At 67.6% G+C, this 226,489-nt stretch carries 211 protein-coding genes, 2 tRNA genes and 1 riboswitch (2 of these 214 only partly in view); of the genes, 117 read left to right on the top strand and 96 right to left on the bottom strand.

Annotated features, from left to right (window positions below):
• Positions 1-272 carry the 5' end (the start) of a ComF family protein gene (locus tag CFB43_RS15765; RefSeq protein WP_089495685.1) on the bottom strand. 526 nt of this gene lie to the left of the window's left edge, so 272 of the gene's 798 nt are visible here — the first part of the coding sequence; the start codon lies at positions 270-272; its stop codon lies beyond the left edge, outside the window.
• Between the two features lie 81 nt (positions 273-353).
• Between CFB43_RS15765 and CFB43_RS15760 the strand changes: the two genes are divergently transcribed.
• The 8 genes from CFB43_RS15760 to CFB43_RS15725 all read left to right on the top strand — a co-directional run bounded on the left by CFB43_RS15760 (position 354) and on the right by CFB43_RS15725 (position 7,412).
• Positions 354-1,319 (top strand): methyltransferase domain-containing protein, encoded by a 966-nt coding sequence (locus tag CFB43_RS15760; protein WP_089495684.1) that lies wholly within the window; start codon positions 354-356, stop codon positions 1,317-1,319.
• Between the two features lie 195 nt (positions 1,320-1,514).
• The gene (locus tag CFB43_RS15755; protein WP_089441077.1) at positions 1,515-2,039 is read left to right on the top strand and encodes a DUF2244 domain-containing protein; all 525 of its coding nucleotides are present in this window, start codon (positions 1,515-1,517) and stop codon (positions 2,037-2,039) included.
• Between the two features lie 55 nt (positions 2,040-2,094).
• The gene (gene coxB, locus CFB43_RS15750; protein ID WP_089495683.1) at positions 2,095-3,690 is read left to right on the top strand and encodes a cytochrome c oxidase subunit II; all 1,596 of its coding nucleotides are present in this window, start codon (positions 2,095-2,097) and stop codon (positions 3,688-3,690) included.
• 43 nt (positions 3,691-3,733) lie between these two features.
• Complete coding sequence (gene ctaD / locus CFB43_RS15745; RefSeq protein WP_069248929.1) at positions 3,734-5,341, top strand: cytochrome c oxidase subunit I; 1,608 nt, start codon at positions 3,734-3,736, stop codon at positions 5,339-5,341.
• Positions 5,342-5,410: 69 nt separating this feature from the next.
• The gene (locus tag CFB43_RS38410; protein ID WP_006760728.1) at positions 5,411-5,551 is read left to right on the top strand and encodes a cytochrome oxidase small assembly protein; all 141 of its coding nucleotides are present in this window, start codon (positions 5,411-5,413) and stop codon (positions 5,549-5,551) included.
• Positions 5,552-5,586: 35 nt separating this feature from the next.
• Positions 5,587-6,195: a cytochrome c oxidase assembly protein gene (locus CFB43_RS15735; RefSeq protein WP_089426388.1), complete on the top strand. Its 609-nt coding sequence runs from the start codon at positions 5,587-5,589 to the stop codon at positions 6,193-6,195.
• 17 nt (positions 6,196-6,212) lie between these two features.
• Positions 6,213-6,413 (top strand): DUF2970 domain-containing protein, encoded by a 201-nt coding sequence (locus tag CFB43_RS15730; protein ID WP_089426387.1) that lies wholly within the window; start codon positions 6,213-6,215, stop codon positions 6,411-6,413.
• 141 nt (positions 6,414-6,554) lie between these two features.
• Positions 6,555-7,412: a cytochrome c oxidase subunit 3 gene (locus CFB43_RS15725; protein ID WP_059233128.1), complete on the top strand. Its 858-nt coding sequence runs from the start codon at positions 6,555-6,557 to the stop codon at positions 7,410-7,412.
• A gap of 171 nt (positions 7,413-7,583) precedes the next feature.
• Here CFB43_RS15725 and CFB43_RS15720 read toward each other — a convergent pair whose 3' ends face one another.
• Positions 7,584-7,793, bottom strand: a complete 210-nt coding sequence (locus tag CFB43_RS15720) for a twin transmembrane helix small protein (protein ID WP_043187227.1) — start codon at positions 7,791-7,793, stop codon at positions 7,584-7,586.
• An 84-nt stretch (positions 7,794-7,877) separates the two neighbouring features.
• Between CFB43_RS15720 and CFB43_RS15715 the strand changes: the two genes are divergently transcribed.
• The 5 genes from CFB43_RS15715 to CFB43_RS15695 are packed head-to-tail and all read left to right on the top strand — an operon-like array spanning position 7,878 to position 11,959.
• Positions 7,878-8,588: an SURF1 family protein gene (locus CFB43_RS15715; protein WP_256990029.1), complete on the top strand. Its 711-nt coding sequence runs from the start codon at positions 7,878-7,880 to the stop codon at positions 8,586-8,588.
• 60 nt (positions 8,589-8,648) lie between these two features.
• Positions 8,649-9,275 (top strand): SCO family protein, encoded by a 627-nt coding sequence (locus CFB43_RS15710; RefSeq protein WP_089431714.1) that lies wholly within the window; start codon positions 8,649-8,651, stop codon positions 9,273-9,275.
• A gap of 24 nt (positions 9,276-9,299) precedes the next feature.
• Positions 9,300-10,412 carry a COX15/CtaA family protein gene (locus CFB43_RS15705; protein WP_089495681.1) on the top strand — a complete coding sequence of 371 codons (1,113 nt, stop codon included), beginning with the start codon at positions 9,300-9,302 and terminating at the stop codon, positions 10,410-10,412.
• A gap of 8 nt (positions 10,413-10,420) precedes the next feature.
• Entirely contained in the window at positions 10,421-11,323 is a 903-nt protein-coding gene (cyoE, locus tag CFB43_RS15700; protein WP_089441071.1) for a heme o synthase, read from the top strand.
• A gap of 18 nt (positions 11,324-11,341) precedes the next feature.
• Complete coding sequence (locus tag CFB43_RS15695) at positions 11,342-11,959, top strand: SCO family protein (protein WP_043187233.1); 618 nt, start codon at positions 11,342-11,344, stop codon at positions 11,957-11,959.
• Positions 11,960-12,110: 151 nt separating this feature from the next.
• Here CFB43_RS15695 and CFB43_RS15690 read toward each other — a convergent pair whose 3' ends face one another.
• Positions 12,111-12,401: a YciI family protein gene (locus tag CFB43_RS15690; protein WP_089441070.1), complete on the bottom strand. Its 291-nt coding sequence runs from the start codon at positions 12,399-12,401 to the stop codon at positions 12,111-12,113.
• 248 nt (positions 12,402-12,649) lie between these two features.
• On the opposite strand from CFB43_RS15690, the gene CFB43_RS15685 reads away from it, so the two are divergent.
• Together CFB43_RS15685 and CFB43_RS15680 are read left to right on the top strand one after the other, a co-directional pair.
• Positions 12,650-14,254: a methyl-accepting chemotaxis protein gene (locus tag CFB43_RS15685; RefSeq protein WP_089495896.1), complete on the top strand. Its 1,605-nt coding sequence runs from the start codon at positions 12,650-12,652 to the stop codon at positions 14,252-14,254.
• A gap of 212 nt (positions 14,255-14,466) precedes the next feature.
• On the top strand, positions 14,467-15,282 hold the full coding sequence (locus CFB43_RS15680; RefSeq protein WP_089441069.1) for a MetQ/NlpA family ABC transporter substrate-binding protein: 816 nt from the start codon (positions 14,467-14,469) through the stop codon (positions 15,280-15,282).
• Positions 15,283-15,393: 111 nt separating this feature from the next.
• On the opposite strand, the gene CFB43_RS15675 is transcribed toward CFB43_RS15680, so the two are convergent.
• Entirely contained in the window at positions 15,394-15,702 is a 309-nt protein-coding gene (locus tag CFB43_RS15675; protein WP_089441068.1) for a VF_A0006 family four-cysteine protein, read from the bottom strand.
• A 333-nt stretch (positions 15,703-16,035) separates the two neighbouring features.
• Between CFB43_RS15675 and CFB43_RS15670 the strand changes: the two genes are divergently transcribed.
• The 11 genes from CFB43_RS15670 (at position 16,036) to nagE (ending at position 32,215) form a co-directional block, all read left to right on the top strand.
• Positions 16,036-17,001, top strand: coding sequence for an ABC transporter substrate-binding protein (locus tag CFB43_RS15670; protein ID WP_089495680.1), 966 nt, complete (start codon positions 16,036-16,038; stop codon positions 16,999-17,001).
• A 139-nt stretch (positions 17,002-17,140) separates the two neighbouring features.
• Entirely contained in the window at positions 17,141-18,037 is an 897-nt protein-coding gene (locus CFB43_RS15665; RefSeq protein ID WP_039346181.1) for an ABC transporter permease, read from the top strand.
• Position 18,038: 1 nt separating this feature from the next.
• Positions 18,039-18,833, top strand: a complete 795-nt coding sequence (locus CFB43_RS15660) for an ABC transporter ATP-binding protein (protein ID WP_011353261.1) — start codon at positions 18,039-18,041, stop codon at positions 18,831-18,833.
• A gap of 306 nt (positions 18,834-19,139) precedes the next feature.
• On the top strand, positions 19,140-19,847 hold the full coding sequence (imuA, locus tag CFB43_RS15655) for a translesion DNA synthesis-associated protein ImuA (protein ID WP_089461670.1): 708 nt from the start codon (positions 19,140-19,142) through the stop codon (positions 19,845-19,847).
• Complete coding sequence (locus tag CFB43_RS15650; RefSeq protein ID WP_089495679.1) at positions 19,780-21,276, top strand: Y-family DNA polymerase; 1,497 nt, start codon at positions 19,780-19,782, stop codon at positions 21,274-21,276. Before imuA ends, CFB43_RS15650 begins: the two co-directional genes overlap by 68 nt.
• 6 nt (positions 21,277-21,282) lie before the next feature.
• The gene (locus CFB43_RS15645; RefSeq protein ID WP_089495678.1) at positions 21,283-24,489 is read left to right on the top strand and encodes an error-prone DNA polymerase; all 3,207 of its coding nucleotides are present in this window, start codon (positions 21,283-21,285) and stop codon (positions 24,487-24,489) included.
• 334 nt (positions 24,490-24,823) lie between these two features.
• Positions 24,824-25,558, top strand: a complete 735-nt coding sequence (locus CFB43_RS15640; protein ID WP_043187255.1) for a GntR family transcriptional regulator — start codon at positions 24,824-24,826, stop codon at positions 25,556-25,558.
• Positions 25,559-25,656: 98 nt separating this feature from the next.
• Positions 25,657-26,760, top strand: a complete 1,104-nt coding sequence (nagA, locus tag CFB43_RS15635; protein WP_047852242.1) for an N-acetylglucosamine-6-phosphate deacetylase — start codon at positions 25,657-25,659, stop codon at positions 26,758-26,760.
• Complete coding sequence (locus CFB43_RS15630) at positions 26,753-27,760, top strand: SIS domain-containing protein (protein ID WP_179250069.1); 1,008 nt, start codon at positions 26,753-26,755, stop codon at positions 27,758-27,760. Before nagA ends, CFB43_RS15630 begins: the two co-directional genes overlap by 8 nt.
• A 15-nt stretch (positions 27,761-27,775) precedes the next feature.
• Complete coding sequence (gene ptsP, locus CFB43_RS15625) at positions 27,776-30,358, top strand: phosphoenolpyruvate--protein phosphotransferase (protein ID WP_089495677.1); 2,583 nt, start codon at positions 27,776-27,778, stop codon at positions 30,356-30,358.
• A gap of 87 nt (positions 30,359-30,445) precedes the next feature.
• A complete protein-coding gene (gene nagE / locus CFB43_RS15620) occupies positions 30,446-32,215 on the top strand; it encodes an N-acetylglucosamine-specific PTS transporter subunit IIBC (RefSeq protein WP_089495676.1) in 1,770 nt (589 codons plus the stop codon).
• A 165-nt stretch (positions 32,216-32,380) separates the two neighbouring features.
• Here the strand turns inward: nagE and CFB43_RS15615 are convergent, their stop codons facing one another.
• The 6 genes from CFB43_RS15615 to rpoH form a co-directional block, all read right to left on the bottom strand.
• Positions 32,381-34,864 carry a family 20 glycosylhydrolase gene (locus tag CFB43_RS15615; RefSeq protein WP_089495675.1) on the bottom strand — a complete coding sequence of 828 codons (2,484 nt, stop codon included), beginning with the start codon at positions 34,862-34,864 and terminating at the stop codon, positions 32,381-32,383.
• 588 nt (positions 34,865-35,452) lie between these two features.
• Positions 35,453-35,569 (bottom strand): cytochrome bd-I oxidase subunit CydX, encoded by a 117-nt coding sequence (cydX, locus tag CFB43_RS15605; RefSeq protein ID WP_011353251.1) that lies wholly within the window; start codon positions 35,567-35,569, stop codon positions 35,453-35,455.
• Positions 35,570-35,631: 62 nt separating this feature from the next.
• Positions 35,632-36,768: a cytochrome d ubiquinol oxidase subunit II gene (gene cydB / locus CFB43_RS15600; protein ID WP_089426368.1), complete on the bottom strand. Its 1,137-nt coding sequence runs from the start codon at positions 36,766-36,768 to the stop codon at positions 35,632-35,634.
• Between the two features lie 31 nt (positions 36,769-36,799).
• Positions 36,800-38,380 (bottom strand): cytochrome ubiquinol oxidase subunit I, encoded by a 1,581-nt coding sequence (locus CFB43_RS15595; protein ID WP_089431704.1) that lies wholly within the window; start codon positions 38,378-38,380, stop codon positions 36,800-36,802.
• Positions 38,370-38,648: a cytochrome oxidase putative small subunit CydP gene (cydP, locus tag CFB43_RS15590; RefSeq protein ID WP_089426366.1), complete on the bottom strand. Its 279-nt coding sequence runs from the start codon at positions 38,646-38,648 to the stop codon at positions 38,370-38,372. The genes CFB43_RS15595 and cydP overlap by 11 nt, the downstream gene beginning before the upstream one ends.
• Positions 38,649-39,015: 367 nt before the next feature.
• Positions 39,016-39,951, bottom strand: coding sequence for an RNA polymerase sigma factor RpoH (gene rpoH / locus CFB43_RS15585; RefSeq protein WP_089426365.1), 936 nt, complete (start codon positions 39,949-39,951; stop codon positions 39,016-39,018).
• A gap of 360 nt (positions 39,952-40,311) precedes the next feature.
• Here rpoH and pagL point away from each other — a divergent pair, with 360 nt between their 5' ends.
• Together pagL and CFB43_RS15570 are read left to right on the top strand one after the other, a co-directional pair.
• Entirely contained in the window at positions 40,312-40,881 is a 570-nt protein-coding gene (gene pagL, locus CFB43_RS15575; protein ID WP_089456962.1) for a lipid A 3-O-deacylase PagL, read from the top strand.
• Positions 40,882-40,926: 45 nt separating this feature from the next.
• Complete coding sequence (locus CFB43_RS15570; RefSeq protein ID WP_039346091.1) at positions 40,927-41,310, top strand: nuclear transport factor 2 family protein; 384 nt, start codon at positions 40,927-40,929, stop codon at positions 41,308-41,310.
• 143 nt (positions 41,311-41,453) lie between these two features.
• Here the strand turns inward: CFB43_RS15570 and leuA are convergent, their stop codons facing one another.
• Positions 41,454-43,100, bottom strand: a complete 1,647-nt coding sequence (gene leuA, locus CFB43_RS15565; protein ID WP_089495673.1) for a 2-isopropylmalate synthase — start codon at positions 43,098-43,100, stop codon at positions 41,454-41,456.
• A 380-nt stretch (positions 43,101-43,480) separates the two neighbouring features.
• Positions 43,481-44,455, bottom strand: coding sequence for a DNA-binding protein YbiB (gene ybiB / locus CFB43_RS15560; RefSeq protein ID WP_089495672.1), 975 nt, complete (start codon positions 44,453-44,455; stop codon positions 43,481-43,483).
• 193 nt (positions 44,456-44,648) lie between these two features.
• Here ybiB and maiA point away from each other — a divergent pair, with 193 nt between their 5' ends.
• Complete coding sequence (gene maiA, locus CFB43_RS15555; RefSeq protein ID WP_089495895.1) at positions 44,649-45,293, top strand: maleylacetoacetate isomerase; 645 nt, start codon at positions 44,649-44,651, stop codon at positions 45,291-45,293.
• A gap of 83 nt (positions 45,294-45,376) precedes the next feature.
• On the opposite strand, the gene ftsY is transcribed toward maiA, so the two are convergent.
• Entirely contained in the window at positions 45,377-46,531 is a 1,155-nt protein-coding gene (gene ftsY, locus CFB43_RS15550) for a signal recognition particle-docking protein FtsY (protein ID WP_089495671.1), read from the bottom strand.
• Positions 46,532-46,747: 216 nt separating this feature from the next.
• Between ftsY and rsmD the strand changes: the two genes are divergently transcribed.
• The 3 genes from rsmD to CFB43_RS15535 all read left to right on the top strand — a co-directional run bounded on the left by rsmD (position 46,748) and on the right by CFB43_RS15535 (position 48,297).
• A complete protein-coding gene (gene rsmD, locus CFB43_RS15545; protein WP_089426360.1) occupies positions 46,748-47,362 on the top strand; it encodes a 16S rRNA (guanine(966)-N(2))-methyltransferase RsmD in 615 nt (204 codons plus the stop codon).
• A gap of 111 nt (positions 47,363-47,473) precedes the next feature.
• Positions 47,474-47,971: a pantetheine-phosphate adenylyltransferase gene (coaD, locus tag CFB43_RS15540; RefSeq protein ID WP_039346084.1), complete on the top strand. Its 498-nt coding sequence runs from the start codon at positions 47,474-47,476 to the stop codon at positions 47,969-47,971.
• Positions 47,972-48,030: 59 nt separating this feature from the next.
• The gene (locus CFB43_RS15535) at positions 48,031-48,297 is read left to right on the top strand and encodes a YfhL family 4Fe-4S dicluster ferredoxin (RefSeq protein ID WP_069248899.1); all 267 of its coding nucleotides are present in this window, start codon (positions 48,031-48,033) and stop codon (positions 48,295-48,297) included.
• Positions 48,298-48,381: 84 nt separating this feature from the next.
• On the opposite strand, the gene hisC is transcribed toward CFB43_RS15535, so the two are convergent.
• From hisC to CFB43_RS15495, 8 genes are all read right to left on the bottom strand, one after another.
• Positions 48,382-49,449 carry a histidinol-phosphate transaminase gene (hisC, locus tag CFB43_RS15530; protein WP_089495670.1) on the bottom strand — a complete coding sequence of 356 codons (1,068 nt, stop codon included), beginning with the start codon at positions 49,447-49,449 and terminating at the stop codon, positions 48,382-48,384.
• 114 nt (positions 49,450-49,563) lie between these two features.
• On the bottom strand, positions 49,564-50,163 hold the full coding sequence (pth, locus tag CFB43_RS15525) for an aminoacyl-tRNA hydrolase (protein WP_006477776.1): 600 nt from the start codon (positions 50,161-50,163) through the stop codon (positions 49,564-49,566).
• A gap of 121 nt (positions 50,164-50,284) precedes the next feature.
• Entirely contained in the window at positions 50,285-50,890 is a 606-nt protein-coding gene (locus tag CFB43_RS15520; protein WP_085042200.1) for a 50S ribosomal protein L25/general stress protein Ctc, read from the bottom strand.
• Positions 50,891-51,051: 161 nt separating this feature from the next.
• Positions 51,052-52,008 (bottom strand): ribose-phosphate pyrophosphokinase, encoded by a 957-nt coding sequence (locus CFB43_RS15515; RefSeq protein WP_069248896.1) that lies wholly within the window; start codon positions 52,006-52,008, stop codon positions 51,052-51,054.
• A gap of 44 nt (positions 52,009-52,052) precedes the next feature.
• Positions 52,053-52,129, bottom strand: a tRNA-Gln gene (locus CFB43_RS15510).
• Between the two features lie 55 nt (positions 52,130-52,184).
• A complete protein-coding gene (gene ispE, locus CFB43_RS15505; protein WP_089495669.1) occupies positions 52,185-53,066 on the bottom strand; it encodes a 4-(cytidine 5'-diphospho)-2-C-methyl-D-erythritol kinase in 882 nt (293 codons plus the stop codon).
• Between the two features lie 25 nt (positions 53,067-53,091).
• Entirely contained in the window at positions 53,092-53,712 is a 621-nt protein-coding gene (gene lolB / locus CFB43_RS15500; protein WP_089495668.1) for a lipoprotein insertase outer membrane protein LolB, read from the bottom strand.
• On the bottom strand, positions 53,712-55,535 hold the full coding sequence (locus tag CFB43_RS15495) for a tetratricopeptide repeat protein (RefSeq protein ID WP_089495667.1): 1,824 nt from the start codon (positions 55,533-55,535) through the stop codon (positions 53,712-53,714). The genes lolB and CFB43_RS15495 overlap by 1 nt, the downstream gene beginning before the upstream one ends.
• A gap of 86 nt (positions 55,536-55,621) precedes the next feature.
• Between CFB43_RS15495 and mutM the strand changes: the two genes are divergently transcribed.
• Together mutM and mutY are read left to right on the top strand one after the other, a co-directional pair.
• Positions 55,622-56,449, top strand: a complete 828-nt coding sequence (gene mutM / locus CFB43_RS15490) for a bifunctional DNA-formamidopyrimidine glycosylase/DNA-(apurinic or apyrimidinic site) lyase (RefSeq protein ID WP_089495666.1) — start codon at positions 55,622-55,624, stop codon at positions 56,447-56,449.
• Between the two features lie 24 nt (positions 56,450-56,473).
• Positions 56,474-57,577, top strand: coding sequence for an A/G-specific adenine glycosylase (gene mutY / locus CFB43_RS15485; protein ID WP_089495665.1), 1,104 nt, complete (start codon positions 56,474-56,476; stop codon positions 57,575-57,577).
• A gap of 215 nt (positions 57,578-57,792) precedes the next feature.
• Here the strand turns inward: mutY and CFB43_RS15480 are convergent, their stop codons facing one another.
• The 11 genes from CFB43_RS15480 to kdsD form a co-directional block, all read right to left on the bottom strand.
• A complete protein-coding gene (locus CFB43_RS15480) occupies positions 57,793-58,428 on the bottom strand; it encodes an LON peptidase substrate-binding domain-containing protein (RefSeq protein WP_089441042.1) in 636 nt (211 codons plus the stop codon).
• A 27-nt stretch (positions 58,429-58,455) separates the two neighbouring features.
• The gene (rapZ, locus tag CFB43_RS15475; RefSeq protein ID WP_089495664.1) at positions 58,456-59,364 is read right to left on the bottom strand and encodes an RNase adapter RapZ; all 909 of its coding nucleotides are present in this window, start codon (positions 59,362-59,364) and stop codon (positions 58,456-58,458) included.
• A gap of 75 nt (positions 59,365-59,439) precedes the next feature.
• The gene (hprK, locus tag CFB43_RS15470) at positions 59,440-60,408 is read right to left on the bottom strand and encodes an HPr(Ser) kinase/phosphatase (protein WP_011353227.1); all 969 of its coding nucleotides are present in this window, start codon (positions 60,406-60,408) and stop codon (positions 59,440-59,442) included.
• Positions 60,409-60,537: 129 nt separating this feature from the next.
• Complete coding sequence (locus tag CFB43_RS15465; RefSeq protein ID WP_011353226.1) at positions 60,538-61,077, bottom strand: PTS sugar transporter subunit IIA; 540 nt, start codon at positions 61,075-61,077, stop codon at positions 60,538-60,540.
• A 168-nt stretch (positions 61,078-61,245) separates the two neighbouring features.
• Positions 61,246-61,605 carry a ribosome hibernation-promoting factor, HPF/YfiA family gene (hpf, locus tag CFB43_RS15460; RefSeq protein ID WP_006477786.1) on the bottom strand — a complete coding sequence of 120 codons (360 nt, stop codon included), beginning with the start codon at positions 61,603-61,605 and terminating at the stop codon, positions 61,246-61,248.
• Positions 61,606-61,764: 159 nt separating this feature from the next.
• Positions 61,765-63,270, bottom strand: coding sequence for an RNA polymerase factor sigma-54 (locus tag CFB43_RS15455; protein WP_089495663.1), 1,506 nt, complete (start codon positions 63,268-63,270; stop codon positions 61,765-61,767).
• 159 nt (positions 63,271-63,429) lie between these two features.
• A complete protein-coding gene (gene lptB / locus CFB43_RS15450) occupies positions 63,430-64,206 on the bottom strand; it encodes an LPS export ABC transporter ATP-binding protein (RefSeq protein WP_039346017.1) in 777 nt (258 codons plus the stop codon).
• The gene (gene lptA, locus CFB43_RS15445) at positions 64,203-64,868 is read right to left on the bottom strand and encodes a lipopolysaccharide transport periplasmic protein LptA (protein ID WP_089426349.1); all 666 of its coding nucleotides are present in this window, start codon (positions 64,866-64,868) and stop codon (positions 64,203-64,205) included. Before lptA ends, lptB begins: the two co-directional genes overlap by 4 nt.
• A gap of 20 nt (positions 64,869-64,888) precedes the next feature.
• Positions 64,889-65,503 carry an LPS export ABC transporter periplasmic protein LptC gene (lptC, locus tag CFB43_RS15440; protein ID WP_089441038.1) on the bottom strand — a complete coding sequence of 205 codons (615 nt, stop codon included), beginning with the start codon at positions 65,501-65,503 and terminating at the stop codon, positions 64,889-64,891.
• 3 nt (positions 65,504-65,506) lie between these two features.
• The gene (locus CFB43_RS15435) at positions 65,507-66,043 is read right to left on the bottom strand and encodes a KdsC family phosphatase (protein WP_089495662.1); all 537 of its coding nucleotides are present in this window, start codon (positions 66,041-66,043) and stop codon (positions 65,507-65,509) included.
• Complete coding sequence (gene kdsD / locus CFB43_RS15430) at positions 66,043-67,026, bottom strand: arabinose 5-phosphate isomerase KdsD (protein WP_039345999.1); 984 nt, start codon at positions 67,024-67,026, stop codon at positions 66,043-66,045. Before kdsD ends, CFB43_RS15435 begins: the two co-directional genes overlap by 1 nt.
• Before the next feature lie 125 nt (positions 67,027-67,151).
• On the opposite strand from kdsD, the gene CFB43_RS15425 reads away from it, so the two are divergent.
• From CFB43_RS15425 to purU, 5 genes are all read left to right on the top strand, one after another.
• Complete coding sequence (locus CFB43_RS15425; RefSeq protein WP_089495661.1) at positions 67,152-69,158, top strand: monovalent cation:proton antiporter family protein; 2,007 nt, start codon at positions 67,152-67,154, stop codon at positions 69,156-69,158.
• Between the two features lie 81 nt (positions 69,159-69,239).
• The gene (locus CFB43_RS15420; protein WP_089495660.1) at positions 69,240-69,806 is read left to right on the top strand and encodes an adenine phosphoribosyltransferase; all 567 of its coding nucleotides are present in this window, start codon (positions 69,240-69,242) and stop codon (positions 69,804-69,806) included.
• Between the two features lie 43 nt (positions 69,807-69,849).
• Positions 69,850-70,464, top strand: a complete 615-nt coding sequence (locus tag CFB43_RS15415) for a LysE family translocator (protein ID WP_089495659.1) — start codon at positions 69,850-69,852, stop codon at positions 70,462-70,464.
• A 6-nt stretch (positions 70,465-70,470) separates the two neighbouring features.
• A complete protein-coding gene (locus CFB43_RS15410; protein ID WP_089495658.1) occupies positions 70,471-71,337 on the top strand; it encodes an NUDIX hydrolase in 867 nt (288 codons plus the stop codon).
• Between the two features lie 73 nt (positions 71,338-71,410).
• Positions 71,411-72,295 (top strand): formyltetrahydrofolate deformylase, encoded by an 885-nt coding sequence (gene purU, locus CFB43_RS15405; RefSeq protein ID WP_089426344.1) that lies wholly within the window; start codon positions 71,411-71,413, stop codon positions 72,293-72,295.
• A gap of 109 nt (positions 72,296-72,404) precedes the next feature.
• Here purU and CFB43_RS15400 read toward each other — a convergent pair whose 3' ends face one another.
• A complete protein-coding gene (locus tag CFB43_RS15400) occupies positions 72,405-73,490 on the bottom strand; it encodes an AI-2E family transporter (RefSeq protein WP_179243660.1) in 1,086 nt (361 codons plus the stop codon).
• Positions 73,491-73,740: 250 nt separating this feature from the next.
• A complete protein-coding gene (gene uvrA / locus CFB43_RS15395) occupies positions 73,741-76,626 on the bottom strand; it encodes an excinuclease ABC subunit UvrA (protein WP_089473576.1) in 2,886 nt (961 codons plus the stop codon).
• 274 nt (positions 76,627-76,900) lie between these two features.
• Between uvrA and CFB43_RS15385 the strand changes: the two genes are divergently transcribed.
• From CFB43_RS15385 to CFB43_RS15365, 5 genes are all read left to right on the top strand, one after another.
• Positions 76,901-78,088 carry an MFS transporter gene (locus CFB43_RS15385; protein WP_089495657.1) on the top strand — a complete coding sequence of 396 codons (1,188 nt, stop codon included), beginning with the start codon at positions 76,901-76,903 and terminating at the stop codon, positions 78,086-78,088.
• A gap of 101 nt (positions 78,089-78,189) precedes the next feature.
• Positions 78,190-78,753 carry a single-stranded DNA-binding protein gene (locus tag CFB43_RS15380; protein ID WP_089495656.1) on the top strand — a complete coding sequence of 188 codons (564 nt, stop codon included), beginning with the start codon at positions 78,190-78,192 and terminating at the stop codon, positions 78,751-78,753.
• A gap of 120 nt (positions 78,754-78,873) precedes the next feature.
• A complete protein-coding gene (gene mug, locus CFB43_RS15375) occupies positions 78,874-79,422 on the top strand; it encodes a G/U mismatch-specific DNA glycosylase (protein ID WP_089495655.1) in 549 nt (182 codons plus the stop codon).
• Positions 79,409-80,032: a DNA-3-methyladenine glycosylase gene (locus CFB43_RS15370; RefSeq protein ID WP_089495654.1), complete on the top strand. Its 624-nt coding sequence runs from the start codon at positions 79,409-79,411 to the stop codon at positions 80,030-80,032. Before mug ends, CFB43_RS15370 begins: the two co-directional genes overlap by 14 nt.
• Positions 80,033-80,134: 102 nt before the next feature.
• Positions 80,135-80,899 (top strand): ParA family protein, encoded by a 765-nt coding sequence (locus CFB43_RS15365; protein WP_039345972.1) that lies wholly within the window; start codon positions 80,135-80,137, stop codon positions 80,897-80,899.
• A gap of 61 nt (positions 80,900-80,960) precedes the next feature.
• Here the strand turns inward: CFB43_RS15365 and CFB43_RS38405 are convergent, their stop codons facing one another.
• A complete protein-coding gene (locus tag CFB43_RS38405; protein ID WP_179254837.1) occupies positions 80,961-81,113 on the bottom strand; it encodes a hypothetical protein in 153 nt (50 codons plus the stop codon).
• A gap of 284 nt (positions 81,114-81,397) precedes the next feature.
• On the opposite strand from CFB43_RS38405, the gene phaP reads away from it, so the two are divergent.
• The 4 genes from phaP (at position 81,398) to CFB43_RS15345 (ending at position 84,732) form a co-directional block, all read left to right on the top strand.
• A complete protein-coding gene (gene phaP, locus CFB43_RS15360) occupies positions 81,398-81,982 on the top strand; it encodes a TIGR01841 family phasin (RefSeq protein WP_089495653.1) in 585 nt (194 codons plus the stop codon).
• 292 nt (positions 81,983-82,274) lie between these two features.
• Positions 82,275-83,456: an acetyl-CoA C-acetyltransferase gene (locus CFB43_RS15355; RefSeq protein ID WP_089473794.1), complete on the top strand. Its 1,182-nt coding sequence runs from the start codon at positions 82,275-82,277 to the stop codon at positions 83,454-83,456.
• A gap of 217 nt (positions 83,457-83,673) precedes the next feature.
• The gene (gene phbB, locus CFB43_RS15350; protein WP_041492959.1) at positions 83,674-84,417 is read left to right on the top strand and encodes an acetoacetyl-CoA reductase; all 744 of its coding nucleotides are present in this window, start codon (positions 83,674-83,676) and stop codon (positions 84,415-84,417) included.
• Positions 84,418-84,525: 108 nt separating this feature from the next.
• A complete protein-coding gene (locus CFB43_RS15345) occupies positions 84,526-84,732 on the top strand; it encodes a hypothetical protein (RefSeq protein ID WP_089495652.1) in 207 nt (68 codons plus the stop codon).
• Positions 84,733-84,819: 87 nt separating this feature from the next.
• Here the strand turns inward: CFB43_RS15345 and CFB43_RS15340 are convergent, their stop codons facing one another.
• From CFB43_RS15340 to CFB43_RS15295, 10 genes are all read right to left on the bottom strand, one after another.
• Complete coding sequence (locus CFB43_RS15340; protein WP_089495651.1) at positions 84,820-85,167, bottom strand: hypothetical protein; 348 nt, start codon at positions 85,165-85,167, stop codon at positions 84,820-84,822.
• Entirely contained in the window at positions 85,151-85,660 is a 510-nt protein-coding gene (locus CFB43_RS15335) for a hotdog family protein (RefSeq protein WP_089495650.1), read from the bottom strand. The genes CFB43_RS15340 and CFB43_RS15335 overlap by 17 nt, the downstream gene beginning before the upstream one ends.
• Positions 85,660-86,475 carry a beta-ketoacyl synthase chain length factor gene (locus CFB43_RS15330; protein ID WP_089495649.1) on the bottom strand — a complete coding sequence of 272 codons (816 nt, stop codon included), beginning with the start codon at positions 86,473-86,475 and terminating at the stop codon, positions 85,660-85,662. The genes CFB43_RS15335 and CFB43_RS15330 overlap by 1 nt, the downstream gene beginning before the upstream one ends.
• Before the next feature lie 8 nt (positions 86,476-86,483).
• Positions 86,484-87,695: a beta-ketoacyl-[acyl-carrier-protein] synthase family protein gene (locus CFB43_RS15325; RefSeq protein ID WP_089495648.1), complete on the bottom strand. Its 1,212-nt coding sequence runs from the start codon at positions 87,693-87,695 to the stop codon at positions 86,484-86,486.
• A 63-nt stretch (positions 87,696-87,758) separates the two neighbouring features.
• Positions 87,759-88,652, bottom strand: coding sequence for a polysaccharide deacetylase family protein (locus CFB43_RS15320; protein ID WP_089495647.1), 894 nt, complete (start codon positions 88,650-88,652; stop codon positions 87,759-87,761).
• A complete protein-coding gene (locus tag CFB43_RS15315; protein ID WP_089495646.1) occupies positions 88,649-91,126 on the bottom strand; it encodes an MMPL family transporter in 2,478 nt (825 codons plus the stop codon). The genes CFB43_RS15320 and CFB43_RS15315 overlap by 4 nt, the downstream gene beginning before the upstream one ends.
• Entirely contained in the window at positions 91,126-91,782 is a 657-nt protein-coding gene (locus CFB43_RS15310; protein ID WP_089495645.1) for an outer membrane lipoprotein carrier protein LolA, read from the bottom strand. Before CFB43_RS15310 ends, CFB43_RS15315 begins: the two co-directional genes overlap by 1 nt.
• Positions 91,779-92,762 carry an LpxL/LpxP family acyltransferase gene (locus tag CFB43_RS15305; RefSeq protein WP_089495644.1) on the bottom strand — a complete coding sequence of 328 codons (984 nt, stop codon included), beginning with the start codon at positions 92,760-92,762 and terminating at the stop codon, positions 91,779-91,781. Before CFB43_RS15305 ends, CFB43_RS15310 begins: the two co-directional genes overlap by 4 nt.
• On the bottom strand, positions 92,759-94,507 hold the full coding sequence (locus CFB43_RS15300; RefSeq protein ID WP_089495643.1) for an acyl-CoA synthetase family protein: 1,749 nt from the start codon (positions 94,505-94,507) through the stop codon (positions 92,759-92,761). Before CFB43_RS15300 ends, CFB43_RS15305 begins: the two co-directional genes overlap by 4 nt.
• Before the next feature lie 50 nt (positions 94,508-94,557).
• Positions 94,558-95,211 carry a hypothetical protein gene (locus CFB43_RS15295; protein WP_089495642.1) on the bottom strand — a complete coding sequence of 218 codons (654 nt, stop codon included), beginning with the start codon at positions 95,209-95,211 and terminating at the stop codon, positions 94,558-94,560.
• Positions 95,212-95,783: 572 nt separating this feature from the next.
• Between CFB43_RS15295 and CFB43_RS15290 the strand changes: the two genes are divergently transcribed.
• The 5 genes from CFB43_RS15290 to CFB43_RS15270 all read left to right on the top strand — a co-directional run bounded on the left by CFB43_RS15290 (position 95,784) and on the right by CFB43_RS15270 (position 100,124).
• A complete protein-coding gene (locus CFB43_RS15290; protein WP_089495641.1) occupies positions 95,784-96,044 on the top strand; it encodes a phosphopantetheine-binding protein in 261 nt (86 codons plus the stop codon).
• Between the two features lie 111 nt (positions 96,045-96,155).
• Positions 96,156-96,872: a 3-oxoacyl-ACP reductase FabG gene (gene fabG / locus CFB43_RS15285; RefSeq protein ID WP_089495640.1), complete on the top strand. Its 717-nt coding sequence runs from the start codon at positions 96,156-96,158 to the stop codon at positions 96,870-96,872.
• Positions 96,873-96,959: 87 nt separating this feature from the next.
• A complete protein-coding gene (locus tag CFB43_RS15280; RefSeq protein WP_089495639.1) occupies positions 96,960-98,258 on the top strand; it encodes a chorismate transformation enzyme, FkbO/Hyg5 family in 1,299 nt (432 codons plus the stop codon).
• 125 nt (positions 98,259-98,383) lie between these two features.
• Positions 98,384-99,166, top strand: coding sequence for a glycosyltransferase family 2 protein (locus CFB43_RS15275; protein WP_089495638.1), 783 nt, complete (start codon positions 98,384-98,386; stop codon positions 99,164-99,166).
• 196 nt (positions 99,167-99,362) lie between these two features.
• The gene (locus CFB43_RS15270; protein WP_089446404.1) at positions 99,363-100,124 is read left to right on the top strand and encodes a M48 family metallopeptidase; all 762 of its coding nucleotides are present in this window, start codon (positions 99,363-99,365) and stop codon (positions 100,122-100,124) included.
• A gap of 100 nt (positions 100,125-100,224) precedes the next feature.
• On the opposite strand, the gene CFB43_RS15265 is transcribed toward CFB43_RS15270, so the two are convergent.
• The 4 genes from CFB43_RS15265 to CFB43_RS15250 are packed head-to-tail and all read right to left on the bottom strand — an operon-like array spanning position 100,225 to position 104,949.
• Positions 100,225-101,943 carry a lactate permease LctP family transporter gene (locus tag CFB43_RS15265; protein WP_089495637.1) on the bottom strand — a complete coding sequence of 573 codons (1,719 nt, stop codon included), beginning with the start codon at positions 101,941-101,943 and terminating at the stop codon, positions 100,225-100,227.
• 50 nt (positions 101,944-101,993) lie between these two features.
• Positions 101,994-103,439 carry a LutB/LldF family L-lactate oxidation iron-sulfur protein gene (locus CFB43_RS15260; RefSeq protein ID WP_089495636.1) on the bottom strand — a complete coding sequence of 482 codons (1,446 nt, stop codon included), beginning with the start codon at positions 103,437-103,439 and terminating at the stop codon, positions 101,994-101,996.
• The gene (locus CFB43_RS15255) at positions 103,436-104,155 is read right to left on the bottom strand and encodes a LutC/YkgG family protein (RefSeq protein ID WP_089495635.1); all 720 of its coding nucleotides are present in this window, start codon (positions 104,153-104,155) and stop codon (positions 103,436-103,438) included. The genes CFB43_RS15260 and CFB43_RS15255 overlap by 4 nt, the downstream gene beginning before the upstream one ends.
• Positions 104,152-104,949: a (Fe-S)-binding protein gene (locus CFB43_RS15250; protein ID WP_089495634.1), complete on the bottom strand. Its 798-nt coding sequence runs from the start codon at positions 104,947-104,949 to the stop codon at positions 104,152-104,154. The genes CFB43_RS15255 and CFB43_RS15250 overlap by 4 nt, the downstream gene beginning before the upstream one ends.
• Before the next feature lie 134 nt (positions 104,950-105,083).
• On the opposite strand from CFB43_RS15250, the gene CFB43_RS15245 reads away from it, so the two are divergent.
• From CFB43_RS15245 to CFB43_RS15225, 5 genes are all read left to right on the top strand, one after another.
• Complete coding sequence (locus CFB43_RS15245) at positions 105,084-105,800, top strand: FadR/GntR family transcriptional regulator (protein ID WP_069248848.1); 717 nt, start codon at positions 105,084-105,086, stop codon at positions 105,798-105,800.
• A 225-nt stretch (positions 105,801-106,025) separates the two neighbouring features.
• The gene (locus tag CFB43_RS15240) at positions 106,026-107,651 is read left to right on the top strand and encodes a phospholipase D family protein (protein WP_089495633.1); all 1,626 of its coding nucleotides are present in this window, start codon (positions 106,026-106,028) and stop codon (positions 107,649-107,651) included.
• A gap of 148 nt (positions 107,652-107,799) precedes the next feature.
• Positions 107,800-108,573, top strand: a complete 774-nt coding sequence (locus CFB43_RS15235) for a class II aldolase/adducin family protein (protein WP_089495632.1) — start codon at positions 107,800-107,802, stop codon at positions 108,571-108,573.
• Between the two features lie 368 nt (positions 108,574-108,941).
• Complete coding sequence (locus CFB43_RS15230) at positions 108,942-109,376, top strand: CHRD domain-containing protein (RefSeq protein WP_046544429.1); 435 nt, start codon at positions 108,942-108,944, stop codon at positions 109,374-109,376.
• An 89-nt stretch (positions 109,377-109,465) separates the two neighbouring features.
• On the top strand, positions 109,466-110,428 hold the full coding sequence (locus CFB43_RS15225) for an alpha/beta hydrolase (protein ID WP_089495631.1): 963 nt from the start codon (positions 109,466-109,468) through the stop codon (positions 110,426-110,428).
• Here CFB43_RS15225 and CFB43_RS15220 read toward each other — a convergent pair.
• Positions 110,398-111,240 (bottom strand): EcsC family protein, encoded by an 843-nt coding sequence (locus CFB43_RS15220; protein WP_089495630.1) that lies wholly within the window; start codon positions 111,238-111,240, stop codon positions 110,398-110,400. The two genes, CFB43_RS15225 and CFB43_RS15220, sit on opposite strands and share 31 nt — an antisense overlap.
• A 107-nt stretch (positions 111,241-111,347) precedes the next feature.
• On the opposite strand from CFB43_RS15220, the gene CFB43_RS15215 reads away from it, so the two are divergent.
• Positions 111,348-112,943, top strand: coding sequence for an MDR family MFS transporter (locus tag CFB43_RS15215; protein ID WP_089495629.1), 1,596 nt, complete (start codon positions 111,348-111,350; stop codon positions 112,941-112,943).
• A 26-nt stretch (positions 112,944-112,969) separates the two neighbouring features.
• Positions 112,970-113,416: a MarR family winged helix-turn-helix transcriptional regulator gene (locus tag CFB43_RS15210; RefSeq protein WP_089426316.1), complete on the top strand. Its 447-nt coding sequence runs from the start codon at positions 112,970-112,972 to the stop codon at positions 113,414-113,416.
• Between the two features lie 88 nt (positions 113,417-113,504).
• On the opposite strand, the gene CFB43_RS15205 is transcribed toward CFB43_RS15210, so the two are convergent.
• Positions 113,505-114,086, bottom strand: coding sequence for a DJ-1/PfpI family protein (locus tag CFB43_RS15205; protein WP_021161332.1), 582 nt, complete (start codon positions 114,084-114,086; stop codon positions 113,505-113,507).
• A gap of 166 nt (positions 114,087-114,252) precedes the next feature.
• Complete coding sequence (locus CFB43_RS15200) at positions 114,253-115,533, bottom strand: amino acid deaminase (protein ID WP_089495628.1); 1,281 nt, start codon at positions 115,531-115,533, stop codon at positions 114,253-114,255.
• Positions 115,534-115,653: 120 nt separating this feature from the next.
• Between CFB43_RS15200 and CFB43_RS15195 the strand changes: the two genes are divergently transcribed.
• The 4 genes from CFB43_RS15195 (at position 115,654) to CFB43_RS15180 (ending at position 119,181) form a co-directional block, all read left to right on the top strand.
• Complete coding sequence (locus CFB43_RS15195; protein ID WP_089495627.1) at positions 115,654-116,592, top strand: MurR/RpiR family transcriptional regulator; 939 nt, start codon at positions 115,654-115,656, stop codon at positions 116,590-116,592.
• A 2-nt stretch (positions 116,593-116,594) separates the two neighbouring features.
• Positions 116,595-118,076 carry an N-acyl-D-amino-acid deacylase family protein gene (locus CFB43_RS15190; protein ID WP_089495626.1) on the top strand — a complete coding sequence of 494 codons (1,482 nt, stop codon included), beginning with the start codon at positions 116,595-116,597 and terminating at the stop codon, positions 118,074-118,076.
• 124 nt (positions 118,077-118,200) lie between these two features.
• Entirely contained in the window at positions 118,201-118,587 is a 387-nt protein-coding gene (locus CFB43_RS15185; RefSeq protein ID WP_011353171.1) for a RidA family protein, read from the top strand.
• 174 nt (positions 118,588-118,761) lie between these two features.
• A complete protein-coding gene (locus CFB43_RS15180; RefSeq protein WP_089495625.1) occupies positions 118,762-119,181 on the top strand; it encodes a bleomycin resistance protein in 420 nt (139 codons plus the stop codon).
• A 110-nt stretch (positions 119,182-119,291) separates the two neighbouring features.
• Here the strand turns inward: CFB43_RS15180 and queF are convergent, their stop codons facing one another.
• The gene (queF, locus tag CFB43_RS15175; protein WP_089495624.1) at positions 119,292-120,116 is read right to left on the bottom strand and encodes an NADPH-dependent 7-cyano-7-deazaguanine reductase QueF; all 825 of its coding nucleotides are present in this window, start codon (positions 120,114-120,116) and stop codon (positions 119,292-119,294) included.
• A gap of 11 nt (positions 120,117-120,127) precedes the next feature.
• On the bottom strand, positions 120,128-121,651 hold the full coding sequence (gene ilvA, locus CFB43_RS15170) for a threonine ammonia-lyase, biosynthetic (protein WP_089495623.1): 1,524 nt from the start codon (positions 121,649-121,651) through the stop codon (positions 120,128-120,130).
• 573 nt (positions 121,652-122,224) lie between these two features.
• On the opposite strand from ilvA, the gene CFB43_RS15160 reads away from it, so the two are divergent.
• The 18 genes from CFB43_RS15160 (at position 122,225) to CFB43_RS15075 (ending at position 144,305) form a co-directional block, all read left to right on the top strand.
• Entirely contained in the window at positions 122,225-126,250 is a 4,026-nt protein-coding gene (locus CFB43_RS15160) for a DUF3683 domain-containing protein (protein ID WP_089495621.1), read from the top strand.
• 85 nt (positions 126,251-126,335) lie between these two features.
• On the top strand, positions 126,336-126,779 hold the full coding sequence (locus tag CFB43_RS15155) for an HIT family protein (RefSeq protein WP_089426308.1): 444 nt from the start codon (positions 126,336-126,338) through the stop codon (positions 126,777-126,779).
• A complete protein-coding gene (locus CFB43_RS15150) occupies positions 126,776-127,189 on the top strand; it encodes a gamma-butyrobetaine hydroxylase-like domain-containing protein (protein ID WP_089426307.1) in 414 nt (137 codons plus the stop codon). Before CFB43_RS15155 ends, CFB43_RS15150 begins: the two co-directional genes overlap by 4 nt.
• A gap of 53 nt (positions 127,190-127,242) precedes the next feature.
• Positions 127,243-127,974, top strand: a complete 732-nt coding sequence (gene ubiE / locus CFB43_RS15145; protein WP_039360112.1) for a bifunctional demethylmenaquinone methyltransferase/2-methoxy-6-polyprenyl-1,4-benzoquinol methylase UbiE — start codon at positions 127,243-127,245, stop codon at positions 127,972-127,974.
• Between the two features lie 41 nt (positions 127,975-128,015).
• Complete coding sequence (locus CFB43_RS15140) at positions 128,016-129,050, top strand: Tim44 domain-containing protein (RefSeq protein WP_089495620.1); 1,035 nt, start codon at positions 128,016-128,018, stop codon at positions 129,048-129,050.
• Positions 129,051-129,213: 163 nt separating this feature from the next.
• Positions 129,214-129,840, top strand: a complete 627-nt coding sequence (locus CFB43_RS15135; RefSeq protein ID WP_089495619.1) for a ubiquinone biosynthesis accessory factor UbiJ — start codon at positions 129,214-129,216, stop codon at positions 129,838-129,840.
• 13 nt (positions 129,841-129,853) lie between these two features.
• Positions 129,854-131,431: a ubiquinone biosynthesis regulatory protein kinase UbiB gene (ubiB, locus tag CFB43_RS15130; RefSeq protein ID WP_089456904.1), complete on the top strand. Its 1,578-nt coding sequence runs from the start codon at positions 129,854-129,856 to the stop codon at positions 131,429-131,431.
• 17 nt (positions 131,432-131,448) lie between these two features.
• The gene (locus tag CFB43_RS15125; protein ID WP_089495618.1) at positions 131,449-132,075 is read left to right on the top strand and encodes an SAM-dependent methyltransferase; all 627 of its coding nucleotides are present in this window, start codon (positions 131,449-131,451) and stop codon (positions 132,073-132,075) included.
• A gap of 95 nt (positions 132,076-132,170) precedes the next feature.
• Positions 132,171-132,509, top strand: a complete 339-nt coding sequence (locus CFB43_RS15120; RefSeq protein ID WP_089495617.1) for an FmdB family zinc ribbon protein — start codon at positions 132,171-132,173, stop codon at positions 132,507-132,509.
• A 62-nt stretch (positions 132,510-132,571) separates the two neighbouring features.
• Complete coding sequence (locus CFB43_RS15115; protein ID WP_069248829.1) at positions 132,572-133,222, top strand: DUF502 domain-containing protein; 651 nt, start codon at positions 132,572-132,574, stop codon at positions 133,220-133,222.
• A gap of 67 nt (positions 133,223-133,289) precedes the next feature.
• Positions 133,290-135,092 (top strand): aspartate--tRNA ligase, encoded by a 1,803-nt coding sequence (gene aspS, locus CFB43_RS15110; protein WP_089495616.1) that lies wholly within the window; start codon positions 133,290-133,292, stop codon positions 135,090-135,092.
• A gap of 159 nt (positions 135,093-135,251) precedes the next feature.
• Positions 135,252-135,746: a dihydroneopterin triphosphate diphosphatase gene (gene nudB, locus CFB43_RS15105; RefSeq protein WP_071335062.1), complete on the top strand. Its 495-nt coding sequence runs from the start codon at positions 135,252-135,254 to the stop codon at positions 135,744-135,746.
• Complete coding sequence (gene clsB / locus CFB43_RS15100; protein ID WP_089495615.1) at positions 135,743-137,017, top strand: cardiolipin synthase ClsB; 1,275 nt, start codon at positions 135,743-135,745, stop codon at positions 137,015-137,017. The genes nudB and clsB overlap by 4 nt, the downstream gene beginning before the upstream one ends.
• 201 nt (positions 137,018-137,218) lie before the next feature.
• On the top strand, positions 137,219-137,818 hold the full coding sequence (locus tag CFB43_RS15095) for a TetR/AcrR family transcriptional regulator (RefSeq protein ID WP_006751498.1): 600 nt from the start codon (positions 137,219-137,221) through the stop codon (positions 137,816-137,818).
• A 58-nt stretch (positions 137,819-137,876) separates the two neighbouring features.
• Positions 137,877-139,664, top strand: coding sequence for an acyl-CoA dehydrogenase C-terminal domain-containing protein (locus CFB43_RS15090; RefSeq protein ID WP_089495614.1), 1,788 nt, complete (start codon positions 137,877-137,879; stop codon positions 139,662-139,664).
• A gap of 118 nt (positions 139,665-139,782) precedes the next feature.
• Positions 139,783-142,218 (top strand): 3-hydroxyacyl-CoA dehydrogenase/enoyl-CoA hydratase family protein, encoded by a 2,436-nt coding sequence (locus CFB43_RS15085; RefSeq protein WP_089495613.1) that lies wholly within the window; start codon positions 139,783-139,785, stop codon positions 142,216-142,218.
• A gap of 27 nt (positions 142,219-142,245) precedes the next feature.
• Positions 142,246-143,445: an acetyl-CoA C-acyltransferase gene (locus CFB43_RS15080; protein WP_039360089.1), complete on the top strand. Its 1,200-nt coding sequence runs from the start codon at positions 142,246-142,248 to the stop codon at positions 143,443-143,445.
• A 92-nt stretch (positions 143,446-143,537) separates the two neighbouring features.
• On the top strand, positions 143,538-144,305 hold the full coding sequence (locus CFB43_RS15075; RefSeq protein WP_089495612.1) for an enoyl-CoA hydratase: 768 nt from the start codon (positions 143,538-143,540) through the stop codon (positions 144,303-144,305).
• A 59-nt stretch (positions 144,306-144,364) separates the two neighbouring features.
• Here the strand turns inward: CFB43_RS15075 and fdhD are convergent, their stop codons facing one another.
• Positions 144,365-145,207 carry a formate dehydrogenase accessory sulfurtransferase FdhD gene (gene fdhD / locus CFB43_RS15070; RefSeq protein ID WP_373452550.1) on the bottom strand — a complete coding sequence of 281 codons (843 nt, stop codon included), beginning with the start codon at positions 145,205-145,207 and terminating at the stop codon, positions 144,365-144,367.
• 117 nt (positions 145,208-145,324) lie between these two features.
• Here fdhD and CFB43_RS15065 point away from each other — a divergent pair, with 117 nt between their 5' ends.
• Complete coding sequence (locus CFB43_RS15065) at positions 145,325-145,807, top strand: nitrate reductase associated protein (RefSeq protein WP_089495611.1); 483 nt, start codon at positions 145,325-145,327, stop codon at positions 145,805-145,807.
• 45 nt (positions 145,808-145,852) lie between these two features.
• On the opposite strand, the gene CFB43_RS15060 is transcribed toward CFB43_RS15065, so the two are convergent.
• Entirely contained in the window at positions 145,853-146,248 is a 396-nt protein-coding gene (locus CFB43_RS15060) for an acyl-CoA thioesterase (RefSeq protein ID WP_059684352.1), read from the bottom strand.
• A gap of 174 nt (positions 146,249-146,422) precedes the next feature.
• On the opposite strand from CFB43_RS15060, the gene CFB43_RS15050 reads away from it, so the two are divergent.
• Positions 146,423-148,294, top strand: coding sequence for an ABCB family ABC transporter ATP-binding protein/permease (locus CFB43_RS15050; protein WP_089495609.1), 1,872 nt, complete (start codon positions 146,423-146,425; stop codon positions 148,292-148,294).
• Positions 148,295-148,491: 197 nt separating this feature from the next.
• On the opposite strand, the gene murU is transcribed toward CFB43_RS15050, so the two are convergent.
• The gene (murU, locus tag CFB43_RS15045; protein WP_089495608.1) at positions 148,492-149,211 is read right to left on the bottom strand and encodes an N-acetylmuramate alpha-1-phosphate uridylyltransferase MurU; all 720 of its coding nucleotides are present in this window, start codon (positions 149,209-149,211) and stop codon (positions 148,492-148,494) included.
• Positions 149,212-149,249: 38 nt separating this feature from the next.
• Positions 149,250-150,299: an aminoglycoside phosphotransferase family protein gene (locus CFB43_RS15040; protein ID WP_089495607.1), complete on the bottom strand. Its 1,050-nt coding sequence runs from the start codon at positions 150,297-150,299 to the stop codon at positions 149,250-149,252.
• Between the two features lie 223 nt (positions 150,300-150,522).
• Here CFB43_RS15040 and CFB43_RS15035 point away from each other — a divergent pair, with 223 nt between their 5' ends.
• The 4 genes from CFB43_RS15035 to rsmA are packed head-to-tail and all read left to right on the top strand — an operon-like array spanning position 150,523 to position 156,171.
• Entirely contained in the window at positions 150,523-152,883 is a 2,361-nt protein-coding gene (locus CFB43_RS15035; protein WP_089495606.1) for an LPS-assembly protein LptD, read from the top strand.
• A gap of 51 nt (positions 152,884-152,934) precedes the next feature.
• Complete coding sequence (locus CFB43_RS15030) at positions 152,935-154,293, top strand: peptidylprolyl isomerase (protein ID WP_089495605.1); 1,359 nt, start codon at positions 152,935-152,937, stop codon at positions 154,291-154,293.
• Positions 154,294-154,304: 11 nt separating this feature from the next.
• Positions 154,305-155,294, top strand: a complete 990-nt coding sequence (gene pdxA / locus CFB43_RS15025) for a 4-hydroxythreonine-4-phosphate dehydrogenase PdxA (protein WP_089495604.1) — start codon at positions 154,305-154,307, stop codon at positions 155,292-155,294.
• A 49-nt stretch (positions 155,295-155,343) separates the two neighbouring features.
• Positions 155,344-156,171: a 16S rRNA (adenine(1518)-N(6)/adenine(1519)-N(6))-dimethyltransferase RsmA gene (gene rsmA, locus CFB43_RS15020; protein ID WP_089495603.1), complete on the top strand. Its 828-nt coding sequence runs from the start codon at positions 155,344-155,346 to the stop codon at positions 156,169-156,171.
• Positions 156,172-156,266: 95 nt separating this feature from the next.
• Here rsmA and CFB43_RS15015 read toward each other — a convergent pair whose 3' ends face one another.
• Positions 156,267-157,202 carry a DMT family transporter gene (locus CFB43_RS15015; RefSeq protein WP_089495602.1) on the bottom strand — a complete coding sequence of 312 codons (936 nt, stop codon included), beginning with the start codon at positions 157,200-157,202 and terminating at the stop codon, positions 156,267-156,269.
• A gap of 437 nt (positions 157,203-157,639) precedes the next feature.
• Here CFB43_RS15015 and gloA point away from each other — a divergent pair, with 437 nt between their 5' ends.
• Complete coding sequence (gloA, locus tag CFB43_RS15010) at positions 157,640-158,029, top strand: lactoylglutathione lyase (RefSeq protein ID WP_089495601.1); 390 nt, start codon at positions 157,640-157,642, stop codon at positions 158,027-158,029.
• 108 nt (positions 158,030-158,137) lie between these two features.
• On the opposite strand, the gene CFB43_RS15005 is transcribed toward gloA, so the two are convergent.
• From CFB43_RS15005 to glyQ, 5 genes are read right to left on the bottom strand one after another with little or no spacing between them, the layout of a single operon-like run.
• A complete protein-coding gene (locus tag CFB43_RS15005) occupies positions 158,138-159,025 on the bottom strand; it encodes a M48 family metallopeptidase (protein ID WP_089495600.1) in 888 nt (295 codons plus the stop codon).
• 46 nt (positions 159,026-159,071) lie between these two features.
• On the bottom strand, positions 159,072-159,836 hold the full coding sequence (locus CFB43_RS15000; protein WP_089495599.1) for a lysophospholipid acyltransferase family protein: 765 nt from the start codon (positions 159,834-159,836) through the stop codon (positions 159,072-159,074).
• A 43-nt stretch (positions 159,837-159,879) separates the two neighbouring features.
• A complete protein-coding gene (gene gmhB / locus CFB43_RS14995) occupies positions 159,880-160,443 on the bottom strand; it encodes a D-glycero-beta-D-manno-heptose 1,7-bisphosphate 7-phosphatase (protein ID WP_089495598.1) in 564 nt (187 codons plus the stop codon).
• Positions 160,444-160,453: 10 nt separating this feature from the next.
• Entirely contained in the window at positions 160,454-162,553 is a 2,100-nt protein-coding gene (gene glyS, locus CFB43_RS14990; RefSeq protein ID WP_089495597.1) for a glycine--tRNA ligase subunit beta, read from the bottom strand.
• A gap of 22 nt (positions 162,554-162,575) precedes the next feature.
• The gene (gene glyQ / locus CFB43_RS14985) at positions 162,576-163,580 is read right to left on the bottom strand and encodes a glycine--tRNA ligase subunit alpha (protein WP_011885965.1); all 1,005 of its coding nucleotides are present in this window, start codon (positions 163,578-163,580) and stop codon (positions 162,576-162,578) included.
• A gap of 321 nt (positions 163,581-163,901) precedes the next feature.
• Between glyQ and CFB43_RS14980 the strand changes: the two genes are divergently transcribed.
• Entirely contained in the window at positions 163,902-165,557 is a 1,656-nt protein-coding gene (locus CFB43_RS14980) for a hypothetical protein (protein WP_089495596.1), read from the top strand.
• A 98-nt stretch (positions 165,558-165,655) separates the two neighbouring features.
• On the opposite strand, the gene lnt is transcribed toward CFB43_RS14980, so the two are convergent.
• The 8 genes from lnt to CFB43_RS14945 form a co-directional block, all read right to left on the bottom strand.
• The gene (lnt, locus tag CFB43_RS14975) at positions 165,656-167,344 is read right to left on the bottom strand and encodes an apolipoprotein N-acyltransferase (protein WP_089495595.1); all 1,689 of its coding nucleotides are present in this window, start codon (positions 167,342-167,344) and stop codon (positions 165,656-165,658) included.
• 52 nt (positions 167,345-167,396) lie between these two features.
• Positions 167,397-168,284, bottom strand: a complete 888-nt coding sequence (locus CFB43_RS14970; protein WP_039360042.1) for an HlyC/CorC family transporter — start codon at positions 168,282-168,284, stop codon at positions 167,397-167,399.
• A 309-nt stretch (positions 168,285-168,593) separates the two neighbouring features.
• Positions 168,594-168,746, bottom strand: a complete 153-nt coding sequence (locus CFB43_RS38400; RefSeq protein ID WP_174972906.1) for a hypothetical protein — start codon at positions 168,744-168,746, stop codon at positions 168,594-168,596.
• Between the two features lie 70 nt (positions 168,747-168,816).
• Positions 168,817-169,449 carry a gamma-glutamylcyclotransferase gene (locus tag CFB43_RS14965; RefSeq protein ID WP_089426283.1) on the bottom strand — a complete coding sequence of 211 codons (633 nt, stop codon included), beginning with the start codon at positions 169,447-169,449 and terminating at the stop codon, positions 168,817-168,819.
• A gap of 12 nt (positions 169,450-169,461) precedes the next feature.
• Positions 169,462-170,238, bottom strand: a complete 777-nt coding sequence (gene ybeY, locus CFB43_RS14960; protein ID WP_089440969.1) for an rRNA maturation RNase YbeY — start codon at positions 170,236-170,238, stop codon at positions 169,462-169,464.
• A gap of 147 nt (positions 170,239-170,385) precedes the next feature.
• The gene (locus tag CFB43_RS14955) at positions 170,386-171,432 is read right to left on the bottom strand and encodes a PhoH family protein (RefSeq protein ID WP_089426281.1); all 1,047 of its coding nucleotides are present in this window, start codon (positions 171,430-171,432) and stop codon (positions 170,386-170,388) included.
• A gap of 29 nt (positions 171,433-171,461) precedes the next feature.
• Positions 171,462-172,835, bottom strand: coding sequence for a tRNA (N6-isopentenyl adenosine(37)-C2)-methylthiotransferase MiaB (miaB, locus tag CFB43_RS14950; protein WP_089495594.1), 1,374 nt, complete (start codon positions 172,833-172,835; stop codon positions 171,462-171,464).
• 216 nt (positions 172,836-173,051) lie between these two features.
• Positions 173,052-173,984, bottom strand: coding sequence for a LysR family transcriptional regulator (locus CFB43_RS14945; RefSeq protein WP_089495593.1), 933 nt, complete (start codon positions 173,982-173,984; stop codon positions 173,052-173,054).
• A 144-nt stretch (positions 173,985-174,128) separates the two neighbouring features.
• Between CFB43_RS14945 and CFB43_RS14940 the strand changes: the two genes are divergently transcribed.
• The 3 genes from CFB43_RS14940 to ribB all read left to right on the top strand — a co-directional run bounded on the left by CFB43_RS14940 (position 174,129) and on the right by ribB (position 177,397).
• On the top strand, positions 174,129-175,304 hold the full coding sequence (locus CFB43_RS14940; RefSeq protein WP_089495592.1) for an MFS transporter: 1,176 nt from the start codon (positions 174,129-174,131) through the stop codon (positions 175,302-175,304).
• 218 nt (positions 175,305-175,522) lie between these two features.
• Complete coding sequence (locus tag CFB43_RS14935; protein WP_069248802.1) at positions 175,523-176,224, top strand: helix-turn-helix domain-containing protein; 702 nt, start codon at positions 175,523-175,525, stop codon at positions 176,222-176,224.
• A gap of 195 nt (positions 176,225-176,419) precedes the next feature.
• A riboswitch (FMN riboswitch) is annotated at positions 176,420-176,568 on the top strand.
• 118 nt (positions 176,569-176,686) lie between these two features.
• Entirely contained in the window at positions 176,687-177,397 is a 711-nt protein-coding gene (gene ribB / locus CFB43_RS14930; protein ID WP_089495591.1) for a 3,4-dihydroxy-2-butanone-4-phosphate synthase, read from the top strand.
• A 106-nt stretch (positions 177,398-177,503) separates the two neighbouring features.
• Here ribB and CFB43_RS14925 read toward each other — a convergent pair whose 3' ends face one another.
• The 5 genes from CFB43_RS14925 to CFB43_RS14905 form a co-directional block, all read right to left on the bottom strand.
• Positions 177,504-178,190, bottom strand: coding sequence for an HAD family hydrolase (locus CFB43_RS14925; protein WP_089495590.1), 687 nt, complete (start codon positions 178,188-178,190; stop codon positions 177,504-177,506).
• Positions 178,191-178,392: 202 nt separating this feature from the next.
• Positions 178,393-179,379, bottom strand: coding sequence for an inositol 2-dehydrogenase (iolG, locus tag CFB43_RS14920; RefSeq protein ID WP_089495589.1), 987 nt, complete (start codon positions 179,377-179,379; stop codon positions 178,393-178,395).
• A gap of 71 nt (positions 179,380-179,450) precedes the next feature.
• A complete protein-coding gene (locus CFB43_RS14915) occupies positions 179,451-180,278 on the bottom strand; it encodes a TIM barrel protein (RefSeq protein ID WP_089495588.1) in 828 nt (275 codons plus the stop codon).
• Between the two features lie 39 nt (positions 180,279-180,317).
• Entirely contained in the window at positions 180,318-181,340 is a 1,023-nt protein-coding gene (locus tag CFB43_RS14910) for a xylose isomerase (RefSeq protein ID WP_089495587.1), read from the bottom strand.
• Positions 181,341-181,496: 156 nt separating this feature from the next.
• The gene (locus CFB43_RS14905; RefSeq protein ID WP_089473518.1) at positions 181,497-182,561 is read right to left on the bottom strand and encodes a LacI family DNA-binding transcriptional regulator; all 1,065 of its coding nucleotides are present in this window, start codon (positions 182,559-182,561) and stop codon (positions 181,497-181,499) included.
• Between the two features lie 172 nt (positions 182,562-182,733).
• On the opposite strand from CFB43_RS14905, the gene CFB43_RS14900 reads away from it, so the two are divergent.
• The 3 genes from CFB43_RS14900 to CFB43_RS14890 are packed head-to-tail and all read left to right on the top strand — an operon-like array spanning position 182,734 to position 185,407.
• Complete coding sequence (locus CFB43_RS14900; protein WP_089495586.1) at positions 182,734-183,816, top strand: fatty acid desaturase family protein; 1,083 nt, start codon at positions 182,734-182,736, stop codon at positions 183,814-183,816.
• A 36-nt stretch (positions 183,817-183,852) separates the two neighbouring features.
• Complete coding sequence (locus tag CFB43_RS14895) at positions 183,853-184,161, top strand: non-heme iron oxygenase ferredoxin subunit (RefSeq protein ID WP_089495585.1); 309 nt, start codon at positions 183,853-183,855, stop codon at positions 184,159-184,161.
• A 4-nt stretch (positions 184,162-184,165) separates the two neighbouring features.
• Positions 184,166-185,407 carry an NAD(P)/FAD-dependent oxidoreductase gene (locus CFB43_RS14890; protein ID WP_089495584.1) on the top strand — a complete coding sequence of 414 codons (1,242 nt, stop codon included), beginning with the start codon at positions 184,166-184,168 and terminating at the stop codon, positions 185,405-185,407.
• 111 nt (positions 185,408-185,518) lie between these two features.
• On the opposite strand, the gene CFB43_RS14885 is transcribed toward CFB43_RS14890, so the two are convergent.
• The 3 genes from CFB43_RS14885 to glpD form a co-directional block, all read right to left on the bottom strand.
• Complete coding sequence (locus CFB43_RS14885; protein WP_006484467.1) at positions 185,519-186,235, bottom strand: MIP/aquaporin family protein; 717 nt, start codon at positions 186,233-186,235, stop codon at positions 185,519-185,521.
• A gap of 82 nt (positions 186,236-186,317) precedes the next feature.
• On the bottom strand, positions 186,318-187,820 hold the full coding sequence (glpK, locus tag CFB43_RS14880; RefSeq protein WP_089456878.1) for a glycerol kinase GlpK: 1,503 nt from the start codon (positions 187,818-187,820) through the stop codon (positions 186,318-186,320).
• 105 nt (positions 187,821-187,925) lie between these two features.
• On the bottom strand, positions 187,926-189,449 hold the full coding sequence (glpD, locus tag CFB43_RS14875; RefSeq protein ID WP_089495583.1) for a glycerol-3-phosphate dehydrogenase: 1,524 nt from the start codon (positions 189,447-189,449) through the stop codon (positions 187,926-187,928).
• 162 nt (positions 189,450-189,611) lie between these two features.
• On the opposite strand from glpD, the gene CFB43_RS14870 reads away from it, so the two are divergent.
• Positions 189,612-189,980: a hypothetical protein gene (locus CFB43_RS14870; protein WP_089495582.1), complete on the top strand. Its 369-nt coding sequence runs from the start codon at positions 189,612-189,614 to the stop codon at positions 189,978-189,980.
• 90 nt (positions 189,981-190,070) lie between these two features.
• Here CFB43_RS14870 and CFB43_RS14865 read toward each other — a convergent pair whose 3' ends face one another.
• Together CFB43_RS14865 and CFB43_RS14855 are read right to left on the bottom strand one after the other, a co-directional pair.
• On the bottom strand, positions 190,071-190,268 hold the full coding sequence (locus CFB43_RS14865; protein WP_011353109.1) for a hypothetical protein: 198 nt from the start codon (positions 190,266-190,268) through the stop codon (positions 190,071-190,073).
• 303 nt (positions 190,269-190,571) lie between these two features.
• On the bottom strand, positions 190,572-191,351 hold the full coding sequence (locus CFB43_RS14855; RefSeq protein ID WP_006493999.1) for a DeoR/GlpR family DNA-binding transcription regulator: 780 nt from the start codon (positions 191,349-191,351) through the stop codon (positions 190,572-190,574).
• Positions 191,352-191,575: 224 nt separating this feature from the next.
• Between CFB43_RS14855 and CFB43_RS14850 the strand changes: the two genes are divergently transcribed.
• From CFB43_RS14850 to CFB43_RS14840, 3 genes are all read left to right on the top strand, one after another.
• On the top strand, positions 191,576-193,216 hold the full coding sequence (locus tag CFB43_RS14850) for a gamma-glutamyltransferase family protein (RefSeq protein WP_089495581.1): 1,641 nt from the start codon (positions 191,576-191,578) through the stop codon (positions 193,214-193,216).
• A gap of 326 nt (positions 193,217-193,542) precedes the next feature.
• A complete protein-coding gene (locus CFB43_RS14845) occupies positions 193,543-194,370 on the top strand; it encodes a ferritin-like domain-containing protein (protein WP_039360322.1) in 828 nt (275 codons plus the stop codon).
• 70 nt (positions 194,371-194,440) lie between these two features.
• Positions 194,441-194,947: a hypothetical protein gene (locus CFB43_RS14840; RefSeq protein WP_089495580.1), complete on the top strand. Its 507-nt coding sequence runs from the start codon at positions 194,441-194,443 to the stop codon at positions 194,945-194,947.
• On the opposite strand, the gene CFB43_RS14835 is transcribed toward CFB43_RS14840, so the two are convergent.
• The 3 genes from CFB43_RS14835 to CFB43_RS14825 all read right to left on the bottom strand — a co-directional run bounded on the left by CFB43_RS14835 (position 194,941) and on the right by CFB43_RS14825 (position 198,603).
• Entirely contained in the window at positions 194,941-196,386 is a 1,446-nt protein-coding gene (locus CFB43_RS14835) for a DEAD/DEAH box helicase (RefSeq protein WP_089495579.1), read from the bottom strand. The two genes, CFB43_RS14840 and CFB43_RS14835, sit on opposite strands and share 7 nt — an antisense overlap.
• Before the next feature lie 134 nt (positions 196,387-196,520).
• Positions 196,521-197,819 (bottom strand): c-type cytochrome, encoded by a 1,299-nt coding sequence (locus CFB43_RS14830; protein WP_089426268.1) that lies wholly within the window; start codon positions 197,817-197,819, stop codon positions 196,521-196,523.
• Between the two features lie 19 nt (positions 197,820-197,838).
• Entirely contained in the window at positions 197,839-198,603 is a 765-nt protein-coding gene (locus CFB43_RS14825; RefSeq protein ID WP_046544481.1) for a c-type cytochrome, read from the bottom strand.
• Positions 198,604-198,982: 379 nt separating this feature from the next.
• Here CFB43_RS14825 and CFB43_RS14820 point away from each other — a divergent pair, with 379 nt between their 5' ends.
• Positions 198,983-199,915 (top strand): CopD family protein, encoded by a 933-nt coding sequence (locus CFB43_RS14820; RefSeq protein WP_089495578.1) that lies wholly within the window; start codon positions 198,983-198,985, stop codon positions 199,913-199,915.
• A 153-nt stretch (positions 199,916-200,068) separates the two neighbouring features.
• Here CFB43_RS14820 and dgoD read toward each other — a convergent pair whose 3' ends face one another.
• The gene (gene dgoD / locus CFB43_RS14815) at positions 200,069-201,217 is read right to left on the bottom strand and encodes a galactonate dehydratase (RefSeq protein ID WP_089426266.1); all 1,149 of its coding nucleotides are present in this window, start codon (positions 201,215-201,217) and stop codon (positions 200,069-200,071) included.
• A 163-nt stretch (positions 201,218-201,380) separates the two neighbouring features.
• Between dgoD and CFB43_RS14810 the strand changes: the two genes are divergently transcribed.
• Positions 201,381-202,064 carry a FadR/GntR family transcriptional regulator gene (locus CFB43_RS14810; RefSeq protein ID WP_089495577.1) on the top strand — a complete coding sequence of 228 codons (684 nt, stop codon included), beginning with the start codon at positions 201,381-201,383 and terminating at the stop codon, positions 202,062-202,064.
• 27 nt (positions 202,065-202,091) lie between these two features.
• Here the strand turns inward: CFB43_RS14810 and CFB43_RS14805 are convergent, their stop codons facing one another.
• Positions 202,092-202,337, bottom strand: coding sequence for a DUF1272 domain-containing protein (locus tag CFB43_RS14805; protein WP_089495576.1), 246 nt, complete (start codon positions 202,335-202,337; stop codon positions 202,092-202,094).
• Positions 202,338-202,492: 155 nt separating this feature from the next.
• Between CFB43_RS14805 and CFB43_RS14800 the strand changes: the two genes are divergently transcribed.
• The gene (locus tag CFB43_RS14800; protein ID WP_089431884.1) at positions 202,493-202,840 is read left to right on the top strand and encodes a GFA family protein; all 348 of its coding nucleotides are present in this window, start codon (positions 202,493-202,495) and stop codon (positions 202,838-202,840) included.
• Between the two features lie 34 nt (positions 202,841-202,874).
• Here the strand turns inward: CFB43_RS14800 and CFB43_RS14795 are convergent, their stop codons facing one another.
• Entirely contained in the window at positions 202,875-205,976 is a 3,102-nt protein-coding gene (locus tag CFB43_RS14795) for a transglycosylase domain-containing protein (RefSeq protein WP_089495575.1), read from the bottom strand.
• A 423-nt stretch (positions 205,977-206,399) separates the two neighbouring features.
• On the opposite strand from CFB43_RS14795, the gene CFB43_RS14790 reads away from it, so the two are divergent.
• Together CFB43_RS14790 and CFB43_RS14785 are read left to right on the top strand one after the other, a co-directional pair.
• Positions 206,400-206,792, top strand: a complete 393-nt coding sequence (locus CFB43_RS14790; RefSeq protein WP_089495574.1) for an MAPEG family protein — start codon at positions 206,400-206,402, stop codon at positions 206,790-206,792.
• Between the two features lie 155 nt (positions 206,793-206,947).
• A complete protein-coding gene (locus tag CFB43_RS14785; protein ID WP_039359956.1) occupies positions 206,948-207,232 on the top strand; it encodes a PAAR domain-containing protein in 285 nt (94 codons plus the stop codon).
• A gap of 61 nt (positions 207,233-207,293) precedes the next feature.
• Here CFB43_RS14785 and CFB43_RS14780 read toward each other — a convergent pair whose 3' ends face one another.
• Positions 207,294-207,605, bottom strand: a complete 312-nt coding sequence (locus tag CFB43_RS14780; protein WP_089495573.1) for a cupin domain-containing protein — start codon at positions 207,603-207,605, stop codon at positions 207,294-207,296.
• An 81-nt stretch (positions 207,606-207,686) separates the two neighbouring features.
• Positions 207,687-208,370 carry a DJ-1/PfpI family protein gene (locus CFB43_RS14775; RefSeq protein WP_089495572.1) on the bottom strand — a complete coding sequence of 228 codons (684 nt, stop codon included), beginning with the start codon at positions 208,368-208,370 and terminating at the stop codon, positions 207,687-207,689.
• Positions 208,371-208,486: 116 nt separating this feature from the next.
• Between CFB43_RS14775 and CFB43_RS14770 the strand changes: the two genes are divergently transcribed.
• From CFB43_RS14770 to CFB43_RS14760, 3 genes are all read left to right on the top strand, one after another.
• Entirely contained in the window at positions 208,487-209,458 is a 972-nt protein-coding gene (locus tag CFB43_RS14770; RefSeq protein WP_089495571.1) for a GlxA family transcriptional regulator, read from the top strand.
• A 178-nt stretch (positions 209,459-209,636) separates the two neighbouring features.
• A complete protein-coding gene (locus tag CFB43_RS14765) occupies positions 209,637-210,611 on the top strand; it encodes a LysR family transcriptional regulator (protein WP_089495570.1) in 975 nt (324 codons plus the stop codon).
• 352 nt (positions 210,612-210,963) lie between these two features.
• The gene (locus CFB43_RS14760; protein WP_144023063.1) at positions 210,964-211,752 is read left to right on the top strand and encodes a hypothetical protein; all 789 of its coding nucleotides are present in this window, start codon (positions 210,964-210,966) and stop codon (positions 211,750-211,752) included.
• Between the two features lie 65 nt (positions 211,753-211,817).
• Here the strand turns inward: CFB43_RS14760 and CFB43_RS14755 are convergent, their stop codons facing one another.
• The 6 genes from CFB43_RS14755 to CFB43_RS14725 all read right to left on the bottom strand — a co-directional run bounded on the left by CFB43_RS14755 (position 211,818) and on the right by CFB43_RS14725 (position 217,140).
• On the bottom strand, positions 211,818-212,162 hold the full coding sequence (locus tag CFB43_RS14755; RefSeq protein WP_089495568.1) for a hypothetical protein: 345 nt from the start codon (positions 212,160-212,162) through the stop codon (positions 211,818-211,820).
• 3 nt (positions 212,163-212,165) lie between these two features.
• Entirely contained in the window at positions 212,166-212,540 is a 375-nt protein-coding gene (locus CFB43_RS14750) for a hypothetical protein (protein ID WP_089495567.1), read from the bottom strand.
• A gap of 167 nt (positions 212,541-212,707) precedes the next feature.
• A tRNA-Met gene (locus tag CFB43_RS14745) sits at positions 212,708-212,784 on the bottom strand.
• Between the two features lie 158 nt (positions 212,785-212,942).
• Positions 212,943-214,601 (bottom strand): MFS transporter, encoded by a 1,659-nt coding sequence (locus CFB43_RS14735; protein ID WP_089495565.1) that lies wholly within the window; start codon positions 214,599-214,601, stop codon positions 212,943-212,945.
• A gap of 236 nt (positions 214,602-214,837) precedes the next feature.
• On the bottom strand, positions 214,838-216,394 hold the full coding sequence (locus CFB43_RS14730) for a sensor histidine kinase (RefSeq protein WP_089495564.1): 1,557 nt from the start codon (positions 216,392-216,394) through the stop codon (positions 214,838-214,840).
• Between the two features lie 17 nt (positions 216,395-216,411).
• Positions 216,412-217,140, bottom strand: a complete 729-nt coding sequence (locus tag CFB43_RS14725; protein WP_041492943.1) for a response regulator transcription factor — start codon at positions 217,138-217,140, stop codon at positions 216,412-216,414.
• 187 nt (positions 217,141-217,327) lie between these two features.
• Here CFB43_RS14725 and recA point away from each other — a divergent pair, with 187 nt between their 5' ends.
• The 9 genes from recA to CFB43_RS14680 form a co-directional block, all read left to right on the top strand.
• The gene (recA, locus tag CFB43_RS14720) at positions 217,328-218,401 is read left to right on the top strand and encodes a recombinase RecA (RefSeq protein WP_089495563.1); all 1,074 of its coding nucleotides are present in this window, start codon (positions 217,328-217,330) and stop codon (positions 218,399-218,401) included.
• Positions 218,401-219,270 carry a recombination regulator RecX gene (gene recX, locus CFB43_RS14715; RefSeq protein ID WP_089495562.1) on the top strand — a complete coding sequence of 290 codons (870 nt, stop codon included), beginning with the start codon at positions 218,401-218,403 and terminating at the stop codon, positions 219,268-219,270. Before recA ends, recX begins: the two co-directional genes overlap by 1 nt.
• A 146-nt stretch (positions 219,271-219,416) precedes the next feature.
• Positions 219,417-220,025: a DUF2889 domain-containing protein gene (locus CFB43_RS14710; protein ID WP_089473498.1), complete on the top strand. Its 609-nt coding sequence runs from the start codon at positions 219,417-219,419 to the stop codon at positions 220,023-220,025.
• A gap of 68 nt (positions 220,026-220,093) precedes the next feature.
• Entirely contained in the window at positions 220,094-221,260 is a 1,167-nt protein-coding gene (gene sucC, locus CFB43_RS14705; RefSeq protein ID WP_011353083.1) for an ADP-forming succinate--CoA ligase subunit beta, read from the top strand.
• 64 nt (positions 221,261-221,324) lie between these two features.
• Complete coding sequence (gene sucD / locus CFB43_RS14700) at positions 221,325-222,206, top strand: succinate--CoA ligase subunit alpha (protein WP_006477916.1); 882 nt, start codon at positions 221,325-221,327, stop codon at positions 222,204-222,206.
• 155 nt (positions 222,207-222,361) lie between these two features.
• Entirely contained in the window at positions 222,362-223,066 is a 705-nt protein-coding gene (locus CFB43_RS14695; protein ID WP_089473497.1) for a TerC family protein, read from the top strand.
• Positions 223,067-223,163: 97 nt separating this feature from the next.
• Positions 223,164-223,760, top strand: coding sequence for a pilin (locus CFB43_RS14690; RefSeq protein ID WP_089495561.1), 597 nt, complete (start codon positions 223,164-223,166; stop codon positions 223,758-223,760).
• Between the two features lie 154 nt (positions 223,761-223,914).
• On the top strand, positions 223,915-225,693 hold the full coding sequence (locus CFB43_RS14685) for a PglL family O-oligosaccharyltransferase (protein ID WP_089495894.1): 1,779 nt from the start codon (positions 223,915-223,917) through the stop codon (positions 225,691-225,693).
• Between the two features lie 454 nt (positions 225,694-226,147).
• Positions 226,148-226,489, top strand: partial view of a TonB family protein gene (locus tag CFB43_RS14680; RefSeq protein ID WP_089495560.1) — the 5' portion only. The gene runs 9 nt beyond the window's last position; only the first 342 of its 351 coding nucleotides appear in the window; it begins with the start codon at positions 226,148-226,150; its stop codon lies off the right edge, out of view.

Genomic DNA, 226,489 nt, shown 5'->3' with positions numbered 1-226,489 from the left:
TCGCAACGGTATGCGGTAACGCGGCCGGCGCGAGCGCCACGTAGCGGGGGCGAACGCGATGGCCCGATGCCCAGCGGCAGCGCGCAGACGTCGCAGCGCAGCCGCGCTTCATTCCAGTACGCGGCGTCGCAAGCACCGCAAATCACGGCGTGTGACAAATTGCCGCACAGTGCGCAGCGATTCGGCAGCGCGACCGCGATGACGCGCGCTGCCAGCGCGCGAACCTGCGACAAAGCGACGCGCATCGTGCGCGGGGCGGAACGGCGGATCATTGCAACACTCCTGACACCCCGCCTCAATGAAGCCTGCGGGGCGAGCGAGTATACTTCGGGCTCTTCGCCAGTGTGCCCGACATGTCCCCAGCTTCGACTTCAACCGGCCGTCCGGCCAATGACGCAAGGCGCCTGCGGCGGATCTTCGACCGCCGTGCCGCCACGTTCGATGCGGTCGCGTTCCTGCCGCGCGAGATCGCGCAGCGCATGAACGAGCGCCTCGAATACATCAAGGTGAGCCCCACGGCCGTGCTGGACGCGGGCTGCGGCCCGGGCGACGACCTGCCGGCGCTGCGCGCGCGCTTTCCCGAGGCGCCCGTGTTCGGCGTCGACCTGTCCGGCGCGATGCTCGCGCGAGCAGGGCAGCGCGAGGTCGAGCAGACGAGCTGGCGCCGCTGGCTGCCGGCCTCGCTCGGCCGCGCACTGGGCCCGCGCGGCCCGCGCGTCGCGCAGGCCGATTTCGCCGCGCTGCCGTTTCCCGGCGGCGCGTTCGACCTGATCTGGTCGAATCTCGCCCTCCACTGGCATTCGCGCCCGGACGCGGTGCTGCCCGAATGGCAGCGCGTGCTGCGCGTGAACGGGCTGCTGATGTTCAGCACGCTCGGCCCCGATACGCTGCGCGAACTGCGCGCGGCCTGCGCGGACGCCGAAGCGGCGCTGGGCATGGCGCCGCCCGCCGCGCGCGTGATCGATTTCGTCGACATGCACGACCTCGGCGACATGCTCGTCGAGAGCGGCTTCGAGATTCCGGTGATGGATCAGGAAGTGCTGACCGTCACCTACAAATCCCCCGACTCGCTGCTGGCCGACGTGCGCCGCTGGGGCGCCTATCCGTTCGACCGCGAGGCGCCGCAGCGCGCGACGCGGCGCTTTCGCGCGGCGCTCGGCGACGCGCTGGAGGCCCGCCGGCGCGAGGACGGCACGATTCCGCTGACATTCGAAGTGATCTACGGCCACGCGTGGAAGGCCGTGCCCCGCACGACCGCCGAAGGGCACGGGATCGTGCGCATCGAGGACATCGGAAAGGGGCGTCCGAAGAATCGGTAAAGCGGTAAAGAGGGGTTTTGTTATGTCTGAAATTAGCGGCGCAAAGCGGGGTCGAATTGGCGCCTAAAATGGCCGGAAAGCTTGTCGCGCTTGGCTCGCGGGCCGATAGTCGCTTGCTTGTGGATGCCATTGAACCCGCCTATAATGCGTCAGCTTGTCGTCCCGGGGTCCCCGCAATACGGGCCGACGAGTCCGATGCAGGCATGCATCGCATGCCATTCGCGTGAGGCGGCGATGGAAGCAGCGAGGGTGTTGGCGGAGACGACGAACGGCGAGCCGGTCCTCGAAGACTGGCTGATGAAACGCAACTGTTCGGCGTCGCCGCGCCAGTTCGTGCTGTTTTATGCGTCGCTCGCGAGCTTCTCGCTGGTGATCGCGACATTGCTGATGTGGCGGGGGGCTTGGCTCGTCATGCCCTTCACCGGAATCGAGTTGCTGGCTGTGGGTGTCGCATTTGCGATCTATGCTCGCCATGCGGTCGATTACGAACGCATCAGGCTGTATCCGCACCGGCTCGTGATCGAGCGGATGGATGCGGAGCGGCTCACGCAGATCGAATTCAACCCGCGCTGGGTGCGGGTCGAGCCGGGTGCGACGCCACGCGATCCGATTCGGCTGGTATCGCGCGGGCAGACCGTCGTAATCGGTCAGCATCTCGCGCAGTACAAGCGTGCGCAGTTCGCCGACGAACTGCGTATATCGCTCAGGCGCTGCGGCTGACGAGGCGCGGGCACCGGCGGATAGGGCCGGTCGCTTGCGACGGGGGAGGGTTTGAATGGAAATTTTGGGTAAGGATGCTATGAAAACAATCAAGCGAGCCCTCGCGGGCGTGCTGGCATGCAGCGGATTGCTCTTTGCCGGTGCCGCCCTGGCGGTCGGTGATAGCCCGGGCGGCCCCCGTGTCAACGAGATCAACTTTCAGCCGCCTGTCACGAAGATCGCCGAGGAGCTCTACGATCTCCACACGATGATGCTCATCCTCTGTACGGTGATCTTCGTCGGCGTGTTCGGCGTGATGTTCTATTCGATCTTCGCGCACCGCAAATCCAAGGGCCACAAGGCCGCCAATTTCCATGAAAGCACGACCGTCGAGATCATCTGGACGATCGTGCCGTTCGTCATCGTCGTGCTGATGGCGCTGCCGGCGACGAAGGCCGTCGTCGCGATGAAGGACACGACCAACGCCGATCTCACGATCAAGGTCACCGGCTACCAGTGGAAGTGGGGCTACGACTACGTGAAGGGCCCGGGCGAGGGCATCGGCTTCCTGTCGACGCTCAGCACCCCGCGTGACGAAGTGATGGGCAAGAAGCCGATCACCGACACCTATCTGCAGGAAGTCGACAACCCGCTCGTCGTGCCGGTCAACAAGAAGATCCGCATCATCACGACCGCGAACGACGTCGTCCACTCGTGGTACGTGCCCGCGTTCGGCGTGAAGCAGGATGCGATCCCCGGCTTCGTGCGCGACACGTGGTTCAAGGCCGACAAGGTCGGTACGTTCCGCGGTTTCTGTACCGAGCTGTGCGGCAAGGAACACGCGTACATGCCGGTCGTGGTCGAAGTCCTGTCGGATGACGACTACGCGAAGTGGGTCACCGCGCAGAAGGCCAAGCTGGCCAGCGCCGCAGTCGATCCGAACAAGGTCTACACGATGGCTGAGCTCGTCGCGCACGGCGAGGAAGTCTATAAGGCGAACTGCGCGGCCTGCCACCAGGTGAACGGCAAGGGCCTCGGCGCCTTCCCGGCCATGGATGGCAGCCCGATCGTGAACGGCCCGATCGCTGCTCACGTCGAGCGCGTGCTGCACGGCAAGGGCGCGATGCCGTCCTGGGCGTCGCTGTCGGATCTCGACATCGCGTCGGTCGTCACGTACGAACGCAATTCGTGGGGCAACCACAAGAACGACCTGCTGCAGCCGAAGCAAGTGGCCGACGCGCGTAACGGCAAGATGCCGGAAGACGCGGCGGGCGCAGCGGCAGCGGCACCGGCGGAAGCCGCTTCGGCACCGGCGCAGGCTGCGTCGGGCGCGGAGCAGCCGGCGGCAGCGGCCTCGGCCGCACTGTCGACGATCTACTTCGAGACGGGCAAGAGCGTGCTGCCGGCCGACGCGAAGGCGGCGATCGCCGCCGCGGCCGACTATGCGAAGGCACATCCGGACGCGAAGCTCGCGCTGTCGGGTTTTACCGACAAGACGGGCTCGGCCGACGCGAACGCCGAACTGGCGAAGCATCGCGCACAAGCCGTGCGCGACGCGCTGAAGGCAGCAGGCGTGGCGGAAGACCACATTATTCTCAAAAAGCCGGAAACGATCACGGGCGGGGCTGACGCGAAGGAAGCCCGGCGTGTCGAGATCGGCCCGGCGGCTTGACGTGTCGCTGAGTTAGTCGACGTATTCGCATTAGGAGATTCTCATGTCTAGCATCGGGCACGACGTAGCCGCGGACCACGCGCACGACGACCACGCGCACGAAATGCCGCACGGCTGGCGGCGCTGGCTGTTCGCCACCAACCACAAGGACATCGGTACGCTGTACCTGTTGTTCTCGTTCATCATGTTCCTGTCGGGCGGCGTGATGGCGCTCGCCATCCGGGCCGAGCTGTTCGAACCGGGCCTGCAGATCATGCGTCCGGAGTTCTTCAACGAACTCACGACGATGCACGGCCTGATCATGGTGTTCGGCGCGATCATGCCGGCGTTCGTCGGCTTCGCGAACTGGATGATTCCGCTGCAGATCGGCGCGTCCGACATGGCGTTCGCGCGGATGAACAACTTCAGCTTCTGGCTGCTGCCGGTCGCGGCCGTGCTGCTGGTCGGTTCGTTCTTCGCGCCGGGCGGCGCGACGGCCGCCGGCTGGACGCTGTACGCGCCGCTGTCGACGCAGATGGGTCCGGGCATGGACTTCGCGATCTTCGCGGTCCACATCATGGGCGCCTCGTCGATCATGGGCGGGATCAACATCGTCGTGACGATCCTGAACATGCGCGCACCGGGCATGACGCTGATGAAGATGCCGATGTTCGCATGGACGTGGCTGATCACGGCGTACCTGCTGATCGCGGTGATGCCGGTTCTGGCAGGCGCGATCACGATGGTGCTGTTCGACCGCCACTTCGGCACGTCGTTCTTCAACGCGGCAGGCGGCGGCGACCCGGTGATGTACCAGCACATCTTCTGGTTCTTCGGCCATCCCGAGGTGTACATCATGATTCTGCCGGCGTTCGGGATCGTGTCGCAGGTGATCCCGGCGTTCGCACGCAAGACGCTGTTCGGCTATAGCTCGATGGTGTACGCGACGGCTTCGATCGCAATCCTGTCGTTCATGGTCTGGGCGCACCACATGTTCGCAACGGGCATGCCGGTCACCGGCCAGCTGTTCTTCATGTACGCGACGATGCTGATCGCGGTGCCGACGGGCGTGAAGGTGTTCAACTGGCTCGCGACGATGTGGCGCGGCTCGATGACGTTCGAAACCCCGATGCTGTTCGCGATCGGCTTCCTGTTCGTGTTCACGTTCGGCGGTCTCACGGGCCTGATGCTCGCGATGGCGCCGCTCGACATCCAGTATCACGGTACCTACTTCGTGGTGGCGCACTTCCACTACGTGCTGGTGGCCGGCTCATTGTTCGCGCTGTTCTCGGGCTGGTACTACTGGGCGCCGAAGTGGACGGGCTGGATGTACAACGAGACGCGCGGCAAGATCCACTTCTGGGCGTCGATGATCTTCTTCAACCTGACGTTCTTCCCGATGCACTTCGTCGGTCTCGCAGGCATGCCGCGTCGCTACGCGGACTACCCGGCGCAGTTCACGGACTTCAACCAGGTGGCGACGATCGGCGCATTCGGCTTCGGCCTCGCGCAGGTGTACTTCCTGTTCGCCGTCGCGCTGCCGGCCTACCGTGGCGGCGGCGAGCTGGAAAAGGCGTCGGACAAGCCGTGGGATGGCGCGGAAGGCCTCGAGTGGACGGTGCCGAGCCCGGCTCCCTTCCACACGTTCGAGCAACCGCCGCACGTCGAGTAAGTTTCACAGTGCGTTCCGCCGCTGCCTGCCGCGCAGGCAGGCGCGGCGGGCGCCGAACCGAAGTTTCAGATGAACCGGAATCCACAAGAAAGACGAACGCCCGAGCAGATCCGCGCGGGCAACAAGCGGCTCGGCCTCATCCTGCTCGTCATCGCCGCCGTTTTTTTTGTGGGTGTCGTGATCAAGCAGTGGTGGCTGTCCACTCACTGATGCAGCAACAGACGCAGTAGCGAGGAAGTTGTCGTATGTCGAAGCCGGAAGAGGGCGCCGTCGATCGCGCGTTCAATCGTTCGATGCTGGTGAAGCTCTTCGTCGTGGCCGGGCTGATGTTCGGTTTCGGCTTCGCGCTGATCCCGATGTATCGGGCGATCTGCCAGATCACCGGCATCAACAACTTGGTGCAGCGCGATGTCAGCGAGCGCGAGGTGAAGAACTCGCAGGTCGACTATAGCCGCACGGTGTCGGTCGAGTTCGATGCGAACGCGCGCGGCCCGCTCGGTTTCAAGCCGGAGCACAACAGTCTCGACGTGCATCCGGGCGAGCTGATGACGATCGTGTACGACGTGACGAACGGGCAGGGCCGGCCGGTCGTTGCGCAGGCGATTCCGAGCTACGCGCCGAAGCAGGCGACGGAGTTCTTCAAGAAGATCGAGTGCTTTTGCTTTACGCAGCAGACGCTGGCCGCGAACGAGTCGCGCAAGATGCCGGTGGTGTTCGTGATCGATCCGAAACTGCCGAAGGACGTGAAGACGATCACGCTGTCGTACACGTTCTTCGAGCTGAATACGCCGGCCACGCCGGCGCCGGCGCCGGGCAAGACCGCGGCGCAGGGCGCGGCGAAGCCGGACGCATGACGACGGAGGCGGGGGCGATGACGGAGGGCAAGCGGGGCGGATCGTTCGGCCAGGCGCTGAAAGCGGTGTTGTGGTCGTTCTTCGGGGTGCGCAAGCGGCGCGACCTGGAGGCCGACGCGACGCAGCTGAATCCGCTGCACGTGCTGATCGTCGCGTTGTTGGCAGCCGGTTTGTTCATCGGCGTGCTGATCCTGGTCGTGCGTGCCGTCGTGGGCTGAAGCCCGCGGCCACGAAGGAAGAATGCAGTGCGTGGCGCCACGGCGCCGCGTGCAGGAAGGAGCGGTGGTGGTCACGCCGCGCAAGAAATAAAGCCGGAGCGGTTTCCGGTACACAAATTGGACAGAAGTGGAGAATCAAGCATGAGCGGTCAAAACCAGACCCCGTACTATTTCGTGCCGCATCCGTCGCACCATCCGATCAGTGCGGCCATCGGCCTGCTGGTCATGCTCGGATCGGCGGCGCTGTGGATCAACGGTCACGACTGGGCGCCGTTTACGGCGCTGCTCGGCCTGCTGTGGTTGCTCTTCACGCTGTATCACTGGTTCGGCGACGCGATCGCCGAATCGGAAGGCGGTCACTACGGCAAGAACGTCGACAAGTCGTACCGCTGGAGCATGAGCTGGTTCATCTTCTCGGAAGTCATGTTCTTCGGCGCGTTCTTCGGCGCGCTGTTCTATGCACGTGAAATCGCGCTGCACCAGCTCGGCAGCCTCGACTACAAGCTGATCTGGCCGGATTTCTCCGCCGTGTGGCCGAACGAAGGCCCCGCCGCGCTCGCCGGTCACTTCAAGACGATGGGCCCGTGGCCGATCCCGACGCTGAATACCGCATTCCTGCTGTCGTCGGGCGTGACGCTGACGATCTCGCACCACGCACTGCGTGACGATCATCGCAAGAAGGCGATCGCCTGGCTGGCCGCGACGCTCGCGTTCGGTATCTGCTTCCTGTTCCTGCAAGGCTTCGAGTACTACCACGCGTACAACGAACTGAACCTGACGCTGAACTCGGGCGTGTATGGTTCGACGTTCTTCCTGCTGACCGGCTTCCACGGCTTCCACGTGTTCCTCGGCGGCACGATGCTCGCGGTGGTGCTGGTGCGGATGATCCGCGGCCACTTCAAGCCCGATCACCACTTCGCATTCGAAGGCGCCGCGTGGTACTGGCACTTCGTCGACGTCGTCTGGCTCGGCCTGTACGTCGTCGTCTACTGGCTGTAAATGGAACAACGGCCCGCGCAGCAATGCGCGGGCCGTTTTCATTGGGTCGGCCGGGCAGCGTGACTGCCGGCTTTCACCACCCGGGCGCCGCCGCGACTCAGTCAGGCGGCGCTTTTGCTTGGTGCCGTGGCCGTGCGGCGAAATGCCACAGCGGCCGCGGCGGCGAATCGATCAACGCCCGATCGGCAGGCCGGTCGAATGGATCCAGCCCATCCCGTTCGCGATCAGGATGAGCAGGAACAGCGACACCGACAGCCCGACGCGGGTGGCGAGCGACCAGACCATGCGTTTCGTGTGGCCGCGGTCGTGCATCATGAAGTAGAGCGCCGAGCCCATGCTGGCAATGATAAGGACGAAGGCGATGGGAACGAGTATGTGCATGACACGAACCGGACGACGGCAATTCGAAAGGAAGAGGATAATTATCGCACTTCGCCTGTCGGCAGGTGCCGGGCGGGCCGCATGATGAAGATCCGCTGGCTGCCCGCGTTGCTGATCGTCGTCGTCGTCGCGGTCACGATCCGTCTCGGTTTCTGGCAGCGCGACCGCGCGCACCAGAAGGAAGCGCTGCAGGCGAGCATCGCGCGCTACGAGCAGGCGGCGCCCGTCGACATCGGCGCGCAGCCGATGCCGCTCGCGTCGATCGAGTTCCATCGCGTGCGTGCGACGGGCCGCTTCCTGCCCGAGCAGGCCGTGTTCCTCGACAATCGGCCGTATAACGACCAGCCGGGTTTTTACGTCGTGATGCCGTTTAAACTCACGGGCGGCGGCGTCGTGCTCGTGAACCGCGGCTGGCTGCCGCGCAATATTTCCGATCGCACGGCGATCGAGCCGTTCGCGACGCCCGCGGGCGACGTCGAGATCGTGGGCATCGCGCGCGCCGACGCGTCGCGCGCGTTCGAGCTCGGCGAAGGCGGGTCGGCCGCGCACCAGAAGATCCGGCAGAACCTGGACGTCGCCGCGTATGCGAAGGAAACGGGGCTGCCGCTGCAGCCGTTCGTGATCCAGCAGACGAGCGACGACGGCGACAAGCTCGTGCGCGACTGGCCGGCGGCGACGACCGGCGTCGAGCGCAATTACGGTTACATGTTTCAGTGGTGGGCGATGGCGGCGGCCGCGCTCGGCTTCGGCCTGTACGCCGCGCGGCGTGCGGCGAAGAAGTCGGCCGGCGCGTGAGCGCCATGCCAGGACGCGGCGCTCGCGCCGCGGGTTCGTTTCGAGAGGTCTGATTTGTCCATGCAATCTCCCCGTCAAGGTTCGGCCGCTGCGCCGATGTCGCCGGCGGCCCGCAAGCGCGGCCGCTGGATGCTCGTGCTGCTGGGTCTCGTGTGCGCCGCGCCGATGATCGCGTCGTACTTCACCTATTACGTGATCAAGCCGAAGGGCGGCTCGACCAACTACGGCACGCTGATCGAGCCGCAGCGCCCGATCCCCGCGGATCTGCAGGTAACCGACGAAACCGGCAAGACCGTGCCGCTGTCGTCGCTGCGCGGCGTGTGGCTGTTCGTGATGACCGACCGCAGCGCGTGCGACGAGGCCTGCGCGAAGAAGCTCTATTTCATGCGCCAGATCCGCGTCACGCAGGCGGGCGAGCGGCACCGGCTCACGATGGTCTGGCTGCGCAGCGATGCGGGCGCGATGCCGCAGAAGGTGCTGGACGCGTACCCCGACACGCGCCGGCTCGTCGCCGATCCGGCCGCGGTGGCCGCGTGGCTGCCGGCCGACGCCGGCACGAAGGACAGTGACCACCTCTACATGGTCGACCCGAACGGCAACCTGATGATGCGTTTCCCGAAGGATCCGAACCCCGGCAAGATCAAGGCGGACGTGACGAAGCTGCTGAAGTGGTCGAGCATCGGCTAACGCAACACGAGAGGCATTGAACCGATGGCGTATCTACTGCAACTCGGCCTGATCGGCTTCTGCATCGCGCTGCTGCCGCTGTCGTACGTGTGGGTGAAGGCCGACGACAACAAGTTTCGCAAGCTGGTGTGGATCACCACCTTCCTGACGCTCGACCTGGTGATGTTCGGCGGCTTCACGCGGCTGACCGATTCGGGGCTCGGCTGCCCGGACTGGCCCGGCTGCTACGGCACGTCGTCGCCGTTCATCGCGCACGCCGCGATCACGGCCGCGCACCAGGCGATGCCGACGGGCCCCGTCAGCATGTCGAAGGCGTGGATCGAGATGATCCACCGCTATTTCGCGATGGCGATCGGCGTGCTGATCATCGCGCAGGTCGTGATCGCGTGGTCCGCGCGGCTGCGCCGCCGCCCGCTGCACGTGTCGCCGTGGTGGCCGACGAGTCTACTGCTGCTGATCCTCGTGCAGGGCGCGTTTGGCGCGTGGACGGTCACGATGAAGCTGCAGCCGGTGATCGTCACGATCCATCTGCTGCTCGGCCTCGCGCTGCTCGGCACGCTCGGCTGGCTCGCGGCGCGGCAGACGCCGCTGCCGTCGCATGACCCCGAAGCCGGCCGCTATCGCGCGGCCGCGCTCGCGGCGCTCGTGCTGCTGGTCGTGCAGATCGCGCTCGGCGGCTGGGTGAGCACCAACTACGCGGTGCTCGCGTGCACCGACTTCCCGACCTGCAACGGCCAGTGGATCCCGCCGATGGATTTCCAGCACGGCTTCCACCTGTGGCGCGCGCTCGGGATGACGAAGGACGGCGACGCGATCACGCAGGACGCGCTGGTCGCGATCCACTGGACGCACCGCACGTTCGCGTTCGTGGTGGTCGCGTACCTGGTCGCGTTCGCGCTGAAGATGCGCCGCTTCGAATCGCTGCGGCGCCCCGCGAACGGCGTGCTGGTGGTGGTCCTGCTGCAGTTCGTGACGGGCCTGACCAACATCGTGCTGCAGTGGCCGCTGCCGGTCGCCGTCGCGCACAACGGCGGGGCCGCGATCCTGCTGCTGCTCGTCGTCATGTTAAACTTTCGCATCCTTTCAAGCCGCCCCGGCCGTGTCGCGCAGCCTGCGCGCGACGCCGCCCCGGCGTGACCGCCCCCATGCAAAGCACCCTCTCCCAATCGCCCGGTAGCCGGTTTTCGCAGTACATGGCATTGACGAAGCCGCGTGTCACGCAGCTCGCGGTGTTCTGCGCGGTGATCGGCATGTTCCTCGCGACGCCGGGCATGGTGCCGTGGCACGTGCTGATCGGCGGTACGGTCGGCATCTGGCTGCTGGCCGGCGCCGCGTTCGCGATCAACTGCCTCGTCGAACAGAAGATCGACGCGATGATGCGCCGCACCGCGTGGCGCCCGTCCGCGCGCGGCGAGATCACGCCCCCGCAGATCCTGATCTTCTCGGCCGTGCTCGGCAGTGTCGGCGCATGGACGCTCTATACGTTCACGAACCCGCTGACGATGTGGCTGACGATCGCCACCTTCGTCGGCTACGCGGTGATCTACACGCTGCTGCTCAAGCCGATGACGCCGCAGAACATCGTGATCGGCGGCGCATCGGGCGCGATGCCGCCGGCGCTCGGCTGGGCCGCGGTCACCGGCGCGGTGCCGGGCGACGCGTGGATCCTCGTGCTGATCATCTTCGTGTGGACGCCGCCGCATTTCTGGGTGCTCGCGTTGTATCGCCGCAAGGATTACGAGAACGCGGGGCTGCCGATGCTGCCGGTCACGCACGGCGAGAAGTTCACGCGGCTGCACATCCTGCTGTACACGGTGATCCTGTTCGCGGTTACGCTGATGCCGTTCATCTCCGGGATGAGCGGGGCCGTCTACCTGACGAGCGCGGTGCTGCTCGGCGCGGTGTTCCTCGCGTATGCGTGGAAGATCCATCGCGACTACTCGGACGAACTCGCCCGCAAGGCCTTCCGCTACTCGATCGTCTACCTGTCGCTGCTGTTCGCCGCGCTGCTCGTCGATCACTATGCACGCCCGCTGCTCGGCGTGTAACCGCACGGTTTGAACGCAATGCTCCAATCACGGTTCGGGCGCCGCGCGCGCCAAGGCTGGATGCTCGCATGCGCATTCACGGCAGCGCTGCTGCTCGCCGGATGCGACAACGCGCCGAAATTCCAGAATCTCGACATCACCGGCAACACGCAGTTCGGCAGCGATTTCTCGCTGCCCGATACGGCCGGCAAGGTACGCACGCTCGCCGATTTCAAGGGTAAGGCCGTCGTGATGTTCTTCGGCTATACGCACTGCCCGGACGTGTGCCCGACGACGATGGCCGAGCTGTCCGAAGCGCTGAAGCAGCTCGGGCCCGATGCCGCGAAGCGCGTGCAGGTGCTGTTCGTCACCGTCGATCCGGAGCGTGACACGCCGGCGCTGCTCGGTCAGTACGTGCCCGCGTTCGATCCGTCGTTCATCGGCCTGCGGCCGGCCGACGAAGCGGCACTGAAGAAGGTCACGAAGGATTTCCGCGTGTACTACGCGAAGGTGCCCGGCAAGACGCCCGGCAGCTACACGATGGATCACACGGCCGCGAGCTACGTGTTCGACCGCGACGGCAAGCTGCGCCTGTTCGTACGCGACGGCCAGGGCCCCGGCCCGTGGGTCCACGACCTGAAGCTGTTGGTCGACTGACCGGCAGCCGCCGGGCGCCCGGCCCGGCGATCACGTGACGGCCGCCTCGCGCCGTCACGTTTTCCCGCTCTCTTCGTTGTTTGCATACGCCGCCCGGCGGGCGGCGTGTCGGCGTGCGCGCGTATCGTGCAGAGGTCGTGCAGAGGTCGCGTTACGGCAGCGCGGGCACGTTGAAGCCGGTTGCGGCACGCGTGATCCGGAATTCCGTCACGCGATACGTGGCGAGCCCCTCGATGACGAACGGATCGGTATTCAGGATCGCGTCCAGTTCGTCGCGATCGATGCGGGCCGCGAGGATCACGCCGCCTTCGCGCGGCACCTTCGGCCCCGCTGCGATGAAGATGCCCTTGTCGAACTGCGGCTGCAGGAATGCGCGATGGCGTTCGAGCGCGTCGTCGATGCGCTCGAGCGATGCGGTGTAGTGAATGTCGATGACGTACATGGATGGCCCTCGGAATGGCGCCGGCTCTTCGTGTGCCGGCTAGCCGGTCTTTTTAGCACAGCAGATGCGGACTGTCGCGCCGGCGGCCGCGGTGCGGCGCAGGGCGCGGGCGGCCTGTCGATCGCCGGTTCGCGGCGCCGGCCGTATTCAAGTTGTAAGCCTCGGTGCCGTAAATGAATGAGCAAGCGTTTGCGCGCGGCAGGCCGTTCGCGCGCAGCGTGCGCATCGACATCGACAGAGGCACGCAGATGAGCAGAATGAGTTTGAACCGCAAGCTGTGGCTCGCGCTTGCGCTGGTATGGATCGGTCTCCTGGGCGTCGGCGCATGGAGCGCGTACGAGACGCGCGCGACGATGCTCGCCGAACGCAAGGCCGGCATCGCGAATCTCGTCGATTCGGCGGCCGGCATCGTGCAGGCGTATCACGCACTCGCGCAGAGCGGTACGCTGCCGGAGGCCGATGCGAAGCGCGACGCGCTCGCGAGCCTCGCCGCGATGCGCTACGGCGATTCGGGCTACGTGTTCGTGATGGACTCGAAGCCGGTCGTGCTGATGCATCCGACGCTGCCGAAGCTCGTCAACACGCAGGTCGGCGACTATCTCGACCCGGACGGCAAGCCGCTGTTCGTCGCGATCCTGAACGCCGCGAAGGAAACCGGCAGCGGCTTCGCCGAGTATCGCGGGCGCCTGCCGCACAGCGAGACCGCCGTGCCGAAGATCAGCTACGTCACGCGATTTACGCCGTGGGACTGGAACATCTCGAGCGGCGTGTTCCTGAAGGACATCGACACCGTCTATTACCGGACGCTGCTCGGCCACCTCGCGGTCGTGTTCGTGATCGGCTTCGTGATCAGCGCGGCGATGCTGGTGATCATCCGCAACGTGCGCAGCAGCCTCGGCGGCGAACCCGACGAAGCGGCCGCGCTCGCGACGCGCATCGCGCAGGGCGACCTGACGCTGCCGGTGCCGGTTCGCGCGGGCGACCGCACGAGCATGATGGCCGCGATGCACGACATGCAGGCTCGGCTGCAGGCGACGATCGGCGGGATTCGCCAGTCGGCCGGATCGATCGCGTCGGCGAGCCGCCAGATCTCGGCCGGCAACGACGACCTGTCGCAGCGCACCGAGGAGCAGGCCGCGTCGCTGGAAGAAACCGCCGCGAGCATGGAGCAGCTGACCGCGACCGTGAAGCAGAACGCCGACAACGCGCGGCAGGCGAGCGGGCTCGCGAACAGCGCATCGGAGATCGCGCGCATGGGGAGCGACGTCGTGAACCGCGTGATCGGCACGATGGGCCAGATCGACGACAGCTCGCGCAAGATCGCCGACATCATCGGCGTGATCGAAGGCATCGCGTTCCAGACCAACATCCTCGCGCTGAACGCGGCGGTCGAAGCCGCACGCGCCGGCGAGCAGGGCCGCGGCTTCGCGGTGGTCGCGGGCGAGGTGCGCTCGCTCGCGCAGCGCAGCGCGACGGCGTCGAAGGAGATCCGCGAGCTGATCGTCGACTCGGTCGAGCGCGTGCGCAACGGGTCGACGCTGGTCGGCCAGGCCGGCACGACGATGGGCGAGATCCTGCAGGCCGTCGCACGCGTGACCGACATCATGGGCGAGATCGCGGCGGCGTCCGAGGAGCAGGCGAGCGGCATCACGCAGGTCGGGCGCGCGGTCACGCAGATGGACCAGGTGACGCAACAGAACGCGGCGCTCGTCGAGGAGGCCGCCGCGGCCGCCGCGTCGCTGCAGGAACAGGCCGCGCGACTGCGCGATACGGTCGGCGCGTTCCGGGTCGGCGGGCAGATGGGCGAGCCTGCATTCGAGACGAAGGCGGCCGGCCGGGCGGCGGTGGCGTAACGCGCTCGGGCCGATGCGCGACTCGCACAAATGCAACTAACGGCCGAATCGCGACACCCCTGCCAGCACCGCTGCGGTGCATACCCATATGAGCGGGATGTATTTCACTTCCCGCCGATCCTGTGACACCATTTGCCCCTTCCTGCGAGTCGGGGCATACCCGTATCGCGCCCCATTTTCAGTCATCCAGTAAGCAAGAAAGCGAGAAACAGATGAAGCGTCGCAGTCTCCTGAAGGTATTTTCCGTGCTGGCCACCGGTGCGGCACTGACGCTGTCGGCAGGCGCGCACGCCGAAGACAAGGTGATCAAGGTCGGCACGGTCGCCGGCCCGGATTCGGAAGTGTGGCAGCTCGTGCAGAAGGTCGCGAAGGAGAAGGAAGGCCTGAACGTGAAGGTCATCGAGTTCAACGACTACGTGCAGCCGAACGCGGCGCTCGACTCGGGCGACCTCGACGCCAACAGCTTCCAGCACCAGCCCTACCTCGACAGCCAGGTGAAGCAGCGCGGCTACAAGCTGGTCAGCGCGGGCCTGACCTACATCTCGCCGATGGGCGTGTACTCGAAGAAGTTCAAGGCGCTGAAGGACCTGCCGCAAGGCGCGAAGGTCGCGGTGCCGAACGATCCGTCGAACGAGAACCGCGCGCTGCTGCTGCTGCAGACGCAAGGCGTGATCAAGCTGAAGGCGGGCGCCGGCACGGGCGGCAACAACGCGACGGTGCTCGACATCGCCGAGAACCCGAAGAAGCTGAAGATCTCCGAACTCGACGCCGCGCAACTGCCGCGCGTGCTGTCGGACGTCGACGCGGCCGTGATCAACACGAACTACGCGCTCGCCGCGAACCTGCAGCCGACCAAGGACGCGATCGCGCTCGAATCGCTGACGAGCCCGTATGCGAACCTGATCGCCGTGCGCGCGAAGGACAAGGACCAGCCGTGGGTGAAGAAGCTGGTCAAGGCATACCAGTCGCCGGAAGTGCGGGAATTCATCAAGAAGCAGTTCAAGGGCTCGATGGTCGCGTCGTTCTGAACGCCGCACACCCGCCTAACCGCTGAACGAAAAGGCCTGCATCGCGCAGGCCTTTTTCATTGGCGCGGCCGATCGACGACGGCCGCACGGTATGGCGCGTTCAACGCCGGCTCACATCTCGCCGCGCCGCGAGCAGATCGACATGATCTGCTGGATCGCATAGTTGTCGCGCACGCCCGGCAGCGACTGCACGACGCACTCGTGAAAACGCCGCTCGCGCGGCAGCAGCATCGCGTTGTTGCGATACAGCGCGTCGCACGAGCGCTGGATCAGCTGCGCCGCCGCGCCGTTGCGGCTTTCGCGCAGCGCATTGAGCATGCAGTCGTCGTATTGCGCACTGCCGTCGGTCAGTGCGAATGCCGCACCCGGCAGCGCCAGCGCGACGGCCGCGCATGCGATGACTCGGCTCCCCCGTTTCATGTGCCCTCCGATGGCGTGGACTGGGTCGGCCGACAGCATAACGTAAAGCCGCGCACGTGGCTGACGCGTTGTGCCGGGGCCGGCCGGAACCCCTGCCGGACGGGCTTCACGCGCGTTCGCGCACGTCGGCGCGCGCTGCAATCCGGGGCGCGATACGAAAGCGCGGAGTCAGGCGGTGGTCTGCGGAAATGGTATCCTCGTGCGTTCGCCGCTGCACGCTTTCCCGGAGCGTGCGCGGGCCGTTCGCCAGCGCGTCGTACGCATGGCGGCGCCCGCCCGACGGCGGCGGGAATCCATCATCCAGAACCGACACAATACGGGGGAGACACACCTATGAAGCGTTTCAAGACTTTCGCGATCCGTTCGATCACGGCCGGCGTGGCCGCACTCGCGCTGGCCGGTGCCGCGCACGCCCAGACCGTCAAGGTGCTGTCGATCGTCGACCACCCGGCGCTCGACGCGATCCGCGACGGCGTGCGCGCCGAGCTGAAGGCGGAAGGTTACGGCGACGACAAGCTCAAGTGGGAATATCAGAGCGCGCAGGGCAACACGGGCACGGCCGCACAGATCGCGCGCAAGTTCGTCGGCGACCAGCCCGACGTGATCGTCGCGATCGCGACGCCGGCCGCGCAGGCGGTGGTGGCCTCGACGAAGAGCGTGCCGGTCGTCTATTCGGGCGTGACCGATCCGGTCGCCGCGCAGCTCGTGAAGGGCTGGGGCGCGTCGGGCACCAACGTGACGGGCGTATCCGACAAGCTGCCGCTCGATCGCCAGGTCGCGCTGATCAAGCGCGTCGTGCCGAATGCGAAGACGGTCGGCATGGTCTACAACCCGGGCGAGGCGAACTCGGTCGTCGTCGTGAAGGAGCTCAAGGAGATCCTCGCGAAGCAGGGGATGACGCTGAAGGAAGCGGCCGCGCCGCGCACCGTCGACATCGGCTCGGCCGCGAAGAGCCTGATCGGCAAGGTCGACGTGATCTACACGAACACCGACAACAACGTCGTGTCCGCGTACGAAGCGCTCGTGAAGGTCGCAAACGAAGCGAAGATCCCGCTCGTCGCCGGCGACACCGACAGCGTGAAGCGCGGCGGCATCGCGGCGCTCGGCATCAACTACGGCGACCTCGGCCGCCAGACGGGCAAGGTCGTCGCGCGCATCCTGAAGGGCGAGAAGCCGGGCGCGATCGCATCGGAAACGAGCAGCAACCTCGAGTTGTTCGCGAACACGGGCGCGGCCGCGAAGCAGGGCGTGACGCTGTCGCCGGATCTGCTCAAGGACGCGAAGACGGTCATCAAGTAAGCCGCGGCCCGACCGCCGCGCTTGCGGGCCCGATCCGGGCCTGAACGACACCGCCGGACGGGCGGCTCCCACCCGGGGCCGCCCGTTCGCTTCGCCCGGCCGTACACGTCCGGCCGGGAAGCAACAGGATTTCCCCATCATGTCTCTGTTCTCGTTTCTGGGCGCGCTGGAGATCGGCCTGATCTTCAGCCTCGTCGCCCTCGGGGTGCTGATCTCGTTTCGCATCCTCAACTTCCCCGACCTCACCGTCGACGGCAGCTTTCCGCTCGGCGGCGCCGTCGCCGCGACGCTGATCTCGGCCGGCTACGACCCGTTCAGCTCGACCTGCATCGCGATCGTCGCGGGCGCGGTGGCCGGCTTCATCACCGGCTGGCTCAACGTGCGCCTGAAGATCATGGACCTGCTCGCCAGTATCCTGATGATGATCGCGCTCTATTCGGTGAACCTGCGGATCATGGGCCGGCCTAACGTGCCGCTCATTACCGAGCCGACCATTTTCACCGTGCTGCAGCCGGACTGGATGCCCGACTACGTGTTGCGCCCGGCGCTGCTCGCGATCGTCGTCGTGGTCGCGAAGCTTGGCCTCGACTGGTTCTTCTCGTCGCAGCTCGGCCTCGCGATGCGCGCGACCGGCGCGAACCCGCGGATGGCGCGTGCGCAGGGCATCGCGACCGGCCGTGCGACGCTCGCCGGGATGGCGCTGTCGAACGCGCTCGTCGCGCTTGCAGGCGCCCTGTTCGCGCAGACGCAGGGCGGCGCGGATATCTCGATGGGGATCGGCACGATCGTGATCGGGCTGGCCGCGGTGATCATCGGCGAGACGCTGCTGCCGGCGCGCCGGCTCGTGCTGACGACGCTCGCCGTCGTGCTCGGCGCGATCGTCTATCGCTTCTTCATCGCGCTTGCGCTCAACAGCGAATTCATCGGGCTGAAGGCGCAGGATCTGAACCTCGTGACGGCGGCGCTCGTCACGATCGCGCTGGTGCTGCCGGCGACGCGCAAGAAGCTGTTCGCGCGCAAGAACGGAGGCGCCTGACATGCTGTCCGCACAAGACCTGAAACTCACGTTCAATCCCGGCACGCCGATCGAGACGCGCGCGCTGCGCGGGCTGTCGCTCGAGATTCCCGACGGCCAGTTCGTCGCGGTGATCGGCTCGAACGGCGCCGGCAAGTCGACCTTCCTCAATGCGGTCAGCGGCGACCAGGCCGTCGATGCGGGACGCATCTCGATCGACGGCACCGATGTGACGCGCAAGGCCGCGTGGGATCGCGCGCACCTCGTCGCGCGCGTGTTCCAGGATCCGATGGCCGGCACCTGCGAGGCGCTGACGATCGAGGAGAACATGGCGCTCGCGATGGCGCGCGGTGCGCGGCGCGGCTTCCGGGCCGCGCTCGACCGGCCGTCGCGCGAGCTGTTCCGCGACAAGCTGCGGCTGCTGAACCTCGGCCTCGAGAACCGGTTGACCGACCGGATCGGGCTGCTGTCGGGCGGCCAGCGGCAGGCGGTGAGCCTGTTGATGGCGTCGCTGCGGCCGTCGCGGATCCTGCTGCTCGACGAGCACACGGCCGCGCTCGACCCGAAGACGGCCGCGTTCGTGCTGGAGCTGACCGCGCGCATCGTCGCCGAGAGCAAGCTGACGACGATGATGGTCACGCACAGCATGCGGCAGGCGCTCGACTACGGCGACCGCACGGTGATGCTGCACCAGGGGCAGGTCGTGCTCGACGTGTCGGGCGACGCGCGCAAGGGGCTCGACGTGCCGGACCTGCTGCAGATGTTCGAGAAGGTGCGGCACGAGCAGCTCGACGACGACGCATTGCTGCTCGGCTGACGGGCGGCAGGCGGGGCCGGCGCGGTGTGCAGGGTGCGCATCGTGCCGGTTGGCCGGCCGGGCCGGGCTCTGCTCGGTTCGGCCCGGCTGTGCGATTCGGTTCGCATGCGCCGCATCGGCGCCCGAGGGGTGTGGCGTCCGTCCGGGCGGTGCGAGCCGGTGATGCCGGGGCGACCCGCCGTCATAGCGTGGGCCTGCCGGCTTTTCACCCGTCTTTCATCTGACGAAATACCGGTTTCGTACCAGTACTGTGCGGCGTGGACGCATTGCCATATACTGTATATCCATACAGTTGTGGGTGGCATCATGCTCGCATCCTCCATTTCTCCCGAATCCCTTCATCCATCGCTGTGGCGCGGCTCGCAGCTCGCGCGCGGCGGCCCGCGCACGATCGAGACCGGCTTCGCGCCGCTGTCGGCCGAGCTGCCGGGCGGCGGCTGGCCGGTCGGCGGGCTCGTCGAACTGCTGGCCGCGCAGCCGGGCTGCGGCGAGATGCGGCTGCTCGCGCCTGCGCTCGCGCACACCGTCAGCGCCCGGCGCCCGCTCGCGCTCGTCGCGCCGCCGCAGTCGCCGCATGCGACCGCGCTCGCCAGTCTCGGCGTGCCGGCCGACGCGCTGCTGTGGCTGCGCGCCGGCAGCCGCACGGATGCGTTGTGGGCCGCCGAGCAGGCACTCAAGACCGGTTGTTGCGGCGCGCTGCTGCTGTGGCAGGACGCGCGGCCCGATGCGCTGCGGCGCCTGCATCTCGCGGCCGCGCGCACGGGCGACACGCTGTTCGTGATGCTGCGCCCGCTGTCGGCCGAGCGGCAACCGTCGCCGGCCGTGCTGCGCGTCGCGCTGTATCCGGTGCCGGGCGGCGTGTCGCTCGACATCGTCAAGCGGCGCGGCCCCGCCCGCAGCGAGCCGCTCGTGCTCGACCTGCCGTCGCCCATCGTGGAGAGCCGCTATGCGCGTCTTGCTCGGCATCCATCTGCCGCGCCTGCCGCTCGACGTGTGCGTCGCGCTTCCGTCTGACGGCGAGGCGGGCGAGGCCGGCAGCGCAGGCAGTGCGGTATTCGAGCAGGGTGTCGTGCTGATCGCCGACGCGGCCGCGCGCCGGCAGGGCGTGCGCGCGGGCATGAAGCGCGGCGGCGTGCTCACGCTCGCGCCGCATACGCAGCTCGTCGAACGCGATCCCGCGCGCGAGGCCGATGCGCTGCGCGCGGTCGCGCTCGCGTTGCTGCGCTTCTCGCCGTGCGTCGCGCTCGGCGACGAAGCCACGCTGCTCGTCGACGTCGGCCCGAGCCTGCGCTTGTTCGGCGGCTTGCCGTCGCTGTGCCGCCAGGTGCGCGCGACGCTCGCGGCGCTCGGCTATGCGGCACGCCTGTCCGCCGCGCCGACCGGGGGCGGCGCGTGGCTGCTCGCGCGTGTGTCGGCCCGTGCGCGGATCCGGCGCCGCGTCGCGAGCCCGGCCTCGCTTGTCCGCGCGCTTGACCGGCTGCCCTGCGTGCTGCTGCCCGATGCGCGTCCGTATGCGGGCTGGTTCGACGGGCTCGGTTGCCGCACGCTCGCCGATCTGCGCGGCCTGCCGCGCGCGGGGCTGCAGCGCCGTTGCGGTCCCGCGTTGCTGGCTGCGCTCGATCGTGCGTATGGCGACGCGGTCGAGCCGCTTGCGTGGATGGCGGTGCCGCCCGTGTTCGACGTGCGGCTCGAATTGCAGGAGCGCGTCGAATACGCGGAAGCCGTGTTGTTCGTGGCGCGGCGGCTCGTCGTGCAGCTGTGCGGCTGGCTGGCCGCGCGGCACCTGTCGCTGGCCGCGATGACGTTCGATCTCGAACACGAGCGCGGCCGCCAGGCCGTGCCGCCGACGCCGCTCGAGCTCGCGTTCGCGTCGCCCGTGCGTGACGAGGCGCATTTCATGCGGCTGCTCGGCGAGCGGCTCGCGCGCGTCGAGTTGCCGGCCGCGGTGATCGCGGTGCGTCTGAAGGCCACGCGCGTCGAATCGGTCGCGCCGCCGGCCGACGATCTTTTCCCCGAGCCGGGCGGCACGCGCGAGACGCGCGCGCGGCTGTTCGAGCTGCTGGTCGCGCGGCTCGGCGCGGACAACGTGCTGCGCGCGGCGCCCGTCGCCGATCACCGGCCCGAGGCGGCGAACCGCTGGCTGCCGCTCGATGCGCAGGCCGGCAAGCCGGCTCCCGGGCCGCCCGCCGTGCCGCCGAGGCCAGCCTGGTTGCTGGCGGAGCCGCTGCCGCTGTTGATGCGCGGGGAGCGGCCGGTATTTCATACGCCGCTGAGGATGATGTCGTCGGTGGAGCGGATCGAGGCCGGGTGGTTCGACGGTCAGCTCGCTGCGCGCGATTACTGCGTCGCGCAGGACGAGGCCGGCGCGTGCTACTGGGTGTTCAAGGAGCGGGCGGGGAGCGAGGCCGAGCCGCGCTGGTTCCTGCACGGCCTGTTCGGGTGAGCGGTCATGGTTGCGGAATTCAGCTGGCTGCCCGATTACGCGGAGTTGTTCTGCCGTTCGAACTTTTCGTTCCTGCATGGCGCGTCGCATGCGGAGGAACTGGTCGAGCGCGCGGTCGAGCTCGGCTATCGCGGGATTGCGATCACCGACGAATGCTCGCTTGCAGGCGCGCCGCGCATGCACGTCGCGGCGAAGGCGAAAGGGTTGCCGCTCGTCATCGGGTCGTATTTCGACGTCACGCCGGATGAAGTCGCGCCTGGCCACGATCCGGGCCCCGGCGCGTTCGGGCTCGTGTTGCTGGCGCAGAATCGCGAGGGCTACGGCAACCTGTCCGAGCTGATTTCGTGGCGGCGGATGGCATCGCCGAAGGGGACTTACAAGCTGACGTCGCGGATGCTGTCGGCGCCGCCTGCCGAGTTTGCGCATTTGCGCGGGATGCCCGACTGCTTCGCGATCCTCGTGCCGACGTATCCGGTGCGTGCTGATGTACTCGATGCGCAGGTCGCGTGGTTTCGCACGACGTTCGGCGAGCGGGCGCGGCTGGGGCTCGTGCAACTGCAGCGCGCGCTGGACGGTGCGCAGCGCGAGGAGATTCGTGCGGCCGGCGAGCGGCGTGGCGTGCGTGTCGTCGCGCTGGGCGACGTGACGATGCACCGGCGCTCATGCAAGGAGCTGCAGGACGTGATGACGGCGATTCGCGTCGGCATGCCGGTTTCCGAGTGCGGGTATGCGCTTGCGCCGAATGCGGAACCGCATTTGCGTGGGCGGAACCGGATCGGGAATCTGTTCTCGCCGGAGGAGATTGCGCAGACGTGCGCGATTCTCGATGCGTGTCCTTTCGAACTGGATTCGCTGCGCTACGAGTATCCCGACGAGATCGTGCCGAAGGGGCTCACGCCGACGAGCTATCTGGAGCAGGAAACCATGGCCGGGGCGGCCACACGCTATCCGCAAGGTGTGCCGGAGAAGGTGTCGAAGCAGATCCGATATGAACTCGACCTGATCGCGCAATTGAGTTACGAGCCGTTCTTCCTGACCGTCTACGACATCGTCAAATACGCGCGCAGCCAGAACATCCTGTGCCAGGGGCGCGGCTCGGCGGCGAACTCGGTCGTCTGCTTCTGCCTCGGCATCACCGAGGTGAATCCCGAGCAGAGCACGATGCTGTTCGAACGCTTCATCAGCGCGGAGCGCGGCGAGCCGCCCGATATCGACGTCGACTTCGAGCATCAGCGCCGGGAAGAGGTGATCCAGCATATCTACGAGAAGTACGGACACAACCGCGCAGCACTCGCAGCCGCCGTATCGACCTATCGTCCGCGCGGCGTGCTGCGCGAAACCGGCAAGGCGCTCGGCGTCGATCCGATGCTGGTCGATCGCGTCGCGAAAGCGCACCGCTGGTTCGACGGTAGCCGCGACCTGCTGCAGCAATTCTCGACGATCGGGCTCGATCCCGAGACGCCGCTCATCCAGGCATGGGCCCGGCTCGCCGCGCGGCTGCTGAACTTTCCGCGTCACCTGTCGCAGCACTCGGGCGGTTTCGTGATCAGCCGCGGCAAGCTCACGCGGCTCGTGCCGGTCGAGAATGCGGCGATGGACGGGCGGCGCGTGATCCAGTGGGATAAAGACGACCTCGAATCGCTCAAGCTGATGAAGGTCGACGTGCTCGCGCTCGGCATGCTGTCGGCGCTGCATCGCGCATTCGACATGCGTACCGCGTGGCGCGGGCCGCCGGAGCCGGATGGCGAGCCGTTCACGCTGAAGCATATTCCGCAGGATGACAAGGCGACTTACGACATGATCTGTCGTGCCGATACGGTTGGCGTGTTCCAGATCGAATCGCGCGCGCAGATGTCGATGCTGCCGCGCCTGCGCCCGGAGACTTACTACGATCTGGTGATCGAGGTGGCGATCGTGCGGCCGGGGCCGATCCAGGGCGGGGCAGTGCACCCTTATCTGAAACGGCGCCAGGGACTCGAAAAGGTCAGTTATCCAAAGGAGGACCTGAAGCCCGCGCTCGAGCGTACGTACGGCGTGCCGATCTTCCAGGAGCAGGTGATGCAGATCGCGATGATCGCGGCAGGCTTCACGCCCGGCGAGGCGGATGAACTGCGTCGCGCGATGGCCGCATGGAAGCGCAAGGGCAATCTCGAGAAATATCACCGCAAGATCGTCGACGGGATGCGCGAGCGCGACTATCCGCCCGACTTCGCCGAACAGATCTTCGAACAGATCAAGGGCTTCGGCGAATACGGTTTCCCCGAAAGCCACGCAGCCAGCTTCGCGAAACTCGCGTACGCCAGCAGCTGGCTCAAATGCCACGAACCGGCGATCTTCCTCGCTGCGCTGCTGAACAGCCAGCCGATGGGTTTCTACCCGCCGTCGCAGCTCGTGCAGGACGCGAAGCGGCACGGCGTGCAGGTGTTGCCGATCGACGTGACGCAAAGCAACTGGGAAGCATCGCTCGAAGCGCTGCCCGATCAGCCGCCGCCGCACGGCCAGCCGGCCGTGCGGCTCGGCCTGTCGCTCGTGCGGGGGCTCGGCGAAGCCGCCGCACGCCGCATCGAAGCCGCGCGCACGGCGGCCGGCCGGTTCGACAACGTCGACACCCTCGCACGCCGCGCGCAACTCGAACGCCGCGATCTCGAAGCGCTCGCCGCCGCGAACGCGCTTGCGACGCTCGCCGGCCATCGCCGCGATGCGCTATGGCAAGCGGTTGCGGCCGCCCCCGAACGCGACCTGCTCGCGACCGCGCCGATCGACGAAGTGGAGAAGCCCGCGCTCGGCGCGCCGTCGGAAGCCGACGACATCCTCGCCGACTATCACACCACCGGCCTCACGCTGAACCGCCATCCCGTCGCGCTGCTGCGGTCCGAACTGCGCGCGCGGCGGCTGTCGTCCGCGGCCGAATTGCACGACCGCCCCGACGGCCGGCTCGCGCGTGCGTGCGGGCTCGTGACCGCGCGGCAGATGCCGGGCACCGCGAAAGGCGTGATGTTCATGACGCTCGAGGACGAAACGGGCTGCGTGAACCTGATCGTCCGGCCCGAGCTGCTCGCGCGGCAGCGCCGCGAAACCCTCGATTCGCGGCTGCTTGCCGCGTCCGGCGTGTGGCAGGTCGCGAGCGACGTGAGGCACCTCGTCGTGCAGCATTTCGAGGATCTGACGCCGCTGCTCGGCGGCCTGCGCACGTCGAGCCGCGAATTCCACTGATTCCACTGACGCAACCGGCGCGCGCCGCCGAACGCGCGATGCGTCGCCACCCGTGCATACCAATCGGCTCAACTGGTCCTATCCAGGTCTCATATTCGTGCCCAAAACCTGGCCGAACCGCGTACTGGAACTGTCCCCTTGCATACCAATCCGGGTAAATCCCTATCCCGTACTTCATTGTAAACAAAGGGTTTGTGGGAGCTAAAACGCTTGCCGGGCAAGGCTTCCGGCGATTTCGGCACCACTAATACCAGTTCGTTGACTGGTATTATGGTGGTTATATAATGCCCTCACTTTCGACGGCCTGCGGTCGTCGTCCGACACCCGGAGGCACATGGAAACCGGCTGGTCCGAACTGGCGCCCGATCCCCTCAGCGATACGCCGCTCTATCTGCAGCTCGCCCGCAATCTGGCGAGCGCGATCCACGCCGGCGCGTGGCGGGCCGGCGAGGCGCTGCCGTCGGAACGGCTGCTGTCGGTGTCGGTCGGCGTGTCGCGGATCACGGCCCGTCGCGCCCTCGCGCTGCTGGTCGAGCAGGGGCTGATCAAGCGGGCGCGCGGGGCGGGCAGCTTCATCACGCCGCGCGTCGCCGATCCGCTGTCGCGTCTCGTCGGCTTCACCGCGAAGATGCAGCAGCGCGGCTTCGTGCCCGATTCGGTGTGGCTGTCGCGCACGCTGCGCGCCGCAAACCGCGACGAGATCACGCGGCTCGGCCTCGCGCCCGGCGCGACGGTGGCGCGGCTCGAACGGCTGCGCCGCGCGGACGGCATCGTGATGGCCGTCGAGCACTCGACGCTGCCGGCCGCGGTGGTGCCCGATCCGCAGGTGCTCGGCGCGTCGCTGTACGAATACCTCGAAGCGCGCGGCATGACCGTCGTGCGCGCGCTGCAGCACTTTCGCGCGGCGAACGCGACCCACGCGATCGCGAAATGGATGGCGGTGAAGCCGGGATCGGCCCTGCTGGTGATCACGCGGATCGGCTACGGCGCCGACCAGCGCGCGATCGAAGTGAGTGAAACGTATTGCCGCGACGATTACTACGACTTCGTCGCCGAACTGAAACGCTGACGCGCGAGACTGCCCGCGCGCGACACGCGTGAAGCAACGACACGGATTTGCAAATCACGACGCGGATGCCCGCGTCACCAGATCATCAAGAGAACGTCATGCTGACTGGAAACATCCTTACCCCCGACGGCTGGATTCACGGTTCGCTCGATAGCGAGAACGGCCGCATCACGACCCTCGACGGCAAGCCCGTCGATCCCGCGAAGAACGACGCGCCTTACATCCTGCCCGGCTTCATCGACCTGCACGTGCACGGCGGTGGCGGTGCCGACGTGATGGAAGGCGGCGACGCGATCGAGACGATCGCCCGCACGCACGCGCAATTCGGCACGACGAGCCTGCTCGCGACGACGATGACCGCGCCGCGCGACGAACTGATGCAGGTCGTCGCGAACCTCGGCACCGTCGCGCGCACCCGCACGCCGGGCGGCGCGCGTGTGCTCGGCGTGCACCTCGAAGGCCCGTACATCAACCCCGGCAAACTCGGCGCGCAGCCCGACGCGGCCGTGTCGGCCGTGCTCGACGAAGTGCTGAAGTACCTGTCGATCGCGCCGATCCGCGTCGTCACGCTCGCGCCGGAAATCGCCGGCCACATCGAGATCATCGGCGAGATGGCCGCGCGCGGCGTGCGCGTCCAGCTCGGCCATTCGCTCGCAACCTACGACGACGCGGTGGCCGCGCTCAAGCACGGCGCGTGCGGTTTCACGCACCTGTTCAACGCGATGTCGCCGCTGCATCACCGCAACCCGGGCCTGGTGGGTGCGGCGCTTGCCCACGCCGAATACGCGGAAATCATCCCCGACCTGCTGCACGTCCACCCGGGCGCGATTCGTGCTGCGCTGCGCGCGATCCCGCGCCTGTACGTCGTGACCGACAGCACGTCCGCAACGGGCATGCCCGACGGCGAATACCGGCTCGGCAGCCAGCACGTGACGAAGTGCCTCGGCGGCGTGCGCCTCGCCGACGGCACGCTCGCCGGCAGCACGCTGACGATGGACCAGGCGCTGCGCAACCTCGTGTCGCTCGGCCTGCCGATCGCCGACGTGTCGAACCGGATGTCGCGCTACGCGGCCGACTACCTTGGCGTCGCCGATCGCGGCCGCCTCGAGCGCGGCGCATGGGCCGACCTCGCGGTGTTCGACCGCGACCTGAACCTCACCGCGACCTACGTCGAAGGAGAATCGATTGTCGAATATGCTTAAGGAAGCGCGCGAGTCCGCCCAGGTCGTCGCCGCGCAGATCGCCGACACGACGCGCGTCGAAGCGCTCGCCGGCCAATTGCTCGATCACCCGCCGGCCGTCGCGCTGACGGTCGCGCGCGGCAGCTCGGATCACGCCGCGAGCTATTTCGCGAGCCTGACGATGAGCCGCCTCGGCGTGCCGGTCGCGTCGCTGCCGATGTCGGTCGCGACGCTGCAGCAGGCGCCGCTGAAGGTGCAGGACCAGCTCGCGATCGCCTTCTCCCAGTCGGGCAAGAGCCCCGATCTCGTCAATACGATGGCCGCGCTGCGCGAAGCCGGCGCGCGCACCGTCGCCGCCGTGAACGTGCTGCCGTCGCCGCTCGCCGACGCGTGCGAGCACCAGTTGCCGCTGCTCGCCGGCCCCGAACTGTCGGTGGCCGCGACGAAGAGCTATATCGCGATGCTGTCGTTGTCCGCGCAGATCGTCGCGTACTGGCAGCGCGACGCCGCGCTGATGACCGCACTGCGCGGCCTGCCCGACGTGCTCGCACAGGCCGGCCAGCTCGACTGGTCGCAGGCGGTGGCCGCGCTGGCGGGTGTCGAGCGGATGATCGTGATCGGCCGCGGCCTGGGCCTCGCGATCGCGCAGGAAGCCGCGCTGAAGCTGAAGGAGACGTCCGGCATCCAGGCCGAGGCGTTCTCGAGTGCCGAAGTCCGTCACGGCCCGATGGAGCTGATCGACCGCGACTATCCGCTGCTCGTGTTCGCCCCGCCGGGGCCCGAGCAGGCCGGCCTGCTGCAGCTTGCCGCGGACATGCGCGCCCGCGGCGCCGCCGTGCTGCTCGCGGCGCCCGCCGGCATACCCGGCGCGACGCTGCCGCTCGCGCAGTCCGCCCATTCGGCGCTCGACCCGATCGCCGCCATTCTTTCGTTCTACGTGATGGCGGCGGATCTCGCCGTTGCGCGCGGCCGCAATCCGGACACGCCGCGCCACCTGAACAAAGTCACCGAAACGCACTGATAGCCGAGACCGCCGATGAGACGCGCCGAGGAGTCCCAGTTGAAGAGCCCCACCCACGATCAGATCGTCCTGCTTAGCCCCATGACGGGGCCGATCGTCGCACTGGCCGACGTGCCCGATCCGGTGTTCTCCGGCGGGATGTTCGGCGACGGCATCGGCATCGACCCGCTCGCGGGCCAGCTCGTCGCGCCGTGCGCGGGCGTCGTGTCGCATCTCGCGCGCACGGGCCACGCGGTGACGATCACGACGCCGCAAGGCGCGGAAGTGCTGCTGCACATCGGCATCGACACGGTCGAGCTGAACGGGCAGGGTTTCATCGCGCACGTCGAGGCCGGCGCGCGTGTCGAGGCCGGCACGCTGCTGATCGAGTTCGACCAGGATGCGGTGGCGCGCAGCGCGCATTCGCTCGTGTCGGTGATCGCGATCGCCAACTCGGATGCGTTCGAGGTGGTCGACCGCGCGAGCGGTTTCGCGACGGCCGGCGAGACCCCGCTGCTCGCGCTGCGCGGCAAGGGCGAAGCGGCCGCGCAGGCGGCACAAACCGGCGCCGCGGCGCAGAACGAAGTACGCCGTGAAATCGTGCTGGCGCAGCCGGGCGGCCTGCATGCGCGGCCGGCCGCGCGGGCGCGTGAAGCCGTGCGCGGGTTCGACGCGACCGTCGACGTGCTGTTCGACGGCCGCAAGGCGTCGATCGCGAGCGTCGTCGGCCTGCTCGGCCTCGGCGCCGGCGAAGGCGCGACGGTCGAACTGGTCGGCCGTGGCGCGCATGCGCAGCAGGCCGTCGATGCGGTCGAGCACGAGCTGCTGCGCGAAGCGCACGGCGAAGTCGAGGAGAAACCGGCGCGGCTGAGGTCGCCCGCGCCGCAGACGGTCGCACGCAACGTCGGTGCGCCCATCGACCCGAACACGCTGGCAGGCGTGTGCGCGGCACCCGGCATCGCGGTCGGCACGCTGGTGCGTCTCGATGATGCGGAAATCATGCCGCCCGAACAGGCCGCCGGCACGCCGGCCACGGAAAGCCGCCAGCTCGACCAGGCGCTGAAGGCCGTCGACGCCGAACTCGACGAAACGGTGCGCAATGCATCGGCGCGCGGCGCGGTCGGCGAAGCGGGCATCTTCGCGGTGCACCGCGTGCTGCTGGAAGACCCGACGCTGATCGACGCGGCGCGCGACCTGATCAGCCTCGGCAAGAGCGCGGGCTTCGCGTGGCGCGCGACGATCCGCACGCAGATCGACACGCTGTCGAAACTCGACGATGCGCTGCTCGCCGAACGCGCGGCCGACCTGCGCGACATCGAGAAGCGCGTGCTGCGCGCGCTCGGCCATACGAACGGTGCGGCACGTGCGCTGCCCGACGAAGCGGTGCTCGCGGCCGAGGAATTCACGCCGTCCGACCTGTCGTCGCTCGATCGCCAGCGCGTGACCGCGCTCGTGATGGCGCGCGGCGGCGCGACGTCGCACGCGGCGATCATCGCGCGGCAGCTCGGCATTCCGGCGCTGGTGGCGGTCGGCGATGCGCTGTACGCGATTCCGGACGGCACGCAGGTCGTCGTCGATGCGAGCGCGGGCCGGCTCGAACACGCGCCGACCGCGCTCGACGTCGAACGTGCGCGGCACGAGCGCCAGCGCCTGGACGGCGTGCGCGAGGCGAATCGGCAATTGGCGGGTGAAGCCGCCTCGACCGTCGATGGCCGTGCGATCGAGGTCGCCGCGAACATCGCGACGCTCGACGACGCGAACACCGCGGTCGACAACGGCGCCGATGCAGTCGGCCTGCTGCGTACCGAACTGATGTTCATCCATCGCCAGGCCGCGCCGACGGTCGTCGAGCACCAGCAGAGCTACCAGTCGATCGTCGACGCGCTGCAGGGCCGCACGGCGATCATCCGCACGCTCGACGTCGGCGCCGACAAGGAAGTCGACTACCTGACGCTGCCGCCTGAACCGAACCCGGCGCTCGGCCTGCGCGGCATCCGTCTCGCGCAGGTGCGCCCCGATCTGCTCGACGATCAGCTGCAGGGCCTGCTCGCGGTGAAGCCGTTCGGCGCGGTGCGCATCCTGCTGCCGATGGTGACCGACGCGGGCGAGCTCGTGCGCCTGAAAAAGAGCATCGACGAATTCGCGCGCGTACTGGGCCGCACCGAGCCGATCGAGGTCGGCGTGATGATCGAGGTGCCGTCGGCCGCGCTGCTGGCCGATCAGCTCGCGCAGCACGCGGACTTCCTGTCGATCGGCACCAACGACCTGACGCAGTACACGCTCGCGATGGACCGCTGCCAGGCCGACCTGGCCGCGCAATCCGACGGCCTGCATCCGGCCGTGCTGCGCCTGATCGACATCGCGGTGCGCGGCGCCGCGAAGCACGGCAAGTGGGTGGGCGTGTGCGGCGCGCTCGGCGGCGATCCGCTGGCGGTGCCGATCCTGGTGGGCCTCGGCGTGACCGAACTGTCGGTCGACCCCGTATCGGTGCCGGGCATCAAGGCGCGTGTGCGCCGTCTCGATTACCAGTTGTGCCGTCAGCGCGCGCAGGATCTGCTCGCGCTCGATTCGGCACAGGCGGTAAGGGCAGCAAGCCGCGAGGTCTGGCCGCTCGACTGAGCGTCGACGGCAGGTTCGCGACCGGTTTCAAGACGAAAGCAATTAGGTCAACGACGATTAATGACGAGACAAGGATTGGAGGACTGAATGAACGGGAATCCGTTTCTGAAAATACAGGGCCTGGGCCGGGCGCTGATGCTGCCGATCGCGGTATTGCCGGTCGCCGGCATCCTGCTGCGACTCGGCCAGCCGGACGTGTTCAACATCAAGATGATCGCCGACGCCGGCGGCGCGATCTTCGACAACCTGCCGCTGCTGTTCGCGATCGGCGTGGCGGTCGGCTTCGCGAAGGACAACAACGGCGTGGCGGCGCTCGCGGGCGCGATCGGCTACCTGATCGAAACCGCGATCATGAAGGACATCGATCCCAAGCTGAACATGGGCGTGCTGTCCGGGATCATCGCCGGTGTGGTCGCAGGGCTGCTGTACAACCGCTATAAGGACATCAAGCTGCCCGACTACCTCGCGTTCTTCGGCGGCAAACGGTTCGTGCCGATCATCACGGGGCTGGTCTGCGTGGTACTCGGCATCGCGTTCGGGTACGTGTGGCAGCCGGTCCAGCATCTGATCGACGCGGCCGGCCAGTGGCTGACGACGGCGGGCGCGATCGGTGCGTTCGTGTTCGGCTTTTTGAACCGACTGCTGCTCGTCACGGGCCTGCATCACATCATCAACTCGCTCGCATGGTTCGTGTTCGGCAACTTCACGCCGCCCGCCGGCGGCGAGATCGTGCACGGCGACCTGCACCGCTTCTTCGCGGGCGACCCGACCGCGGGCACCTTCATGGCCGGCTTCTTCCCGATCATGATGTTCGGCCTGCCGGCCGCGTGTCTCGCGATGCTGCACGAAGCGCCGAAGGAACGCCGTGCGATGGTCGGCGGCCTGCTGTTCTCGATGGCGCTCACGTCGTTCCTGACCGGCGTGACCGAGCCGATCGAATTCAGCTTCATGTTCCTCGCGCCGGTGCTGTACGTGATCCACGCGGTGCTGACGGGGCTGTCGCTCGCGATCTGCCAGATCCTCGGCGTGAAGCTCGGCTTCACGTTCTCGGCCGGCGCGATCGACTATGTGCTGAACTACGGGCTGTCGACGAAGGGCTGGATCGCGATCCCGCTCGGCATCGCGTACGGCGCCGCGTACTACGGGCTGTTCCGCTTCTTCATCCGCAAGTTCAACATGGCCACGCCGGGCCGTGAGCCGGCTTCGGCCGACGCGGCCGCGGAATCGTACGCATCGGGCGGCTTCGTCGCGCCGGCTGCAGGTGCCGCTGCGGTTGCCGCTGCACCGCGTGCGCAACGCTACATCGCCGCGCTCGGCGGGGCAGGCAACCTGTCGGTCGTCGACGCGTGCACGACGCGCCTGCGCCTGACCGTCGTCGACCCGGAGAAGGTCTCGGAGCCGGAACTGAAGTCGATCGGCGCGCGCGGCGTGCTCAAGCGCGGCGGCAACAGCGTGCAGGTGATCATCGGGCCGGAGGCCGACATCATTGCCGACGAGATGCGTGCGGCCATCGGCAGCGGCGCGGCAGGCGCGGCATCGACGGCGACGGCCGCCGCGGCACAGCCCGTCACGGGCGCGGCCGCCGGCCCGCTCGATCCGGAGCCGACGCGCTGGCTCGCGGTGTTCGGCGGCGCGACCAACGTCGTGTCGCTCGACGCGGTCGCGACCACGCGCCTGCGGGTGGTCGTACGCGATCCGTCGGCGGTCGATCGCGATCGTCTCGGTGCGCTCGACGTCGCATGGGTGTCGCTCGACACGTTCCACATCGTCTGCGGCAACGCGGCGGCGCGCTATGCCGAACAGCTCGGCGCGCGCCTGCCGCCGTCGGGCAGCGGGGCGGCCGCACAACCGGCCTGATGCTGATGCGATGAAGCCGATCCGATCCGCGCTGCGGGTTCGGGCCGGCTGGTAAAACGAAAACGGCTTGCGATGCGTCGCAAGCCGTTTTTCTTTGGTGCGGGTGATGGCGCGATGCGTTCGCCTGCGTCGCGCCGTCGCTCAGCCCTGCAACCGCTCAGCCGTTCACGGATTCGTCAGCGTGAAGGTCGGTTTCCGGTAGCCGACGCCCGCCCGGTCGAGCTTCGGCAGTTCGCGTTGCGTGAGCAGCGTCGCGAAGCCGGCCCAGTCGCGCTGCAGCGCGGCCGTGTCGACGTGATGCGTGTCGCCGCGCCTGAAGCGCACGCCGGCCGCATACGGCAGCTCCCAGTCGGCCCGGTGCCATGCGCGCTCGGCCAGCGCGAGCAGCCGCGGATAGGCCATGTATTCGAGGAAGGTGTCGTTGCGCATCACCTCGCCCCACGCCTGCCCCTGCATGCCTTCGATGCGCGGCGCGGCGCCCGTGCCCGTCACCTCGAACGTGTTGCCGTCACGGTCGCCCATCACTTCGGCGTTCTGCGGCAGGTTCTCCGGCGCGAGCGAGAACACCTTGTACTCGTCCGTCGCATGCGAGCCCCAGTAGTAGCCGCGCTCGCGCGGGTTCAGCGTGTACGGGAAGTCGAAGTACAGGTAGTCGGGCAGAGCGAGCACCGTCAGGTAGCCCTTGCCGCTCAGGTCGCGTGCGCTGTCCGATGCGCCCCAGAAGATCGTGTCCCACAGCGACACCATCACGTGGCGCGTGCTGAAGTCCTGCGGCCCGTTCGCATGCTTGATGCCGTCCTGCCACGCGGCCATCGTGTCGATCCCGTTCGCGCTGACCGCCGCGCTCACCTGTTGCGCGAAACGTGTCGGCAACTCGTCGATCGACTTGATCTCGCCGCGCTGGAGCAGTGCCGTGCATGCGGGCGAACGTGCCCACGGCTTGTCCTGCGCGGCGAGGTCGATGCGCCCCTTGTTCGGATCGGTGCCGCTCAGCGGCTGGAAGCCCCCGCCGAGGAAGATGTTCTTCGCCTCGTCGCCGCCGTAGTGCCAGGTGTGCAGCGGCGCCTGCGCGTCCGCATGCATCGCCGCGATCTCGCGGATCACCTTCGACGCGAAATTGAGCGCGCCCGGCACGCACGGGTTCAGGTCGCTGCGCCGGTCGTAGAACTGCACCGTCGTCAGGTTCGACGTGTCCTGCGGATCGAGCAGCCGGTATGCGTTCGCTTCCTGCTCGCGGCCGGCCGCATGCAGCCGCTTGTAGCGTGCCTCCATCGTCACGACGGCCGCCCGCGCATGCGCGGGCATGTCGATCTCGGGGATGATCTCGACGAAATGCGCGGCCGCGTAGCGCACCAGCGACACATAGTCGTCGCGCGTCAGGTAGCCCCCGCCGGAGCGGTTGTCCGGGCCGGAGCCGAGCTGCGGCAGCAGGCAGCGTGTCTCGCTCGGGTCATGGCAGCGGCGCCCCCCGATCTCGGTGAGTTCGGGCAGGCCGGGAATCTCGATGCGCCAGCCCTCGTCGTCGGACAGATGCAGGTGCAGGCGGTTGAGCTTGTACGCGCTCATCTGGTCGATCAGCCGGCGCAGCGTCGCCGGGTGCTTGAAGTTGCGTGCGAGATCGACGTGCATTCCGCGATGCGCGAAGCGCGGCGCATCCTCGACGAGCATCGCCGGGATCGGGCCGCCGCCGGCGGGCGCGAGCGAGTAGAGCGTCTGCACGCCGTAGTAGAGGCCGGCACGATCGTAGCCTTCGATCAGCACGCCGCGCGGCCCGATCGCGAGCCGGTAGCCGCCCGGCGTCGCGATGTCGGCCGGCAGCCGGCGCGGCGCGACGGCGCCGCGCACCGGCACGCGTGCGCCGTCGAGCCCGAGTGTCGTTGCGCGCTCGCGCAGTGCCGCGACCTGCGCGTCCGGCAAATCGGGCAGCGCGAGCTCGACGCCGCGCAGGTCGAGCGTGCCGGGCAGCGGCTGCTCGCGCTTCACGCTCGGCAGCGCGCGGCTCGCGTCGGGCCGCGCGGCGACGGGCGGCGCATTGCCGGTCGAGTTGTTCTGCGCGTCGGCCGGCAGCGATTCGACGTAGCGCAGCTCGTCGTCGGTGTCGTTGTAGCGGAGCACGGCGGGCGGCGCGCCGTCGACGACCACGTACGGGCGCGGGATCACGTCGCTGTAGCGCAGCAGCCAGTATTCGGCGACGAACGGCAGCTCGATGCGCTCGCCCGGTGCAAGCCGCACCGAGCCCGGTTGCGGCGTCAGTTCGTACAGGTCGCCGGTGAGCCGCCGCAGCGCGAAGCCGGGGCGGTCGATCCGCAGCAGGCGGCGGATGCTGTGCAGGTAGAGCTTCCAGCCGCCATCGGCGATCGCCTGGTGGCCGCGGTTCTGCAGGATCAGGCGGCCGGTCGCGCAGGCCGCGCCGTCGGCGCCGAGATCGGCGCACGGCACGCCGGCCGCGGCCGCGTGATTGTTGTCGACGGCGACGCGCAACGCGAGGCCGTTCGACAGCCGAGCCGCGAGCTCGGCCGGCGGCACGGGGGGACGGACGGCGCCGGCCGTCGCGACCGCCGCGCTCGACGCCGGCGGCGCGCCGAGCGCGACCGGCGACAGCGCCACGATCAGCAGGCCGGCAAACAGGGTGGACAAGGTTCGGTTCATGCGGACTCCTGAGACAAAAGGGGGCGTAGCGGCGTCACGGGATGACGTCGCTGCGAACGGGTCTTTCAACGGAGCTGCGGGGACAACAGGGTGCGCGGGCGATGCGGCTGCTCCGCGCGAAGTCGGCACGCGGGCGCGTGCGTTACGGAACGGGGGGCGGGCAGGCGTGCCGGTCGGATCGGCGCGGGCGGGTGCGCGTCTTCATCGGCGGCGCACGGCAGCGGCTGCTGCTGATGTGGATGCCGTGACGACGTGCCCATGGGCAAAGGCGCGCGCGCGACCTGCGCGGTCGATGACGGCGACACTCGCCGACGACGCACAACCGGCCGCCGCGCGCCGACGACGAGACGGCGCGCCAGCGCGCGCCACATACGGGATTCGCATGTCTCCCCCACCCGGAAGGATTCGGCCTGTCAGCGGCCGTGTCCAAAGATCTTATGAAACCTTTTATTGGTATTCAAGTGGTATCAATCTGGCGCTAAATTGGCATCGCGTCGATGGGCCTGTTCAGCCGGCCGGGGCGAAAAAAAACCTCGCGCGAGGCGAGGTTCCTTCTGGACGGCGGCGGCACGATCGGCCGCGCGCGTATCAGTCGTGGCGAACGCGTGCTTCCTGCGTCTTCTGCCGCGCTTCGAGCCACATCGCATTGACGATGCCGAACGACAGCGCGACGCCGATACCGAGAATCCAGCTGAAATACCACATGATCCGACTCCTTGCGAAACGGTGGGCGAGGGCGCGTGCGCGCCCCGGCCCGGTTCAAAGCATCAATACATCGAATGCTTGTTCTCTTCGAGCACCTCGCGCGTGACCTTGCCGCGCATCACGCGATACACCCAGCTCGTGTAGAGCAGGACGATCGGCAGGAACACGATCACCGCGAACAGCATCACCTGCAGCGTCATGTGGCTCGACGTGGAATCCCACACGGTCAGGCTGCTGCGCGGGTCGAGCGACGACGGCATGATGAACGGGAACATCGAGAACCCGGCGGTCAGGATCACGCCGGTGATCATCAGGCCCGTGCAGAAGAACGCCGTCTTCTCCTGCTTCGAACCGGCGAGCAGCAGCGCGATCAGGCCACCCGCGATCGCGACGACGGGCGCTGCGATCATCCACGGGAATTCGCCGTAGTTCGCGAGCCACAGGCCCGAGCCGGCGGCGACGTCCTTGAGCAGCGGGTTCGCGACGGTGTCGGTCGGTGCGGCGTGCGTGATGTGGAAGCCACCGATGGTCGACGCGACCAGCACGCCGGCCAGCACGAACAGCACGACCGCGAGGAACGATGCCACGCGCAGCGCGACCGACGCACGGCGCGCGATCACGCCGTCCGTCTTCATCTTGATGAAGGCTGCGCCGTGCGCGACGAGCATCGTGAGGCTGACGAGCCCGCACAGCAGCGCGAACGGGTTCAGCAGCGCCCAGAAGCCGCCGTAGTAGGTCACGCGCAGGTCGCTGTCGAACTTGAACGGCACGCCTTGCAGCAGGTTGCCGAACGCGACGCCGAACACGAGCGCCGGCACGAAGCCGCCGACGAACAGGCCCCAGTCCCAGCCCGCGCGCCAGCGCGGGTCAGGGCGCTTGCTGCGGTAGTCGAAGCCCACCGGCCGGAAGAACAACGCGAACAGCACGAGCAGCATCGCGAAGTAGAAGCCGGAGAACGACGCCGCGTAGACGAGCGGCCAGGCCGCGAACATCGCGCCGCCGGCCGTGATCAGCCACACCTGGTTGCCTTCCCACGTCGCGCCGACGGTGTTGACGATGATGCGGCGCTCCTCGTCGGTCTTGCCGAGGAACGGCAGCAGCGCGGTCGCGCCCATGTCGAAGCCGTCGGTGACGGCGAAGCCGATCAGCAGCACGCCGACGAGCAGCCACCAGATCAGCTTGAGAGTTGCGTAGTCCATAGCGATTCCTTGTTCCGTTTCAGGTGCGTGCTCACGCCGTGGCGCGCTCGCTGGCGGCCGCGATTTCGTGGTGATAGCGGCCGGTATGCAGCGACGACGGGCCGAGGCGCGCGTACTTGAACATCAGCTTGATCTCGATGACGAACAGCGCGGTATAGAACAGGATGAAGCCCGCGAGACTCAGGTACAGGTCGCTCGGCTGCAGGCTCGACGCGGACAGGTGCGTCGGCAGCACGCCGGCGATCGTCCACGGCTGGCGGCCGAGCTCGGCGACGATCCAGCCGAATTCGATCGCGATCCACGGCAGCGGGATCGCCCACACCGCATAGCGGAGGAACCAGCGGCGGTTGTCCTGCAGCAGTTCGCGGCGCGCGCAGAACCAGAACGCGGCGATGAACGTCGCGACGAACAGGAAGCCGAGGGCCACCATGATCCGGAACGAGAAGAACACGGGCGCGACCGGCGGGATCGTCTTCTTCGCGGCGGCCTTGATCTGCTCGGGCGTCGCGTCGACCACGTTCGGCGTGAACTGCTTGAGCATCAGCCCGTAGCCGAGATACTGCTTGTGCTGGTCGAACAGGGCGCGGGTCGCGTCGCTCGTGTCGCCCTGCTTGATCTTCTGCAGCGCGCCGTACGCGACCATGCCGCTCTGGATGTGCTCCTCGCTGTGCTTCGCGAGCTCGCGCAGGCCGATCACCGGTTCGTCGATCGAGCGCGTCGCGATCAAGCCGAGCGCGTACGGGATCTTGATCGCATAGTCGGTGCGCTGTTCTTCCTGGTTCGGGATGCCGATCAGCGTGAACGATGCGGGTGCCGGCTGCGTTTCCCATTCGGATTCGATCGCGGCGAGCTTCATCTTCTGCACTTCGCCGGTCGTATAGCCCGATTCGTCGCCGAGCACGATCACGCAGAGCGTCGCCGCGAGGCCGAAGCCGGCCGCGACCGCGAACGAGCGCAGCGCGAAGTCGACGTCGCGCTTCTTCAGCAGGTACCACGACGACACGCCGAGCACGAACATCGCCGCCGACACATAGCCGGCCGACACCGTGTGCACGAACTTCACCTGCGCGACCGGGTTGAACAGCACGTCGAACAGGCTCGTCATCTCCATGCGCATCGTCTGGTAGTTGAACTCGGCGCCGACCGGGTTGTTCATCCAGCCGTTCGCGACCAGGATCCACAGCGCGGACAGGTTCGAGCCGAGCGCGACGAGGAACGTGACCATCAGGTGCTTGACCTTCGACAGGCGGTTCCAGCCGAAGAAGAACAGGCCGACGAACGTCGATTCGAGGAAGAACGCCATCAGGCCTTCTACCGCGAGCGGTACGCCGAAGATGTCGCCGACATAGTGCGAGTAGTACGACCAGTTCGTGCCGAACTGGAATTCGAGCGTGATGCCGGTCGTCACGCCCATCGCGAAGTTGATCCCGAACAACTTGCCCCAGAACTGGGTCATGTCCTTGTAGACCTGTTTGCCGGTCATCACGTAAACCGCTTCCATGATGACGAGCAGCCAGGACAGGCCGAGCGTCAGCGGCACGAACAGGAAGTGGTAGAGCGCCGTGATGCCGAACTGCAGACGTGACAGATCGACGACTTCACTACTTATCATGGTGGTCTCCCTCGGTAGATGCAGGCGCCGGTACCGAGAGCAGCTTCTCGGCGACGGCGGCAGGCGGCAACGACATGTGCTCGGCCTGCGGATGATTGAAGAATGCGTATTTGAGCGACATCAGGAGGATCAGCTTGACGATCAGCACCAGGGTGATGTCGCGGGCGAGGGTTGGGCCGCGTGCCCACGCGGCGATGCGCGCGCGCCAGCCGATCGTACCGGCCGGCCGCGCGGGAGGCGGCGCAGGCTCTTTATTGATCGAGATCAAGGCGAATATCCTGAATCGATTTAAGTCTGATTTGGGGCGACTTTACGTCGGATTTATGACGGCCGTGAAGCTGTTTTAATCCTTTTGCGCCTGACATGCCAATTTTAAAAGGACGGCTTTCCGATGCCGAGTGCTGCGCTGCGGCAGACCGTCGCGAAACCCGGGCCGAAACTTGAGGCAGATCAAGGTTATGCGGAAGGGGCCCCCAAACGGCCTATTACCTGACGAATCAGGTCAATTAATCCGCACTGAAACGCGCCGAAAAACGAACGAAGCAGCGAATGAAAAGCAGTGGAAAAGACGGGCGAAAAAAAACCGCTGCCGGTCGGGCAGCGGTTTTTGATGAGGCGCTCTAAATCGCAGCGATTTACGCGTATTCGGCGAGGGCGGTGCGCATCTTTTTCATCGCGCTCGCCTCGATCTGGCGGATGCGCTCTGCCGACACACCGAACTCGGCGGCGAGATCGTGCAGCGTCGAGCCGCCCGAGCCGTCGTCGTCGACGTGCAGCCAGCGCGCCTCGATGATGCGGCGGCTGCGTGCGTCGAGTGCGCCGAGTGCCTGCGCGATGCCGTCCGTCTGCAGCGTGTCGCGCTGACGCGCGGCCAGCACGGCGGTCGGTTCGTTGTGCGAGTCGGCCAGATAGGCGATCGGCGCGTACGACTCCTCGCCGTCCTCGACCTGCCCTTCGAGCGCGATGTCGCCACCCGACAGGCGCGTTTCCATTTCGGTCACGTCTTCGCGCTTGACGTTGAGTTCCTTCGCGAGGCCGTCGATTTCCTCGGGCGTCATTGCCTGCAGGCCTTTCTTGTGGCTGCGCAGGTTGAAGAACAGCTTGCGCTGCGCCTTCGTCGTCGCGACCTTCACCGTGCGCCAGTTGCGCAGGATGTACTCGTGAATCTCGGCCTTGATCCAGTGGATCGCGTACGACACCAGGCGCACGTTTTGCGCCGGGTCGAAGCGCTTCACCGCCTTCATCAGGCCGATGTTGCCTTCCTGGATCAGGTCGCCGTGCGGGAGGCCGTAGCCGAGATAGTTGCGCGAGATCGACACGACGAGCCGCAGGTGCGACAGCACGAGGCGGCGTGCCGAGTCGAGGTTGTTGCCTTCGCGGAATTCGGTCGCGTACTGGCGTTCCTCTTCCGGCGTCAGCAGCGGAATGCGATTGACGGCCTGGATATACGCGTCGATGTTGCCAAGCTGGCCCGGCAACATCGATTGGGCTGCGAGCGCCAGCGAGCCTGCCGATGCGGCCTTGGCCGGCGTGGGGCTCAGGGTGTTCGGGAGGGTCAGGGCGTTGCTCACTAAAAAACTCCTTTGGAATCAGGGACAAACCCCCGGTCTCGGATGAGATTCCGGGAGCCATCTTAGCACTCCCGGAAACCGAGTGCTAATTCCTTAGAGCAAGCGTGGGCATCGGAGTTCCCGCTTTTTCTATCGAGCAAGTCGAGTCGATAGTCTATTCTGCGACAGAGGGGGCGAAGCGAAGTTCCGTAAGCCGTTGTTTCTGATGGTAATCGGTAGACGATTTCAATTTTTGTCGTTTTGGAAGCAAGCCATTTCGCTTTGTGATGCCGATCCGAAAAGTCCTTTACCATACCATTCAGTTCGCTTGAGCCGGCCGAAGCGGCTGGCTCCATTCAACCCACAAAGTTGGAGTGACAGATGAACAATAAGAAGAATCGCCGGCCCCGCAGCCGGCTGGCGCTGCATGCGATGCTGGCGGCGTCCCTTCTGGGCGGATCGGGTGCGGCATGCGCGGATCGATGGGGGATTCAGGCGGGCGGCGGTTTTTCGGATCGCCGTGGGGTCGACAAGGCCGATCTCGGCGTGGTGTGGGATCCGGGCTGGAACTGGTGGGAAATCGGCGGCTGGCACTTCGCGTTCGTCGTCGAAGGGCATGCCGGCTACTGGCACACGGGCGGCAACGTCCACAGCAGCATCGGCGAATTCGGCGTGACGCCGATGTTCCGTTTCATCAAGAGCGCCGGGGAGATCCGCCCGTTCATCGAGGCCGGCGGCGGCGTGAGGCTGCTGACGCACCCGACGATCTCGGATCACTTCTCGTTGGGGACCGCGTTCCAGTTCGCGCCGACGGCGGGGGTGGGCGTGCAGTTCGGCCAACGGCAACAGTATCAGGTCGGCTACCGTTTTGAACATGTGTCTAACGCGGGTATCAAAGAGCCGAATCCTGGTATAAATTTCCACCAGTTCTACTTGCAGTACAACTTCTGATCCGCACGCCCGCGCACGGCGTGCGCGTTGCCGAGGAGTCAGGCGATGGCGAAGGTGGTCGATGCGATCCGCGCGCTCGAGCGCGATCGGTTCCGGGCGATGGTGGACGGGGACGGCGAGGCGCTCGACACGCTTTTGTCGGACAAGGTGTTCTTCGTCCATACCAACGGCAAACGCGAAACCAAGCAGCAGTTCATCGACGCCATCGTCGCCGGCCGCCGCCGCTATCGCCAGATCGAAATCCAGTCGCAGGACGTGCTGCCCGTCGGCGATGAAACCTGCGTCGTCACCGGGCGCGCGTTGATCGAGATGGAAACGAACAACGGCGGCCTGGTCTTCCCGATCGCCTATACCTCCGTCCATACCCACGAACAGGGCCGCTGGAGCCTGTTCGCGTGGCAGGCGACGCGGTGCGCGACCGAGACGTGAGCGCGTGTGGCGCTCCTTTTCATGTCCCGACCGAAGCGGCCTTCTGGGCCGCTTTTTGCTGCCTCGTGCGGCGCGGATCGCGCGGCGCACGGGCAGTCACGCCCCGCTCGCTGACGTTTGAACCCTGAAACGGAACCTGCCGCTCAGGCCGCCGCGCGGCGATCCGCGCAGTGCCAGGCCGAGCGGTTGATCGCGCTGACGACCGCGTCGAGCGCGGCGCTCGCCGCATCGGCGTGCAGGCCGACGCCGTGCCGCAGCGGCGCATCGCCGACCCGGCAGCCGACCGATACCGCGATTCGTCCGTCCGTCGTGCGGGCGTGTTCGCACGACGCGACGTCGATCGCCGCGCCGGCAGCCGCCGCGAATGCCGCGGCCAAACGTCGCACGGTCTCGTCGGGCGTCGTATCCGCCGCGGGCGCTGCCGCGATCTCGCGGTTCTGCCAGCGTGCGCCGTTGCCGTGTCGCGCGGCCGGCCCGTCGGTGTCGAAGAATTCGCGCGCGAACAACGCGCAGATCGCGTCGCCCGTCACTTCCTCGCCGGACGCGTCGGCGAGCGTCTGCACCGCATGGCTGAATTCGATCTGTACGCGGCGCGTCGGCGTGAAGCCCATCCCGCGTTCGAGCAGGAACGTCGCGCCGCCCTTGCCGGACTGGCTGTTCACGCGGATCACCGCGTCATAGCTGCGGCCGAGGTCGGCCGGGTCGATCGGCAGGTACGGCACTTCCCAGGCCGCGTCGGGGCGCTGCTGCGCGAAGCCCTTGCGGATCGCGTCCTGGTGCGAGCCCGAGAACGCGGTGAACACGAGGTCGCCCGCGTACGGATGGCGCGGATGCACGGGAATCTGGTTGCAGCGTTCGACGACGCGGCGCACCGCGTCGATGTCGGAGAAATCGAGGCCCGGATCGATGCCCTGCGTGTAGAGATTCAGCGCGAGCGTGACGAGATCGACGTTGCCGGTGCGCTCGCCATTGCCGAACAGGCAGCCCTCGATGCGGTCGGCGCCCGCGAGCAGCGCGAGTTCGGCCGCCGCGACCGCGGTGCCGCGATCGTTGTGCGGATGCACGGACAACACGATGCTGTCGCGGTACGCGAGGTTGCGGTCCATCCACTCGATCTGGTCGGCGAACACGTTCGGGCTCGCTGCTTCGACGGTGGCCGGCAGGTTGACGATCATCTTGTGATCGCGGGTCGGTCGCCAAGTCTGCGCGACTGCGTCGCAGATCTCGCGCGCGAACGTCAGCTCGGTCATGCTGAAGGTTTCCGGCGAGTACTGGAAGGTCCACTGCGTGTCGGGGCGCGCGGCGGCGTGCTCCTTGATGATGCGCGTGCCGTCGATCGCGAGCGCCTTCACGTCGGCCTTCGACATCCCGAACACGATACGGCGGAACGACGGGCACACCGCGTTGTACAGGTGCACGATCGCGCGCGGCACGCCTTCGAGCGAGTCGAACGTGCGGGCGATCAGGTCCTCGCGCGCCTGCACGAGCACTTCGATCGTCACGTCATAGGGAATCCGCTTGTCGTCGATCAGCTTGCGGACGAAATCGAAGTCGGTTTGCGACGCCGACGGAAAACCGACTTCGATCTCCTTGAACCCGATCGCGACCAGCATCTCGAAGAACTCGAGCTTCTGCTCGATGCTCATCGGCTCGATCAGCGACTGGTTGCCGTCGCGCAGGTCGGTGCTCATCCAGACGGGCGCGCGCTCGATGGTGCGCGACGGCCATTTGCGGCCATTGAGGCGGACGGGCTCGAACGGACGGTACTTGTCTTGCGGATTGCGCTGCATCTTCTGGACCTCGGGTCTCAAGTCGCGAGCGAAGACGGGCGGCATGGGCGACGGTTGGCGCTGCCTCGCTCCGCGGCACGTGAACGCGCTGCGGATGCGGATGATCTTCGCGAGTCGGCCGACGGATAGACGGACGAATGCTGACGACTTCGGGTTGTAAAAACTACGAGAGGGGTACGGCGAGGAACTGCTGGGAGGGACCGTGCGGACAGCACACGGCGCTACGAAAGCCTTAGGCTAGTCGTAGCGATAGCGGCCGCGCTAGGCGGCCGGAGGTAATTCGGAGGGTGTTCGGAAAGGAACGCATGACGGCAACTCTATGCCAGGATGCGCTCGCGTGTCAAATGCCCCGCAAGCGGGGCCGGTTCGCGAGCGTGCCGTCAGCGTGCGATGCGGGCGATCTGCACGATCGTCGCGACCTGCCGGGCGACCGTGTCGGGCACCGGCACTTCGCCGCGCAATACGGCGTCGGTCCATGCGGCCGTCGTGGCCGCGTCGCGCGATTCGGGCAGGGGAACCGGGGGCGCATCGGTCGACGAGCGTTCGGCCTCGATCAGCGTGTCGCACACGCCGTCGTGCAGCCAGTCGACCTGCACCTGGCGCCGCGTGTCGGCAACGGCTTCGCCCTCGGTGCCGCGTGCCAGCAGCGCGCCGCCGAGCGCGGCATCCGGATGGTCGCGGAACAATTGCGCCAGGCTGTCGCGGTACGGCGGGTGCGTGTAGTTGACGAGCCGCAGGCCGGCCGGCGCGAACGGCTGCAGGATCTTCACGAGCGTGTGCGTCGAGTTGCGCACGCCGAGCACGCTGCGCATCGACAGCAGGCGTGCGATGCGCGGCGCCAGCACCTCGATCGACGCGAACGCGACGCGGCGCTCGGCGAGCATGTCCTCGATCGCATCGTGCGAAGCCGACGGTGCGAGCGATAACGCCGAGAAAATCTCGGCGCTCGTCACGCGGCCCGGATCCTGCTCGACGCCATGCACGAGCACCGGCACGCCTTCGCGCGCGAGCAGCAGCGCGAGCAGCGGCACGAGGTTCGGCTGCTTGCGCGCGCCGTTGTAGCTCGGGATCGACACGGGGCGGAACGCGGCATCCTGCACGTGCACCGGCTCGAACGACGCCTGCGCGGCGGCGAGCATCGCGGCCAGCTCGTCGGCGGATTCGCCTTTCAGCCGATAGGCGATCAGGATCGCGCCGAGTTCGATGTCCGACACGCGCGCGTCGAGCATCGCGCGGTAGAGCTCGAACGTGTCCTCGGCGGACAGCGCGCGTGCGCCGTGCGGGCCGCGGCCGATTTCCTTGATGAAGCGGGCGCACGGGAACGGAACGGCGGCGGGATCGTGGGAAGCGGTCATCGGGGCGTGGGGCGGGCGGCCGGCATCGGGCCGCGCTGTGAGCGGTGAGGAATGCCCCGAGTATCGCACGGGTGCGGCTGCCGCCAGGCGGGGCCGCGCGGCGCGGCGCGCTACACTCTGATTCCCGGCGGTGCGCGCCGGCTGCGCCGCGCCCGTGCCGTCGCCGGCCGAATACGACTACGAGAGACATCCCATGAAGCTTTACAGCTATTTCCGCAGTTCCGCGTCGTACCGCGTGCGGATCGCCCTGAACCTGAAGCAGCTGCCGTTCGACTATGTCCCCGTGCACATGCTGCGCGACGGCGGTGAGCAACTGAAGGACGCGTACCGCGCGCTGAATCCGGATGCGGTCGTGCCGACGCTGATCGACGGCGACGCGACGCTGCAGCAGTCGCTCGCGATCATCGAATATCTCGAGGAAACTCATCCGGAACCGGCGCTGCTGCCGAAGCAGCCGGTCGATCGCGCGTATGTACGCGCGGTCGCGCTGCAGATCGCGTGCGAAATCCATCCGCTCAACAACCTGCGCGTGCTGAAGTACCTGAAGCACACGCTGAAGGTGCCCGAGGACGCGAAGAACGCGTGGTACCGGCACTGGATCGAGGCCGGCTTCGAGACGCTCGAGACACGTCTCGCGAGCGATCCGCGCACCGGCAAGCTGTGCTTCGGCGATACGCCGACGCTTGCCGACGTGTGCCTCGTGCCGCAGGTGTTCAACGCGAACCGCTTCTCGATCGACACGACGCGCTATCCGACGATCCAGCGGATCGTCGACCATGCGTCGACGCTCGATGCGTTCAAGGCCGCCGAGCCCGGCGCGCAGCCCGACGCCGAATGAGCGTGGTGCGCCCGGCATGCATGACCGGGCGCGCATGAAAAAGGGCGCCCGAAGGCGCCCTGTGCGATGCGTGCCCGCGGTGTTCAGCCGAGCAGCGCGTCCGCGAATTCGACCGCGCTGAACGGCTGCAGATCCTCGACCTTCTCGCCGACGCCGATGAAGTAGACCGGCACCGGGCGCTGCCGCGCGATCGCGGCGAGAATCCCGCCCTTCGCGGTGCCGTCGAGCTTCGTGACGATGAGGCCGGTGAGGCCGAGCGCGTCGTCGAATGCCTTCACCTGCGTGAGCGCGTTCTGGCCGGTGTTCGCGTCGATCACCAGCAGCACTTCATGCGGCGCGCCGTCGTGCGCCTTCGAGATCACGCGCTTCACCTTCTTCAGCTCTTCCATCAGGTGGAGCTGCGTCGGCAGGCGGCCGGCCGTGTCGGCCATCATCACGTCGATCTTGCGCGCGCGTGCGGCGCTGACCGCGTCGAAGATCACCGCGGCCGGATCGCCGCTTTCCTGCTGCACGACCGTCACGTTGTTGCGCTCGCCCCAGACCGCCAGTTGTTCGCGCGCGGCCGCGCGGAACGTGTCGCCCGCGGCCAGCAGCACCGACTGGTCGAAGCTCTGCAGATGCTTCGCGAGCTTGCCGATGCTGGTCGTCTTGCCGGCGCCGTTCACGCCGGTGATCATCATCACGAGCGGCTGCGCGCGGCCGAGCATCAGCGATTTCTCGAGCGGCGTCAGCAACTCGACGAGCAGGTCGTGCAGCGCGGATTTCACCTCCTGCGGGTCGGTCAGGCGGCCCGTGCGCACCTTTTCGCGCAGCGCGCCGAGCAGGTACTCGGTCGCGTCGACGCCCGCGTCGGACATCAGCAGCGCGGTCTCGAGCTCCTCGTACAGATCCTCGTCGATCTTCGTATTGACGAACACGCCGGTGATGCTCGAGCCCGTCTTGGCGAGCCCCGTTTTCAGGCGCGCGAGCCACGATTTCTTCGCGGTGGCGTCCTGCAGCGGCGGCGGGACGATTTCGACCGTCTCGACGACTTCGTCGCGGCCGTCGTTGGTCGGCGTGACCGTCATCACGACGGCCGGCGCGGCCGGTTGCGCGGGCGCTTGCGGCACGTCGGCCGCGGGCGGGGCCTCGACCGCGGACGCATCGGACGGCTCGTCCGTTTGCTGCGCGTCGGCCGATTGCGATTCCGCCGGATCGGGCTCCTGCGTTTTCTTGAATCGTTTGAAGAAGCTGAACATGGTCTGACGTCGGGAAGAGGGCGGGCCGCCGCCAGGGACGGGCACCAGACGGGCCGCTCTGCGTTCGCGCGGGCGCGGCGCACGGCGGCCGAAACCGTGCATTTTATCAGTGCGGCGTGGCGCTCGCGCCAGTGTGCATCGCCGCTGTGGTAACGTGCGCCTGTTTAGCGGCGCGCCCCCGCGCGCGCCCGGTCCCTCCGTCGTCGATATTTCCGTATGTCCCGTTCCTCTCCCGGCCGCCCGGCGGCCCCTTCTGGCCGCGGCAAGCCGCACACGATCCGCATCATCGGCGGTGACTGGAAACGCACGCCGCTCGCGGTGCTCGATCTGGACGGCCTGCGGCCGACCCCCGATCGCGTGCGCGAGACGCTGTTCAACTGGCTTGGCCAGGATCTCGAAGGCCGGCGTTGCCTCGACCTGTTCGCAGGCACCGGTGCGCTCGGTTTCGAGGCGGCGTCGCGCGGCGCGGCGAGCGTCGTGATGGTCGAGCGCCACCCGCGCGCGGCGCAGCAACTGCGTGCGATCAAGGACAAGCTCGGTGCACGTGCGGTCGAGGTCGCGGAGGCGGACGCGCTGCGGCTCGCGGCCGGGCTCACGCCGGGCGCGTTCGACGTCGTGTTTCTCGATCCGCCGTTCGACGATCTGGCCGCGCTCGAGCGCGCGATTGCGCTGGCGGCGCCGCTCGTCGCGGCGGGCGGCGCGCTGTACGTCGAGACGGGGGCGGAGCTCGATCCGGCCGCGCACGACGCGCTCGCCGGTTGGGAGGTCGTGAAGCACGGCAAGGCCGGTGCGGTTCACTATCATTTGCTGCGGCGCGAAAATGATGAATAATGCGCGTTCCATACGAGGCGGCGCGCCGCAAAGGCGACGCATGCCCATCTCGGCAGCGGCGTGCGCATCGCACCGCTGCCATCCCGTTTGCGTGATGACAGGAGGAGCGACATGGTAGTCGCCGTGTATCCCGGTACGTTCGATCCGCTGACGCGCGGGCACGAAGACCTCGTGCGGCGTGCGTCGAGCATTTTTGATACGCTGGTGGTCGGTGTGGCCGACAGCCGCGCGAAAAAGCCGTTCTTCTCGCTCGAAGAACGTCTGACGATTGCGAACGAGGTGCTCGGCCATTATCCGAACGTGAAGGTGATGAGTTTCACCGGCCTCCTGAAGGATTTCGTCCGCACCAACAATGCGCGCGTGATCGTGCGCGGCCTGCGCGCCGTGTCCGATTTCGAGTATGAGTTCCAGATGGCGGGGATGAACCGCTACCTGCTGCCCGACGTCGAGACGATGTTCATGACGCCGTCCGATCAGTACCAGTTCATCTCGGGGACGATCGTGCGCGAAATCGCGCAGTTGGGCGGCGATGTCAGCAAGTTCGTGTTCCCGTCCGTCGAGAAGTGGCTGACCGAGAAAGTCGCCGCGATCGGAGGCCCTGCCGCGTGATGCGGCGCCGGCCGGTTTCGTTGCGAAGCCGGCCGCCGGCCTGAAGAAGTGAGATCAGTATGGCTTTGATGATTACCGACGAGTGCATCAATTGCGACGTGTGCGAGCCCGAGTGCCCGAACGGCGCGATTTCGATGGGCCCGGACATCTACGTGATCGACCCGAACAAGTGCACCGAGTGCGTCGGCCATTTCGACGAACCGCAGTGCCAGCAGGTGTGTCCGGTCGAATGCATTCCGCGCGATCCGCAGCATGACGAATCGCACGCGCAATTGATGGAGAAGTATCACGCGTTGACCGCCGAAAAGGGCGACGACGCGTCGTGACCCTGCGGTGACGCGCGCGCTCGAGTCCTTCGGCACGACCGTCACGCATCCGGATCGGCGCCGCCCGGCGCCGGTTCTTCCGTTTCAGGCCAGCAGCTCGCGCAACGCCGCGACGAGCGCATCGCATTCGGCGTCGGTGCCGACGGTGATGCGCAGGTGCTGGTCGATCCGCGGCAGCCGGAAGTGCCGCACGAAAATCTCCCGTTCCTTCAGTTTCGCTGCGATCGCGCCCGCGTCGTGCGCAGGATGGCGCGCGAACACGAAATTCGCGGCCGACGGCACGATGTCGAAGCCGAGCGCGTCCAGCGCATGCGTCAGACGCGTCCGGCTGTCGATCACGCGCCGGCAGGTTGCGTTGAAATAGTCGGTGTCTTCATAGGCGGCCTGCGCGGCCACTTGCGCGAGCCGGTCGAGCGGGTACGAGTTGAAGCTGTCCTTCACGCGGTTCAGCGCGTCGATCAGCGCGGCATCGCCGAACGCGAAGCCGACGCGCATGCCCGCAAGCGAACGCGCCTTCGACGTCGTGTGGACGACGAGCAGGTTCGGGTAGCGGTCGGTCAGCGTGATCGCGGACTGCGCGCCGAAGTCGACATACGCTTCGTCGATCACGACGACCGACGACGGATTCGCCGCTGCGATCCGCTCGACGTCAGCGAGCGGCAGCGCGCGCCCGGTCGGTGCGTTCGGGTTCGGAAACAGCACGCCGCCGGCGTCGTCGAGATAGTCGTCGACTCGGATCGAGAAGTCGTCCGCGAGCGGCACGATCGACGTCTGGACGCCGTACAGGCGCGCATAGGTCGGATAGAAGCTGTACGTGATGTCGGGAAAGCGCAGCGGCCGGTCGTGCTTGAGCAGCGCCTGGAACGTGTGCGCGAGCACCTCGTCGGAGCCGTTGCCGACGAACACCTGCTCGGGCTTGATCCGGTGATGGGCCGCGACCGTTTCGCGCAGCGCGCGCGCAACCGGGTCGGGATAGCGGCGCAGCGTGTCGCCGGTCTCGCCGAGTTCGCGCGCGATCGCCGCGACGACGCGCGGCGACGGCGGATAGGGATTCTCGTTGGTGTTCAGCTTGACGGGGTGTGCGAGCGCGGGCTGCTCGCCCGGCACGTAAGGCACGAGTTGCTGAACGATGTCGCTCCAGTAACGGCTCACCGCTTGGCTCCTGTCGGGCAAAGCGACCAGATTACCGCATGTGCGCCGGGGCGGGGCGGGAGGGGCCGGCCGGCGGCGCCGGACGGCTCGATGCACAGGAGCGGTGCGATGCGGTCAGTTGCGATGCAGCTGCATCGTCGCGCGGTCGAGTTCGCCCTTGACGACCATCGGCATCACGGCGAGCGCGCGTTCGATCGACGCGTCGATCACGTCCTGTTCCTCGCGGCGCGGCGGCTTCAGCACGAAGTTCGCGACGTCGGGCTTCGCGCCGGCGCGCGCGCTTTCCGGAATCAGGTCGCGCGGATGGCCGATGCCGATCCGCAGCCGCCAGTACTGCTGCGACGACAGGTGGGCGGTGATGTCCTTCAGGCCGTTGTGGCCGCCGCTGCCGCCGCCGAGCTTAAGCTTCACGGTGCCGGGCGGCAGGTCGAGCTCGTCGTGCGCGACGAGGATCTGGTCGGGCAGGATCTTGAAGAACTGCGCGAGCGCGACGACCGACTGGCCGGAGCGGTTCATGTAGGTTTGCGGCTCGAGCAGGTGGACTTCTTCGCCGTGCAGGCGCGCTTTCGCGTAGAAGCCATGGAAGCGGCGCTCGTCGCGCAGCGTCGTGCCGGCTTCGCGGGCGAGCTGGTCGATCAGCCAGAAGCCGGCGTTGTGGCGCGTCGCGGTGTATTCCGCCCCGGGATTGCCGAGGCCGACTATCAGTTTGATCATGACGTTTCGAAGGCGGCAACGGCCGCCTGGGCGCAGAAAAAGAAAAACCCGCCGGGCAAGCCGCGGCGGGTTGCGTCGACCGTTTCGAGAAACGGATCGATGGGGCGCGTGGGCAGCCCGCTTAGGCAGCCGGCGTTTCGCCTTCTGCTGCGTCCGACACGGCACCCGCCGGGACCGTCGCCGATGCGACAACCGGGTTTTCCGCGTCGATGTGCGCGACCAGCGCGACGCCCTTCGGCAGCGTGATGTCCTTCGCGTGCAGCGATTGACCGGCTTCGATCTTCGACAGGTCGACTTCGAGGAACTCCGGCAGGTCAGCCGGCAGGCACTCGATTTCGATTTCCGTCGCGACGTGCGAAACGATCGCGCTCGACAGCTTCACGGCCGGGCTGATTTCAGCGTTCAGGAAGTGCAGCGGAGCCTTCGTGTGCAGCTTCTTCTTCGCGTCAACGCGTTGGAAGTCCACGTGCAGCACCAGTTGCTTGAACGGGTGGTATTGCACGTCGCGCAGCAGAACCTGTTGCGACTGGCCAGCCACTTCGAGGTCGAGGATCGACGAGTGGAAAGCTTCCTTCTTCAGGGCGTGCCACAGGGCGTTGTGATCGAGTTCGATCTTTTGCGGGGCTGCTTCGCCACCGTAAACGATACCCGTGGTCTTACCAGCGTTGCGCAGGCGGCGGCTCGCACCCGTACCTTGCTCTTGGCGCTCGAAAGCGACGACTTTCATGTGATTCTCCAATAGCTGCCCGCGACCAGGCAGTAAAACGGGGCCGTCAAACTGCGGCCCCCGATGAAACGGACGGGGTTTCGTCTATCCCGTCCGATTGTGCAAAAAGCGAAGCGTTGCCGCTTCGCTTTCTGCGCATGCTTTGTTCAGTCGATTCGCGATCAGGATTCCGCGAACAGCGACATCACCGAGTCGCCGCGGCGGATCCGCGAGAACGTTTCGGCCAGCAAGCTCGCGCTCGTCAGCGAACGGATCTTCGAGCAGCCGAGCGATTCGGCGGACAGCGGGATCGTGTCGGTGACGACCAGCTCGTCGAGCGCCGATGCGGCGATACGATCGGCTGCGCCACCCGACAGCACCGGGTGCGTCGCGTAGGCGAAGACCTGCTTCGCGCCGCGCTCTTTCAGCACTTGCGCGGCCTTGCAGAGCGTGCCTGCCGTATCGACCATGTCGTCCATGATCACGCAGGTGCGGCCTTCGACTTCACCGATGATGTTCATCACTTCGGAGACGTTCGCCTTCGGGCGACGCTTGTCGATGATCGCGAGATCGCAGTTGAGCTGCTTCGCGAGTGCCCGGGCACGCACCACGCCGCCGACGTCCGGCGACACGACGAGCAGATCCGGGTAGTTCTGCTTGCGCAGGTCACCCAGCAGGATCGGCGTTGCGTAGATGTTGTCGACCGGGATGTCGAAGAAGCCTTGAATCTGGTCGGCGTGCAGATCCATCGTGATGATCCGCTCGACGCCGGCGATTTCCAGCATGTTCGCGACGACCTTCGCCGAGATCGCGACGCGCGCCGAACGCGGGCGGCGATCCTGACGGGCGTAACCGAAGTAGGGGATGGCTGCGGTGATCCGGCCGGCGGATGCGCGCTTGAGCGCATCGACCATGATCATCAGCTCCATCAGGTTGTCGTTCGCCGGTGCGCACGTGGATTGCAGGACGAAGACGTCCTTGCCACGCACGTTTTCCTGGATCTCGACCTGGATCTCGCCGTCGGAGAAACGGCTGACCATTGCTTTGCCGAGGGGAATTCCAAGGATATTGACGACTTCCTGGGCGAGCGCGGGATTCGCGTTGCCAGTAAAAACCATCAGGCCGTCATGGCTGCTCATCGTGCACCTGCTTCGGGCTTAGGCGGGAAATGCGGGAAAATTTTTGGCAGGGGAGGAAGGACTCGAACCCTCGCATGCCGGAATCAAAATCCGGTGCCTTGACCAACTTGGCGACTCCCCTACACTTAACTGATAACTTCACCGAACTTGTGTAGGCCGTTCGGCAAAGTAAAACTTCATGACGCGAAAGCGAAGAGCGGATGCTCGTTCAGGCTCTCGGCAACTGCACCGTTCCAGCCGGTGGGCAGCTTGGCTTGCGCCGCTTCTGCCTCATGCTTGCTGCGAAACGCTGCAAACACGCTTGCTCCGGAGCCGGTCATCCTCGCGGGGGTCACATCATACAACCATTTGACCACCTGCGCAACTTCCGCGTACTTACTTGTCACAACTCGCTGCATATCGTTCCGACCGAAACTATCTGGCCATCCCGCGTCGCTGCTTTGCTGTGCAAGAAAGTCCGTAATTGTGACGCGCTTCGAATCTCTTGTCAACAACTCATCTGAAAATATTTCAGCGGTTGGGACGTGAACGCGGGGCGTTACAACCAAGAACCAGCGAGTCGGCAATTGTACCTCAGCTAATTCTTCTCCGATACCCTCTGCGAACGCATTTTTTCCAAAAATAAAAAACGGGACATCTGCGCCGAGTTTTACCGCGAGCGACTGGAGTTCGGCGCGCGGCAGGTCGAGTTGCCACAGGCGGTTCAGCGCGAGCAGCGTCGTCGCCGCGTCGGAGCTGCCGCCGCCGAGGCCGGCCCCCATCGGCAGGCACTTGTCGATCTCGATGTCGACACCGTGCGCGGTGCCCGTATGCGCTTTCAGCAGGTTGGCCGCGCGCACGACGAGATCGCTTTCCTCGGGCACGCCGGGCACGTCGGTGACGCGTGCGACGCGGCCGTCGTCGCGGAGCGTGAAGTGCAGCGTGTCGCCCCAGTTCAGCAACTGGAACACGCTCTGCAGATCGTGATAGCCGTTCGGACGGCGGCCGGTGATGTGCAGGAACAGGTTGAGTTTCGCGGGCGCAAGGCAGTTGCGCAGCGAGCGGGTCGAATCGGTCATGCGTATGTCTGGGCTGGGCCAGTGCTCACTGATCGAGCACGAGCTTGATGTCGAGCGGCGGTGTCGCGCGCACGAGGTTGACGCGTTTGACGCCCGTGGCCGGGGCGTCCGCGTAGGCAAGGTAGTCGATCGTCCAGCCGTCCTGGCGGATCTGCTTGACGCGCGTACCGTCGGCCGGATCGCGCACCGTCTGCGCGGGCGTGGCGGGCGCGGCGGTCGGCAGCAGCCAGTAGCGCAGGCCCGCGAGCGGCAGTTCGAAGCCGAGCGTTTTCTGCATCAGGTCGCCGACGTCCGGCGCATATTGCGTCGGACGGTTCGGCAATTCGAGCGATGCCGCCTGCGGCGTCGACTTCACGACCGCGAGCGTCTGGCCGAGCGGGCTGCGCAGCTCGAGCGACACGTCGTCGCCGTGCTCCTGCCAGTCGAAGTTGCCGTACACGTTCTGCGGATTGCCGAGACGGTCGTCGTACCGCACCGCGAAGCGGCCATGGTAAGCGTGCGTTGCGGCGGTCTGCAGCGCCGCGCCGGTCGGCGCGCTGGCCGACGGCGGCGTGCTCGCGCAGCCGGCGAGCACGAGCGCCGTGCCGGCTGCGGCCAGCGTGCGCTGCGCGCGGAAGGACAGGGAAAACGTCGGGAACATCTGCATCAGAGACCGTTGATCTGGAGGCGTTTCAGCGTCTGCACGAGCGTGTCGTTGTCCGGCTCGAGCTTCAGTGCGTCACGCCATGCGGAACGCGCATCGTCCTGCGCGCCGCTCTTCCACAGCACTTCGCCGAGATGCGCGCCGATCTCGGCGTTCGGCTGCAGTTCGTACGCGCGCCGCAGCACCTTCGTCGCGCCGGCCGTATCGCCCATCCGGTACTTCACCCAGCCGAGGCTGTCCATGATGTACGCGTCGTTCGGCGCGAGCGTCATCGCCTTGTCGATCAGCTTGCTGGCTTCGGGGAGCCGCTGGTTGCGGTCGGCGAGCGAATAGCCGAGCGCGTTGTACGCCTGCGGATTGTCGGGCTGCGTGCGGATCAGCTCGCGCAGCTGCTTTTCCATCGTCGTGTAGTGGCCGGTCTTTTCGGCCGCCATCGCGTAGTCGTAGCGCAGGTCGGGATCGTCGGGGAAGTCCTGAACCGCCTGCCCGAGCCGTGCCTCGGCTTCCGGGTAGCGCTTCGCGGTGAACAGGATCGACGCGTCGGTGCGTGCGACCACGGCCGCATCGCGCGGATCCGTGATCGGCAGGTCGTCGAGCACCTTGCGCGCCTCGTCGGTCTTGCCCTGTTTCTGCAGCAGCTGCGCGCGCGTGATCTGCGCGGGCAGGTAGTGCTGGCTCGTCTGGTCGACCTTGTCGAGCCACTGCGACGCCTGCGCGTCGTTGTTCTGGTCGATCGCGATCTGCGCGAGGTAGATGTAGCCCTGGCCGACGTCGAGGTTCGGCTGCTTGTCGCCGAGCTGGACGTACTGCTTCAGGTAGCCGGTCGCTTCGTCGAGCTTCTTCTGCTGGATCTTGATCAGCGCGAGCGCCATCAGCGGCGTCGGATCCTTCGAGTCGAGCTTGCGCATCGTCTCGAACTGCTTCTGCGCGTCGTCGAGGCGATCGTCGGCGAGATAGAGCTGCGACAGCGCGAGCCGCGCATCGCGCGACTTCGGATTCTGCTGAACATACTTCTCGAACGACGCGATGCCCGCCGCGCGTTCCGCCGGCCCCATCTGCGACAGCATCAAAGCCGCCGGCAGGTAGTCGGGGCGGAGCTGCAGCGCCTGCTTCAGCGACTGCGCGGCGCCGTCCTTGTCGTCGACCGCGAGCTGCTGGCGCGCGATCGCGAGCTGCGCTTCGGGCCGGTTCAGGTCGTTCTTCAGCATGTCCTTCAGCACCGCGAGGCCGCCGACGCGGTCGGAGCCGCGCACGAGCAGCGCCTGCAGCGCGAGGATCGCCGGGCCGCGCGTCTCGCCGGTCGCCCGGGCCAGCTCGCGCGCGAGCATCGGCTGTGCGTCGGCCGGCTTGCCGGCGAGCACCAGCAGCGCGGCGTCGACCTGCGATGCGCGATTCGAATCGGGTGCGTACTGGCGCCACAGGTTCGCGGCGGACAGTGCGTCGGCCGGGCTCTGCGCGCCGAGCGCGATCTCGGTCGCACGCTGCGCCATGCGCGGATCGCGCGTGTCGCGGGCGAGCGCGAGGTAGGTCTGGTAGGCCGGTGCGGGCTGGTTACGCTGCAGCGCGACCTCGGCGGCGAGCACCTGGTAGACGATCTGGCTCGTCAGCGGAACGCCGGGGAGATCTTTTTTCTCGTCCGGCATCACATGCTCGAACGCGCCCTGCGACTCCGCGTCGTCCGATGCCGGATCCTGCGCGTGGGCCGGGAAGGCGGTGAGGGTCCAGGCGGCAAACAGCGCGGCGCCGAGTGCACGGCGGACCGGGAAGGCGCGCGCGCCGCGCACGGCGGCGGGACGCTTCTGAAGCAGCTTCGAGGGCAGGGTCATGGAAATCCGTTCGATGTTTCAACCGATTGTAACGCGCTCGCTACAATACACGCACGATCGTGAATCCAGTCTCAGACCCGCAAAACATGCCAGAGTTGCCAGAAGTCGAAGTCACGCGCCGGGGCATCGCGCCCTTTGTCGCGGGCCGCCGCGTCGAGCGTGTCGACGTCCGTACCGAGATGCTGCGCTGGCCCGTGCCGGCCGGGCTCGCCGAGCAGTTGCGCGCGCGCGAGGTGCTCGCCGTCGAGCGTCGCGGCAAGTATCTGCTGTTCGAGGTCGACGCGGGCTGGTTCATCGTCCACCTCGGCATGACGGGCACGCTGCGCGTGCTGCCCGCGGCTGGCGTGCCGGTCGCCGCGAAGCACGACCACATCGACTGGATCTTCGACGAATTCGTGTTGCGGTTCCGCGATCCGCGCCGCTTCGGCGCGGTGCTGTGGCACCCGCGCGAAGCGGGCGACGTGCATGCGCATCCGCTTCTCGCTAGCCTCGGCGTCGAGCCGTTCTCGCCGGCGTTCACCGGCGCGCTGCTGCACGCGCGCACGCGCGGGCGCACCGTGTCGGTCAAGCAGGCGCTGCTCGCGGGCGACATGGTCGTCGGCGTCGGCAACATCTATGCGTCGGAGAGCCTGTTTCGCGCCGGCATCCGGCCGACGACGGCCGCCGGCAAGGTGTCGCTGCCGCGCTACGAGCGGCTGGCCGACGCAGTGCGCGCGACGCTTGCCGACGCGATCGAGCGCGGCGGCAGCACCTTGCGCGATTTCGTCGGCAGCAACGGCGAAAGCGGCTATTTCCAGCTCGACTGCTTCGTCTACGATCGTGCGGGCCAGCCGTGCCGCGTATGCAACACGCCGATCCGCCATATCGTGCAGGGCCAGCGGTCGACCTATTTCTGCCCGACCTGCCAGCGTTGAAACCTTTTTCCACAATTAGATCACTTGAAGCCGCCCCGCATCGCCCCCGCTCCGTTCCCCGTCACGCCGCTGCATCGCACGTTCGCCACGCGCCTGGTCGCGTGGCAGCGCGAGCATGGCCGCCACGACCTGCCGTGGCAGAACACCCGTGATCCGTACCGGATCTGGCTGTCGGAAATCATGCTGCAGCAGACGCAGGTATCGACCGTCATCCCGTATTACACGCGCTTTCTCGAACGCTACCCCGACGTGGCCGCGCTCGCGGCCGCGCCGACCGACGACGTGATGGCGCTCTGGGCGGGGCTCGGCTACTACTCGCGCGCGCGCAACCTGCATCGCTGCGCGCAGGTCGTCGTCGCCGAGCACGGCGGTGCGTTTCCGGCGACGCCTGACGCGCTGGCCGAATTGCCGGGCATCGGCCGTTCGACGGCCGCGGCGATCGCGTCGTTTGCGTACGGCGCGCGCGCGACGATTCTCGACGGCAACGTGAAGCGCGTGCTGGCGCGGGTGTTCGGCGTCGAAGGCTTCCCGGGTGAGAAGCGTGTCGAGAACGACATGTGGGCGCTCGCCGAATCGCTGTTGCCCGACGCCGCGAACGCGGCCGACGTGAGCGCGTATACGCAGGGGCTGATGGATCTCGGCGCGACGCTGTGCGTGCGCGGCAAGCCCGATTGCGCGCGCTGCCCGTTCGCGGGCGACTGCGTCGCGCAATCGACGGGCCGCCAGCGCGAACTGCCGGCCGCGCGGCCGAAGAAGGCCGTGCCGACCCGCAAGACCTGGATGCTCGTGCTGCGCGACGGTGACGCCGTGCTGCTCGAGCGGCGGCCGCCGACCGGCATCTGGGGCGGGCTGTGGAGCCTGCCGCAAGCGGACGGCGACGCCGCGCTCGCGGAACTCGCACGTGGCTTCGGCGGCGGCGGCACGGTGCCGCTCGCGCCGCTTACGCACACGTTCACGCATTTCCGGCTCGAGATCGAGCCGCGGCTGAGCGACATGGCCGCCGGCGGCCTGCCCGCCGGCGCGCGGGACGCGGACACCGCGTGGGTGCCGCTGAGCCGGCTCGACGCGTATGGCGTACCAGCGCCCGTGCGCAAGCTGCTCGATGCGCTGAGCGGGCCGCTGCTGTAACGAAGGGGAAGGGGCGCGGCGCATGCCGCGCTTTCAGGGAAACGTCGGACGCTCGTGGTTTTTCGTGCCGACGGAAGTCGCCTTGGGTTGGCTGGCGGGAAGTGGCTGTCTGGGGCGATTCGGAACACGCCGGCCCGGCTTTTCGCCCGGAAGGAAGCCCCTCGTTGGACGCCCTCTCCCGGATAACTCAGGCAAAGCGACAGGTCCCGCGCTCGCTATAACCAGCCGTGCCGGTCGAGCACGTGGTGCACGGCATCGATGCGCGCGCCGACGTCCGGAAACTCCATCAGCTTCTGCCGCGCGCGCAGGTCGAGCGGCAGCAGTTCCGCGAGACGGTTCGATACCCAGCTCGGATCGTCGAGGCGGAACGGTTCGCCGAACGGCATCTTCTGCGGATCGGATTTCTTCAGCGCGTCGATGATGCGCTCGAGCACCTCGGCGCACGAGCCGAACTGCGCGAGCGCCTGCTCGCCTTCGAGCGGGATGTCGTCCGGCAGCGGCTCCGCGATACCGACCAGCAGCCCGTTGCCTTCGACGCGATACGACAGCAACTCGAAACGCTGGGTGCCGACCGCCTGCAGGTACAGCATGCCGAATTCACCGGTATCGCATTCGGTGATGCGCGCCATGCAGCCGATGGTCTCGGGCACCGAGACGGCGCCGTCCTGCGCGACTTCCGGCCCGCTCTTCAGCAGGCACACGCCGAACGGTGCATCGTCGCGCAGGCACGCGCGGGCCATGTCGAGATAGCGCGCCTCGAACACCTTGAGCGGGAGCAGGCCCCCCGGGAAGAGCACCGTGTGCAGCGGAAACAGCGGCAGGTCGATCAGGGTGGTCGATAGGGAGGACATGGCGCGCGGGCGTTGGGGCGGGCGTCGCTAGGGTCGGTCGACCTCGGAGACGAGCCGCGACGACGCGTCGACATCCACTGGCGCGTCACGATGCCGCACGATCACGTTCGCGTCGTGCGCAAGGCGCGCGGCGAGCGTTTCCGCGATGAACACCGACCGATGCTGCCCGCCCGTGCAGCCGATGGCGACGGTCAGGTAGCTGCGGTTGTCATCGCGGAAGTGCGGCAGCCATTTCATCAGGAACGCATGGATGTCGTCGATCATCTGGTGGACGATCGGCAGTGCGTCGAGAAAGGCGATGACCGGCTGGTCGAGCCCGGTGAGCGGGCGCAACTCGTGGTCGTAGTACGGATTCGGCAGCGCGCGCACGTCGAACATCAGATCGGCGTCGAGCGGCACGCCGCGCTTGAAGCCGAACGATTCGAACATCACCATCAGGTCGTTGTTCTTCTGCTCGATGAAGCGCTTGACCCAAGTACGCAGCGCGTTCGCGCGCAGCGTGCTGGTGTCGATCTGGTGGCCGAATTCGGCGAGCGGCGCGACGAGGTGGCGTTCGCGCTCGATCGCTTCCTCGAGCGACGACAGCAGGCCGACGTCCGCATCGTGCGACAGCGAGCCGGACAGCGGATGGCGGCGGCGCGTTTCGGAGAAGCGCTGGATCAGCGCCTGGGTGCTCGCGTTGAGGAACAGCACGCGCACGTCGTGCTCGCGCGACAGGTCGCGGATCAGGCCAGGCATTTCGTCGAGCGACGCGCTCGAGCGCGCGTCGATCGCGACCGCGAGCCGGTGCTGGCCATCCTCGGCGAGGTAGCGGGTGAGTTCGGGGAGCACGTGCGGCGGCAGGTTGTCGACGCAGTAATAGCCTGCGTCTTCGAGCGCGTTCAGCGCGACGGACTTGCCTGAGCCGGAGATGCCGGTGATGAGGACGATGCGCATGGGAAGCAGAGAATCCTGACGTTTCATCATAGCACCGGCTCGACGCGTCGGCGTTGCGCGGCCGGCGCGTGCGGGTTACACCAGTTTGCCGGGGAACTGACTGTCGGGATCTTGCATCGCCAGTCGTTGCCGATCCATGAAATCGCGCAATGTGTCGATTCCGCGCAACTGCAGGATCGTGTTCCGGACGGCCGCCTCGACGAGCACCGCGAGGTTGCGGCCGGCCGCCACCTGGATCGTGACCTTGCTGATCGGCAGGCCGAGCACGTCGACCGTCTGGCTTTCGAGCGGCAGGCGCTGGAATTCGCCGTCGGGGCGCCGCACGAGCTGGACGATCAGCTTCAGCTTCATTTTCCGCCGCACGGCGGTTTCGCCGAAGATCGTCTTGATGTCGAGCAGGCCGAGACCGCGCACTTCGAGCAGGTTCTGCAGCAGCGGCGGGCAGCGCCCTTCGACGAAATCGGGGCCAAGTCGGACGAAATCGACCGCGTCGTCGGCGACGAGGCCGTGGCCGCGGCTGATCAGCTCGAGGCCGAGTTCGCTCTTGCCGAGGCCCGAATCGCCGGTCAGCAGCACGCCCATCCCGAGGATGTCGATGAACACGCCGTGCAGCGTCGCGCGCGGTGCGAGGATGCGCGACATGTAGAGCCGCAGGCTGTCGATCACCGCGGCGGCCGACATGGGCGTGGTGAACAACGGGGTCGACGAGCGCGTGCAGCGCAGCACGAGTTCGGGCGGGGCCGCGGCCCCGCCGGCGACGACGAGGAACGGCGGTTCGAGCGCGATCAGCTCGGCCATGTGGCGCGAGCGGTCTTCGTCGGTTTGCCGCTGGTAGTAGTCGATTTCGGCTTCGCCGAGCACCTGGATCCGGTTCGGGTGGATCAGGTTCAGGTGGCCGACGAGGTCGGCGCTCGAGGTTGCATTGCCGACGGTGTCGGCCGAAAAACCGCGCTCCCAGCCTTCATGCCCCGTCAGCCAGCTCAGTTTCAGCGTGGCCGCGTTGTCGTCGAAGATGCTCTGGGCGTTGATGCTGGACGTATCCATGACTCTCGTCACTCCAATGGGCCGGTGCGTGCGCGCGGCGACGGACGTCGCCATGCCGGGCCGGCGCCGGGCGGCCCTGAACGGCGGCGTGTGCCGCCGCGTACGGGAAAATATTCCGCCCGGATCAACTCAAGGTTGCCACTGAGTGAGCAGGCGATGCAACTCGGCGATATCCGTTTCGTTGTGCAGACGCTCGCGTGCGTCGCGATCGGACAGCAGTTGCGCGATTTCCGACAGGATCTCGAGGTGCTGCTGGGTGGCTTGCTCGGGCACGAGGAGGAAGATCAGGAGGCCGACCGGCTGGCCGTCGGGGGCTTCGAACGGGATCGCATCGGCGAGCCGGACGAACGCGGCGAGCGGGTGCTTGAGACCCTTGATGCGCCCGTGCGGAATCGCGACACCTTCGCCGAGCCCGGTCGAGCCGAGGCGCTCGCGCGCGAACAGGTTGTCCGTGACGGTGCTGCGGGCGATGCCGTTCTGATTCTCGAACATCAGCCCGGCTTGTTCGAACACGCGTTTCTTGCTGGTGACTGAGAGGTCGATGACGACGTTCTCTATGGGCAGGATTTTGGCTAGGCGATTCATGTTGGCAGGCGATTGGGCGGCCTGGGGTCTCCTTGCGGCGGCAGACTGATTATCCATGTTCGGCGATATCAAGGCGTTCGGCATCGGCAACCTGCAAGGCAGCTACCGCATCCAGCGCCCCCCGGCGATAACCGGAACATTATAGAGCACAGCCGCGTGCGTGGCGCAGCGCGGAAGGACCGGTTGCACCCCTGCGCGGAGTCGCAAAAAAAACGCCCGGCGAACCGGGCGACGTATGTGTTGCGGTGAAGGTTACTGCGGCGGCAGTTCGATCTGGTCGATCGACGGTTGAAGCTTGATCGGGTCGTGCGCGTGCGTTTGCAGGCGCTCCATGTGCTTGACGACCTGGCGATCCAGCTTGTCGATCAGCAGGTCGATCGCTGCATACAGGTTACCGTTCGCGCTTTCGACGAAGATGTCCTTGCCCTTCAGGTGCAGGTTGATTTCCGCGCGCTGCTGCTTGTCCTTTTCCTTGTGGTTGTCGACCGAGAGGATCACAGTGCCATCGATCACCTGATCGCTATGCCGTAGCACCCGGTCCAGCTTGGTGATCACGTATTCGCGAATTGCAGGCGTGACTTCGAGATGATGTCCACTGATCTTCAGGTTCATAGTGCTTCTCCAAGCGAGTGACCACCCGGCCGCATCGAGGCGGCGCTCCGGTCGACTTGCCCGTGCCGCACGAAGGCGGCGTATCGCGGACAGGTCGCCCGGCCTGTTCCCCGTGTGCGCGGTGGTCGGGACACGCCTGCCGCCGGGCAGGCAGCAGGCTTAAAGAGACTTGCGCAGATTCACTGCCGGGATCTTGAGGGCTTCGCGATACTTCGCGACCGTGCGGCGCGCGACCACGAATCCCTGTTCTGCCAGCAGCTCGGCAATGCGGCTGTCCGAAAGTGGCGATTTAGGGTCTTCAGCTCCTATCAGTTGCTTGATGAGGGCTCGGATGGCTGTCGACGAAGCGGCGCCACCGGTGTCGGTCGAGACGTGAGATCCGAAGAAGTACTTAAATTCAAGCGTCCCGAACGGGGTCAGCATGTACTTCCCGGTTGTCACACGGCTGACAGTCGACTCGTGTAGGCCCAGCGTATCAGCTATTTCCCGCAAAACCAAGGGGCGCATGGCAATTTCACCGTGCGCAAAGAAGTTCTTTTGACGCTCGACAATGGCCTGCGCGACACGCAGGATCGTGTCGAAACGCTGCTGGATATTCTTGATCAGCCAGCGTGCTTCCTGGAGCTGCTGCTTGAGCGAACCGGCCGACGGATCGCCGCGGCTGTTGCGCAGGATGTTCGCGTAAAGGTTGTTGATCCGCAGGCGCGGCACGACCTCCGGATTGAGCTCCGCGAGCCATCCTTGGCCGGCTTTCTTCACGATGATGTCGGGCACGACGTAGTCGGCCTCGGCCTTGCCGTACGCGGCGCCGGGGAACGGCTCCAGCGAGCGGATCAGCGTGTGCGCGTCACGCAGCGCGTCGTCGCTCGCCTTCAGGTGCTTGCGCAGCCGCGTGAAGTCGCGGGCGGCGAGCAGCTCGAGATGCTGCGACACGATCTCGAGCGCGAGCGTGCGTGTCGGGGACGGATCGAGGCGCAGCAACTGGAGCTTCAGGCATTCGGATGCCGAGCGGGCACCGACCCCGGCCGGATCGAAGCTGTGCAGCAGCGCGAGCGCCGCGTTCAGTTCGTCGCAGTCGATTTCCAGCTCGGGCGGCAGGTCGGCGAGCACTTCATCGAGCGTGGCGGTCAGGTAACCGTCGTCGTCGAGCGTTTCGATCAGGAACATCACGAGCGCGCGGTCGCGCGGGCCGGCCTGCGTGACGCGCAATTGCGCGGACAGGTGGTCGCGCAGCGACGTCGCCGCTTCCTGGACCTGCAGCGGCGGGAGGTCGTCGTCGTCGGATGCGCCGCTCGAGCGGCCGTATTCGTCGAGGTTCCACTGCGGGCCGTCGTTGCCGTCGCCGGATGCATAACCGTCGTATTCGTCCGCGCCGGCCGGCTCGTCGCGTTCGGCACGATCGCTCGACGAACTGCTGCCGTTGGTCGCAGCGGGCTCGGTGTTCTGCGCGGGAGGCGTCTGCGCGATCAGCGATCCGTCCGCAGCGACACGCAGCGGGCTCGCGATCCATTCATCCTCGTTCTCGAGCAGCGGGTTCTGCGCGACGGCCATCGCGACTTCCTGCTGCAATTCGAGCGTCGACAACTGCAGGAGCCGGATCGACTGCTGTAGCTGGGGCGTCAGCGCCAGATGTTGCGACAGGCGGAGTTGAAGGCTGGCTTTCATGGCAAGGAGGGAGTCATACCGGCAGTTTGCCACGACCCAGGCGCGTTGAGCCATCCGCGATTACGCGCGGCGCGCCGCCCGGCCGCAGGCATGGCCGCGAAGCGGGGCGCGGCCCCGCGCGGCGACGCCGGGCGGGGTGCAGCCAGCCACGAGGAGGAGTTACATCCGGAAGTGTTCGCCGAGGTACACGCGGCGTACGCTTTCGTTTTCGATGATTTCGCTCGGCGCACCGGCGGCGAGCACCGAGCCGTCGCTGATGATGTAGGCGTGGTCGCAGATGCCGAGCGTTTCGCGGACGTTGTGATCGGTAATCAGCACGCCGATGTTGCGCTGCTTCAGGAACTTGACGATCTTCTGGATCTCGAGCACCGCGATCGGGTCGACGCCGGCGAACGGTTCGTCGAGCAGGATGAAGTTCGGGTTGGTGGCGAGCGCGCGCGCGATTTCGACCCGGCGCCGTTCGCCGCCCGACAGCGACAGCGCGGGATTCTCGCGCAGGTGGGCGATCTGCAGCTCGTCGAGCAGCGCTTCGGCGCGCGACGAGATCGCGTCCTTCGACAGCCGCTTGCCGTCTTCGCCGTGCTGCAGCTCGAGTACCGCGCGGATGTTCTCCTCGACGGTCAGCTTGCGGAACACGGACGCTTCCTGCGGCAGGTACGACAGGCCGAGCGACGCGCGCTTGTGGATCGGCAGCAGGCTGATCGAGCTGCCGTTCAGCGAGATCTCGCCCGCGTCGAGCGGCACCAGGCCGACGATCATGTAGAACGACGTGGTCTTGCCGGCGCCGTTCGGGCCGAGCAGGCCGACGACTTCGCCGCTCTTCACGTCGAGCGACACGTCCTTGACGACCGTGCGCGAGCCGTAGCGCTTCTTCAGGTTGCGGACGACGAGCGAGCTCGTCGTGCCGGCCGGCTGGCGGTTCGGTAGCGCGTTCATTGGCCCGGCGCCCCCTGGATCGTGGTCGACGGCGACAGCTTTGCCGGCGCGCCGTTCAGCGGCGCGGGGCCGCCGTTCTTCGGCGACAGCATCGCGCGCACGCGGCCGTTCGGGTTGCCCGGCGCGGCGACGTCCTTGCCGCCCTTCGCGGTGTAGAAGTCGCGCTGGCCGTCGTACGTGATCACGCTGCCGTGCACGGTATCGGCGACGGTCGACGTACCCTGCAGGCGGCGCACGGTCGCGGCGGTGGTCAGCGTGGTCAGGTCCTGCTTGCCGTCGTAGTCGATGCGCTCGGCGTCGCCGTCGATGTACTCGTCGAGGCCTTCGCGCTTCTGGCGGAACGTCGCGTGCTTCTTGCCGCTGCCGAACGAAGTGGCGTACTGATAGCCTTCCGGGTCCTGGCGCACTTCGACGCGATCGCCCTTGATGATGATCGTGCCCTTCGTGATCACGACGTTGCCGGTCGCGACCGTGACCTGCTTCAGGTCGTCATAGGTCAGGTTGTCGGCCTCGACGTTGATCGGCTTGCCTTGGTCGGCCTTCTCGGCATGGGCGAGCGGCGCCAGCCCGACCAGCGGGAGCGCCACGAGCGTCGCGGCAAGCGCGGCGCGGACGGCGCGCGCAGCGCCGCCGGAAATCTGTCGAGGGAACGATTCGTTCATGCAGTCACGTGAGGGATGCGTCACTTGGGTTGACCTTTCGAGCCGCCGGACGTGTCCTGCGCGGCGATCGTGCCGCGCACGTTGCCGTAGAGCTCGATGACCCGGGTGACGTTGTTGTACTTCATGCCGTCGGTCGCGTTGACGAGCGACAGGCCGCGCTGAAGTTTAACCGGCTTTTCGGTCTGGATCACATCGTCATTGACGAAGATCCGGAAATGCTGGGAATCAGCCTGCATCTGCGGATCGCCGCCGCCGGCCGCACGCAGGATGCGCGCGTCGTCGTACAGGTCGACGATCGACACGTCGCCGTTGACGGTGCCGCGCTTCGAGGTGGTCGTCACGACCGGCTTGCCGGGCTGGAACGCGCGCATGGCCGGATCGGTCAGGTCGCTGTCTTCGGTGTCTTCGTAATGGATCAGCTTCGCGGCCGTCAGCCGGTACTGGGTCGCGCCCGACTGGTCGAGCTCGGTGACCGAGAAGTTGTCGGCGAAATAGTCGGGCGTGTGGCGCTTCGGCTGCACGGTGCCCTCGCCGGGCGGCGGCAGCGTGGCCTGCAGCAGCCACCAGGTGATGCCCGCGAGCGCGGCGACCGCGACGAGCGGCAGCAACTGGGTCCAGCGGAAATGCGTGTTCATCCGTCAGGCTCCGCAGGCGGCCGCGAGCAGCGCGTCGTAGCGGCGCTGCGCGCGCAGGATCGCGTCGCAGACTTCGCGGACGGCGCCGTGGCCGCCGCGGGCCTCGGCCACCCAGTGCGCGCGGGCGATCACCTCGGGGTGCGCGTTCGCGGGGGCCGTCGCGAAGCCGCAGCGCAGCATCACGGGCAGGTCGGGCCAGTCGTCGCCCATGTAGCCGCACTGGTCGGCGGTGAGGCCGAGCGACGCGATCAGGTCGGTGAACACGGCGAGCTTGTTCTCGACGCCCTGGAACAGGTGCGCGATCTTCATTTCCTTCGCACGTGCCGCGACGATCTCCGAGCGACGGCCCGTGATGATCGCGGTCGCGATGCCGGCTTCGCCGAGCAGCTTCACGCCGTGGCCGTCGAGCGAATTGAACGACTTCATCGCGTCGCCGGCCGCGGTAAACAGCAGGCCGCCGTCGGTCAGCACACCGTCGACGTCGAAAATCATCAGCTTCACGCGGCTCGCGCGTTCGACCGCAGTCAGCGCTGCGCTCATCAGATCACCTTCTTCGAAAACAGGTCGTGCATGTTCAGCGCGCCGATCAGCACGCCGTCGGCATCGACCACCAGCATCTGGTTGATCCGGTGGCGCTCCATCAGTTCCACGGCCTCGACCGCCAGGTGATCCGGTGCAACCGTGCGCGGGTCGCGCGTCATCACGTCGGTGATCGGCAGCGTGCGGAAGTCGCCGTCGCGCGCGAGCACGCGGCGCAGGTCGCCATCGGTGAAGATGCCCGCGACCTTGCCGCCGGCGTCGACCACGGCGGTCATGCCGAGGCGCTTCGCGGTGATCTGGAACAGGGCGTCCGACAGCGTCGCGTCGAGCCCGACGGACGGGACGTCGTCGCCCGAGCGCATCACGTCGCGCACGTAGGTGAGCAGGCGCCGGCCGAGTGCGCCGCCCGGGTGCGAGCGCGCGAAATCTTCCGAGCCGAAGCCGCGCGCGTCGAGCACCGCCACGGCGAGCGCGTCGCCGAGCGCGAGCGCGGCGGTCGTGCTCGCCGTGGGCGCGAGGTTCATCGGACAGGCCTCTTTCGAGACCGCGGCGTTCAGGTTCACGTCGGCGAGCGTGCCGAGGCTCGATTCCGCGCGGCCCGTGATCGCGATCAGCTTCGCGCCGATCCGCTTCACGAGCGGCAGGATCGCCACGAGTTCTTCCGATTCGCCGGAATAGGAGATGCCGATGAAGACGTCGTCGGAGGTGACCATCCCGAGGTCGCCGTGGCTGGCCTCGGCCGGGTGGACGAAGAAGGCCGGCGTGCCGGTGCTGGCCAGCGTGGCCGCGATCTTGCGGGCGATATGCCCCGATTTGCCGATACCGGACACCACCACGCGGCCGCGGCAGCCGAGCAGCAGCGCGACGGCCTGGACGAAGCCGCCGTCGAGCTGGTCGCGCAGCGCGCGCACGGCGTCCGCCTCGATGTCGAGCACGTCGCGGGCGAGCGCGAGCGCCCGGTCATCATTGATTTTCGCTATCATGCGCGGAGTATAGCAAAGGCGTTTGTTCGCCGCGCCGGGCCTTCGGACTCGTCCGAGGTCGCCTGACCACCGCCACCACCCGCGCCCGCATTGCCGTGGCCCCGACGAACGAGGACGCTTCGCCCGTGATTTCCCCGCTCGAAATGACCCTGCTGCTGCTGCTGGCCTCAGTGGTGGGCGTCGTCGTATTCCGCTCGTTGAACCTGCCGCCGATGCTCGGCTACCTGACCGTCGGCATCCTGGTCGGCCCGCATGCGTTCGGCATCGCGGCGGATCTGGAGCGGGCCGAGCATCTCGCGGAATTCGGCGTGGTGTTCCTGATGTTTTCGATCGGCCTCGAGTTCTCGCTGGCGAAGCTGAGGGCGATGCAGCGGCTCGTGTTCGGGCTCGGGCTGCTGCAGGTCGTCGCGACCCTCGTGCTCGCGCTCGTGCTGGGCATGCTGTTCGAGCACTGGGTGCACATCACGTGGCAGGGCAGCATCGCGCTCGGCGGCGCGCTCGCGATGTCGTCGACGGCGATCGTGTCGAAGATGCTCGCCGAGCGGCTCGAGATCGAGACCGAGCACGGCCGCAACATCTTCGGCGTGCTGCTGTTCCAGGATCTCGCGGTGGTGCCGCTGCTGATCGTGATCGCCGCGTTCGGCGCCGAATCGTCGAAGGACCTCGCGATCACGCTCGGCTTCGCGGCCGTCAAGATCGTGATCGCGCTCACGCTGCTGCTGGTCATCGGCCAGCGTTTCATGACGCGCTGGCTCAACGTCGTCGCACGGCGCCGCTCGCAGGAGCTGTTCGTGCTGAACCTGCTGCTCGTCACGCTCGGCGCCGCATTCATCACCGACCGCTTCGGCCTGTCGCTCGCGCTCGGCGCGTTCATCGCGGGGATGCTGATCTCCGAGACGCCGTTCCGCCATCAGGTGGAGGAGGACATCAAGCCGTTCCGCGACGTGCTGCTCGGCCTGTTCTTCGTGACGACCGGGATGCTGCTCGACCCGCGCGTGATCTGGGAGCACCCGTTGCTCGTGCTCGGTTTCTTCGTCGGGCAGATCCTGTTCAAGGGGACGATGATCGCCGGGCTCGCGCGGCTGTTCGGCGCGACGCCGGGCGTGGCGATGCGCACCGGCATCGGGCTCGCGCAGGCCGGCGAATTCGGCTTCGTGCTGCTGAACCTGATCCTCGACCGGCATCTCGTCGATTCGACGCTGCTGCAGGCGATCCTCGCGTCGATGCTGCTGTCGATGCTCGCGGCGCCGTTCCTGATCCAGAACGCCGACCGGATCGTGATGCGGCTGTCGTCGACCGAATGGATGCAGCAGTCGCTGCAGATGACGCGGATCGCGACGCAAAGCCTCAAGCAGCGCGGCCACGTGATCATCTGCGGCTACGGCCGTGCAGGGCAGAACCTGGCGCGGATGCTCGAACAGGAAGGCATTTCGTACGTCGCGCTCGACCTCGACCCCGATCGCGTGAGCGCGGCCGCGGCGGCCGGCGAATCGGTCGTGTTCGGCGACGCGGCGCGCCGCGAGTCGCTGCTCGCGGCCGGTATCCACCGCGCGGCGGCGGTGGCGATCACCTATGCGAACACGCCGTCCGCGTTGCGCGTGCTGCATCACGTGCACGAACTCGAGCCGACGCTGCCCGCGATCGTGCGCACCGTCGACGATGCCGATCTCGAGAAGCTGCTCGCAGCCGGCGCGACCGAGGTGATTCCGGAGATCGTCGAGGGCAGCCTGATGCTCGCGTCGCACACGCTGGTGCTGGTCGGCGTGCCGATGCGCAAGGTCGTGCGGCGCGTCGAGGAGATGCGCGACGAGCGCTACAGCCTGCTGCGCGGCTATTTCCGCGGCGCGGACGACGCGGACGACGACGACCACGAGCAGGTGCGGCTACAATCGGTGCCGGTCGATGCGCGCGCGGACGCGGTCGGGCGTTCGCTGGAAGAACTGGGGCTGTATGCACTCGGGCTCGAAGTCACGGCGATTCGCCGGCATGGTATCCGCGGCGTCGAACCCGATCCGCAAACCAAGCTGCGCGCGAGCGACATCGTCGTGCTGCGCGGGCTGCCCGAGGCGCTCGCGCTCGCGGAGGAGCGGCTGTCGCGCCATCGGCGCGAACCGCCAGCCGCGGCCGCCTGAGCCGCGCTGGTTTGATAACCTGACCCGTATTTATTCGGAACGGTGCCCGATCTTCGCGCACCGTTTTTTTCGGAGAGTTTCATGCCGCATTCGTCGTCGGGCGCACCGCTCGATCCGGTCGCCTTCATCCACAGCCAGATCCGCACGGTGCCCGACTGGCCGCAGCCGGGCGTGATGTTCCGCGACATCACGACGCTGCTGCAGAGCCCGAAGGCGCTGCGCATCCTCGTCGACCTGTTCGTCGAGCGCTATGTCGATGCGAAGCTCGACTATGTCGCGGGCCTCGATGCACGCGGCTTCATCATCGCGCCGATCGTCGCGTACGAACTGAGCGTCGGCTTCGTGCCGATCCGCAAGGTCGGCAAGCTGCCGTACAAGACGCGCTCGGAATCGTACGACCTCGAATACGGCAGCGCGACCGTCGAGATTCATGAAGATGCGTGCCGCCCCGGCGACCGCGTGATCATCATGGACGACCTGATCGCGACCGGCGGCACGATGATGGCGGGGCGCAACCTGCTGCAGCGGCTCGGCGCGGAGGTCGTCGAAGGCACGGCGATCATCGACCTGCCCGATCTCGGCGGCTCGGCGCTGCTGCGCAACGCGGGACTGCCGGTTTATACCGTCACCGAATTCGCCGGCCACTGAACGCCGGCCAGCCTGAGCTTCCACGTTACGCAGCGAGGTCACGATGCCCAACTTCATGCTGTTTCTCGCCACGTCGATCGCGATCACGTTCGCGCCGGGGCCCGACAACCTGCAGGTGCTCGCACGCGGCATCTCGCAAGGCCGCGCGGCCGGCTTCGTCGCCGCGCTCGGCTTCACGGCGGGGATCCTGTTCCACACGACGCTCGCGGCGCTCGGCGTCGCGGCCGTGCTGCGTTCGTCGCCGGTCGCGTTCCAGATCCTGAAGCTCGCGGGCGCCGCATACCTCGTGTGGATCGGCATCAAGGCGCTGCGCAGCCAGGGGCTCTCGAATGCGCACGCGCGCCCGCCGCAGCCGCTCGGCACGATCTTCCGGCAAAGCGTGATCGGCAACCTGATGAACCCGAAGGTCACGCTGTTCTTCGTCGTGTTCCTGCCGCAGTTCGTCGATCCGCACGGCGCGCAGGGCGTCACGCTGCAGATGTTCGAACTCGGCGCGCTGTTCATGCTGCAGACGGCCGCGGTCTTCTCGCTGTTCGGCGTCGGCGCGGGCATGATCGGCGCATGGCTGAAGCGCCGTCCGAAGGCCGGCGTGTGGCTCGACCGGATCGCCGGCGCGACGTTCATCGCGATCGGCATCCGCGTGGCGCTGAAGGACTGACACACGATGACGTTTCCGTGCATTGCGGCTGCGCGCCGCTTCGATCCCGCTGCGCACCTGCGTTTCGAGATTGCCGGCCAGGCTGTCGGCTGGGTGCGCCGTGAGGACGTCGCGATGCTGGCGCGGTGGCCCGACGTGTTCGAGCTGGCCGATGAGCGCGTCGTGCTGTCGGCGCGCTACGATTCGGTCGACGCACGCAGCATGGCGCTGGCGAGCGCGATCGGGGCGCTCGCGGCCGAAGGCGCGATTCCCGGCTGGCGCGACGAGATCTACGCGATCCGCAACCGCTTCGACGATCCGCCGCTCGCGTACATCGAGCGCGCCGCATCGCGCTTCTTCGGCACGCAGACTTACGCGGTGCATCTGAACGGCATCGTAGAATATGCGGTTGCACCGGGCGAGCCGTCCGCCGCGGCCGTCCCGCAGATGTGGCTCGGCCGCCGCAGCGAGACCAAGGCAACCGACCCCGGCATGCTCGACAACGTCGTCGCCGGCGGAATTGGCTGGGGCCTGGGCGTTCACGAGACGCTCGCGAAGGAATGCTGGGAAGAAGCCGGCATTCCGGCCGAACTGGCCGCGCGCGCGATCGCGGGCCGCGCGGTGCAGGTGCTGTGCTCGCTGCCGGAAGGCACGCAGTCCGAACTGATCTTCGTGTACGACCTGCCGCTGCCGCGCGACTTCGCGCCGCGCAACCAGGACGGCGAAGTGGCCGAGCACCTGCTGGCCGGCGTGCCCGAGGTGATCGGCTGGCTGCGCGCCGGCCGCGCGACCATGGATGCGAGCCTCGCGACGCTCGACACGCTGCTGCGTCACCGCTGGATCCCGGCGGCCGACGCGGCGGGCATCGACGCCCTGTTCGCACCGGCCGCGTGACGCGTGCCGCGCACGCAGCCTGGCGGCGCGAACGGGCAATTTGACGAATACGGAAACGAAGGGAGTAGCGGTCATGCCGACCGATCACAGCTTTATCTTGAAACTGTCGTGCCCCGACCGGCACGGCATCGTCCATGCGGTCTCGGGCTTCCTGTTCGAGCGCAGCAACAACATCCTCGATTCGGCGCAGTTCGGCGACAGCCGCACCAGCGAGTTCTTCATGCGCGTGCACTTCGAGCAGGACGGCGGCGGCGCGGATGCCGCGACGGCGCTCGACACGCTTCGCAAGGAATTCGCGCCGCTCGCCGAACAGTTCTCGATGCGCTGGGAAATGCATGACGCGGCCGTGAAGCCGCGCGTCGTGATCATGGTGTCGAAGATCGGCCACTGCCTGAACGACCTGCTGTTCCGCTATCGCACCGGCCAGCTGCCGATCGAGATCCCGGCGATCGTGTCGAACCACAAGGAGTTCTACCAGCTCGCCGCGAGCTACAACATCCCGTTCCATCACTTTCCGCTGATCGGCGGCTCGTCGGATGCCGCGAAGGCCGCACAGGAAGCGCGCGTGCTGGAAGTGATCGACGAGCACCAGGCCGATCTCGTCGTGCTCGCGCGCTACATGCAGATCCTGTCGCCGAACCTGTGCAAGCAGCTCGCCGGCCGCGCGATCAACATCCATCATTCGTTCCTGCCGAGCTTCAAGGGGGCGAAGCCGTACTACCAGGCGTTCGATCGCGGCGTGAAGCTGATCGGTGCGACCGCGCACTACGTGACGACCGATCTCGACGAAGGCCCGATCATCGAGCAGGAAGTCGAGCGCGTCGACCACAGCATGACGCCCGACCAGTTGACCGCGATCGGCCGCGACGTCGAATGCGTGACGCTGGCGCGCGCGGTGAAGTGGCACGTCGAGCACCGGATCGTGCTGAACGGGACGAAGACGGTCGTGTTCCGCTGATGTGTTGAATGCCGATTGCCGGCCGTCGGCTGGCGGGCAATCACAAACAAAAACGCCGCGCCCTTTACGGGGCGCGGCGTTTTTTTTCGCTGTTGGCGGGTGGGCTGCTTCAGATCAGCCGCAGCAGGTACAGCTCGCGCTTCAGGTACGCGTAGAAGATCGGCGCGGCGATCACGCCCGGCAGCCCGAACGCGGCCTCCATGATCAGCATCGCGAGCAGCAGCTCCCACGCGCGCGACTCGATCTGGCCGCCGATGATCTTCGCGTTCAGGAAGTATTCGAGCTTGTGGATGATCACGAGGAACGCCAGCGACGCGATCGCGGTGCCCATGCTGACCGATAGCGACACGGCGACGATCAGCGTGTTCGAGATCAGGTTGCCGATCACGGGCAGCAGGCCGACGATGAACGTGACGAGCACGAGCGTTTTCGACAGCGGCAGCCGCTGATGGAAGATCGGCAGCGCGACGAGCAGGTAGATGCCCGTGAACACCGCGTTGATCGCCGAGATCTTGATCTGCGCGAACACGATCCGGCGGAATGCGTCGGCGAAGCGCGACACGCGCGTGACGAGCGCCGTGGACAGCGGCCGGCGCACCTTGCCGTGCTCGACGCCGATCGCGATCATCGCGCCGATGATCATCCCGAACAGCACATGGCCGAAGCCGCGCGCGACGCTCTTGCCGCTTTGCTGGAGCTGGTCCATGTGCGAGTGCATCAGCACGGCGGCCTTCGTCTTCATCTGCTCGACGTCGACGGGCAGCAGGTTCGCGATCCAGGCCGGCGTGCGGGCGCGGGTCTGCTCGACGATCTGCATCAGCTGGTCGAGCAGGCTTTGCAGGTTCGGCACCGTGCGCTCGAAGTGTTCGATGATGCCGATCGTCAGGCCCGTCAACGCGCCGACGATCGCGATCGACAGCAGCACGACGGCGACCCAGCGCGCGCGCATGCTCGTGGTGTGGCGTTCGATCACGGGGGCGATCGTGTGGATCAGCTGGTAGACCAGCAGGCCGGCCAGCAGCCCGCCGAGCAGCTTGAGTTCGATCACGAGCCACATCGCGAGGATCGCGAACGCATAGCTGCCGATCTCGAGCGCCGACAGCTTCGGCAGGCTGAAGTCGCTCGTCAGCCGCACGCTGCGCAGGTGCGGTTCGCGATTCTGCGCATCGCGCGACGAGTCTGGTTGCTTCTCCATCGTGGATTCCTGTCGTTCGTGTGTCATGCCGCGGAATGCGCGGCAGAGCCGTGTTCGCCCGGCGCCGCACTGGATTGGTGCGTACGGCGAACCTTACGACCGTAAAGTATAGCTGCCATTATGGTCCGCAACCGGGCCGTTTGGCGCATGGTGTAAACGCAGGAGGGAAAACGAGAAGGGGCCGGTTCGGCGGTGCGCAAGGGCGCGCGGCCGGGCGGCCGCGCGCGGGAAGGGAGGCAGGCGGGACGCGTCAGCCGGCCGCGACCTTGCGGGCCGTGCGCTTGAGCAGCGGCGCGAGGTATTTGCCGGTAAAGCTCGCCTTTGTCTTCGCGACCTGCTCGGGCGTGCCCTGCGCGATGATCTGGCCGCCGCCGGCACCGCCTTCGGGGCCGAGGTCGATCACCCAGTCGGCCGTCTTGATCACGTCGAGGTTGTGCTCGATGATCACGACCGTGTTGCCCTGGTCGCGCAGCCGGTGGATCACTTCCAGCAGCAGGGCGATGTCGTGGAAGTGCAGGCCGGTGGTCGGCTCGTCGAGGATGTACAGCGTGCGGCCGGTGTCGCGCTTGGAGAGCTCGAGCGACAGCTTCACGCGCTGCGCCTCGCCGCCCGACAGCGTCGTGGCCGACTGGCCGAGGCGGATGTAGCCGAGGCCGACGTCGAGCAGCGTCTTCAGCTTGCGCGCGATGACCGGCACCGCGCTGAAGAATTCGTACGCGTGCTCGACCGTCATGTCGAGCACTTCGCTGATGTTCTTGCCCTTGTACTGCACTTCGAGCGTTTCGCGGTTGTAGCGCTTGCCGTGGCACACGTCGCACGGCACGTAGACGTCCGGCAGGAAGTGCATTTCCACCTTCAGCACGCCGTCGCCCTGGCACGATTCACAGCGGCCGCCCTTCACGTTGAACGAGAAACGGCCCGGATCGTAGCCGCGCTCCTTCGAGGTCGGCACGCCCGAGAACAGCTCGCGGATCGGCGTGAACAGGCCCGTATACGTGGCCGGGTTCGAGCGCGGCGTGCGGCCGATCGGCGACTGGTCGACGTTGATCACCTTGTCGAAGTGCTCGAGGCCCTCGATCGCCTCGTGCGGCGCCGGCTCGGCCGACGAGCCGTACAGGTGGCGCGCGACCGCGTGATACAGCGTGTCGTTGATCAGCGTCGACTTGCCGGAGCCCGACACGCCGGTGATGCAGGTCAGCAGACCGACCGGCAGCTCCAGATCGACGTGCTTCAGGTTGTTGCCGTGCGCGTCGACGATGCGCAGCATCCGCTCGGGATCGGGGGCCAGCCGCTCGTCCGGGTACTCGATCGTGCGCTTGCCGACCAGGTACTGGCCGGTGAGCGACTGCGGGTTCGACTGCACCTGCTTCGGCGTGCCCTCGGCCACGATCACGCCGCCGTGCTCGCCGGCGCCCGGACCCATGTCGACGACGTAGTCGGCCGTGCGGATCATGTCCTCGTCGTGCTCGACGACGATCACCGAGTTGCCGAGGTCGCGCAGGTGCTTGAGGGTCGCGATCAGGCGGTCGTTGTCGCGCTGGTGCAGGCCGATCGACGGCTCGTCGAGCACGTACATCACGCCCGTGAGGCCCGAGCCGATCTGCGACGCGAGCCGGATGCGCTGCGCCTCGCCGCCCGACAGGGTTTCCGCGCTGCGCTCGAGCGACAGGTAGTCGAGGCCGACGTTGTTCAGGAAGGTGAGGCGCGCGACGATTTCCTTGATGACCTTGTCGGCGATCTCGCGCTTCGCGCCGTCGAGCGACAGGCCGTCGAAATAGCCGAGCGCGTCGCGCAGCGGCCAGCCGCTGATTTCGAAGATGCCGCGCGCGTAGTCGCCCGTGCCGATCCGCACGTGGCGCGCTTCGCGGCGCAGGCGCGTGCCGTCGCACGACGGGCACGGCTGGTTGTTCTGGTACTTCGACAGCTCTTCGCGCACCGCGACCGAATCGGTCTCGCGGTAGCGGCGCTCGAGGTTCGGGATGATCCCTTCGAACACGTGCTCGCGGATCGTCGTGCGGCCGCGCTCGTTGATGTACGAGAACGGGATCGTCTGCTTGCCCGAGCCGAACAGCAGCACCTTCCGGATCTTTTCCGGCAGATCCTCGAATGCGGCGTCGATGTCGAATTCGTAGAACGCCGCGAGACTCTGCAGCATCTGGAAGTAGAACTGGTTGCGGCGGTCCCAGCCTTTCACGGCGCCGGCGGCGAGCGACAGCGACGGGTGCGCGACGACCCGCTTCGGGTCGAAGAACGTGATCTGGCCGAGGCCGTCGCATTCCGGGCACGCGCCCATCGGGTTGTTGAACGAGAACAGGCGCGGCTCGAGCTCCTGCAGCGAGTACGAGCAGATCGGGCACGCGAACTTCGAGCTGAACAGGTACTCGCGGTCGGTATCCATCTCGAGCGCGATCGCGCGGCCGTCGGCGAGGCGCAGCGCCGTCTCGAACGATTCGGCGAGGCGCTGCTTCATGTCCGGGCGCACCTTGAGACGATCGACGACGACGTCGATCGTGTGCTTGTCGTTCTTCTTCAGCTTCGGCAGCGACTCGACCTCGTAGATCTTCGCGACGCCTTCGTTCGCGGCGCCGCCGCCCGAGCGCACGCGAAAGCGCACGAAACCCTGCGCCTGCATGTCCTCGAACAGCTCGGCATGCTCGCCCTTGCGGTCCGCGACGACGGGCGCGAGGATCATCAGCTTGGTTTCCTCGGGCAGCGCGAGCGCCGCGTCGACCATCTGCGACACGCTTTGCGCTTCAAGCGGGATGTCGTGGTCGGGGCAGTACGGCGTGCCGACACGTGCGAACAAAAGTCGCAGGTAGTCGTGGATTTCCGTGACCGTGCCGACGGTCGAACGCGGGTTGTGGGACGTCGCCTTCTGCTCGATCGAGATCGCCGGCGACAGGCCTTCGATCAGGTCGACGTCGGGTTTCTCCATCAGCTGCAGGAACTGGCGGGCATACGCGGACAGGCTTTCGACGTAGCGGCGCTGACCCTCGGCATAAAGGGTATCGAACGCGAGCGACGACTTGCCCGATCCGGACAACCCGGTAATCACGACCAGCTTGTGGCGCGGCAGGTCGAGATTGACGTTTTTCAGGTTGTGGGTACGCGCCCCACGGATGCGGATCTGTTCCATGAACCTGGCGAAAATGGAGGGAACCAAACCTGCTACTATAACGGCTTTTCGAGGCCGTCGTTTGGGGTCCCCAGCCTTAGCAGCAGGTGGCAGCAAGATGGCGCCTGCGCCGGGAAAAGTGGCCGCAGCGGCCGCGCCGCGCGGTTCCGGGCGGCCTGCGGGCTGCCTGAATCCTGCCCCGACGTGTTGCCGGCCAAGCCTCCCGGGCCACTGGTCCTGATCTTCCGCCGCCCGGTGTCGGGCGGGCATTCCGATCATTCGAAATTCATTCCCGATGTCCAATCCGTCTGCCACGTCTTCCCGCATGACCGCGCCCGAATTGCGCGCGACCACGTCGCTCGCGGCGATCTTCGCGCTGCGCATGCTCGGCCTGTTCATGATCATGCCGGTGTTCTCGGTCTACGCGAAAACCATCCCGGGCGGCGACAACGTGCTGCTCGTCGGCATCGCGCTCGGGGCCTACGGCGTCACGCAGTCGCTGTTCTACATCTTCTACGGCTGGGCGTCCGACAAGTTCGGCCGCAAGCCGGTGATCGCGACCGGCCTCGTGATCTTCGCGATCGGCAGCTTCGTCGCCGCGTCCGCGCACGACATCACGTGGATCATCGTCGGCCGCGTGATCCAGGGGATGGGCGCGGTGTCGTCCGCGGTGCTCGCGTTCATCGCCGACCTGACCTCCGAGCAGAACCGCACGAAGGCGATGGCGATGGTCGGCGGCTCGATCGGCGTGTCGTTCGCGGTCGCGATCGTCGGTGCGCCGATCGTGTTCCACTGGGTCGGGATGAGCGGGCTGTTCGCGATCGTCGGCGTGCTGTCGATCCTCGCGATCGGCGTCGTGCTGTGGATCGTGCCCGATGCGGCCAAGCCCGTGCACGTGCCCGCGCCGTTCGGCGAAGTGCTGCACAACGTCGAGCTGCTGCGCCTGAACTTCGGCGTGCTGGTGCTGCACGCGACGCAGACGGCGCTGTTCCTCGTCGTGCCGCGCCTGCTCGTCGACGGCGGCCTGCCGGTCGCCTCGCACTGGAAGGTCTACCTGCCGGTGATGGGGCTCGCGTTCGTGATGATGGTCCCGGCGATCATCGTCGCGGAAAAACGGGGCAAGATGAAGCCGGTGCTGCTCGGCGGCATCCTGGCTATCCTGATCGGCCAATTGCTGCTGGGTAGCGCGCCGCATACCATCCTGATTGTGGCGGCGGTACTTTTCGTCTACTTCCTCGGCTTCAACATCCTGGAAGCGTCGCAGCCGTCGCTCGTGTCGAAGCTCGCGCCCGGTTCGCGCAAGGGTGCGGCCACGGGTGTTTACAACACCACGCAGTCGATCGGGCTCGCGCTCGGCGGCATCGTGGGCGGCTGGCTGCTGAAGCACGGTGGGGCCAATACGGTCTTCTACACGTGTTCAGGGCTCGTTGCCGCGTGGCTTATAATCGCGGCCAGCATGAAAGCGCCGCCGCGCAAGGCCTGAACTCATTTCGGGCAGGCACCGGCGACTTTCGCCGGCTTGCCCGGCGGGCCGCACCGACAGCATGAGCGGGCGGCCCGGCATCGAATTTACTGGAGAAACACATGGCATCCGTCAACAAGGTCATCCTCGTCGGCAATCTCGGCGCCGATCCTGAAGTCCGTTACCTGCCGAGCGGCGACGCGGTTGCGAACATCCGTCTCGCGACGACCGACCGTTACAAGGACAAGGCTAGCGGCGATTTCAAGGAAATGACCGAGTGGCATCGCGTCGCGTTCTTCGGCCGCCTGGCGGAAATCGTCAGCGAGTACCTGAAGAAGGGTTCGTCGGTCTATATCGAAGGCCGCATCCGCACGCGCAAGTGGCAGGGTCAGGACGGCCAGGATCGTTACTCGACCGAAATCGTCGCTGACCAGATGCAAATGCTCGGCGGCCGCGGTGCGGGTGGCGGCGGCGGTGGTGGCGGTGACGAAGGCGGTTACGGCGGCGGCTACGGTGGCGGCGGCGGCGGTGGCCGTGGCGAGCAGATGGAACGCGGCGGTGGCGGTGGCGGCGGCGGTCGTGCCGGCGGCGCAGCGCGTGGCGGTGCAGGCGGCGGCGCGCAAAGCCGTCCGAGCGCGCCGGCAGGCGGCGGCTTCGACGAGATGGACGACGATATTCCGTTCTGATCGGCAAGTCGGCATCCCGCATCACGATGGGCCCGAACGTCCGAGTCAAGCCAGCTGCTTGGCCCGGGCCTTCGGGCCTTGTTTCGTTTACGTCGATGTTCCTTGCGCGCCAGGCAAACCGTGGCTGACGAACTTCCCGACCTCATCGCTCCGCATCTCGACGTGCTGTTTTGCGGGATCAACCCGGGTCTGACCGCGGCCGCGACCGGGCATCACTTCGCGGGGAGAAGCAACCGCTTCTGGCGCGTGATCCATCTCGCGGGCTTCACGCCGGCGGAAATCTCGCCGCAGGACGATCGCGCGATTCTTCAATATGGCTGCGGCCTGACCGCGGTGGTGAAGCGGCCGACCGCGAGCGCCGATCAGCTTTCGCGCGCGGAATTCATCGCCGCGGCTGCCGAGTTCGACCAGAAGCTGGCACGTTACAGGCCGCGCTTCGTCGCCTTTCTCGGCAAGGCGGCGTACTCGGCGCTTTCCGGGCAGCGAGCAATCGACTGGGGGCTGCAACCGGCCCGCATGCAGGGGGCGAGTGTCTGGGTGCTGCCCAATCCGAGCGGGAGAAACCTCGCGTTCGGCCTCGACGATCTGGTCGACGCATACCGTCAGCTTCGTCTGCAGGCGAAGGCCGCTTCCGGTCTTCAACTGGAGGGGCAGGATGCGGCGCGGTGAACCCGCGCCCCGGTGGCCGGGCACCGGGCTGCCCCGCGCATTCTTCGACCGGGTCGCCACCGACGTCGCGCCACAACTGCTGAACAAGATCCTCGCGGCCGCGGACGGCCGTGCCGGACGGATCGTCGAAGTGGAAGCCTATGCCGGCGCGATCGACCCGGCTGCGCATACCTACCGCGGCAAGACGCCGCGCAATGCGACGATGTTCGGGCCGCCGGGGCACCTGTACGTCTATTTCACCTATGGCATGCACTGGTGCTGCAACTGCGTGTGCGGCCTGGATGGCACGGGAACGGGCGTGCTGATCCGTGCGCTCGAGCCGCTGCGCGGGCTCGAGCAAATGCGTGCGGCACGGCCGCCGCGGACGCGCGATCGCGACCTGTGCCGGGGGCCGGCGCGGCTGACCCAGGCGATGGGGATCACCGGCGCGCAGGACGGTATCGACCTGATCGGCGCGCACGAAGGGTTCGCAATCGTCGACGATGGCATCGCGCCGCCCGCTGATCTGGCGGGCGGGCCGCGCATCGGCATTCGTGTCGGCACGGATCGGCCGTGGCGCTGGAGCGTGCCGGGCAACCTTTACGTCTCGGGGCCAGTGACGCGCCGCTGATACACCCCGTGCCAGAATGCGCACAATTCGACCTGCGTCACGCGACCGCCATTATTGACCGGCTAAGCTTGCCTTTTCGACGTATTCGATCGAGGAGACACAATGCGGCGGGTCGTATTCAACCAGAAGGGCGGCGTGGGCAAATCGACGATCGTCTGCAACCTGGCGGCGATCAGCGCGAGCGAAGGGCTGCGCACGCTCGTCATCGACCTCGATGCGCAGGCGAACTCCACGCGCTACCTGCTCGGCGACGCCGCAGCCGACGCGCAGCCGGGTGTCGCCGATTTCTTCGAAACCGCGCTGACCTTCAACTTCCGTCCGGTCGACGTCGCGTCGTTCATTCATCCGACCCCGTTCGAAGGGCTCGACGTGATGCCCGCGCATCCGGAGCTCGACACGCTGCACGGCAAGCTCGAGTCGCGCTACAAGATCTACAAGCTGCGCGACGCGCTGAACGAGCTCGACACCTACGACGCGGTGTACATCGACACGCCGCCCGCGCTGAATTTCTATACGCGCTCGGCGCTGATCGCGGTCGAGCGCTGCCTGATCCCGTTCGACTGCGACGACTTCTCGCGCCGAGCGTTGTACACGCTGCTCGAGAACGTGAAGGAAATCCAGCAGGACCACAACGCGGCGCTCGAGGTGGAAGGGATCGTGATCAACCAGTTCCAGCCGCGGGCGAGCCTGCCGCAGCGGCTGGTCGACGAACTCGTCGAAGAAGGGCTGCCGGTGCTCGCGTCGAGGTTGTCGGCGTCGGTGAAGATCCGCGAGTCGCATCAGCAGTCCAAGCCGGTGATCCATCTGGAACCCGGGCACAAGCTCGCGCAGGAGTTCCTCGCGCTGCATCGCGAACTGGCCGGCTGATTCCGCCCCTGCCTGACGAATCCGCGGCCGCATCATGCGGCCGTTTTTTTGCGACCGTAATTCATCCGATCATTGATTCCGTCATTAATAATCCCGAAAACGATTTCATAATAAATCCAGAAAAAACGATTACATAAGTGGTTGCTCCATTTTCAATGCGCCCCGGTTTTCTAATAAACGGAATAATGGATTGGTAAATGTTGCGCGACGTCATGATCCGCTATCCTGTAAAAAGGTAAAAATACATTGCGGGACAGAGTGATGCGCGGCCTCGTCTGCGATGTCGGCGCATCACGGGTTCCAGCGGTCGCCTGGATGGAAATAAGGGTTTACACCTAGCATTAATGCCATTTAATTGACAATTAATCGATCTAGAATGGGCTCCTTCAACTTCCCGCACTCAAATAAGTGGTGGGTTGTCAATAAGGAAGCCTGCTGTCGATCCGGCTTCCAATTTTCTTTACGTCGTCTCTCGCATTGCTAACAGGAGCGTGCCCGATGTCCGTATTTGCCCCCGAAAAAATCAACGCCGAATATCAATCCGGTATTGCAGCGTGGTTCGCGATTGCCCGTCCGGCGATCCAAGGTTTCGAGGCTGTCGTCGAACTCAACCTGCAAGCGGCCCGGACGGCGCTCGAGGAGTACGAGGACAAGCTGAAGAACGCATTCAACAGCAGCAACCCGGCCGCGGGTTTCGCGCAGCAGGTCGCCGCCCCGCAGGAAGCGGCCGGCAAGGCCGTGTCGTACGGCCGCCATCTGTTCGACATCGCCGTGTCGACGCAGTCCGAATGGGCGAAGGTCGCACAAGCGCAATACGAACAGAACGACAAGCGCCTGAAGGACGTGCTCGGCGAACTGTCGAAGCATGCGCCGGCCGGCTCGGCACCGGTGGTGGCCGCGCTGAACTCGGCGCTGTCGGCGGCGACCGCCGCAGCCGATTCGGTTCGCGCCGCGACCGGCCAGGCGATCGAAGCCGCGCAGAGCGGCTTCGATGCGGTCAGCGAAACGGCCGCGCGTGGCGCGAAGCAAACGGCCGCCGCCGCACGCAAGGACGCCGCGGCCGCACGCGAATCGGCTGCGTAATCGCGTAGCCACGCAAGCACGTGTCGCGCACGGGTGCGACACGATTGATCGGCGCCGGATGGCGCCGGACGCCGCGTGTGCCGCGGGGCGTCCGGCGAATGTCCGGTATGCCGCAAGACGCCGGTGAACCGGCGAGCCGTACCGGTGTGCCGCCCGTTCGAACGGGTGCCGCGCGCCGTATGGCGGCGTGCGATCGCCATCGAGCCGAATGGCCCGGGATGCGCGATCGCCAGCCGAGGCCGGCACGCGCCGGCGTCAGAACGACGAACTGATTTCGATGCAGGAACTGGACATGACGGATGTAGTGATCGTATCGGCCGCGCGGACCGCGGTCGGCAAATTCGGCGGTTCGCTTGCGAAGATCGCAGCGCCCGAGCTGGGCGCGACGGTGATCCGCGCGGTGCTGGAGCGTGCGGGCGTGAAGCCCGAGCAGGTCAGCGAAGTGATCATGGGCCAGGTGCTGACGGCCGGTTCCGGGCAGAACCCGGCGCGGCAGTCGCTGATCAAGGCCGGGCTGCCGACGGCAGTGCCGGGGATGACGATCAACAAGGTGTGCGGCTCGGGCCTGAAGGCCGTGATGCTGGCGGCGAACGCGATCGTCGCGGGCGACGCGGACATCGTGATCGCAGGCGGCCAGGAGAACATGAGCGCGTCGCCGCACGTGCTGCCGGGCTCGCGCGACGGGTTCCGGATGGGGGATGCGAAGCTGGTCGACACGATGATCGTCGACGGCCTGTGGGACGTGTACAACCAGTACCACATGGGCATCACGGCGGAGAACGTCGCGAAGGAATACGGGATCACGCGCGAAGAGCAGGACGCGTTCGCGGCGCTGTCGCAGAACAAGGCGGAAGCCGCGCAGAAGGCCGGCCGCTTCGACGACGAGATCGTGCCGGTGGCGATTCCGCAACGCAAGGGCGAGCCGCTGCAGTTCGCCACCGATGAATTCGTGCGTCACGGCGTGACGGCGGAATCGCTGGCCGGGCTGAAGCCGGCGTTCTCGAAGGACGGCTCGGTGACGGCGGCGAACGCGTCGGGGCTGAACGACGGTGCGGCGGCGGTGCTGGTGATGTCGGCGCAGAAGGCGGCGGCACTCGGCCTGACGCCGCTGGCGCGGATCAAGGCGTATGCGAACGCGGGCGTGGATCCGAGCGTGATGGGGATGGGCCCGGTGCCGGCATCGCGCCGGTGCCTGGAGCGCGCGGGCTGGACGCCGGGCGACCTGGACCTGATGGAGATCAACGAGGCGTTCGCGGCGCAGGCGCTGGCGGTGCACAAGCAGATGGGCTGGGACACGTCGAAGGTGAACGTGAACGGTGGTGCGATCGCGATCGGCCACCCGATCGGCGCGTCGGGCTGCCGGATCCTGGTGACGCTGCTGCACGAGATGGCCAAGCGCGATGCGAAGCGCGGGCTGGCGTCGCTGTGCATCGGCGGCGGGATGGGCGTCGCGCTCGCGGTCGAGCGCGCCTGAGCAGGGTCTGACGACTCGTCCCGCGTGCGGCAGCGGCCAGCACCGCACGCGGACGAAGCGGTTTTCGCGCACGACAAGCAGTGAACAACACGCGCGAGGTGCCGGTGCGTGCCGCGCCCGCGACGCGGGCGGCTGCGCATCGAAGCGGTGGGGCGGCAGCGTGAGCGACGCCGCCGCTCCGCCTTGATCGATTACTTTTTTGTCGGTAATTAATAGGATGACTAAGCGAATTGCAGTAGTGACTGGTGGAATGGGCGGCCTCGGCGAAGCGGTCAGCATCAGGTTGAACGACGCGGGCCACCGGGTAGTCGTCACGTATTCGCCGAACAACACCGGCGCGGACCGCTGGCTGACCGAGATGCACGCGGCCGGCCGCGAGTTCCACGCGTATCCAGTGGACGTGGCCGACCACGATTCATGCCAGCAATGCATCGAGAAGATCGCGCGGGACGTCGGCCCGGTCGACATTCTCGTGAACAACGCGGGCATCACGCGCGACATGACGCTGCGCAAGCTCGACAAGGTCAACTGGGACGCGGTGATCCGCACCAACCTCGATTCCGTGTTCAACATGACGAAGCCGGTCTGCGAAAGCATGGTCGAGCGCGGCTGGGGCCGCATCGTCAACATCTCGTCGGTGAACGGCTCGAAAGGGTCGGTCGGCCAGACCAACTATGCGGCCGCGAAGGCCGGCATGCACGGCTTCACGAAGTCGCTCGCGCTCGAGATCGCGCGCAAGGGCGTGACGGTGAACACGGTGTCGCCGGGCTACCTCGCGACGAAGATGGTCACGGCGATTCCGCAGGACATCCTCGACTCGAAGATCCTCCCGCAGATTCCGGCGGGCCGGCTCGGCAAGCCCGAGGAAGTCGCGGCGCTGGTGGCTTACCTGTGCTCGGAAGAGGCCGGCTTCGTGACGGGCTCCAACATCGCGATCAACGGCGGCCAGCACATGCATTGACGCGGGGCGGCCCGGCGGTGTGCGCGCACCTGCCGGGCCGCGTTCCGCACGATCCAGTGCCGGGGCGGCGGCAGGCGCGCCGCTTCGGCTTCGCATTCCGGAGAAGGCATGGGCGATACCTGGATGGGATTCGTAATCGGCGGCACGGCACTGGCCGTCGCGCTGACGATGGCAGTCTCGCTCTACTGGCTCGAGCGGCGCCGTGCACGGCTGCTGCGCAACTTCGATCATCGCGATTGCTCGCTCGTCGCGTACGGCAGGTGCTTCGCACGCGTGCGGGCCCGGCCGGCACGCCGCCTGCGCGGCGCGCGTTGACGGCGGCATCGCGGCAGTGACGCGTCACGCTTGACGAGCGGTCGTGCATCGCGCGCATGCCTGCGGGGATGCGCGCGATGCCCTTGATCAATCGTTCTTTTCGGTCTTCCCGCCCGACTCGCCCGAGTCGTTCTTGTGAAAGATCCGCTTCGTCGTGCGCTTGGTGGCATCCCAGCCCTCGCGCGACGCGTGTGCGACCCCGTGGCCGACCGCCTTCGCGGCGCTCGCGGTCGCGTGGCCGAAGCTGCGGGCCGCCTCGCCGGTCTTGTGCGCGGCTTCCTTCGAATCGCGCTTGATGTCCTGCTTCACTTCCGACATGTCCGCGTGCGCGATCGGGCTGATCAGCGCCAGAACGAGCGCGGTGCCAATGAACTGACGAACTTTCACGACCTGGTTTCCTTCTCTTGGGTAAGCGGCTTCATCGAGGATTCGCATCGCCGGCTGGCGCCGCGCCCGGGCGTAACGCGCCGGCCGCCGACGCGTCGAGCATCACCGCGGCGCGGCCGGACAGCAGCACGCGATCGCCGCAGCGCAGCGCGAAGCCGTACAGGACCGAGCGGGCGTCGCCGCTCACGCGTTCCGCTTCGACGACGAGCGGCTGCGCGAACGTGTCGAGCCGGTCGACGAACGCGTCGACGTTGCGCACGCTCGCCAGGTAGCCGACGCGCGGGCGCGTTTCGTGCGCATCGAGCAGCGCGCCGTGCACGGCCATCGCCTGCGCCGCGTATTCGATCCCGCAGACGGCGGCAAGCCGGCCGTGCGCGCGCAGCGGGTTGTGCGGATCGCGGTGGCTCGTCGCAGTGCAGCGGATGCGAGCGGCATCCCACGCATCGACCGTATCGAGCACGCACATCGTGCCGCCGTGCGGAATGTGCGCGGCGATCCACGCGTGGTCGAGCGGCGGTGCGAGCGGGATCGTCGCGGTCATCACGCGCGCTCCGCGAACGTATCCGGCATCGCGACGTCGACCTGCACGCGCGTATCGGCCAGGTAGTCGAGCACGACGCGTGTCGAACGCCGCGCGGCGATGGCGTCGAGCAGCGGCAGCACGCGCGCGGCCGGATTGCCGGCGCGTAGTGCGTCGAGCTCGGCATGCGCGAGCGGCGTGGCGGGTGCGTCGGCGAGCTGCACGTCGATGCGGGCGAGCGCGCGTTCGCTTGCTTCCGGCGCGAGCACGAGTGCCACGCCGAATGCGTCGCCGATCGGGCGCACCGCACGCAGCGGTTCCGGATAGTCGGTGTCGTACGCGATCAGCAGCGTCGGCACGCGATCGACCACGACCTGGCACAGGCTTTCCAGCAAGCCCGCGGCAAAGCTGCCGTCGTGCGCGCACAGCACGTTCGACGTCGCCATCGCGCGGGTCGCGATGCTCCAGTAGCCGGCCGGCGCGTTGTGCACGGAGTTGTGGAAGCGCGTCGGCGACAGCTGGCGGTCGTCGCCCGCCAGCGTCTCGCAGATCGCGTGGCAATTCTGGCCGTCGCCGCCCGACGCGCTGAACACGGTCGCGATCGTCGCGGCATCGCGTCCGCTCGCGACCACCGCTTCGTGGCCGGCCGCGAGCGCCACGCGCACGACGGGGCCGGTGCGGCGCCGCTCGGCCGACGGCAGGCCGGCCGGTGGAGGCAGCTCGGTGCGGGCGGGCGCATACGGTACGCGGCCCGCGAGCACGTCGGCCGCGTGCGGCCAGTCGTTCAATCCGGGCCCGATGAGGCCGATGCTTTCGATGAAGGCGGTGAGTGTCATGGCGGGCCTCAACGGCGGGCGTGGTCGGCGCGGCCGAGGATCAGGCTGCAATTCGTGCCGCCGAAGCCGAACGAATTGGACAGGACGGCGCGCACGCGGGTAGCGCGGCTCGCGAGCACGTAGTCGGCGGCGAGTGCCGGGTCGGGCTGCGTCGTGTTGACGCCGGCCGGCACGAACTGCTCGCGCAGCGCGAGCGCGGCGACGACGGCCTCGAGCGCCCCCGCCGCGCCGAGCGTGTGGCCGGTCGCGCCCTTCGTCGAGCTGCACGGCGTGCTGGCGAACAGCGCGCCGATCGCACGGCTTTCGGCGGCGTCGTTGCTCGGCGTCGCGGTGCCGTGCAGGTTCACGTAGTCGATGTCGGTTGCGCCCAGGCCGGCGGATGCAAGCGCCTGCTCGATCGCGACGCGCGCGCCGAGCCCGTCCGGATGCGGCGACGACATGTGATGTGCGTCGCTCGATTCGCCGATGCCGAGCAGCAGGATCGCATCGGCGTCGAGTGCGGCGGGCGGGTCGGGCACGCGTTCGACGAGCGCGAACGCGGCGGCCTCGCCGATCGAGATGCCGTCGCGTGCGACGTCGAACGGCCGGCACGGCTGGCGCGACAGCAGCTCGAGCGAATTGAAGCCGTACAGCGTCGTCAGGCACAGCGAATCGACGCCGCCGACGACGGCCGCGTCGATCAAGCCCGCTTCGATCATGCGGCGCGCGGAGCCGAACACTTTCGCGCCGGACGAGCACGCGGACGAGATCGCCATCGCCGGCCCGCGCAGCGCGAAAAACGCGCGCACGAACGCGGCCGGCGAATACGGGTTGTGCGTCTGCGCGTAGCGGAAGTCGGCGGGCAGCGCGCCGCTCGCCGGATCGCGGCGCTGGTATGCGTGCTCGGTCTCGAGGATGCCGGCCGTGCTCGTGCCGATGAATACGCCGACGCGCGCCGCACCGTAGCGCGCGACGGCCGCCGCGACGCGTGCGTCGAAGCCGTCCTGCGTGAGGCCGAGTTGCGCGAGGCGGTTGTTGCGGCACGCGAAGTCGGCGAGATCGGCCCGCACGGGCTGCGCATCGACGTCATCCACCGCGCCGATCCACGTGTCGAGATCCGCACGTTCGAAGTCGCAGGGCTGGAGCCCGCCGCGCGCGTTGCGCAGCGCATCGAGGGTCGCATCGAGGCCGCGGCCGATGCAGCTGGTGGCGGTGAAGTGCGAGAGCAGGAGAGGTTTCACGAGGGTCGCATCCGGTGGCCGGAACGGGCGCCGCAGCAGGGCTGGCAGGCGCGCCGTTCGAGGTCAGATTTTATCAAACGGGGGGAGCGAACCGGCCGGCTCGCCCGGCCCGCCGGGCGGCTCCGGCGCGAGCGCCGCGCGCAGCGTGGTCCAGTGCAATTGCGCGTCAGCGGCGGCGTGCAGTACCGCTTGCAGCACGTCGAGCACGACGGGTGCGCCGCGCGCATCGCGCGCCGCGTGACCGTCGTGCACGAGCAGGATGTCGCGTGCCGCGAGGCCGTGCAGCAGGCGGTGCGTGACGGTCGCGGCATCGCGCGCGCGCGTATCGAAGCCGCGCCGCGTCCAGCTCGCCAGCTGCAGGCCGAGTTCGCACAGCACCGGCTCGAGAAACGGGTTGCGCAGGCCGGCCGGCGCACGGAAGAACAGCGGGCGCGTGCCGGTGAGCTCGGTCAGCGTCTGCTGCGCGGCCGCGATCTCGCGCCGCAGCGCGGCGGGCCCCGACAGCGAGAACGTGTGCCGGTGCCGCTGGCTGTGGTTCTCGATCGCGTGACCGCGCGCGACGATCGCCTCGATCCAGCGCGGATGACGGCGCGCGAGATCGCCGATGCAGAAGAACGTCGCGCGCGCGTCGTAACGGTCGAGCAGGTCGAGCACGCGCGGGGTGACGTCCGGGTCCGGGCCGTCGTCGATCGTCAGCGCGATGCGGCGGCCAGCGTTGGCCGGCAGGCGCGTCCAGTTCGGGCCGAGCAGCGTGCTGCGCGGCCACAGGCCGGCGGCGGTCAGCGCGAGATGCGACGCGACCACGCCCCCGAGCGCCCACGGCCACGCGGCCGGCTGCGCGACGACGGCCGCCGCCGCGCCCGCATGCAGCGCGGCCGTGCCCGCGATCAGCGGCGTCGGCTTCCAGCGGCGCGTGTCGCCGGGCTGTCGCGACGGAACGGACGACGGCGCGTTCATGCGCGGTTTCCTCGATGACGGTTGATGGCCGCAACCTCGGCCGGGCGCGGCGCGAGAATCGCCGCGAACGCGAGCGCGAGCATCGCACCCGGGCCGACGGTCAGCCCGAAGGTTTCGAGCAACGGCACGCGCGACAGCGCCAGCAGCCCGAAGCCGGCAACCGTTGCGAGATTCGCGATCAGCAGCGATACGAGCGTGTACGGCGTGACGGGCTGCGCGTCGTCGCGCTTGCAGAAGAACAGCGCGTAGTTCGAGCCGACCGCGACGATCAGCAGCATCCCGACAAGATGCAGGATCGTCAGCTGCACGCCGGCGAGCGCGAAGCCGGCCGTCACGACCAGCACGGCCGCGACGAGCGGCGCGAGCGCGTGCACGGCGCGGCGCGGCGAGCGCAGCGCGATCAGCAGCAGCACGGCGATCGCGGCGAAGCCTGCGAGCGACAGCCGGATGTCCTCGTGCACGTAGCTCACGTACAGGCGATCGGCTTCGGCCTTCATGTCGACGAACAGCGCATCGGGCACGCCCGCGCGGGCGACGGCTTCGCGAATCGGCGTGGCATCGAGACTCGATGCCGGTTGCGCGGCGCGGGCGGCATCCGGCGCACGCAGCGACAGCATCGCGCGCCAGCGGCCGTCGCGTTCGGTCAGCAGCGCATCGACGGCGAGCGCCATCGACGTGCCGCGCAAGTCCGCGCGTGTCAGCAGCGGTGCGTGGCGCGCGGCCCCGACGTCGGTGATGAACGGTGCGAACAGGTCGGGCTTGACCGCGATCGGCTGGTTCGCGACGGCGTCGCGCATCCGCGCGGCGAGCACGTCGGCATCCGGCAGGCTCGCCTGGCGTGCGCGCTGCGCGGCGTCGCTCGGCAGGTAGCGCGCGGGGCTTTCGAAGCCGGCGAGTGCGCCCCGGTCGACGAGCGGCTGCAATTGCGCGGCGACCTTTTCGGCGCCTTCGAGCGCGGTTTGTTCGGTCGAGGCGGAAATCACGACGAGATAGCGCACATCGGGCGCGCCGACATCGGCGCGCAGCCGCGCGTCGAGCGCCTGCGCTTGTGCCGGCACGGGGCTGAGCGCGGCGAGCTCGCGGCTCCACAGCCCGTCGCGATGCAGCACGAGCGTCGCGGCCGCGGCGATCACCAGCACGGCGAGCGGCCAGCGCAATCGCGGCGCGGCGTCGGCCGCACGCGCGAGCACGGCGCCGACGCGCGACACGTCGCGGATCGCGACATGCTCGCCGCGCAGGTGCGGCAGCACGAAGCGCGTGACGAGCGCGGCGGCCGTCAGCCCGACGATCGAATACAGCCCGAGTTGCACGAGGCCCGGGAATCCGGAGAACAGCATCGACGCGAACCCGCACACGGACGTCAGCACGCCGAGCCGGATCGTCGGCCAGTACGCGGTGACCCATGCGCGCGTCGCGTCGGCCGGGCGCGCCGCGCCACGCGTGCCGGCCTGCGCCGATTGCACGAACAGGTAGATCGAATAGTCGACGGCTTCGCCGATCAGCGTCGTGCCGAAGCCGAGCGTCAGCCCGTGGACCGTGCCGAACGCGATGCTGACCGCCGCGATGCCCGCCGCGACACCCGTCAGCACCGGCAGTAAGCCGAGCGCGAGCGTGCGCGGCGAACGGTACAGCGTCAGCAGCAGCGCGACGATCAGCACGACGCTCGCCATCGACAGCCGCTCGACGTCATGCCGGATCGTGTCGCGCGTGTCGACCGAGAACACGCCGGGGCCCGTCATCGCGAGCGTGGTCGCGGCGGTGTTCGGCACGGCCTGCTTGGCGGCGGCGAATGCATCGCGCACGGTGTGGATCGCGCGGGCCTGCGCGTCGGTATCGGAACCGGCGGCGGCCGTCTGCACGACGAGCACCGCGCGCGTGCCGTCGCGCGATGCCCACACGCCATCGCGGCTCGCCGGTTCCGCCGCGCTGTCGAACTGATCGACGAGCGTGGCGACTTCGCCGGTCGGGTCGCGCGGCAGCATCGCCTTGGCCACGAGGCCGGCCGACGAACTCAGCAGGTCGAGGCTGTCGCCGAGCGCCTGATGCAGGCCGGCGGCGCTGAAGCGCTGCGGCGTGACGGCCGGGCTCAGCAGGTAGCGGTGATCGAAGATGAACTGGCGATCGCGCGCGTCGTTCGCGGCTTCGCCGTTGTGAACGGCCGCGAATTGCGGATCGGTGCGCAGCGCGCCGGCGACGCGTCGCGACAGCGCGGCGCGCGTCGTGGCATCGCCGCCGTCGATCGCGACGAGGATCAGCCGCGACACGACGCCGTCGCGCAACTGGTCGACGAGCACGCGCTGCCCGGCGCTCGGCGCGCTCGGCAGGAACGCGGACAGGTCGGCCGTGAAGTGCGCGCGCCCGATCGCGACGCCGCATGCGACGAGCGCGAGCAGCCACGCGAGCACGGCACGCTGCCGCAGCGCGTGCAGGCGGCGCGCGACCGGTGACGCGGGGGGCCGGGTGCGTTCGTCCATCAGTTCGGGTTCGCCGGAACGGGCTGCAGCCGCATCACCGAGCGGTCGCCGTCGGCCTGCCGGATCGCGACGCTGCGCAACACGTCGCGCGTGCCGTCGAGCGTGATCGTGCTGACGACCTTCAGCATCCGCGAGTCGAGCGGCGTGAGCGTCAGCGTCCAGTCGTCGCCGCGCCCGGCGAGCGCGACCTTGTACACCTGTTCGAGCGCGAAGCGGTTGCCGGCGAGCGTCGCGCGGATGCTGTCGATGAACGCGCCGAGTTCCGGATAGCGTGCGAGCGCGAGCGTGAACTTGCGGTTGTTGCGCTCGACGGTGAGCATGTCGCCATCGACGACGAGGTGTTCGGGCTTCGGGCTCAGCGTGTGCTTCTCGAGATGGTCGGGCGCGACGAACACGAGTTCGCCGGACGATTCGACCGGCTGCGTCGCGATCGACAGGGTCTTTGTCTCGGTGAACGTCGCGCGCCCCGACTTGTGTTGCGCAAGCGTCGACATCAACCGGTCGAGGTTCCACGCCGGCGCCGTGTCGACCGCCTGCGCGGGCGCGGCAGCCAGCGCGATTGCGGCGGTGGTCGCAGCGACGGCGACGGCCAGCGTGCGGACGGCGCGACGCAGCGTGGACGGGAGCGTGGGCAGGCAGCGGCGAACGGCGGTCATGCGTCGGAATCCCTCGTGGCGGCCAGGCCGGCACCGGCGCATGCAGCGTCGCTGCGTGCGGTCGCGGTTGCGGCATCGCCGCCTTGCCAGAAGTCGAAATAGTTGAACCAGTTGTACGGCGCCGCGCGGCAGTATTTGTCGAGCAGCGCGACGTAGCGCGCGAGTGCCGCGTCGACGGCCGCCGCGCGCGCGTCGCGCCGCACGTCGGAGAAATCGGCGAGCGTCTCGAAGTGCACATCGTAGCGGTTGCCGTCGCGATAGAGGCCCGTCATGAAGATCACCGGGCGCTTCAGCATCGCGGCCATGTAGAGCGGCCCGAGCGGGAACGCGGCGGGCGCGCCGAGCAGCGGCAGCCGGCGCAGCGACGCGGCCGCGTCGTCGAGCAGCGTGCGGTCGGCGAGCATGCCGACCATGCAGTTCGCATCGAGGCGCTCGCGCACCTTTAGCATTGAGTCGACCTGACCGAGCGGAATCACTTCCGGCTGCGCGGCGGGATTCACCGCGGCGAGCGTCGCGTTGATCTTGCGCGCGTTCTTCTCGTACATCGTCACGACCACGCGCAGGGCCGGGTGCGTGCGGCCGATCGCGCGCACGACCTCGAAGCTGCCGAGATGCGCGCCCATCAGGAACGCGCCGCGTCCGCCCGCGAGCGCGTCGTCGACGAGCGTTTCACCGTGCAGCCGGATGTCGAACAGGTCGAAGCGTCCGTTCATCAGGTAGATGCGGTCGTGGATCGTCGCCGCGAACGTGAACACGTGCCGGTACACGTCACGCCAGCGCACGGGGCGTCCGAGCACGCGGCGCAGGTAGTCGCGCGACGCCGCGCACGCAACCGGCGAGAACAGCACGAAATACGTCGCGATCAGGTGCAGCACGACGCGTGCGCGCTGCCGGCCGAAGCGCAGCGAGATCCACGTCATCGCGCGCAGCAAGCCCGCATTGCTGCGTTCCTGGCGTTCGGCCCACGCGGTGCGCTTCATGGCTGCGCGCCATCCTGCGCGGCCGGCGGCGCGGACAGCACGCCGCTCGCGACTTCGCGCGCCCCGGCGCGCAGCGTGAAGCGGATCGCACCGCTCGCCGCGGCGTCGTACGCGAGATCGAGCGGTTCACCGGGTGCGACCGGGCTCAGGAATTTCGCGGACCCGAGCCGCCACGTGTGCAGCGGACGGTCGAGCGCCGCACCGATCGCATGGATTGCGTGATCGAGCAGCACGACGCCCGGCACGACCGGATGGCCGGGGAAGTGGCCGGGCAGTGCCGGGTGATCGGCGGGGATCGTGAACCCGAGCGCCGGCGCGGGCGCGCCGGCCGGGTCGCGGATGGGCGTCGGCGCGGCTGCGGTGCGCGCATGTTGCGCCACGAGCGCGGCGAGCACGTCGCGCGGCAGCTTGCCGGTTTCGTTGCGCGGCAGCGCGTCGACGAACACGAGCGGGCGCGGCATGAACGCGGGATCGATCCGCTCGCGCAGCGCGCGCTGCAGATCGGCGGCCGCGAGCGTGGGTGCGACGACCAGCGCGACGAGGCGCGTGACCGGTTCGAGGCCCGCGCCGGCCTGGGCGGGCGCGGCTTCGTCGGGCATGAAGAACACGCCGTCGATCACCTGCGCAATCGCATTGAGCTGATGGTTCAGGTACGCGAGCGACGTGCGCTTGCCGGCGATGTTGACGAGGTCGGCCTTGCGGCCGTGCAGCAGGAACCGGCCGTCGCCGAGCAGTTCGAGCGCATCGCCCATCGGCACGGGCGCCTCGACGTGCCCGCCCGACACCCAGATCGTCGGCTCGCCGTCGTCGCTCTCCGGTTCGTCGCGCGCATCGAGCCGGATGCCCGGGAACAACGCCCAGGTCGCGCCTTGCGACGTGCGACGGGTCGCGATCTGGCCGGTTTCGGTGCTGCCGTAGATCTCGACGAGCGGCGCGTCGAGCGCGGCTTCGGCTTCGCACGCGAGCTTTTCCGACAGCGGTGCGGTGGCCGACAGCACGAGCGCCGCGGGCGGCAGCGCCTGGCCGGCCGCCAGCAGCGCGCGCAGGTGGATCGGCGACGTGACGAGCACGCGCGGCTGCGGGATCGTGTCGAGTTCGTCGCGAATGTCGACCGGGTAGAACGGCTGGCGGTTGCTGAACGCGAGGCCGCCGATCAGCGCGAGCAGCACCGTCGACTCGAAGCCGTACATGTGCTGCGCGGGCACCGTGCCGATCAGCGTGGCCGCGCGGCCGTCGAGCAGCCCGAGGCGGTCGGCCGCCGCGCGCACGCAGCCGACCAGGAAGCCCCAGGTCTTGCGGTGCGGCACCGGTGCGCCGGTCGAGCCGGACGTGAACACGTAGGCCATGATCCGCGCCGCGTCGATCTGCGGCACGACGAACGGCGCATCGCTCGCGCGCTCGCCGGGGGCGGCATCGGGGTACGCGAAGCGCGGCAGGTCGATCGCGCAGTCGGGCGCGTCGTGCAGGCAGAACGCGTCGGGCGCGAACGATGCGAGCTGGCGAACCATTTCCGGCGTGTGCGTCGACGGCAGCAGGCTGATCTTGCCGGCAACGAGCGCGGCGCACAGGCTGACAGCGAAGCGGTAACGGTCGCGGCACACGTTGAACACGTGGCCGCCGGCGGGCAGCGCGGCGGCCACGCGCGCGACGTCGGCGACGAATGCGTGCACGGTGACGGGCGCGCCGTCGCGCCAGGCGATCGTCTGGTCCGGCGACGAATGGAAAACCAGCGGGTGAGTCGGCATAAATCGGTCGAAACGGGAGCGAAGGCCGGCGCGCCGCGCCGGCCGGGAATTCATCGTGACGGCTGCGATGCGTGCGTCGTCGCGCGATACGCGCGCACCGCATCGACCATGCGCGGCCGCGGTTCGTGCGGCAGTGCGAACCGCCGGCACGCATGCTCGGCGGCGAACATCACGGCGACGAGCGGCAGCGACAGGTAGTTCGCGAACGTCGACCACGTGACGATCGGCGCGGTCGCGAACAGCAGCGTCGACACGGCGGCGATCGCGACGAAGAACAGCGTCCATGCGAGCGTGATCTGCCGGGTGTAGCGCGCGACGGCCGGCGTGATCGCGCCGTGGATCATCGTCGCGAAGCGCGTGCACAGCGGCACCTGGCCGGCGGCGAGCGTGCGGCCGAACACTAGCGCCATCGCGAGGTTGAAACTCGCGTGTTCCAGATACAGGCCCCATTCGAAATGCCGGGCGAGCGGCACGCGCGCGGCCCACAGCACGGTGGCGGCAAGCAGCCACGCCGGCACGAGCCATGCGCGATGCGGCGAGCGCAGCGCCGCACCGAGCGCGAGCAGCAGCGGCGGCACCAGCGCCATCGCGAGGCCGAAGCCGTGCGCGCCGGGTGTCGCGGCCGCGTAGTGCGCGCCGGCCTGGTACGCCGCGACGGCGCCGACCGCGGCGAGGCCGCGCGCGGCGGGCAGCAGCCGGCTCATCGGCGGCCTCCGCGCACACGGCGCGCGAACGCATGCCCGGCGGCCGGGCGGCAGCGGGCGGACGGGCGAACCGGAACGGAGCGGAAGGTCGGGCGCGGCATGACTGGCGACATCGGGCGGATCGTGGCCGGACGTGGTGGTCGGGCCGTCAAACATCATATGAATGGCGGCCGGGACGCGGGTCCGGGCCGGTGGTCGGGCACGCTCATTTTAGGGCCGCGGCACCGCGTGTTCGGGGCGGGCGCGAACGGGTTTTGTAACCGATTGTATGGCGCGGGATGAACGGTTTGGCGGGGTCGGTCCATTTCCATCCAAAGCGGCTCAAGCGTCTCGTGCATTCGGGCTCCGAAACGGGCTGCGGTGCCGGCTCGCCAGTCTGTAACCATTGGCCGTATACGGCCCGATACCCGTTCGTCTAGAATCCGCGTAACTTTTACAAACGATCCCCCAATAAAGCAGGCGGGGAAGCCGGCAGACGCCGGAGGGACGGAGATTCGCACGCGCCGGGCGTGCATGGCGACAGCCGTTTCCGGGCACCTTCCGCTGCCACGGGCCGCCTGCCCGCACGCATGATGAACGCACTGGAACAAGAGCTCGCCACGCTGATCATCGGCGAACTGAATCTCGAAGACGTCACGCTCGAAACAGTGACGGCCGAGACCCCGCTGTATGGCGAGGGTTTCGGGCTCGACTCCATCGACATCCTGGAAATCGCCCTGCTGATCTCGAAGAAATACGGCTTCGAGCTGCGTTCGGACAATCCGGACAACCAGACGATCTTTGCGACGCTCGGTGCACTGGCGGCGTACGTCGCCGCGCACCGCACGAAGTGACGGGGTCGCGCCACGGGCGCGACGTGCAGATGATGACGGCAGGCGGCCGCGATCGGCAGACGATACGCGGCCGCGTCGGTCGAGGTGGAACGCGATGAACGGAGCAATTCGATGCGGGCTCTCGTGACGGGCGGCAGCGGCGCACTCGGGCAGGCGATCTGCGCGGCGCTCGCGCAGGCCGGCCATGAAGTGTGGGTGCATGCGAACCGTCATCTCGCGCAGGCGGAGGCCGTCGCGCAGCAGATCGTCGCGGCCGGCGGCACCGCGCACGCGATCGCGTTTGACGTGACCGACGCCGATGCGACGCTCGCCGCGCTGAAGCCGTTCATCGACGATGCGCCGGTGCAGATCCTCGTCAACAACGCGGGCATTCACGACGATGCGCCGATGGCCGGCATGTCGCGCCGGCAGTGGCACAGCGTGCTCGACGTGACGCTCAACGGCTTCTTCAACGTCACGCAGCCGCTGCTGTTGCCGATGATCCGCACGCGGCGCGGCCGGATCGTCAACATCGCGTCCGTGGCCGGCGTGACCGGCAATCGCGGCCAGGTCAACTACGCGGCCGCGAAGGCGGGGCTGATCGGCGCGACGAAGTCGCTGTCGCTGGAGCTCGCGTCGCGCGGCATCACCGTGAACGCGGTCGCGCCCGGCATCATCGAATCGCCGATGGCCGGGCACGCGTTTCCCGCGGAACGCATCAAGCAGCTCGTGCCCGCGCAGCGCGCGGGCCGGCCCGACGAAGTCGCGGCGATGGTCGCGTATCTGGTGTCCGACGCCGCGGCCTATGTGACGGGGCAGGTGCTGTCCGTCAACGGCGGGCTCGCCTGACGAAGCGCGCAGCGTCGGCGTGACGTAACGCAACGCGGCGCAGGCCGCGAGGTTGCGCGGCCTGCGCCGCATAGTGAGGAAATCGAAGTGTCCGTGCATCCAGTCGACGCCGAACGGCGCCCGTGTTCCTTGTCGTCCTCCACCGCGCCCGTCGTGCGCGGGCAGACGGCGGCCGGGCCGGCCGCATCGCGATCGGGCGAAGCGCTCGCGCACGGCGGCGGCCGAGCACTGCGGCTCGTCCGGACGAGCCATGCGCGGCTCGCAGCATTGCTGCACGATGCGCGTGGCAGTGGCGATGGATTCGAGCGCGCGTTTCCCGGCGCATTGGGTGCGGTATGCATCGGCGCGGACACGGCTTCGCATGCCGAATCACGAGCGGACGCGGCAGCACGGATGCTGGCCGAAGTCGTGCCCGACCTGCCGGTCGCCCCGGTGCCGATGACGCTGCTCGGCGCCGGCATCGCGCCGGACGACGCCATCTGCGAAATCTGGCAATGCCGTGCGCGCGACCTGCGCAGCGAACGGCGCGGCGCGCTGCACTATCGCTACAGCGAAACGGCGGGCCTCGTGTTCGGCAGCATCGTCGTGCACGAAGCAGCACGTGAGGCGAACGAATCGCACGACAGCGGCACCCCGCTCGAACGCGCGACCCGCGACGCGTACCGCGCACTGTTCGACGTGCTCGATTCGCTCGGCATGCCGCATCCGCTGCGCATCTGGAATACCGTGCCGGCGATCAATGCGATGCAGTTCGGGATCGAGCGCTATCGTCAGTTCAATATCGGCCGCCAGCACGCGTTCGATGCGTGTCGCCGCGCGCTGACGGGCGGCGTGCCGGCCGCATGCGCGCTCGGCTCGGTCGTGCCGGTCGCGGGCGATGCATCGCCGGCCGCGCCGCTCGCGATTCATTTCCTCGCGAGCCGCACGCCGGCCGATCCGGTCGAGAACCCGCGCCAGGTCAGCGCGTATCACTATCCGGCCGAGTACGGCCCGCGTGCGCCGACGTTCACGCGCGCCGCCGCGTGGTCGGACGGCGATGCCGCGCCGGTGCTGTTCGTGTCGGGCACCGCGAGCATCGTCGGGCACCGCACCGTGCATCACGGCGACGTCGTCGCGCAAACGCGCGAGACGGTCGCGAACCTCGCGGCCGTGCTCGAGCAGGCCGCGCGCCAGGGGCACGGCCCGTTCTCGCTCGCCGACCTGAGCTATCGCGTCTACGTGCGCGACGCCGGCGATGCCGCGGCGCTGGCCGCGATCGAGCGCGTGCTGCGCGAGGCGGCCGGCCCCGGCGTGCGGCCGCTCGTCGTCCATGCGGACGTGTGCCGCGACGACCTGCTGGTCGAGATCGAGGCCAGCACGGGTCATCAGGAGGCGTGGCTGTCATGAAGCGAGAAAACCTCACGATCGAGCCGCCGGCCCCGCATGCGGGCGACGTCGACGAAGCCTGCCGACGGTCGCCGGCAAGTCATAAACTTTTGTCAGGATCCCCGTCTTCGCAATCGGCCGTTTCCATGTCCAAGCTGCACGCCTCGTCCACCCATCTCGTCCTGATTCCGAGCTACAACCCGGGTGCCAAGGTCGACACGACCGTGCGCAATGCCCGCGCGCAGTGGAATCCGGTGTGGGTCGTCGTCGACGGCAGCACCGACGGCAGCGCCGAACGGCTGCAGGCGATGGCCGAGCGCGACCCGGGGCTGCGCGTGATCGTGCTGCCGGAGAACCGCGGCAAGGGCGCCGCGGTGCTCGCCGGGCTCGACGCGGCGGCCGCGAGCGGCTTCACGCATGTGTTGACGATGGATTCCGACGGCCAGCATCCGGCCGACCTGATTCCCGCATTCATGGCCGCGTCGCAGGCCGCGCCCGACGCGATGGTGCTGGGCGTGCCGAAGTTCGACGCGAGCGCGCCGCAGTTGCGCGTGCAGGGGCGCCGGCTGTCGAACGCGTGGGCCGACCTCGAGACGCTGTGGGCCGGGATCGGCGATTCGCTGTACGGGTTCCGCGTGTATCCGGTCGCGCCGCTGGCCGCGATCATGCGCCGCCAGCCGTGGATGCGCGGCTTCGACTTCGATCCCGAGGCGGCCGTGCGGCTGTGCTGGGCTGGCGTGCGGCCGATCCGCATCGACGCGCCGGTGCGCTATTTCGGCCGCCACGAGGGCGGCGTCTCGCACTTCCACTACGGCCGCGACAACGCGCTGCTCGCGTGGATGCACCTGCGCCTGTTCACCGGCTTCGCGGTGCGGCTGCCGATGCTGGTCGCGCGGCGGCTGACGCGACGCCACGGCCAGACGGCCTGAGCCCGCCCGTTTCCCGTTCCGGTCGTCGCCCGGCTGCGGCGATTGCTCCGTTTTCCGTCGTCAATCCCGTGTCGACGCGCCGTTTCGTCCCTGTTCGTCGAGTAATCAACGTGTCATCGGATGTAAACATCTGGTAATTTTCTGCCGGATTATGCAAAATCGCCGCTCCCAAATACAACTATCGAGGGATTCCGGGATGCAACTCAAGAAAGCGGTGGCAGCGTGTGGCGTGGCGTTTCTGTTGAGCGCGTGCGGCGGGGTACAGAGCCTTGACGCGAACAGCCTGACGTCGGCGGGGACCAGCCTGTACAAGGCAGCGACGCTGTCGGACAGCGACATCGCCGCACTGTCGAACGACTCGTGCAAGGCGAGCGATGCCGAATCGAAGATCGCGCCGGCGAACAGCGCGTACGCGAAGCGCCTGACGAAGGTGATGAAGGGCTTCGGCGACATGACGCTGAACGGCCAGAAGATCAACTACAAGGTCTACATGACCAAGGACGTCAACGCGTGGGCGATGGGCAACGGCTGCGTGCGCGTGTACAGCGGCCTGATGGACCAGATGAACGACGACGAGCTGCGCGGCGTGATCGGCCATGAAATGGGCCACGTCGCCCTGGGTCACTCGAAGAAGGCGATGCAGACGGCCTACGCGGTCAGCGCGGCGCGCACCGCGGCCGGCGCGGCATCGCCGGGCGTGGCGGCACTGACGAGCTCGCAGCTCGGCGACATCACCGAGAAGTTCATCAACGCGCAATTCTCGCAGACGCAGGAAAGCGCGGCCGACGACTACTCGTTCGACCTGATGAAGCAGAAGGGCATGAACCAGAAGGGTCTCGTCACCGCATTCCAGAAGCTCGCGAAGCTCGACGGCGGCAAGAGCTCGATGATGGATTCGCACCCGTCGTCGGCGAGCCGTGCGCAGCACATCGAGGATCGCATCGCGAAGGGCAGCTGATCGCGCAACCGGTCGCCTGCTGCGGCGGGCGATCCAGCGGCGACATAAAAAAACCCCACGCTCTTCCGGGCGTGGGGTTTTGTTTTCTGGGGCGTGCTGCTTACGGCACCATCCCCGGCAGCACGTACGCCTGCGCGAGCGTGATCAATCCGACGATCACCGCGAACAGCAGGCTGTGCCGCACCGTGAAGCGGAACAGCTCCGACTCCTTGCCGACGAGGCCCGTCGCCGCGCAGGCGACCGCGATCGACTGCGGCGAGATCATCTTCGCGGTCACGCCGCCCGTCGTGTTCGCGGCCACCGCGAGCGTCTCGGGCACGCCGAGCTGATGGGCCGTGGCCTGCTGCAGCGAGCAGAACAGCGCGTTCGACGACGTGTCCGAGCCCGTCAGGAACACGCCGAGCCAGCCGAGGAACGGCGAGAAGAACGGGAACGCGGCGCCGGTCGCGGCCAGCATCAGCGCGAGCGTCGACGACATCCCCGAATAGTTCGCGACGAACGCGAACGCCAGCACGAGGCCGATCGACAGGATCGGGCGCGTCAGTTCCTTCAGCGTCTCGCCGAACGTGACGAGCGCGTCGCGCGGCTTCATCCGCAGCAGCGCCATCGAGATCAGCGCGGTCACGAGGATCGCGCTGCCCACCGCCGACACGAGATCGATCTTCAGCACCGCGTCGAGCGCCTTCGGCGTCGCGGCGATCGGCGCGGTCTTCACGACGAGCTGGTCGAGCCCCGCCACATGGAACTTCAGCACGGTCGACGCGAGTGCGCCGTGGGCGGCGAACAGCGCCTTGAACGGCGCGATGCTCCATACGGTGACGACGGCCGTCAGGATCAGGAACGGCGACCACGCGCGCACGGTTTGCGCGAGCGTGTACGGCGACGCCTGCCGGCTCGTGCCGGTGCCGAAGCCGCTGCGCGAGCCTGCGGCTGCGCCGCCGAAGCCCGCGAGCGCGGCGCCGCCGCCCGACGCGACGAGGCCGCCGGCCGTCTGCTGCGCGGTGCGCGGCTGCCACACCTTCAGGAACGCGGCGAGTGCGACGAGGCTGACGAGCGACGACGTGATGTCCGGCAGCTCGGGCCCGATGTGGTTCGACGTGAAGTACTGCGTCACCGCGAAGCTGCCGCCCGCGACGAGCGCGGCCGGCCAGGTCTGCCGCACGCCGCGCAGCCCGTCCATCATGAACACGAGCCAGAACGGCACCGCGAGCGACAGCAGCGGCAGCTGGCGGCCGGCCATCGCGCCGATATGGAACGGGTCGATGCCCGTCACCTGCCCGGCGACGATGATCGGAATGCCCATCGCGCCGAACGCGACCGGTGCCGTGTTTGCAATCAGGCACAGTCCTGCCGCGTGCAGCGGCTTGAAGCCGAGGCCGACGAGCAGCGCCGCCGTGATCGCGACGGGCGCGCCGAAGCCGGCCGCGCCTTCGAGGAACGCGCCGAACGAGAAGCCGATCAGCAGCATCTGCAGGCGCTGGTCGTCGGTGATCGACAGCACGGACGCGCGAATGATGTCGAACTGGCCGGTCTTCACGACGATCTTGTACAGGAACACGGCCGCGACGATGATCCACGCGATCGGCCAGATGCCGTACGCGAAGCCGAAGCCGGCCGCCGCGAGCGCCTGCGGCACGGGCATCCCGTACGCGAGGATCGCGACGCCGAGCGACAGCAGCAGCGTGATCGCCGCGGCGACGTGGCCCTTGAGCCGCAGCGCGGCCAGCGCGACGAAAAAGAAGATGATCGGGATTGCGGCGACGAACGCCGACAGCCCGAGGCTGCCGAGCGGCGTGTAGATCTGATGCCAGGCCTGCATGGATGTCTCCTCCATAGGTTTTTGTCGATACGGCTTGAGAAACGAAACGGCTATTCGGGTTGGCCGCGGGCGCGCAGCAGGTCGGACAGGCTGCGCGGCGCCGGTTCGAGCGGCGTGCGGTGTTGCGTCCAGCCCATCTGTTTTGCCGGCGTCAGCGCACGCAGCCGCGTCGCGGTCCAGCGGAACGCGCGGTATGCACGCGGATGCGCGAACGCCCCCGACCAGAAGCGCCACACGAGGTCTTCCGCGCGGTTGTAGTTCGCGCCCTGGCCGCGCAGCGGATGCGCGACGGGCTCGTTAGGCTTGCGGTTCGCTTCGGTGCGCAGCCGCACGAGCAGTTGCGGGATCGGGATCCGCACCGGGCACACCTCGCCGCAGGCGCCGCACAGCGTCGATGCGGTCGGCAGGTCGGCCGTCGCGTCGAGGCCGAGCAGGTGCGGCGAGATGATCTTGCCGATCGGGCCCGGGTAGGTCGTGCCGTAGGCGTGGCCGCCGATGCGCGTATAGACGGGGCAGTGGTTCATGCACGCGCCGCAGCGGATGCACTGCAGCGTCGCGCGCAGTTGCTCGTCCGCGTAGGCCTGCGTGCGGCCGTTGTCGAGCAGCACGAGATGCAGCTCGCGCGGGCCGTCGCGTTCGCCGTCGCGGCGCGGGCCCGAGATCAGGTTGAAGTAGGTCGTGATCGCCTGGCCGGTGGCCGAGCGCGTGAGCAGGCTCGACAGCGGCACGATGTGCTCGAGCTTCTCGACGACCTTCTCGATCCCCATGATCGCGACGTGCGTATCGGGCACCGTCGTCGACAGGCGGCCGTTGCCTTCGTTCTCGACGAGCCACAGCGTGCCCGTGTCGGCCGCCGCGAAATTCACGCCGGACAGGCCGATGTCCGCCTCGGCGAACGCGCGGCGCAGCGCGCGCCGGCCGGTCTGGATCAGCTCGTCGACGTCCTCGGTGTAGCGCGTGCCGGGGATGTGCGCCTCGAACAGCTCGGCGATGTCGCCGCGCGTCTTGTGGATCGCCGGCATCACGATATGCGACGGCTTCTCGCCCGCGAGCTGCACGATGAATTCGCCCATGTCGGATTCGATGCAGTCGACGCCGCGCTCCGCGAGGGCGTGGTTCAGCTCGATTTCCTCGCTCGCCATCGACTTGCCCTTGATCACGCGGCGCGCCTTCTTCGCCTGCGCGATGCCGAGCACGATCGCGTTCGCTTCGGCGGCCGTCTCCGCCCAGTGCACGTGCACGCCTGCTTCGGTGAGCTTCGTTTCCAGCCGTTCGAGCAGGGCGGGCAATTGCGCGAGCGCGTGCTGCCGCACGGCTTCGCCTAGGTCGCGCAACTGTTGCAGCTCCGCGTCGTCGGGGAACTGCGTCGCGCGCTTGCCTTGCAGGAAGTCCATCGCACCACGAAAGCTCTTGCGCAGTGCGGGATCGTCGAGCGCGGCGCGCGCGCGGGCCTTGAAGTCGCCGGGGGCGACGAAGTGCAGCGTCTGGTCGTTCATTGCGGGAGAGCCTCGCTGGCGGTGGCGGCCGTATCGGTGACGATCACGACCCACAGGCGGCGCGGGCCGTGTGCGCCATAGGCGAGCGTCTGCTGGATGTCGGAGGTTTTCGACGGGCCCGATACCAGCACGAGGTTGGTCGGCATGCCGGCGTGCCAGCGCTCCGTGTGCACGGCCGCGTGCAGGTCGGGGTGCAGCGTGTTCGCATGGACGAGCGCGACATGCAGCGGCGGCACCAGCGACACCGTGCGCGGCGTGCCGGCATCGGGTGCGAGCACGACGGTGCCGGTGGCGGCGATGCCCGAGCGCGCAACGGTGAAGCCCGCGTCGATCGTGTCGAACAGTTCGGTCTTCCATGCGTCGATCGGCCGGTCGAACGGCACCGGCACGACCGTGTCGGGCAGCGCGCGGGCGAGCGCCGCGGATTCGGCACGGGCCGGGTCGAGCAGCAGGCGGCGCACGCCGGCCTCGGCGAGCCGCGCGGCGAGCTGAGCGGGCCACTCGTCGCCGGTCGCGCACCAGACGTCCGCGTGCGACGCGGCGAGCGCGGCCTGCATCGTGAGGGCAAGTGTGTGCGGTTCGTGTGCCGTCTCGGTTTGCATGCGGCGCATGTCGTAATGCGTGTCGATGCGCGCGTCGAGCGCGGGGGCGGCCTCGGCGGCGACACCCGGGGCGGCGGCGCGCAGCCGCTGGAGGATGGCGTCGCGCGCGCTCATCGCTTGTCTCCGCGCAGCGATGCGGCGCCGGCCGTGCGCCGCCACAGGAAGCTGGCGAGGTGCTCGACCGGCAGCGGCGCGCCGGATTGGTCGGCCGCGTGGCCGATGTTCAGCAGGCAGCCGCAGTCGGCGGACACGAGCCGGTCGCAGCCCGTCGCGCAGGCCGATGCGACCTTGTCGCGCACCATCGCGCCGGAGATGTCGGGATGCTTCAGCGAGAACGTGCCGCCGAAGCCGCAGCACTCGGATTCGCGTTCGTGTTCGATGCGCGTCACGCCCGGCAACGCGTCGACGAGCGCGACGCCGTGCACGCGCGTGCCCATCTCGCGGCGGGCCGCGCACGACGTGTGCAGCACCACGCGCTCGTCGGCGCCGGCCGGCGCGGCGAGCGCATCGAGCCGCACGTCGAGCACGTGTACGAGGAATTCGGTGAGTTCGTAGGTGCGTTCCGCAATCGCACGCGCCTTGGGGCCGTGGACGGGATCGTCGGCGAACAGCGCCGGCCAATGGTGCCGGATCATGCCGCCGCACGAGCCGGACGGGACGATCACGGGCCACGGTTCGGCGAACAGGTCGAGCTGAGCGGCCGCGACGCGGCGTGCCTCGTCGGGATTGCCGCTGCTGTAGGCCGGCTGCCCGCAGCAGCTCTGGCCGCGCGGATAGTGGACGGTCAGGCCTTCGCGTTCCAGCAGGCGGACCGCGTCGAGCCCGGCTTCGGGGACGAACAGGTCGACCAGGCAGGTCGCGAACAGGTAGACGTGCGCGGCGGCGACGGGGTACTGCCTTTCGTTCATGTCTCGCTCCAGAGGCGACGGCCCGGCATGCGGATGCGGGACGACGATTTCGCTGCATAATTCCCGCGACGGCGCCGCAGCTCAAATTGGTTGGGCCAATCGGCGCGGAAGGCATTCCGCGGGGAGACGCGACGATGGCAGCGATGACGGCACGGGGCCGGACCGAAGTGGTGATGCGCAAGATCGAGACGGCGCTGCTCGACGGCACCTGGCCGGCCGGCGCGCGCCTGCCGGCCGAGCGCGTGCTCGCGCAGGAATACGGCGTCGCGCGCAATACGGTGCGCGAGGCGACCCAGCGGCTCGTTGCGCGCGGGCTGCTGCAGAGCCGGCGCGGCGCGGGCGTCTACGTGACGGACCAGTTGCGCGCCGGTATCGCGTCGCCGTGGGGTCAGCTGGTCGCCGATCACCCGGCGCTGCGCGACGACATCCTCGAATTCCGCCGCGTGCTCGAAGGCGCGACCGCCTATTTCGCCGCGCTGCGCGCCGATGCGAACGACCGGCGCCGGATCCGGGCGCTGCTGCGCGAGCTCGAAACCGCGCACGCGAACGGCGCCGCGGCCGTCGAAGCCGCGACCGACGCGAAGCTGCACGAGGCGATCGCGCTCGCGTCGCACAACACGATGTTCCTGCACCTGCATACCAGCGTGATCGGGATGCTGCGCGAGCACATCTCGATCAACGTGGCGGGCATGACGACGCACGACGAGCAGGCGTCCGAGCTGCTGTTGCTGCAGCACCGCGTCGTGTGCGACGCGATCTGCGCGCAACGGCCCGAGGAGGCGCGCACCGCGATGCAGACGCATATCGACTATGTGCGCAGCCATTTCGAGCGCAGCGGCGATGGAGCATGAAATTGGTTGGGCCGCTTTGGTGCGTGACCCGTCCGGCGGGCGACTCCGGAGCGGCGGGGCATCGGTGCCCGGCAGGCGGGCGGCCATCCGTGGGCTGAAGCTGCCGGCGGCGCCCCGCGCGATTGACCGGTTCATCGGGCGCCCACTAGAATCGGCCGGAACCGCGCGCCAGCCGCGCGCCGCGGCGCATGCGGGACTTTGGTTCCGCCAGTCGAGGAAGTTTCCGTGTTTACCTCTTTGATCCGGCGCGCACCGGCCGCGCTGTCGTGGCGCGCCGCCTGCCGCCAGGCCCGCGCGCTGGCCGTCGGTGTGCTGTTGTCGCTCGTCGCCGCCTGCGCGACGCATCCGCCCGCCACCACGCTCGAGCGCCCGGTCTCCCACGCGTTGCCGCCCGATACCGCGACGCCGCTGCGCGACGCGCTGGCCGCGCCCGAGGCCGCGCATCCGGGCCAGTCCGGTTTCCGGCTGCTGCCGGAAGGTGCCGAGGCGCTGCAGATGCGCATCGCGCTCGCGCGCGCCGCGACGAAGACGCTCGACATGCAGTACTACATCGCGACCGAGGACACGACCGGCAAGCTGCTGCTCGCCGCGGCGCTGTACGCGGCCGATCGCGGTGTGCGCGTGCGGATGCTGGTCGACGACCTGAATTTCCGCGACATCGATCGCATCATGGCCGCGCTGAACACGCACCCGAACATCGAGATCCGTGTGTTCAACCCGTTCGGCGCGTCGCAGCAGGGCATGGTCGAGCGCACGGCCAATTTCTTCACGCGCATCGACAGCTTCACGCGCCGGATGCACAACAAGGCGATGATCGCGGACAACCAGATCGCGATCGTCGGCGGCCGCAATCTCGGCGACGAATACTTCAACGCGAGCCCGACGCTGCAGTTCCGCGATCTCGACGTGCTGGCCGCCGGCCCCGTGACGAACGACGTCTCGGCGAGCTTCGACGCGTACTGGTCGAGCGCGAGCAGCTATCCGCTGCGCGTGCTGAATCACCAGTCGTTCGATCCGAAGGACCTCGACGCGACGCGCGACGAGCTGCGCGCCCACTGGCGCACGAACGCCGAGCCGTACAACGCGAAGCCGCTGAACGCGTCGCCGCTCGCGCAGCAGATCGCGCGCGACGAACTCGCGCTTGTCTGGGCACCGGCCGAGTTCAAGGTCGATGCGCCCGACAAGGTCGCGCAGCCGACCGACGCGTACGTGAGCCCGCCGATGCAGCGCCTGGTGGAACTCACGCGCGGCGCGCAGCAGGAATTTCTCGCGTTCTCGCCGTATTTCGTGCCGCACGACGCGGGCGTGAAGATCCTCGGCGACGCGACCGCGCGCGGCGTGCGCGTCGCGATCCTGACGAATTCGCTCGCCGCGACCGACGCGGTCGCCGTGCAAGCCGGCTATGGTCCGTATCGCGTGCCGTTGCTGCGGCACGGCGTCGAGCTGTACGAGTTCAAGGCGCAGCCGGGTCAGCCGCGCGCGCGCCTGTTCGGGTCGCGCTCGCGGGCGAGCCTGCATGCGAAGGCGTACGTGATCGACCGGACGATCCTCGTGATCGGCTCGATGAACCTCGATCCGCGTTCCGCGCACCTGAACACCGAACTGGCGCTCGTGATCCACAGCCCGGCGCTCGCGCAGCAGGTCGCGACGATCTTCGCGCGCGTGACCCGGCCGGATGAAAGCTACCGCGTGAGCCTCGTCACGCCGGCGGGCGGCGGGTCGCCCGAACTCGAATGGACGGGCATCGACAACGGCCAGCCGACCACCTATCACGTCGATCCGCACGCGGGGCTGCTGCGCAACGTGATGACCGGCATGTTCATGCTGCTGCCGGTGGACGACCAGCTTTAAGGGGACGGAAGCGCTCCGGCTAAACCCGCGTTTCCGGTGCTCGGGGAAGCGTGATATGGTTGTGTGCGCAACTAATGTGGCGTGCGCGACAGCGCCGCCGGGCGGCTGCGCCACGCGTGCCGCGCACACCCGCAACCGGAGTTCCCCCATGCAACGTGTCCCGAACCAGCCGTTCACGCGTCCCGCCCGTTTCTCCGAAGCCGAATGGCAGGCGCGCGTGCAGCTCGCGGCGGCTTACCGCATCTTCGACCATCTCGGCTGGACCGAGCTGATCTACAACCATATCTCGCTGCGCGTGCCGGGCGAGGATGGTCATTTCCTGATCAACCCGTTCGGGCTCCATTACCGCGAGGTTTGCGCGTCGAACCTCGTGAAGATCGACATCGACGGCAACGTGATCGGTCATTCCGACTGGCCGATCAACCCGGCCGGCTTCACGTTCCACAGCGCGATCCATGCGGCGCTGCCCGATGCGCACTGCGTGATGCACGTGCACACGACGCCGACGATGGCCGTGTGCTGTTCGCGCGACGGGCTGTCGTTCTCCAATTTCTATTCGGCGCAGCTGTACGGGAAGATCGCGTATCACGACTTCGAGGGCATCACCGTGCATCTCGAAGAGGGGCGGCGCATCGTCGAGAGCGCCGGCTGGCGGCCGGTGCTGCTGTTGCGCAACCATGGGCCCGTGACGATCGGCGCGACGCTCGCGCAGACCTTCTCGCTGATGTGGCTGCTCAATCGTGCATGTGAGGTGCAGGTCGCCACGCATGCGATCGGCGACGCGCTGCCGATCGCGCCGCCGGTGCTCGAAGGGTGTGTGCGCGATTCGCTGAATTTCGATCCGAAGCATGGCGCGGGGCAGGACGCGTTCGACGCGCTGCAGCGGATCGTCGATCGCATCGATCCGGGCTATCGCGCGTGACGTGAAGCGGTGCGCTCGCTTCGTCGTGCCTGATACGGGGTGAACCGGATCCGACGGCGGCGTGCGCAAAAAAAAACGCGGCCGGGCGGCCGCGTGAATACTCGCAGACTCCTTCGGACGAAGGAAACAAGCAACTGTGAGACGAAGTGTAGCGAAAGGCTACGCGCCGATTCAGTCACCTGGCTGCAAAGGTCCATTCCAGGTTGATGCAGACTGATGCGCCGTGCGTCGCGTGAGCGGGTCGGCCGGGCGCGGTGCGGCGATTCGCTGCATGGCCGTTCGGTGGACTCCCGGAGCGGCGGCGATCGACTACCATCCTATCTGGCGCCCCCGCTCGGGCGGCGTACAACGTCGTACAAGGAGAGTCCATGCTCAAGCTGCGTTTGCTCCAGGTCGCGTTACTCGCGGGCGTGCTCGCCGCCGGCAGCGCCGCCGCCGAAACGGTGCGCCTGTCCGCCAATCTCCAGCCGTCGAGTGAGGTGCCGCCCACGGCGACCAAGGGCTCGGGCGACGTCGAAGCCACCTACGACACGGCCACGCACATGCTGCAGTGGAAGGTCACTTACGAACACCTCACGGGGCCGGCCACCGCCGCGCACTTCCACGGGCCGGCGCCGGTCGGCCAGAACGCGGGCGTGCAGGTGCCGATTCCGAAGGAGGAGCTGGCGAGCCCGATCAAGGGCTCGAAGGAACTCACCGACGCGCAAGTCACCGACCTGATGGGCGGCAAATGGTATTTCAACGTCCATACGAAGGAGCACCCGGCCGGCGAGATCCGCGGCCAGGTGATGCCGGCGAACTGAGCGCCGGCGTTTAATGTAGAGGCACCTGTCGAGTGGTGCGGGAGCGATCGCACGTACCATCGTCACACTGTGATTACGGAGTGCGTCCGATGAGTTGGCAAAGCAAGTTCGCCTGCTGGCTGCTGCGCTGGCAGTTCCGTCCCGAGACCACGCGTGAGGTACTCGATCCCGCTCGCGCACGGCGCTTTACCGACTTGAGAATGTATGTGCCGCGCCGTGCGCCGTCGGGCTACCGGCTGCGCCAGTGTTACGGCGTGGCCGATGCGCCGCTGCGCGGCGAATGGCTCGAACGCACCGACTCGGTTGCAGGCCGCGGCCCCGGCCGCACGCTGCTGTACTTCCACGGCGGCGGCTATTACTTCTGTTCGACGAAGACCCACCGTCCGCTCGTGTTCGGCCTGACGAAGCGCGCGGGCGTGCGCTCGTTCTCGCTCGACTACCGGCTGGCGCCCGAGCACCGCTTCCCGGCCGCGCTCGACGATGCGCTGGCCGCGTACCGGCAACTGCTGGCGCTCGGCACGCCGCCCGAGTCGATCGTGCTCGGCGGCGATTCGGCGGGCGGCGGCCTCGCGCTTGCGACGCTCGTCGCGCTGCGCGACCGCGGCGAGCCGCTGCCGGCCGGCGCGATCCTGTTCTCGCCGTGGACCGACCTCGCCGCCACCGGCGCGACGCTGCGCACGAACGACGGCGCCGATCCGATGTTCGCGGGCGCGGCGCTGCCGAAGGCCGCGAAGCTGTACCTGGGCGACGAGCCGGGCACGAATCCGTACGCATCGCCGCTCTATGCGGATTTCGCGGGCCTGCCGCCGCTGTATATCCAGGTCGGCAGCACCGAGGTGCTGCTCGACGATTCACGCCGCGTCGCCGAGAAGGCGAAGGCGGCCGGGGTCGCGGTGGAGATCGAGGTGTGGCCCGACATGCCGCACGTGTGGCAGCTGTACGCGCCGATGGTGCCGGAAGCACGTGACGCGCTCGACCGCGCGGCCGCGTTCCTGCGCCGCGTCGCGGTCGAGCGTGCGGTTCAGCGTGCCGGCGAGGCGTCGATCGCCTGATAGGCGGCCTTGACGGCCACCGAGCCGTACTTGCGCTCGAGCCGGCGCACGGTGAAGTGGCCGTGCGCCATCTGCTGGAAGTGGTCGATGAACAGCGTATTGACGGTCGCGCCGAGCACGGCGCCGATCGCCGGAATCGACTTCGCGGCCATCTGCTCGGTCACCTGCACCGAAAAGCGCGACGCCACCGTCTGCACGAGCTTGAACACGGCCGCCGAGCTGTGCGCGGCGATGCCCTTCGTCGTAATGTCGGACGACGCCTTCGAGATCGCCTGCGCGAGCGCGCCGCGCAGCACGAAATAGCCGAGATCGGCGTCCTCTTCCTGCTTGTCCGGGTTGCCGCCCATGCCGAGCACGGCCAGGCATTGCAACTGCGTATCGACCGAGCTCAGGTCTTCGCCCTCGCTGCGCGCGATGTCGCACACCGAGCGGAAGATCAGCGTCGTCGTCACCGGCAGCTCGACCGGCAGCGCGAGAAAGCCGAACGCGCCGCCCGCCGCGCCGGTCGTCGCCACCGCGAGCTTGTGCAGCAGGTTGCTCGGCTTGTCGGGCTCGGCGTCGGGCCCGGGCGGCTTGCCGAGCGTGCGCAGTGCGATGTTCAGGCACTTGCGCAGCGCGAGCTGCGTCGCGTCGTTGATCTTGCCGGTCGCGAAATCCGGCAGCCGGGCGATCATTTTCTCGACCGGCGCGCCGAGCATGCCCGTCAGCTTCATCGTCAGCGACGGGCTTTCCAGCACCTGCTTCGCGCGCCACAGCGCGTCCCGATCCTCCTGGGACAGCGTGGTCGCGGGGGTGATTGAAATCGGTTCCATCTTTCTCCTTGGCGGTCTGGTTCGGTTTGACCGTCGCCAGCCTAGATTACTCCGGCATGCTAGAATTTTGAGATTGTTTGACTCGTCAAAAGTTGCGCCAACAAAAAATGGCCGTCCATACTGCCGCCCACCATTCGAGCGGGCAAGTCCTGCCGTTCCGTGAATCGCTGCTGGCGATGATCGGGATCTCATTCGTCACCATGCTGGTCGCGCTCGACCAGACCGTCGTCGGCACCGCGCTGCCGACCATCGTCGCCGAGCTTCGCGGTTTCGACCTGTACGCGTGGGTCGCGACCTCGTACCTGCTCAGTTCCGTGATCACGGTGCCGATCTTCGGCCGGCTCGGCGACTACTACGGCCGCAAGCCGTTCGTCATCGCGTCGATCGTCGTGTTCACCGGTGCGTCCGTGCTGTGCGGGATGGCGAACGACATGCTGATGCTCGTGCTCGCGCGCGGGCTGCAGGGGATCGGCGGCGGGATGTTGGTCGGCACCGCGTTCGCGTGCATTCCCGACCTGTTCCCCGATTCCGTCGTGCGGCTGCGCTGGCAGGTGCTGATGAGCTCCGCGTTCGGCATCGCGAACGCGGTCGGCCCGTCGCTCGGCGGCGTGCTGACCCAGTCGTTCGGCTGGCGTTCGGTGTTCTACGTGAACCTGCCGGTCGGCCTGCTGTCGCTGCTGTTCGTGTGGCGCTACCTGCCGCACCTGCGCCACGTCGAGCACGATCGCAAGATGCGGCTCGACTGGCCGGGCGCGCTGCTGATCGCGCTGTCGCTCGGCGCGCTGCAGCTGTTCGTCGAATGGCTGCCGAAGTACGGCGTTGCGAGCTGGGCGTCGCTGCTGCTCGTCGTCGCGGTCGCGGCCGGTTTCGGCCTGTGGCACTGGGAGAAGCGTTGCGCGCAGCCGATCTTGCCGTTCGACATGTTCGGCAACCGCGCGCTGTCGGCACTCTTCGTGCTGGCGATCCTCGCCGGTTTCTCGATGTTCTCGTTGCTGTTCTACGCGCCGCTGCTGTTCCAGGGCGGGTTCGGGATGTCGCCGAAGGAGGCGGGGCTCGTGATCACGCCGCTCGTCGTGTTCATCACGATCGGCAGCATCATGAACGGCCGGGTCGTCACGCGCATCCGCAACCCGAACGCGATGCTGCACGTCGGCTTCGTGCTGTTCGCAATCACCTGCGCGGGCATCGTCGTGTCGACCCACACGACGCCGAAGTGGCTGCTGATGGCGCTGATGGTCGCGGGCGGCATCGGGCTCGGCTTCGTGCTGCCGAACCTCACCGTCTTCGCGCAGCAGACGGCCGGCCGCGAGCATCTCGGTATCGCCACGGCGTTGCTGCAGTCGCTGCGGATGGTTGGCGGGATGGTCGGCACCGCGCTCACCGGCACGCTCGTCAACCAGATGTATTCGAGCGGCGTGCGCAATGCGCTGTCGGCCGACCATGCGATGCAATGGCATGCGCAGCTCGCCGATCCGCAGATCCTGATCGATCGTGCCGCGCAGGGCGGTCTCGTCGCGGAGCTGACGCGCGCCGGGCATAATGGCGCGCTGCTGCTGGAAGCGGCCCGCGAATCGCTCGTCGGCGCGATTCACCTGGGCGTCGCGATGGCGGCGGTCGTCGCCGTGGTGTCGGTGTGGCAGTGCCGCCGCGTGCCGCCGATCGCGCTGCGGCACAAGATCGAACCGCATGTCGCGGCCGACTGAACGATTGAACGAGTAGAACTGAGCGCATGGAAGAACAGGACCGCGTCGCGATCTTGCAGCAATTCGGACGCACGTATCGCGCATTCATGACCGCGTTCGAGGCGCACGTCGGGCAACCGATGCCGCGCTGGCGCATCATGGTCGCGTTGCACACGATGGGCGGGCATTCGTCGCAGAAGAAGCTCGTCGAAGTGCTGCGCGTCGATCCCGGCGCGCTCACGCGCCAGTTGAAGTCGCTCGACGCGCTCGGCTGGATCCAGCGCGAATCCGACGCACGCGACAATCGCGTGACCAACGTGACGCTGACGGACGACGGCCGCGCCGCGTTCGACGCGTGCCTGCCGCGCCGCAAGGCGTTTCTCGAACAGACGATGGCGCAATTGCCGGACGACGTGCTGACTGCGCTGTCGGGCGCGCTGGCGATGCTGGAGTCGCGGATCGCGGACGTCGGCTCGACGCCGGCCGCGCGCTGAAGCGCGGGCAGGGCGGGCAGGGCGGCGCGCATCCGCCGCCGGCCCGGCCCTTCATCTCATCTCAATTCACTTACGCTCAGAAGCGGGTTCAAAGCTCGATGCGCGTGCCCAGCAGCGCGAGGAACTGTGCGAGCCACGCCGGATGCGCGGGCCACGCGGGCGCAGTGACGAACGGCGCGTCGGTCACGGCCGCATCGACCGGGATGTCCGCGTATTCGCCGCCGGCGAGCTTCACCTCGGGCGCGCAGGCCGGGTAGGCCGAGATGCGCTTGCCGCGAATCACGTCGGCGGCCGCGAGCAGTTGCGCCGCGTGGCAGATCGCGGCGATCGGCTTGCCGGCTTCGGCGAACTCGCGCACGAGCGAGATCACCTTCGGATCGAGTCGCAGGTATTCGGGCGCGCGGCCGCCCGCGATCGCGAGCGCGTCGTAGCGCGATGCGTCGACGTCGTCGAACGCCGCGTTCAGCGTGAACTGGTGGCCGGGCTTCTCGGTGTAGGTCTGGTCGCCCTCGAAATCGTGGATCGCGGTCTTGATCTTGTCGCCCGCGCGCTTGCCCGGGCAGACTGCATCGACGTGGTGGCCGACGGCCTGCAGCGCCTGGAACGGCACCATCGTTTCGTAGTCTTCGGCGAAATCGCCGGTCAGGAACAGGATCTTCTTCGCGGCCATGGCTTTCTCCAGTGGAGCTGCGTTGAGGGCCCGCGCGACAGGCAAGTGCCACGCCCGCGTGGGGCCCCGAGGACGAAAGCGCAGTGTACTCCGGCCGCTTGAAGCGCGCGTGACGGCCGCCCCGCGCGAGCGGCGGGGCGGTGGTGCACGTTGTGCGCGACGGGCGTCAGAAGAAGGTTTCGACGACTTCCGTCACGCTGAACTGCGGATCGAGCACGAGCACCTGGCGCCACTTGTCGAACGTCAGGCACGGGTGCGAGATGTCGAACGCGACCATGTCGCCCACTTTCACGTCCGCGCCCGGCGGGATCTGCAGGTACGCGTGCTGGTCCATCATCCCGGTGACGGCCCAGCCTTCGGTGGCGGCGACGTCGCGCGGCGCGGTGTCGCGGCCCGGGCGGAAGTGGCGCGCCGGCTCCGGCAGCCCCGCGTCGAACGCCGCGTCGCGCTTGCCGAGCGCGACGATCGCGCGGTCCGCCTCCGGCACCGACTGCACGTAGGCCCACAGTTGCAGCGCGGGCAGCAGCCCTTCGCCCATCGTGCGTGCGATCGGGTTGCGCGCGAACACGTCGGTCTGCGCCTTCTTGTAGATGCCGACATCGTGCGTCAGGTAGCAGCCTGGACGCAGCACGACTTCCGCGAAGCCAGCGTTCGACGCCTTCGCGAATTCCTCCGCGACCACGTCGTACCACGCCGAACCGGCGCCGGACAGGATCGCCGGCGTACGCGCGAAGCGGCCGGCTTCGGCCAGCTCGCGCGTGAGCGCGACCGCTTCCTGCAGGAACGTGCGGATCTCGCCTTCTTCCTTCAGCACGCCTTCGTAGAGTTCGATACCGACCAGCTTCAGCGTGTCCGGATAGCGCGCGATCGCGGCGAGCACGGCCTCGCGTTGCGCGGCGTCGCGCACGCCCGCGCGGCCGCCCGGCACGCCGAGCTCGAGCAGCACGTTCAGCGGCTTCTTCAGCGCACCGAAGAAGCGGCCGAGCTGGTCGACGCTCTCCGCCGAATCGACGAGGCAGAAGAATTCGAAATCGGGATCGGACAACAGCCCGGCGATGATCGTCATGTTCTGGCGGCCGACGAGCTGGTTCGCGAGCAGCACGCGGCGCACGCCGCCGTGATACGCGGCCTGCGTCTGGTGCGCGGTCGCGAGCGTGATGCCCCACGCGCCGGCGTCGAGCTGGCGGCGGAACAGTTGCGGCGCCATCGTCGTCTTGCCGTGCGGCGCGAACTTGACGCCGTACTTCTGGACGAAGGCCTGCATCCAGTTCAGGTTGTGTTCGATGCGATCCTCGTAAAGCACGGCGGCCGGCAGGCTGACGTCTTCCGCAAGCAAGTTCCACTCGAGACGGCCTGCTTCGCCGAGCGGCACGCTCGCGCTGGGCAGATTGCCGAGGCCCTTGCCGAACGGATCGATCGTCGCTTCCTGATAGTTTGTAACTTTCATGTCATCCCGCTCCATCATCACTATGCATTGCACTGAAGTTGACACGCCGATGGTACAGAAAGTAGCATCGGCGCGGTGATGTTATTTAGTAACATCGAGCCTCGCACCCTTTTTCCGCAGATGAATACGCCCGCCACCCCGTCCGCCCCGCTCGCAGCCGAGCTTCATCCGGCGCCGGCCGCTCCGCCGGTGCTCGACATCGTCGCGCGGATCGCCGAATGTGCGCCCGAGCTGCGCGAAGCCGAGCGCAAGGTCGCCGCGTTCATCCTCGCCGACCTGGCGCGCGCCGCGCATGCCAGCATCGGCGCGCTGGCACGCGACGCGGAGGTCAGCGTCGCGACGGTCACGCGTTTCGCGAAGGCGGTCGGCTGCCGCGACGTGCGCGAACTGAAGGTGCTCGTCGCGCAGGCGGCGGCCGTCGGCCAGCGTTTTCTGGTGCCGTCCGACGACACGCCGGCCGACGATACGAGCCCCGCGTCGATGGTCTACGACGAGATCCGCGTCGCGCTCGCGCACAACCATCAGTTGCTGCGCAATACGTCGTTCGACGCAGCGGCCGACCTGCTCGCCGCCGCGAAGATGACCTACGTGTACGGGCAGGGCGGCGGCTCGACCGCGCTCGCCGACGAGTTGCGCTTCCGGCTCGTGCGCTTCGGCCGGCCGGTCGCGAGCTACCAGGACAGCGTGCTGCAGCGGATGGTGGCCGCGACGCTGTCGCGCGACACCGTCGTCGTCGCGCTGTCGGTGAGCGGCCGCGTGCCCGAACTGCTCGAAAGCTGTCGGCTCGCGAAGCGCTACGGCGCGAAGCTGATCGCGATCACCGCGCCGGCGTCGCCGCTCGCGAAGCTGGCCGACCACCTGATCCCGGTCGTCGCGTTCGAAACCGATTTCATTTACAAGCCGTCGACATCGCGTTACGCGATGATGATGGCGATCGACGTGCTCGTCACCGGAGTCGCATTGCGGCTCGGCGATGCGGGCCGAGAATCGCTGCGTCGCATCAAGCATGCGCTCGATGCGCATCGCGGCGGCGGAGACCGTCAACCGGTAGGAGACTGACCATGCATTCGCATCCCGAAGCCGCCGATACGCTGATCGTCGGCGCGCAGCTTTACGACGGTACCGGCGCGCCGCCCGTCACGCGCGACGTCGCGATCCGCAACGGCATGATCGCGGCGATCGGCAACCTGTCGAACTGGCTTGCTGAAAATGTCGTCGATGCGAACGGCCGCGCGCTCGCGCCGGGCTTCGTCGACGTGCACACGCACGACGACACGCACGTGATCCGCGCACCGGAGATGATCCCGAAGATCTCGCAGGGCGTGACGACCGTGATCGTCGGCAACTGCGGGATCAGCGCGTCGCCGGTGACGCTCGCGGGCGATCCGCCCGATCCGATGAACCTCCTCGGCGAGCGCGGCGCGTTCCAGTACCCGACCTTCGCCGACTACGTCGCGGCCGTGAACGACGCGCGTCCGGCCGTAAACGTCGCGGCGCTCGTCGGCCACACGGCGCTGCGCAACAACCAGATGGACCGCCTCGACCGCGCGGCGACCGACGGCGAGATCGCCGGCATGCGCGCGCAGCTCGAGGAGGCGCTCGCGAACGGTGCGCTCGGCCTGTCGTCGGGCCTCGCGTACGGTTCCGCGTTCGCGGCGCCGGCCGAAGAGGTGATGGCGCTCGCCGAGCCGCTCGCGAATGCGGGCGCGCTGTACACCACGCACATGCGCACCGAGTTCGACGCGATCCTCGATGCGATGGAAGAGGCGTACCAGGTCGGCCGCCATGCGCGCGTGCCGGTCGTGATCTCGCACCTGAAGTGCGCGGGCCCGTCGAACTGGGGCCGCAGCACCGAGGTGCTCGCGTCGCTCGAAGGCGCGCGCCGCTACCAGCCGGTCGGCTGCGACTGCTATCCGTATAGCCGCAGCTCGTCGACGCTCGACCTGAAGCAGGTGACGGGCGACATCGACATCACGATCACGTGGTCGGAGCCGCACCCGGAAGTGGCGGGCAAGCTGCTGAAGGCGATCGCGGCCGAGTGGGGTGTGACCGAGCAGGAGGCCGCGCAGCGCATCCGCCCGGCGGGCGCCGTGTACCACAACATGTCCGAGGACGACGTGCGCCGGATCCTGTCGCATCCCGCGACGATGGTCGGCTCCGACGGCCTGCCGAACGATCCGCTGCCGCATCCGCGGCTGTGGGGCGCGTTCCCGCGCGTGCTCGGCCACTACGTGCGCGACACGAACCTGCTGCCGCTCGAGGAGGCGATCCGCAAGATGACGTCGCTGTCCGCGCGCCGCTACGGGATCGCGCGGCGTGGCGAGGTGCATGTGGGCTACCACGCGGATCTCGTGCTGTTCGACCCGGCGAGCGTGATCGATGCCGCGACGTTCGAGAAGCCGCAGCAGCCCGCGCACGGGATCGACGCCGTGTGGGTGAACGGCGTGCTCACTTATGAAAACGGCCAGCCGACCGGCGAGCGCGCCGGCGGCTTCGTCGCGCGCGGCGAGCGCGTGCCGGCGAGTGCCGACGCCGCGTTCTGAACGCGGTGGTTGTCCGATCTGCCGCGCGCGCCGTCGTCGGTGCGCGCATCCGTAACCGTGCGTTGCATGGGGCCGGAGCAGGCGCTGAAGCGCCGGCTCCGGCCGACAAACAAGGAGAGAAACGATGAAGCGATATGGCGTAGGCGAAGCGAAGGGCACGGGCGGCCAGGTGATGCCGTTCGCACGCGCGGTCGAGGCCGACGGCTGGCTGTACGTGTCGGGCCAGACGCCGATGGTGAACGGCGAGGTTGTCGAAGGCGGCATCGTCACGCAGTCGAAGCAGACGATCGAAAACGTGATCGCGATCCTGAAGGAAGCCGGTTACGGCCTCGAGCACGTCGTGCGCTGCGGCGTGTGGCTCGACGATGCGCGCGATTTCGCGTCGTTCAACAAGGTGTTCATTTCGTACTTCGGCGAGCATCCGCCGGCACGCGCGTGCGTGCAGTCGAGCATGGTCATCGACTGCAAGGTCGAGGTCGACTGCATCGCGTACAAGGCGCCGGCGAAGTAACGCCGCCACGGCGAGCCGCTACGCAACGGGCCCGGCGCATTCACGTGCGCCGGGCCCGTTTTTCATGTGCAGGGCACCGGTCGACTGGCCGATGGCGCCTCCGAGGCCACAACCGCCGCAACGCATCCCGTCCGTTCATGTAATGTGCCGCATGACCTTATGGGGAGGACATGCATGGAATGGGCTGCGCTGGTGCCGGAGCTGATCTGCTCGGACCTTGCCGGAAGCGTTCGCTTCTATCGTGACGTGCTCGGATTCCGGATCCGCTTCGAGCGTCCGGAAGACGGTTTCGCCTATCTCGAGATCGGGGGCGCGCAGTTGATGCTCGAGCAGTACAGCCCGGAGAGCTGGCTGACCGGCCCGCTGGAGCCTCCGCTCGGGCGCGGGATCAACTTTCAGATCGAGGTCGATTCGCTCGATCCCATCCTCGACAGGATTCATGCCGCGGGCGTGACGCTGTTCGTCGAGCCGCGCACGTCCTGGTATCGGGAGGACGAGATCGAGCATGGCCAGATCGAGATGCTTGTGCAGGATCCCGACGGCTACTTGTTGCGCCTGGTGGAGATTCTTCCGGAGCGGCCGGCGAGTGGATGAGGGCTGTCCGCGCGCCTCTACACATTGAAAAACAGCCCGGCCGGGCTGTTTTTGTCTGGGTTGGTCACCGCGCGTCGCCAACTTCGAACCGCGGCGGCCGCCCGCCGCCGTTACTGCCGCGCATTACGCGCGTTATCCGGCATCGGCTGGTTGTAGTTGGTGCGGAACGGATTGATGTCGAGCCCGCCGCGGCGCGTATAGCGCGCATACACCGCGAGCTTCACCGGTTTGCATGCGTGCAGGATGTCGAGGAAGATCCGCTCGACGCACTGCTCGTGAAAGCCCGTGTGGTTGCGGAACGAGATGATGTAGCGCAGCAGGCCCGCGTGGTCGATCTGCGGCCCGACGTAGTGGATCTGCACGCTGCCCCAGTCGGGCTGGCCGGTGACGGGGCAGTTCGAGCGCAGCAGGTCGGACACGAGCGTTTCCTCGACCGGCGCTTCGTCTTCAGCGGCCGACAGCAGCGACGGATCGGGTTCGTACACGTCGGTGTCGAGGTCGAGCCGGTCGAGCGACAGCCCGTCGAGCTCGTCCATCTCGAGCTTGCCGAAATCGTGCGGCGACACGAGCTGCACGGAGACGGTCGCGCCGCACGCGGCCGACACGTCGCGCTTCAGCACGTCGCGCACTGCGTCGATCGAATCGAACTTCGTCTGCGCGAACGAGCCGAGATACAGCTTGAACGACTTCGATTCGACGATGTTAGGCGATTCGGCCGGCACGTAGAACGTCGCCACCGCGATCTGCGGCTTGCCGCGCGCGTTGAGCCACGACAGCTCGTAGGCGTTCCAGATGTCGGTGCCGAAGAACGGCAGCGCCGACTTGATGCCGAGCTGCTCGCGCGCGCCGGCGCGCGGGATTGGGAACAGCAGCGACGCGTCGTACTGGGCGGCGTAGACGGTGGCCTTGCCGAGCGGGGAATGTTCGGGATTCATGCGTGACGCCTTTACGACAGGAAGAGGCGGTAAGCCGGGTTGGCGCTCTCCTCGACATACGGATAGCCGAGTGCCGCGAGGAAGCGTTCGAATTCGGCGCGATCGGCCTGCGGCACCTGCAGCCCCACGAGGATCGAGCTGTAGTCCGCGCCCTGGTTGCGGTAGTGGAACAGGCTGATGTTCCAGTCCGGCGCCATCGACGACAGGAACTTCATCAGCGCGCCCGGGCGCTCCGGGAATTCGAAGCGGAACAGGCGCTCGTCGAGCGCGAGCGGCGAGCGGCCGCCCACCATGTAGCGGATGTGTTCCTTCGACAGCTCGTCGTGCGTCAGGTCGACGCTCTTGAAGCCATGCGATTCGAAGTTCGCGGCGATCTCGGCCGATTCGCCGCGGCGCTTGATCTGCACGCCGACGAAGATGTGCGCGGCCTGCGCATCGGCGATCCGGTAGTTGAACTCGGTGACGTTGCGGTCGCCGACGAGCGAGCAGAAGCGCTTGAAGCTGCCGCGCTCCTCGGGGATCGTGACCGCGAACACGGCTTCGCGCGCTTCACCCACTTCCGCACGCTCGGCGACGAAGCGCATCCGGTCGAAGTTCATGTTCGCGCCGGACGTGACCGCGACGAGCGTCTCGTTCTCGATGCCTTCACGTTCCGCGTAGAGCTTCGCGCCCGCGACCGCGAGCGCGCCGGACGGCTCGAGCACGCTGCGCGTATCTTGGAATACGTCCTTGATCGCCGCGCACAGTGCGTCGGTGTTCACCGTCACGACGCCGTCGAGGTATTCGCTGCAGAGCCGGAAGGTTTCCTCACCGACCAGCTTCACGGCGGTGCCGTCCGCGAACAGGCCGACCTCGCTCAGCTCGACACGCTTGCCGGCTTCCAGCGACTGCGCCATCGCGCACGAATCCTCGGCCTGCACGCCGATCACCTTGATCTCCGGGCGCACCGCCTTCACGTAGGCCGCGACGCCGGACGCGAGCCCGCCGCCGCCGATCGGCACGAAGATCGCGTGGATCGGGCCCTGGTGCTGGCGCAGGATTTCCATCGCGATCGTGCCCTGACCGGCGATCACGTACGGATCGTCGAACGGGTGGACGAACGTGAGGCCGCGCTCTTCCTGCACCTTGACCGCGTGTGCATACGCGTCGCTATAAGACTCACCGGCCTGGATCACCTCGACGCTCGGGCCACCGTGCGCACGCACCGCATCGACCTTCACCTGCGGCGTCGTGACGGGCACGACGATCACGGCCTTGACGCCCATCCGGGCCGCCGAGAACGCGACACCCTGCGCGTGATTGCCGGCCGACGCCGTAATCACGCCGCGCGCGAGTGCTTCCGCCGGAATGTGCGCCATCTTGTTGTACGCGCCGCGCAGCTTGAACGAGAACACCGGCTGGTTGTCCTCGCGCTTCAGGTAGACGGCGTTGCGCAGGCGGGCCGACAGGTTGCGGGCGGATTCGAGTTCCGTCTCGATCGCGACGTCGTAGACGCGCGCGGTGAGGATTTTCTTCAGGTAATCGTGGGATGCCATGGGCGCTCGCGTGCAGTGCGGAAAGCAGACGGTAAAGGATCAATGATAGCGCCAAGGGTCTGCCTGCACGCAAGCGGCATGCCGAGCCGGTGTTCGCGGGGCCGTGCAGGCGGGGCGTCGGCGCGCGCGCGGCCTTTTTTACCGGCTTAACCGCACGGTTACCGACCGGACGGACGGCGAATGATCGCGCGAAATCGCGCCGAGCCAGGCCTGGCGCGGCTTGCGGGGATAGCCCCACGACCTGTCCGACGTGTCACGCGTGGCCCGATCATGGGTTAGAATTCCGTTTTGAATCAAGGATCGGAAGATGCAGAGGCACCCTCGGATCGCACCGTTGAAGCCGACGCCGCGCGCAGCCAGCCCCGCGGCCGAACGGCATGCGCGCCGCGCGCGATCGTGCTGATCGTTCCGAGTGCCGCCAGGCCCTGTCGCCGGCCAGGAGGGGCGAGTCGCCCGCTCCGGCCCCATGAAGGACAGCCGCGCGCCTGGTAACAGAACAGATTTCCCCAAGATTGCGCCTACGCGCTTGCCGACGCCCGTGCACGGTGTATCGGCCCTCCGAGTCGTCCGAACATGAACGCACCACAAGTTTTCGATCCGCATGGCGCGGCCGCCGCCGTCGCCGCCGACCCCGCGCCCCGATTGCGCGAGATTCCCTACAACTACACGTCCTTCTCGGATCGCGAGATCGTGATCCGCCTGCTCGGCGAAGAGGCGTGGTCGGTGCTCGACGAACTGCGCGCCGAGCGCCGTACGGGCCGCTCGGCACGGATGCTGTATGAAGTGCTCGGCGACATCTGGGTCGTGCGCCGCAACCCGTACCTGCAGGACGACCTGCTCGACAACCCGAAGCGCCGCGCGCTGCTGATCGAGGCGCTGAACCACCGCCTCACCGAAATCGGCAAGCGCCGCAGCGCGGACCTCACCGAGCACCGCGACGACGCGGGCCGCGAACGTGCGTCGCGCGTCGAGATGCTCGAAACCGCCGCGCAGCGGGCGGTCAACGAGTTCGCCGACGAATTCGAGAAGATGGCCGACCTGCGCCGCCGCGCAACGAAAGCGCTCGGCCGCTGCACGCAGAAGGACAACATCCGTTTCGACGGGCTGTCGCGCGTGTCGCACGTGACCGACGCGACCGACTGGCGTGTCGAATACCCGTTCGTCGTGCTGACCCCCGATAGCGAAGCCGAGATCGCCGGCCTCATCAAGGCCTGCTTCGAGCTCGGCCTGACCGTGATCCCGCGTGGCGGCGGCACTGGCTACACGGGCGGCGCGGTGCCGCTCACGCCGTTCTCCGCCGTCATCAACACCGAAAAGCTCGAACAACTCGGCGCGGTCGAGCTGACCGAGCTGCCGGGTGTCGCGCACAAGGTGCCGACGATCTTCTCCGGCGCGGGCGTCGTCACGCGCCGCGTGACCGAGGCGGCGGAAGCGGCCGGCTACGTGTTCGCGGTCGATCCGACCTCGCTCGACGCATCGTGCATCGGCGGCAACGTCGCGATGAACGCGGGCGGCAAGAAAGCCGTGCTGTGGGGCACCGCGCTCGACAACCTGGCCTGGTGGCGGATGGTCGATCCGGACGGCAACTGGCTCGAAGTCACGCGCCACGAGCACAACCAGGGCAAGATCCACGACATCGCGGTCGCGCGTTTCGAGCTGAAGTGGTTCGACGGCGCCTACGCGCCGGGCGAGAAGCTGCTGAAGAGCGAGATGCTCGAGATCGAAGGCCGCCGGTTCCGCAAGGAAGGGCTCGGCAAGGACGTGACCGACAAGTTCCTCGCCGGCCTGCCGGGCGTGCAGAAGGAAGGCTGCGACGGGCTCATCACGTCCGCGCGCTGGGTGCTGCACAAGATGCCCGCGCACACGCGCACCGTCTGCCTCGAATTCTTCGGCCAGGCGCGCGAGGCGATCCCGAGCATCGTCGAGATCAAGGATTACCTGTTCGAAACGTCGAAGCAGGGCGGCGCGATCCTCGCGGGCCTCGAGCACCTCGACGAGCGCTACCTGCGCGCGGTCGGCTACGCGACCAAGAGCAAGCGCAATGCGTTCCCCAAGATGGTGCTGATCGGCGACATCGTCGGCGACGATGCCGATGCGGTCGCGCACGCCACGTCCGAGGTGATCCGGATGGCGAACGGCAAGAGCGGCGAAGGCTTCGTCGCGGTCAGCGCGGAGGCGCGCAAGCGCTTCTGGCTCGACCGCAGCCGCACGGCCGCGATCGCGAAGCACACGAACGCGTTCAAGATCAACGAAGACGTCGTGATCCCGCTGAACCGGATGGGCGAGTACACCGACGGCATCGAGCGGATCAACATCGAGCTGTCGCTGAAGAACAAGCTGCAGCTCGTCGACGCGCTGGAAGCGTTTTTCCGTGCCGGCAACCTGCCGCTCGGCAAGACCGACGACGCGAACGAGATCCCGAGCGCCGAACTGCTCGAAGACCGGGTCCAGCAGGCGCTGGAGCTGCTCAAGCGCGTGCGTGCCCGCTGGGAATTCGTGCGCGACCGGCTCGACCAGCCGCTGCGCGAGGCGCAGCACTACCTCGTGCAGCTCGGCTACGAGGCGCTTGCCGAGAAGTTCGCCGATCGCGCGGACGATCAGCCGGGCGCGACCGTGTTCCACATCACGCAGGACCGCACGGTCCGCATCTCGTGGAAGCAGGAGATCCGCGCCGAACTACGCGCGATCTTCAACGGCGGCGCGTTCAAGCAGATCCTCGACGAGGCGCAGGCGATCCACAAGCAGGTGCTGCGCGGCCGCGTGTTCGTCGCGCTGCACATGCACGCGGGCGACGGCAACGTCCACACCAACCTGCCGGTCAACTCCGACAACTACGAGATGCTGCAGGACGCCCACGCGGCGGTCGCACGCATCATGACGCTCGCGCGTTCGCTCGACGGCGTGATTTCCGGCGAGCACGGCATCGGCATCACGAAGCTCGAGTTCCTGACCGACGACGAGATCGCCGAATTCCGCGCGTACAAGCAGCGCGTCGACCCGAACGGCCGCTTCAACAAAGGCAAACTGCTCGAAGGCGCCGATCTGCGCAACGCGTATACGCCGAGCTTCGGGCTGATGGGGTACGAGTCGCTGATCATGAAGCAGTCCGACATCGGCGCGATCGCCGATTCGGTGAAGGACTGCCTGCGCTGCGGCAAATGCAAGCCGGTGTGCGCGACGCACGTGCCGCGCGCGAACCTGCTGTACAGCCCGCGCAACAAGATCCTCGCAACCTCGCTGCTGGTCGAGGCGTTCCTGTACGAGGAGCAGACCCGCCGCGGCGTGTCGATCAAGCACTGGGACGAGTTCAACGACGTGGCCGACCACTGCACGGTGTGCCACAAGTGCGCGACGCCGTGCCCGGTGAAGATCGACTTCGGCGACGTCACGATGAACATGCGCAACCTGTTGCGCAAGATGGGCAAGAAGAAGTTCAACGCCGGCAATGCGGCGGGCATGTTCTTCCTGAACGCGACCAATCCGCAGACGATCAACGTCGCGCGCAGCGTGATGATGGGCGCCGGCTACAAGGTGCAGCGCTTCGCGAACGACATGCTGAAGAAGGTCGTGACGAAGCAGACGCAGCACCCGCCGGCGACGGTCGGCAAGCCGCCCGTGGTCGAGCAGGTGATCCACTTCGTCAACAAGAAGATGCCGGGCAACCTGCCGAAGAAGACGGCGCGCGCGCTGCTCGACATCGAGGACAACAAGATCGTGCCGATCATCCGCAATCCGAAGTCGACCACCGTCGATTCGGAAGCGGTGTTCTACTTCCCGGGCTGCGGCTCCGAGCGCCTGTTCTCGCAGGTCGGGCTGGCCACGCAGGCGATGCTGTGGGAAGCCGGCGTGCAGACGGTGTTGCCGCCGGGCTACCTGTGCTGCGGCTATCCGCAGCGCGGCTCGGGCCAGTACGACAAGGCCGAGAAGATCGTCACCGACAACCGCGTGCTGTTCCACCGGGTCGCGAACACGCTGAACTACCTCGACATCAAGACGGTGGTCGTGTCGTGCGGCACCTGCTATGACCAGCTCGCCGGCTACGAATTCGACAAGATCTTCCCGGGCTGCCGGATCATCGACATCCACGAGTTCCTGCTCGAGAAGGGGATGAAGCTCGATGGCGTGACGGGCACGCGCTACATGTATCACGACCCGTGCCACACGCCGATCAAGACGATGGACCCGGTGAAGCTCGTCAACGAGCTGATGGGCGCCGAGAAGGACGGCTACAAGATCGAGAAGAACGATCGCTGCTGCGGCGAATCGGGCACGCTCGCGGTCACGCGCCCGGACATTTCGACGCAGGTCCGCTTCCGCAAGGAAGAGGAGATCCGCAAGGGGGCCGCGAAGCTGCGCAGCATCCCGGTCGTGGCCGGCAACGCGCCCGGGTCGGCCGCCGCGGCCGCGAACGGCCCGGACGTGAAGATCCTGACGAGCTGCCCGTCGTGCCTGCAGGGCCTGTCGCGCTACAGCGAGGACGCGAACCTCGAAGCCGACTACATCGTGGTCGAAATCGCGCGCCAGGTGCTCGGCGAGAACTGGATGGCCGATTATGTCGCACGTGCGAACAATGGCGGGATCGAGCGCGTGCTGGTCTAATGCGGGCATGACGACCGCCCGACCGGGCCAGGAATGAGCGGGCGCCGGCGCAGCAATGCCGGCGCCCGTCCACATGGGAGCGACGATGGAATGCGTGTTTTGCCGTGAAGACGGCGGCGAAGTGCTCTGGCAGGACGATGCGGTGCGTGTCGTCCTCGCGACGGGCGAGCACGACTACCCGGGCTTCTGCCGGGTAATCTGGGGCGCGCACGTGGCCGAATTCTCCGATCTCGGCGAACCGGAGCGGGCACACCTGATGCGCGTGGTCTACGCGGTCGAGCGGGCCGTGCGCCGCGTGATGCAGCCGAACAAGGTGAATCTCGCGAGCCTCGGCAACATGGTGCCGCACGTGCACTGGCACGTGATCCCGCGCTTTTCCAACGACGCACACTTCCCGCAGCCCGTATGGGCGCCGCGCCAGCGCAGCGTGTCCGAGGCGCTGCTGCGCTCGCGCGCAGCGCAGGCCTCGCTGCTGCACAATGCGGTGCGCGAGGAAATTCAACGCATGACCGATTCGAGGCAGCCATGAGCGGTTTGACTTCCACGACGCCGATTCCGTCCGGCGTCGTCGTGCACGCGGTATCGCGCGTGCTCGAATTGCAGTACCCGAACGGCGACAGTTTCCGGATTCCGTTCGAGCTGATGCGCGTGTATTCGCCGTCGGCCGAGGTGCGCGGCCACGGGCCCGGCCAGGAGACGCTGCAGACGGGCAAGCGCGAAGTGACGATCACCGCGCTCGAGGGCGTCGGCCACTACGCGCTGCAGCCGACGTTCTCCGACGGCCATTCGACCGGTATCTACTCGTGGGACCTGCTGTACGAGCTGGCCACGCAGCAGGACGCGCTGTGGCGCGACTATTTCGACAAACTGAAGGCGGCGGGCGTCGAGCGCGATGCCCCGATGCCGGCGGCGAACGCGTCGCACGGCCACTGCCACTGAAATTCGACGGCGCCCGCTCGGCGCCGTCTTGCCATTTACTGAGGATCAACGCGATGAGCAAAACCCACTTCGGCTTCGAAAGCGTCGAGGAAAACGAAAAGGCGAAGAAAGTGGCGGGTGTGTTCCATTCGGTCGCGAGCAACTACGATCTGATGAACGACCTGATGTCGGCGGGCATGCACCGCGCGTGGAAGGCGTTCACGATCGCGCAGGCGAACGTGCGCCCCGGCTTCAAGGTACTCGACCTTGCGGCCGGCACCGGCGACCTGACCCGGTCGTTCGCGAAGGCGGCCGGGCCGACCGGCGAGGTCTGGCACACGGACATCAACGAATCGATGCTGCGCGTCGGCCGTGACCGGCTGCTCGACAAGGGCATCGTGACGCCGTCGCTGCTGTGCGACGCGGAGAAAATTCCCTTTCCGGACAACTACTTCGATGTGGTCACGGTCGCGTTCGGGCTGCGCAACATGACGCACAAGGATGCCGCGCTGGCCGAGATGCGCCGTGTGACGAAACCCGGCGGCCGCGTGATGGTGCTGGAATTCTCGAAAGTCTGGGATCCGCTGAAAAAAGCGTACGATCTGTATTCTTTCAAAGTATTACCGTGGCTTGGCGACAAGTTCGCGAAAGATGCTGAAAGTTACCGGTATCTTGCCGAATCTATCCGGATGCACCCCGATCAGGACACACTGAAGACGATGATGGAACAAGCGGGCCTCGACGCCGTCAAATATTACAATTTGTCAGGTGGCGTGGTAGCTTTACACATGGGAGCCAAGTATTAAGGGGCTCTTTCCATACATTTGTCTTACATCCGGAGAAACTGATGTTCGAATCGCGTTCGTTGTTCAACCGTAGCAAGCCGTCGAAGCCGTGGGCTCGACGGGTCGGCACGCTGCTGATGGTCGGCCTGCTCACGGCCGGCACGTTCGCATCGCTCGACGCCGAAGCCAAGCGCATGGGCGGCGGGCGCAGCATCGGCCGCCAGAACTCCACCGTTACGCAGCGCCAGGCCACGCCGCCCGCGCAGCAGCCGATGCAGCAGGCCGCGCCGTCGCAGGCGCAGCGTGCGAATCCGGCCGCACCCGCACCGGCTGCGCAGCCTAACCGCTCGCGCTGGCTCGGGCCGATCGCCGGCCTCGCGGCCGGTCTCGGCATCGCGGCGCTGCTGTCGCACTTCGGCCTGGGCGGCGCATTCGCGAGCATGATGGCGAACGTCATCGTGATCGCGCTGCTCGCGGCGGTCGGCATCTGGCTGATCCGCAAGTTCATGAACCGCCGTCGTCCGCAGGAGCCGGCCTACTCGGTCGGCGGCTCGGCGTCGTCGTCGGGCGGCTACTCGCAAAGCCCGTCGTTCCAGCAGGGCGGCACCGGCAGCAACTACTCGGGTAGCGGCAGCAGCTACGCGAACGAAGCGCAAGGCGTGTTCGGCGGCGGTGCCGCGGCCACCGGCGCGGCAGCGGCTGCCGCGGCAGCACCGCTCCAGGTGCCGGCCGGCTTCGACACCGAAGCGTTCCTGCGCAGCTCGAAGGTCTATTTCGTGCGCCTGCAGGCCGCGTGGGACCAGGGCAACCTGGCCGACATCCGCGAGTTCACGACGCCGGAAATGTTCGCCGAGATCAAGATCGACCTCGATTCGCGCGGTAACGAGTCGAACCAGACTGACGTCGTGCAACTCGACGCGGAACTGATCGCGATCGAGGATCGCGGCATCGAGCAGTCGGCGAGCGTGCGCTTCCACGGCCTGATCCGCGAATCGGCGAATGCATCGGCCGCGCCGTTCGACGAGGTGTGGAACCTGTCGAAGTCGGGCAGTCAGGGCTGGCTGCTCGCGGGCATCCAGCAGATCAACACGCACTGAGCGTGACCGGCGGCCCGCGCCGCCGGCACCCGGGCGACGGCCGCCGCACTGCGACCGCTTGCCGCCCGGGTGTGCGGTCAGGCACGGTCTGCCGACGATCCGACGTTACAATAGAAACCCGCGTGGGCGCCCGGCCTGCGCGGGTTTTTTCCTTCCCAGCCCGATGACCTTTGCCGCCAAGCCTTTTGCTGCCGCTGTCAATCACCTGCTCGCCCGCGAATCGTGGGCGCGTGACCGCCTGATTCCCTATTCGGGCAAGACTGCACGGATCGACGTGCCCCCGGTTACGCTGACGCTGCTGGTGCAGCCCGACGGCTATCTGTCGGCCGTCGACGCGCACGATGCGCAACAGGTCGACGTGTCGATCGCGCTTGCTGGCGACACGGTCGCCGCGTTCCTGCAGGGCGGCCAGGCGGCCGTGATGAAGCACGTGAAGATCGAGGGCGACGCGGAGTTCGCCACGCAGATCGCGAAGCTGACCGAGCACCTGCGCTGGGAACCTGAAGAAGATCTCGCGAAGCTGGTCGGCGACGCGGCGGCCTACCGGATCGCGACGGTCGTGCGCGACGCCGGCGCGCGCGCGCGACGCACCGGCCGCAACGTGCTCGATTCCGTCGCCGAATACTGGCTCGACGAGAACCCGCAAGTCGTCCGGCGCGCGTCGCTCGGCGGCTTCGATGCCGAACTGGCGCGCGCACGCGATGCGCTCGCACGGGTCGAAAAGCGGGTCGAGCGACTCGAACAAAAAATCGGCGCGCGCACGGGTTCCGGCCCGCGCGGCGCGCACTGAGGGGCCGCAGGGCATGCGCATTTTCCGTTTCATCAAGATTGTCTACACCGTCATCCGCTTTGGTCTCGACGAAGTGATGCTGTCCCGGATCGACGACCGGCGCGTGAAGCTGCTGTTGCGGATCACGACGATCGGCCGTCGCTATTCCGATCCGCCTGCCGTGCGGCTGCGTCACGCGCTCGAGAGCCTCGGCCCGATCTTCGTGAAGTTCGGCCAGGTGCTGTCGACGCGCCGCGATTTGCTGTCGGTCGATTTCGCGAACGAACTCGCGAAGCTGCAGGACCAGGTGCCGCCGTTCGATTCGGCGGTCGCGATCGGGATCATCGAGAAGTCGCTCGGTGCGCCGGTCGACGAGCTGTTCGACGAATTCGAGCGCGAGCCGGTCGCGAGCGCGTCGATCGCGCAGGTGCATTTCGCGAAGCTCAAGCAGGGCCAGCACGCGGGCAAGGCCGTTGCCGTCAAGGTGCTGCGCCCGAACATGCTGTCCGTGATCGACTCCGACCTCGCGCTGATGCGCGACATCGCGATCTGGACCGAGCGCATGTGGGCCGACGGCCGGCGCCTGAAGCCGCGCGAGGTCGTCGCCGAATTCGACAAGTACCTGCACGACGAGCTCGACCTGATGCGCGAGGCCGCCAACGGCAGCCAGCTGCGCCGCAACTTCGCGGGCCTCGACCTGCTGCTCGTGCCCGAGATGTTCTGGGATTTCTCGACGTCGCAGGTGCTCGTGATGGAGCGCATGACCGGCGTGCCGATCAGCCAGGTCGAGACGCTGCGTTCGGCCGGCGTCGACATCAAGAAGCTCGCGCGCGAAGGCGTCGAGATCTTCTTCACGCAGGTGTTCCGCGACGGCTTCTTCCATGCGGACATGCACCCCGGCAACATCCAGGTGAGCCTCGATCCGAACACGTTCGGTCGCTACGTCGCGCTCGATTTCGGGATCGTCGGCGCGCTGTCCGATTTCGACAAGAACTACCTCGCGCAGAACTTCCTCGCGTTCTTCAAGCGTGACTACCACCGCGTCGCGACGCTTCACCTCGAGTCGGGCTGGGTGCCGCCCGAAACGCGCGTCGAGGAACTCGAAAGCGCGATCCGCGCGGTGTGCGAGCCGTATTTCGACCGCGCGCTGAAGGACATCTCGCTGGGCCAGGTGCTGATGCGGCTGTTCTCGACGTCGCGCCGCTTCAACGTCGAGATTCAGCCGCAGCTCGTACTGCTGCAGAAGACGATGCTGAACGTCGAGGGCCTCGGCCGTTCGCTCGACCCCGAGCTCGACCTGTGGAAGACCGCGAAGCCTTACCTCGAGCGCTGGATGACCGAGCAGATCGGCCTGCGCGGCTGGTACGAGCGCTTCAAGGTCGAGGCGCCGCAGTGGAGCAAGACGCTGCCGCAACTGCCGCGCCTGATCCATCACGCGATGGCCGCGCGCCATGACGCGCCGCGTGCCGCGAGCGAAGACCTGATGCGCCAGATCCTCATCGAGCAGAAGCGGACGAACCGGCTGATGCAGGCGCTGCTGATCTTCGGCCTTGCCGTCGGCGTCGGGGCGCTCGTCGCGCGTGTGCTGCTGGCGCTCACGTACGGCACATGACCGAAAGGAGCAGGGCGATGTCCGATCCGAAGCAACCCGCTACACCGTCAGCCGCCGATTTCGCGACGCGCGATCCCGGCAACGCATCGTTCTGGGACGAACGTTTCGAGCGTGGTGTGACGCCGTGGGAATTCGGCGGCGTGCCCGAGGGTTTCCGCGTGTTCGCGCACCGGCTCGAGCCGTGCACAGTGCTGATTCCCGGCTGCGGCAGTGCGCAGGAAGCCGGGTGGCTGGCCGACGCCGGCTGGCCCGTGCGGGCGATCGATTTCGCCGCGCAGGCGGTGGCGGCCGCGAAGGTGCAGCTCGGCGCGCATGCGGGCGTCGTCGAGCAGGCCGATTTCTTTGCGTACCGGCCGCCGTTCGACGTGCAGTGGGTGTACGAGCGTGCGTTCCTGTGCGCGCTTCCGCCGGCCATGCGTGCCGGCTATGCGGCGCGCATGGCCGAGCTGCTGCCTGCTGACGGATTGCTGGCCGGCTATTTTTTCCTGATGGCGAAACCGAAGGGGCCGCCGTTCGGAATCGAGCGTGCCGAACTCGATGCGCTGCTCACGCCGCACTTCGAGCTGATCGAGGATTTGCCCGTGACCGATTCGCTGCCCGTGTTCGAAGGGAACGAGCGCTGGCTCACGTGGCGCCGCCGCTGATGCGCGGGTATCGCGGCCATTGCCGGAGCGCGGCAGGGTTTCGGCTATAATTCAAGGTTTTGCAAGCCGTTTCCAGTTTCCGCGGGAAAAATATCATGCCGATCTACGCCTATCGATGCGAAGCGTGTGGTTTCGCGAAGGACGTGCTCCAGAAGATGAGCGACGCGCCGCTGTCGCAGTGCCCGGAATGCGGGAAGGATGCATTTCGCAAGCAGGTCACTGCCGCGGGCTTCCAGCTGAAGGGTTCGGGTTGGTATGTCACCGATTTCCGTGGCGGTTCGGGCGGCACCAGCGCACCGGCGACGGCGTCGGGCGACGCAGCCCCGGCTGCGGCAACGGACGCCGCGGCCGCGCCGGCTGCATCGAGCAGTTCCGAAAGCACGACGACGAGCGCCGCGCCCGCCCCGGCTGCAGCGCCCGCCGCCGGCAGTTGACCGTCGCGGCCCGGCCGGGCTGCGACCAACCCGCGCCCGCCGGCGCGGTTCATTGACGGCAGATGATGAAAAAGACGACCCTGAAATCGGTGTTTCTGACCGGCCTGCTGGTTCTCGTCCCGCTCGCGATCACGCTGTGGGTGCTTGGTCTCATCATCGGCACGATGGACCAGACACTGCTCCTGCTGCCCGAATCGTGGCAGCCCGAGCGGATGCTCGGCTTCCATCTGCCGGGGATCGGCGCGGTGCTGACGCTCGCGTTCATCTTCGTCGTCGGGCTGGCCACGCAGAACTTCATCGGCCAGAAGCTCGTCACGTGGTGGAACGCCGTGGTGCGTCACATCCCGGTCGTCGGGCCGATCTACACGAGCGTCAAGCAGGTGTCGGACACGCTGCTGTCGAGCAGCGGCAACGCGTTCCGCAAGGCGCTGCTGATCGAATACCCGCGTCGCGGCTCGTATACGATCGCGTTTCTGACCGGCACGCCGGGCGGCGACGTGCTCAATCATCTGACGGAAGAATACGTGAGCGTCTATATCCCGACGACACCGAACCCGACGTCGGGCTTCTTCCTGATGCTGCCGAAGAGCGAAGTCATCGAACTCGACATGTCGGTCGATGCCGCGCTCAAGTACATCGTCTCGATGGGCGTGGTGGCGCCCCCGGCGCCGGCTCCGGCGCCTGCACGCCGCCCCGTCGAGCCGCCGCTGTAAGTAAAGAATCATCGCCCGGGCCGCGCGTTGCGGCGCCCGTTGATCAAACCGAACGAAAGCAAACATCATGTCGATGCGTACTGAATACTGCGGTCTCGTGACCGAACACCTGCTGGGCCAAACCGTGTCGCTGTGCGGCTGGGTGCAGCGCCGCCGCGATCACGGCGGTGTGATCTTCATCGACCTGCGCGATCGTGAAGGCCTCGTGCAGGTGGTGTGCGACCCGGATCGCGCGGAAATGTTCGCGACCGCCGAAGGCGTGCGCAACGAGTTCTGCGTGCAGATCAAGGGCCTCGTGCGCAACCGTCCGGACGGCACGGTCAACGCCGGCCTGAAGAGCGGCAAGATCGAAGTGCTGTGCCACGAACTGAACGTGCTGAACGCATCGGTCACGCCGCCGTTCCAGCTCGACGACGACAACCTGTCGGAAACGACGCGCCTCACGCACCGCGTGCTCGACCTGCGTCGCCCGCAGATGCAGCACAACCTGCGCCTGCGCTACCGCGTAGCGATCGAAGCGCGCAAGTACCTTGACGAGCAGGGCTTCATCGACATCGAAACGCCGATGCTGACGAAGAGCACGCCGGAAGGCGCGCGCGACTATCTCGTGCCGTCGCGCACGAACGCGGGCCAGTTCTTCGCACTGCCGCAGTCGCCGCAGCTGTTCAAGCAGCTGCTGATGGTCGCGAACTTCGACCGTTACTACCAGATCACCAAGTGCTTCCGCGACGAAGACCTCCGTGCCGACCGTCAGCCGGAATTCACGCAGATCGACTGCGAAACGTCGTTCCTCGGCGAGCAGGAAATCCGTGACCTGTTCGAAGACATGATCCGTCACATCTTCAAGACGACGATCGACGTCGAACTCGACGCGAAATTCCCGGTGATGCCGTACTCGGAAGCGATGGCGCGTTTCGGTTCGGACAAGCCGGACCTGCGCGTGCAGCTCGAATTCACCGAGCTGACCGACGCGATGAAGGACGTCGACTTCAAGGTGTTCAGCACGCCGGCCAACGCGAAGGACGGCCGTGTTGCGGCACTGCGCGTGCCGAAGGGCAGCGAGCTGTCGCGTGGCGACATCGACGGCTACACCGAATTCGTGCGCATCTACGGCGCGAAGGGCCTCGCCTGGATCAAGGTCAACGAGAAGGCGAAGGGCCGTGACGGCCTGCAGAGCCCGATCGTCAAGAACCTGCACGACGCATCGATCGCGGCGATCCTCGAGCGCACCGGCGCGGAAGACGGCGACATCATCTTCTTCGCGGCCGACCGCGCGAAGGTCGTCAACGACAGCCTCGGCGCACTGCGCCTGAAGATCGGCCATTCGGAATTCGGCAAGGCGAACGGCCTCGTCCATGCCGGCTGGAAGCCGCTGTGGGTCGTCGATTTCCCGATGTTCGAATACGACGACGAAGATGCGCGCTACGTCGCCGCTCACCACCCGTTCACGAGCCCGAAGGACGAGCATCTCGAGTACCTCGAGACGGATCCGGGCCGTTGCCTCGCGAAGGCCTACGACATGGTGCTGAACGGCTGGGAAATCGGCGGCGGCTCGGTGCGTATCCACCGCGAGGAAGTGCAGAGCAAGGTGTTCCGCGCGCTGAAGATCGGTGCTGAAGAAGCCCAGCTCAAGTTCGGCTTCCTGCTGGACGCGCTGCAGTACGGCGCGCCGCCGCACGGCGGTATTGCATTCGGTCTCGACCGCATCGTCACGATGATGGCCGGCGCCGATTCGATTCGCGACGTGATCGCGTTCCCGAAGACGCAGCGTGCGCAGGATCTGCTCACGCAAGCGCCGAGCCCGGTCGACGAGCGTCAGCTGCGCGAACTGCACATCCGTCTGCGTCAGCCGGAACAGCCGAAGGCGTAACGCGCTTCGTCCCCGGTCGTGTGAGCGTTCGTGCACACACGACGCACATGAAAAAGGCGCAGCGATGCGCCTTTTTCGTTTTTTGCGGTACAGTCGCAGCACTTGCCGCCCGTTCGGAGCCTTTGCCCGGCGCGCGGCCCTGTGTTGCATGAAACAAAGATGACGAAGCCGCCGAAAATCCCCGAATCCGTTCTTGTCGTGATCTACACGCCCGACCTCGATGTGCTCGTGATCAAGCGTGCCGACCAGCCCGATTTCTGGCAATCGGTGACCGGCTCGAAGGATGCGCTCGACGAGCCGCTCGCGCTCACCGCCGCGCGCGAAGTAGCCGAGGAGACCGGCATCGCGGTCGGCACGCCGGAGGTGCCGGCCAGCGCGCTCGTCGACTGGCGCCACAAGATCGAATACACGATCTATCCGCAATACCTGCACCGCTACGCCCCGGGCGTCACGCGCAACGTCGAGCACTGGTTCGGCCTGTGCGTGCCGCATCGCGTCGACGTGACGCTGTCGCCGCGCGAGCATGTCGACCATGCGTGGCTGCCGTTCCGCGAGGCGGCCGCGCGCTGTTTCTCGCCGTCGAACGCCGAGGCGATCCTGCAACTGCCCGCGCGCGTGGCACTGTCGCGCGCGCCGCACGGCTCGTCCGCATGACGGCGGAAGCCCGCAAGCGCTTCGCGCAATTGCGGCAGATGTTCCTGCAGGAACGCGGTTCCGCGTCGCGACTCGCGTTCACGGCCGGCAACACGGTGCGTCTGTGCGAAACCGGTGGCGAATTCTTCCGGGCGCTGATCGAGCGGATCGATGCCGCCCGCGAGCAGGTGATGCTCGAAACCTACATCTTCTGCGACGACGCGGCCGGCCGGCCGGTGTCGGATGCGCTGATCCGCGCGGCGCAGCGCGGCGTGCGCGTGCGCGTGATCACCGACGGCATCGGCACCGCGCGCCTGCCGTTGTTCGACACGTGGGCCGAAGCCGGCGTCGAGCATTGCATCTACAACCGCTTCCTGTTCGGCCGCTTCGGCTTTTCGCGCACGCATCGCAAGCTCGCGGTGATCGATCACGCGGTCGCGTTCTGCGGCGGCATCAACATCGTCGACGACTACACGCAGGGCAGCGCGACGCTGCCGTTCCCGCGCTGGGATTTCGCGGTCGAGATGGCCGGGCCCGCGGTGTCCGACGTGCGTGCCGCGTTCGAGTTGCAGTGGCATCGGATCCAGTTCGGCCACAAGCCGTACGCGCAGTACGCGGCCGGGCTGCATGGCGGCGAAGCATTTCCCGACATGTTCCGCCGCTGGATGCGCAGCCACCGGTGGATAAAGGCCGGCGCGCTGCGGGTCGTGACGGAGCCGAGCGTCGCGTTCGTCGCGCGCGACAACGTCGTGAACCGCCGCGCGATCGAGAAGGCGTATCTCGCCGCGATCGGCCAGGCCCGCCAGCGGATCCTGCTCGCCAATCCGTACTTCATGCCGGGGCGCAAGCTGCGCCGTGCGCTGACGGGCGCTGCGCGACGCGGCGTCGACGTGCGGATCCTGATCGGCCGCAAGGAATTCGCGGCACTCGATACGGCCGTGCCGTTCCTCTATCACGCACTGCTGCGCGCGGGCGTGCGCGTGGCCGAATACGACAAGACGATGCTGCACGGCAAGGTGGCCGTGATCGACGATAACTGGGCGACGGTCGGCTCGTCGAACCTGGACGCGCTGAGCCTGATGCTGAACAATGAAGCGAACGTCGTGCTGGTGCGCTACGATGCAGTGACGAACCAGTTGCGCGACGCGATCGCGACTGCGTTCGCCGAAGGCTGGGAGATCGATGCCGCGCGCTACGCCGCGCGCCCGCGCATCGAGCGGCTGCTGAACTGGCTTGCGTACAACACGTACCGCCTCGTGATGAAGGCGCTGACGGTCGGCGGTTACGACTGAACGCAGACTAAGTATTCGCTTCAAAAAATCTGTCCGCACGTTCGTGCGGAAAAGCCGCTCCGGTCCCGCCGGAATCGCGCAAAATAGCGGCTCGGTTAGACACCGGTTTCTAATAATTTCCTTGTTTCGCGAGCGGCCGCACTCAATAATAGTACGGCCGTTCGATTTTATTCGAACCCCCGAACGGTTACAGAAATAGCTATGCGAAAAGGCGAACAGACGCGTGCCGCGATACTTGAAGCTGCTTTGGACCTCGCCAGCCGTGACGGGCTGGAGGGGCTGACGATCGGCCTGCTGGCCGAGCGCATGCAGATGAGCAAGAGCGGTGTGTTCGCGCACTTCGGATCGCGTGAGGACCTGCAGGTCGAGGTCGTCCGCGAGTATCACCATCGTTTCGAAAACGAGGTGTTCTTTCCGAGCCTGCGCGAGCCGCGAGGCTTGCCGCGCCTTCGGGCGATGCTGGCCCGCTGGACGGAGAAGCGCATCCAGGAGGTGACGACCGGATGCATCTACATCAGCGGTGCGGTCGAGTACGACGACCGGCCCGACAGCCCCGTGCGCGAGCAGTTGATCGCAAGCGTGACGGCCTGGCGTGCCGCGATGCTGCGTGCCATTTCGCAGGCGAAGGAAGAAGGCCATCTGCGTGCGGATACGGATCCGGACCTGATGCTCTTCGAGTTGTACAGCTTCACGCTCGGCCTGCATCACGACGCACGCTTCCTGCATTCGCCGGACGCCGTGCGCCTCACGTGGGCCGCGCTGGAAAAGACGATTGTTTCGTATCAGAGCGAGAGCCGTTAGCGGCGCGTGATCCGCCCGCCAGGAGCTCGAGCCGTTTTGCCCACCTTTGGAGAGAGTCATGGGACAGTACGCCGCGCCGCTGCGCGACATGCAATTCGTGTTGCACGAGCTTCTGAACGTCGAAGCCGAAGTCAAGCAAATGCCCAAGCATGCGGACCTCGACGCCGACACGATCAACCAGGTCCTCGAGGAAGCGGGCAAGTTCTGCTCCGAGGTACTGTTCCCGCTGAACCAGGTCGGCGATCGCGAAGGCTGCACGTATGAAGGCGACGGCGTCGTGAAGACCCCGACCGGCTTCAAGGAAGCCTACCAGCAGTACGTCGAGGCCGGCTGGCCGGCGCTCGGCTGCGATCCGGACTACGGCGGCCAGGGCCTGCCCGCGTTCGTGAACAACGCGCTCTACGAAATGCTGAACTCGGCGAACCAGGCCTGGACGATGTATCCGGGCCTGTCGCACGGCGCCTACGAGTGCCTGCACGCACACGGCGCGCCGGAACTGCAGCAGCGCTACCTGCCGAAGCTCGTGACGGGCGAATGGACGGGCACGATGTGCCTGACCGAGCCGCACTGCGGCACCGACCTCGGCATCCTGCGCACCAAGGCCGAACCCAACGGCGACGGCTCGTACTCGATCAGCGGCACGAAGATCTTCATCTCGAGCGGCGAGCACGACATGTCGAAGAACATCATCCACCTCGTGCTCGCGCGCCTGCCGGACGCGCCGCAAGGCACCAAGGGGATCTCGTTGTTCATCGTGCCGAAGTTCATCCCCGACGCAGCCGGCGAGCCGGGCGAGCGCAACGGCATCAAGTGCGGCTCGATCGAGCACAAGATGGGCATCCACGGCAACTCGACGTGCGTGATGAACCTCGACGGCGCGAAGGGCTGGATGGTCGGCGAGCCGAACAAGGGCTTGAACGCGATGTTCGTGATGATGAATGCCGCGCGCCTCGGCGTCGGCATGCAGGGCCTCGGCCTCACGGAAGTCGCGTACCAGAACTCGCTCACTTATGCGAAGGAGCGCCTGCAGATGCGCTCGCTGACGGGCCCGAAGGCACCGGACAAGCCGGCCGACCCGATCATCGTGCACCCGGACGTGCGCCGCATGCTGCTCACGCAGAAGGCCTACGCCGAAGGCGCGCGTGCATTCACGTACTGGTCTGCGCTGCAGATCGACAAGGAACTGTCGCACGGTGACGAAGCGGTGCGCAAGGAAGCGGCCGACCTCGTCGCGCTGCTCACGCCGATCATCAAGGCGTTCCTGACCGACAACGCGTTCGAGTCGACCAACCACGCGATGCAGATCTACGGCGGCCACGGCTTCATCTCCGAGTGGGGCATGGAGCAGTACGTGCGCGACGCGCGGATCAACATGATCTACGAAGGCACGAACTCGATCCAGTCGCTCGACCTGCTGGGCCGCAAGGTGCTCGGCGACATGGGTGCGAAGCTGAAGAAGTTCGGCAAGCTCGTCACGGAATTCGCGGAAGCCGAAGGCGTGAAGCCGGAAATGGCCGAGTTCATCAACCCGCTCGCCGACATCGGCGACAAGGTGCAGAAGCTGACGATGGAAATCGGCATGAAGGCGATGCAGAACCCGGACGAAGTCGGCGCTGCCGCCGTGCCGTACCTGCGCACCGTCGGCCACCTGGTGTTCTCGTACTTCTGGGCGCGCATGGCGCGCCTCGCACTCGACAAGGAAGCGTCGGGCGATCTGTTCTACAAGTCGAAGCTCGCCACCGCTCGCTTCTACTTCGCGCGCTTGCTGCCCGAGACGGCGTCGACGATCCGCGCGGCGCGCGCCGGTTCGAAGACGCTGATGGAAGTCGACGAATCGCTGTTCTGACGCGAGTCCGGGCGGGGCGCGCCGCGTGCCGCGCCGCCCGAACGCAACGGTTCCTGGTACTCACTTCGCCGTGCAGCCCCCACCTCCCGCGCTGCACGACACTATCCGGAGACATCCCGTGAGCAATTTCCTGATTCGCAAGGTCGCCGTGCTGGGCGCCGGCGTGATGGGCGCGCAGATCGCCGCGCACCTCATCAACGCGCGCGTGCCGGTGCTGCTGTTCGACCTGCCGGCCAAGGAAGGCCCGAAAAACGCGATCGCGCTGAAGGCGATCGAGAACCTGAAGAAGCTGTCGCCCGCGCCGTTCGGCGTGAAGGACGATGCAAAGTACCTCGAGGCAGCGAACTACGAAGACGACATCGCGAAACTCGCCGAGTGCGACGTCGTGATCGAGGCGATCGCCGAGCGGATGGACTGGAAGCACGACCTGTACAAGAAGGTCGCGCCGCACATCGCGCCGAACGCGATCTTCGCGACCAACACGTCGGGCCTGTCGATCACGAAGCTGTCCGAAGGTTTCTCGGACGAGCTGAAGTCGCGCTTCTGCGGCGTGCACTTCTTCAACCCGCCGCGCTACATGCACCTCGTCGAGCTGATCCCGACCGCGCATACGCGCCCGGAGATCCTCGACCAGCTCGAAACTTTCCTGACGAGCATCGTCGGCAAGGGCGTCGTGCGCGCGAAGGATACGCCGAACTTCATCGCGAACCGCGTCGGCATCTTCTCGATCCTCGCGGTGATCACCGAGGCCGCGAAGTTCGGCCTGCGCTTCGACGAAGTCGACGACCTGACGGGCAGCCGCCTCGGCCGCGCGAAGTCGGCGACGTTCCGCACCGCGGACGTGGTCGGCCTCGACACGATGGCGCACGTGATCAAGACGATGCAGGACAACCTCGCCGACGATCCGTTCTTCCCGGTCTACCAGACGCCCGCCGTGCTCGCCGAACTGGTGAAGCAGGGCGCGCTCGGCCAGAAGACGGGCGGCGGCTTCTACAAGAAGGAAGGCAAGGCGATCAAGGTGCTCGACGCGAAGACGGGCACCTACGTGGATTCGGGCGCGAAGGCGGACGAAACGGTCGGCCGCATCCTGAAGCGCCCGCCGGCGGAACGCCTGAAGCTGCTGCGTGAAACGGACCATCCGCACGCGCAGTTCCTGTGGTCGATCTTCCGCGACGTATTCCACTACATCGGCGTGCATCTCGAATCGATCGCCGACAACGCGCGCGACGTCGACCTCGCGATCCGCTGGGGCTTCGGCTGGAACGAAGGCCCGTTCGAAGGCTGGCAGGCTGCCGGCTGGAAGCAGGTCGCCGAATGGGTGCAGGAAGACATCGCGGCCGGCAAGGCGCTCGCGAACGTGCCGCTGCCGTCGTGGGTGCTCGAAGGCGCGGTGGCGGAGAAGGGTGGCGTGCACACGGCCGAAGGCTCGTGGGCGCCGGCAGCGAAGCGCTTCGTGCCGCGTTCGGACCTCGCGGTCTACGACAAGCAGGTATTCCGCGCGCCGCTGCTCGGCGAAGCCGGTGCCGATCCGAAGACGTACGGCAAGACGCTGTTCGAGACCGATGCCGTGCGTGCCTGGGTCGACGACCGTGCGGGTGAAGACGACGTCGTGATCGTGTCGTTCAAGTCGAAGATGAACACGATCGGACCGAGCGTGATCGACGGCCTCGTGCAGGCGATCGAGCTCGCGGAGAAAGACTACAAGGGCGTGGTGATCTGGCAGCCGACGTCGCTGAAGCTCGGCACGCCGGGCGGCCCGTTCTCGGCCGGCGCGAACCTCGAAGAGGCGATGCCCGCGTTCATGATGGGCGGCGCGAAGGGTATCGAGCCGTTCGTGAAGAAGTTCCAGGAAGGCATGCTGCGCGTGAAGTACGCAAACGTGCCGGTCGTCGCAGCCGTGTCGGGCATCGCGCTCGGCGGCGGGTGCGAGCTGATGCTGCACAGCGCGAAGCGTGTCGTGCACGTCGAGAGCTACGTCGGTCTCGTCGAAGTGGGCGTCGGCCTCGTGCCGGCAGGCGGCGGCCTGAAGGAAGCAGCGCTGCGCGCAGCGGAGGCCGCGACGGCCGCGAACGCGACCACCGACATCCTGAAGTTCGTCACGAAGTCGTTCGAGAACGCGGCGATGGCGAAGGTGTCGGCGTCCGCGCACGATGCCCGTGCGATGGGCTACGTGAAGCCGTCCGACACGATCATCTTCAACGTGTTCGAACTGCTCGACACCGCGAAGAAGGAAGCGCGTGCACTGGCCGCAACCGGCTACCGCGCACCGCTGCGCGCGAAGGACGTGCCGGTCGCCGGCCGTTCGGCGATCGCGACGATCAAGGCATCGCTCGTCAACATGCGTGACGGCCGCTTCATCAGCGACCACGACTACCTGATCGCGAGCCGCATCGCCGAAGCCGTGTGCGGCGGCGACGTCGAAGCCGGCAGCCTGGTCGACGAGCAGTGGCTGCTCGCGCTGGAGCGCCGTGCGTTCGTCGAGCTGCTCGGCACGCAGAAGACGCAGGAACGGATCATGGGCATGTTGCAGACCGGCAAGCCGGTGCGTAACTGAGCGAGCGGATAAGGCAAGGAGTCTCAAATGAGCAAACAATTGCAAGACGCATACATCGTCGCCGCCAGCCGCACGCCGATCGGCAAGGCCCCGCGCGGTGTCTTCAAGAACACGCGCCCGGACGAGCTGCTGGTCCACGCGCTCAAGTCGGCGGTGGCGCAGGTGCCCGGCTTCGACACGAAGCTGATCGAAGACGCGATCATCGGCTGCGCGATTCCGGAAGCCGAGCAGGGCCTGAACGTCGCGCGCATGGGCGCGCTGCTCGCAGGCCTGCCGCAGACGGTCGGCGGCGTGACGGTCAACCGCTTCTGCGCGTCGGGCATCACGGCGCTGGCGATGGCGGCCGACCGCATCCGCGTCGGCGAATCGGACGCGATCTTCGCGGGCGGCTGCGAATCGATGAGCATGGTGCCGATGATGGGCAACAAGCCGTCGATGTCGCCGCACATCTTCGATCGCAACGAAGACTTTGGCATCGCGTACGGGATGGGCCTGACGGCCGAGCGCGTCGCGGAGCAGTGGAAGGTGAGCCGCGAAGACCAGGACGCGTTCTCGGTCGAGTCGCACCGCAAGGCGCTTGCCGCCCAGCAGGCCGGCGAGTTCAACGACGAGATCGCCGCGTACACGATCACCGAGCGTTTCCCGAACCTCGCGACGGGTGAAGTCGACGTGAAGACGCGCGAGATCAAGCTCGACGAAGGTCCGCGTGCGGATACGTCGATCGAAGGCCTCGCGAAGCTGCGCACGGTGTTCGCGAACAAGGGCTCGGTCACGGCCGGCAACAGCTCGCAGACGTCGGACGGCGCGGGCGCGCTGCTCGTGGTGTCGGAGAAGGTGCTCAAGGAATTCAACCTGACGCCGCTCGCGCGCTTCGTGAGCTTCGCGGTGCGTGGCGTGCCGCCGGAAATCATGGGCATCGGCCCGAAGGAAGCGATTCCGGCCGCGCTGAAGGCCGCTGGCCTGAAGCAGGACGATCTCGACTGGATCGAGCTGAACGAAGCGTTCGCCGCGCAATCGCTGGCGGTGATGCGCGATCTCGGCCTCGACCCGTCGAAGGTCAACCCGATGGGCGGCGCGATCGCCCTCGGCCACCCGCTCGGCGCGACCGGCGCGATCCGCGCGGCGACCGTCGTGCACGGCCTGCGCCGCCGCAACCTGAAGTACGGGATGGTCACGATGTGCGTCGGCACCGGCATGGGTGCCGCGGGCATCATCGAACGCCTGTAAGCGGAGCACGACGACAAGCTACGACGGTGCGCGGGCCACGAGCTCGCGCACCGTTTTTTCATTCCGATAGAGGAAAGTCAAAGGAGACGGTTGTGGCCGAAATTCAAGTGGAACGCGCCGATGGCGTGATGACGATCACGATCGCGCGCCCGGCGAAGAAGAACGCGCTGACGGCGGCGATGTACCAGACGATGGCCGACGCACTCGCGGAAGCGCAGGAAGACAAGGCGGTTCGCGTGATCCTGCTGCGCGGTGGCGACGGCAACTTCACCGCGGGGAACGATCTCGAGGATTTCCTGAAGTCGCCGCCGAAGGACGACACCGCGCCGGTGTTCCAGTTTCTCGCGCGGATCAGCAGCGCGAGCAAGCCGATCGTGGCCGCGGTGCCGGGCCTGGCGATCGGCGTCGGCGTGACGATGCTGCTGCACTGCGATCTGGTCTACGCGGCCGACACCGCGACGTTCTCGCTGCCGTTCACGCAGCTCGGGCTGTGCCCGGAAGCCGCGTCGAGCGCGCTGCTGCCGCGTCTGGCCGGCCATCAGGTCGCGGCCGAGAAGCTGCTGCTCGGCGAAGCGTTCGACGCGCTGGAAGCGCACCGGATCGGCATCGTCAACCGCGTGCTGCCGGCGGCCGAGCTCGACGCGTTCGCAGCGAAGCAGGCGGCAAAGCTCGCGGCGCTGCCGGCGGCATCGCTGCGTGTGACGAAGGCGCTGCTGAAGGATACGGGCGGGGTGGCGACGCAGGCGCGGATGGCCGAGGAAGCGGGCCACTTCGCCACGATGCTGCGCGCGCCGGAAGCGCGCGAGGCGATGACGGCGTTCTTCGAGAAGCGCAAGCCGGATTTCCGTCAGTTCGACTGACCGTCTGACGGAGCAGGGCGCGCCGGCAGCGGACTGCCGGCGCGCTCCCGGGATCGCGATCAGGCCGTGCCGTAGTCGACGTGGCCCGTTTCGCGGCAGAAGCTGACGAGCCGCAAGCCGGCTGCCTTCGCGATCTCGATCGCGAGCGACGACGGCGCGGAGATCGTCGCGACCAGCGGGATGCCGACCCGTGCGGCCTTGCGCACGAGCTCGTAGCTCGCGCGGCTCGACAGGAACACGAAGCCGTCGGTCGCGTCGGCGCGCGACAGCACGAGCGAGCCGATCAGCTTGTCGAGTGCGTTGTGGCGGCCGACGTCCTCGAATGCCATCCGGATCGCGCCTGTTGCGTCGCACCACGCGGCCGCATGCAGGCCGCCCGTGAGCCGCGTGAGCGCCTGGTGAACCGGCAGCGCCTGCGCCGCGCGCGTCAGCGCGTCGGGGGCGAGGCGTGCGAGAAAGCCCGTATCGGGCACGCGTTCGGGCGCGAGGTCGAGCAGGTCGATGCTTTCGATCCCGCAGACGCCGCAGCCGGTACGCCCCGCGAGCGCACGGCGCCGGTCCTTCAGCGCGGCGAACGCCTGCTGGACGACCTCCAGGTGGACTTCCGCATGCGGCAGCGGCGCGTCGGCGTGCAGGATCACCTCGATGTCCTTGATGTCGCTGCCGCGCGCGACGATTCCTTCCGAGATCGCGAAACCGACCGCGAACGCTTCGAGATCGCACGGCGTACACATCATCACCGCATGCGAGATACCGTTGAAGACGAGTGCGACGGGCCATTCCTGGCCGACGTAGTCGTGTGCGGTTTCGACGGCGCCGCCGCGCGTGCGGCGCACGGACAGTTCGATCGCGCCGCGCGGTTCGTCGCGCAGGTCGCCGGATTCGGTCGGATTCACGAGCACTCCCGTTGATTCGGCGCGCGGGGCCGGCGGCAATCGTATCCGCCACCCGCGCGCAGAGGTTCTAAAATACCCCAGGCAAGCCGGCCGCGCCGGTATCCGCCACATCAGGTAACGATCATGGGACTCAGCGACGCTCCACTGCTATTCGCCTTCGAACACGCTTCGTCGGAAAACTTCACGTACATCCCGATGATCGTGCGTTTCAATCTCGACCGTTTCGGTCTGCGGATCTCACTGGAGCAGTGGCAGTTGCTGCCGCTCGAGGACCGCAAGCTGCTCGCGCGCTTTCCGGCCGACGACGACACCGCGATCGAGCCCAACTTCGATCACGCGCTGTTCGAAATGCTGCGTACGCACGCGGATCTGGAGCCCTCGTGGTTCCAGCCGGACGAGCAGCCGGCCTGGCGTGCCACCGACAGCGTGCCGGAGTCGCTCGTGCAGCAGAGCGCGCTGGCCGGGCTGATGGCGCCCGAGCTCGCGCAGTGGCAGCGGCTCGCGCCGTTCCAGCGCTACGTGCTGGTGAAGCTGTCGCGCAAGCCGAAGCTGAACCACGATTTCCTGCCCGCGATGCGGGAGTTCGGGCTGACGGCCACGCACTGAGGTGGCCGAAGGCAGGGGGAAGCGCCGCCGCGCGGCGCTCGTCCGTCAGAGCGGCGGCAGTTGCCGCGGCTTGCGGTCGGTGCCGGTCGCGACGTAGGTGAGCGTCGCTTCGGTGACCTTCACGATTTCACCCATCAGGCGCATGCGCTGCGCGTATACCTCGACGTCGACCGTGATCGACGTGTTGCCGGTACGCGTGATGGTCGCGTAGAAGCTCAGCAGATCGCCGACGAACACCGGCTGCTTGAACACGAACGAATTGACCGCGACCGTCGCGACGCGACCGTTCGCGCGCTGGCTCGCGGGGATCGAGCCGGCGATGTCGACCTGCGACATGATCCAGCCGCCGAATACGTCGCCGTGGACGTTCGCGTCGTGCGGTTGCGGGACGACGCGCAGCGCGGGCTGCTTTTGCGGGAGTTCGAGGGTCGAATCGGTCATGGCGGGGGCTTTCATCCTGTAATAAATACGCCGCCGCGCGCAGGCTGGCCGGCGAGGGCGCCGGCAGCGGCGCGAAGCGGCTTCTGCGACAATACAACGTTCGCAAATTGTACGAGAAAGTGAGCGAGCCGGCCGCCGATGCACGCGTCCGGCACCGCCGCCGATCCTTCCCCCATGCGCCGATTTCCTGCTTCCGGCGAGCCCGCGCCGGCTTCGACCGGGCCCCGCAACGACTGGCAAACCATCCGGTCGCTGCTGCCGTACCTGACCACCTACAAATGGCGCGTCGCGCTCGCGCTCGGCTGCCTGATCGGCGCGAAGGTCGCGAACCTCGGCGTGCCGGTCGTGATGAAGCGCATCGTCGACCACCTGTCCTACGTCCAGCAGATCACCGCGATCGGCCGCGCCGAGCAGTCGGCCGGCATCGTGCTCGCGGGCGGCGTGGGGTTGCTGGTCGTCGCGTATGCGCTCGTGCGGCTGTCCACGTCATTGTTTACCGAGCTGCGCGAGATCCTGTTCTCGAAGGTCACCGAGAGCGCGGTGCGCCAGCTCGCGCTGCAGGTGTTCCGGCACCTGCACGGGCTGTCGCTGCGGTTTCACCTGGAGCGTCAGACCGGCGGCATGTCGCGCGACATCGAGCGCGGCACGCGCGGCATCCAGCAGCTGATTTCGTATTCGCTGTACAGCATCCTGCCGACGCTCGTCGAGGTCGGGCTCGTGCTTGGCTTCTTCGTGGTCAAGTACGAGGCCTATTACGCGTACGTGACGTTCGCGGCGCTGGTCACGTACATCGTGTTCACGGTAAAGGTCACCAACTGGCGCACGCATTTCCGCCGCACGATGAACGAACTCGATTCGCGTGCGAACTCGCGGGCGATCGATTCGCTGATCAACTACGAGACGGTCAAGTACTTCGGCAACGAGGAGTGGGAAGCGCAGCGCTACGACGAGAACCTGAAGCGCTACCGGAAGGCCGCGATCCGTTCGCAGAATTCGCTGTCGGTGCTGAACTTCGGCCAGCAGGCGATCATCGGCACGGGGCTTGTGTTCATCCTGTGGCGTGCGACGCAGGGCGTGCTCGCGGGCAAGCTGACGCTCGGCGACCTGGTGCTGATCAACACGTTCATGCTGCAGCTGTACATCCCGCTCAACTTTCTCGGTGTCGTCTATCGCGAGCTGAAGCAGAGCCTGACCGACATGGATCGCATGTTCGGGCTGCTGTCGGCCGCGAAGGAAGTGGCCGACTTGCCCGATGCGCGGCCGCTCGCGGTCGCCGGCGCGCAGGTGCGCTTCGAGCACGTGAATTTCGCGTACGAGCCGGCGCGGCAGATCCTCCACGACGTGTCGTTCACGATCGATGCGGGCACGACGACCGCGGTGGTCGGCCACAGCGGCTCCGGGAAGTCGACACTGTCGCGGCTGCTGTTCCGCTTCTACGATCTCGACCGGCAGGCGGGCGGTGCGATCCGGATCGACGGCCAGGACATCCGCGACGTCACGCAGGACTCGCTGCGCGCGTCGATCGGGATCGTGCCGCAGGATACCGTGCTGTTCAACGACTCGATCTACTACAACATCGCGTACGGCCGGCCGAGCGCGACCCGCGACGAGGTGATCGCGGCCGCGCGTGCCGCGCACATCCACGATTTCATCGAAAGTTTGCCGAAGGGTTATGACACGCCGGTCGGCGAGCGCGGGCTGAAGCTGTCGGGCGGCGAGAAGCAGCGCGTCGCGATCGCGCGCACGCTATTGAAGAACCCGCCGGTGCTGCTGTTCGACGAAGCGACGTCGGCGCTCGATTCGCGCTCGGAGCGCGCGATCCAGCACGAACTCGACCAGATCGCGCGGCATCGCACGACGCTCGTGATCGCGCACCGGCTGTCGACGGTCGTGCACGCGCAGCAGATCCTCGTGATGGACCACGGGCGGATCGTCGAGCGCGGCACGCACGACGAACTCGTGCGCGCCGACGGGTTGTATGCGCAGATGTGGGCGTTGCAGCAGCAGCGTGCGGCGGCAGGCGGGGAAGAAGCGGAAGCCGCGTGAGCGGCGGGGCTGCGCGCGGGGTGGGCGCAGCAGGACGGGGGACGTTTGATGGGCGGGAGTCGGGCCGGCATGGCGGTCGGACATGCGCGGACCCTTTGATCGGCCAGGCCAACGCCGCCAGTTCGCCCGTCAGCCAGCTAGCCAACCAGTCAGTTGACCGGTCTGTTGATCAATCAGCCCGACGACCCGTCAGCCGGTCACTCTGCGGCGCGCAGCCGCGCATCCAGCTCGCCGAGTTGCGCGGGCGTGCCGACGTTCTCCCAGATACCTTCATACAGTTCGCCGCTCGCGCGGCCGGCCTCGATCGCCGCGCGATAGTACGGCGTCAGCGCGCGCCGCGTGCCGGGCGCGAGATCGCGGAACATCCGCGTGTCGTACAGGCCGATGTTGCCGAACGTGAAGCGCGCGGCGCCGTCGAGTGCAAGGCGGCCGTCGTCGCCGAGCGCGAAGTCGCCCGCCGGGTGGAACGGCGGGTTCGGCACCATCACGAGGTGCATCGCCGGCGTGTCGAGCGCGGCCATCCGGGCGGCACGCGGCGCGAGTGACCGATAGTCGAACGCGCAGTAGACATCGCCGCTGACCGCCGCGAACACGGCCGGCTGCCCGTCGCGTTCGAGCAGCGGCAACGCCTGCGCGATGCCGCCCGCGGTTTCCAGCGCTTCGCCTTCGGCCGAATACACGAGCCGTACGCCCCAGCGCGAACCGTCGCCCAGCGCAGCCTCGATCTGCTCGCCGAGCCACGCGTGGTTGATCACGATCGTCTCGATGCCCGCGCGGGCGAGCGCCTCGATCTGCCACACGATCAGCGGCTTGCCGCCCGCTTCGAGCAGCGGCTTCGGGCGGGTGTCGGTGAGCGGGCGCATCCGTTCGCCGCGCCCGGCGGCGAAGATCATCGCCGTGGTCAGGGTGTTGCTCATGTTCGGCCGGGTGTCAGGAGAGTCGGAACGATCAGAAATCAGAACGTATAGCCCACGTCGGCCGGTGCGTTGCCCTCGAGCTCGTCGAGCAACTTCGCGAACGGCACGAGCGGGCGATAGCGCAGCGCGACCTTGCGCGCATACGCGATGAAGCGCGGCAGGTCGTCCAGGTAGTGCGGCTTGCCGTCGCGGTAATTGATCCGCGCGAACAGGCCGAGCACCTTGATGTGGCGCTGTAGCCCCATCCATTCGAGCTGGCGGTAGAACTCGCCGAAATCGGGGTCGACCGGCAGGCCGGCCTTTTTCGCCTTTTCCCAGTAGTACGCGAAGCAGTCGAGCTCGAACTCCTCGTCCCAGCTGATGAACGCATCGCGCAGCAGCGACACGACGTCGTACGTCAGCGGCCCGTGGACGGCATCCTGGAAGTCGAGGATGCCCGGGTTGGGCTCGCACACCATCAGGTTGCGCGGCATGAAATCGCGCAGCATGAAACCCTGCGGCTGCGCGTGCGCGCTGGCGACCAGCAGCGCGAAGGTGCGGTCGAGCGTGCCGCGCATCGCATCGGTGACCGGCTTGCCGAGGTGGCGGCCGACGAACCATTCGGGCATCAGCTCCATCTCGCGGCGCAGGAATGCCTCGTCGAACGGCGGCAGCACGTCGGGCTTCGACGTGAGCTGGAAGCGGATCAGCGCGTCGAGCGCCGCGCGCATCAGCGGTTTCGCGGCGGCGGGGTCGGCCGGATCGAGCACCGCGATGTACGACGTGCGGCCGAGATCGGTCACGAGCATGAAGCCCGAGTCGAAATCGTGGGCCAGCACGTCCGGCACGTGGTCGCCGGCCGCGGCGAGCAGTTGCGCGACCTGGACGAATTCACGGCACTTTTCGGGCGGCGGCGCGTCGACGGCGATCAGCGTGCCGCCGGCGCTCGTGGCCGACGCGACACGGAAATAGCGGCGGAAACTGGCATCCGACGAGGCGGGCGCGAGGGTCGACAGGTCGAGCGCATAGCGTTCGGCGAGCGGGTGCAGCCACGCGGTGAGCGCTTCGAGGCGGGCGTCGGGCTGGGATGCGGCGGATGGGGGCGTCATGAAACTCGGCGGAGGGGGGAACGTCTTGCCATATAATACCCCACGACTTTTTTGACGCGCCCCGCGTCAGCTTTCCGCCGTGCAGGCCCGCCGCCTGTCGCGCGGTCGCCCGAACGCCTCCCCGGTTTGCGCTCAGCCGCAGTCGCGGTGCGACGGTGCGGCCTGCCGCGCGCGCATGTGCCGCGACGGCGCGGTTGACAAGGGGCGATTCGCCAAACGATAGATGCCGCCCAAACCGCTATTCCCGAATGTTTTCCCCGGTGACGGGGCGCCGCGCAAACGGCGGCTCGCGCTCGCACTCCTGGCCGTGCCCGGCCTCGTGCCGGCCGTGTCGTACGCGCAGCTGTCGGGCGCGGCCGCGCAGCCGCAGCCGCTCGACTCGCCGTGGGATCTGCGTCTCGCGCCCCAGCTCGAGGATCATCCGCTGAAGGACGGCGCGAAGCCGGCCGCGTTCGTGATCGCCGACCACACGAGCGGCACGGCCGAGCAGGATCTCGCCGCGAAGGGTTCGGCCGAGCTGCGGCGCGGTGACGCCGTCGTGAAGGCCGACGCGATCCATTACGATCAGGATACCGACATGGCCGATGCGTACGGCCAGGTCAGGATCAACAATGCCGGCACGTCGTTCGCGGGCCCCGAGGCGCACCTGAAGATCGAGGCGAACCAGGGCTTCATGACGGCGCCGAAGTATCACTTCAACGTGACGGGCGGCTCGGGCAGCGCGGAACGCGTCGACATGGTCGACAACGAGCGCTCGGTGTTCGTCAACGGCACCTACACCGCGTGCCAGTGCTCGACGAACCCCGCGTGGTACATCAAGGGCAGCCGCTTCGACTTCGATACGGGTGCCGACGAAGGCACCGCACGCAACGGCGTGCTGTTCTTCCAGGGCGTGCCGATCTTCGCGAGCCCGTGGATGACGTTCCCGCTGTCGGGCGAGCGGCGCAGCGGCCTGCTGCCGCCGACGTTCTCGATGGACTCGAAGAATGGCTTCGAGTTGACGCTGCCGTACTACTTCAACATCGCGCCGAACCGCGACCTGACGCTCACGCCGCGCATCATCTCGCGGCGCGGCGTGATGGCCGAGGCGACGTTCCGCTACCTGTCGCCGTCGTATTCGGGCACGTTTACGGCCAATTACCTGCCGGATGACCGGGTCGCGCACCGCAACCGCTACGCGATCTACTGGCAGCACCAGCAGAATTTCGGCGGCGGCTTCGGCGGTTACGTGTACTACAACAAGGTCTCGGACAATACGTATCCCGAAGACCTCGGGTCGGCGAACCAGTTCATCAACGGGACGCAGACGCTGTACCAGCAGGAAGCCGGTATCACGTACAACAACGGCCCGTGGTCGGTGCTCGCGCGCTACCAGCACTGGCAGACGCTGCCGCCGTCGATCGCGCCGTACAGCCGCGAGCCGCAGTTGAACGTGAAGTACACGAAGTACAACGTCGGCGGCTTCGACTTCGGCGCGGAAGCCGACTATTCGCGGTTCCGCATCACGACGGCCGATGCGACCCAGGGTGACCGGATCGTCTTCAATCCGTACATCTCGTACGGCGTGTACGGCCCCGGCTACTTCGTCGTGCCGAAGGTCCAGTACCACTTCGCGTCGTACGACCTGAACTACCTGTCGTCGACCACGCCGAACAGCCCGAAGCGCTTCACCGAGTCGATCCCGACCGTGAGCTTCGATACGGGGCTGATCTTCGACCGCTCGGTGCGCCTGTTCGGCCAGGACTTCATCCAGACCCTCGAGCCGCGCCTGTACTACGTGTACACGCCGTATCGCGACCAGTCGAACGCACCGTTGTTCGACACCGCGGAGTCGGACTTCGGCCTCGCGGAGATCTACCAGCCGAACACGTTCGTCGGCAACGACCGGATCGCCGATGCGAACCGGATCACGGCGGGCCTCACGTCGCGCTTCATCGATCCGCGCACCGGCGACGAGCGTGCGCGTTTCGTGATTGCGCAGCAGTACTATTTCGCCGATCAGCGCGTCACGCTGAATTCCGGGCAGGCCGCCGCGCAGGCGCGCCACTCGGACCTGATCGTCGGCGCCGCGCTGAAGCTCGGCTCGGGCTTCATGTCGGAGACGGCGTTCCAGTACAACCAGAACAACAATCAGCTCGTGAAGTCGAGCGTCGGTTTCGGCTACAGCCCGGGCGAGCGCCGCGTGATCAACGTCGGCTACCGCTACACGCGTTCGAACACCACGCTCGACAACCAGCCGATCAACCAGTTCCTGGTGTCCGCGCAATGGCCGCTCACGCGCCGCCTGTATGCGATCGGCCGCTTCAACTACGACCTCGCCGGCGATCGCGTGGTCGACGGTCTGGTCGGCTTACAATACGACGCGGACTGCTGGGCGCTCGGGGTCGGGGTGCAACGGGCGGCGAACGGCATCAATTCGTCGGGACAGCAGAGTTCGTCGACGCGAGTCATGATGCAGCTGACGCTCAAGGGCCTGTCGACCGTCGACAACGGCCTCGTGTCGGCGTTCCGCGCCGGGGTGCCGGGCTACACGCCGCTGCCGCCGCCGCCGCCGCCGATGTCCCGCTTCAGCAACTACGAGTAACGCCGGCTTGTCTGCACCGGTCAGCACGATTTCAATGGAGTTCCAGTGGCAATGAAGAAAACCCTTCGTTTCGCGGCAGTCGTGTCCAGCCTCGCTGCGGCCTCCGCGCTGCTCGCCGCCGCGCCGGCCGCGGCGCAGGCGCTCGGTTCGCAAGGTGCGCAGCTCGCCGACGAAGTCGTCGCGGTCGTCAACAACGACGTGATCACGGGCCGCGAACTCGACCAGCGTGCCGGCCTGATCGCGCGCCGGCTGCAGCAGCAGAACGCACCGGTGCCGCCGACCGACCAGTTGCGCGCGCAGGTGCTGAACCAGATGGTGCTCGAGCGTATCCAGGTGCAGAAGGCCAAGGACGACGGGATCCGCATCGACGACGCGACCGTGCAGGCCACGCTGCAGCGTCTCGCGCAGGCGAACGGCATGACGCTCGAGCAGTACCGCGCGCGTCTCGAGGCGCAAGGCGTGCCCTGGAGCATCTTCACGAGCGACGCGCGTACCGAACTGATGCTGTCGAAGCTGCGCGAGCGTGAGGTCGACGGCAAGATCACCGTGTCGGACGCCGAGGTCGCGAACTACATCGCGAGCCAGCGCGGCCCGAGTGCGTCGCAACAGCAGGACCTGCGCTTCCAGCACATCTTCATCAAGGCGCCGACCAACGCGCCGCAGGCCGACATCGAAGTCGCGCAGAAGAAGGCTGACGCGTTGCTGCAGCAGGCGAAGTCGGGCGCCGACTTCGAGAAGCTCGCGAAGAACAATTCGGAAGCGAACGACGCGAAGAAGGGCGGCGACCTCGGCTTCAAGGCGCCGAGCGCGCTGCCGGCCGACGTCGTCGACGCCGCATCGAAGCTGCGCCCGGGCCAGGTCAACCCGACGCTGATCCGCGTGCCGGACGGCTTCGAGATCGTGCGCCTCGTCGATCGTCGCCAGAGCCAGGGCGCGACCGCCGCCGCACCGAAGATCGTGCAGACGCACGTGCGCCACATCCTGTTGCGCGTGGGCGAAGGCAAGTCGGAAGGCCAGGCGCGCCAGCAACTGGCCGACATCCGCAACCAGGTCGAGGCCGGTGGCGATTTCGCGAAGTTCGCGCGCACCTACTCACAGGACGGTTCGGCGTCGCAAGGCGGCGATCTCGGCTGGATCAGCCCGGGCGAGACCGTGCCGGAATTCGAGCGCGCGATGAACAACCTGCAGGACGGCCAGGTCAGCCAGCCGATCCGGACCGAGTACGGCTATCACCTGATCCAGGTGCTGAGCCGCCGCGAAGCGGAAGGCTCGGTGCAGCAGCAGATGGATATCGCGCGTCAGGCGATCGGCCAGCGCAAGGCCGAGCAGGCCTATGCCGACTGGCTGCGCGAGCTGCGCGATTCGTCGTACGTGCAGTACAAGATCGGCGGCGTCGGCCCGGCGAACTGAGCGAGCTTCGGATGACCACACCCGCGCTGCAGATCGCGATCACGACTGGCGAACCCGCGGGGGTCGGCCCGGAGCTGACCGTGCAGGCGCTGCGTGATGCCGCGCAGCGCTGGCCCGACGCACATTTCACCGTGCTCGGCGATGCGACGCTGCTCGACGCGCGTGCGGCGGCCGTCGACGCTGACCGCGCCACGCTGGCCGGCAGCGGGCCGGTGTCGGTCGCGCATCACGCGCTTGCCGTGCCCGTGCAGGCGGGCAAGCTGGACGCCGCGAACGGCCCGTACGTGCTCGGGTTGCTCGACGCGGCGATCGACGGTGCGCTGGCAGGCCGGTACGATGCGATCGTCACCGCGCCGCTGCAGAAGAGCACCATCAACGATGCGGGCGTGCCGTTCACCGGCCATACCGAATACCTGGCGGAGCGCACGCATACGCCGCGGGTCGTGATGATGCTGGCCGGTACCGGCCACCAGCCGCTGCGCGTCGCGCTCGCGACCACGCACCTGCCGCTGAAGGACGTGTCCGCCGCACTCACGGTCGACGGGCTCGTCGAGACACTCGCGATCATCGATCGCGACCTGCGGCGCGACTTCGGTCTCGCCGCACCGCGCATCCTCGTGACGGGCCTGAACCCGCACGCGGGCGAGAACGGTTATCTCGGCCGCGAGGAGATCGACGTGATCTCGCCGGCGCTGGCCCGCGCGAACGCGCAGGGCATCGACGCGCGCGGCCCGTATCCGGCCGACACGCTGTTCCAGCCGCGCCATCTCGCGGACGCCGATTGCGTGCTCGCGATGTTCCATGACCAGGGCCTGCCCGTGCTGAAGTATGCGACGTTCGGCGAGGGCATCAACGTGACGCTCGGGCTGCCGATCATCCGGACGTCGGTCGATCACGGCACGGCACTCGATCTGGCCGGCACCGGCCGCGCGGATCCGGGCAGCATGATCGCCGCGCTCGACACGGCCGTCACGATGGCGCGTCATCGCCGCACGGCCTGACGCGGCCCGGCTTCACCTCTTTCGTCGTATTTTTCGTTTTACTCAGTCGATGTCGAACAGCAGACAGCACCAAGGCCATTTCGCGCGCAAGCGCTTCGGGCAGAACTTCCTCGTCGATCACGGCGTGATCGACTCGATCGTTTCGACGATCGGCCCCGCGCGCGGTCAGCGCATGGTCGAGATCGGCCCCGGGCTCGGTGCACTGACCGAGCCGCTGATCGAGCGCCTCGCGACGCCCGAGTCGCCGCTGCATGCAGTGGAGCTCGACCGCGACCTGATCGGGCGCCTGCAGCAACGTTTCGGCGCGCTGCTCGAACTGCACGCAGGCGACGCGCTCGCGTTCGACTTCCGGTCGCTCGCGGCGCCCGGCGACAAGCCGTCGCTGCGGATCGTCGGCAACCTGCCGTACAACATATCCAGCCCGCTGCTGTTTCACCTGATGACGTTCGCCGATGCGGTCATCGACCAGCATTTCATGCTGCAGAACGAAGTCGTCGAGCGGATGGTCGCGGAGCCGGGCACGAAGGCGTTTTCGCGTCTGTCGGTGATGCTGCAGTACCGCTACGTGATGGAGAAGATGCTCGACGTGCCGCCGGAATCGTTCCAGCCGCCGCCGAAGGTCGATTCCGCGATCGTTCGGATGATTCCGTACGAACCGCACGAACTGCCGGACGTCGATCCCGTGCTGCTCGGCGAAATCGTCACCGCCGCGTTCTCGCAGCGCCGCAAGATGCTGCGCAATACGCTCGGCGACTATCGCGAGTCGATCGATTTCGACGCGCTCGGCTTCGATCTCGCACGCCGTGCGGAGGACGTGAGCGTGGCCGAATACGTCGGCGTCGCGCAGGCGCTCGCGGCGGTGCGCAAGGCCGGTTGAGGCCGGTTACGCGAGCCGTACCGGATGCGAACAAGAGGCTGCCTTGCGAGGCAGCCTTTTTTATTGCGTGGGCGCGCGCGTGCTGCGCCGGGTCGTCATGCCCGCCGGCGCGGCGGCGCGTTGACGAGCGCGATGCCGGTCAGCACGAGCGCGGCCGCGGACATGAAGCGCCAGCCGACCGATTCGCCGAGCAGCAGCACGCCGAACGCGACGCCGAACAGTGGCGACAGGAACGTGAAGACCGACAGGCGCGACGCACTGTAGCGCGTCAGCAGCCAGAACCACGACAGGTAGCTGACGAACGCGACGATCACCGACTGGTACGCGAGGCTTGCCACAGCGACCGGCGTGACGTGCGCGAACGACACCTGGCCGAACAGCGCGGCAAGCGCGACCAGCACGACCGCCGATACCGCGAGCTGGTAGAACAGCGTCTTGCTTGCGCTCGCGCGCGCGAGCGCCGTCGAGCGCACGACGACCGTCGTCGCGGCCCACATCGCGCCGCCGAGAATCCCGAGCGCATCGCCGGCCAGCCCGGCAAGCACCGATGCGCCGGGCGCGCGCGGTTTCAGGAAGCCGTCCGCGAAGGCGAGCGCGATGCCGGCGAATGCCAGGCCGACGCCGGCCCACTGCGTGCGCTGCAGCCGTTCGCCCGGTGCGAACAGGTGCAGGCCAAGCGCGGTAAAGCACGGTGCCGTGTACAGGAAGATCGCCATGTGCGACGCGCTCGTCAGCGTCAGCCCGAAGAACACGCAGATGAATTCGCCGGCGAACAGCGCCCCGGCCGCGAGGCCCGCGGCGAACGTGCCGTCCGCCTGGAACAGCGGCGTACCGCGCGAGCGGGCCCAGCCCCACAGCAGCACCGCCGCGATCACCGAACGCAGCCCGGCCTGGAACATCGGCGCGATCGCGGCGTTCGTGCTCTTGATCGCGACTTGCTGGAAGCCCCAGATCGCGCATAGCAGCAGCATCAGGCCGACGGCGCGCGTGTCGAGCGCGCGGCGCACGGGGGCGGCGGCGAGCGTGGTCATCGGCGAACCTCGCCGGTTCGGCGCGGCAGCTGCATGATCGGGAGGGCGGCGCATCCGGCGCGCTCGAATCGGCGGTTTCGCACGGCAGTGTGGCTGTCTCGGGGGAGGGGTGGTCGCGTTCGGGCACTAGGTCGCATGCCCGTTTTTGGTGCGAGGTGGAAGGATGTTACCCGATCGGCGCAGCCGCCGGGCGCGTCGGATCGTGCCGCTTTCCGCCGTTGTGCTCGCGCCGGTTGATGTCGACGAATCGTATTGGCGCACTCGGGCGAGGCGCCTCCGGCTGGACGCCCGTGGGCAGCCGCGGCCTGGCGCTCCCGGCCAGGCGCCCCCCGGCTAGGCGCCCCCGGCTAGGCGCCCCCGGCTAGGCGCCCCCGGCGAAATTCACCCGACTCCGGTAAAATTCCCGGTTCTGGAAAGTCCCCACAGGAGTACAACACATGCGATTGCTGCATACGATGCTGCGAGTCGGCGATCTCGACCGCTCGATCAAGTTCTACACCGAATTGCTCGGCATGAAGGTGCTGCGCCGCGACGACTATCCGGAAGGCAAGTTCACGCTCGCATTCGTCGGCTACGGCGACGAAAGCGACAACACGGTGATCGAGCTGACCCATAACTGGGATACGCCGGCCTACGATCTCGGCAACGGCTTTGGCCACCTCGCGCTCGAAGTCGACGACGCGTACAAGGCCTGCGAGCAGATCAAGGCGCAAGGCGGCAAGGTCACGCGCGAAGCGGGCCCGATGAAGCACGGCACGACCGTGATCGCGTTCGTCGAGGATCCGGACGGCTACAAGATCGAGTTCATTCAGAAGAAGGCACGCTGAGCGCCGGATGAACCGGGCTGCGGCGTGCGATGGGCGCCGCGGCAGCAAAAGAGGGCGATGCGGGGTGACCCGCATCGCCCTTTTCCGTTGGCGGCGACGCCGTGCGTATCACAGCGACGGCAGCAACTCGGGCGGGTGATGCTTGAGCGTGTGCCGTGCTTCGCGGAACTCGGGGAAGATCGATTCGACGGTCTGCCAGAAGGCCGGGCTGTGGTTCATCTCGCGCAGGTGCGACAGCTCGTGTGCGACGACGTAGTCGATGATCGACATCGGGAAATGGATCAGCCGCCAGTTCAGCCGGATCTTGCCGTCGCTCGAGCAGCTGCCCCAGCGCGTCGCGGCCGACGACAGCGCGTACATCGAATACGTGACGCCGAGTTTCTCCGCATAGACGGCGAGGCGTTCGCCGAAGATCCGTTTGGCTTCGCCCTGCAGCCAGCCCTGCACGCGATCCTTGATCTGCTGCATGTCGGCCTGCACGGGCAGCGGCAGCGAGAGCCGCAGCGCATCGGTATCGAACGCGACGGCGCCCGCGCCGAGTGCGATCGTCACCGTCTTGCCGAGATAGGGAAGCGCTGCGCCGTCGCGCCAGTCGATCTGCGGCAGCGCGCGCTGTTCGGTGCGCGTCTTCCACTCCGCGAGCTTCGCGAAGATCCAGCGCTGTTTCTCGGCGATCGCGGCTTCGATGTCGGCGAGCGTGACCCAGCGCGGCGCGGTGATCGACAGCCCGCTGCCGTCGATCGTGAAGCCGATCGTGCGGCGCGCGGAGCGCTTCAGGCGGTATTCGAGCACGCGGCTGTCGAGTGCGAACGTGCGCACGCGCGAGCGGTCGGGCGCCAGGCCCGGATCGAGGGGCGCCGCGGGCGCCGCTTCGGGCGGCGCCGGCGGCGTGGCGGGCGCCGACGGCGCGGCGGCCGGCCCGTCGAAGAGCGGCAGGTCCATCTGGCGATGATCGAGAGCCACGACGGCAGGCCGTGGCCGCGGACGCTGTTTCATCAGTTCGCTTCTTTTTGTCGTACGCAACGGCTGCAACCTGGGGGCGTCAGACACGCGCGGCATCGCGCGTGCCCGCATTGCCCGACTGGCGATACGAATCGGGATCGATCCGGCGCATTTCCGCTTCGATCCATGCTTCGACCTGCGAGTTCAATGCATCGGGCGTCAGCCCCTCGCTCGCGATCGGCTTGCCGATCGACACGGTGACGACGCCCGGGAATTTCGTGAACGAGTTGCGCGGCCACACCCGACCTGCATTGTGCGCGATCGGCACGACCGGTGCGCCGGTTTCGATCGCGAAGCGCGCGCCGCCCGTCTTGTACTTGCCCTGCTTGCCGACCGGCGTGCGCGTGCCTTCCGGGAACATGATCATCCATGCGCCTTCCGACAGACGCTTCTTGCCCTGGCGGATCACCGACGTGAACGCGTTCTTGCCTTCCTTGCGGTTGATGTTGACCATGTGCAGCATCCCGAGCGCCCAGCCGAAGAACGGCACGTACAGCAGCTCGCGCTTGAACACGTAGCAAAGCGGCCTCGGCATCAGTGCCGGAAACGCGAGCGTCTCCCACGCGGACTGGTGCTTCGACAGCAGCACCGCCGGGCCGTCGGGCAGGTTCTCGTACCCTTCGATCCGGTAGCGGATGCCGTTCAGCCAGCGCACGACCCACAGCGTCGACTTGCACCAGCCGGCGGCCATCCAGTAGCGCGCGTCGGAGCGCATGAACGGAAAGGCGATGAAGCACGCGGTGGCATACGGCACCGTGTACAAGACGAAGTAGATCAGCAGCAGCAGGGAGCGGACGAAGCGCATCGGCGTAAGTCTGGCGTTAGGGAGGATGCGCGCGGCGGCTGCATCACTCGTGTTCGTGTGAAAGGAAATCGAGCGCGAACGCGCGCAGGTCGTCGTGGACCTTCGTGCCGGGCGGCAGGTTGCCGGCGGCGAGCGTTTTCTTGCCCTTGCCGGTGAGCACGAGGTGCGGCTGGAAGCCGACCGCGACACCGGCCTGCAGGTCGCGCAGCGAATCGCCGACGACCGGCGTGTGATCGGGATCGATCTCGAAGCGCTCGGTGATCATCTGCATCATGCCGGGTTTCGGCTTGCGGCAGTCGCAGTGATCCTCGGCCGTGTGCGGGCAGAAGAACACCGCGTCGATACGTGCGCCGACCGCAGCCGCCGCGCGATGCATCTTCAGATGCATCTCGTTGAGGGCGGCCATGTCGAACAGCCCGCGACCGATGCCGGACTGGTTGGTCGCGACGACCACGCGATAACCCGCGTGGTTGAGCCGGGCGATCGCCTCGAGGGCGCCGGGCAGCGCGATCCATTCGTCGGTTGTCTTGATGAACGCATCCGAATCGACGTTGATCACGCCGTCCCGGTCGAGGACGACGAGCTTTCGGTTGGGGCTGGTCGGCATCGTGCGGCCCTTATGCGGCGAGCTTCGAGATGTCGGCGACGCAGTTCATCTGCTGGTGCAGCGCGGACAGCAGCGCGAGACGGTTCGCGCGCAGTGCCGGATCTTCCGCGTTGACCATCACGTCGTTGAAGAACGTGTCGACCGGTGCGCGCAGCGCGGCGAGCGCCGACAGCGCGCCCGTGTACGCACGCGCCTCGAGCTGCGACTGCACGTGCGGCGTCACGGCCGCGAGCTGTTCGTGCAGCGCCTTCTCGGCCGCCTCGACGAGCAGCGTCGGCTGCACCGTGCCGTTCGCGCCGCCTTCCGACTTCTTCAGGATGTTCGAGATCCGCTTGTTCGCGGCCGCGAGCGCTTCGGCTTCCGCGAGGCGCGTGAACTCGCGCACCGCGTCGAGGCGCGCGACGAGATCGTCGACACGCGTCGGGTTCAGGCTCAGCACCGCATCGATTTCCCCGGCCGAATAGCCGCGCTCGCGCAGCAGGCCGCGCAGGCGGTCCATGAAGAACGCGAGGATCGCATCGGTCGATTCGGCCACGCCCGGCACGCCTTCGAAGCGTGCATGGGCCGTGCGCAGCAGCGATACGAGATCGAGCGGCAGCTGCTTCTCGAGCAGCAGGCGCAGCACGCCGAGCGCGTGGCGGCGCAGTGCGAACGGATCCTTCTCGCCGGTCGGCGCGAGGCCGATGCCCCAGATGCCGACGATCGTCTCGAGCTTGTCGGCCAGCGCGACGGCGGTCGACACCGGCGTGGTCGGCAGTGCGTCGCCGGAGAAGCGCGGCTGGTAGTGCTCGGCGCAGGCGAGCGCGACGTCGTCGGCTTCGCCGTCGTGGCGCGCGTAGTACGTGCCCATCGTGCCCTGCAGTTCCGGGAACTCGCCGACCATGTCGGTCAGCAGGTCGGCCTTCGCGAGACGCGCGGCGCGCTTCGCGTGCGTGGCGTCGGCACCGATCGCGGGTGCGATCTCGCCGGCCAGCGCCTCGAGGCGCTCGACGCGTGCGAGCGCCGAACCGAGCTTGTTGTGATACACGACGTTCGCGAGCTGCGGCACGCGGTCGGCGAGCGGCTTCTTCTTGTCCTGCTCGAAGAAGAACTTCGCATCGGCGAGGCGCGGGCGCACGACGCGCTCGTTGCCTTCGATGATCTCGCCCGGCGTCTTCGTCTCGATGTTCGACACGATCAGGAAGCGCGAGCGCAGCTTGCCGGCGACGTCGGTCAGCGCGAAATACTTCTGGTTGGTTTGCATCGTGAGGATCAGGCATTCCTGCGGGACCTGCAGGAATTCGTCCTCGAAGCGGCACGGGTAGACGACCGGCCATTCGACCAGCGACGTCACTTCGTCGAGCAGCGACTCGGGCATCACGACCGTATCGCCGTTCGCGTGCTCGTTCAGCTGCGTGCGGATCGTTTCGCGGCGATCGGCGAAGTGCGCGATCACGCGGCCCTTGTCGCGCAGCGTGTCGGCGTAGCTGCGCGCATGCTGGATCGCGACGAGGCCGTCGGACAGGAAGCGGTGGCCGAGCGTGGTGTCGCCGGCGTCGACGCCGAATGCGGTGACGGGCACGATGCGATCGTCGTGCAGCACCGTCAGGCGATGCACGGGGCGCACGAACTTCACGTCGGAGCCGTCCGGGCGCTGGTAGGTCATCACCTTCGGGATCGGCAGCTTCTCGAGCGTTTCGTCGAGCGCGGCCTGCAGGCCGTCGGCGAGCGTCGCGCCGGCTGCCGAATAGTTGATGAAGAATGCTTCGGCCTTGCCGTCCTGCGCGCGCTCGAGATCGGCGATCGACAGGTTCGGGTGGCCGAGCGCCGCGAGCTTCTTCGCGAGCGGCGCGGTCGGCTTGCCTTCGGCGTCGAGCGCGACCGACACGGGCAGGACCTTTTCGCGAACCTGCTTTTCAGGGGCGACGGCGCGCACGTTCTGCACGACGACGGCGAGGCGGCGCGGCGTGGCGTAGCGTTCGAACACGAGTTCGCCTTCGATGAGGTCGCGCGCCGCGAGGCGTTGCGCGAGACCATCGGCGAATGCGTCGCCGAGGCGCGCGAGGGCCTTCGGCGGCAGCTCTTCGGTCAGCAGTTCGACGAGCAGGGGGGCGGGATGATTGTGCGTCATGATTGGAATGAATCTCGTCTCGTCAGTCCTGATCGATCTTGCGTTCGACCTTGAGCGGCGGCGCCCACGCCGGTTGTGCGGCGTCCTGGGCGTCGGTGGTGAGGCCCGGCACGCCCGGCGGGTTGCCGAGCATCGGGAAGCCGAGCTTCTCGCGCGAGTCGTAGTAAGCCTGCGCGACGAGACGCGACAGTGCGCGGATGCGGCCGATGTACGCCGCGCGCTCGGTGACCGAGATCGCGCCGCGCGCATCGAGCAGGTTGAACGTGTGGCCGGCCTTCAGCACGAGCTCGTACGCGGGCAGCGCGAGCTGCGCGTCGATCATCTTCTTCGCTTCCGCTTCGTAGCTGTTGAAGAACGTGAACAGCAGGTCGACGTTCGCGTGCTCGAAGTTGTAGGTCGATTGCTCGACCTCGTTCTGGTGGTAGACGTCGCCGTACGACAGGCGGCGCAGCTCGGGGCCGTTCGGGCCTTGCTCTTCCCACTCGGTCCACACGAGGTCGTACACGTTCTCGACCTTCTGCAGGTACATCGCGAGGCGCTCGAGGCCGTACGTGATTTCGCCGAGCACCGGCTTGCAGTCGAGGCCGCCGACCTGCTGGAAATACGTGAACTGCGTGACTTCCATCCCGTTCAGCCACACTTCCCAGCCGAGGCCCCACGCGCCGAGCGTCGGGTTTTCCCAGTCGTCCTCGACGAAGCGCACGTCGTTCTGCTGCAGGTCGAAACCGAGCGCCTCGAGCGAGCCGAGGTACAGGTCGAGGATGTTTTCCGGCGCCGGCTTGAGCACGACCTGGTACTGGTAGTAGTGCTGCAGGCGGTTCGGGTTCTCGCCGTAACGGCCGTCCTTCGGGCGGCGCGACGGCTGCACGTACGCGGCGCGCCACGGCTCGGGGCCGACCGCGCGCAGGAACGTGTGGACGTGCGAGGTGCCCGCGCCGACTTCCATGTCGATGGGCTGGAGCAGGGCGCAACCCTGCTTGTCCCAGTAGGACTGCAGCGTCAGGATGATTTGCTGAAACGTAAGCATGAAGAGCCTTCGTGGCGCTGGCGCTCCGTTGCGGGCGGCGCTCCGGGCGGGGCCCGGAGGGTCGGCTCGCGCGGCGGCGCGGCTTGTTAGTGTGCTGAAACGCGTAATTTTACCGGATCGGCGAGCGGATGCGGCCGGAACGCGGGCGGGCGCACCGTCGGCCCCGTCCGGGCGGCCTGCGCGGGCGTGACCGGCGCCCGCCGGGTGGCCGCGCGCGGCCTGTCGTGACGCGCGTGCCGCGCGGCTTCGCGCGGGCGTTAAGATGCGCGTATTGCGGTGCGCGCGACGTGTGCCGCGCCACCGCTAGCCGATTCCGACTGCATGGACGATCCGACCGATATCCTCATTCCGCTGCTTCCGCCTTTCCTCGCGCTGCTCGGGCAGGCCGCCGATGCGCAGGCGCGCGGCGAACATGCCGCGCACGATCTGTGGCTTGCCGCCGCCGCGCAGCTGCATGCGGTCGACGCCGATGCGCTCGCGCAACTCACCGGCACGCTCGTCTCGCGGCAGCGTACGGCCGATGCGCTCGCGCTCGCCGAATGCGCGGCGCGCGTGCAACCGGGCGCGACCGCGTACTTCAATCACGGCTACGCACTGCAGATGGCGGGCCGCCACGCGGACGCCGTGGCGCCGTATCGCGCGGCGCTGGCGCTCGATGCCGACCGGCCATCGCTGCGCAACAACCTCGCGATCGCGCTGCGGCTGTCGGGTAGCGGCCGCGCGGAGGAGATCGCGCTGCTCGAAGCGGCGGTGCGCTTCGACCCGCGCGACGTGCAGGCGTGGATCAATCTCGTCGTCGCGCGGCTTGCAACGCACGACCTGGACGCCGCGCTCGCGTGCGCGGCGCGGCTCGTCGAGCTCGCGCCCGACAACGCGCTCGCGATGAATAACGTCGCGCTGGCGATGAAGGAGGCGCAGCGCTGGGACGACGCCGAGCGCTACGCGGCGCGCGCGTGCGAGCTGGCGCCCGACGACGCGTCGTTCCGCTTCAACCTGGCGATCATCCAGCTCGTGCGCGGCAACGTCGCGGCCGGCTGGCGCGGCCACGAGGCGCGCTGGGACGGCGCGGGCGAATTGCGCGGCCGCCGGCCGGTGCTGCCGGGCCCGCGCTGGCAGGGCGAGCCGCTCGCCGGCAAGACGCTGCTCGTGTGGGGCGAGCAGGGGCTCGGCGACGTGCTGCAGTTCTGCCGCTTCGTCGCGCCGCTCGCCGAGCGCGTGCACCGCGAGGGCGGCCGGCTCGTCTGGAATACGTTCCCGCTGGTGGGCACGCTGATGCAGCGCAGCCTCGGCGCGCATGCGGACGCATTCAGCGCGGGCGGCGGCATCGAATTGCTGCCGGCCTTCGATTACGAAGTGCCGCTGATCGGCCTGCCGCTGATGCTCGGCATGGAAGCGTCGACACTCGCGTCGTCGGTGCCGTATCTGCGGGCCGATCCGCATGCGCGCGATGCGTGGCGCGCGCGGCTCGCGGGCGACCGCCGGCTGAAGGTCGGGCTCGTGTGGACGGGCAGCGCGGGGCACCAGCGCAATCCGTTCCGGCGGGTCGGGCTCGAGCGCTATGCCGACGCGTTCCGCGGGATCGACGGCGTCGCGTTTTATTCGCTGCAGCCGGGCGCGAACGCGGATGTCGAGGCGGCGCGCGCGGCGGGCTTCGCGATCGAGGACGTCACGGCGGAACTGACGAGCTTCGACGATACGGCCGCGTTCATCGGCGCGCTGGATCTGGTGATCACCGTGTGCACGTCGGTCGCGCACCTGGCAGGTGCGCTCGGCGCGCGCACCTGGGTGCTGCTCGACGTGAATCCGCACTGGCCGTGGCTGCTCGAACGCAAGGACAGCCCGTGGTATCCGACCGCGACGTTGTACCGGCAACCGGTGTTCGGCGCGTGGGAACCGGTGATGGAGGAGGTGAGCCGCGACTTGCGGCGCCTGGCCGCGCAGCCGGTTCAACCGGAGGAGCCGACCCGGCAGGCCTGAGCGGCCGGCCGTTTCGCGGCCACGGGCCGCTGCTGCATGTTGCAGCTTGTTGCATTCGGCTGCGGCCGCCACGCGCTGCGCAGCGGCCGCCCGTTGCGTCATTCCGGCTGGTCGTCGCCGTTCTTCTTGCCGTTGCGCCGGCGCAGCCCGGGGCCGAACGTGAAGCCGAACGCGAGCAGCACGAGCGATACCGCGAGCACGATGTTGTTGCCGCTCGTCACGTACGGCGTGAAGCCGCTGGTGCCTTCGATCCGAACGTCGAGCGAGCCGATCGTGAACGGCTTCAGCTGCCCGAGCACGCGGCCGCGCGCATCGATCGCGGCCGTCATCCCCGTGTTGGTCGCGCGCAGCATCGGCCGGCCCGTCTCGAGCGAGCGCATCCGCGCGATCTGCAGGTGCTGGTCGAGCGCGATCGTGTCGCCGAACCACGCGAGGTTCGTCACGTTGACGAGCACGCCGGGCGGCTGCGGGTTGTCGCGGATCGTCGCGGCGATTTCCTCACCGAACAAGTCCTCGTAGCAGATGTCGGCCATCACGGGCTGGTTGTGCACGAGGAACGGCTTCTGCACGGGCGCGCCGCGCGCGAAGTCGCCGAGCGGCATCTTCATCAGGTCGACGAACCACCGGAAGCCCCACGGGATGAATTCGCCGAAGGGCACGAGGTGGTGCTTGTCGTAGTGATAGATGTCGCGCGAATTCGGCGTCACGCCGTACAGGCTGTTCGTGTAGTCGACGTAGTGACCGTCCTCGGTCACCGATGCGCCGACCGCGCCGAACAGCACGGCCGAGCCCGTCGTGTCGCTGAACTTGCGGATCGCGACGGCGAACGGCTCGGGCAGCTCCTGGATCATCACCGCGATCGCGGTTTCCGGCGTGACGATCAGGTCGGCCGGCTTCTCGATGATCATCTGCGTGTACATCTTGATCGCCGCGTCGATGCCCGCTTCCTCGAACTTGATGTCCTGCTTCACGTTGCCCTGCAGCAGCCGCACCGTGAGCGGCTTGTTCGCGGGCACGGTCCACGTGACCTGCGACAGGCCGAGACCGACCGCGATCAGCGCGAGCGCGATGCCGGCCGGCGCGGCGATGCGCACGCGCGCATCGCCGGCGCGGGGCTCGGCAAGCGGCGACGGCCGGGCGGCGGCGAGCGCCTGCACGACGAGCGCGGCGAACAGCGCGAGCACCCACGCGATCCCGTACACGCCGGCGACCGGCGCGAAGCCCGCGAACGGGCCGTCGACCTGCGGATAGCCGCTGGCAAGCCACGGGAAGCCGGTGAGGACGGTGCCGCGCAGCCATTCGCCGAGCGCCCACGCGCTCGCGAACGCGAATGCGCCGTGCCAGGTCGGCGAGAACGGCCGCGGGTCGGGCGCGCGGCGATGCCACGCATGGCCCGCGCAGAACGACCACAGCCCGGCGGAGAACGCCGGGTACAGCGACAGGTACAGCGAGAACAGCACGAGCGCGCCGCCCGCGAGCGGCGCGGCCATCTCGCCGTACACGTGCATGCTGATGTAGAGCCACCAGACGCCGGTGATGAAGTTGCCGAAGCCGAACGCGCCGCCGGTGAGCGCGGCGCTGCGCCAGCTTGCGGTGCGCGTGAGCTGCGCGAAAAACCAGACGAATACGACGAGTTGCAGCCAGCCGCCATGCGGCGTCGGTGCGAAGCTGAGCGTATTGGCTGCGCCGGCGAGCAGCGCGGCCGGGTAGTGCCAGCGCGGGAGCGCGCGGCCGGGTGTCGGCGCGAGCAGGCCGCCAGCCGGGCGGGACAGGATCGGATCGTCCATGTGAAGCGGAAGTGGGCGAGCGGTTGTGGAACGCGCGGCTGGCGCGCGACGGTCAGTCCTCGTGCGAGGCTTCGGCGCGACGGCTGGCGAGCGGATTGCGGCGCACCAGCAGTACGTGGACCTGGCGCGCATCGCCGCGCTGGATCTCGAACACGAGGTTGCCGAGCTGCAGCTTTTCGCCGCGATGCGGGACGCGGCCGAAATGATGCGTGATCAGCCCGCCGATCGTGTCGACTTCGTCGTCGGGGAAATCGGTGCCGAACGTCTCGTTGAACTGCTCGATCTCGGTGAGCGCACGCACGCGGTAGCGGCCGTCGGGCCCCGAGATGATGTTGCCGGCTTCCTCGTCGAAGTCGTATTCGTCCTCGATGTCGCCGACGATCTGCTCGAGCACGTCCTCGATCGTGATCAGGCCCGCGACGCCGCCGTATTCGTCGACGACGATCGCGAGGTGATTGCGGTTCACGCGGAAGTCGTGCAGCAGCACGTTCAGGCGCTTCGATTCGGGAATGAACACGGCCGGGCGCAGCATCCCGCGCACGTCGAATTCCTCTTCGGCATAGAAACGCAGCAGATCCTTCGCGAGCAGCACGCCGATGACGTTGTCGCGGTTCTCCTCGTACACGGGGTAGCGCGAGTGCGCCTTCTCGAGGACGAACGGGATGAAATCTTCGGGCTTGTCGGCGATGTTGATCGCGTCCATCTGGGCGCGCGGCACCATGATGTCGCGTGCGCACAGGTCGGATACCTGGAACACGCCTTCGATCATCGACAGCGAATCGGCGTCGATCAGGTTGCGCTCGTGGGCGTCCTGGAGGATTTCCAGCAGCTCGCCGCGGGATTCGGGCTCGGGCGAGATGAAGTCGGTCAGGCGCTCGAGCAGCGAGCGCTTTTCTTGCGGTTTGTCGGTTAGCTTACGACTGGGATACGAATCGTTCATGGTGGTGCGCCCGGGTCATGCCGGAGCGCGCGGTCACGGAGTAGGCAAGGATACACCAAGGGCACGACGCGACCGTGTCACACCGGCCGCACGGCCAGGGTGGGCGGCTCGCGCGGGCCCCGCTCGCGGACGGCCGCGCCGGGCGCGGCATCGTCCTCGGTTCCATCCTATCTCAGAAAGGCGCGACGGGGCAGCGGCGGCAAAAAACGGGTGCGGAAGGGGTGGGGCGCCGTGACGCGGGAAAACGTCCGGCGGAGGTGGCTGGGGGCGGCATTCTGACGCACGCGGGTTTTGTCGCCGCGCCGCGGTTCAGAACCGCATGCCGGCCGAGCAGCCGCCGGCGGCCGCGCCGTTGGTCGCGGCGCCGCCGCAGCCCAGGATGCCGCAGCCGGACAGCGCGACGCTCGCGGCAACGAGCAGCGCGGCAATCCTGCAACGCGACCAGCGTGACGGTTTCATCATCGGGCGTGCCCTCGTTCGAATGCGCATGCGGCGCGGCAGCGCGTGGCGGCAAGCCGGGCGCCGGGCCGCGTCACCGGCATCGCGCGAGCAGCCCTTCGAGCGCGCGATCGGGGATGCCGCTCGCGCGCAGCGCGTCGACCGTGCGGCTCACGTAGTCGAGCGTCGTGCCGTAGCGGCCGGCCGCGCAGCTGAACACTTCCTTCACGACGGGATCGGTCAGCTTGCCCGTGTAGGTCGGCGCGTCGCGGCGCATCACGAACGCGAGCGCGTTCACGCGTTCGCCGCTTTCCAGCGAGCACGGCAGCCACGCGGGCCGGTACGAGCCCATCGGCATTTCGCGCTTCCACAACGTTTCGAGGTGCGGTTGCGCGGTCGGGCCGGCGAGCCGGAACGCGATGCCCGAGCAGGAGCCGCCGCGATCGAGCGCGAGCACGAGGCCCGGGCGTTCGGGCGTGCCGCGGTTCACGCGCGACCACAGGTAGAGCCCGCGGTGATAGCCATGCACCTTGCCGCGCACCGCGGCGACGGTCGGCAACCCCGGGTTCCAGATCAGCGAGCCATAGCCGAACAGCCAGAGATCCTGCTGGCCATCCCAGTCGCGCATCGTATGCGCGAGCGAGGCCGCAAGCTCGTCTTCCGTCAGCAGGCGCCCGGCGCCGATCGACGGCGGGTAGGCGGGCGGGAGCGTCGCGGCGTTGCGCATCGTGCGGAGGGCTTACTGGTACGGGTTCGGGAAGCCCAGCTTCGCGAGGATGTCGACTTCGAGCGCCTCCATTTCGGCTGCGTCCTCGTCGCTCGTCTCGTGGTCGTAGCCCTGCGCGTGCAGCGCGCCGTGCACCAGCAGGTGCGCGTAATGGGCCGTGAGCGGCTTGCCCTGGTCGTGCGCTTCCTTCTCGACGACCGGGCAGCACAGCACGAGGTCGCCGATCACGGTGCCGTCGGGCGCCGCGTCGTACGCGAAGGTCAGCACGTTGGTCGGGTAGTCCTTGTGGCGGTAGCCGGCGTTCAGCGTGCGGCCTTCTTCTTCGCCGACGAAGCGCACGGTGAGCTGCGCGCTGGCGAACAGCGCGGGCTCGATCCACTCGGCGATCAGCTTGCGCTTGGGTAGCGTCTTGCGCACGTCGCTCGTGATTTCGTCACCGTATTGCACGGACAGGTCGAGCTCCGGCTCGCGCAGCGCGTCCTCGGCGTCGTCTTCGCGCGGCGCGGGCTCGGCGCCCACGTGCAGCGTCACGCTGTCGTAGTGCTCGGGCTGCAGCGCGAGCTTCGCGCGCATGGCCGGATCGTTGTGCTGCGCGACGATCGCGACGGCGGCTTCTCCCGAACTGCCCGACAGGTCGAACATCAGGCTGCGGCCATCCGGGAAGTCGATTCGCAGCCCTTGCGCGTTGACGGTCCGGGCCTTGCCCTTCGCATCGAACAGCGAAAGGCGGGGGGAGGCGGGCGCGGCCGACTGGGCGCGCCCGGACTTGCGGGAACGGGAGGATTTCATGACGCGTACGGCGATTAGGACGCGTTGAGGATACACCAAACGGCCGATCGCACCCGAATTCGCACAGGCGAAAAAAAGCCCGGCGCGCCGTGTGGCGGGCCGGGCCGGGCTGTCGGGCCGGGGCGGCGTACGGGTGCCGCCGGCCGGTCAGCCGTCCTGGTGCTGCGCGTGGAATTCGTCGTACGCCTCGACGATGCGCGCGACGAGCGGATGGCGCACGACGTCCGCGCTCGTGAAGCGCGTGAGCGCGATGCCGCGCACGCCGCCGAGCACCTGCTGCGCCTCGACGAGGCCGCTCTTATGGCCGCGCGGCAGGTCGACCTGGCTCGTATCGCCGGTCACGACCGCCTTCGAGCCGAAGCCGATCCGCGTGAGGAACATCTTCATCTGCTCGGGGGTCGTGTTCTGCGCCTCGTCGAGGATGATGAACGCGTGGTTCAGCGTGCGGCCGCGCATGTACGCGAGCGGCGCGATCTCGATCATCTGGCGCTCGAACATCTTCGCCGTCTTGTCGAAGCCGAGCAGGTCGTACAGCGCGTCGTACAGCGGACGCAGGTACGGGTCGACCTTCTGCGCGAGATCGCCCGGCAGGAAGCCGAGCCGCTCGCCGGCCTCGACGGCCGGGCGCGTCAGCACGATCCGCTTGACCTGGTCGCGCTCGAGCGCGTCGACCGCGCACGCGACCGCGAGGTAGGTCTTGCCGGTGCCGGCCGGCCCGATGCCGAACGTCACGTCGTGCGACAGGATCTGCTTCAGGTACTCGCGCTGCGCCGGCGTGCGGCCGCGCAGGTCGGCGCGCCGCGTGTAGAGCTTCGGCGCGGGCTCCTCGTCCGGCTCGCTGGCGTCGAGCTGTACGACGGGCTCGTCGAACGGATGGTCGGGGTCGCCGCGAAAGCGCACGTCGAGCGTGTCCTGGCGGCCGTTGCCGGACGTGTGGCGCACTTCGACCAGCGCGAGCTGGATGTCGTCGACCGACAGCGCATCGCGCGCGCGGTTGTAGAAGTTCTCGAGCGCGGCGAGCGCGAGCTTGGCGCCGCGCCCGCGGATCGCGATCCGGTGGCCGCGTCGCGACAGCGTGACGTCGAGCGCCTGTTCGATCTGCCGCAGGTTCTCGTCGAGCGGGCCGCAGAGGTTGGCGAGGCGCGCGTTGTCGTCGCGCGGCGCGACGAATTCCAGTGCTTGGGTCGGCTTCAAAGTGGCGTCGGGCTCCTGTTGAGCGTCAGTCAGTGCGTGGCCGCGCTCGCGTCGTCGCTGACGAGCACGAGTTCGCCGCGCAGCGAATGCGGGTAGGCGTGGTTGATCTTCACGTCGATCATCTGGCCGATCAGGCGCGGGTGCGACGCGAGCGGCGCCGGGAAATTCACGACCCGGTTGTTCTCGGTACGGCCCGCGAGTTCGTTCGGGTCCTTGCGCGACGGGCCCTCGACGAGGATCCGCTCGACCTTCCCGACCATCGACGCGCTGATGCGCGCGACGTTTTCCTCGATGGTCGCCTGCAGATGTTGCAGGCGTTTGAGCTTCACGTCGCGCGGCGTGTCGTCATGCAGGTTCGCGGCCGGCGTGCCGGGGCGCGGGCTGTAGATGAACGAGAAGCTGGTGTCGTAGCCCATCTCGTGCACGAGCGCCATCATCTTGTCGAAATCGTCCTCGGTCTCGCCGGGGAAGCCGACGATCATGTCGGTCGACAGCGACAGGTCCGGGCGGATCGCGCGCAGCTTGCGGATCACCGATTTGTATTCGAGCACCGTGTAGCCGCGCTTCATCGCCATCAGGATGCGGTCGGAGCCGTGCTGGACGGGCAGGTGCAGGTGGCTCACGAGCTTCGGTACCTTCGCGTAGGTGTCGATCAGGCGCTGCGTGAATTCCTTCGGGTGCGACGTCGTGTAGCGGATCCGCTCGATGCCGGGGATATCGGCGACGTATTCGATCAGCGTCGCGAAATCGGCGATTTCCGACGAGCCGGCCGCGAGCGCGCCGCGATACGCGTTCACGTTCTGGCCAAGCAGCGTGACTTCGCGCACGCCCTGGTCGGCGAGGCCGGCCACTTCGGTCAGCACGTCGTCGAGCGGGCGCGACACTTCATCGCCGCGCGTGTACGGCACCACGCAGTAGCTGCAGTACTTCGAGCAGCCTTCCATGATCGACACGAACGCGCTCGGCCCCTCGACGCGCGCGGGCGGCAGGTGGTCGAACTTCTCGATTTCGGGGAACGAGATGTCGACCTGCGCACGGCCGCTCTCGCGGCGCGCATCGATCATCTGTGGGAGGCGGTGCAGGGTTTGCGGGCCGAACACGAGGTCGACGTACGGCGCACGCGACACGATCGATGCGCCTTCCTGGCTCGCGACGCAGCCGCCGACGCCGATCAGCAGGCCGGGCTTCGCTTCCTTCAGCTCGCGCACGCGGCCGAGATCGGAGAACACCTTCTCCTGCGCCTTTTCACGCACCGAGCAGGTGTTGAACAGGATGATGTCCGCGTCTTCCGGCGTATCGGTCTTTTCGAGGCCTTCGGCCGCATTCAGCACGTCCACCATCTTGTCCGAGTCGTACTCGTTCATCTGGCAGCCGAAGGTCTTTACGTAAACTTTCTTGGTCATGGGGGTTCGCCGTTCGCAGTGGTTGACCTGGGGGCGTCGTCTATAGGGTGAATCGGGACGGCCGTGCGCTGCACGCGGATGGCGCGCAGCCAGCATGAAAAGCCGTCGGGAAAGCCTTTCATTATAGCTTTTCATGCTGGCCGGGACGGGCGGCGGGTTGCGGCCGCGCGACGCCGCGCTCCAGGTTCCGACCCCTTGGCGTCAGCGTGCCGGCCGTCAGCGGCACGCGTTCAGCAGGTCTTCGTGCACGGCTTCCTCGCGCGCAAAGCGTTCGGCGAGAAAGTCGAGCAGCACACGCACGCGCGGCGCCATGTAGCGCTTGCCCGGATAGATCGCGTGCAGCGGCGCGCTCTGGTGGCGCCAGTCCGGCAGCAGGACCTTGAGCCGCCCGGCGCGGATGTCGTCGGCGACATCCCAGATCGAGTTCAGCACGATGCCGCGGCCGCGCAGCGCCCATTCGCGGGCCAGGCCGCCGTCGTTGGTCTCGAACGCGGTGGCGAGCGGCACCGTGCAGGTTTGTGTGTCGTCGCCGCGCGTGAAGCGCCACGTGTTCATCGGGCCGGACGCCACCGTGATCACGGTGCACGGAAAGCGGGCCAGATCGTGCGGATCACTCGGCACGCCGTGGCGTTCGATGAACGACGGCGCCGCGCATGGCACGCGCCGGTCCGCGGCGAGCCGGCGGGCGATCAGCGCGCCGTCGGGCGGCGCCGCGAAGCGGATCGCGAGGTCGATCTCGTCCTGCCACAGGTTCGCCGTCGAGTCGGACGCCGTCAGCGAGAACGTCACGTCCGGGTAGCGCGCGGTGAATTCGTCGAGCCAGTCGAGCAGCCGGCGGCGGCCGAAATCGGACGTCGCCGACAGCCGCACCCGGCCGCCGACGACGTTGCGGCCGGCCTGCAGCAGCGCGTTCGCGTCGTCGAGCGCCTGCAATGCCTGCCGGCAGCCGGTCAGGTACAGGCGGCCCTCGTCGGTGAGCCGCAACTGCCGGGTCGAACGGTCGAACAGCCGGGTGGCGACCGCCGCCTCGAGCTTCGCCAGGCGCGCGCTCGCGGCGGCCGGCGTGAGGTTCAGCTTGCGCCCGGCGGCGGACAGGCTGCCCAGTTCGGCCGCCTCGACGAACAGCCGGATATCGCCCAGTCGATCCATGCGATTTTCCAGAAATATTTGAAAATGGTTCAAACGCCACGCCAATTATCAAATATCGGCATCTTCGGGACAATGCGCACATCCTGCCTTTTGTGCGGTGCGGCACCGCCCGGGCGCCGCGTCCGCCGCCTTCCGGAGAACCTCATGCCCATTCCGTTACTGGCGCTTGCGATCAGCGCCTTCGCCATCGGTACCACTGAGTTCATCATCATGGGCCTGTTGCCCGAAGTCGCGCGCGACTTGGCCGTGTCGCTGCCGTCGGCCGGCCTGCTGGTCACCGGCTACGCGCTCGGCGTCGCGGCCGGCGCGCCGCTGCTCGCGGTGCTGACGAGCCGCATGGCGCGCAAGGCCGCGCTGCAGTGGCTGATGGCGATCTTCATCGTCGGCAACGTGCTGTGCGCGACCGCGTCCGGCTACGCGATGCTGATGGTCGCGCGGGTCGTCACCTCGTTCGCGCACGGGTCGTTCTTCGGGATCGGCGCGGTGGTCGCCGCGTCGCTCGTGCCCGCCGACAAGCGCGCGAGCGCGATCGCGTTGATGTTCACGGGACTCACGCTGTCGAACGTGCTCGGCGTGCCGTTCGGCACCTTCGTCGGCCAGTTGCTCGGCTGGCGCGCGTCGTTCTGGATCGTCGCCGCGCTCGGCGTGCTGTCGCTCGGCGGCGTCGCCGCGCTGGTGCCGAACCGCCACGACAGCGGGCCGGTCGGCCTCGGCCACGAAGTGCGCGTGCTGAAGGAGCCGCAGGTGTGGCTCGCGCTGCTGATGACCGTGCTCGGCTTCGGCGGCGTGTTCGTCGTGTTCACGTACATCGCGCCGATCCTCCAGTCAGTGTCGGGCTATTCGCCGCGCGCGGTCGCGCTGATCCTCGTGCTGTTCGGCGCGGGGCTGACGATCGGCAACACGCTCGGCGGCAAGCTCGCCGACCGCGCGCTGATGCCGTCGCTGATCGCGATCCTCGTCGCGCTGATGGCCGTGATGGTCGTGTTCGCCAAGACGAGCCACCATCCGGTCGCGGCGGCCGTCACCGTGTTCGTATGGGGGATCGCCGCATTCGCGACGGTGCCGCCGCTTCAGGCGCACGTGGTCGAGAAGGCCGCGAGCGCGCCGCATCTCGCATCGACGCTGAACATCGGCGCGTTCAACGTCGGCAATGCGCTCGGCGCGTGGCTTGGCGGCGTTGCGCTGGAACACGGCCTGGCGCTCGATGCGCTGCCCTGGGTGGCCGTCGCGGTGACGTTCGCGGCGCTCGTCGTCACGTGGTGCGCGATGCGGCTCGACGCGCGCGGGCCGGCGCGCGGCACGGCGCCGGCGGCGCAATGAACGGTGCAACGCGCGGCACCGGCACGACGCGATAGCGGCGGGAAAAGGTTCGCGAGGAACGCATTCCTCCGCGATGCTGATAACGGTGTGAAGATAACTTCGTTTGCCGGTGCAAGACCGGGTGATAGCGTCTCGATACGCGCCGTTGCTGGCGCAACCCGATTCCGATCCCGGCTTACCCCATTCGCAGGGCTGCACCGCGGCCCGGAGGCAATGCTATGTCTTCATCCCTGGCGCTCGTGCGCGACGTGTCTTCCTTCGAATCCGGCAACGCCGCCGATGCGCGGGCGTCCGCGTCGCTCGACGTGCTCGAACAGGTCGTTGGCGTGAACCTCGCGCGGTTGCGTGCCGAGCGGCAATTGTCGCTCGATGCGCTCGCGCGGCTGTCCGGCGTGTCGCGCGCGATGCTCGCGCAGATCGAGTCGGCGCGCAGCGTGCCGTCGATCAAGGTGCTCTGCAAGATCGCCGCGGCGCTGAAGGTATCGGTCGCCGCCTTCCTGCGCCGCCATGCGGTGAACGGCTTCGAGCATCTGGCGGCCGAGCGTGCGTCGCGGGTCGTCAGCTCGAACGGTCGCTTCTCGGCGCGGGCGCTGTACCCGGAGGGCGAGCCGGCCGCGGCCGAGTTCCACGAGCTGCGGATCGCACCGCTGCATACGGAGCCCGGCGCCCGCCGCGCGCCCGGCACGACGGTCAACCTCGTCGTCAGCGAGGGCACGCTCGAAGTCAGCGTGCATGACCGCCGCCAGTTGCTCGCGACCGGCGATGCGATCGTATTCGATGCCGACCAGCCGTACAGCCTGCGCAACCCGGGCGACAGCGAGGCGCGTGCATTCCGCGTGACGGTGAGCCCCGAGGTGCCGCCGCGCTGGCTCGTGCCCGATGCGGCGCACGCGGCACATGCCGCGCACGCGGCCGGCTGACCGCGCAACGCAGGCCGCACAGAAGCGGCTCGCGTGCTCGCCGTTCGGACGAGAACGCGGGTCGTCCGTCGGCCGTTTGGACGATGCCGCTAGACGGAGTCGTCAGTAAGGTTTTAGGCCGTGTCCGCTGCGCCGAGCGCGCAGCTGTTGTATGCTTGGCCCGCCGTCGATGGGGTTGGCCCATCCGGCAAATCAGTGCGTCTTCAGGGCGGGGTGAAATTCCCCACCGGCGGTAGGCTGGCGTAAGCCGGCGAGCCCGCGAGCGCCCGCGCATTCGCGCGGGGTCAGCAGATCTGGTCGAATGCCAGAGCCGACGGTCATAGTCCGGATGAGAGAAGATGTGCAGATAGTCATGTCCGTCAGGGCCGCTTCGCCATGTGTGCGAAGCGGGTTGTCGTTCTGTCTGTTTGCAATGCCCTGAAACGTTTTTCGCCCAAATCGTATTTGCGAGGAGCGTTTCACATGTCCTTGATGTCCGTTTCGTCGGCCCCCGCCGACGCCTTTGCCGATCTCCCGTTGCTGGATTCCGAACCGATGCCGCCGCGCATCGCCGCCGCGCTCGACGCGATGCGCGCAGGCCGTGCCGTGGTGCTGCAGGACGACCACGACCGCGAGAATGAAGCCGACCTGATCGTTGCCGCCGAGCGCATCACGCCCGAGACGATGGCGCTGCTGATCCGCGAATGCAGCGGCATCGTGTGCCTGTGCCTGACCGACGACACCGTGCGTGCGCTCGAGCTGCCGCCGATGGTGCAGACCAACGAGAGCCGCAACGGCACCGCGTTCACCGTGTCGATCGAGGCACGCGAAGGTGTGCATACGGGCGTATCGGCGGCCGATCGCGTGACGACGATCCGCGCGGCGATCGCAGAAGGGGCGAAGCCGCACGACATCGTGCGCCCGGGCCACGTGTTTCCGCTGCGTGCGCAACCGGGCGGCGTCCTGGCGCGCCGCGGTCACACCGAAGGCACGGTCGACCTGTCGATCCTCGCGGGCCTGAAGCCGGCCGGCGTGCTGTGCGAACTGATGAATCCGGATGGCACGATGACGCGCGGCGACGATGTCGAGCGTTTCGCGCAACAGCACGGGCTGCCGATGCTGACGATCGCGGAACTCGTCGAGTTCCGCGAGGCGCTGGCCGCCGCGCGCGAGCGCTGCTGCGAACCGGCCTGAGTACGGGGAAGGGGAAGGCGGGCGCGTTCGCGCGCCCGTTGCACGGCGTGCGTGAACCGGTGCACGCCGGATCGGCCCGATCAGCGTGATCGGGCCGGCACGACCATCAGGACTGTACGTCCCCGAATTCGCCGCGCATGCCGGCTTCGACGAACGCCGGTAGTTCATCCATCTTGCGCATGATCCGCGTGATGCCCATCGCGCGCAGCGCGTCCGCGTAGTTGTCGGGGATGTGGCTCGCGCCGACGAACGCGATCGTCTTCATGCCTGCCGCCCGCGCGGCATTCAACCCCGACACGCTGTCCTCGACGACGATGCAGCGCTCCGGCGCGACGCCGAGCGCGTGCGCCGCATGCAGGTAGACGTCGGGGTAGGGCTTCGGCCGTGCCACCTGTTCGGAGCTGAACACGCGATCGCCGAAGATCTCGGTGAGCGCCGCGCGCTTCAGCGAGCTGCGCACGCGCGCGAGCCGGCTGTTCGACACGACGGCCGCCGGCAGGGTCACCTTCAGTAGTGCGTCGCGCACGCCGGAGATCGGCGCGAGCGATTGCGCCAGCGCGCGCTCGATGTTGTGCTCGATGGTCTCGATGAAGTTGGCCGGCATCTCGATCCCGAAGCGGGATTCGATTCCCGTCAGGAAGCGCGACGTCTGCTGGCCGAACGCCGACTTGGCGGCAGCTTCGAAATCGAGATTCGGAAACGTGGCGGACAGCGTGTCGAGCAGGACGCGGTCGGCAATGATTTCGCTGTCGACGAGCACGCCGTCGCAGTCGCAGATAAGGTGATCGAGCATGGTGGTGAAAAGGCGGGAGGTCGGCGACACGGATCAATTCGCCATCATACGTGCATTCGCGCACACGCCGCGCGACGCTTCGGCAAAATTTCCCGATGCGGCCGCGTGCTGACTGCGTCTCCCCCGGGTGGGTTGCCGATCGTCCGGCGGCGGCCCGCTTGCGCGGTTCGCCGCCGCCTGTCACCGCTTGTCGCCGGTGACGTCACAGCTCGATTACGCGCCCCGTTTTCCACGCAGTCATCGCGGCCTCGGCTAGTTCGAGCGCGGCCAGCCCGTCGTCGATCGTCGTGCGGACCGGCGTGCCGTCGCGCAGCGCATCGACGAAATGCGCGATCTCGGCCGCATACGCGTGCCGGTAGCGTTCGAGGAAGAACGGCTCCGGCACGTCCGTCGCGATGCCGGCCGCGAGCCACGCGCTCACCTCGGTCGGCCGCACGTTGCCGGCCTGCAGCATCCCGTTGCTGCCGAGCAGCTCGAAACGCTGGTCGTAACCGTACGCGGCGCGCCGCGACGTGTTGATCTGGCACAGCAGCCCGCGCCGCGTGCGGATCGTCACGGCCGTCGAATCGATGTCGCCCGCATCCTGCACGGCCGGATCGGTCAGGCAGCTGCCGGTCGCGTGCAGCGTCTGCGCTTCGTCGCCGAGAATCCAGCGGAACACGTCGAAGTCGTGGATCAGCATGTCCTTGAAGATGCCGCCCGAACTGCGGATGTAGTCGACGGGCGGCGCGCCCGGGTCGCGGCTCGTGACGACCAGCATTTCCGGCGCGCCGATGTCGCCGCGCTCGACGCGCGCCTTCAGCGCGGCGAACGTCGGGTCGAAGCGGCGCTGGAAGCCGATCATGCAGGTCACGCCGCTGCGCCGGACGGCGTCCGCGCACGCACGCGAGCGCTCGACGCTCAGGTCGACAGGCTTCTCGCAGAACACGGCCTTGCCCGCATTCGCGGCCGCGACGATCAGGTCCGCATGGGTGTCGGTGCTCGACGCGATCACGACCGCCCGGACGTCCGGATCGCCGAGTGCGCGCTCGACGTCGGCCACCTGCGCGCCGTGCGCGTGAGCCAGCGCTTCGGCCGACGGCGCATGCCGGTCGACGACGTATTTCAGCTTCGCGCCCGGATGGCGCGCGAGATTCGCCGCATGGATCTTGCCGATCCGTCCCGCGCCGAACAACGCGAATTCGATCATTCCGTTCTCCTGTTGATTTCGTGGATATGCGCCGGTGCGCGGCTTCAGTTGGCCGTGCACCGTGGCGGCGCTCATTGATTCGCCAGTTCGCCGCGCACGTAGTCGATGCTCGCGCGCAGTCGGTCCTCGATGTCGTCGGCCTCGGCGATTTCGTGCGCGAACGGCTCGAACGAGAACGCGCCACGGTAGCCGCGCGCGAGCAGTTCGCGCAGTTGCCGGATATTGCCGAGCCGGTCGGCGCCGCCGACCAGCACGCGATGGCCGTCGCGCATCCGGTCGACCGGCAGGTCGTCCTCCTCGACGCCCGAGAGGTGCACGAGGCCCGTCAGGTTCGGGAAGAAGATGTCCTCGCCCGACAGATGATGGTGGAACGTGTCGTGCACGAGCCGGAACACCTGTTCGCCCGCTGCGTCGTAGATGCCTTTCACCGCATCCGACTTGCGGCGTAGCGCGCATTCCTCGAAGCCGAGCGGCTCGATGAAGCCGAGCAGGCCGTGCGCGTCGAGGATCGGTTTGAGTGCCTTCAGCGCCTTCACGAGATCCGCGTGGCGCTCGACCGCGCTGCGCGTGTCGCCGCGGCTGTTGGTCGGGCACAGCACCAGCGCACGCGCGCCGCATTGCGCCGCGTAGTCGGCCAACACGGTCGCCTCGTCCGCGCGCTCGGCGTTCCATTGCTCGAAGCGCTGCAGCGCGTTGATCGTCAGGATCGTCACGCCGCCGGCTTCGGCCGTTGCGCGCACGGTGGCGGCCGGCGTGCCGTCGGCGATCTCGACGCCGTCGAGATCGTTGCGGATCTCGATCGTGTCGACGCCGAGGCGCTGGCACAGCGCGACGTAACGGTCGAACGGCAAGCGCGGGGCGCTCATCCGGTTCAGCGAAAAATGGAAGGCTTGCGTCATCGTTCTGTCCTTGGGTCTCGAGTGGGGGCGGGGATCGAATCAGGTGCCGGTGTGCGCGACGTCGGTTGCCGGCGGCGCGGCGACGGCGTGCCACGTGTCGCGCAGCCAGTGCGCGCACGCGACGTTGTTGTAGAAGATCGAATAGCGCGCGCCGCCGCCGTAGTCGGGAAACGGGATGAATTCGCAACTGATCTGCTCGACGCGCGCCGGCTGTGCGTGGGCCTGCGCGTGCAGCAACTGCCGAAGCGCGGCCTTCCACGTGTCGAGCGCCTCCGCGCGCCATACGTCGTGATAGGTGCCCGGTGCGGGCGCGACGAACGGATACTGGATGCCGCGCCCGGGCCTGCCGTCGGCGCGGCGCATCCACGGGTTGTCCGGATTGTTCGGCATCACGCTGCGGGCATGCGCATGCCGGACCCAGCCGCGCGCGATCCAGTCGGCGTACAGGGCGTCGGGCGATGCAGGGTCGAGCAACCGCCGGCCGCCGTCGGCCGCGTCGCGGATGCCCGACGCATCGAGTTCGATGTGGTTGCCGATCTTGAACAGCAGGTGCGAATGATCGAGCGTGATCCGGAAGGGCACGCCGGCCTGCTCGACAAGCCGTGCAACGCGTGCGACACGCGTGAAATCCTCGCTCCACATGTCGACGTGCACTTCGAGGCTCGGCAGGCAACCGGCCGGCTCGCCGCGCTCGTAGGTCCGCAGGTAGAAATCGGCGACCTCGCGATCGGACAGCGGATGGCCGCTCGCGTGATGCGCATGCAACTGGCAGTTGAGCACCGTGCTGCCGAAGCGCGCGCCCGCGTCGACGATCTCGGCGACGTGCGCTTCGTCACGGCCCGCGCACCAGATGCCGCCGATCACGCGAATCGGCAGCGCATGACGTTCGACCAGCGCGAAATACGGCGACAGGTCCTCGCCGCGCGCCGGGTTCTTTTCGATGTAGTCGAACACACCGGCGCCGGCGACCATCCGGAAGCGTTCGGCGGGCGTGGGCAACGGCAGGCCGTCGTGTTCGAGCACGCCGTCGAGGTTCACGCCGATGAGGATCGGTTCAGCCATCGTCTCCTGTCCGCCGTTGTCATGGGATGGGTTGCCCAATGTACGGAGGCGCGGCGCGGGCTGCATGACAAACGTTGGCGAAAAATCGCCAATGCGGCGGTCGATTTTTTCGCAATGCGCGTGCGGCGCGACAGACGGTGTGCCGGGCGTTCGAATTCAGGCTGGCAGGTACGCGCTCGTCCGCACGTTTGCCGGACAGAACACGCGGAATTCGACCGGATCGGCCGGTGGCGGCTGTTCGACGATCCCGCACGCATGCAGCACGTGCTGCAGTGCGGAAATCACCTGGCCGTCCGGATCCTGGTCGATCGCGAGATCCATCGCGCCGGATTCGATGAAGGTGCGGTGCAGGTCGATCATCTCGTGGCCGATCCACACGACGCGACCGGCCGCGCCGGCCTTGCGCAGCGCCGCCTCGATGCCGGCCGAGCCGGCGCCGCTGTTGTAGATCGCGACTACGTCGTCGTGCGCCTGCAGCGCCTTCGTCACCGCGCGGTAGCAGCGATCGTCCTGGTCGAGCGTCTCGACCGGCTCGTCGTCGCAGCGGACGGCGGCGAACGCTTCGGCAAGCTGGTCGCGGCAGCCGGCCATCCGGTCGGCGTGCGCGCGGTAGCCCATGCGCCCGCCGAGCAGCAGCACGCGGCCGGGGCGTGCCGCCAGGCGGCCGATGTAATAGCCGGCCGTGCGCCCGGCCCGGTAGTTGTCGATACCGGCGAAGTGCGCGCGGTCGATGCCGCCGATGTCGGTGACCATCGTGACGACGGTCTCGCCGCGCGCGATCGCGCCGGCCAGCGCGTCGCGCACGCGGCTCGTGTCGCGTGCCGTGACGATCAGCGCCGCGCGCCGGTAGGCGGGCCGTTCGATCAGCGCGGCGGCCCGCTCGTCGTCGGCGGCGGGCAGGATCGTCCGGTGCACGACCACGCGCCGATCGAGCATCTGCAGCGAGCGCTGCAGCGCCAGCTGCAGCCGCTTGAAGAAAGCCGCGTCGGTATCCGGCAGCAGCACGTCGACGTGGAGCAGCCCGTGCCGCGTGTCGGGCAGCTGGCGCGGCACGCCGAGCTGCCGCGCGGCTGCCACCACGCGTTCGCGGGCCTGCGCCGAGACGCTGCCGCGCTCGTTCAGCACGCGGTCGACGGTGGTCGTGCTGACGCCGGCAAGCGCCGCGATCTCGTCGAAGCGTGCGGTGCGCTTGCGCCAGCGCGGCCCGGATTCGCCTGCCATGGTTGTCTCCATCGTGGTGTCGCCATCGAGACGTGGCGATGCGGGGAACGCTAAAACGATGGCGAAATTTCGTCAACGTTTCGATTGAGCGGGGGAGGCCGCGGGCCTAATTTTGATTCCATGCCGAAGCGCTTGCCGCGCTTCCAACGAACAAGGAATCCAGGAGACGCACGTGGCTCATATCGACGACCAGGCGCACGACCGCACGGTGGCGCGCCGTCAGGCATACCGGATGATCGGCGGCGCCGGCGAGCGCGCGCAGGCGGCCGGGCTCGCCAACGCCGAGTGGTATCGATGCCCGGTGCCGCGGCCGCTGATGAAGCAGCTGATGCAGCGTGGCGACGCGCGCGCGCTCCGCGACACGCTGATCTGGTATGCGGCGATCGCGATCAGCGGGGTGCTCGCATGGCTGGCGTGGCGTGCACATTCGGCGTGGGCGATCCCCGCGTTCTTCGTGTACGGCACGCTCTACTGCAGCCCGGCCGACTCGCGCTGGCACGAATGCGGGCACGGCACCGCGTTCCGCACGCGCTGGATGAACGACGTGCTGTACCAGGTCGCGTCGTTCCAGGTGTTCCGCCGCGCGACGGCGTGGCGGTGGAGCCATGCACGTCATCACACCGATACGCTGGTCGTCGGGCGCGATCCGGAAATCGCCGCGCCGAAGCCGACCGACTGGCGCTCGCTCGCGCTGAACATCGTCGCGCTGAAGCATGTGGCCGGCGAGCTGCGCAAGATGATCGCGACGGCCTTCACCGGCCGGCTCGACGACGAGGAGCGCACCTACGTGCCCGAATCGGAACGGCCGAAGGTGGTGCGCGAGTCTCGCATCCATCTCGCGGTGTACGCACTCGTGACCGGTGCTTCGCTCTACTGGCACACGATTCTGCCGCTCCTCTACATCGGCCTGCCGAGCCTCTACGGTGCGTGGCTGTACCTGTATTTCGGCCTCACGCAGCACGCGGGCATGCCCGAGAACGTGCTCGATCACCGGCGCAACTGCCGGACCGTGATGATGAATCCGGTGTTCCGCTTCCTGTACTGGAACATGAACTATCACGTCGAACACCACATGTTCCCGATGGTGCCGTTCCACGCGCTGCCGAAGCTGCACGAGGCGGTGAAGGCCGACATGCCGCCGCCGTATCGCAGCACGCTGGCCGCATACGCGGAGATCGTGCCGGCGCTGGTCCGGCAGACGCGCGACCCGACCGATTACGTCGTGCGGCCCGTGCCGGATGCCGCGCGCGCCTGACCGATATCGACTCTTCCAACCCAGGAGACACGCAACATGACGCAATGGATCGACACCGGCGCGCTCGACGACATCGACGACGAAGACGTCGCGCGCTTCGACCATGCCGGCCACACGTACGCGATCTACCGCATCGACGGCGAAGTCTATGCAAGCGACGGCCTGTGCACGCACGAGCAAGTACATCTCGCGGACGGGCTTGTGATCGACCACGTGATCGAATGCCCGAAGCACAACGGGCGCTTCGACGTGCGCGACGGCCGGCCGCTGTCCGCGCCCGCCTGCGAGAAGCTGCGCACGTACCGCGCGAAGATCGAAGACGGCCGCATCCTGATCGAGGTGTGACGCGATGACGAACGATCGGGTGATGGCGATCGTCGGCGCGGGCCACGCGGGCGGCCGCGCGGCGCAGGTGCTGCGTGAATCCGGCTGGAGTGGGCGGATCGTGCTGATCGGCGCGGAGGCGCACCTGCCGTACGAGCGGCCGCCGTTGTCGAAGGGCGTGCTGACCGGCGAACGCAGCGCGGCGCAGTGCCGGTTGCGCGATCCGGCGGCGTGGGCGGCCGATCGTATCGAGCCGGTCGTCGCGACGGTCGAGCGCATCGATCCGGGCGCACGCGAAGTGCGCCTGTCGGATGGCAGCGTGGTCGGCTACGACGCGCTGCTGCTCGCGACCGGCGGCCGCGCGCGTCGCCTGACGATTCCGGGTGCGACGCTGGACGGCGTGTTTGCATTGCGCACGCTCGACGATGCGGCGGCGCTCGGCACGCGGCTCGCGCCCGATGCGCGGGTCGTGCTGATCGGCGGCGGCTTCATCGGCCTCGAAGTCGCGGCGTCGGCGCGACTGCGCGGGTGCCGCGTGACGGTGCTCGATGCGGCGTCGCGCCTGCTCGGGCGCGCAGTGCCGGAGGCGATCGCGGCGCGCGTGCACGCGCTTCACGAACGGCAGGGCGTGGCCATTCGCGTGAAGCGGAAGCCGGTTGCGATCGAGCGGACGACGGGCGGCGCGCTGGCCGTCGTACTCGACGACGGCGACACGCTGATCGCCGACACGGTCGTCGCCGGCATCGGCATCGAGCCGGCTGACGAGCTGGCGCGTGAGGCGGGCCTCGCCGTCGAGCGCGGCATCGTCGTGAACGAGCGGCTCGAGACATCGGCGCGCGGCATCTACGCGGCCGGCGACGTCGCGGTGTTCCCGAGTGCGTTGTCGGGGCGGCCCGTCCGGCAGGAGACGTGGCACGGCGCCGAGACCCAGGCGCGCGTCGCCGCGCGCAACATGCTCGGCGCCGACGAGCCGTATCGCGAGACGCCGTGGTTCTGGTCGGATCAATACGACGCGCAGTTGCAGGTGGCCGGTGAGCCGGTACTCGGCGAACTATCGGTCGCGCGCGCGCTCGGCGACGACGCGGAAATCCATTTCCATTTCGACGCCGGTGCGCGGCTCGTCGCCGCAAGCGGTTTCGGCCGCGTGTCCGGGTTCGTCAAGGACATGCGGGTGGCGAGAATGCTGGTCGAGCGCGGGATCGACGTGAGCCCGTCGGCTGTCGCGGATACGGGGGTGAAGCTGAAGTCGCTGGTCTCGGCCGAGTGAGGCCGGTAGCGGAAACGAAGCGGCGAAGCGGCGGAGCGCGAGGGAAGGCGAACGAAGGAAGGAAAGCAAAACGCGCGGCGAGGATCGCCGCGCGTTTCGGTCAAGCGACGATCAGATCGTCGTGTGCAGGTGCAGGTACAGGCCGGCCGCCGCGGCGCCGCCGAGCAGCGGACCGACGACGGGCACCCATGCATAGCGCCAGTCGCTGTCGCGCTTGCCGGGGATCGGCAGCAGCGCGTGCATGATGCGCGGCGACAGGTCGCGCGCGGGGCTCATCGCATAGCCGGTCGGGCCGCCGAGCGAGATGCCGATGCCGAGCACGAGCAGGCCGACGGGCAGTGCGTCGAGCGCGCCGAGGCCGACTTGCGGCGACGCGAGGTACAGCACGCCGAGGATCAGCACGAACGTGCAGATCGCTTCGGTCAGCACGTTGTGCGTGACGCTGCGGATCGCGGGCGCCGTGCAGAACACCGCGAGCTTCAGGTCCGCATCGGCTTCCTTCGCGAAGTGCTGGCGATAGGCGAGCCACACGAGCAGCGCGCCGGCCATCCCGCCGAGCATCTGCGCGAGGACGTAGCCGCCGACTTTCGACCACGCGAACTTGCCCGCGAGCGCGAGACTGATGGTGACGATCGGGTTCAGGTGCGCGCCGCTGAACGATGCGGTCACGTAGACGGCGACGAACACGGCCATCGCCCAGCCCATCACGATCACGATCAGGTCCGCGCCTTTGCCCTTGGTCTTTGCAAGCAGCACGTTTGCGACCGCGCCGTTGCCGAGCAGCACGAGGATCGCTGTGCCGATGAATTCCGCAATATAAGGTGACATGTTTGTCTCTCTTGAATCACGGCGGACTCGCGCAGTGCGCGGTCCGCCGGTGTTGTTGTATTTCGTCTGGATTGCTTGACGGTTACTGCGCGTCGTCGGCCCATGCCTTCGCCGCACGCACCGCACGCTGCCAGCCCGACATGCAGCGTTCGACGTGCTCCTTCGGCATCGACGGCGAGAAGCGGCGATCGAGCTGCCACTGGTCGCGCACTTCGTCGAGGTTCTTCCAGTAGCCGATCGCGAGACCCGCGAGGTAGGCCGCGCCGAGCGCGGTCGTCTCGGTGATCTGCGGACGCACCGCGTCGACGCCGAGCAGGTCCGCCTGGAACTGCATCAGCAGGTCGTTCGCGCTCGCGCCGCCGTCCACGCGCAGCTCGCCGATGCTGATGCCCGAATCGGCTTCCATCGCGGCCAGCACGTCGAGCGACTGGTACGCGATCGAATCGAGCGCCGCGCGTGCGAGGTGCGCGGAGGTCGTGCCGCGCGTGACGCCGAACACCGAACCGCGCGCCCGCGCGTTCCAGTGCGGTGCGCCGAGGCCGGCGAACGCGGGCACCAGGTAGACGCCGTCGGTGTGCGGCACGCTCGCGGCGAGCGCTTCGATTTCAGCGGCCGACTTGATGATGCCGACGCCGTCGCGCAGCCACTGCACCACCGCGCCCGCGATGAAGATGCTGCCTTCCAGCGCGTACTGCACGTTGTCGCCGATCTGCCAGGCGATCGTCGTGACGAGGTTGTTCTTCGATTCGATCGGCTTGTCGCCGGTGTTCATCATCAGGAAGCAGCCGGTGCCGTAGGTGTTCTTCACCATGCCGGACTGCGTGCACATCTGGCCGAACAGCGCCGCCTGCTGGTCGCCCGCGATACCCGCGAGCGGGATCTTCGACGCGAACACGGTGGTCTTCGTGTGGCCGTAGATTTCCGACGATGCCTTCACCTCCGGCAGCATGCTGCGCGGGATGTCGAGCATGTCGAGCAGTTCGTTGTCCCACTCGCGCGTGTGGATGTTGAACAGCATCGTGCGCGACGCGTTCGTCACGTCGGTCACGTGCAGTTCGTGCTTCGTGAAGTTCCACACGAGCCAGCTGTCGACGGTGCCGAACGCGAGCTTGCCCTGCTTCGCCTTCTCGCGTGCGCCCGGCACGTTGTCGAGAATCCAGCGGATCTTGGTTCCCGAGAAGTACGAATCGATCGGCAGGCCGGTCTTCGCGCGCACCTTCGCCTCGAAGCCTTGCGCCTTCAGCGAATCGCAGAAGTCGGCCGTGCGGCGATCCTGCCAGACGATCGCGTTGTAGACGGGCTGGCCCGTCTCGCGATCCCAGACGATCGTGGTTTCACGCTGGTTGGTGATGCCGATCGCGGCGATCGACGTGCCGTTCAGGCCCGTGCGCGTGACGGCTTCGGCGGCGACGCCGGCTTGCGTCGACCAGATTTCCTGCGGGTCGTGCTCGACCCAGCCGGGTTGCGGGTAGATCTGCTCGAATTCCTTCTGGGCGATCGAAACGATATTGCCCTGGCGATCGAACAGCATCGCGCGGGAACTCGTGGTGCCCTGGTCAAGCGCGAGGATGTACTGATCCTGCATGTCTCTCATCTCCATCCGTGGATTTGGCTTAGTTGTGATGCGCGCCGCATGTGGGCGGCGCGTCGGTGAGTCAACGTCGGTCAAGCAACTGCAACTGCATTCCGCTCAGGCATGCGGCGCGTGCGCGGCGGCGAACCACGCGTCGACCGCAGCGGTCACCGCGTCGAGCGTGCCGGGCGCGACGTGCAGGCCGAGCTTCGAGCGGCGCCACAGCACGTCCTGCGCGCAGGTCGCCCATTCGGCGTCGCGCAGGTAGCGCAGTTCGGCGTCGTAGAGGCCCGGTGCGATTTCGGTGCCGAGATCGGCGAGCGACTTCGCGCCGTCGATCACGCGCTCCGCGCGCGTGCCGTAGGCACGCGCATAGCGGCGGGCGAGCGCGGCGGGCAGCCACGCATGGCGTTTGGCGAACGTATCGGCGAATGCGTCGAACTTCGCGTTCGCGATGTCGCCGCCCGGCAGCGCGACGCCGGCCGTCCAGGTCTTCGCGTCGCGGCCGAGTGCGCGGCACAGCATGTCGCCGGCTTCTTCCGCGAGCTTGCGGAACGTCGTGATCTTGCCGCCGAACACCGACAGCAGCGGGGCGCCCGCGCCGTCGTCCAGCTCGAGCCGGTAATCGCGCGTGACGGCCGATGCGTTCGCGGCGTTCTCGTCTTCCAGCAGCGGGCGCACGCCCGAGTAGGTCCAGTGCACGTCGGCCGGCGAGATCTTGCGCTTGAAGTAGCGGTTGATCGAGTCGCACAGGTACTGCGTCTCGTCGCGATCGATCGCGACCTTCGCGGGATCGTTCGTGTATTCGACGTCGGTCGTGCCGATCAGCGTGAAATCGTGTTCGTACGGAATCGCGAAGATGATCCGCTTGTCCGGGTTCTGGAAGATGTACGCGTGGTCGTGATCGAACAGGCGGCGCGTGATGATGTGGCTGCCCTTCACGAGCCGCACGCTGTGGTGCGCGCCGCGGCCGAGCGCGCCTTTCAGCACTTCGCCGACCCACGGGCCGGCCGCGTTCGCGATCGCACGTGCATGCACGACGCGGATCGAGCCGTCGGCGTGCTGCAGTCGCGCTTCCCATTCGTCGCCGCGGCGTTCGGCGGACACCAGCTTCGTGCGCGTCAGGATCTGGGCGCCGCGCTCCTTCGCATCCATCGCGTTCAGCACGACGAGGCGCGCGTCGTCGACCCAGCCGTCCGAATAGACGAAGCCGCGCTTGATCGAGTCGATCAGCGGCGCGCCGGCCGCATGGCGGCGCATGTCGATGCCGCGCGAGCCGGGCAGCAGTTCGCGTTTCGCGAGGTGATCGTAAAGGAACAGGCCGATGCGGATCAGCCAGGCCGGACGCAGGTTCGGCATGTGCGGCATCACGAAGCGCAGCGGCCACATGATGTGCGGCGCCGCGCGCAGCAGCGTCTCGCGCTCCTGCAGCGCCTTGCGCACGAGTCCGAACTCGTTGTACTCGAGGTAGCGCAGGCCGCCGTGAATCAGCTTCGTGCTGGACGACGACGTGTGCGACGCGAGATCGTCCTGCTCGCAGAGCATGACCGACAGGCCGCGGCCGGCCGCATCGCGCGCGATGCCCGCGCCGTTGATGCCGCCGCCGACGACGAGCAGATCGTAGCGATTCGGTTGGGTCACCTGCTGTCCTTATCGTCTGAGGGAAAGGGTTGAACAGAAAATGTTCGAATTCGAAATTTAACGAACGAAATCGAAAAAGTAAAGTTCGATAAAGCGGGGCCAGTAGCGCGCGGCACGATCCCGGACGATACTGGCGAAATCGACCGTTTCGCGAGGTGAATCATGCGTATTGGGATGTGGGCCGGCGCGTGCGCCGTCCTTCTGGCGGGGTGCACTGCCGGGATGCCGCCGCTAGCCGGCAACTGGCGCACGCCGTCGTTCGCCGACCTGCAGACGTCATGCGGCGGCACGGCGCGGGACTGGGGCGCGGACGCGCAGCCGGTCTACTCGACGCTATATGACGCGTACGTGGCGAAACGGTATCGTGGGCTGACCGATGCGAACTATTGTGCGTTCGTAAACGAACTTTCGACGCACTATGCGGCGCCGGACGCGGCGGCGCGTGCCGGCTGGATCGCGTATTTCAACGGTGCGCGGGCGCAGGCCATCAGCTGGCGGGCGGCGGTCGATCCGACGCTGCGCGGCGGTTGAAACAGGCTGGGGCGGGGTGGGGGACGGAAGCGGAAGTGGCCGCGCGGCCCGGCATCCGGGCGGCGCGGTCAGGTCAGGAACGGTGTGGTTTTACGAATAGCGGTACTTGATGGATCGCAGTGCGGCGTCGCCGGTTTCGGTCACGCAGTATTTGCGTCCCGAACCGAGGCCTTCCAGACGGACGAGCTGCTGTTCGAGCAGCGCGTCGATTTCGTCCCGATCCATGTGGGTTTGATCGGGAGCGTCCTTCACAAGCAATAGCGTGGCGAATTCATGCGGACTCAGCATCGTTCTCTCCATGGCGACCAGTCAGCCCGCGCAGCCGGCGCACGGGCCGACGCGCGATACCCAGCGGGGTATGGCTTGGGGGGAAAGCTGTATTCGCCGGCCATGCCATTCGTCCGCGCCCTGGCACAGGCGGAACGGTCGAAATAGGCCGGGGAACTGGAGTCTAGTCGAGCGCGCAGGCAACGACAAATCGGGCCCCGTTAATTTTCCGTTTGACAGCCGGGCTGCGCGCAAGCGGTTTGCTCGCGACGCCAACTTCTTGATTTCACTTGAAGTTTTAGGTGCGGTGCAGCATCGGAACCGTCACTCGGCGACGTACACCTGGGTGCCGGCGGCCGCCACGGTATCGGCCATCTCGGGCGGCAGCGGCTTGTCGGTGAAGAGCGCGTGCACCTGGCTCAGGTGACCCTGGCGCACCAGCGCGGGACGGCCGACCTTCGAATGGTCGGTCACGAGATAGACGGTGCGCGCATGCTGCATGATCGCCTCGGCCACGCGCACCTCGCGTGTGTCGAAGTCGCGCAGCGTGCCGTCGGCCTCGATCGCCGATGTGCCGATGATCGCGTAGTCGACCTTGAACTGGCGGATGAAGTCGATCGCGAGTTCGCCGACGATCCCCTTGTCCCACGGCCGCACGATGCCGCCCGTGATCAGCACCTCGCAGTCGGGGTAGCCGCTCATCATCGACGCGACGTTCAGGTTGTTCGTGATCACGTGCAGCCCGTGGTGGCGGTTCAGCGCGCGTGCGACTTCCTCGGTGGTCGTGCCGAGGTTGATGAACAGCGACGCCTGGTCGGGAATGTGCGACGCCGCGAGTGCTGCGATGCGCCGCTTCTCGTCGTGGAACATCCGCTGGCGCGCGGTGTACGACACGTTCTCCGAGCTGGTCGGCAGGCTCGCGCCGCCGTGGTAGCGGCGCAGCAGGTTCAGGTCGGCCAGCCAGTTCACGTCGCGGCGGATCGTCTGCGGCGTCACCGCGAAATGCGCGGCGAGATCGTCGACGGTCACGAAGCCGTCGCGCTGCACCCATTCGAGCAATTCCTGCTGGCGCGCGTTGAGGGTGAGGCGGGGATCTCGGGTCATGGCTCGATGGTCGTGTCGTGAGACGGAGCGGGTATTGTAAGGGCGGCAACGGCGTTAGGCCGGCCCGGCCCGCAGGCTTGCCCGATATTCATGTGGAAATTGCATGGATTCATTTCACAAATGAATTTGTGCGATTGTGCCGATCGCGCTGCAATGGCGGATTGCCCGCGCACGCGGGGGTGCGCGTCCGGCGCGATCATTCAGCTTTCGACGAGGTGGAACCGATGACTGGCTTCAACTGGCACAACCCGTATCCGACGACCCGCATCCCGGTGTTCGCGCGCAACGTCGTGTCGACGTCGCACCCGCTCGCCGCGCAGGCCGGGCTGCGGATGCTGTGGAAGGGCGGCAACGCGGTCGACGCGGCGCTGGCCGCCGCGGCCGCGATCACGGTCGTCGAGCCCGTGTCGTGCGGGCTCGGCGGCGATGCGTTCGCGCTCGTGTGGGACGGCGAGCGGCTGTCCGGGTTGAACGCGTCGGGCGTCGCGCCGGCCGCATGGAACGTCGACTATTTCCGCAAGCGCCACGGCGACGCGGCCAACGGCATTGCGAACAAGCCGACGCGCGGCTGGGATACCGTCACCGTGCCGGGCGTGATCGCGGGCTGGGAAGCGCTGCATGCGAAGTTCGGTTCGCTGCCGTTCGCGGACCTGCTCGAACCGGCGATCGAGATCGCGGAGCGCGGCTATGCGGTGCCGCCGATCGTCGCGCACAAGTGGGCGGCCGCGGTGCCGGAACTCGAGGGGCTGCCGGGCTTTGCGGACACCTTCATGCCGCACGGCCGCGCACCGCAGGTGGGCGAGCGCGTGTGCCTGCCGGGCCATGCTCAGACGTTGCGCACGCTGCAGAAGGAGGGGGCGCGCGCGTTCTACGAGGGCGCGCTCGCCGATCGCATCGCCGCCTTCTCCCGCGAAGGCGGTGGCGCGCTGACCGCAGCCGACCTGCAGGCGTACCGGCCGGAATGGGTCGAGCCGATCGGCAAGCGCTTCGGCCGTCACACGATCCACGAGATTCCGCCGAACGGGCAGGGCATCGCCGCGCTGATCGCGCTCGGGATCGCCGAGCACGCGGGCGTGACCGAATGGCCAGTCGATTCGGTCGACTCGCAGCATCTGCAGATCGAGGCGATGAAGCTCGCGTTCGCGGACGTCTATCGCTACGTCGCCGATCCGCGCGCGATGGAGCTCACGCCCGAGCAGATGCTCGACGACGCGTATCTCGCCGAGCGCGCGAAACTGATCGATCCCGCGCGCGCGACGCACTTCGCCGCCGGCCGGCCGCATTCGGGCGGCACGATCTACCTGTCGGCGGCCGACGAGCGCGGGATGATGGTGAGCTTCATTCAGTCGAACTACATGGGCTTCGGCTCGGGGCTCGTCGTGCCCGGTACCGGCATCGCGTTGCAGAACCGCGGGCACGGCTTCTCGATGGACCCGGCATCGCCGAACGTCGTCGCGGGCGGCAAGCGGCCGTTCCACACGATCATCCCGGCGTTCGTCACCGAGGAGGTCGACGGCCGGACCGAGGCCGTGATGAGCTTCGGCGTGATGGGCGGCGACATGCAGCCGCAAGGGCACCTGCAGAGCGTCGTGCGGATGCTCGGCTACGGGCAGCAACCGCAGGCGGCCTGTGATGCGCCGCGCTGGAAGGTCAACCGCGACTTCACGCTCGACGTCGAGGCGACGATGAATCGCGCGACCGTCGATGCGCTGGCCGCACGCGGCCATACGATCAAGTCGATCGACGATCCTTACATGGATTTCGGTTCGGGGCAGTTCATCTGGCGTCTCGATCGCGACGATCGCGAGCGCGGCTACGTGGCCGCGAGCGACAGCCGGCGCGACGGTCTGGCGGCCGGTTTCTGACGGATTCCTGGCGGCTTTCGCCGGCATGTCGTGTGCTTCGCGGGCGGCCGAATGGCCGCCCGTTTCGTTTGCGGCAAGCCGTATCACCGCGCGGGCGCAAGCGGTTTGAAGGACTCGTCTAACGAACGGCAACAGACGCCGTGGAACTGCGCTTGTCGGGTATGGTCAGTGCTTTGAAGCATGAACATCAAAGTCCGGCTAAGATGCCAGCATGGTTCGGCCGGACCAATCCACTATAAACGCAAGTAAAACGCCGCCTGCGGGATGGCCGGCGCCTGTGCCGAAGGCATGGGCCGGCCCCGCGCGACGACTGGGAGCGCACTACCATGGACACCAAAACGACGCATGTGATGCCGTGGCGAATCGAGGACATCGACCTGAACCGGATCGATCGTCAACGTGCCGCCGCGAACGAGGATCTGTTGCTGCTGCTGTGCGCGTCGTCGTTCATCGAAAGCGGCTCGGATCTCTACACGAGCAATCTGAGCCAGTTCTTCAACGACGATCCGGAAGTCTCCGCATGGCTCAACAATGCATGGGAGCACGAAGAATTGCAGCACGGGCGCGCGCTGAAGGCGTACATCGCGCACGTGTGGCCGGAGTTCGACTGGGATACCGCGTTCGCGAACTTCTTCGCCGAGTATTCGCAGACCTGCAAGGTCGAGGCGTTCGAGAAGACCCGCGCGCTCGAGATGGTCGCGCGCTGCGTCGTCGAAACGGGCACGGCCACGCTCTATCGCGCGATCAACGAGTGCTCGGACGAGCCCGTGCTGAAGGAAATCACCGACAACATTCGCACCGACGAAGTACGCCACTACAAGCACTTCTTCAAGTTCTTCAAGAAGTACAACCAGGTCGAAGGCAATGGCCGCCTTGCGGTGCTCGGCGCGCTGGCGCGCCGCGTGATGGAAATCAAGAACGAGGATTCGGAGATCGCGCTGCGCCACGTGTTCGCGGTGCGCTATCCGGATCGTGTCGGCGACAGCCAGTACAACCGCGAACGCGCCGCGCGCATCAGCACGCTCGTGCGGCGCAACCTGTCGGCCGACATGTGCGTGAAGATGCTGCTCAAGCCGCTCGACCTGCCCGCGAAGATCCAGCCGGGCGTTCACTATCCGCTCACGAAGATCACGCGGCACGTGTTCCTGCGCTGAGCGCCGCGGCGCGGCCCGACGCGCGTATGCTGCGGCTCTTCATCCGCTTGTCCACCGGGGCCACGCCATCATGACCGATACCCATCGCGACGCGCTCGAACAATGGACGTTCGATGCGTGGCCGCCGGCCGTCGTCTCATTGTTCGACGGTACCGCGCTCGAACGTCATGCCGACCTCGCCGCGTCGCTGATCGTCGCGACCGACGATGGTCAGTTGCGCACGACGCTGCTCGGCGTCGGCGAAATCTATGCACACGATGCGCGCACGCTGCTGCTGGCGCTCTGGCCGCAATCGCGTGCGGCGCGCGCGATCGCGCAACGGCGATCGGCCGCGTTGACGCTGGTCGCGGACGGCGCGTTCTTTCAGGCGCAATTGAGGATGGCGCCGCTCGAAGGAGACTTCGGCGGACTGGCCGGATTCGCTGCGACGATCGCGCACGGCGATGCGCAGCGGGTCGGCTATGCGCGTCTCGCGACAGGTGTCACGTTCACGCTGGAAGGGGCGCGCGCCGAGGTGCTCGCGCGCTGGCAACGCCAGGTCGAGCACCTGCGGCGCGCAGCCGCACGGCTTCAGTGACCGCGCTGGCCGCTGCGCGACGAGCGGTTGCGGTTCGCGTGCGCGGCATTGCCATTCGCCGGGCGCGCGCTGTTGCCGCCACCGGCCGGACGTCCGCCGGTGCCGCCCGCGCCGCCTTGCCCTTGCGTGCGCGGCTTCGCGGCTTTCTGCTGGGTAGCCTTCGGTTGCGCATTGCCGTCGCGTTTCGCGGCCGGCTGGCCTGAGCCGCCTGCGCGCGGCTGGCGATTGCCGCCGCCGCCACCGCCGCGCGGCTGCTGCTGCCCGCGGCGCTGCTGGATCGGCTCCGGCTTCGCGTTCGGATCGGGTTCGAAGCCCGCGATCACTTCCTGCGGAATCTCGCGCTTGATCAGCCGCTCGATGTCGCGCAGCAGCTGCTTCTCGTCGACGCACACGAGCGACACGGCTTCGCCGGTCGCACCCGCGCGGCCCGTGCGGCCGATCCGGTGCACGTAGTCTTCCGGCACGTTCGGCAGGTCGAAGTTGACGACGTGCGGCAGCTGGTCGATGTCGATCCCGCGCGCGGCGATATCGGTCGCGACGAGCACCTGCAGCGTGCTGTTCTTGAACTCCGCGAGCGCGCGCGTGCGGGCCGACTGGCTCTTGTTGCCGTGGATCGCCATCGCGCTGATGCCGTCCTTCGTGAGCTGCTCGGCGAGCCGGTTCGCGCCGTGCTTCGTGCGCGTGAACACGAGCACCTGGAACCAGTTGTGTTCGCGAATCAGGTGCGTGAGCAGTTCGCGCTTGCGATCGCGGTCGACCGGGTGGATCTTCTGCGCGACGCTTTCGGCGGTCGTGTTGCGGCGTGCGACCTCGATCAGCGCGGGCGAGTCGAGCAGGCTGTCGGCGAGCGCCTTGATCTCGTCGGAGAAGGTGGCCGAGAACAGCAGGTTCTGGCGCTGCGGCGGCAGCTTCGCGAGCACGCGCTTGATGTCGTGGATGAAGCCCATGTCGAGCATCCGGTCGGCTTCGTCGAGCACGAGGATGTCGAGGTCCGACAGGTCGATCGTCTTCTGCTGCATGTGATCGAGCAGGCGGCCCGGCGTCGCGACGACGATGTCGACGCCGCGCTTGAGCGCATCGATCTGCGGATTGATGCTGACGCCGCCGAACATCACGGTCGAGCGCAGCTTCAGGTACTTGCTGTACGCACGGACGCTTTCCTCGACCTGGGCGGCGAGTTCGCGCGTCGGCGTGAGAATCAGCGCGCGCACCGCGCGCTTCGCGCCGCGATGTTCCGCGTAGAACGTATGCAGGCGTTGCAGGATCGGCAGCGTGAAGCCGGCGGTCTTGCCGGTGCCCGTCTGTGCGCCGGCGAGCAGGTCGCCGCCGCCGAGGACGGCCGGAATCGCCTGTTGCTGGATCGGAGTCGGCGACGTGTAGCCGAGCTCGTTGACCGCCTTGACCAGCGGTTCGGCCAAGCCGAGAGATTCAAAAGACATAGATACCACTCTTCAGTTTTATGATCGGCGACGTCGCGCGCGGCCCGCGCGGGAGGTGACATCGCAAAATGCAAAATGCAAAAGGGCGCGGCCGCGGTTTCCCGCAGCCGCGCCCCGTTTGTGTCAGCCGCTTCTTAGTCGAGCGGCGCGGAACGCAGGTCGCTCACCTGTTGCGGCGAGATCGGCGTACCGTTGTTGCCCCACGATACCCGGATATACGTGACGACCGCCGCAACTTCCTGGTTCGACAGCGACTGGGCGAACGGCGGCATCCCGTACGGACGCGGATTCTTGAACGTGCTCGGCGGATAGCCACCGTTCAGCACCATGCGGATCGGGTTGACGGCCGATTCCATCATGATCGAGTGGTTGCCCGCGAGCGGCGGATACGCCGGCGGCTTGCCTGCGCCGTTTTCGGCGTGGCAGGTCGCGCAGTTGTCCGCGTAGATCTTCTTGCCCTGGTCGAACAGCGCGTTGCCGAACTGCTTCGACGGCTCGTACTGCATGTTCTTCGGCGCTTCAGCCTTCTGCGGGATCGACTTCAGGTACGTCGACATTGCGCGCGTATCTTCGTCGGTCATGTACTGCAGGCTGTTGTGGACCACGTCCGCCATCGGGCCGAATACCGCGCCCTTCTGCGACACGCCGGCCTGCAGCAGGTCGGACAGCTCCTGCACGTGCCAGTCGCCGAGGCCGAGTTCCTTGTCGTTCGTCAGCGACGGCGCATACCAGTTCTGCAGCGGGATCAGGCCGCCGGCGAATGCCGAGCCCGTTACCGGGCCGCCCATCATGTTGATCGACGTGTGGCACATCGAGCAGTGGCCGAGGCCTTCGACGAGGTACGCGCCGCGGTTCCATTCGACCGACTTGGTCGGATCCGGCTTGTATTCGCCTTCCTTGAAGAACAGCGTGCGCCAGCCGATCAGCAGGTTGCGGTTGTTGAACGGGAACTTCAGTTCATGCGGACGGCTCGGCACCGACACCGGCGCGACCGAGCGCAGGTACGCGTAGATCGCGTCCGAATCCGCACGCGTGACCTTCGTGTAGCTCGCGAACGGGAAACCCGGGTAGAGCAGGCTGCCGTCCTTCGAACGGCCGGTGTGCATCGCGCGGTAGAAGTCGTCCGACGTCCACTTGCCGATGCCGTCCTTGTCGTCCGGCGTGATGTTCGGCGTGTACATCGTGCCGAACGGCGTCGCCATCGGCAGGCCGCCCGCGAACGACTTGCCGCCGCGCACGGTGTGGCACGCGATACAGTCGCCGACGCGCGCGAGGTATTCGCCCTTCTTGATCAGCGCGGCCTGGTCGGCCGGCGTGGCCGCGACGGCGGAAGCGCCGTGCAGCGTGTCGTTGCCCGGCCACAGGACCGGCACGAGGGCAGCAGCCGCGACGATCGCGACGGCCGAGAGTGCAAACAGGGACTTGCGTTTCATTGTGTCTGTCTCCCTTGCCTTATTGCGGTTCGCTGCCGCAGGCGAGCGGAGTCTTCATCGAACGCGCCGGAGCCGGCACGGGGTTGGCGGGCGCCGGTTGCGCGGCAAGCCATGCGGTCACGGCCGTCACGTCTTCGTCGGAAAGCTTCGAAGCGACTTCATGCATGCAGTCAGGCGCCTTCGCGTGACGGTTGCCCGAACGCCATGCACCGATCTGCGCGCTCAGGTAGTCGGCGTGCAGGCCGACCAGGCCCGGGATCGCCGGCTGCATGCCGGTCAGCGTCGCGCCGTGGCAGGCCACGCAGGCCGGCAGCTTGCGGGACGGGTCGCCTTGCGTGACGAGCTGCTTGCCGCGCGCGAGCGTCGCGGCCGGCAGCGTCGGCTTCGCCGGCGCCGGGTACGGCGGGCGTTCGGCCGAGAAGTGCTCGGCCATTTCACGCAGGTAGTCGTCGTTCAGGTACGTCAGCAGGTAGTTCATCGGCGGGTACTTGCGCCGGCCGTCACGGAAGTTGACGAGCTGGTTGTACAGGTACTCGGCCGGCTTGCCGGCAAGCCGCGGGAAGTAGTCGTTGTCCGTGCCCTGGCCATGGACGCCATGGCAGGCCGTACAGCCGCGCACACGCTCGGCCATGGTATCGGGTGCCTTGAGCGGCGCCTGCTGGGCGTGCGCTTGCTCCGTGGGCTTGGTCTGCGCTTGGGCAGCGCTCATAAGGCCCGCGCTGCCGAACATCAGAACGGCGAGCAGCGGACGGAAGAGGCGTCTTGAAGACACACGAGACTCCATGTTTATTCGACGGGGACCTGTTGTCCGGGCTACGATCGGCTCGGCGCATGACGGCAGGGCAGCCGGGCTGCTGCGACGCGGCATTCTATCATCGATGGGTAATGACGGCTATTTGGCAAAAGGACATCGGTTCCTGTCCGTCTGCGACTTGCGACAATTTGACGCGCATTGCGACGTGTCGGTGTGAACCGGCGTGCGTTTTCACCATCGAAGACCGTACACTCGCGGGTCGCGCGGCGCCGCCTCCGCCGCAGGTCCAGTCATTTCTCCCGTTTCCGGATTCATCGATGACGTTTTCTACCGTGCCGTTGCCTTCCTCACGCTGTCCATCCCGTTGCTGCCATCTCGTCGGCCTGCCGCTTTCGGGACGGTGTGCGCGATGAAGTTCGACAGCTTGTGGATCGGTCAGGTCGCGCTCGCGGCGCTGATGGACGCGGCGTTCGCGATGGCGGTCGGCTCGGCGCTGCTCAAGGCATGGCTCGGCAAGGACGGTGCGCGTCCGGTCGTCGCGCCGTCGCATCCCGCGTGGCTGCGCGCGCAACATTCGCTGGTCGCGGCGGCGCTGGCGCTGGTGCTCGCGGATCTCGGCTGGCTCGTCTATGAGGCGGCGACGATGAGCGGGGCGGGGCTCGGCGGCGCGTTCGCCGCGATTCCCGTGATGCTGATGCAGACGCATACGGGCTTCGCGTGGAGCGTTGCATTCGCCGGCGCCGTGGTGCTCGCGATCGTCGCGCTGGGGAAGCCGGAGGGCCCGGTTGCACACGCAGTGCTGTGGCTCGCGGTGATCGTGGTCGCGGCCGGCAAGGCGTCGCTCGGCCATGCGGCCGATACGGGTGCGCTGTCCGCGGCGGTCGGCGTGCAGACGCTGCACCTGCTCGCGACGGCCGTGTGGGGTGGCCTCGTGCTCGCGGGCGGGCTCGCGGTGCTGCCGGCGCTCGGGTCGTCGGTCGCGCGCGGCGCGCTGATCCGCATCGGCCAGCACCTGTCGCGCACGTCGATCATCGCGGTCGTCTTCTTGCTCGGCACCGGCGCGCTCAATGCGCTCCGCGGGCTCGGCGGTTCGCTCGCGCCGCTCGACGGCAGCACGTGGGGGCGCGTGTTGCTGCTGAAGCTGCTGCTCGTCGCGCTCGCGCTCGTGCTCGGCGGCCTGAACCGCTTCGCGGCGCTGCCGCGCCTGCGCCGCACCGCGTCGACCGAGGATGCGCACACGTTCCGCAACATCCTGCATCTCGAGGCGCTGACGATGATCGGCGTGTTCGTCGCGGCCGCCGTGCTGTCGTTCAGCGTGCCGGGGTTCGCGGCGATCGGCTGACGGCAGGGCGCGCGCGGCGCGATACAAGGCCGCCGTCGCGCATCCGGCACGTGCCGGGCGCCGCACCGCGCATGCAAAAACGGCTGCCCGTCGGCAGCCGTTCTCGAATCGATACTGGCCGCGCGCGCCGAAGCCGCGCGCCGCGCATCGCACTCACCACTCGGCGACGCTGCCGTCCTCGTGACGCCACACCGGGTTGCGCCAGCGGTGCCCCGTCTTCGCCATCTCGCGCACCTTCTCCTCGTTCACGTCGATGCCGAGCCCCGGGCCCTGCGGGATCGCGACGAAGCCGTCCTCGTAGCGGAACACCTCGGGGTTGCGCAGGTAGTCGAGCAGGTCGTTGCCCTGGTTGTAGTGGATGCCGAGGCTCTGCTCCTGGATGAACGCGTTGTAGCTGACCGCGTCGAGCTGCAGGCACGCGGCGAGCGCAATGGGCCCAAGCGGGCAGTGCAGCGCGAGCGCGACGTCGTAGCTCTCCGCGAGCGTCGCGATCTTGCGGCACTCGGTGATGCCGCCCGCGTGCGATGCGTCGGGCTGGATGATGTCGACGTAGCCGCCTGCGAGGATGTGCTTGAAATCCCAGCGCGAGTAGAGCCGCTCGCCGAGCGCGATCGGCGTGTTGGTCTGGTTGACGATGTCGCGCAGCGCCTCGGCGTTCTCCGACAGCACCGGCTCCTCGATGAACATCAGCTTGTACGGATCGAGCTCCTTCGCGAGCACCTTCGCCATCGGCTTGTGCACGCGGCCGTGGAAGTCGACGCCGATCCCGACGTGCGGGCCGACCGCGTCGCGCACCGCCGCGACGTTCGCGATCACCTGCTCGACCTTGTCGTAGGTGTCGACGATCTGCAGCTCCTCGGAGCCATTCATCTTCACGGCCTTGAAGCCGCGCTCGACCACCGCGCGCGCATTGTTCGCGACGTCGCTCGGCCGGTCGCCGCCGATCCACGAATACACCTTGATGCGATCGCGCACCTGGCCGCCGAGCAGCGCGTGCACGGGCACGCCGTGATGCTTGCCCTTGATGTCCCACAGCGCCTGGTCGACGCCCGCGATCGCGCTCATCGTGATCGGGCCGCCGCGGTAGAAGCCCGCGCGGTACATCACCTGCCAGTGATCCTCGATCAGCAGCGGGTCGCGGCCGACGAGGTAGTCGGCCAGCTCCTGCACGGCAGCCTCGACCGTGTGTGCGCGGCCTTCGACGATCGGCTCGCCCCAGCCGACGATGCCCTCGTCGGTTTCGATCTTGAGGAACAGCCAGCGCGGCGGGACGACGAAGGTTTCGAGGCGGGTGATTTTCACGGTGCGAGTCTCCAGGGTTGACCGGCGCGGGCAGTCGGGCGCGGCGCACGGTCGCGTGCTTTCGCGGTTATCCTAGCGCAGCCCGATAAAAAATAGTATTAATAGCACTATTGTGCAGATAGTGGGCAGCCGGCACGCCCGGGTACTCGCATAACGGAGAACGATCATTCGACGCGACCTGCATGGACAAACGGCCTTCCGGCTCGCCACGGCGATCCTGCGCGGCGACTACCCGCCCGAGTCGCTGCTGCCGAGGGAACCCGACCTGATGGTGATGTACGGCGTGAGCCGCACGGTGATGCGCGAGGCGCTGCGTACGCTCACGTCGAAGGGGCTCGTCGAGTCGCGGCCGAAGATCGGCACGCGCGTGCGGCCGCGCGGCGTCTGGAACCTGCTCGACGCCGACCTGCTCGACTGGTACGCGCGTGTCGCGCCGCCGATCGCGTTCGCGCTGAAGCTGCAGGAAATGCGCGAGATGGTCGAGCCGTACGCGGCCGCGCTCGCCGCGCGCATGCATACGCCGGAAACGTTCGACGCGATCGACGGCGCGGCGCGCGCGATGGCCGCCGCGCGCAACGTCGACGAATGGGTGCGCGCCGACCTGCGCTTTCACCTGAGCGTGCTCGAGGCCGGCGGCAACGAACTGCTGGTGCCGCTCGGCACGCTGATCGATCGCACGCTCGAGGCGCAACTGCAGCTCAATGCGCGCCGCGCGGACGTATACAACGCGTCGCTCGCCGAGCACATGGCCGTCAACGACGCGATCCGCGTGCGCGACGAGGACGGTGCGCGCCGCGCGATGGCCGCGCTGCTCGCGGTGACGCGCGCACGGATCGAGATGTCGTGACGGGGAGGGGCGGGCCGTGCGGCGCCGTCAGGCGTTCGCGCAGCCGCCCGGCTTGTGGATGCGTTCGGTGGATGCCGGGTACTTCGCGAGCAGGCTCGCCGGCCGCCGCGGGCGCACGACCAGGTCGCCGCCGCAGTTCGGGCAGCGGCCCTTCAGCACGTTGTCGGCGCAGGTCGCGCAAAACGTGCATTCGAACGTACAGATGCGTGCATCGGCCGAATCCGGCGGCAGGTCCTTGTCGCAGCATTCGCAGCCGGGGCGCAGTTCGAGCATGACGGTTTTCCTTGGTTTGGACGGGGTCGGGACGGGCGCCGCACGGACATTGCGTGCGGCGCAGGTGCGCGCTACTGTACCCGCTTGGATCGGCCTGGCCAACGGTGTTCCGCCGGGGCGCCGTCGATGCGCACGGGCCGCACCGGGAGACGACCATGCTTTATCGCGGAAGCTGTCACTGCGGTGACGTGAAGTTCGAGGCGGAAGGCGACCTGCAGGGCGTGATGGCGTGTAACTGCTCGATCTGCCGGCGCAAGGGCGCGCTGATGTGGTTCGTGCCGCGCGACCACATGACGCTCCTCACGCCCGACGACCATCTCGCCACCTACACGTTCAACAAGCACGTGATCCAGCACCGCTTCTGCAAGCGCTGCGGGATTCACACGTTCGGCGAGGGCGTCCACCCGAACGGCACCGCGATGGCCGCGATCAACGTGCGCTGTCTCGAGGATGTCGATATCGACGCGCTGCCGGTCACGCACTACGACGGCCGCTCGCATTGAGCGGCGCGCCGGCGCATGAACGGACGCGTGGCCGTCAGGACGGTTGCGCGGTCGCGGCGCCCGGCGCGGGCGTTTCCGCCTGCGGGGCGGGGCCCGCGGTGCGCGTGCCGGCCGGGCGTTCGATCAGCGGCGCGAGCGCCGGCGCCATCGACTTCAGCAACTGCACGGCCATCGCGCTCGTGAAGTCGTAGCGTGCCGCATACGGCTCGTGCGCCGTGGCGGTCAGGACCCCGAAGAACCGGTCGCCGAGCACGAACACGAAGGTGCCGCTGCGGTTCACCTTGCGCGACTCGATCAGCCGCGCGCCGCGCGCATAGACGTTGAAGCGTTGGTCGCCCGTCCCCGTCTTGCCGTACACGTCGAGCGTCTTGCCGTCGGGCAGCGTGAAGCCGCCCGCGAGGCGGCGCGCGGTGCCGTTGAGCACGACGTCGCGCAGCAGCGTGTGCGCCACGTTGACGATCTCCGGCGACAGCATCGGCTGCGGCCGGGCGACCGCGCGCTCGAAGTGCGTTTCGTACGGCGTGCCCTTCGCGAAGTCGAGCCGCGTGATCGTCTCGGTCGGCGCCTTCTGGCCGCCGTTCGCGATCAGGCCGATCAGTTTCGCGAGTGCGTCGGGCTGGTCGCCCGATGCGCCGATCGCGGCCGCGTACGATGGCGTGACTTCCGCGAACGGGTAGCCGAGCGCGCGCCACGACTTCGTGATTTCCGCGTACGCGCGCAGCTCGACCATGCGACGGATGCGACGGTCCTGGGTCGCGTGGTAGCGCGTCTTGTACAGCCACGAGTACGTGTAGAAACGCGCGTCGCGGCTCTCGCGCTGGACATCTGCGAGCGACGCTGCCGGATGCGCGCGCAGGTAGTTGAGCGTCCAGAGCGCGAGCGGATGCACGCTCGCGATATAGCCGCGATCGTTGAGGTTGAAGCGGTCGATCGCGTACTTCGCGTAGAGCCGGGCGAGATCGTCGTCGGACAGCGTCGCGGCGGGCGTGCCCTTCAGTTGCACGCGCATCTGCGCATCGAACCACGCGAGCGATTCGTTCGGTGCGACGCTGCGCAGCACCGTCGCGATCTTCGGCGGCGATTTGCGCACGTCCTTCAGCATCAGCGCGAGCGCGTCGTCGGGCGCCTTGCCCGCATAGCGCGTGTAGTAGCGCTTCACGTAGACCTGGCTTTCGCCGTCGACGAACTGCTGCAGGTAATGCCGGCGCTGCTCCGGATCGCCGAGCCACGATGACGACGGGCCGGCCGCCTGCAGCGTCTCGTAGTGGACGATGTCGCGCATCAGCCGCACGAACACGAGGTTGACCGAATGCTCGAACGCCGTGTGCAGCGTCAGGATGCGGCCGTTGTCCGACTTCTCGAAGTTCGAGAACACCTGCGCGCCGCCGCCCGTGTAGAACACGTCCGGGCTCGCCGAATACTTGCGTTCGACGGCCGCGTCGAGCATCGCCTGCAGCGAGCGGTCGCGCGTATGCGACAGGTAGTCGAGCGCCCAGTGCGACAGCCCGTCGATCGGGTCGGGCTTCACGCGCGCGAGTTCCGCATTCGACAGGTTCGCGTAGCGCGCATGCAGGTCGGACACGATCTGCAGGTACGTGATCAGCGTGCGCAGCTTCGCGGTCGAGCCGAGGTTGATGCGGCCGCCGCGATTCACGTCGAACGGCTCGTTCACGCTGTCGGTCTGCACGCGCAGCAGGTTCGCGCCGTTGCGGTGTTCGTACAGCGTGAAGCTGTACGTGAGGTGCGACGGGTCGTCCTTCGGCGCGAGCATCTCGAAACCGTACAGGCCGGCCTTCTGCGCCCCGTCGCGCGTCGACGCCTGGGCGAGCCGTTCGGCGACCGCCTGCTGCACGCCGTTGTCGAGCGTGCTGGTCGCCTGCAGGTCGAACTGGTCGAGCTGGTACAGGTCGCTGATGCCGAGCGCCGACAGCAGCGACGCGCGCGCGGACGTCACGGCCTTGCGCGACACGAACGACTGCACGTGCGCGGCGGCCGGCGGCGCGCTGCGTTCGATCTGCGCGGCAAGCGCGGCGTCGCGCAGCGCGGGCGAGATCACGCCGCCGTTCGACAGCAGTCGCAGATAGCTGTCGGTCAGCTTCTGCAGGGCCGGGTAGCCGCGGTTGAGGAAGTACGACGGCGCGCGCTGCGCGATGATCAGCGACAGCACCTCGCGGAACGTCCTGCCTTGCTCGTCGACGTTGTCGCCGGTCGTCGGCGCGGACAGGATCCGGTTCACGTCGTTGAAGTCGCGGCCGTACCACGCGGCGAGACCGTCGCCGATACCGGTGATTTCGCCGATATGCGGCCGCGCGGCGAGCGGCACCGAGTTCAGGTAGCGCACGACGATGGTGCGGCGCGCGAGCATCGTCTGCGGGCCGTTCAGGTATGCGCGCACCGACGCGGACGCGATCTGCCGCAGCTTCTCGGGCGGCGTCGCGGTGCGGCCCTCGGGCGAATGGCGGAACTTCTCGATCTGCGTCGCGAGCGTGCTGCCGCCCGGGCGCGCCTGATGGCGGTTGACCACGTGCAGCGCCTGGTCGGCGACCGCGCGGCCGAAGCGCCCCCAGTCGATCGCCGGGTTGCGGTTCGGTTCGTTCGCATCGAGCAGGTAGCGATCCTCGATGAACAGCAGCGAATCGGCCACCACGCGCGGCACCAGGTCGAAGTCGGCGTAGACGCGCTGCGGGAACACGGTCGCGAACAGCGGCGCGCCGGTCGAATCGAACAGCATCAGGCCCGCCTGGTCCTTTTCTTCAAACGGGAGGAACAATCCGCGCTCGCCGAGCGACAGCATTCGCTGCGAATCGCGCGCCTGCTTGCTGACGACGAAGCCGCGCGCGAGCAGCCGCTCCTGGAACGCCGGAATCATCGCGTAGCCGAGGCGCTGGTCGTAGGGGCCGTTCGCGGGGAAGCGGATGTGATCGCTCGGGCCCGTCTCGACCGTGTAGCCGACATCGCGGGTGAGCTCGGACAGGTAGTGCGCCTGCAGCCGCGACGTTTCGATCTCGCTCTGCACGAGTCGCGCAACGATCGCCACGGCGATCAGCAGCGCGGCCAGCAGAGACCACTTGACCCACGTCCAGACCGATGCGGGACCGGTCACGCGCGGCAGGATACGATTCAGCGGCCGATTCATGGCGGCGTCTCCCTGAAGGCGCGGGCTCCGGCCGCACCCCATTAAGGATTAGTGTAGTCCTCCGCAGCGGGCTGCCAAGGGCGTTCACTACCGAGATGCGTCGGCGCAACGCGCATGCCTGCGACGCGCTGTCACACAAGTTGCGTTGTGCTGGTGCATGCCGTCGACGCGTAACGTTTGCGCGTTTCGTGCCGGGGGCGTCGTATGGCGGGGTGGGTCGGCGGGCAGGCTCGGACACCCTGGCAGGCAGGGGCGATGCACCGGTTTCGTGCGGTGCGGCCGAGCGACAATTGGGATCGGAACCCGACCGAAAAATTGTGTCCGGCGCACGGCGATGCTGAGGGTTTCCGTGATGGTCGCGTGTGTCGGTCACGGGTACGATCATTGGATCTGCGGCGCATTTCCGCGTTTGCCGGGAGTCCCATGGCGATCCACCCCGTCGCGCTCGTTTGCACGGCCATTCTCGGGCTGCTGCTGTTCGGGCTCGGGTTCGTCGTGTCCGTCACGCGCTTCCGGTGCACGACCGGTTCCGGGTGCGCGCCCGATCCCGCGAACGGGTTGCACAAGATCGTGCGCGCGCACGGCAACACGGCCGAATACGCGCCGTTTCTCGCGGTGCTGTTTCTCTATTTCGGTACACACGATCCATCGCGCGCGATCCTGACGCTGATCGTCGCGGCGACCGCGTGCCGCTGCCTGCTCGTGATCGGCCTGCTTGCCTGGCCGACGATGGCCGACCCGAATCCCGCGCGTTTCGTCGGCGCGCTCGGCACGTATCTGTGCGGCGCCGTGCTGTGTCTCGCTCTGTTCGTCTGAATGGCGGCGCCGGCGGCATACGGCACGAACCCTGATCCGGGAGGCGGCTGAGGCGCGCGGTGATATGCTCGCGGGACGCCCGCGATCGACGGGCAGATTCCGACTGCCTGCGCGCTGCCGCGTTGCACGGCATTTCCGAGGGAAGAACCGACAACATGAGCCGCAAATTCATTCTGAAGGGCGACACGACCGACCACGGCGGTGTCGTGCTCGAAGGGATCGCCAATTCGTCGTTCGACGGACGCGAACTCGCCTATCTCGGCGCAGCGGTGTTCTGCGCCGCCTGCAAGTCGCCGGGCGTGATCGTGTCCGACGGCGGCGAGCGGACGATGACCGTGATGGGCAAGGTCGTCGCGCTCGAACACGACCTGTGCCAGTGCCTGTGCACGCCGCAGCCGAAGCTGATCGCGTCGCAGGCCACCGGGACGATCACCGGGTGAAACCGGCCGCGCGGAGGCGGCGGTTGCCATCCGCGCGGCATCGACACCCGGCCGCGGGCCGTCAGACGCTGCCTTCGGTTTCGATCACGAGGATGCGTGCTTCGCCGAGCGGATGCGCGACGTGTTCGGTGCCGGCCGATGCGTGGAACACGTCACCCGTTTCGAGCACCGTCGCGTGCTCGGCGCCTGCTTCTCGGTAGCGCATCTCGACGCGACCGTCGAGCACCGCGAACACTTCCTCGCCGTCGTTGACGTGCCACCGATACGGCTGGTCGGTCCAGTGCAGGCGGACCGTGATGCCGTTCAGGTTCGCGATGTCGAGCGCGCCCCATGCGCGGTCCGCGGTGAACGCGGCGCTGCGGACGATGTTCATCGATGGGTTCTCCGGCGCGAATGCGCGTCGTTCTCGTCTTCCAGTCTTCGAGCTTTCAAGTCGATTTTCCGGCACCGGCGTTCAGCGCGACCTCGCGCGCAGCGCCTGTTCGATCGTCGCCTTGCGCGTCGCGAAACCTGCCGCCGACCGTTCGGTGACGCGCTTCACGACCGCTGCCGGTGCGGTGTCGGGCGAACCGGCGTCGAACGGCGGTGCCGGCGCGTATTCGAGTTGCAGCTGGATCGCCTGCGCTTCTTCCTCGCCGGCCAGCTCCGCGGCGATCGTCAAGGCGAAGTCGATGCCGGCCGTGACGCCGCCGCCCGTGATCAGGTTGCCGTCGCGCACCACGCGCTCGCGCACCGGCACCGCGCCGAGCGGCTCGAGCAGCGAGTGGAACGCCCAGTGCGTCGTCGCGCGCCGCCCGCGCAGCAGGCCGGCCACGCCCAGCAGCAGCGCACCCGTGCATACCGACGTCACGTAGCGCGCGGCGGCCGCGCGCTGCTGCACGAACGCGATCGTTTCGGCATCGAGCAACAGCGCGTTGATCCCGATCCCGCCCGGAATGCAGATCACGTCGAGCGGCGGACAGTCGTCGAACGTGCAGGTCGGCGCGAGCGCGAGTCCGCTGCTCGATGCGACGGAGTCGCGCGACTTCCCGACCAGATGAACGGTGGCGTTGGGCAGCGACGCGAGCACGTCGTGCGGGCCGGTGAGATCGAGTTGCTGGACGCCTGGAAACACGAGAAAGCCGATATGCAGGGTCATGCGAAGACTCCGATTGGATGGGGGCGGGCCGTAGCCGGTACGGGATGGACAGGTCGATTCTAGGCGCGTAGTGTTTGGCGAAATTGCCATATCACCCACGTTTTCAGCCAATCGCCATGCCTGCCACCCCGCGTTCGATCCTGATCCTCGCGTTCCCTCGTGCCCAGCTGCTCGACGTGTCGGGGCCGCTGCAGGTGTTTGCGTCCGTCAACGAGCTGGCGCAGGAGCGCGGCCAGCCGGCGCCGTATGCGCCGCGCGTCATCGCGGCCGAGGCAGGGCCCGTCGAGACATCGTCGGGCCTGGTCGTGATGGCGGAATCGCTGCGCTCGGCGGCGCGCCATCCGGACACGCTGATCGTCGCCGGCGGCAAGGGCGTGCATGCGGCATCGAAGGATGCGCGGCTGGTGCGCTGGGTGCAACAGCAGGCGGCGCGCACACGGCGCGTGGCATCGGTCTGCACCGGCGCGTTCCTGCTCGCCGAGGCCGGCTTGCTCGACGGGCGGCGCGCGGTCACGCACTGGGCGCGCTGCGAAGAATTCGCGGCACGCTATCCGAATGTGCGCGTCGAATCCGATCCGATCTTCATCCGCGAAGGCGCGTTGTGGACCTCGGCCGGCGTGACGGCCGGCATCGATCTCGCGCTCGCGTTGGTCGAGGAGGATCTCGGGCGCGCGACCGCCCTCGACGTCGCGCGCGAACTCGTCGTGTTCCTGAAGCGTCCGGGCGGGCAGGCCCAGTTCAGCACGATGCTGTCGATGCAGCGCACCGACGACCGGTTCGGCGAACTGCACGCGTGGATGGCCGAGCACCTGGCGGCCGACCTGTCGGTGCCCGCGCTGGCCGAGCGCGTGCGCATGAGCGAGCGCAGCTTCGTGCGCCACTACCGCGCCGGAACCGGCCGCACGCCCGCGCGCGCAGTCGAGCAGATTCGAGTCGAAGCCGCGCAACGCCTGCTCGGTGAAACGGCATGGCCCGTCAAGCGGATCGCCGCGCGGTGCGGCTTCGGCTCGGAGGAGACGCTGCGCCGCTGTTTCGTACGCGTGCTGGGCGTATCGCCGCAGGGGTATCGCGAGCGATTCGTGCGGTAACGCGCGGCGGGCGACCGGCGGGGCCGGAACGATTGCCGCGTGGGACTGAACGGAAATCGATCGCTTTCCAGTACGAAACGCCGGAACTATTCAGGATCGGAGAACAATGGGTGGGGACTTGTGCCGCGCCCGTCGTGCGCTCTATTCTGTTCCGTTGGCGATTCGAAGGGGGAGCAGCATGGACCGAATCCAGGCAATGGAAGTTTTTACCCGCGTGGTCGACGCGAACAGCTTCACGCGCGCGGCCGACACGCTCGCGATGCCGCGCGCGTCGGTGACGACCATCATCCAGAATCTCGAGGCGCTGCTCGGCGTGCGCCTGATGCACCGCACGACGCGCCGGCTGTCGCTGACGCCGGAAGGTGCGGCGTACTACGAGCATTGCATGAAGATCATCTCGGAGATTGCGGAGGCCGACGCGAGTTTCCAGACCGGCAACCGCAAGCCGAGCGGCGTGTTGCGCGTTCACATGCCGAGTTCGCTCGGGCGGCGCATCGTGCTGCCGTCGCTGTCGATTTTCCGGCAGCGCTACCCGGACATCACGCTCGAACTGGGGCTCTCCGACCGCTACGTGGATCCGGTCGAGGAGGGGATCGACTGCATGATCCGGGTCGGGCCGCTCGAGGATTCGTCGATGGTCGCGCGGCGGATCGGGATGCTGAAGCGCGTGACCTGCGCGTCGCCCGACTATCTCGCGCGTCACGGCGAGCCGCACGAGATTGCCGATCTCGCCGACCACCACGCGGTGAATTTTCGGTCGAGCCACGGCGCGCGGGCGATTCCGTGGGTGTTCATGATCGACGGCAAGCCGTTCGAGGTGCGGATGAACGGGAGCGTCACGGTCAACGATTCGGATGCCTATGTGACGTGCGGGCTCGAAGGGTTCGGGATGATCCAGCCGACGCTCTTCATGGTGTTGCCGCACCTGCTCGACGGCTCGCTGGTCGAGGTGCTGCCGGACTGCAATCCGAAGCCGAAGCCGATTTCGATCGTCTATCCGCATAATCGGCATCTGTCGCAGAAGGTGCGCGTGTTCGCGGACTGGATCGCGGAGGTGTTCGAGTCGACGCCGTCGCTGGAAGGGGGGGAGAACTGGCGCGGGCGGGTGGGGGTGCAGGCGGCGAAGGTGCAGAGAGGGGCGGTGGCGGCGTGAAGTGCGGCATGGCGTGCATGCCCGTGCGCAGCGGTGCGTAGAAGAGATGTGATGGCGATGCGGCCGGTACGAGGGCGAAGCGGGTTGTACCCGACCGGGCATGCAGGCTGGGGCGGTCAGGACGCGAAAGATCTGTCGTTCGCGCGGCATTTCGACTTTCTCCCCGTATTTGCCGTGCGGCGATCCCGTCCGAAACGGTTGAGTCCCTGACAACTCCGACAGTTATCCTTTGATCGACTGATTCGTTAAATTCGCGCAGCGGCTTTCCGCGTGCCGTGGAAAGGCTGCGGCTGGGGTGACTGCGGCTACGAGAAATGCTCACGATCACCCGGGGGGAACCGTGTCGAAGTCCATGACGATCATTCGACGCCTAGCGTGCCTGCTGTGCGCACTGGCGCTTGGTGCATGCTCGAAAGACTGCAGCAACATCCTTTCCGGCAATCATTCGACGTCGTGCGATCTTGCGTGGGGAGCCGCGATGGTGGTCCTCGCACCCTATGCGCTGGTATCCGACGCACTCGACAAGCACCGGCAGAATGCGCGCGAAGAGGAAACCTGGAGGCGATGGAAAGCGGGCGATCCGCCGGTCGTCGCGGAATGCGTGATCGACTGCCAATTACCGTTGCATGTGACTCAGTCCAACTCGGGCGAGTATGAGCAGACCTTCGTGCGCAGCCTCGATCAGATCATCGCGTGGTGGGGCGAGCATCCAACGCCAGGTCAGCTTCCCGTCGTGGCAGTGGCCTACGAATATAAGGGACGACGCTTGATGGAGTTGGATCCGGGGGCGGCCGAGGCCTTTCTGCGCAAGGCTGCCGTCATGGTGGCCGAGCCGGAAATGGCGGAAGGCCTCGAATCGGACTATTTTCCGGTCGGCGTTGTCTTGAACAACAAGCATTACTACGAGAATGCGGCACAGGGGATTCAGGAAAGCCTGATGGTCCTGCGTTTCAAGCAGAACGGCGCGAGAGCCGACGATTTCACCTGTCAGCCTATCGCGGCATGGCCGCCGAGTTACCCGGTGAAGCTGGATGACGCGTGCGATCACGCGTATCAGCGCCTTTACGATCCCGAGTACAAGAAGATTTCCTATACGTATCAACGTATCGACCGCGTTTATGACCCGGTTCGGTCGAAGTAGTGCGCCCGGTTCTTCGCAGGGGGGGCGGCGGCAGTGTGCGTGATGGGCCGCGCGGACGGAGCCGATCAGTGGGGCAGTATGCCGATGCGCGGATTCAGGCACGCATAGACGAGGCTGAAGGCGAGCAGCGCGAACAGCAGCGACGTGACGATGCGGGCGACTGTGCGCGTGCGTTCGATCCGGATGAAGAGCGTGCCGCCGACGAGCATCAGCGCCGCGCCGACGTAGAAATCGTTGGCGAAATCGCCGAGGTTGCGTTCGACGAGGCTGTCCGCGAAGCTCATGTAATCGTAGCTCAGCAGGCGATGCAACTGGTCGGGCGTCGACAGGTTGACGAACGTGCCGGCGACGGGCACGAGCCCGATCAGCGTGAACAGCGTGGCGATGACGATCATGATGCGTTGCTTCATCGGTCAGCCCACGTTGTAGAACGCCTGGATTTGCGCGTTGACGAGCACGATCAGCATGACGACGGCCCAGCCGAGCACGAGCGCGAAGCGCCTGCGGCTGCGATGGGCGTCAAGTGCGAACAGCGCGGCCATGGCGTTGAGTGAGGCCAGCACCAGCACGTAGAAGCGGCTGGCGAACAGGTCAGCCTCTGGGATCGTGCGGTCGACGTGATTGACCCAGTGATAGCTGATCGGCTTGAGGGCGAGGCCTTCGCCGATCACGGCGGGGTCGAGCAGGCGGGAGAGGGGCGGCGCACCGGCGGCGGTATAGCAAAGCACGACGGCCGCGAGTGCGAGAGCGGCGGTGCACCATGGCTTGTCGGGAGTGGTCGGGATCATCGGGTGACGTCGGCCGTGTGATGGACGGCGTCATTGTGCCTGTGAAGCAGGGCGGTGTTCATGCACGACTGAGGGGGGCGAAGGCTGGCTCGTGAAAGCGGAACCGGCGCATCGGAAGATACAAATGAAAAAGCCGCTGTTCCTTTCGAAACAGCGGCTCTCGCATTTGGTGGCGAATCAGGGATTCGAACCCCGGACCTGCGGATTATGATTCCGTCGCTCTAACCGACTGAGCTAATTCGCCGAAGACTTGAATTATGTTGATCACCCGGCCGGCTGTCAATACCTTTTTCCATCTTTCCCGAAAAAAGTTGCCGGCGGCCCGTGCCGACCTTCATTGCGGGCGGGAGCCGGTCCTCGGAAGGAGACCTTCCGCCGACCGTCCCCGCTGCGCACCCGCCATCAATCCTGCGCGTAGATGTTCGAGTCCTTCGTCTCCTTGACGAACAGCAGGCCGATCACGAACGTGGCCAGCGCGATCACGATCGGATACCAGAGGCCCGAGTAGATGTTGCCCTTCGCCGCGACGATCGCGAACGCGGTGGCCGGCAGGAAGCCGCCGAACCAGCCGTTGCCGATGTGATAGGGCAGCGACATCGACGTGTAGCGGATCCGCGTCGGGAACATCTCGACCAGCATTGCCGCGATCGGGCCGTAGACCATCGTCACGTAGATCACGAGGATCGTCAGGATCACGATCGTCATCGGCCAGTTGAGCTGCGCCGGGTCTGCCTTCGCCGGGTAGCCGGCCGATTTCAGCGTCGCCGCGAGCGTCTTGTCGAACGCCGCGCCCTGCGCCTTCGCGTCGGCCGCCTTGCCTTCATAGGCGGGGATCACCGTGTCGCCGACCTTGATCTGGGCCGTCGCGCCAGCCGGTGCCGCGACGTTCTCGTAGTTCAGGCCGGCCTTCGCGAGCGCGCTCTTGGCGACGTCGCACGAGTTCGTGAACTTCGACGTGCCCACCGGGTTGAACTGGAACGAGCAGGCGGCCGGATCGGCGATGACCGTGATCGGCGCCTTCTGCGTCGCGACCTCGAGCTGCGGGTTCGCGTAGTGCGTGAGCGCCTTGAACAGCGGGAAGTAGGTCAGTGCCGCGATCAGGCAGCCCGCGAGGATGATCGGCTTGCGGCCGATCTTGTCCGACAGCGAACCGAAGAACAGGAAGAACGGCGTGCCGATCAGGAGGGCGATCGCGATCAGGATGTTCGCACTCGCACCATCCACCTTCAGCGTCTGCGTGAGGAAGAACAGCGCGTAGAACTGGCCCGTGTACCACACGACGGCCTGGCCGGCGGTCAGGCCGACGAGCGCGAGGATCACGATCTTCAGGTTCTTCCACTGGCCGAACGCTTCGGTCAGCGGCGCCTTCGACGTCTTGCCTTCCGCCTTGATGCGCAGGAACACCGGCGATTCGTTCAGCTGCATCCGGATCCACACCGACACCGCGAGCAGCAGGATCGACGCGACGAACGGCACGCGCCAGCCCCAGCTGCCGAACGCTTCCTCGCCGATGAACGTGCGCACGCCGAGGATCACGAGCAGCGACAGGAACAGGCCGAGCGTGGCGGTCGTCTGGATCCACGCGGTGTAGAAGCCGCGACGGTTGGCCGGCGCGTGCTCGGCGACGTAGGTCGCCGCGCCACCGTACTCGCCGCCGAGCGCGAGGCCCTGCAACAGCCGCATCGCGATGAAGATCACGGGGGCGGCGATGCCGATCGACGCGTAGCCGGGCAGGAAGCCGACCACGAACGTCGAGACGCCCATGATCACGATCGTCACGAGGAACGTGTGCTTGCGGCCGACGAGGTCGCCGAGGCGGCCGAACACGATCGCGCCGAACGGCCGCACCGCGAAGCCGGCCGCGAAGCCGAGCAGCGTGAAGATGAATGCGGCGGTCGGATTGACGCCGGAAAAGAAACTCTTGCTGATGTAGGCCGCGAGCGAGCCGGCCAGGTAAAAGTCGTACCACTCGAACACGGTGCCGAGCGACGACGCGAAGATCACTTTCTTCTCTTCGCCCGTCATCGGCGAGTGGGAAATTTGCCCGCCTAACGTTGCCATGAGTCGTCTCCAAGTCCCTTGATATAGATGTGCGGCCGCCTTGGGTGGACGGGCCTGTCGAGGATTATTGGTACGGAAACTTACGGCCGACTGACTCGCGCGTGCAAAACGACTGCAGGTTAACCCGCGCCGAATCGGTGGTTTCGTGCGCTCATCGTGCTGCGAAGTGCTTTTATTTTCTGTTAAATCGTAGATTTTGACTCAATCGCGGCGTGCTGTGGCGGCGCCCATCAGGGTTAATCCGGGGCAGCTTCGGCCAGCGGCAGGCTGACGCGCACGAGTGTGCCGGCGAGGCGCGGTGCGTGCTGGTAGACGTGATCGTCGAGCGTCAGCGTGCCGCCGTGCTGCGTGGCGATCTCGCGCACGATCGCGAGCCCGAGGCCGCTGCCGTCGCCTTCGCGGCCGAGGATCCGGTAGAAGCGCTCGACGACGCGCTCGCGTTCGGCGGCCGGGATGCCCGGCCCCGTGTCCTCGACTTCGAGATGCACGAGCCGCGCCGCGGGTTCGGCGCGCACGCGCACCGTGATGCGGCCGCCGTCCGGCGTGTAGCGGATTGCGTTGTCGATCAGGTTGCCGAGCATCTCGCGCAGCATCACCGGATTGCCGTCGACGTCGAGCGGCCCGTCGTCCGGCGGGTCCGGCGGGCCTTCGTAGCCGAGATCCATCCGTTTCGCGAGCGCGGCCTGCACCCAGTCGCGCACCGCGCGCCGCGCGAGCGTGGCGATCTCGACCGGCTCGAACGTCAGCCCGCTCGCGCGGTTTTCGGCGCGCGCCAGCGCAAGCAGCTGCGTGACGAGCCGCGCGGCCTGCTCGGAGCTCGTCGCGATCTGCTCGAGCGAGCGCTGCACGTCGGGCGGCACGGGGTGGCGCAGCGCGAACTCGGCCTGCGTGCGCAGGCCCGCGAGCGGCGTCTTCATCTGATGGGCGGCGTCGGCGATGAAGCGCTTCTGCAGCGCCATGTTCTGTTCGAGGCGCGCGAGCAGGTCGTTGAACGACGTGACGAGCGGCTCGATCTCGGGCGGCGCGCGCTGCGCCTCGACGGGCGACAGGTCGTCGGGCCGCCGCGCGCGGATGTGCGCCTGCAGCGCGTTGAGCGGCGCGAGCCCGCGCGACAGCCCGAACCAGACCAGCAGGATCGCGAGCGGCAGGATCACGAACTGCGGCAGGATCACGCCCTTGATGATGTCGTTCGCGAGCGCGTTGCGCTTGTCCAGCGTTTCGCCGACCTGCACGAGCACGGGCTGCGGGCTGCCCGCTTGCGGCAGCGCGACCGTCGTATACGCGACGCGCACGTCGTTGCCGCGCAGCAGGTCGTCGCGGAACATGACGACGCCTGGCGGCGGGCGGTCCTCGTCGCGCGGCAGCGGCATGTCGGCTTCGCCCGCGACCAGCTCGCCGCGTGTGCCGAGCACCTGGAAGTACACGCTGTCGACGTTGTCCGCGCGCAGGAAATCGCGGGTCTGCTCCGGCAGCGTCAGCTCGGCGACGCCGTTCACCGGATGGATCTGCCGCGCGAGCACATAGGCGTTGGTCTCGAGCGCGCGGTCGAACGGGCCGTTCGCGATCGTCTTCGCGACCAGATAGGTGACGGCGATGCTCATCGGCCACAGCAGCAGCAGCGGCGCGAGCATCCAGTCGAGGATTTCGCCGAACAGCGAGCGCGGGCGCGGCGCCTCGGGCGCATCGGTTTCGTCGGGCGGCGCGAACGGGTTCTCGTAGCGCGCGTCGCGCGCTTCGTCGGCGACCGACGACGGCGCGCCGGTCGGATGGCGGGGATGGGCCGGCGTGGCCATCGCGGCGACGCCCGGGTTCAGCGCAACGGCGTGCCGGCCACCGCGGGCTGGGGCGCTGCCGTGTCGGCCGGCGCGGCGGGCGCGACCTTCTCGAGGCAATAGCCGAGGCCGCGCACGGTCGAGATCCGTACGCCGCTGGGTTCGATCTTCTTGCGCAGCCGATGCACGTAGACTTCGATCGCGTTGTTGCTGACTTCCTCGCCCCATTCACAGAGATGGTCGACGAGCTGCTCCTTCGACACGAGCCGGCCGATCCGCTGCAGCAGCACCTCCAGCAGGCCGAGCTCGCGCGCGGAGAGGTCGAGCACGTGATCGTTCGCATATGCGATCCGGCCGACCTGGTCGAACGCCAGCGAGCCGTGGCGCACGACGGTCGGGCCGCCGCCCGCGCCGCGCCGGGTCAGCGCGCGCACGCGCGCCTCGAGTTCGTTGAGCGCGAACGGCTTGGCCATGTAGTCGTCGGCGCCGAGGTCGAGCCCCTTCACGCGCTCGTCGACGCTGTCGGCGGCCGTCAGGATCAGCACGGGGAGGTTGGAATTGCGGGCGCGCAGGCGCTTGAGCACGTCGAGCCCGGGCATTTTCGGGAGCCCGAGATCGAGGATCAGGAGGTCGAATGTCTGCATCGACAGCGCGGTATCGGCGTCGACACCGGTCTTCACGTGGTCGACCGCATAGCCCGATTGGCGGAGTGACCGGGTGAGGCCGTCCGCGAGTATGCTGTCGTCTTCCGCGATGAGAATTCGCATGGTGCTGACCGATGGCCGGCGGGGCGTTCGCGCCGGCCGGCTGTCTCCGAAGTTATTCGTGTACAACGCTCTGCATTGCGGGCTTGCACAAAACACTGTTTTTTTATACAGTGTCTGCATTCGTGGGCAGCGCTTGAAAGTGGGCGCGCCTCTAACAGACGCTGCTCATCATAGCAAAGGACGATTCATGGAAGATAGCAAGAAGGGCTCCGGGATGACCGCCGAGAAGAGCAAGGCGCTGGCCGCCGCGCTTGCCCAGATCGAAAAGCAGTTCGGCAAGGGCTCGATCATGCGCATGGGCGACGGCGAGGCGACCGAGAACATCCAGGTCGTGTCCACGGGCTCGCTCGGTCTCGATATCGCGCTCGGCGTCGGCGGCCTGCCGCGCGGCCGGGTGGTCGAGATCTACGGTCCGGAATCGTCCGGTAAAACCACGCTGACGCTGCAGGTCATCGCCGAACTGCAGAAGATCGGCGGCACCGCAGCGTTCATCGACGCCGAGCACGCGCTCGACGTTCAATATGCAGCGAAGCTCGGCGTGAACGTGCCGGAGCTGCTGATCTCGCAGCCGGACACCGGCGAGCAGGCGCTTGAAATCACCGACGCGCTGGTGCGCTCGGGCTCGATCGACATGATCGTCATCGACTCGGTCGCGGCGCTCGTGCCGAAGGCCGAAATCGAAGGCGAGATGGGCGATTCGCTGCCGGGTCTGCAGGCCCGCCTGATGTCGCAGGCGCTGCGCAAGCTGACCGGCACGATCAAGCGCACGAACTGCCTGGTGATCTTCATCAACCAGATCCGGATGAAGATCGGCGTGATGTTCGGCAACCCGGAAACCACGACGGGCGGCAACGCGCTGAAGTTCTACTCGTCGGTGCGTCTCGACATCCGCCGGATCGGCTCGATCAAGAAGAACGACGAGGTGATCGGCAACGAAACCCGCGTGAAGGTCGTCAAGAACAAGGTGTCGCCGCCGTTCCGCGAAGCGATCTTCGACATCCTGTATGGCGAAGGCATTTCGCGTCAGGGCGAGATCATCGATCTCGGCGTGCAGGCGAAGATCGTCGACAAGGCCGGCGCCTGGTACAGCTACAACGGCGAGAAGATCGGCCAGGGCAAGGACAACGCGCGTGAATTCCTGCGCGAGAATCCGGAAATCGCACGCGAGATCGAGAACCGCATTCGCGAATCGCTTGGCGTGGTCACCATGCCCGACGGTGTAGTCCAGGACGAAGCCGAGGCGATGGACGAAGAAGAGTGATGGTCGGGCGCCGAGGTCAGGCTGGCGAGCCGGAGGAGAGCGACGCGCCGGAAACGGTGGGTCGCTCCGGCCGGCGAACCGGATCCTCGGGCGCCGATCGGCGGGGCGCAGGCAGCGATGCCGCGAACCGCACCGCGACGAGGGCATCCGACGATGCCCTCGTTTCGTTTGAGATTGCCGCACCGGACGATCCGTTCGACGACGATGAATCGTTCGACGCGCACGACCGCTCCCGCCGTCGTGTTTCCGGTGTCAGCTTCCCGGGTGATCGCGCAGCCGATGCATCGGCGCCGGCCAGGGAAGATGTCTATACGCGCAGCAGCCAGCATCCGCGCCGCACACGTCGCGCGTCGGGAGCTTCTTCCAGCACTGCATCAGGTGACGCTCCGGGCGCGACCGAGCGCAAGTCGTCGAACCCTCAACGATCGCTGAAGGGCCGCGCGCTCGGCTATCTATCCCGCCGTGAATACAGTCGCACGGAACTCGCGCGCAAGCTCGCGCCCTACGTCGGCGAAGACGAATCCGTCGATCCTGTGCTCGATGCGCTGGAACAGGAAGGCTGGCTGTCCGATGCGCGCTTTGCCGAGAGTCTCGTGCATCGTCGCGCGTCGCGTGTCGGCGTCGCACGCATCGTCAGCGAGCTGAAGCGTCATGCGGTGGGCGACACGCTCGTCGAAGAGGTGAATGCGCAGCTCCGCGAGACCGAATGGGCGCGTGCGCAGGCGGTCTGGCGCAAGAAATTCGGTGCACTGCCGCAAACGCCGGCCGAGCGTGCGAAGCAGGCGCGCTTTCTCGCCGCGCGCGGCTTCTCGAGTGCGACCATCGTGAAGTTGCTGAAGGCCGGCGACGATTTCCTGGTCGACGACTGATCGCACCGATCGCGCGCGTGGCGCGCGATTTTGCTGCAATGCAACCGCTTCCGGACAGGCGGGAATACCCGCCGTCGCGTCAAACTGTCTCAAATACCCAATATGCTAAAATCCTTGGGTTTTCCTCTTCGGCCTCAACCTCCAGCATGCCGCTATCCGAGCCCGTGCCCCGTCAGTTGCGACATCAACGCGCAATCCGAGCGGAAGCTTACGAGCGCGGCGACGGCTTGTGGGACATCGAAGCCTGCCTGACCGACCACAAGCCGCGCGATGTCGCGCTTGCGTCGGGCATCCGGCCCCAGGGCCTGCCGATCCACGAACTCTGGCTGCGCGTGACTATCGATCGTGACCTCAATGTCGTCGACGCCGAAGCGTCTTCGGAATGGGTTCCCTATCCCGGTCACTGTCAATCCGCCACTCCCGCCTATCGGGCCCTCATCGGGCTCAATCTCTTCCGCAATTTCCGCCGCAACGCGAACCGGCTGCTCGCCGGCGTCGCAGGCTGCTCCCATCTCACCGAACTGTGCGCCGTGCTGCCGACGGCAGCGATCCAGGCGTTCGCCGGTGACGTGTGGAACGTGCGCGAGGAGGGGGGCGAAGGGCCGGACCATGGCGGCGTGCACGACGAAGCGCCTTTCCAGCTCGGCCGCTGCCGGGCTTTGCGGTTCGACGGCGAGGTCGTGCGGCAGTACTACCCGCGCTGGTATGGCGCGAGCCGGCCGGACGTGCCCGGTGAAGGCAGCACGAAGGAATGAACGGAAATCATTCGAAGAAGCGTCTAAAGCGACTTTTCATCCAACTCTCAGACTGAAGGGAATCACGCATGAAGATTCACGAGTACCAGGGTAAGGAAATCCTGCGGAAATTCGGAGTCGCGGTACCGCGCGGCAAGCCGGCGTTCTCGGTTGACGAGGCCGTCAAGGTGGCAGAAGAGCTCGGCGGCCCGGTATGGGTCGTGAAGGCTCAGATTCACGCAGGTGGCCGTGGCAAGGGCGGCGGCGTGAAGGTGGCGAAGTCGATCGAGCAGGTCCGCGAATACGCGAACCAGATCCTCGGCATGCAGCTCGTCACGCACCAGACGGGCCCGGAAGGCCAGAAGGTCAACCGTCTGATGGTCGAAGAAGGCGCCGACATCAAGCAGGAACTGTATGTCAGCCTCGTCGTCGATCGCGTGACGCAAAAGATCGTGCTGATGGGTTCGAGCGAAGGCGGCATGGACATCGAAGAAGTTGCCGAAAAGCACCCGGAACTGATCCACAAGGTCATCGTGGAACCGTCGACGGGCCTGCTCGACGCGCAAGCCGACGACCTCGCCGCGAAGATCGGCGTGCCGGCTGCTTCGATCCCGCAAGCGCGCGCGATCCTGCAAGGCCTGTACAAGGCATTCTGGGAAACCGACGCATCGCTGGCCGAAATCAACCCGCTGAACGTCTCCAGCGACGGTAAGGTCATCGCACTCGACGCGAAGTTCAACTTCGACTCGAACGCGCTGTTCCGTCACCCGGAAATCGTCGCGTACCGCGATCTGGACGAAGAAGATCCGGCTGAAATCGAAGCGTCGAAGTTCGACCTCGCGTACATCTCGCTCGACGGCAATATCGGGTGTCTCGTGAACGGCGCGGGCCTGGCAATGGCGACGATGGACACGATCAAGCTGTTCGGCGGCGAACCGGCGAACTTCCTGGACGTCGGCGGTGGCGCGACCACCGAGAAGGTCACGGAAGCGTTCAAGCTGATGCTGAAGAACCCGGATCTGAAGGCAATCCTCGTGAACATCTTCGGCGGCATCATGCGCTGCGACGTGATCGCGGAAGGCGTGATCGCCGGTTCGAAGGCCGTGAACCTGAACGTGCCGCTCGTCGTGCGCATGAAGGGCACGAACGAGGACCTCGGCAAGAAGATGCTGGCCGATTCGGGCCTGCCGATCATCTCGGCGGACAGCATGGAAGAGGCTGCGCAGAAGGTCGTCGCGGCTGCCGCAGGCAAGTAACGCTATCGAATACGCATGGCGGCGCGGTTTGTACGCGACGCCCATCGAACAGAGGTCAAAATACATGTCGATTCTGATCAACAAGGACACGAAGGTCATCACGCAGGGCATTACCGGCAAAACCGGTCAGTTCCATACGCGCGCCTGCCGTGAATACGCAAACGGCCGCGAAGCATTCGTCGCGGGCGTGAACCCGAAGAAGGCCGGCGAAGATTTCGAAGGCATTCCGATCTACGCAAGCGTCAAGGAAGCGAAGGCGGAAACCGGCGCGACCGTGTCGGTCATCTACGTTCCGCCGGCAGGCGCAGCGGCTGCGATCTGGGAAGCGGTCGAAGCCGATCTGGATCTCGCGATCTGCATCACGGAAGGCATCCCCGTGCGCGACATGATCGAAGTGAAGGACCGCATGCGTCGCGAAGGCCGCAAGACGCTGCTGCTCGGGCCGAACTGCCCGGGCACGATCACGCCGGACGAACTGAAGATCGGCATCATGCCGGGTCACATCCACCGCAAGGGCCGCATCGGCGTCGTGTCGCGTTCGGGCACGCTGACGTATGAAGCGGTTGCCCAGCTGACGGCACTCGGCCTCGGCCAGTCGTCGGCAGTCGGTATCGGCGGCGACCCGATCAACGGTCTGAAGCACATCGACGTGATGAAGATGTTCAACGACGATCCGGATACGGACGCAGTCGTGATGATCGGCGAAATCGGTGGTCCGGACGAAGCCAATGCGGCGGAGTGGATCAAGGACAACATGAAGAAGCCGGTGGTCGGCTTCATCGCTGGCGTCACGGCGCCTCCGGGCAAGCGCATGGGCCACGCCGGCGCGCTGATCTCGGGCGGTGCGGATACGGCCGAAGCGAAGCTGGAAATCATGGAAGCGTGCGGCATCACCGTGACGCGCAACCCGTCGGAAATGGGCCGTCTGCTGAAGAAGGCGCTGTAATATTTCCCCTGGGTTCGTCCTGCAGAAAACGCCGGCTTTGCCGGCGTTTTTTGTTATGCTCGCGCAATGAATTCGTAAGCACCGGGCATGCATCGCGCATGTGCCGGCGATGAACCGGGCCGCCCGCGGGCGGCCGCCGTCCTGCCCTTCACGCCATGCTCGAATTCCTGACGTCGCTCCACTGGGGCGCCGTTCTCCAGATCGTCATCATCGATATCCTGCTCGGCGGCGACAACGCCGTCGTGATCGCGCTCGCGTGCCGTAACCTTCCCGCGAACCAGCGGTTGCGCGGCGTCGTCTGGGGCACCGCAGGGGCGATCCTGCTGCGTGTCGCGCTGATCACGTTCGCGGTCGCGCTGCTCGACGTGCCGTTCCTGAAGCTCGGCGGCGGGTTGCTGCTGCTGTGGATCGGCATCAAGCTGATGGCGCCGGCCGGCGATGCGCACGACGACATCAAGCCGGCCAGCCGGCTGTGGGACGCCGTGAAGACGATCGTGATCGCCGATGCGGTGATGAGCCTCGACAACGTGATCGCGATCGCGGGCGCGGCCGAACAGGCCGACCCGTCGCACCGGATCGCGCTCGTGATCTTCGGCCTCGTCGTCAGCGTGCCGATCATCGTGTGGGGCAGCACGCTGGTGCTGAAGCTGCTCGACCGTTTCCCGATCTTCGTGGCATTCGGCGCGGGACTGCTCGGATGGATCGCGGGCGGCCTGATCGTGAACGACCCGGTCGGCGACCGCTGGCCGGTGCTCGATACGCCGGAGGTCCTCTACGGTGCGAGCATCGCGGGCGCGCTGTTCGTGGTGGCGATCGGTTACACGCTCAGGAAGCGCCGCGACGTACCGCACGCGCACTGACATTGGCCGTCCGGCCGACTGCCGGATTCACGGCCTGCTGGCTACGATCGAGACGCCTGCCTTTACCGGCAGGCGTTTTTCGTTTCCGGAGCCTGCCATGTTCGAAGCCTTTTCCGTTTCCCTGTTCCGTCGCGTGGCCGCCGATCTGCGGCGCGCGAACCGGCCGTCGCCGCGCTGGCGGCCGGCCGGCTTCACGCTGATCGAACTGATGATCGTGCTGGCGATCGTCGGTGTGATCGCGGCCTATGCGATTCCCGCGTATCAGGATTACCTTGCGCGCTCGCGTGTCGGCGAAGGGCTCGCGCTTGCGTCGTCCGCGCGGCTCGCCGTCGCCGACAACGCCGCAAGCGGTGCGAGCCTCGACGGCGGCTACAGCCCGCCGGCCGGGACCCGCAACGTCGAATCGGTTGTGATCGACGGCGAGACCGGGCAGATCACGGTCGCGTTCACCACGCGCGTCGCCGCGGCCGGCACCAACACGCTGGTGCTCGTGCCGTCCGCGCCCGACAAGGCCGACTCGCCCACCGCACGCGTGCCGCTCAAAAAGGGCGCGATGCAGGCCGGCGCGATCGTGTGGGAGTGCTTCGCCGCCGGCAAGGGGGCGTCATCGCTGCCCGCGCCGGGGGCCGGGCCGCTGCCGGTCGACGCGGCGACGCTGCCCGCGAAATATGCGCCGGCGGAGTGTCGCGCCTAGTGTCGGAGGTGGAGCAGGGGCGGTGCGGGCAGCATGCCGGCCGCCTCGTCAGCCGGCCGGCGCGGCCACCCGGCGTCGGGTCGCGGCGCGAAGGCCCCGCACAGAGGGGGGAAAGTTTTGTATAGTGCGCCGGTTGCTGACATCCGGTTCGCTCATGCCTTCTACTTTTTCCCGTTCGTTGCCGCTCGTTGCGCTGGCTGTCGCCCTGATCGTGCCGTACGCGATCACGAATCACACGTATCCGATCCCGACCTTCTATTCCGAGTTTTCGGCGCTGGTGCTGTATCTGCTGGTGGGGGTGTCCGTCGTGCTGCTCGCGCGCACGGGCCGCCCGGCCGAGCCGTTTGCGGCGCCGGCCGCGTTCGTCGCGCCGCTTGGGTTCGCCGTGGTACTCATCGCGCAGGTCGCGCTGATCCCGCTCAAGGTGCCGTCGATGAACTGGCTGGCGGTCGGCTACCTCGCCGCCGCGCTGGTCGCGATGCAGGCCGGTTATGCGCTCGCGCGCGACGGGCTGGCCGAGGCCGTGTCGCGGATGATGGCCGGCGCGCTGCTCATCGGCGGCGTGTTCGCGGTCGGAACGCAGATCGTGCAGCTGTTCCACCTCGAGTCGGCGCTGTCGCCGTTCGTCGTGATATACAACGTCGCGGTCGATCGCCGTCCGTACGGCAACATGGCGCAGGCGAACCATCTGGCCAGCTACATCGCGTTCGCGCTCGCGGGCGCACTGTATCTCGTGCAGACGCGCCGGCTTGCGGCATGGGCGTGGCTCGCGCTGTCGATCGTGCTGTCCGCCGGCCTTGCGCTGACGGTGTCGCGCGGGCCGTGGCTGCAGGTCGCGGTGATGGTCGTCGCGGGCTTCTGGATGGCCTGGCTCGAATCGCGCCGCGCGCCGGGCAATGCGCGTGCGTGGGCGATCCCGGTCGTGCTCGCGGTGGCGTTCATCGCGGTGAACGTCGCGGTGCGCTGGGCGAACGTCCATTACCACCTGGGTCTCGCGGAATCCGCGGCCGACCGGATGCGTGACGCGGGGCAGATCGCACCGCGCCTCGCGCTGTGGAAGTACGGGCTCGCGATGTTCCGCGAGCATCCGCTACTCGGTGTCGGCTGGGGTGAATTCCCGTCGCACCAGTTCGCGCTCGTGCGCTCGCTCGGCGGCGTCGAGATCGCGAACAACTCGCACGACATCTTCATCGACCTGCTCGCGAAGTCCGGTCTCGTCGGCCTGGGCGTGCTCGTCGTCGCGCTCGTGACGTGGTTCGTGCGCGCGGTGCGCGCGCCGCAGTCGAGCATGCGCGTGTTCGGCTTCGCGCTGATCGGCATCCTGCTGATGCACGCGCTGGTCGAGTATCCGCAGCAGTACATGTTCTTCCTGTTGCCGGCCATGTTCGTGATCGGGCTGCTCGAGGTGAAGTCGCTGCGCATCCTGCCGGGGCGTGCGGCATTCGGGCTGTTCGCGGTGCTGTCGGTCGGCGGCGTGCTGGCGGCGGTGCCGGTGCTGCGCGACTACCAGCGCGCGGAAGTGCTGTATTACGGCAGCGATCCGGCAGCGCAGTACCGCGATGCGCCGTCGCTGCTGTTCGGCGCGTGGGGTGAATACGGTGCGGCCACGCTCCTCCCGATTTCGGCGGACGACCTGCCGGCCAAGCTCGCCGCCCATGAGCGCGCGATCGCGCTGCTGCCCGGCGAGACGGTGCTGCGCCGCTACGCGGCGCTGCAGGCGCTGGCCGGTCGCGAGGCCGACGCGCTCGACACCGTCGCACGCCTGCACGTGTTTGCGAAGGAGTTGAAGGACTGGCCGCAACAACTGGCCGCGCTGTACAAGCTGTGCGATCAGCAGCCGGCGCTGAAGCCGTTCAAGGCGGCGGTCGTCGCGAAATACGGCGAAGTTCCGGCCGATGCGGCCGACGACGAGGACGACGACGATTCGGATTGATGCGCGCAGCGCCTGCCGGAACGGGGAATTCCGGCATGTGCCGCGCCGCGACGGAGCGGCGGTGCGCGTCGGGCGTTAGCGCCCGGCGCGAACACGGCGATTCCGGCCGCGCATCGATTAGCTCGCGGATTGCATGGATTCCGGCTGAAGGCACGGCGATTCGCGTCAACCATTGTCAAATCGCCGCCGCTTGCCGGGCAGGGCGTGCACAATGCGCGAAAGCGCTCGCGTGCCGACCCGTGTGAGGCGAGGGTAGCGCGAACACAGGCAAAGCCCGGGCTACCCGGGAAGTCCGCCACGCAGGATCGCGGCCGAGCATCGATCGGCCGTGCGGCCGTAACGGGGCGCCGGTCCGATGGCCGCGGCGCAGTGTGATGCATGCGATGCGGCCGGGCGACGTGTTCCGGTGCGCGGCGCGTGTGTCCGGAACAGTGCTGAAGAACGATATTCGACCATGGCTATTCGCTCGACCTACCTGATCCTGCCCGCCGTCGCGATGCTGTTTTCCGGCTGCGCGATGCTGACGTCGTCGCAGGAAAGCAAGCTGACCTGTCACATTCCACGCGCCGTCTATCCGGATACCGCGAAGCCGCTCACGCGCCCGGCGACCGTGCTCGTGCGCGCGCTGATGACGACGTCCGGCGAAGCGCAGAACGTCACCGTGACGACGAGCAGCCGCAATGCGGCGGCCGACCGCGCGGCTGTCGACGCGATGACGCACGCGACCTGCGTGCAGACGGGCGCGACCGCGAACCCGTTCCTGCTGACCCAACCGTTCGTGTTCGAGCCGCAGCGC

Origin of the sequence: Burkholderia sp. AU15512 (genome assembly GCF_002223325.1) — a bacterium.
GTDB lineage: Bacteria > Pseudomonadota > Gammaproteobacteria > Burkholderiales > Burkholderiaceae > Burkholderia.
This window is presented reverse-complemented; position numbering and strand designations above follow the sequence as displayed.

Excerpts from the sequence above, each read along its gene's own strand:
- CFB43_RS15760 (WP_089495684.1), top strand. The coding sequence starts at position 354 with ATGTCCCCAGCTTCGACTTCAACCGGCCGTCCGGCCAATGACGCAAGG.
- CFB43_RS15755 (WP_089441077.1), top strand. The coding sequence starts at position 1,515 with ATGCAGGCATGCATCGCATGCCATTCGCGTGAGGCGGCGATGGAAGCA.
- coxB (WP_089495683.1), top strand. The coding sequence starts at position 2,095 with ATGGAAATTTTGGGTAAGGATGCTATGAAAACAATCAAGCGAGCCCTC.
- ctaD (WP_069248929.1), top strand. The coding sequence starts at position 3,734 with ATGTCTAGCATCGGGCACGACGTAGCCGCGGACCACGCGCACGACGAC.
- CFB43_RS38410 (WP_006760728.1), top strand. The coding sequence starts at position 5,411 with ATGAACCGGAATCCACAAGAAAGACGAACGCCCGAGCAGATCCGCGCG.
- CFB43_RS15735 (WP_089426388.1), top strand. The coding sequence starts at position 5,587 with ATGTCGAAGCCGGAAGAGGGCGCCGTCGATCGCGCGTTCAATCGTTCG.
- CFB43_RS15730 (WP_089426387.1), top strand. The coding sequence starts at position 6,213 with ATGACGGAGGGCAAGCGGGGCGGATCGTTCGGCCAGGCGCTGAAAGCG.
- CFB43_RS15725 (WP_059233128.1), top strand. The coding sequence starts at position 6,555 with ATGAGCGGTCAAAACCAGACCCCGTACTATTTCGTGCCGCATCCGTCG.
- CFB43_RS15720 (WP_043187227.1), bottom strand. The coding sequence starts at position 7,793 with ATGCACATACTCGTTCCCATCGCCTTCGTCCTTATCATTGCCAGCATG.
- CFB43_RS15715 (WP_256990029.1), top strand. The coding sequence starts at position 7,878 with ATGAAGATCCGCTGGCTGCCCGCGTTGCTGATCGTCGTCGTCGTCGCG.
- CFB43_RS15710 (WP_089431714.1), top strand. The coding sequence starts at position 8,649 with ATGCAATCTCCCCGTCAAGGTTCGGCCGCTGCGCCGATGTCGCCGGCG.
- CFB43_RS15705 (WP_089495681.1), top strand. The coding sequence starts at position 9,300 with ATGGCGTATCTACTGCAACTCGGCCTGATCGGCTTCTGCATCGCGCTG.
- cyoE (WP_089441071.1), top strand. The coding sequence starts at position 10,421 with ATGCAAAGCACCCTCTCCCAATCGCCCGGTAGCCGGTTTTCGCAGTAC.
- CFB43_RS15695 (WP_043187233.1), top strand. The coding sequence starts at position 11,342 with ATGCTCCAATCACGGTTCGGGCGCCGCGCGCGCCAAGGCTGGATGCTC.
- CFB43_RS15690 (WP_089441070.1), bottom strand. The coding sequence starts at position 12,401 with ATGTACGTCATCGACATTCACTACACCGCATCGCTCGAGCGCATCGAC.
- CFB43_RS15685 (WP_089495896.1), top strand. The coding sequence starts at position 12,650 with ATGAGCAGAATGAGTTTGAACCGCAAGCTGTGGCTCGCGCTTGCGCTG.
- CFB43_RS15680 (WP_089441069.1), top strand. The coding sequence starts at position 14,467 with ATGAAGCGTCGCAGTCTCCTGAAGGTATTTTCCGTGCTGGCCACCGGT.
- CFB43_RS15675 (WP_089441068.1), bottom strand. The coding sequence starts at position 15,702 with ATGAAACGGGGGAGCCGAGTCATCGCATGCGCGGCCGTCGCGCTGGCG.
- CFB43_RS15670 (WP_089495680.1), top strand. The coding sequence starts at position 16,036 with ATGAAGCGTTTCAAGACTTTCGCGATCCGTTCGATCACGGCCGGCGTG.
- CFB43_RS15665 (WP_039346181.1), top strand. The coding sequence starts at position 17,141 with ATGTCTCTGTTCTCGTTTCTGGGCGCGCTGGAGATCGGCCTGATCTTC.
- CFB43_RS15660 (WP_011353261.1), top strand. The coding sequence starts at position 18,039 with ATGCTGTCCGCACAAGACCTGAAACTCACGTTCAATCCCGGCACGCCG.
- imuA (WP_089461670.1), top strand. The coding sequence starts at position 19,140 with ATGCTCGCATCCTCCATTTCTCCCGAATCCCTTCATCCATCGCTGTGG.
- CFB43_RS15650 (WP_089495679.1), top strand. The coding sequence starts at position 19,780 with ATGCGCGTCTTGCTCGGCATCCATCTGCCGCGCCTGCCGCTCGACGTG.
- CFB43_RS15645 (WP_089495678.1), top strand. The coding sequence starts at position 21,283 with ATGGTTGCGGAATTCAGCTGGCTGCCCGATTACGCGGAGTTGTTCTGC.
- CFB43_RS15640 (WP_043187255.1), top strand. The coding sequence starts at position 24,824 with ATGGAAACCGGCTGGTCCGAACTGGCGCCCGATCCCCTCAGCGATACG.
- nagA (WP_047852242.1), top strand. The coding sequence starts at position 25,657 with ATGCTGACTGGAAACATCCTTACCCCCGACGGCTGGATTCACGGTTCG.
- CFB43_RS15630 (WP_179250069.1), top strand. The coding sequence starts at position 26,753 with ATGCTTAAGGAAGCGCGCGAGTCCGCCCAGGTCGTCGCCGCGCAGATC.
- ptsP (WP_089495677.1), top strand. The coding sequence starts at position 27,776 with ATGAGACGCGCCGAGGAGTCCCAGTTGAAGAGCCCCACCCACGATCAG.
- nagE (WP_089495676.1), top strand. The coding sequence starts at position 30,446 with ATGAACGGGAATCCGTTTCTGAAAATACAGGGCCTGGGCCGGGCGCTG.
- CFB43_RS15615 (WP_089495675.1), bottom strand. The coding sequence starts at position 34,864 with ATGAACCGAACCTTGTCCACCCTGTTTGCCGGCCTGCTGATCGTGGCG.
- cydX (WP_011353251.1), bottom strand. The coding sequence starts at position 35,569 with ATGTGGTATTTCAGCTGGATTCTCGGTATCGGCGTCGCGCTGTCGTTC.
- cydB (WP_089426368.1), bottom strand. The coding sequence starts at position 36,768 with ATGGACTACGCAACTCTCAAGCTGATCTGGTGGCTGCTCGTCGGCGTG.
- CFB43_RS15595 (WP_089431704.1), bottom strand. The coding sequence starts at position 38,380 with ATGATAAGTAGTGAAGTCGTCGATCTGTCACGTCTGCAGTTCGGCATC.
- pagL (WP_089456962.1), top strand. The coding sequence starts at position 40,312 with ATGAACAATAAGAAGAATCGCCGGCCCCGCAGCCGGCTGGCGCTGCAT.
- CFB43_RS15570 (WP_039346091.1), top strand. The coding sequence starts at position 40,927 with ATGGCGAAGGTGGTCGATGCGATCCGCGCGCTCGAGCGCGATCGGTTC.
- leuA (WP_089495673.1), bottom strand. The coding sequence starts at position 43,100 with ATGCAGCGCAATCCGCAAGACAAGTACCGTCCGTTCGAGCCCGTCCGC.
- ybiB (WP_089495672.1), bottom strand. The coding sequence starts at position 44,455 with ATGACCGCTTCCCACGATCCCGCCGCCGTTCCGTTCCCGTGCGCCCGC.
- maiA (WP_089495895.1), top strand. The coding sequence starts at position 44,649 with ATGAAGCTTTACAGCTATTTCCGCAGTTCCGCGTCGTACCGCGTGCGG.
- ftsY (WP_089495671.1), bottom strand. The coding sequence starts at position 46,531 with ATGTTCAGCTTCTTCAAACGATTCAAGAAAACGCAGGAGCCCGATCCG.
- rsmD (WP_089426360.1), top strand. The coding sequence starts at position 46,748 with ATGTCCCGTTCCTCTCCCGGCCGCCCGGCGGCCCCTTCTGGCCGCGGC.
- coaD (WP_039346084.1), top strand. The coding sequence starts at position 47,474 with ATGGTAGTCGCCGTGTATCCCGGTACGTTCGATCCGCTGACGCGCGGG.
- CFB43_RS15535 (WP_069248899.1), top strand. The coding sequence starts at position 48,031 with ATGGCTTTGATGATTACCGACGAGTGCATCAATTGCGACGTGTGCGAG.
- pth (WP_006477776.1), bottom strand. The coding sequence starts at position 50,163 with ATGATCAAACTGATAGTCGGCCTCGGCAATCCCGGGGCGGAATACACC.
- CFB43_RS15520 (WP_085042200.1), bottom strand. The coding sequence starts at position 50,890 with ATGAAAGTCGTCGCTTTCGAGCGCCAAGAGCAAGGTACGGGTGCGAGC.
- CFB43_RS15515 (WP_069248896.1), bottom strand. The coding sequence starts at position 52,008 with ATGAGCAGCCATGACGGCCTGATGGTTTTTACTGGCAACGCGAATCCC.
- ispE (WP_089495669.1), bottom strand. The coding sequence starts at position 53,066 with ATGACCGATTCGACCCGCTCGCTGCGCAACTGCCTTGCGCCCGCGAAA.
- lolB (WP_089495668.1), bottom strand. The coding sequence starts at position 53,712 with ATGCAGATGTTCCCGACGTTTTCCCTGTCCTTCCGCGCGCAGCGCACG.
- CFB43_RS15495 (WP_089495667.1), bottom strand. The coding sequence starts at position 55,535 with ATGACCCTGCCCTCGAAGCTGCTTCAGAAGCGTCCCGCCGCCGTGCGC.
- mutM (WP_089495666.1), top strand. The coding sequence starts at position 55,622 with ATGCCAGAGTTGCCAGAAGTCGAAGTCACGCGCCGGGGCATCGCGCCC.
- CFB43_RS15480 (WP_089441042.1), bottom strand. The coding sequence starts at position 58,428 with ATGTCCTCCCTATCGACCACCCTGATCGACCTGCCGCTGTTTCCGCTG.
- rapZ (WP_089495664.1), bottom strand. The coding sequence starts at position 59,364 with ATGCGCATCGTCCTCATCACCGGCATCTCCGGCTCAGGCAAGTCCGTC.
- hprK (WP_011353227.1), bottom strand. The coding sequence starts at position 60,408 with ATGGATACGTCCAGCATCAACGCCCAGAGCATCTTCGACGACAACGCG.
- CFB43_RS15465 (WP_011353226.1), bottom strand. The coding sequence starts at position 61,077 with ATGCCGAACGCCTTGATATCGCCGAACATGGATAATCAGTCTGCCGCC.
- hpf (WP_006477786.1), bottom strand. The coding sequence starts at position 61,605 with ATGAACCTGAAGATCAGTGGACATCATCTCGAAGTCACGCCTGCAATT.
- CFB43_RS15455 (WP_089495663.1), bottom strand. The coding sequence starts at position 63,270 with ATGAAAGCCAGCCTTCAACTCCGCCTGTCGCAACATCTGGCGCTGACG.
- lptB (WP_039346017.1), bottom strand. The coding sequence starts at position 64,206 with ATGAACGCGCTACCGAACCGCCAGCCGGCCGGCACGACGAGCTCGCTC.
- lptA (WP_089426349.1), bottom strand. The coding sequence starts at position 64,868 with ATGAACGAATCGTTCCCTCGACAGATTTCCGGCGGCGCTGCGCGCGCC.
- lptC (WP_089441038.1), bottom strand. The coding sequence starts at position 65,503 with ATGAACACGCATTTCCGCTGGACCCAGTTGCTGCCGCTCGTCGCGGTC.
- CFB43_RS15435 (WP_089495662.1), bottom strand. The coding sequence starts at position 66,043 with ATGAGCGCAGCGCTGACTGCGGTCGAACGCGCGAGCCGCGTGAAGCTG.
- kdsD (WP_039345999.1), bottom strand. The coding sequence starts at position 67,026 with ATGATAGCGAAAATCAATGATGACCGGGCGCTCGCGCTCGCCCGCGAC.
- CFB43_RS15420 (WP_089495660.1), top strand. The coding sequence starts at position 69,240 with ATGCCGCATTCGTCGTCGGGCGCACCGCTCGATCCGGTCGCCTTCATC.
- CFB43_RS15415 (WP_089495659.1), top strand. The coding sequence starts at position 69,850 with ATGCCCAACTTCATGCTGTTTCTCGCCACGTCGATCGCGATCACGTTC.
- CFB43_RS15410 (WP_089495658.1), top strand. The coding sequence starts at position 70,471 with ATGACGTTTCCGTGCATTGCGGCTGCGCGCCGCTTCGATCCCGCTGCG.
- purU (WP_089426344.1), top strand. The coding sequence starts at position 71,411 with ATGCCGACCGATCACAGCTTTATCTTGAAACTGTCGTGCCCCGACCGG.
- CFB43_RS15400 (WP_179243660.1), bottom strand. The coding sequence starts at position 73,490 with ATGGAGAAGCAACCAGACTCGTCGCGCGATGCGCAGAATCGCGAACCG.
- uvrA (WP_089473576.1), bottom strand. The coding sequence starts at position 76,626 with ATGGAACAGATCCGCATCCGTGGGGCGCGTACCCACAACCTGAAAAAC.
- CFB43_RS15385 (WP_089495657.1), top strand. The coding sequence starts at position 76,901 with ATGTCCAATCCGTCTGCCACGTCTTCCCGCATGACCGCGCCCGAATTG.
- CFB43_RS15380 (WP_089495656.1), top strand. The coding sequence starts at position 78,190 with ATGGCATCCGTCAACAAGGTCATCCTCGTCGGCAATCTCGGCGCCGAT.
- CFB43_RS15370 (WP_089495654.1), top strand. The coding sequence starts at position 79,409 with ATGCGGCGCGGTGAACCCGCGCCCCGGTGGCCGGGCACCGGGCTGCCC.
- CFB43_RS15365 (WP_039345972.1), top strand. The coding sequence starts at position 80,135 with ATGCGGCGGGTCGTATTCAACCAGAAGGGCGGCGTGGGCAAATCGACG.
- CFB43_RS38405 (WP_179254837.1), bottom strand. The coding sequence starts at position 81,113 with ATGACGTCGCGCAACATTTACCAATCCATTATTCCGTTTATTAGAAAA.
- phaP (WP_089495653.1), top strand. The coding sequence starts at position 81,398 with ATGTCCGTATTTGCCCCCGAAAAAATCAACGCCGAATATCAATCCGGT.
- CFB43_RS15355 (WP_089473794.1), top strand. The coding sequence starts at position 82,275 with ATGACGGATGTAGTGATCGTATCGGCCGCGCGGACCGCGGTCGGCAAA.
- phbB (WP_041492959.1), top strand. The coding sequence starts at position 83,674 with ATGACTAAGCGAATTGCAGTAGTGACTGGTGGAATGGGCGGCCTCGGC.
- CFB43_RS15345 (WP_089495652.1), top strand. The coding sequence starts at position 84,526 with ATGGGCGATACCTGGATGGGATTCGTAATCGGCGGCACGGCACTGGCC.
- CFB43_RS15340 (WP_089495651.1), bottom strand. The coding sequence starts at position 85,167 with ATGCGAATCCTCGATGAAGCCGCTTACCCAAGAGAAGGAAACCAGGTC.
- CFB43_RS15335 (WP_089495650.1), bottom strand. The coding sequence starts at position 85,660 with ATGACCGCGACGATCCCGCTCGCACCGCCGCTCGACCACGCGTGGATC.
- CFB43_RS15330 (WP_089495649.1), bottom strand. The coding sequence starts at position 86,475 with ATGACACTCACCGCCTTCATCGAAAGCATCGGCCTCATCGGGCCCGGA.
- CFB43_RS15320 (WP_089495647.1), bottom strand. The coding sequence starts at position 88,652 with ATGAACGCGCCGTCGTCCGTTCCGTCGCGACAGCCCGGCGACACGCGC.
- CFB43_RS15315 (WP_089495646.1), bottom strand. The coding sequence starts at position 91,126 with ATGGACGAACGCACCCGGCCCCCCGCGTCACCGGTCGCGCGCCGCCTG.
- CFB43_RS15310 (WP_089495645.1), bottom strand. The coding sequence starts at position 91,782 with ATGACCGCCGTTCGCCGCTGCCTGCCCACGCTCCCGTCCACGCTGCGT.
- CFB43_RS15305 (WP_089495644.1), bottom strand. The coding sequence starts at position 92,762 with ATGAAGCGCACCGCGTGGGCCGAACGCCAGGAACGCAGCAATGCGGGC.
- CFB43_RS15300 (WP_089495643.1), bottom strand. The coding sequence starts at position 94,507 with ATGCCGACTCACCCGCTGGTTTTCCATTCGTCGCCGGACCAGACGATC.
- CFB43_RS15295 (WP_089495642.1), bottom strand. The coding sequence starts at position 95,211 with ATGAGCCGGCTGCTGCCCGCCGCGCGCGGCCTCGCCGCGGTCGGCGCC.
- CFB43_RS15290 (WP_089495641.1), top strand. The coding sequence starts at position 95,784 with ATGAACGCACTGGAACAAGAGCTCGCCACGCTGATCATCGGCGAACTG.
- fabG (WP_089495640.1), top strand. The coding sequence starts at position 96,156 with ATGCGGGCTCTCGTGACGGGCGGCAGCGGCGCACTCGGGCAGGCGATC.
- CFB43_RS15275 (WP_089495638.1), top strand. The coding sequence starts at position 98,384 with ATGTCCAAGCTGCACGCCTCGTCCACCCATCTCGTCCTGATTCCGAGC.
- CFB43_RS15270 (WP_089446404.1), top strand. The coding sequence starts at position 99,363 with ATGCAACTCAAGAAAGCGGTGGCAGCGTGTGGCGTGGCGTTTCTGTTG.
- CFB43_RS15265 (WP_089495637.1), bottom strand. The coding sequence starts at position 101,943 with ATGCAGGCCTGGCATCAGATCTACACGCCGCTCGGCAGCCTCGGGCTG.
- CFB43_RS15260 (WP_089495636.1), bottom strand. The coding sequence starts at position 103,439 with ATGAACGACCAGACGCTGCACTTCGTCGCCCCCGGCGACTTCAAGGCC.
- CFB43_RS15255 (WP_089495635.1), bottom strand. The coding sequence starts at position 104,155 with ATGAGCGCGCGCGACGCCATCCTCCAGCGGCTGCGCGCCGCCGCCCCG.
- CFB43_RS15250 (WP_089495634.1), bottom strand. The coding sequence starts at position 104,949 with ATGAACGAAAGGCAGTACCCCGTCGCCGCCGCGCACGTCTACCTGTTC.
- CFB43_RS15245 (WP_069248848.1), top strand. The coding sequence starts at position 105,084 with ATGGCAGCGATGACGGCACGGGGCCGGACCGAAGTGGTGATGCGCAAG.
- CFB43_RS15235 (WP_089495632.1), top strand. The coding sequence starts at position 107,800 with ATGCAACGTGTCCCGAACCAGCCGTTCACGCGTCCCGCCCGTTTCTCC.
- CFB43_RS15230 (WP_046544429.1), top strand. The coding sequence starts at position 108,942 with ATGCTCAAGCTGCGTTTGCTCCAGGTCGCGTTACTCGCGGGCGTGCTC.
- CFB43_RS15225 (WP_089495631.1), top strand. The coding sequence starts at position 109,466 with ATGAGTTGGCAAAGCAAGTTCGCCTGCTGGCTGCTGCGCTGGCAGTTC.
- CFB43_RS15220 (WP_089495630.1), bottom strand. The coding sequence starts at position 111,240 with ATGGAACCGATTTCAATCACCCCCGCGACCACGCTGTCCCAGGAGGAT.
- CFB43_RS15215 (WP_089495629.1), top strand. The coding sequence starts at position 111,348 with ATGGCCGTCCATACTGCCGCCCACCATTCGAGCGGGCAAGTCCTGCCG.
- CFB43_RS15210 (WP_089426316.1), top strand. The coding sequence starts at position 112,970 with ATGGAAGAACAGGACCGCGTCGCGATCTTGCAGCAATTCGGACGCACG.
- CFB43_RS15205 (WP_021161332.1), bottom strand. The coding sequence starts at position 114,086 with ATGGCCGCGAAGAAGATCCTGTTCCTGACCGGCGATTTCGCCGAAGAC.
- CFB43_RS15200 (WP_089495628.1), bottom strand. The coding sequence starts at position 115,533 with ATGAAAGTTACAAACTATCAGGAAGCGACGATCGATCCGTTCGGCAAG.
- CFB43_RS15195 (WP_089495627.1), top strand. The coding sequence starts at position 115,654 with ATGAATACGCCCGCCACCCCGTCCGCCCCGCTCGCAGCCGAGCTTCAT.
- CFB43_RS15190 (WP_089495626.1), top strand. The coding sequence starts at position 116,595 with ATGCATTCGCATCCCGAAGCCGCCGATACGCTGATCGTCGGCGCGCAG.
- CFB43_RS15185 (WP_011353171.1), top strand. The coding sequence starts at position 118,201 with ATGAAGCGATATGGCGTAGGCGAAGCGAAGGGCACGGGCGGCCAGGTG.
- CFB43_RS15180 (WP_089495625.1), top strand. The coding sequence starts at position 118,762 with ATGGAATGGGCTGCGCTGGTGCCGGAGCTGATCTGCTCGGACCTTGCC.
- queF (WP_089495624.1), bottom strand. The coding sequence starts at position 120,116 with ATGAATCCCGAACATTCCCCGCTCGGCAAGGCCACCGTCTACGCCGCC.
- ilvA (WP_089495623.1), bottom strand. The coding sequence starts at position 121,651 with ATGGCATCCCACGATTACCTGAAGAAAATCCTCACCGCGCGCGTCTAC.
- CFB43_RS15160 (WP_089495621.1), top strand. The coding sequence starts at position 122,225 with ATGAACGCACCACAAGTTTTCGATCCGCATGGCGCGGCCGCCGCCGTC.
- CFB43_RS15155 (WP_089426308.1), top strand. The coding sequence starts at position 126,336 with ATGGAATGCGTGTTTTGCCGTGAAGACGGCGGCGAAGTGCTCTGGCAG.
- CFB43_RS15150 (WP_089426307.1), top strand. The coding sequence starts at position 126,776 with ATGAGCGGTTTGACTTCCACGACGCCGATTCCGTCCGGCGTCGTCGTG.
- ubiE (WP_039360112.1), top strand. The coding sequence starts at position 127,243 with ATGAGCAAAACCCACTTCGGCTTCGAAAGCGTCGAGGAAAACGAAAAG.
- CFB43_RS15140 (WP_089495620.1), top strand. The coding sequence starts at position 128,016 with ATGTTCGAATCGCGTTCGTTGTTCAACCGTAGCAAGCCGTCGAAGCCG.
- CFB43_RS15135 (WP_089495619.1), top strand. The coding sequence starts at position 129,214 with ATGACCTTTGCCGCCAAGCCTTTTGCTGCCGCTGTCAATCACCTGCTC.
- ubiB (WP_089456904.1), top strand. The coding sequence starts at position 129,854 with ATGCGCATTTTCCGTTTCATCAAGATTGTCTACACCGTCATCCGCTTT.
- CFB43_RS15125 (WP_089495618.1), top strand. The coding sequence starts at position 131,449 with ATGTCCGATCCGAAGCAACCCGCTACACCGTCAGCCGCCGATTTCGCG.
- CFB43_RS15120 (WP_089495617.1), top strand. The coding sequence starts at position 132,171 with ATGCCGATCTACGCCTATCGATGCGAAGCGTGTGGTTTCGCGAAGGAC.
- CFB43_RS15115 (WP_069248829.1), top strand. The coding sequence starts at position 132,572 with ATGATGAAAAAGACGACCCTGAAATCGGTGTTTCTGACCGGCCTGCTG.
- aspS (WP_089495616.1), top strand. The coding sequence starts at position 133,290 with ATGTCGATGCGTACTGAATACTGCGGTCTCGTGACCGAACACCTGCTG.
- nudB (WP_071335062.1), top strand. The coding sequence starts at position 135,252 with ATGACGAAGCCGCCGAAAATCCCCGAATCCGTTCTTGTCGTGATCTAC.
- clsB (WP_089495615.1), top strand. The coding sequence starts at position 135,743 with ATGACGGCGGAAGCCCGCAAGCGCTTCGCGCAATTGCGGCAGATGTTC.
- CFB43_RS15095 (WP_006751498.1), top strand. The coding sequence starts at position 137,219 with ATGCGAAAAGGCGAACAGACGCGTGCCGCGATACTTGAAGCTGCTTTG.
- CFB43_RS15090 (WP_089495614.1), top strand. The coding sequence starts at position 137,877 with ATGGGACAGTACGCCGCGCCGCTGCGCGACATGCAATTCGTGTTGCAC.
- CFB43_RS15080 (WP_039360089.1), top strand. The coding sequence starts at position 142,246 with ATGAGCAAACAATTGCAAGACGCATACATCGTCGCCGCCAGCCGCACG.
- CFB43_RS15065 (WP_089495611.1), top strand. The coding sequence starts at position 145,325 with ATGGGACTCAGCGACGCTCCACTGCTATTCGCCTTCGAACACGCTTCG.
- CFB43_RS15060 (WP_059684352.1), bottom strand. The coding sequence starts at position 146,248 with ATGACCGATTCGACCCTCGAACTCCCGCAAAAGCAGCCCGCGCTGCGC.
- CFB43_RS15050 (WP_089495609.1), top strand. The coding sequence starts at position 146,423 with ATGCGCCGATTTCCTGCTTCCGGCGAGCCCGCGCCGGCTTCGACCGGG.
- murU (WP_089495608.1), bottom strand. The coding sequence starts at position 149,211 with ATGAGCAACACCCTGACCACGGCGATGATCTTCGCCGCCGGGCGCGGC.
- CFB43_RS15040 (WP_089495607.1), bottom strand. The coding sequence starts at position 150,299 with ATGACGCCCCCATCCGCCGCATCCCAGCCCGACGCCCGCCTCGAAGCG.
- CFB43_RS15035 (WP_089495606.1), top strand. The coding sequence starts at position 150,523 with ATGCCGCCCAAACCGCTATTCCCGAATGTTTTCCCCGGTGACGGGGCG.
- CFB43_RS15030 (WP_089495605.1), top strand. The coding sequence starts at position 152,935 with ATGAAGAAAACCCTTCGTTTCGCGGCAGTCGTGTCCAGCCTCGCTGCG.
- pdxA (WP_089495604.1), top strand. The coding sequence starts at position 154,305 with ATGACCACACCCGCGCTGCAGATCGCGATCACGACTGGCGAACCCGCG.
- rsmA (WP_089495603.1), top strand. The coding sequence starts at position 155,344 with ATGTCGAACAGCAGACAGCACCAAGGCCATTTCGCGCGCAAGCGCTTC.
- CFB43_RS15015 (WP_089495602.1), bottom strand. The coding sequence starts at position 157,202 with ATGACCACGCTCGCCGCCGCCCCCGTGCGCCGCGCGCTCGACACGCGC.
- gloA (WP_089495601.1), top strand. The coding sequence starts at position 157,640 with ATGCGATTGCTGCATACGATGCTGCGAGTCGGCGATCTCGACCGCTCG.
- CFB43_RS15005 (WP_089495600.1), bottom strand. The coding sequence starts at position 159,025 with ATGAAACAGCGTCCGCGGCCACGGCCTGCCGTCGTGGCTCTCGATCAT.
- CFB43_RS15000 (WP_089495599.1), bottom strand. The coding sequence starts at position 159,836 with ATGCGCTTCGTCCGCTCCCTGCTGCTGCTGATCTACTTCGTCTTGTAC.
- gmhB (WP_089495598.1), bottom strand. The coding sequence starts at position 160,443 with ATGCCGACCAGCCCCAACCGAAAGCTCGTCGTCCTCGACCGGGACGGC.
- glyS (WP_089495597.1), bottom strand. The coding sequence starts at position 162,553 with ATGACGCACAATCATCCCGCCCCCCTGCTCGTCGAACTGCTGACCGAA.
- glyQ (WP_011885965.1), bottom strand. The coding sequence starts at position 163,580 with ATGCTTACGTTTCAGCAAATCATCCTGACGCTGCAGTCCTACTGGGAC.
- CFB43_RS14980 (WP_089495596.1), top strand. The coding sequence starts at position 163,902 with ATGGACGATCCGACCGATATCCTCATTCCGCTGCTTCCGCCTTTCCTC.
- lnt (WP_089495595.1), bottom strand. The coding sequence starts at position 167,344 with ATGGACGATCCGATCCTGTCCCGCCCGGCTGGCGGCCTGCTCGCGCCG.
- CFB43_RS14970 (WP_039360042.1), bottom strand. The coding sequence starts at position 168,284 with ATGAACGATTCGTATCCCAGTCGTAAGCTAACCGACAAACCGCAAGAA.
- CFB43_RS38400 (WP_174972906.1), bottom strand. The coding sequence starts at position 168,746 with ATGATGAAACCGTCACGCTGGTCGCGTTGCAGGATTGCCGCGCTGCTC.
- CFB43_RS14965 (WP_089426283.1), bottom strand. The coding sequence starts at position 169,449 with ATGCGCAACGCCGCGACGCTCCCGCCCGCCTACCCGCCGTCGATCGGC.
- ybeY (WP_089440969.1), bottom strand. The coding sequence starts at position 170,238 with ATGAAATCCTCCCGTTCCCGCAAGTCCGGGCGCGCCCAGTCGGCCGCG.
- miaB (WP_089495594.1), bottom strand. The coding sequence starts at position 172,835 with ATGACCAAGAAAGTTTACGTAAAGACCTTCGGCTGCCAGATGAACGAG.
- CFB43_RS14945 (WP_089495593.1), bottom strand. The coding sequence starts at position 173,984 with ATGGATCGACTGGGCGATATCCGGCTGTTCGTCGAGGCGGCCGAACTG.
- CFB43_RS14940 (WP_089495592.1), top strand. The coding sequence starts at position 174,129 with ATGCCCATTCCGTTACTGGCGCTTGCGATCAGCGCCTTCGCCATCGGT.
- CFB43_RS14935 (WP_069248802.1), top strand. The coding sequence starts at position 175,523 with ATGTCTTCATCCCTGGCGCTCGTGCGCGACGTGTCTTCCTTCGAATCC.
- ribB (WP_089495591.1), top strand. The coding sequence starts at position 176,687 with ATGTCCTTGATGTCCGTTTCGTCGGCCCCCGCCGACGCCTTTGCCGAT.
- CFB43_RS14925 (WP_089495590.1), bottom strand. The coding sequence starts at position 178,190 with ATGCTCGATCACCTTATCTGCGACTGCGACGGCGTGCTCGTCGACAGC.
- iolG (WP_089495589.1), bottom strand. The coding sequence starts at position 179,379 with ATGATCGAATTCGCGTTGTTCGGCGCGGGACGGATCGGCAAGATCCAT.
- CFB43_RS14915 (WP_089495588.1), bottom strand. The coding sequence starts at position 180,278 with ATGACGCAAGCCTTCCATTTTTCGCTGAACCGGATGAGCGCCCCGCGC.
- CFB43_RS14910 (WP_089495587.1), bottom strand. The coding sequence starts at position 181,340 with ATGGCTGAACCGATCCTCATCGGCGTGAACCTCGACGGCGTGCTCGAA.
- CFB43_RS14905 (WP_089473518.1), bottom strand. The coding sequence starts at position 182,561 with ATGGCAGGCGAATCCGGGCCGCGCTGGCGCAAGCGCACCGCACGCTTC.
- CFB43_RS14895 (WP_089495585.1), top strand. The coding sequence starts at position 183,853 with ATGACGCAATGGATCGACACCGGCGCGCTCGACGACATCGACGACGAA.
- CFB43_RS14890 (WP_089495584.1), top strand. The coding sequence starts at position 184,166 with ATGACGAACGATCGGGTGATGGCGATCGTCGGCGCGGGCCACGCGGGC.
- CFB43_RS14885 (WP_006484467.1), bottom strand. The coding sequence starts at position 186,235 with ATGTCACCTTATATTGCGGAATTCATCGGCACAGCGATCCTCGTGCTG.
- glpK (WP_089456878.1), bottom strand. The coding sequence starts at position 187,820 with ATGCAGGATCAGTACATCCTCGCGCTTGACCAGGGCACCACGAGTTCC.
- CFB43_RS14870 (WP_089495582.1), top strand. The coding sequence starts at position 189,612 with ATGCGTATTGGGATGTGGGCCGGCGCGTGCGCCGTCCTTCTGGCGGGG.
- CFB43_RS14865 (WP_011353109.1), bottom strand. The coding sequence starts at position 190,268 with ATGCTGAGTCCGCATGAATTCGCCACGCTATTGCTTGTGAAGGACGCT.
- CFB43_RS14855 (WP_006493999.1), bottom strand. The coding sequence starts at position 191,351 with ATGACCCGAGATCCCCGCCTCACCCTCAACGCGCGCCAGCAGGAATTG.
- CFB43_RS14850 (WP_089495581.1), top strand. The coding sequence starts at position 191,576 with ATGACTGGCTTCAACTGGCACAACCCGTATCCGACGACCCGCATCCCG.
- CFB43_RS14845 (WP_039360322.1), top strand. The coding sequence starts at position 193,543 with ATGGACACCAAAACGACGCATGTGATGCCGTGGCGAATCGAGGACATC.
- CFB43_RS14840 (WP_089495580.1), top strand. The coding sequence starts at position 194,441 with ATGACCGATACCCATCGCGACGCGCTCGAACAATGGACGTTCGATGCG.
- CFB43_RS14835 (WP_089495579.1), bottom strand. The coding sequence starts at position 196,386 with ATGTCTTTTGAATCTCTCGGCTTGGCCGAACCGCTGGTCAAGGCGGTC.
- CFB43_RS14830 (WP_089426268.1), bottom strand. The coding sequence starts at position 197,819 with ATGAAACGCAAGTCCCTGTTTGCACTCTCGGCCGTCGCGATCGTCGCG.
- CFB43_RS14825 (WP_046544481.1), bottom strand. The coding sequence starts at position 198,603 with ATGGAGTCTCGTGTGTCTTCAAGACGCCTCTTCCGTCCGCTGCTCGCC.
- CFB43_RS14820 (WP_089495578.1), top strand. The coding sequence starts at position 198,983 with ATGAAGTTCGACAGCTTGTGGATCGGTCAGGTCGCGCTCGCGGCGCTG.
- CFB43_RS14805 (WP_089495576.1), bottom strand. The coding sequence starts at position 202,337 with ATGCTCGAACTGCGCCCCGGCTGCGAATGCTGCGACAAGGACCTGCCG.
- CFB43_RS14800 (WP_089431884.1), top strand. The coding sequence starts at position 202,493 with ATGCTTTATCGCGGAAGCTGTCACTGCGGTGACGTGAAGTTCGAGGCG.
- CFB43_RS14795 (WP_089495575.1), bottom strand. The coding sequence starts at position 205,976 with ATGAATCGGCCGCTGAATCGTATCCTGCCGCGCGTGACCGGTCCCGCA.
- CFB43_RS14790 (WP_089495574.1), top strand. The coding sequence starts at position 206,400 with ATGGCGATCCACCCCGTCGCGCTCGTTTGCACGGCCATTCTCGGGCTG.
- CFB43_RS14785 (WP_039359956.1), top strand. The coding sequence starts at position 206,948 with ATGAGCCGCAAATTCATTCTGAAGGGCGACACGACCGACCACGGCGGT.
- CFB43_RS14780 (WP_089495573.1), bottom strand. The coding sequence starts at position 207,605 with ATGAACATCGTCCGCAGCGCCGCGTTCACCGCGGACCGCGCATGGGGC.
- CFB43_RS14775 (WP_089495572.1), bottom strand. The coding sequence starts at position 208,370 with ATGACCCTGCATATCGGCTTTCTCGTGTTTCCAGGCGTCCAGCAACTC.
- CFB43_RS14770 (WP_089495571.1), top strand. The coding sequence starts at position 208,487 with ATGCCTGCCACCCCGCGTTCGATCCTGATCCTCGCGTTCCCTCGTGCC.
- CFB43_RS14765 (WP_089495570.1), top strand. The coding sequence starts at position 209,637 with ATGGACCGAATCCAGGCAATGGAAGTTTTTACCCGCGTGGTCGACGCG.
- CFB43_RS14760 (WP_144023063.1), top strand. The coding sequence starts at position 210,964 with ATGACGATCATTCGACGCCTAGCGTGCCTGCTGTGCGCACTGGCGCTT.
- CFB43_RS14755 (WP_089495568.1), bottom strand. The coding sequence starts at position 212,162 with ATGAAGCAACGCATCATGATCGTCATCGCCACGCTGTTCACGCTGATC.
- CFB43_RS14750 (WP_089495567.1), bottom strand. The coding sequence starts at position 212,540 with ATGATCCCGACCACTCCCGACAAGCCATGGTGCACCGCCGCTCTCGCA.
- CFB43_RS14735 (WP_089495565.1), bottom strand. The coding sequence starts at position 214,601 with ATGGCAACGTTAGGCGGGCAAATTTCCCACTCGCCGATGACGGGCGAA.
- CFB43_RS14730 (WP_089495564.1), bottom strand. The coding sequence starts at position 216,394 with ATGGCCACGCCGGCCCATCCCCGCCATCCGACCGGCGCGCCGTCGTCG.
- CFB43_RS14725 (WP_041492943.1), bottom strand. The coding sequence starts at position 217,140 with ATGCGAATTCTCATCGCGGAAGACGACAGCATACTCGCGGACGGCCTC.
- recA (WP_089495563.1), top strand. The coding sequence starts at position 217,328 with ATGGAAGATAGCAAGAAGGGCTCCGGGATGACCGCCGAGAAGAGCAAG.
- recX (WP_089495562.1), top strand. The coding sequence starts at position 218,401 with ATGGTCGGGCGCCGAGGTCAGGCTGGCGAGCCGGAGGAGAGCGACGCG.
- CFB43_RS14710 (WP_089473498.1), top strand. The coding sequence starts at position 219,417 with ATGCCGCTATCCGAGCCCGTGCCCCGTCAGTTGCGACATCAACGCGCA.
- sucC (WP_011353083.1), top strand. The coding sequence starts at position 220,094 with ATGAAGATTCACGAGTACCAGGGTAAGGAAATCCTGCGGAAATTCGGA.
- sucD (WP_006477916.1), top strand. The coding sequence starts at position 221,325 with ATGTCGATTCTGATCAACAAGGACACGAAGGTCATCACGCAGGGCATT.
- CFB43_RS14695 (WP_089473497.1), top strand. The coding sequence starts at position 222,362 with ATGCTCGAATTCCTGACGTCGCTCCACTGGGGCGCCGTTCTCCAGATC.
- CFB43_RS14690 (WP_089495561.1), top strand. The coding sequence starts at position 223,164 with ATGTTCGAAGCCTTTTCCGTTTCCCTGTTCCGTCGCGTGGCCGCCGAT.
- CFB43_RS14685 (WP_089495894.1), top strand. The coding sequence starts at position 223,915 with ATGCCTTCTACTTTTTCCCGTTCGTTGCCGCTCGTTGCGCTGGCTGTC.